Source organism: Amycolatopsis sp. lyj-112 (assembly GCF_046549055.1).
Taxonomy (GTDB): Bacteria; Actinomycetota; Actinomycetes; order Mycobacteriales; family Pseudonocardiaceae; genus Amycolatopsis.
Genome location: NZ_JAJPWS010000003.1, coordinates 556393 through 781854, shown reverse-complemented (window position 1 = coordinate 781854; position 225462 = coordinate 556393). Strand labels below are relative to the sequence as shown.

Below are 225462 nucleotides of genomic sequence, written 5' to 3'. Positions count from 1 at the left end.
GTTAGCGTGCCTTTCTTCGTGCATCGCGCAGCCGACCTCGGCTGTATCTCCGAACGCCAACAACGGTCCTTCTATCAACTTCTCAACAGTCACGGTTTGATGCGTCAAACCGTGGACCACCAACTGCCGCCAGAACAACCCACACTCCTGACACGGATCATCGACGTCCATCGGACGACCCACGAGTACACCCTCGACGACCTAGCTGAGTCTGCACGCATGACACCTCAGCGCTTCGGAGCTAAATTTGGGCTGCCACAGCACAAAGCAGCGGACGATACAACTTCGCTATCGTCGAAGTTGAAGATCGTGCGCTAAGTACGCTCGCCCATGCGGCGTCGTGCTCTGCGGAGGCGGTCCAGGACAACCAGGTCCGGGACTCGCGGCGGCTAGAGGCCGAGAACGAGCTCCCGGGTTCTCCGCCCAGCTCGTCCGCATGTCTTCGTGCCCGCAGTGGACTAGCAGCCTACGTAGCCGTAGCGGTTGGCGAGGTCGATCGAGGATGCGAGTAAGATCGTGTCCGGCCGCTAGGCGGGGCCACTCTCCGAGTGCTTCAGTGTTGCCCACTCAACACCCGCACGACCGAGGACAAGAGGCTGTGGTCAGCCTCGCGCCTCACATGACATTCGAACCCGAATCGCAGGGGAGTGGGCGCCTGCCGGGAGAATGCAACCATGACCACGCGGTCACGTAGGCGTTATATCCGAGCCCAGATGAAGCAGACGGGCGAGTCCTACACCAAAACCTTGAGGAAGCTCCCTTCCCAGGTCGGCACGTCTGAAGAGCACCATGCGGTGGCGAAGCTGACGAACCCGAACATCTTGTGCGGCGTCCAGCTGACTCTGACGCGCTCAGGCGTGTCGGAGAACGGCTCCGTAGATGGCGTCGTGATCTCCAGTGTCCAGAGCGGTACTAGCGGTTTCAGTTGGCGCGTGGCGCTGCTGTCTCCGTTTGAGGGAACGCCGGCAGGTGGTGTCATCGAAATCGCTGATGACAAAACCTGGAATCTGGCGCCCTCACTTGCCGACGTCGCCGCCGCGGCGGCGCGTCATGACGGACGGTGCCCGGACGGCCGGCCGTGGTACCAGCCCGATCAGGTACCTGGTGTTCTCGCCACAGGTCCGGAGTTGCATCGGATGTTGCTGAAGCCACGCCTAGGGCAGCCGCCTATCGCGACGAAGAAGGTGTACAGGCAACCCGACAAGCTGCTCTATGCCATCGCCGACGCCGAACCGAAACAAGCCCGCACGCCTGCCGAGGAGCGGCGGTGGCAACGCCAGCGGACCTGTGCGAATTGCGGCACCACCTCCACGTTGACGTTCAGTCCCGCCGAGGACGGCAAGCGCTATTGCGAGGAACATCGGGCGGACGCCAACCGGCGTGCGGGGCAGCAACGCGCTGAGGACACGCGCGTACGGGCGGTGTTGAAGGCGGGCGAGATCGTGGCCGATCCAGAGACTGTGCTGGTTGCCATGACGTGGGATCGAGAACTGCAGGGCTACCCGTTCCGGATGGAAACCTTCGGTGGCGAGTTGGTCCTCGAGCGGATCCTGCCCTATATCGCCGGTGCTGCGCTGCTAAGCACCACCGTCGACGACCTGCCGAGTTGGGTCAGCGACTCGCAGAACCTCGCCGGCGTGGGCAAACGACTGATCGAGGCGCCCGAGGCGCTCCCTCTGGGCGCCTTCCGTAAATTGCTGCGTGCCGGCGGCCAGGTGTTCGCGGACGGCGATCTGACCCCCCGAGGTGGAGACGACCTCGTCGGCCTCTACCGGGCCTTCATCGGTCATCCCGACGCTTCGGCTGGTCACGACATGCCGACGGTGAGCTGGAAGAAGACGACGCGAACAGCTGCGGACGTGATCGACGGCGTGCGCGACGTGCTCCGCGAGATGGCCGCCGTCCCACTAACCGACGATGAGATCAAACGGGCGAAGCGACCGAAAAGGGCTCCTCGATCGAAGCGCCACCGGTTTTACGAGTCTCGGCGGCCAATTTCGGCGACACTGCAGGACGACACCAGGCTCGCTGCACGTATCTACAACGACGTGACTGGACCAGCGCTGAATAGGCAAAATTGGGCGACTGACGGGTGCTCCTGACGGTCGTGGCGTGACCTGTTATCCGCTGGTGGAGGTCCTGCAGTCGGAAGACTGCAGGACCTCCGTGCGCGCAGATCATGCCACCGGTGTCGCGAGCACGTGAGGGCCAGCGGCAGTGCCGGAGCAGACGATGGCGTGGACGAGGAGCCACGGCTCGTTGCGGAATCCTGATGGTGCTGGGTGCATTCGGGTGAGGTCGAGTTACGCCACGGAGGTCAGCCCACTCGGCGGCATCGCGCTTCGCAACGCGGCCAGCCGGACGTGGCGTTCAGATGAGTTGGTGCGCAGCGCCAGCTGGTCGTTGTCGCGGTCGCGTCGTAAGCGGTCTCGCCGGTCGGCGGCCAGGTCGCAGGATTACGTCGTCTAACGGTCCTCGGCGGGCGGGTGAGTGTGTCTGGTGCCAGCCCGGGAGTCCCGGGCTGGCACCGGTACGTCGATTACTCGATCGCCACGAGCAGCAGAGTGATCGTCGGGCGCCGTTCGCCGGAACCCCTACCCATGGTTCATTCTAGGCTCGGCGCACTCCACGACCCCACGGCTTTCTCCGAAGAATTTTCTCCATGGGCTGATCAGCACATGCGCACCTACAGACCAAACATGAACGATCCCGACAACCGCGGGCGCCGCCACAACGGAACGACGAAGTCGTCCAGAGCCCGATGCCCCGGACGCGCCCCCAGTTCTAACGACGAGACCGTTGTCAGCAGGGTGGCGCCAGCGTCGATATGGGCGCTTATCGACGGCTGGGTGCGCGACCCGGCGGTGCGCCGCGACGTCTTGATCGGGCTGGGCATGGTGCTTGTCGCGCTTCTCTGCGCCATAGTTGCCTTGACCAGCTGGGCTGGCCCACTTCTGCATCAGATGCTCACGAACGCGGTCGCACAGATCACCGCTGGCGCTGTCGCCGCCGGGGGGCTGGGATACAGCGGCATACGCCGTCTACGCCGGAATCAGGCTGCGAAGGCCAGGTAGGTCTGAAGGTGAGGGGGACGTCTAGCCCGTAGATCGCTTCACCTGCCGTCGATCAAGACCTTAATCGTCGCGGAGGCGACTGGAGATCGGCTATCGCTCAGCACCGCTGATCCTGAAGAGTCTCCTAGATCCGAGCGATGCCGTGTCGCACCACAGCCCGCGATAAGCCTCCTACCAGTGACGATTGCCCAGGGAGCAGTCTGTTGCGGTGCGATGCGAAAAAGTTGGGAAAATTTCGTGGGGTAAGCCGGAGAGCCGGACCTAACACCTAGTTGTGTCAAGTTAAAGGGACGTTCCGGCGGAGCTGGAACGGAGGCTGAAGGAGCTAGCGAGATGGGTGGTGAGCAGGCGCATGGAGCGAAGCAGAGCCCGTCGCGGCCTCTCAATCACCTAAAACCCGAGATGTCAGGGCCCGATCTGCTGGGCTCGGTGGCGACGCTGCTGACGGAGTTCGAGTCAGGCATCGGTCTGCTTCCTGCCGAGTCACGCGAGGCCGTTACCGCGGCAACGGCGATGGCTCGTCGCGAAGCTGATCGTGCGCTGTACAGGCGGCTGGTCCGTCAGGGCTTCGCTGGCACTGAGTATGAGATTTTTCGAGGGGAGCTTGCGGCGTATGGTTTCCCGGTCTTGAAGTCGTGGATTCGGACGGGCCGGGTTTTCAGTTGCTGCGCTCAACGAGGGCGACCGCTGAAGTGCAGTGATGCCGAGCGCAGACATCTCAGTGTCGATGAGGGTGACCGTGTCGATCTCGCCTCCGAGACCGCCGCAATCGCGCTGAATATCTTTCATGATCACGTGTTGGTGCCGGGAGTATGGAACGACGAGGCAGGCGCCAGCCTGAAGACCTACTTCGTCGGCGGTTGTATCAACGCGTTTCCGAACGTATTCCGGCGCTGGCTGCGAGAACACCGTAGGTGGGCCGGCACCGACACCTACGGGTTCACCTCAGAACTCGACACCGTCACCAACGCAGCCCTGAGTACCACCACCGACCCTGCTGAAATCGTCGCCAGCGAGCACGTCGTCTACGACGCACTGGCGGCGGCGAAGCCAACCGGTAGAGAAGCAGCAGCTCGGCGTGTGTTTCTCGACGAGAGGTTCGCCGAAATCGCCGACCACCTCAATACCACCGAGCGGGCGGTCGAGGGCCTGCTCTACCGCGTTCGGTCTGCTGCGTCCAAGCGCAAACAGGAACCGGGGCAGCGATGAGCACAACCGAAAATGCCGCTCCCAACCCTCAGACGCTGATGCGTGTACGCGCAGTGCTTGCAGGGCGCAATCAGCGACAGCCGGATCCAGAACGCACCGCAGTGCTGAACAAGCTCGCCGAGGTGCAAGAGAACTACCCTGAGCTGGCTCGTTACCTGACGGCTGGGGGCACCGCTGAGGAACTCGCCTCGGCCGATACCGCATACCTGATCGAGTACCTCCGGTTGATCGAACAGTCCTCGCTTGGGGCTGATACCAGCCACAAGCCCTACCGTTCCGTCTCGCCACACATCGTTGACGACATTCTCACGCGCAGCGATCGTGCCCGAGACGCAAAGCCACGCGCTAGCCGAGCATCCGCCGCGAACGAAAGCCAGCCGGGGCAGAAGCGGAGGGCGCCAGCGAAGCCTTCACCACCGACGCTCAGTCAGGGCGACGCGGTGCGCGTTGATAAGCACATCCAAAGGGCGCAAGAACTAGCCGAGTCAGAGCACCAAACGCGGCAGGAACGCCTCCTGCGTGCGGCTCGAGCAGGTGATCGAGCCGGTATGGAGGGGCTGGTGCACGAATTCACTCCCGTGGTGTGGAACGTGGCTCGTGGCTGCGGGCTTGATCGCACAGCCAGCGAAGATGTAATGCAGACTGTTTGGCTGGCACTGTTCGCACAGTTGGACCGGCTCGCGACTCCACGGCGTCTCGCCGCGTGGTTGATCACCACCACACGTCGAGAGGCGTACCGCGTCTGGCAAAACCCTTCCAGGAACGCCAGTTCTGTGAGTTCGGATATCGCTAACACATTCGGCGAAGCCCCCGAAGCCCCCGAAGCCCCCGAAGCCCCCGAAGCGCCGGAGGACACGGAGGAGAAGCGGCTCAAGGCGGAGCGAGACCGGAGGGTATGGAAAGCGTTTCTGAAACTGCCCCCGCGCTGTCAGCAGCTGCTTCGGCTTACCGTGCTGGCTGGCCGGGCGGAGTACGCGGTGGTAGCGGATGCACTGCGCATGCCTCGCGGCAGCGTTGGGCCCGCACGAGGTCGCTGTCTCGAAGCGATGCGAGACTTGCTCGCGCAAGAAGGCAAGGAGTCATGATGCGCCCGGCACATTCAGATAGTGATGCTCAACTGGTGGGAGTGCTTGCTGACCTGTTTGGGAACTCGGACCGCGATCGTCAACTTGCCGACCGAGTCACCTTTGCCTTGAGCGGTGCTAAGGAGCCCAGCATCGTGACCCCTCTCAGGCGCACCGGGAGACTTCCGACGATCACATTCGCAGGTGACGAAGTCACGGTCATGATCGCCGTCAACCCCGCAGGGGCGCTATGCCAGGTCAACGGTTGGGTGGCGCCGGCGACCTCCTACGACATCGAAGCACGGGTCGAGGGTCACGCCTCGGTATCGACAGTCGCCAACGAGCTCGGCAGGTTCGATTTCGATCACCTTCCTTGCGGCCTAACCCAGCTATTACTGCGTCGCAGCGACAAGACACACACGATCTTCAGCACACCCGCAACCGATTTCTCGTTCGAGGCGAGCACCCCCCAGTAGAACAGGCCGCCCTGATGCAGCAGGGTGTAACGCACCGGCTCTTGGTGCCGGCTGCGCCCGCAGTACTGCTGGTCACGGTTCTCGCCGTGCCCGCAGCGGTGGATAATCCAGTTCTGCTCGGCCTGGACCGCGTCGCCACGACCTTGCGAGCGTGGAGCGAACCTGATGCGCGGCCGACCTGGGAAGTCCTTTTCCGGCTGGGCGCGAGCCCGCTGCTGACCGTGCAGGCGGTAATCGCAGCAGTCGCCCTCACCTGCACCAGGCCCTGGCGTGACGCGATCGCGATCACCGCATCCGCCACTGCGGTCTTCACCTGTTGGGCGCTCCTTCAGGTCGCCACCACATGGCCTCGCCCCAACGGAGACTGGTTGCCGCCGCCACGAATGTGTCCGAGGCAGAGATCTCCGGAGAGAGTCACTGATGTCACCGCGTCAACCTACGACGCACACCCGTCCACAGGCGCTTCGCCCTAATTCCGGCTCGGACAGTCGGGACCGCGCCGGGGACCACGGCCGTCGCCTGTCGCGGGAAGTTGCTCTCACGGCATAGGTTGCTGGGTCTATCCCGTCTCCGATTGGGCTCCGTTGCCGACGTAGAGCCCGACACGGGTCGGCACAGGATGACACTCGTCCCCGGCGAAGACTGGCGTTGACCTGCACAAACTGGCAGAACTTGGTACTGAACGGCACTAGGCGACAGGGCTGCGCTGCGGACTTTTAATCCGTAGGTTCTGGGTTCGAGCCCCAGGCGGCCCACCAAACGCCCTGGTCCAGGCTTAACAGGACACCAGGAGCAAGATCACCTCCCCGGTTTATCCCCTGTCAGGTCGCCGCGGCAGCAGAGGGCGCGGACAGCGTCAGTACTTCCGGTTCTGGTGTGGCGCAGCAGCCACCAACTGCTGCGTCGTCGGAAGGTTCGTCGAATAGGCCGGCACCACCGCATACTCCGGTCTCGGCCATGCGCAGTTCGACGCGTGCGGCGGCTTCGTGGTCGCCGGCGAGTTCGGCGGCGATGCTGCGGACCTGTTCGTAGCCGGTCATGGCGAGGAAGGTCGGTGCTCGGCCGTAGCTTTTCATCCCGGCGAGATAGAAGTCCTTCTCCGGGTGGGCGAGTTCCTTGGCGCCGTGCGGGTACACGGTTCCGCACGAGTGCACGTTCGGATCGATCAGTGGTGCGAGCCTCACCGGCGCCTGCAGGGTCGGGTCCAGGTCCAGCCGGATTTCCGAGAGCCAGGTCAGGTCAGGGCGAAATCCGGACAGCGTCACCACTTCGTCGACCTGGTCGACCCGTTGCCCGGCCGAGGAGATCAGGGTCAGCCGTCCGTTGTCGTCGCGTTCGACCGCTTCGGTGCGGAATCCGGTCACGACCGTGATCAGCCCGGAGTCGACCGCTTCCTGGGCGCGCAGGCCGAGGGCGCCGCGTGCGGGAAGCTGGTCGGCGTCGCCGCCGCCGAAGGTGTTGCCGACCGAACCGCGGCGCAGGACCCAGCTGATCCGCGTGCCCGTCGAATCCCTTGCGAGGCCGGACAACGCGACCAGCGCGGTCAACGCCGAATGCCCGCTGCCCGCGACCACCACATGCTTGCCCGCGTACCGCGTCCGTATGGTCTCGTCGCCGAGATCCGGGACGCGGTAGAGAATCCGGTCTGCCGCCTGTCGTTCTCCGATGGCGGGAAGTCCTTCCCCGCCAAGGGGATTCGGGGTCGTCCAGGTGCCGGACGCGTCGATCACCGCCCGCGCCGCGACCCGTTCCTCCGAACCATCGGCGGAGCGGACATGCACGGTGAACGGCTCGTCGTCCCGCCCGCTGTCCACGACACGGTCGCGGCCCCGGCGCGCCACACCGGTCACCTCGGCGTCGAACCGCACCCGGTCAGTGAGCGTTTTCGCCAGCGGGCCCAGGTACAGCTCGGCCCAGTCCGAGCCTGTCGGGTACGCCTCGCCGTCAGGGCGTGTCCAGCCGGTCGTTTCCAGCAGTCGTCCGGCCGCGGGGGCGACGAGCTCGGACCACGGCGAGAACAACCTCACGTGATTCCACGCCGCCACACCCGCCCCGGCGTGCGCGCCACGCTCCAGTACCAGCGGCTCGAAACCCCGCTCCACCAGCTCGGCGGCGGCCGCCAGCCCCACCGGACCCGCTCCGATCACCACGACAGGCAGCTCGTTCATCCCCATGCACCTTTCATCGATCAGGCTCGATTGAACCGATGCGAGGGACTGTATCGACGAGCGTCGATTGACGCAACCATCGATTCTGGTCGATACTGGGTGCATGACGACGGTTGTGCCCGTTCCCCTCGCCGGGCTCCTGCCCGAACGCGAAGCCGCGACCTATGCCGGCTGGTTCGCCTGCCTGGCCGAGCCGACGCGGGTGAAGCTGCTGCACGCGGTCGCGACCTCACCTCGCGGCCTGACCGTCGGCGCGCTGACGGAGATCCTCGGGACCAGCCAGTCGACGTGCTCCCATCACGTGCGGAAACTGGCCGAGGTCGGCTTCGTGCACCTGCGGAAAGAGGGCACCGCCACGGTCGTGACCATCAATCAGGCGTGCTGCAGCGGGCTTCCGCATGCCGCCGACGCCGTCATGGGCCTACTCGCCCCGCGACCCTGCTGCCCGGACAACCTGCCCGACGACGTCACCCTCCGCGCCCTCCGTGACGACGACTGGAACGCGGTGCGCCGGATCTACGGCGAAGGCATCGACACCGAAGTCCCGACTCGGAAAGCTCTCGACGCGAAGTGGCTGACCGGTCACCGCTGGGTCGCCGAAATCGACGGCGAGGTGGCCGGCTGGACCGCCCTCTCCCCGGTCCCGGAGCGGGGTGTCGCCGAGACCTCCGTCTGCGTCGCCGAAGACCATCGCGGCCGTGGCGTGGGGAAGGCACTGCTCTTCAAACAGGTCACCGAAGCCGATGCCGCGGGGCTTTGGACCCTGCAGACGTCGGTCTTCACCGGCAACCGCGCCGGCATCGCCCTGCACCACTCCGCCGGCTATCGCACCGTCGGCATCCGCGAACGCATCGCCGAGCTCGACGGCACCTGGCACGACGCCGTTTTCCTCGAACGCCGCAGCCCGGTCAACTAGGTCAAGCAGCGTCTTGGGCCCGTCAGAGGTGGCGGGCGCCGAGTGTCGCGGGGTCGAGGGTGCCGTCGGCGAAGTCGCGGGCGACGTCGGTCAGCCGGCGTTGCCGGTCATGGGCGTACTCGCGGAGCCGGGTGAAGGCGTCGTGCATCTCAAACCCGTGGTACTCGGCGAGGGCACCTTTGGCCTGTTCGATGACGGTGCGGTGCTGCAGCGTGACCTCGAGTTGCTCGGCGAGCAACTCGCCGCGGGAGGCGGCGTGGTGGTGCAGGATCCCGATCGTCGCGACGTCGGCGAGGGCCTGTCCGACGGCGATCGTTTCGGCGTCGAGTTCGATGGGGTCGTGGTTGAGCAGGGTCAGCGCGCCGATGGTCTGTTCCCGTAGCCGCAGCGGCACCGCGGAGGCGGCGCGGAAACCGGCGTCGACAGCGGCGGGTGCGAACTTCGGCCAGCGAGCCCGCGCGATCTCGGTATGGAGGTCGGCGCAGGTGACGGGGCGCCCGGTGGCCACGCAGTCGAAGCAGGGACCTTCGTGGGTTTGGGCGGCGAACAGTTCCACGAGTTCGGCCCGCTCGGAGGAGCCGGCGGCGGGCCGCCAGCCGCCGCGTTGGTCGGAGAGGATGACCCCGGCGGCATCGACGGCGAGATGGTCGACGCTGCGCTCGGTCAACGTGGCCAAGAAGTCCAGCACGTCGAAGTCGGCGACAAGTGTGTCGGCAAGGGTGACGAAGGTGCGGGCCAGCCGCTGGTCCGGGGTGGTGCTCATGTGTCGAGCCCTTTCTCCTCTGGTCATCATGCGGGATCCACCTCGGGCCGGAACCGCAACGTCCGTGCCACGACCTGCCGGCAGACCTGGCTCAAGGTCACGTCATGGGCGAAGGCGTGGCCGCGCAGCCGTAGCAATGCCGCGTCGGTGGTGGCGCCGAGCTGGATTCTCACCATGCCTACGGCCTGGTTGACCTCGACATGCGAATCGGCCAGCCAGCTCAGGTCGTCGGTGGTGTGCCCGTCAAGCTGGTCGATGACCGCTTGGGTGGCCAGGTCGGCGAGGATCAGCGCGTCGGTGACCTCGCGCCGGGACAGGGGGCCGAGCCGATCACGGTAGAGGTCCAGCGAGCCGAGCATCACCACTCCGATCTGCAGCGGGAAGGAGAACACCGCGGCCACGCCCAGGTCCGCCGCGGCAGGTCCGAACGCGGGCCACCTCGTGCGGGCGCCGGCGAGATCGGGGACCAGGATCGGGCCACCCGTGGCGAAGGCGTCCAGACAGGGACCTTCGCCGACGGTGAACTGCAGATCCTCCAGTCCGGCACTGACGGGGTTGCTGGCGTGGACCAGGCCGCGACGGTGCTCGGTCGCCACACCGTTCCGGACCGCGCTGAGCACCGTGGCCCCGGCGCCGGAGACCGCCAGTTCCGAGACGCACAACGCGCAGATCCGGGAGATCCGCTGCCCCTGGTCGCTATCGCCTTCAGCGGCCAGCAGGTCCCGGAACCGCTGCAACGGGTCCGTCACCTCGACCACTCCTCACGTACTTCCCGAAGAGAACTTGGACCGTCAGCTCCGAGGCCCCCCGTCGGCGACCAGCCAGCGAGCGACCTCGACCAGCTTCCGGTCGCTGTCCTCCGAGGTGCGGATCAGCATCGCGAACGCCGAAGTGGCGTCGAGATCGAACCGTTCCATCAGGATTCCCTTGGCCTGTCCGATCACGTCACGGGTCAGCAGGGCCTGATGCAGCTGCTCCATCTCCTGTGCCCGGCCCAAGGCCTGGGCCGCGTGCGAAGCGAACAGGCTGCCCAGGATCTGCGAGTGCTCGTTGAATCCGGCCCGCTGCCCGGAGTACAGATTCAGCGCACCGAGGGTGTCGTCGTTGGTGAACAACTGGAAGGACAACGTGCTGGCCACGCCCGAGGCGAGTGCTTCCCGGGCGAACGCCGGCCATCGGGCGGCTCCGACGGCCAGATCGTCGACCAGGATCGTGTGCAGCTCCCACAACGCGGTCACACACGGGCCTTCCCCGTAGCGGGCCTGTAACCGGTCGATCCGCTCCGCCAGATCGCTGCTCGGCGCGTGCGACGTCACGGTCCCGTCGCGGGCAAGCAGCAGCACCCCCGCGTGCTCGGCACCAGGCACGGTTCGCACCGCCCCGGCCACGATCAGCTTCAAGACCTGCTCGGCCCCACCTGACGAACGGGTACTCAGCCCGCGCGCCGCGCCCGCCAGCGCCGTGAACAGCCGCTGACTCAGTTCTTTCGCGGGTTGCTCACTCACTCAGCCACCTTCCGCACGGTCCCACCGCCATCACTGATGATTCGCGGTCGGGGGAAAAGCCGGCTTCGCCGAAAGAAGTCGCAAACCCACGGTAGCCCCAGCCGAGGTGACCTGTCAGGCCCCGCGGCTACCGGGCCGGGGTGCTCGCGGCCCGGAGTGGCGCGCTGACGTCGTGCAGGTGTTGCAAGACGTAGCGGTAGGTCCTCAGCAGCCCGCATTGGGCGTAGTCGATCCCATGATCGGCGCAGAATCGGCGCACCAGGGGTTGCGCACGACGCAGGTTGATGCGCGGCATGCTGGGGAAAAGGTGGTGCTCGATCTGATAGTTCAGTCCACCGAGCGCGAAATCGACCCAGGGGCCGCCGCGGACATTGCGGCTGGTGAGGATCTGCTTGCGCAGGAAGTCGAGTTTGGTCTCGTCGGTGTAGGTGGGCATGCCCTTGTGCCCGGGCGCGAACGAGCAGCCCATGTAGACGCCCCACAGTCCCTGGTGCACGGCGATGAACGCGAGCGCGACCGGCGGGGACAACACGACGAACACCGCGGTCAGGTAGATGGCGATGTGCGCGAGCAGCAGGACCGCTTCGAGCCGGCGGGCCTTGATCTCGCCCTGCCACACGGCTTGGATGCCGGCCCAATGCAGGCTCAGCCCTTCCAGCAACAGCAACGGGAAGAACAGCGCCGCCTGGTGCTTCGAGGTCCAGCGCACGAACCCGCTCTTCTCGCCCGATTGCCCGCGCGTGAAAGCGAGCAGCGGAATGTCGAGGTCGGGATCGTCGTCTTCGTGGTTGGGATTGGCGTGATGCCGGGTGTGTTTGCCCATCCACCAGCCGTAGCTCATGCCGACGATCCCGCCGAAGGCATAACCGGCTCTGTCGTTGGCCCGTCCGGTACGGAAGATCTGATTGTGTCCCGCGTCGTGCCCGAGAAAGGCGACCTGGGCGAACATCACCGCGAAGAACGCCGCCGTGGCCAGCTGCCACCAGGAATCGCCCAGTGCCACGAACGCCACAGCGCCGCCGACAAAAGCGAGCAGGGTAAGAGTGACTTTCACCGCGTAGTACCCGTAACGCCGGTCCATCAGACCCTCGCGTTTCACGAGGCGAGCCAGATGACTGAAGTCAGTACGCGATGGCGCGGAGTGAGCGTCAGTGTCGATATTCACCGAAGACATGGCGATGTCCTCCTTTCGGGGGTCCTCGCAGCGCCTAGGACTGGGGCCACCACTCAGGATTCCGCCGGGTTCCCTGCCGTGACCGGCGCTAAACAAGATCAGGTTCGTCTTTTCGGGTCCGGGGTTCGGAGTTCGCCGCGGTAAACCTCGAGTAGCGAGTCCAGCCGCGTCACCATGAAGTCGTAGTAGTCGGCCATGGCCCGGAGGCGGCGACGCTGCGGCTCGTCGAAGGTGCGCCCTTGTTCCACGGCGTCGTGGGCGAGGTCGCGCAGCCGTTCTGTCTGGCGGAGCTGGTGTTCGAGGCAACCCGCCCAGGCGTCCGGGCGCCACTCGTACACGAAGTGCCGGGTTCCCGATGCCTTGAAGCGGCGGACGACGCCGTTCGCGATCAGCAGCCGGGTCATCTCCGACACCGAGCCGGCGCTGGCGCCTAGCTCGTCCTGCAGTTCCTGAACGGTCATCGGCTCCGCGCTGAGCAGGAGCACGCCCGCGGTCAGGCCCGCCATGGGAGGCCAGCCCATCGTCTGGCCGATGACCGTGGCGAAGTTGTCGAGCAGGAGTTCGGCGGCTGGGGGTCGAGCGGTGTCGGACAACCGGATAACTTTCACTCGAAAATGAGAATTCAGTGTTGACTGAGAGTTGACGTTCGGCTCATAGTACCGGACACCGGTGGTCTCGCTCCAGAATCCGCCGATGATCCTCGGAGGTCCAGCATGACGAAGAGCGGTTGGGACGTGATCGTCGTCGGTGCGGGTTCCGCCGGCGCGCCGTTGGCGACGCGGCTCGCGGCGACGGGACGGCGGGTCCTGCTGCTGGAGGCGGGACCGGACTACCGCGCGGCCGAACTGCCCGAGGTGTGGCGTTCGCCGAATCCCCTTCGCGCGCTGATCGATCCGGAAGTGAGCGCCAAGCTGGTGTGGCCGGGCCTGCTCGCGACACGGACCGACAAGCAGGAACCCGCGCTGTACTGGCGTGGCCGGGGGCTGGGAGGCAGTTCCTCGATCAACGGGCAGATCGCGATCCGGCCGCCGATGGAGGACTTCGAGGACTGGGCGCGGTGGGGTTGCGAAGGGTGGTCGCCGGACGATGTCCTGCCTTTCTTCAGCCGCTCCGAGGACGACGAGCAGTTCGGTGACGCCTCGTATCACGGCAGGGGAGGCCCGACTCCGATCCACCGGATGCCCAGGGACAGGTGGGGATCGGTCGACACCGCCCTGCGGGCCGCCGCGCTCTCGGCCGGCCACGGCTGGGCCGAGGACGTCAACGCGCCGGGCGCGAGCGGAGTCTCCCCGTATCCGATCAACTCCCGCGACGGCAGGCGGGTGACCGTCAACGACGGCTATCTCGAACCCGCGCGGGAGACGGCGACGTTGACCGTTCGCGGGGACGCACTCGTCGATCGCGTCCTGGTCAGCGGCGGCCGGGCGGTCGGCGTGCGCTACCTCGCCGACGGCGGCCCGGTCGAGGAGTACGCCGATCTCGTCGTGCTCAGCGCCGGAGCGGCGCATTCCCCCGCCGTGCTCATGCGTTCCGGCATCGGCCCCGCGGGCCACCTGCGTTCACTCGGGATCGACGTCGTCGCGGACCTGCCCGTCGGCCAGGGCCTGCAGGACCACCCGATGGTGGGTGTCGCGATCCCGCTGAACGAGGAATCGGCCATCCGCACTCCGGACGATCGGCACACCAACGTCTGCGTCCGCTACACCAGTTCCGGCGCGGACGCGCGGCCCCACGACATGATGTTCGTGTCCCTCAACCAGAACGTGCTGTCCATGGAGAATGCCGACCTGCGCTTCGGCGCGGGCGCGTTCGGGGTCTGGGTCAACCAGGCGTGGTCACGAGGCTCGGTCGCCCTCGTCTCGGCGGATCCGGCGGTCCAGCCCGAGATCCGCGAGGCGATGCTGTCGGACGAACGAGATCGCGCGCGGCTCCGCGAGGGCATTCGGGCGCTCGTCGAGATGGCACGCGGCGATGAGGTGGCCGCCATCTCGGAGGGATCCGTCGACGGCCTCAACGCCACCCTGCTCTCGGTGCTCGATGACGATGCCCGGCTCGACGACCACCTGCTCGCCACCGCGGCCGACGCGCAGCACGCGACCAGCACCTGCCGGATGGGCGATCCCGCCGCTCCTTCCACCGTGGTCGATCCGCATTGCCGGGTTCTCGGGGTGGACGGGCTCCGCGTCGTCGACGCCTCGATCTTCCCGTCCGTACCGCGCGCCAACACGAACCTCACCGCGATCATGGCCGGCGAGCTCATGGCCGAGCGCCTGGATCGCGCGTGACCACGAACCGCCCGCGTCCCAAGGAGATCCACCCATGACGACGATCCTGCAGAACCACATCGGGGGCCAGTGGGTCCCTTCCGCCTCCGCTACCGCCGGTGACCTGATCAATCCGGCGACCGGAGACCTCATCGCCCGCTGGCCCGTGGGATGCGCCGACGACGTCACGCGCGCTGTCGAAGCGGCCTCTGCCGCCCAACCGGGCTGGGCGGCAGCGACGCTGGACGAACGCATCGCCTACCTCGAACGAGTGGCGGACGTCGTGGCCGAGCACGCCGAGGAGCTCGCGGAACTGCAATGCCGCGAGATGGGCAAACCGGTGGCACTCGGCCGGAACTTCATCGAGGCGGGGGTCGCCGCGCTGCGCGGCGCGTGCGCGGAAGCCCGCGCGTACCGGTTCGACGTCACGACCGAACACGACGACGGAAGCGTGACTCGCGTCCTGCGTCACCCGCTCGGCGTCACCGCGGTGATCACGCCCTGGAACTTCCCCGTCCTCAACGTCCTGATCGCCATCGGACCGCTGCTGGCCGTCGGCAACACCGTGGTCCTCAAGCCCTCCGAGCGCTGCCCGCTCTCGGTGACCAGGCTGATCGAGCTGATCACCCTGCCGGACGGTGTGCTCAATCTCGTGCACGGAGACGGCCGCGCCGGCGGCCCGCTGGCCGGCGAACCGGGTATCGGGCTCGTGCACTTCACCGGGTCGGTGGCGGCGGGCAAGAAGGTCGGCGCCGCCGCCGGGCAGGGCTTGCGCCGGGCGATCCTGGAACTGGGCGGCAAAGACCCGGTCGTCGTCGATGCCGACGTCGACCCTGTCGAGACCGCGCACGCTGTCGCCTTCGGGGCCTTCGTCAACTCCGGGCAGATCTGCACGTCGATGGAACGGATCTACGTGCACCGCGCCATCGCGGACGAGTTCATCGCCGCGCTGTGCGAAGCCACCGCCACCTACGCCACGGGTGACGGGCACGACGAGAAGACGGTCCTCGGTCCCCTCGCCGACCAGCGCCAGCGGGAGATCGTCCACCGGCACGTCACCGACGCGGTCGAGCGCGGGGCCACCCTCCTGGCAGGCGGGTCGCTCCCGCCGGGACCGGGTTCTTTCTACCCGGCGACCGTGCTCACCGACGTCGACGACTCGATGCTCGTGATGCGGGAAGAGACGTTCGGGCCGGTCGCTCCCGTCCAGGTCGTCGACTCCTGGGAAGAAGGGCTGCGGCTCGCGAGCGCGTCGTCGTTCGGGCTCGCGGCGACCGTCTACACCCGCGATCGCGACCACGCCGCGGCGGCGATGTCCATCCCGGCCGGCGTCATCTGGATCAACCGCTGGCAGGGCGGCGCGCAGGACGGGGTCTACGAGCCCGCGCGCGAAAGCGGCATGGGAGCCACCGGTGCGTACGCGGCCTTCGACGCCGCCACGCGCCCGGCGACCGGGTACGTGGCGGCGCCGTGACGAGCGCGGTCAAGAACGACATCGCGAGCCGGATCCGAGCCGCGGAGGCCGGCCTTCTCGCGCTCTCCCACCGCATCCACGCCCATCCCGAAATCGCGTTCGAGGAGACGCTCGCCAGCGCGTGGGTCGCGGCGGTGCTCGCCGACGGCGGGTTCGCCGTCGAACACGGCTGCTACGGGCTGCCCACCGCGGTCCGCGCCACGGCCGGAAGCGGGCCGTGCCACGTCGTGGTGTGCGCCGAGTACGACGCGCTCCCCGGCATGGGGCACGCGTGCGGGCACAACATCATCGCGGCCGCCGCCGTCGGGGCGGGCCTCGGTCTCGCGGCCGTCGCCGACGATCTGGGCCTGACCATCACGGTGCTGGGAACCCCGGCCGAGGAAGGCGGCGGCGGGAAGGTCCTGATGCTCGAGCGCGGCGCCTTCGACGGGGTCGACGCGGCCATGATGGTGCACCCGGCCGCCCAAGAGGCGGCGGCGTTGCGCGGATCCGCCGTCTCGGTGCTCGACGTCACCTACCGCGGCCGCGCCGCGCACGCGGGCGCACACCCCGAACTGGGCGTCAACGCCGCCGACGCGATGACGATCGCCCAGGTCGCGATCGGTCTGCTGCGCCAGCAGACCCGCGACGTCGACCGGATCCACGGCATCGTCACCGACGGCGGCTCGGCGGCGAACGTCATCCCGGACCGGAACACCGGCAACTGGATCGTCCGCTCGGACTCCCTCGCCGCCGTGACCACCCTCAAGCAGCGGGTGACGGCCTGTTTCGAGGCCGGTGCGGTGGGCTCGGGCTGCGAACTCACGATCCAGCCGAGCTGTCCCGACTATGCCGACCTCGTCCACGACCCGGCCATGGTGGCGCTCTACCAGGCCAACGCCACCGCGCTCGGCCGCCGCTTCCCCGCCCCCGGCGAGGGACAGCCGCTCCTCGGCGCGGCCACCGACATGGGCAACGTGTCCCACCGGATCCCGGCCATCCACCCGATGCTGGGCCTCGACTGCCTGCCCGCGGTCAACCACCAGCCCGAATTCGCCGCTGCCTGCGTGACGCCGGCGGCCGACCGCGCCGTCATGGACGGAGCGATCGCGCTCGCCTGGACCGCGGCCGACGTCGCCGCCCGCGCGGGCAGCGGCACCTCCGGGTCGGTCTTGGCGTGATCCGCCTGCTTCGGGAGATCAAATTTCTGCCGCTGACCTGCGGAGATACCCTTTTTTTCGGACTAAAGTGAACCGCGGTGGTGCCTCCCGGGCGGACACCTGCAAGAATACTCTCTGAGATCTGAGCATCGAATGCGCCCAGACTCACGATTGAAGAGCAGGTAAAAGTATGGCTCAGGGCAGCGTTAAGTGGTTCAACGGCGAAAAGGGCTTCGGCTTCATCGCGCAGGACGACGGCGGGCCGGACGTGTTCGTGCACTACTCGGAAATCCAGGGCAGCGGCTTCAAGTCCCTGGATGAAGGGCAGCGCGTCGAGTTCGAGATTGGCCAAGGCCAGAAGGGCCCGCAGGCCCAGCGCGTCACCGCCATCTGACGTGTCTCGACGCCGAAGGCCTCCTACCCACTGGGTAGGGGGCCTTCGGGCGTTAGAGGGCTACTTTTTGTAGTTCTTCCCGGGCGGCCTGCCGGGGATCGGTTTGCCGACGAGGGCGACCGGGATGAACAGGCTGAAGTGGCCGAGGGCCACGGTGAGCGTCCAGATGTCCTTGTCGTCGTAGAGGGAGGCCACCTTGGCGAAGAGCTCGTCCGAGACGCGCTCCCCGGCCGGGTTCGGGGTGAGGACGGCCTCCGCCAGCTCCAGAACGACCCGTTCGGCGTCGGTGAAGTAGGGGGAGTCCCGCCAGGTCGCCAGTGCGGTGATCCGCCGCTCGGTCTCGCCGGATTTGCGGAGATTGTCGGTCGCCCGGACGGCGTGGTACGTGCTGCCGACGACCTGCGCGGCGCGCAGCAGCATCAGGCCGAGGGTGGACTGCGGAACCGAACTGTCCCGGACGGCCTTGTGCAGGGCACCGGAAAGCGCCGCGAGCTCGGGGAAGAGCTCGGTGAGGTCGGGCAGTCGTGATCGGATGTCGTCCTGCTCGGTCGTCGTGGTCATGGTGACGTCTCCCTCGTTCGAATTCAGTGGTGTCACCCCTGACCGACAACGTGACCGCTCGAAAGGTGAGGCGACCTCACAGATCACCGCGCTGTCTTGTCGACCTGGTGAAGGCCGACACGACCAAGGGAGCCGGCGACATGACCGATCGATCCGAACCGGACCTGAGCGAGCGGCGTCAGCTGATCAATCTCGCGTACCGGCTCCTCGGCTCCCTGGCCGATGCCGAGGACGTCGTCCAAGAGACCTACGCGCGCTGGTACGCCCAGTCCCCGCAGCAGCGGGAAGCGATCGAGACCCCTGGTGCCTGGCTGACCACGGTCGCCGGCCGCCTCTGCCTCAACCAGCTCTCCTCCGCGCGGACCCGGCGAGAGTCCTACGTGGGCGAGTGGATCCCCGAGCCGCTGCCCGAACCGGCGGAGTGGATCAACGGGCGCAGCGCCGACCCGGCTGACCGAGTCACCCTCGACGAGTCGATCGGCATGGCCTTCCTCGTCGTACTGGACTCGATGACCCCGGCCGAGCGCGTCGCGTTCGTCCTCCACGACGTCTTCCGGTACCCGTTCGCCGAAGTCGCCGAAGTCGTCGGCCGCACCCCCGCGGCCTGCCGCCAACTGGCCTCGTCGGCCCGGCGGCGCATCCGCGAGACGCAGGCTCCCGCGACTCCGGCGGACCGGCGCGCCGGGATCGTCCGGGACTTCAAACACGCCTGGGAGGCCAAGGACATCCAAGCCCTCATCGGCCTCCTCGACCCCGACGTCACAGCGATCGCCGACGGCGGGGGCCTCGTGAGCAGCCACCTCCACCCCGTCGAGGGAGCCGAGCAGCTCGCGCGCCTGGTCGTCGACTTCACCGGCAGGACCGCCGGCATGACACTCCTGGAGCGCACGGTCAACGGCCAGCCCAGCCTCGTGGCGCAGCAGGACGGCGTCATCGTGACGGTGTACGCGTTCGAGATCGCGGACGACCGGATCACGCGGATCTGGGCGGTACGGAATCCTGAGAAGCTCCAGCGCTGGACTATCGGCGCCGCAGCTCCGATAGGTCCGTGAAGGCCTCCTTGAGGGACTCTGAGTCCCTCAAGGAGGCCTTCACGGACCGTCAAGCTCTAGCGAGCCACCAGGGGTCAGCTGAGGGCTACTGCTCGTCCGGTCTGCGGCGAGATCATCCCGGCGCACAGCCCTCGGGCGGCCAGGCCCTGGGCGATCCGCGGGATCGCGGCGACGGTGTTGGCAGGCCAGTCGTGCATGAGGATGACCTGCCCGTTGGTGAGCCGGGCGTTCGCCGCGACGATCGCGTCGGTGCTCGCGTTGTTCCAGTCCGCCGAGTCGACGTCCCAGATGATCTGGGTGAGCCCGTACTTCGCCGCGACCGAGCGCACGGTCGTGTTGGTCTCGCCGTAGGGCGGCCGGAACAGCTTCGGTGTGCCGCCGCCGGCGTTGGCGACGGCCTGCTGCGTCCGCGAGATCTCCGAATCGACCTGCGACTGGCTCAGCTGGGTCAGGTGCGGATGCGTGTAGCTGTGGTTCGCGACCCACATTCCCGCGCTGACCTGGGCCCGCACCTGCGCCGGATTCGCGGCGGCGTACTGGCCCTGGTTGAACATCGTGGCCCGCAGCCCGTTCTGCCGGAGCGCGTTGAGCAGGCGCGGGGTGTTCGAGGCGGACGGGCCGTCGTCGAAGGTGAGTCCGACGTAGCCGGAGCAGGCGGTCGTCTGCACGGGTCCGGTGGCAACGGCCAACGCGGCGACGAGTGCGGCGACGAGGAGCACGGCGTCACCCGCCCACGGTGATGTTGGAACTACCGCTGCTCTGGTATCCCTCGGTCGCCATGATCATGTAGTAGTTGAAGGAACCGAGCCGCATCCCGGCGCGCGCCCAGGCGTCGAAATGGTTTCCGGTGGTGATGGTGCCGCCGGTCTTCTTCTGCTGCCGGACGCTCCAGTACTGGTTGAACGTCTTGGTCCCTTCGACGGACGGGGCGTTGTACCTGGTCGTCTGGTAGATGTCGTACGTCCCGCCGTCGCTGGTGACGGTGCCCTTGTACGTCCCGGTCGGCCGGTAGGTTCCCCAGTTGTCGACGATGTAGTACTCCACCAGCGGATTCGACGTCCATCCGTAGAGCGTCAGGTAGGCGTTGCCGGACGGGGTGAAGCTGCCGGAGTAGTTCACGCTGCGGCGTGAGCCGTTGCTCCAGCCCTTGCCCGCGACGAAGTTGCCGGTGTTGCGCCACGAGGTCTTGTAGTTGCCGCCGGAGCTCAGCGTCATCGAGACCGTGTTCTGCGCATCGGTCCAGAACGAGTAGTAGAACCCGTTGTTGGTCCCGGTCTGGTTCGTGGTGATCACCGTGTCGGCCGTGGCCGTGCCCGGCAGGACCGCCGTCACCAGCGCGGCCGTGCAGGCGGCGCCGATGATCAGTCTGACGCGGTCGCGAATACGAACGTTCATCTGTGTTGCTCCCTCTTCGTCGAGGTCCACCGGATGAAAAAAGTGTGTGTCCCGCAAAGGAATCCGGTCAAAGACTTTCGAAGAAGTTTCGGAACCCGGGAGAGTGTGGCCAGGCTCATCCCGGCGCCCGACGATGGGCTCTGGAGCGGCCGTCACGCCTACCGATATCGTCAAGGGATGCTTGTGATCGTTCGTGAGCACCCGTGCGGCCTGGCGCGGTGAGCCGCTTCGCCCCGGAACCGGAGCAGGTCGGGCGGAAGGTGCGGTTGCGCGAGGTCGACCTCCGGGACCGCCGTGTCCTGATGGGCTTCGACCGCGACATGGCCCGCGAGGCGACGCCGCTGATCGGCGGCGGTCACCGGCACTGGGCCTCCCACCGTTCGGGGTCCGCCGGCGCGAGCGACGACATCCACTTCGGCATCGAAACCGTGCGCGGCCGGATGCTGGTCGGCTCGGTCTGCACCATCGGCGCCGACCCGCTGACCGGCCTTTTCGGCTACGGCATCGGCATCGCCCCGCGTCACCAGCGCTGCGGCTACGCCACCGACGCGATCACCGTCCTGCTGGCGCATATGTTCGAGCAGCGCGGTTTCCGTAAATGCGAGGTCACCGTCTACGGCGGCAATCTGGCGTCGCTCTCGCTGCACGGAGGCCTGGGTTTCCGCGAAGAGGGCAGGCTGCGCGACACCGAAGTGGTGCGCGGCGAGATCAAGTACCTGGTGCGGATGGGCATCACCGCGGAGGAGTTCGCCGCGCGCCGCCCGGACGTCCTGGCCGACTCGCTGGGCGGCCGGGGTCAGCACCGGCGTCCGCGCCGCGGCAAGCACTGGCGCGCGCCCGCCGCGATCAGCGGGTGATCCCGGCCTCGTAGGCGAAGACGACGGCCTGCACGCGGTCGCGGAGACCGAGTTTCGTGAGGATGCGGCCGACATGCGTCTTCACCGTCCCCGGCGACAGGTACAGCAGTTCGGCGATCTCGGCGTTGGACCGGCCACGGGCCAGGTGCTGGAGCACTTCGCGTTCGCGGCCGGTGAGCAGGTCGAGTTTGCCGTCGGACGGCGGCGAGGGCAGGCCGGTGACGACGCGGTCGAGCAGACGGCGGGTGACGGTGGGGGCCAAGGACGCTTCGCCGGCGGCGACGACGCGGACCGCGGAGAGCAGGTCCGGTGCCAGCGCGTCCTTGAGCAGGAAGCCACTCGCCCCCGCCCGCAGCGCGGCGTAGACGTACTCGTCCAGATCGAAAGTGGTCAGCACCAGGACTCGTGCGCGGTGCGCGGCCGAGATCGCCGCGGTGGCCTGGACGCCGTCCATCCCGGGCATCCGGATGTCCATCAGCACGACGTCGGGATCGGTGCCCGCCACCAGGTCGACGGCCTCCGCGCCATCGCCCGCTTCGCCGACGACCTCGATGTCGGGCGCGTTCTCCAGGATCATCCGCAGACCGGTGCGCACCAGCGCCTGGTCGTCGGTGATGACCACCCGGATCGTCATGACGGCAGGGTCGCGCGGACAGCGAAGCCGCCTTCCGGGCGCGGCCCCGCGTCGAAGGTGCCGCCCAGAACGCTCACTCGTTCCCGCATCCCTTCGAGGCCGTGCCCGGTGCCGGAGGGTGGTTCCGTCGCGTTGCCATCGTCGGTCACCTCGATCTCCAGTGTTTCGGGTTCGTACCGCATCACGATAGTCACCGACGCCCGCTGTCCGGCGTGTTTCAGCACGTTCGTCAGGGATTCCTGCACGATGCGGTACGTCGCGAGGTCCACTGTGGACGAAAGCGGCCGCGGTTCGCCTTCGACCAGGAACTCGACCGGTGTGCCCGCGGCCCGGATGTCGGTTGCCAGCCGCGGCAGGCGTTCGGCGCCCGGTTGCGGCTCCCAGTCCGGCGCGTCCTGGCCGAGCGCGCCGAGCAGCAGCCGGATCTCGCTCAACGCGGTCCGCCCGGTCTCGACGATCGCCCCGAGCGCCTCGCGTGACCGTTCGGGCCGCCGGTCCAGTTCCGCCTGCGCGCCTTGGGCCTGCAGTACGACCACCGAAAGCGCGTGCGCGACGACGTCGTGGAGTTCGCGGCTGATCCGCCCGCGTTCGGCGGCCACGGCCAGCGCGGCGTGGGTGTCCCGCTCGCGTTCGAGGTCGGCGGCCCGCTGTTCGAGCACGGCCAGCCGGATCCCGCGCTGCCGCGTGTTGAGCCCGGCCAGCCAGGCCACCGCGAGCGACAACCCGATGCCCGCGAACCCGCCCCAGTCCTGGACCAGGCCGTCGTCCACCTCGGCGACCGGGCGCAGGGGATCGATGATGATGATCCGCGGCGGGAACGGGGCGGGCGAACGCGAGTTGGCTTCGGAGGCGTAGAACGACCAAGCTCCCGCGACGAGGAGCCCGGCCGCCAGCAGCCCCGAGGAAAGCCGTCGTGACCCCCAGGCCGCGACGGAGAACAGGCCGACCAACGCCACGACGTCGACCGGCTGAAGGTCGCTCCCCATGACCAGATGCAGCAGGGAAACGACGGAGCCGGTGGCGAAGGTGAGCATGGGATTGCGGTGGCGCACCAGAAGGGAGGCCAAGGCCACCAAGGAGGTCAGCCACCAGGTGAACTCTTCGTCGTCGTGGGCGGAGACCACAGTGGACAGTCCGATGAGTACGGTCAGCCCGATGTCCACGGCCTTCGGGTGACTCCTGAGCAGGGCCAGCACCGGTCGAGCGTAGCCCGGGAACAGCCGCCGCGGATCCGCCTCGAGACAGACATCGGGGTACGACCTGCGACAGACGAACCGGGACCGTCGACGTGCTCTCCGGCCGATGCGCGATTACGACGCCACGTTCCAGGCTGGGCGGTGGAAATCCTCGACAGAAAAGGAAACCCCATGAGAAGGCTTCTCATAGCGGGCCTCGTCGTCGCCGTCATGGCCACCGTCGTGAGCCCGGCCGCGGCGGCTCAGCGGCTGACGTTGCCGCCGCCGACCGGATCGCTTCCCGTCGGCTCCACCGACCTGCACCTGGTCGACGACTCGCGCCGGGATCCCTGGGTGCCGACCGGACCTCGCGAGCTGATGGTGTCGATGTTCTACCCGGCGCTGCTGCCGATGGGCCCGAAGCGGCCGTACCTCACTTTGGCCGAGGCCAAAGCCTTCCTGACCGAATCCGGGGTCCCCGACGTCGACCCCGCGCGGCTCGCCGAGATCCGGACCAGCGCCCGGGTCGATGCCCCGCCGCGGCCCGGAAAGCACGCGCTGGTCGTCCTGTCGCCCGGTTTCGGCAAACCGCGCGCCACTCTCACCGGGCTGGCCGAAGAGCTGGCGAGCAAGGGATTCGTGGTCGCGCTGATCGGCCACAACTACGAATCCCACGGCACCGCCTTCCCGGACGGGCGCGTCACCGAATGCGCCGCCTGCGGGTCCGAGTCGACCCTGCTCCCGCCGGTCCGCGCCGCGGACGTCTCCTTCACCCTTGACAGGCTGACCAGGCCCTCTTCGCCGTGGTCCTGGCTGATCGACCGGACGAGGATCGGGATGGCCGGGCATTCCATCGGTGGCTACAGCACCCCGGCGGCGATGGTGAACGACCAGCGGATCCGCGCCGGGGTGGACATGGACGGCAGGCTCTGGTCGCCGATCCCCGCCTCGGGCATCGACCGGCCGTTCCTCTTCCTCGGCCGTGAGAGCGAGTACACCCCGGCCGGCCCGGACACGACCTGGGCGGGCAGCTGGCCGAACCTCACCGGCTGGAAGCGCTGGATCAGCGTCGCGGCGGCCGGGCACGCGTCCTTCACCGATGTCGGCGTGCTCGGCGAGCAGCTCGGCCTGACACCCCCCGGCGTACTCGGTGGCCTGCGCGGGATGGAGCTGACCAGGTCTTACGTGTCCGCGTTCTTCGACAAGAACCTGCGCGGCACGGCTCAGCCGCTGCTCGACGGACCGGTGGCGGGCAACCCCGAAATCAAGTTCTGGAACTGACAGCGGAAGCTCTTTGGCGTTAGCCGTCACGTTCCGCGCGGCGGCTTCGTCCCACTGTCATGACAACGCAGCTGGCCAGGTTCACCGCCCAGAAGACGATCCTGCTGAAGACGTTCAAGCGCGACGGAACGCCCATCGGGACGCCGGTCAACATCGCCGTCGAAGGGGATCATGCCTTCATCCGCACTTACGACGCCGCCTGGAAGGCCAAGCGGATGCGGAACAATCCGCAGGTCGAGATCGCTCCTTCGACGTTCCGCGGCGCCCCGACCGGCGAGCCCGTGCGCGGGCACGTGCGCCTGCTCGACGGCGACGAGGCGCGCCACGCGGCCGCGATGCTCGCCGGGAAACACCGGCTCCTGCACGGCTTCCTCGTTCCGCTCACGCACCGGATCAAGAAGTACAAGACGCTTCACTACGAACTCAGGCTCGACGCCTAGTCTGTCCATAATGGACAGACAGTGCCACCCGTTCGGTGCAACGTTTCGCCTGGCGATCGGCGGAGGCGCGCCCTAGAGTCTTGCGCCTGTGACCTGCGAGGTGAGGCGATGAGGTCCTTCGGCGCGGTGGATCCGGTCAAGATGGCGCTCGCCGGGCTCACCACGATGGCCCTCGGGATGGCGGCGGCGCTCAACGCCGACGCCCTGCCGGTGATCGGCGGCGGAACCACCTACTCGGCCGAATTCTCCGACGCGGGCGGCCTGCGTGCGGACAACGACGTGCGGGTCGCCGGGGTTAAGGTCGGCAAGGTCTCCGAGATCGATCTCGACGGCGATCGCGTGGTCGTCTCGTTCCGGGTCAAGGACGCGTGGCTCGGTGACGCCACGAGCGCGTCCATCCGGATCAAGAACGTGCTGGGGCAGAAGTACCTCGCGCTCGACCCGCAGGGCGACGCCGTCCTCGACCCCGGCGCGCCGATCCCGCTCCAGCGGACCACCGCGCCGTACGACGTCCTGGAAGCGTTCCGGGATCTGTCCAAGACCGTCGACGACATCGACGTCGACCAGCTGGCCAAGAGTTTCGACACGATTTCAGCCACTTTCGCCGAAACGCCCACGGACGTCCGGGCCGCGCTCGACGGTCTTTCGAAGCTCTCCGGCACCATCGCCTCCCGTGACCGGCAGCTCCGGACACTGGTGGCCAACACGCGGCAGGTGTCCCAGACGCTCGTCGACCGCGACGCCGAGGTCCAGCGGCTGGTCGAGGACGGCAACGCGCTGCTTCTCGCGATCTCCACCCGCCAGCAGGCGATCAAGAACCTGCTCGACGGCTCGAAACGGCTGGCGACCGCCCTCGACGGCATCATCGCCGACAACGACGGGCAGCTCGGGCCCGTGCTGGAACAACTCGACCAGCTGACGTCGATGCTCCAGCGCAACCAGGACTCGCTGGCCAAGGGCATCGCCGCGTTCGCCCCGGCGATCCGGGTGCTCACCAACGTGGCCGGCAACGGGCGCTGGATCGACGGCTACCTGTGCGGGCTCGTCCTGCCGTCGGTCGGGCCGCTCAACGAAAAGGGCTGCTTCGACAAGTGACCCGCTGATACGCCCCGCAAGGGCACGCATTCAGAGGACTAAACGCGGGGCTTCGTCCGCCGCAGCCAGTACAGCCCGACCATCGGCAGGATCAGCGGGATGAAGAGGTAGCCCTGCCCGTACAGCGACCACACGGTCGCGTGCGGGAAGGCTTCGCTGTCGAAGAGGCTGAACGTGCCGATGGTCAGCACGCCGACCAGTTCGATGCCGCAGGCGGCCAGCGCGATCCGCCACCAGCCCGCGCCGCGGCGGGCCAGCGCGACGGTGGCCAGGACGTAGACGATGGCCGCGAGCGCCGACAGGACGTAGGCCAGCGGGGCCTCGTGGAATTTGGTGCTGATCTGGACGGCCGCTCGTGACGTGGCCGCCAAGGCGAAAATCGCGTACACGGCCACCAGGACGCGTCCCGGGCCGGAGGCCTTGTCCTGGGTCACGGTGGCTTCCTCGGTTTCCTCAGGCACTGGCGCCGCCCCAGACCTCGTGCAGGCGCAGCACCATCACCGGGATGGCGAGGCAGGCGATCCCGAGGATCGCGGTGCTGGATCGGGTGCGCTCGGCCAGCGCCCAGAACGTGCCGATGGGGAGCACGACCAGGCAGCCGATCAGATAGGCGAGGTAGGTCGCCATGCTGCCCGGGCGGCCGCCGCCGATCAGCAGCACGACCCCGATCACCGCCTGGGCGAGCAGGAGGAGTTCGACGACGGCGAGGCCGGCGAGCAAGGGGGTGTCCGGCAGTTTCTTGCGCGCGGACTGCACGAAACTCCACGCCGCGACCAGCGTCGCGCAAATCGCGACGGTCATCGCGAACCCTGTGATCACTCCCGCACTCCTTAGTACTCCGCCGGCGACAACGTACCTCCGTCCGGGAGGGCCGCCGCGGGCGACCGCCGGGGGCGATCGGAGCGCGCGATGGTCCAGACCGGCGGGTGAATAGATCACGAAGCGCGCATGGTTGGCGAGCCGCCAATTCGGTCGCATATTATTGCCCGCGACCTTTCGACCAGGGATTACGGCGCAAGTACGATTCTGTTACACACCGACCGGGTGGTTGAAAAGCGAGTTGATCTCACGCTGGGTGCGCCTACTATTCGGTAAGTTTCGAATTCACGTCCCTGAACAGCCCAGCTGAACCCCCGGTATGGCGGATTGGCCCTGAGGGGTCCGACAGGTGGAATATTCCACATCGCGATGGTGCACTTGGCCCATCCGATTGGTGCCAAGGAGGGGGCGCTCGATGGACGTCCGGTACGAAGCGTATTGCTTCGCCGATCCGCTGTTCTTCGATGAACAACGTGAAACCGGGGACGCCGCCGACGATTACGCCGCCTTGTTGCCGGCTCCGGAGGCCGGATGGCGTTCCGGAGTGCGCGGAGTGTGGCGGATGCTGCACCCTGTTGCTCGAAATCTTCCCTTGCAAGGCTGGAAAATCCACGTGTCCGCAGGTCTGGGCAACGCCGAGGGCGTGCTCGTGAAGGTGCACGAGCATTGTGTCGAGCACAATCTGTCGTTCAAGCATCTTCGCTCCCGTGGCACCCTGCTGGCCAGGAATTCCAAATATGCGCCTCGCGACGGTAGTGGTAAGTTACTCACTCTTTATCCGGCTGACAACAACGAGCTCGAACGCGTTCTCACCGAGTTGTCCGCGAAGCTCGACGGCGAACCCGGTGCGTATATTCTCAGCGATCTGAGGTACGGTGCCGGACCGCTCTATGTCCGCTACGGCGGATTTGCCGAGCAGTGGGTCGAACTCGACGGCAAGCGCGTCCTCGCGGTCCGCAAGCCGGACGGCACGCTGGTCCCGGATAAGCGTGAACCCACCTTCTCCGTGCCCGACTGGGTGACGATTCCGGAGTTCCTCGCGCCTCATCTCGCCGCTCGCAAGGGTGGCGACCCGGCGATGTTCCCCTACCGGGTGAAGAGTTCGCTGCACTTCTCGAACGGCGGCGGCGTGTACCTCGCCGACCGGAACGCCGACGACGAGCAGGTGGTCCTCAAGGAGGCCAGGCCGTACGCCGGCCTCGACCGCGACCTGATCGACGCCGTCGAGCGGCTCCGCCGGGAGCACGAGGTGCTCGACAGGCTGAAGGGTGTCGACGGCATCCCCGTCGCTTATGACCGGTTCACCGTCTGGGAGCACCACTTCCTGGCGATGGAGTTCATGCCCGGCATCTCGCTCGGCAGCTGGCTCGCCCGCAACTATCCGCTCACCCGGCGGGACTGCTCCGATGCCGATATCGCCGCCTACACCAGCCGTGCGCTGGCGCTGGTCGAGCGCGTGGAGCGGATGGTCGCGGAGGTGCACGACCGCCGGATCGTCTTCGGCGATCTGCACTCGATGAACATCCTGGTCGACGGGGACGACGACGCGGTCTCGCTGATCGACTTCGAGATGGCGGCCGACGTCGACAGCGGCGACAGGCCGGCGCTCGGCGCACCGGGTTTCCGTGCCCCGCGTGACCGGAACGGCTTCGAGGTCGACGAGTACGCGCTCGCCGTGCTGAAGCTGTGGGTCTTCCTGCCGCTCACCACGCTGCTCGAACTCGCCCCGGCGAAGCTGCGGGGGCTGGCGGACTTCGTCCAGTGGCGCTTCGACGTCCCGGAGGGCTTCGCCGACTCGATCGTCGCCGAGCTGGAGCCCCGGAACACCCCGCCACTCGACACCCCGCCGCTGATCACCGTGACCGAACTCGACCAGGACAAGCCGGACTGGGCGCTGGTCCGCAAGCAGATCACCGAGGCGATCCTCGCCAGCGCGACCCCGGAGCGCACCGACCGGCTCTTCCCCGGCGACATCGAGCAGTTCCGCGTCGGCGGAGCGTGCTTCGGCTACGGCGCCGCCGGCGTGCTGCACGCGCTGCACGTGACCGGCGGGGAGCGGTACCCCGATCACGAACGCTGGCTGCTGGATTCGATCCGCCGCGAACCGCCGGGACGGCCGGGGTTCTACGACGGTACCTACGGGATCGCCTACGTCCTGGAGGAGTTCGGCCATCGCGAAGAGGCGACGAAGCTGCTGGCGTCGTCGGCGACGCTGGTCGAGCAGACCACCGACCACGGCCTCGAAGGCGGGTTGTCCGGGATCGGCCTGACTCAGCTGCACTTCGCGGTGAAGCGCAAGGACAACGAGTTCGGCAGGCAGGCGCTCGCCACCGCCGTTCGGCTCGCCGAAGCGCTCGAGATCGCGGACCCGCCCGGTGACTTCGCCAGGGCCGGGCTGCTCAACGGCTGGTCCGGACCCGCGCTGCTGTTCGTCCGGCTCTTCGAGCGCACTCGTGAGCAGGGCTGGCTGTCCTTCGCCGACCAGGCGCTGGAGCGGGAGATCGAGGAGTGCGCCGAGTCCGACGACGGTTCGCTGCAGGTCCGCGATGGTGAGACGAGGACGTTGCCCTACGCGGGCGTCGGCAGCGCCGGGATCCTCATGGTCGCCGAGGAACTGGCGAAGCACCGTCCGGACGCGCAGGCGCTGAAGAGCTTGTCCGGTCTGCGCGAATCGTGCCGTGGCGAGTTCGTCATCCACCCCGGCCTGCTCTTCGGCCGGTGCGGGCTGATGACCGCGCTCGCGATGGGCTCCGAACCGGACCAGCGTGTCCGCGACACCGTAGACCTGCACCTTTCCCGGCTTGCCTGGTACGCGGTGCCGTACAAGGGCGGCCTGGCGTTCCCCGGCAACCAGCTGCTGCGGCTGTCGATGGACGTCGTCACCGGCGGCGCGGGCGTCTTGCTCGCTCTCGCCGCAACCCTGGACGGGAAGGCCGCGTTGCCTTTCCTGTCCTCCCGAACTGCCGGCCACTGATGGCCGGCGGAACTGAGAAAACAACGAAAGGGAACACCATGGAACTGGTACTCGACCTGCAGGCCCTGGAAACCCCCGAGGTTCTCGACGGCGGCGGTCACGGTGGCGGCGGTGGCGGCACCAGCAACCTGAGCCTGCTCGCCTCCTGCGCGAACAGCACCATCAGCCTGCTGACCTGCCACTGATCGCAGACTGAGTACTGAAGGTGCGGGAGCGGCACAGGCCAAGTGCGCCGCTCCCGCGCCTTTCATTTTGCCGTCACGTTTGTCTCGTTGGGATCACGTTCAACGGAATGGGATGCCCGCTCGGACGAGGGTTCACCACAGACACCGAGGAGTGAGATGGCGGGTTCCGCCGATCGCCTGCTGGTCACCGTGACCGCGCTCGATCGTCCCCGCCTGTTCGCGCTGGTAGTGACGGCTTTGGCCGGGACAACGGCCGGGTTGCTGCTGCCGGCCGCGCTCGCCGACGCCGTCGACGCCGTCATCGCCGGACGGCCCAGCCTCCCCGAGGTCCTGTGGCTGCTCGCGCTCGGTGTCACGGAGATCGCCGTCGGCGTCATCGGAGGGATCCTCTCGGCGCGGATGACCAGCTCGGCGACGGCCTGGCTGCGCCGCAAGCTCACTGACCGCTACCTCGCGCTGGGCACCCGTTCGAAGTTCGGGGGCGGCGACGCGATCAGCAGGCTCACCGGTGACTGCACCGGTGCCGGGATGGTGGCCTCGCTCGTCGTCCAGCTCGGTTCGGCCGCCCTGATCTCCGGCGGCGCCGTCGTCCTGCTGGCGTTGATGGACTGGCGGCTCGCGCTGGTCTTCCTCGGCAGCATCCCGTTCGCGCTCCTGCTCGCGCGTTCCCATCTGAAGAACACCGCCGATGACGTCCTGACCTATCAACAGGTCTCGGGGGAACTGGCCGAGCGGATGGTCGACGCCGTCGCCGGGCTGCGCACGATCGCCGCGTCGGGTACCGCCGACCGCGAAGCCGAACGTGTGCTGCGGCCGCTGCCGAAGCTGAGCCTCGCCGGCCGCGGGATGTGGCGCACGCAGGCCAGGATGGTGTGGCGGTCCGGGTTGCTGTTGCCCGCGGTGGAACTCGCCGTGCTGGCCGCCGCCGGGTTCGGCGTGATGGAGGGCAGGCTGACCGTCGGCCAGGTCCTCGCGACGCTGGGCTATGTCGCCCTCGGCCTGGGCCTGGTCACTCAGATCCCTTTGCTCACCGCACTTTCCCGTGCGCGGTCGTGCGCGCAGCGGATCAACGAAGTACTCCACTCGCCGGTACCCGAACCGGGCAAGCTGGGCGTGGTCCCCGGGCGGGGCACCCTCGAACTGCGCGGGATCACCCTCGAAGGCGCACTGCGCAACGTCGATCTGATCATCCAGGGCGGGCGGTTCACCGCGGTCGTCGGACGCTCGGGCTCGGGGAAGTCCGCACTGGTCAACGTGCTCGGCGGACTGCTGATCCCGGACGAAGGCACGGCCGCGCTCGACGGCCGTCCCCTGGAGGAACTGCGGCCGTACGAACTCCGCGCCGTCATCGGTTTCGCCTTCGAGCGGCCCGCGCTGCTCGGCGCGACCATCGGCGACGCCGTCGGCTACGGCTCGTGGGCGGGCGAGGCCGCCGTGCGCGCCGCCTGCCAGGCCGCGCAGGCCGACGACCTGATCGTCCGGCTGCCGAACGGATACCGGACGCCGCTTTCGGAGACCCCGCTGTCCGGCGGGGAGGCGCAGCGGATCGGGCTCGCCCGCGCGATCGCTCACGCGCCGAGGGTGCTCATCCTCGACGACGCCACCGCGAGCCTCGACACGGTCACCGAGGCCGACGTCGAAACCGCGATCGAACAGGCGCTCCCAGGCCGGACCCGGATCGTGGTGACGCATCGCGCGGCCACCGCGGCTCGGGCGCACACGGTGGTGTGGCTCGACGACGGCCGGGTCCGCGCGGTCGGCCCGCACCAGGTGCTGTGGCGGCAGCCCGCGTACCGGGCGGTCTTCACCGAGGGCGGCGGGCAGTGAGCGTCTGGCGGCTCTATCGCTCGGCGCTGGCCGGGCAGTGGCGGGGATGCGCCGTCCTGGTCTTCTGCTCGCTGCTGGAGAGCATTCCCGCGTTCTTGTCCGGTCGCCTGGTCGAACTCGCGGTCGACGAGGGGTTCGCCGCGGATCGGCCAGGCACCGGACTGCGTTGGCTGGCGGTGTTCGGCCTGGTCGCGGTCATCGGCGCGTTCGGTTCGAGGCTGGTGTGGCATCAGCTCGGCAAGGTCGTCGAGCCGCTGCGCGACGCGCTGGTGAGCGCCGTCGTGCGCGGGGTCCTGCACGACCCGTCACCGCCGCGCAACCAGCCGGACGCCAGCGGCGTCGCGCGGATCACCCAGCACGTCGAGGTGGTCCGCGACGCGACGGCCGGGCTTCTGGTGCAGGCGCGCGGAATGGTCGTGACGACCGTGGCGGCGTTGGCCGGGCTGTTCACCGTCGCGGGTTCGCTGGCCCTGGTCGTCGCGATCCCGGTGGTGGCTTCGATGCTCGTATTCGCCTGCCTGCTGCCGTCGCTGGCCCGCCGCCAGCGCGCGCTCGCGCTGGCCGACGAACGAACGGCGGAGGTCGCGGGCGCGTCGCTGGCCGGGATGCGCGACGTCGTCGCCTGCGGCGCGGAACCCCTTGCCGCGCTCGAGTTCTACGACGTCATCGACGCACAGGCGAAAGCGGCCGTGCGCGTGGCGCGTTCGGGTGCGGCCCGGACGGTGGTGATCGCGGCCGGCGGCTTCGTGCCGTTGCTCCTGGCGCTGCTGGTGGCGCCGGGAATGGTCGCGGCGGGGGAGCTCACCGCGGGGGCCGCGCTCGGCGCGCTCGTCTATCTGGCGACGACGATGCAGCCGGCGTTGCGGGGGCTGGCGGCGACCGCGAGCACCGTGGTGCTGCGGCTGATCGTGGCGCTGCGGCGGCTGGCCGAGACCGCGGAGATACCGCCGGTGGAAGACGGCACCGCCGAACCCGACGGGACCGCGATCTACGTGCGGGACCTGACTTTCAGCTGGGGTGCGGCGGCCCAGCCGGTGGTGCGCGGGCTGAACCTGCACCTGCGGCCCGGTGATCGGCTCGCGGTGGTGGGGCCGAGCGGGATCGGCAAGTCGACTCTGGCCGGGCTGCTGACCGGGATGCTCGAACCGCAGGGTGGGCGGGTACGGCTCGGTGGCGTGCCGGTGCGGGAGATCCCGGCGGCCGTGCGGCATCGGATCGTCGCGCTGATCCCGCAGGAGGCGTACGTCTTCGCGGGGACCGTGCGGGACAACGTCGGCCTGTTCGCGCAGGCGGCGATGGACGGCGAGTTGCGGGCCGCGGTGGCGGCCGTCGGAGCGGAACCGCTGGTCACGCGGTTGGGCGGGCTCGACGGCGAGATCGGGCACGGCACGCTGTCCGCCGGTGAGGCGCAGCTGATCGCGCTGGCGAGGGTGTACGCGAGCGACGCGGAGGTCATCGTCCTCGACGAGGCGACGTCGCACCTCGACCCGCCCGCCGAAGCCCGCGCGGAGCGGGCGTTCGCCGAGCGGGGCGGGGTGCTGGTGGTGATCGCGCACCGGTTGACGTCGGCGTTGCGCGCGGACCGGGTCCTGGTGATGGACGGCAAGGAGACCGCCCTGGGCACCCACCTCGAACTCATGAACCGGTCTTCGCGCTACGCCCAGCTGATGCACGCCTGGGCGCCGCAGCTACCCCAACCTCGTTAGTTCCTCCAGCGAGGTTCGGAGTAGACCTTCGAGAGGAACCGGACGCCGGGTGGTCCTGTCGACGAAGACGTGCACGAAGTGGCCCTCGGCGATCACCGTGTCCTTCGAGTACATCCCGACCTCGTAGCGGACACTCGACCGGCCGAGGTGGCCCACGCGCAGGCCGACCTCGAGGTCACCCGGGAACGACACCGAGGCGTGGTACTTGCACTGCGATTCCACGCACAACCCGATCACCTGGCCGGTTTCGATGTCGAGACCGCCGCGTTCGATCAGCCAGGTGTTGACGACCGTGTCCATTACCGAATAGTGGACGACGTTGTTGACATGCCCGTAGACGTCGTTGTCCTTCCAGCGCAACGGAACCGTCTGCCAGTGCGGATACTCGTCGTTCACCACAGTCCCACCGAGGCCCGCAGGATCCCGGCGAGGTCCTCTTCGGACGCTTCCCGCGGCGCCGTCGCGAGCAGTCGTTGTTGTTTCACCGTACCGGAAACCAGTGAGTCCACATCGGACTCGGCATAGCCGACGGCGCCGATCCCGTTGGGGATCCCGATCTCCCGCATGATGCGGCGCAGCACCGCGGGCAGGTGGTCCTGCAGATCGCCCGGCCATTCGAAGTCCGGGGCGAGCAACCGGGCCACCCGCAGGTGCCGGTCCGGTGCGGCGTCGTAGGTGAAGTGGAACGCCGCCGGCGCGGTCAAGGACACCGCCATCCCGTGCGGCACCATCGCCTCTTCACCGGGATACCCGGAAGGATGGAATTCCCGGACCTGCCCGGCGATCGGATACGCGTTGGCGTGCGGAATGTGCACGCCGGCGTTGCCGAAACCGAGCCCGGCGAACGTCGCCGCGAGCGCCATCGCCTCGCGTGCCTTCATGTCCGAGCCGTCCGCCACGGCCGCGGGCAGTGCCCAGGAGAGCAGCCGCAGCGACTGCTCGGCGAACATGTCGGCGAGCGGATTCGCGCCACAGTAGGGAACCCGGTCCTCCGGGCGTTTGCGGTCGAATTCGGTGTACGGCTTGGCCGTGTAACTTTCCGCGGCGTGGCAAAGGATGTCCATCCCGCTCGCGGCGGTGACCTCCGGCGGCTGCGAAACCGTCAGCAGCGGGTCGACCACGGCGAGGCTCGGCCGTAGCCGGAGATGGCTGATCCCGCTCTTCACCCGCAGTGACAACACGTCCAGCACGCACACCGTCGTGCTTTCCGACCCGGTGCCGGTGGTGGTCGGCACCGCGACCAGCGGTTTCAGCGGCGTGCTCGGCGCGCGCCCGCCGCCGACCGGTGCGTTGATGTAGTCCATCAGGTCGCCGTCGTTGCTGGTCAACAGATTCACCGCCTTCGCGGTGTCGATGACGGATCCGCCGCCGACGGCGACGAAGGCGTCCCACTCGCCTTGCCCGCGTGCGAAGTCGACGGCCTTCCGCATGCTGACGTCGGTCGGCTCGATGTGCACGCCATCGAAGACGACCGCTTCGATGCCGTACCCCTCGATGCCTTCGGCGATCCGCTGTGGCCAGCCCGTCGTGGTGACCGAGGGGTCGGTCAGCACGAGTACTCGTCGTGCGCCGTACTGCGTGAGGTCGTAGCCGATCTCATCGCTCGCCCCGGTGCCGTATTTCAAGGCCGGCGCGCCATACGTGAAAACAGTTTCACGTCCAGTGGTGGCTGAGGTCACGTTTTCGTGCTCCCTTGCTCGAACACGTCCTGATATCGGACATTCTCACCGCCCGGGGTCGCCGGAATCGAAAGATCGCTTGACGGCACCGATCACCGCCCGCCTAAGCTCTTCTCATTAGATACCAACCGGGAGCGTCCGTCGCCCAGACGGCCGTGCGGATCCTGACCGAGGCGCAAATCCACCGCGTGTACGCGGTGGTGGGCGAGTCTTTCCTGGATCTGCTCGACGCGCTGCAGCGGGAGAGGTCGATCACCTTCGTCTCGGCCCGGCACGACTCCGGAGCGGCCTTCATGGCCGAGGCGGAGGGCAAGCTCACCGAGAATCCCGCCGTGCTGCTCGCCAGCCGCGGCCCGAGCGCGGCGAGCCTCGCGATCGGCGTCCGGACGGCGTACCAGGACGAGACGCCGATGGTCGTCCTCCTGGAGAACCCGCCGTCCAGCCCCGGCCCGACGAGCGAACTGCCCACCGCCGACCTGACCGCGATGTTCGAACCCATCGCCAAGTGGACGGGCCGCGCGCAGGCCCCGGACGAGGTACCCGGTCTGCTGGTCGAGGCGCTGACCCGCTGCCGCGAAGGCCGTCCCGGACCCACCGTCGTCGCCGTCCCCGCGGACTTCTGGGGGGTGCCCTTCGACTCGGCCAAACCGGTCGCGTCCGTGCGGCCGCCCGCCACCGGCGCGCTCGGCCGGACCGCCGAAGCCGTCGCCCAGCTGGTCGACGAGGCCCGCTACCCGGTGGTGATCGTCGGCGGCCGCGCCCGCGCGGCGCGCGAAGAGCTGATCGCCGTCGCGGACGAGCTCGCCCTTCCGGTGTACAACGCGTTCCGCCGTCAGGACGCCTTCCCCGAGAACCACGCCCGCTACGCCGGTCACCTCGGCATCGGCATCCCCGCGCGGCAGCTCGACGCACTGGAACGCGCCGACCTCGTACTCGCGCTGGGCACGCAGCTCGACGAGGTCACCACCCAGTCCTTCCGCTACCCGACGCCGTCGCAGACGCTGGTCCTGGTCGGCACCGGGATCGAGGCCGCCCGGCGCGGCGGCCTGACCTTCCGGGTCGATTCCGAGGTCGAGCCGTTCCTGCGCGAGCTCCGCAACGTCGCCTCGCCGCGGACGCGCCGCGCGTCGGCCGCCAACGCCGCCGTGCACACCTTCATGACGCCGCCCGACACCAGCGGCAACACCCGCGTCCACCCGGCCGACGTCATCCGCGCGGTGCGGAAACTCGCGCCCGAAGACGCCATCGTGACCAGCGACGCGGGCAACTTCGCCCAGTTCATGCACCGCTACTGGTGTTTCACCGCGCCGCGCAGTCAGCTCGGCCCGAGCAACGCCGCGATGGGCTACGCGGTCCCCGCGGCGATCGCGGCGAAACTCGCCGAGCCGCGGCGCACGGTGATCGCGATGGTCGGCGACGCCGGCACGCTGATGACCGGGCAGGAGATCGAGACCGCCGTCCGCTACCGCGTCCCGGTGACCGTCCTGGTGTTCCAGAACGGGCTGCACGGCTCGCTCGCCGCTCACCAGGCGCGCAAACACGGGCGGCTGTCCGGGGTGACAGTCCCCATCACCGACTTCGCGTCGTGGGCGCGCGGCCTCGGCGCGGCCGGGTACACCGTGGACGACCGCGAGGAGCTGGAGCCGATCATCGCGAGCGCGCTGGTCCGGCAACGGCCGTGTGTCATCGACATCCGCACCGATCCGGATGTGGTGACACCCGACATCCGCCTGACGAGCCTGCTGGGTGCCGCGAGGCCTCAGCAGTAGGTCCGCCAGTGGCCGGTTTCATCGATTACCCGGCAGTACATTTTCTCAGGGGATACTCAGAAACCCTTGCCGGGCCGCCGTCACCTGCCTCAAAGGGTGGGAAAGAGGTGACGACTCGGCCGAGTTTCGGTCGCAGAGCGCGAAATTTGTCGGTAGGTCGTGGCACAATCGCGGCAACACCGAGAGTCCGATGAGGACCGGAGCGGCCGATCGGGCCGCAGCCGTTCGCCGGTGGGTTGTTGGCACGCAGGTACCTCGAAGACGGCGTTGCGACGACGTTGTGATGACGGGTTTGTGTTGATACAGGGGAGAAAAAATGGCTGACGAAGCGAAGCCACAGGAGTTGTCCGTTTCCGGCGTCGTGCCGGTGCTCTTCAGCGCCGACGACGAGACCCACGACGTGGCCGTCGTTGCCACGAACCGTGAGGCGTTACGCCGTTCGCCGTTCGGAGGCGATGTACAGCTGCGCGCCGCGAGTGGTGAATAGCCGAGTAGTAAAGACCACAGTTCCGCCGGTCATCCCACGGTGAAGCCGCTTGTCGGCCTGCTGGAGGTGTGCTTTACTGTTTTAGGTCTCGTTTTTTGTGTTCGTGTTGGTTCACGCTCGCAGAACGCAGCGGGCGTAGTGTCTCCTCGTGTTTACGGGGAAGCAAACCGTCTGGCATGACCCGGGCTGCCGACGTGGCTTCCTGTTTGTTTGTGTTGCATATGGAGATTTTATGACTCAGGGCACTGTGAAGTGGTTCAACTCCGAGAAGGGGTTCGGCTTCATCACTCCCGACAACGAAGGCGGCGACGTCTTCGTGCACTACAGTGAGATCAAGGGCAACGGCTTCCGTACCCTCGAGGAGAACGCCCGCGTGGAGTTCGAAATCGGGCAGGGCGCGAAGGGTCCGCAGGCCACCTCGGTCAACCTTATCTGATTCTGGTTTTCAAGCAGGGCCGTCATCCTTCGCCGATTGCGGCCCTGCTGCTTTTTCTCCCTTTGTGCTTTGTTTTCGGCCGGTCGCTTTTTCAGCTAGGGGAAACCAGTCCGGTTTCATAGGCCAGCACGATCGCCTGCGCCCGATCGCGGAGCGCGAGCTTCGCCAGGATCCGGCCCACGTACGTCTTCACTGTCTGTGCCGAAAGCACCAGATCCGCGGCGATCTCGGTGTTGGACCGCCCTTTCGCGATCAACCGCAGCACGTCCCGCTCCCGTTCGGTGAGCACGTCCAGCCGCGCCGGGGCCGGCCGAGGAGCCGGCGCACTGGCCACGAAGTTCGCGATGAGCCGTTTGGTGACGGCGGGGGAGAGCAGCGCGTCCCCGGCGGCGACCACACCGATGGCGTTGATCAGTTCGGCCGACGGCGCGTCCTTCAGCAGGAACCCGCTGGCGCCCGCCCGTAAGGCCTCATAGACGTAGTCGTCCCAATGGAACGTGGTCAAGACGATCACCTTCGGCTTCTCGCCGTCGCCCGCGAGCAGCCGCCGGGTCGCTTCGAGACCGTCCATTCCCGGCATGCGGATGTCCATCAGGACGACATCCGGTGCCGTGTCCAGCGCGGCGATCCCGGCCAGCGCCGCCGCTCCGTCACCGGCCTGGCCCACGATGTCGAGGCCGGGCTGCGCGTTCAGCAGGGCGCCGAAGCTTTCCCGCACCATGGCCTGGTCGTCGACGAGGAAAACGGTCGTCACGCGTCACTTACCCCCGGAAGTCCCAGCGTGACGGCCACCCGGAAACCGCCGTCCGCCCCCGGCCCGGTCTCGCACGAGCCGCCGATCAGCGTAACGCGTTCGGCGATCCCGGCAAGGCCCGTTCCGTCCCCGGCGGAGGGCGCCGGAATCCGCGTGGCCGGCCCGTTCTCGACGAGGATCACGATCCCGTCCGCCTCGCGTCGCACCTCGACGTCCACCGCCGCCCCCGGGCTGTGTCTTGCCGCGTTGCTCAGCGCCTCCTGCAGAATCCGGTACGCCGCCAGTCCGATCGTGGCGGGAACGTCGTCCCCGCCGGAGACCCGTGACCTGATCTCGATCCCGGACGCCCGGCAGGCGTCGATCAGCATCGGTACGTCGGCGAGCCCCGGCTGCGGTTCGTGTTCCGGTTCGGCGTCGTTGTCCCGCAGCACCCCGACCAGCCGCCGGGCCTCGTCGAGCGCCTCCCGCGCCGCGGCCCCGAGCGCGCGGAACTCCTCCACCGCGGCGCCGGACAAGTCCGGGATGCGGTAGCGCGCGCTGTCGGTCCGCAGGGCGATCAGCGAGAGGTGATGGCCGATGATGTCGTGCAGTTCGCGGGCGACCAGCGCGCGTTCCTGCAGCGTGGTCCGTTTCGCCCGCTCCTCGACGGTCATGCGCTCGGCCTCGTCGGCCTGGACCAGCGCCCGGCGGCGTTGCTGCATCCCGTAGCCCGCCACGAGGGTCACGGCGACCACGAGCAGCGCCCACACCAGGGTTTTCGTGCCCGCTCGCGGCATCTGGACGACGCCGACCCCGGCCGCGAGCACCACCGCGATGATCGCGATCCCCCAGCCCTGCTTGGGCTTCGTCCGGGCGAGCGTCATCGCCAGGACCGGGAGATACGGCAGGACGTAGGTCTGCAGCGGCCACTCGGACTGTGTCGGACCGGACCACGAGAAGTGGGTCGCGGGGAACGCCGTCGCGATGATCCCGGCGACCATGCCCGCCGCCGCCACCCGGACGGCGTTCAGCGGGTACCGGACGACCAGCAACGGCGGCGCGACCTGCAGCAGCAACAGGAAGAAGATCAACGGCAGGTTCCCACCGTCGAGGTAGCGAGCCCAGGCGCCGTAGGTCAGGACGATCAGCACACTGAGCGCGGACGCCGTGAGGACGCCCTTGACCCAGCGCGGGACGTGCCACCAGGACGACGCCGGCTCGAGATCGGCGTCGCGACCCGTGAGGATCGCCCACCCCAGTGCCTTGCCGATCGAATCCATGCCTCGACGCTAACGACGCGGTCGCCCGGGTACATCCCGCCGTGGGGGACACCTGATGTCCCCCACGGGGTGACGCGGACTGCTCACCCGGGCGGGATGTGCCCGACGGTGTCGCGCGGACAGGCTCGGCACATGAACGACATCAGGGGGTTGATCCGGTTGTCCGCGTTCGCGTGGCTGCTCACGGGCCTGGTCATCGCGGTCTACGTCGAGATCGTCAACGCCGGCGCCGTCGATCCGCTCAGCACCACCTTCAGCGAGTACGTCCACACCGGCCAGGGCGCGCGGCTCGTCGGTGTCGCCATGCTGGCCACCGGCTTCGGCGCGCTGACCGTCGCGGGCGGGATCCGGCTGTCCGGCGCGGCGTGGGCGAGCAGGCTGGTCGCCGTGTTCGGCATCGGGCTGTGCGTGCTCGCGGTGTTCCCGCAGGAGCCGATGGACCAGCCGCTGACCTGGCACGGCGCGATCCACCGGTACGTGGCGCTCGCCGCGTTCGTCGCGTTGCCGCTGGCAGGGGTCGTTCTCGGCCAGGCGCGGCTGCTGTCCTACGCCGCGCTCGTGGCCCTGGCGGTGTTCGTCGGGACGTTCCTGCTGGACGTCCGCGAGGTGAGCGGGCTGGCGGAACGGATCCTGCTGGTCCTGGACGTCGCGCTGCTGGTCGCTTTCGTCCCGCGGCCCGCCGAAACGGAAGGTATTTCGTCCACTTCGTGATGCAACCCCTTGCAACCCTTTCTTTTGCGGCCCTGTCGTCGTTTCCTTGTCTGACGTGGCACGGCAGCGGAGGACATGTGGGCGAAGCGGTTGCGGGAATCGTGGCGAATTCCGCTGCGGAGCGTGACATCCGGACCCTGCGGTCGGCACTCCGGGTAGCCGGGGTCGGCCGCGTGACGGTGTGGTCGAAGGACAGCGGGATCACCGGCGCTGTCCGCCGCATGGTGGATTCGGGCGCGGGCGTGATCATCTGCCTGGGTGATGACGGCACGGCGCGAGAAGCCGCGACGGTCTGCGGGGACGTGCCGCTGCTCGTGCTGCCGGTGGGGAACGCCCCGAGCGTCGCCGGGCTCGCGGCCGGGCTGCTGGTCACCCAGCAGGTGGACGCGGACCTGGTCACGAACCGCGCGACCATGCTCGAAGTGGCCACGAAGGCCCGCCGCGAGATCGCCCTGGTCGACGTCAGCGTGTCGAGGAGCCGCCAGGAGTGGGAGGCCGGGCTGCTGTCCGAGCTGTACTGCACGTTCGCCCTGCCGGACGCGATCGGCCTGTCGAGCATCCCCGGGCAGCTGTGCCCCAGCCCGAAGTCCACTGTGGACGGTGTGGCGGTCTCGCTCGGGCCGGTCGAGGAGACGCCGTACGTCGTGCACGCCCCGATCGCGCCGGGCCTGGTCCGGCCGGTGGGCGTGCGCGGGTGGAGCGTGCTGGAGCCCGGGGTCCGGGTCGACCTGGCCGCGAGCGGCGGCGTCATCGCCCTCGACGGCGAGCGGCTGATCAAGCTGAAGCCAGGAGAGAGCGCTTTCGTCGAGTTGAAGACCGACGGCCCGTGGTGCGTCGACGTCCGGGCCGTGATGGCCGAGGCCGCCCGGCTGGGCCTCCTGCTGGACATCGTCCCCGAGCGAGAGATTTCTCCCGCGTCTTACGCGGTGAAGGCCCCCTTCACCGCGTAAGACGCGATCATGGTCCCTTTCGCCTTCCGAACCCCGTTTCGGCCGTGCACACTGGCCGAAACGGAGGAGGAAGTGAGCCACGTGGACCTCGAGGCGGCTTTGCCGGTCGGCGCGGACCCCAGGCGGCATGCCAGAGTCCTCGCCCAGGTCCACGAAGCGGCCCTCTCCGGCAACGCGCTCCCCGGCCACCCGCGCGCGGTCATCGGCGCGTCCTGGCAGCGTATGCGCCGTCTCGGCCTGGACCCGGACCGTGGCGCCCCGCGTCCCGTGCTCACCCCGGAACAGCTGGAGCCCCGCCGTCGCGGCAGCGGTATCGCGGCCGTCCTGCCTGTCCTGCGCCGCGGCCTGATCAGCCTCGCCGAGCAGGCCGCGCACATCATGGTCGTCGTCGACGCCGAAGGCCGGATCCTCTGGCGCGACGGCAGCGTCTCGGTCAGCCGCCGCGCCGACGGCATCGGCTTCGCCGAGGGCGTCGACTGGCACGAGGACGCCGTCGGCACCAACGCCATCGGAACCGCCCTGGTCACCAGGCGTCCGCTGCAGGTCTACTCCGCGGAGCACTACGTCCGCGCGCAGCACGACTGGACCTGCGCCGCCGCGCCGCTGCACGACCCGAGGGACGGCAGGCTGCTCGGCGTCGTCGATCTCTCCGGCCCGGCCTCCACCGTGCACCCGACGACGCTGGCCCTGGTCGACGCCGTCGCCAAACTCGCCGAAGCACACCTCCGCACCAGCCACCTCACCGAACTTGACCGGCTGCGCGGAGTCGCTTCACCCGTGCTCGGCAAGGTGAAGGGCCGTGCCGTGATCGCCGACCCGCACGGCTGGATCGCCGCGAGCGCCGGTCTCGCCCCGGTCGACCGCATCGCCCTGCCGAACAACGTCGCCGCCGGCCGCGCGTGGCTGCCCACCTACGGCAACTGCCTGCTGGACCCGCTGCCCGGCGGCTGGCTCGTCCGGCTCACCGAGGAGGAGGACGCGCCGCCGACCCGGGTCGTGCTCGACCTGCGCTCTCCCCGGGACAGCACGCTGCGCGTCGCGGGGGCGGCGGGCACGTGGTCGCACCGGTTGAGGCCGCGGCACGCGGAGATGCTCTACGTCCTCGCCCTCCACCGCCAGGGCCGGTCGGCGTCGCAACTGTCGCTGGATCTCTTCGGCGACGCCGGCCGCACGGTCACCGTCCGCGCGGAGATGTCCAGGATGAGACGGCATTTCGGCGGCATCCTGCTGGCCAGGCCGTACCGGTTCGCCGACGACGTCGAGGTCGTCGTCGAGCGGCCCGCCGACGGTGGAGACGTCCTCCCGCACTCCCTCGCACCCGCCGTCCGCGCCTGAGCGGCGATCGGGCGTGCGCACTCGTGCGATACGGCCTGAAAAGGGGCTCTGACCGACACCGCAGATCACGTGCCGATGACACACGCCGGTGTCACTGGCTGCGTCGATCCCGACTCGGATACCTTTCTCCGGGAAGAGCCATTGGGGAGGATCGGCGATGACGAGCACTGTGACCCGGCAAGGGCCACCAGGTAGCCCCGCCGCACCCACGCCGCCCCCTGCGCCCGAGGGCCGCAGCGGGATCGCCGGGGTGCTCGAGCTGCCGGGGAACGGGATCCGCGCGGTCGTCCGGTCCGCGGCGACCACGCCGGGCAGGCTGTCGGTGATCGCGATCGGGCTCGTCCTGCTCTCGCTGCTCGCCGGCCTGTTCGGAACGCTGGCGGCGCAGGACAAGAAGGACACGATCAACGGCCTGATCGACCACCGCGAACCGCTCGCTGCCGCGGCGCAGCAGGTCTACCGCGCGCTTTCGGACGCCGACGCGACCGCCGCCAGTTCGTTCCTGTCGATCGGAGCCGAGCCGCTCCCGATGCGTCAGCGGTACGAACGCGACATCGCGGAAGCCGGTGCGGCGCTGGCGAAGGCGGCGTCGGACTCGTCCGGCGTCGACGAGGCGGCCGAACAGATCAACATCCTGGGCCGCGAACTCCCTGTCTACACGGGACTGATCGAGACCGCGCGTACCTACAACCGGCAGGGTTACCCCGTCGGTGCCTCGTATCTGCGTGAGGCGTCGGAGCTGATGCGGGCGAAAATCCTTCCCGCGGCACAGGATCTCTACCGCATCGACACCGACAGGCTCGCCGCCGAACAGGACGACACGACCGGTTTCCCTTGGCTGGCAACGGCTTTGGTGCTCGCGCTGCTCGCCGCGCTGATCGTCACCCAGGTGCATCTGACGAAGAAGACCAACCGGCTGCTGAACGTCGGGCTCGTCGTCGCGACCGCCTCGGTCGTCGTCGCCCTGCTGTGGGGCGCTGTCGCGCTGATCGTGCAGAGCAGCCTCGTCGGCAGCGGTGAAGAGGACGGTTCGCACCAGGTCGACGTCCTCGTGCGGGCCCGGATCGCGGCACTGCAGGCGCGGGCCGACGAGACGCTGACACTCGTCGCACGTGGCGACGGTGCGGCGTACGAAAAGGACTTCGTCGAACTCGCCGCGCAACTCGGCGGGCCCGACGGCCAGGGTGGCCTGCTGGGCGAGGCTCGCGGCCTCACCGCGGGCGGCCCGGCCGCGGACAAGGTGGACGCGGCGATCCAGGAGGCGTCGGTGTGGTTCAAGGCGCACGCCGAGGTGCGGCGCCAGGACGACGACGGCAGCTACCAGGACGCCGTCGACACGGCGATCCGCGACGACAAGAAGAACGGCGCCGCCGGGGCGTTCCTGCGGCTCGACGAGAACCTGGTGGCCGCGATCAACGTGGGACGACAGGAATTCCTCGACGACACCCGCGGCGCCGATCGGGCGCTGACCGTGCTCGCGCCGGGCATCGGGGTGCTGGCGCTGATCGCGGCGGCGGGTGCCGCGTTGGGGATCCGTGAACGGCTGAGGGAGTACCGGTGATCAGGAACGGTCTGCGAACGGCCGTGCTCGGCACGGTCTTGGTGCTGGCGACGGCTTGTGGCAGCGCGGGGGCGCCGGTCGATCCCGCGCCGGTGGGCCAGGTCGCTCCGCCGCAGCCCGCGAACGTCGGCGGGGCCGATTCGGCGGGCGGCGGTGGCACGGCCGACACGAGCTGCACCCCGCTCGCCAGCCTGCGGCCGACCGACGGTACGTCGATCTCCAGCGGTTCGACGATGGCGAAGATCAAGGAAAACGGCAAGCTGATCGCCGGCGTCGACCAGACGACGTTCCTGTTCGGCTTCCGGAATCCGACGTCGGGTCAGCTCGAAGGTTTCGACATCGACATGGTCAACCAGATCGCGAAGGCGTTGTTCGGCAGCGCGGAAGGCCGCGTGCAGTTCCGCGCGATCCCGTCGAAGCTGCGGGAAGACGTGCTGGAAAAGAACCAGGTCGACATCGTGGTGCGGACCTACAGCATCACCTGCAGCCGGCTCAAGAAGGTCAACTTCTCGACGTCGTATTACCAAGCGGGACAACGGATCCTGGTCGAGTCGGGATCGAAGGTGGCACAGCTTTCGGACCTCGCCGGGCGCCGGGTCTGCGCGACCAAGACGTCGACCTCGCTGACGAAGATCGCCTCGGATCCCTCGAAGCCGGTGCCGGTTTCGGTGGACAACTGGTCGGACTGCCTGGTGATGCTGCAGCAGAAGCAGGTCGAGGCCGTGTCGACGGACGACGTCATCCTGGCGGGGATGCTCGCGCAGGACCCGACGCTGAAGATCGTGGGGGACCGGTTCACCGAGGAGAACTACGGAATCGGTATCCCGAAGGGGAAAGAAGACATGGTGCGGTTCGTGAACGCCGTGCTGGAGAACGTGCGCGGCGGCGCGTGGCAGGAGAGCTACGCGAAGTGGATCGGGAACAAGCTGAGCGGCGGGACACCGCCCTCGCCCCAGTACAAGTAGAGAAACGGGCCGTTCGGAATCGCTTCCGAACGGCCCGTTCTTTCAGTTCGCCGGGCCCTTTTCGCCGATGACCGGCGGCACCGGTTTCATGTCGCCGTCGTGTCCGCCGAACAAGACGTCGGCGTCCTCTTCTTGAAGGTAGCTCGGGGCCTTCTTTTCCTTGTCCTCTTCCTTCTGGCCCTTGCCACCGGGAGCGCCGGCACCCATGCCGCCAGGGCCTCCGCCCTTGCCGGCGGCGGCCGCGCCACCCCGGCTGATCCGCTCCTCCGGCAGCTTGCCGGACCCGGAGCCGGAACCACTTCCCTTGCCCGCGAGCTTTTCGGCGTCACCGGCGGAAACCTTGCCGCCCGCGAGCCGCTCGGCGACGTTGCCCGAACCGCCGTTGCGCCCGAACCCGCCACCGGTCAGCCTGTTCGCCGCGCTGCCACCCGGCCCGCTCGGTGTCCGCCCCGGCTTGCCGCGGTACTGCTCGCTGCCGACCCGTCCGAGCCCGGTGGGCCCAGGGCCCCCCAACGCCGCGAGCCCCGGATTCGGCCCCGGCCGGAACTGCCCCGGCGCGTTCAGCTGGCCGCCACCCGGCCCCGGCGTCCCAAAGTGCCCACCACCCGTCGTGATTCCCGGCCCCGGCGTCGGCCCGCCCGGGCTACCCGGCCCGGGCATCCCCGGCCCGGACCCAGGCCCGGTGCCCGGTCCCGACCCCGGTCCGCCACTGAACCCCTTGACGTCACCGCCGGAAAACCCGGACGCCGTCGTCGAATCGCCCATTTCCGGCGGCGGGGCGAAGGTGGGCTGCTTGGAATTGACGTCGAAGAGCGACTGGTCGTAGGTGTGCATCACCTGCGCGGCCTGCTGGTGCGCCTGGAACGACTGCTCCTGCTTGGCCGAGATGTTGCCGACCGTGTCCACCGCCCCCGCGAAGTTCCCCGACGCGAACTGCTGCATGGCGTTCTTGTACTCGGCGTTGCGATCGAAGGGGACCTCTTCGGGCATGGAGTTCTTCGCGGTGGTGGCCGCCGCGGCGCTCTGGGAGAAGCGGTTGGAGGCGAGATAAGCACCGTCGCCCGCGGTGTCGGCCCATTTGCCCAGATTCTTGAAGAATCCGTGCGCGGCCTCCGCGGAAGGCCCCTGCCAATGGGCGCCTTCCTTGTTGGCGGCGGCGGTGAGCGAGTTGCTGAAGGTGTTCAGCGCGTTGCCCTGGTTGTTCCAGATCTCGCCTTTTTGATCGATCTTCTCGGGGGAGAGGTTATCGGTGACCATTCCGATCAGGTCGCCGTGCGAGTTGCCCTCGTAGCGCTGCCCCGACGCGTTGAGGCCGGCCCGGAACTGCTGGTTCTGGGTCAGCGCCTCGGCCTGCTCGCCGGAGTACTGGCCCGCCTTCTCTTGCGCCGTCAGCCGCGCAGTGAGGTCGTTGCCGCCCGGACCTGCGTTGGTCTCCTCGTACGTGTCGGAGTAGCGCTTGGCCTCGTATTCGCGGTACGCGCGTCCGTCGGCGCGGATAAGCGAGCCGAAATCGTCCTGACCGACGTTCTCCGCCATGATCCTCTCCCTGATCTGAGCGTGTCAGCTGCCTTGGGGAAGCTTCGGTGCGAGCTGTTCGGCGATCACCTTGGTGTCTGTGCAGGCTTGCTCGTCGGTTCCATCGGAGAGCGTGACGCCGACACTTACGCGCGTTGTCTTGGTGATAGCGATCCCGACGTAGCAGCTTCCGCGTCCCGCGTCGCCCGATAACTGCACGGCGTCGCGTCCGCCGATCTGCGTGGTGGTTTTTGTTCCTTGCGAGGCGGCCACGCCGTCGATTCCCTCTTTGTCCACAAGGTAGGAACCGACGTTTCCGTAGCCACTCTTTTTCGCCCGGCAGCCGTTATCGCTTTCAAGCGTCTCGGGCTTATATTCCTCGTACCCGAGCGAAGCTGTGGCCTCCCGGAGCAGTTCGCACGCATCCAGGCCGGCGAAGGCATCCTTGGTGGGTGCGCCGTTTTCTTGTCTGTTGCTTGGCGTCGATGACATCGCAGGAGTCGGGTTGCCGTTGCTTTCGTTCGCGCAAGCAGTGAGCGCGGAGATGGAGGCGAACACCATGATCGTCGAGGGCAACTTGGACGTGAAGGTCTGAGTCACTCCAGCGAACACAGACTTCTCTGCTTTAGCCCCGCTTGCGCCGTTCATCATGATCACCTCCCTGGTTTGTCCGGTCAGCTACCTTGGGGAAGCTTCGGAACTATCTGTTCCGCGATAGATTTCGCGGACTCACATGCCTGTTCGTTCGAGCCGCTCGATAAAGTCATGCTCACAGTAGCGCGTGCTTTCGATGTGATCGGAATTCCGATCAAACAACTACTGCTTCCGCTGAACCCTGAGATGATGACCGCGTCCTTCCCCGCCACGGCGCCTTGGCTCTTCGTTCCTTCGGGCGTATCTAGCTGGTCGATCCCGGCGTCGACCAAGTACATACTCGCTGTGCCCACACTGGGTTTTCTGGCTTGACAGCCGTTGTCGCTTTCGAATTTGACCTCTTTCGAGGCGTCGAAACCTTGCGCCGATGTGACCGGATCGAAGAGGTCGCATGCATTTACGTCGGCGAACGGTGACCCTGAGGTAGGCGGAGTCGATGTCTCGCTGCTTTTTTCGCCAGACGAGATCGGCTGCGGTGTTCCAGTGTTGTCGGTCGTGCACCCGGTCACGAAGACGACCGCGATTACTGCTGACGCTGCCACGAGCGTTTGACGAATGGTGATCATAGCTCCGATTCAGTCCTGTTCTGTCGCTCGAATATCGACAGCGTTTGCGGCGTCTTGGCTCCGATATCTACTCATCGCGGTGTTGATCGCTTCTTCTGCTCGTTCGACAATCACTTTCAAAGACTCCAGCTGGGCCCTGGCGGATTGATCATCGCCTTCAGCCACGAGGACGGCGTGTTGTCCGACTTCTGTCGCATAAGGGCCAGTGCCCAGCTCAGGCAGAATGGCGAGGTGCGCGAAGTCGGTCTTATTAGTAGACCAATCATCCAGGTAGGAGCGTAGTGCGGCTTTGTACGCGTTGCCCATCTCCTCGCTGACAGCGAACCGCCCCTCCTTCGCAGCCGTCACCATTGCGTCGGCCTGCGTCGAGAAAGCGCCCAAGATGTCCGAGAAGTTCCCCGGCGGTCCGTCGGTGCCGTCTCCCATGGTCTCTCCCCTGTACCCAGTGCCGGTCACTCGTCGCGTTCGTCAGGTCACGATATCAGCGGAAACGGCGTGAACGGCCCGGTTCCGGCGAGGATCACGCGCTGCCGACGCGGGCGGCTTCGACCTGGTCGTGGATCCATCGTGCCAGGTGAGAGCCGGTGGTAGGGGTGAAGGTGCGGCGGATTTCGCCGTCGGGGAAGCGGTCGGTGGTGAGCATGAAGCGGCCTTGGACGCTGTCGAACCATTGGACGCTTTTCTGCTGCGGTTTGCCCCGGTCGTCGCGCAAGGTGACGCTGAAGGTGCCGAGCCTCATCAGCGGGTGTTCGAAGAAGCGGCTCGCTTCACCCAGACGGAGGTTGTTGGGGTCTTCGTCGAATGGGTCGTCCGGGCGCTTGGACGGCGGGAGGGTGCTGGACGTCATCACCCGTCCGGGGAACGGCTGCAGGGACGGCAGGTTTTCGAGGAGGACCGCGACGACCTGTTCGGGGTAAACCGAGTCGAAGAGGATGTCGAAGCCGCGTTGCTGGCTCACAACCCCCAGGCGACGGTCCCAGCAGCCCCGGTAGAGGTATTCGGCGTTCTGCTCGACCTCGTGTGCCTCGAGAGTGACGACGAAGTCCGCCGTGGCCCAGAGCCGGAGGGTTTCGTCGTAGTCCCGCAGGAGTTCACGCCCACGCGCGAAGCCGCGGTCGGCCAGTTCGGCCCAGACGTCTTCGCAGTGCCGTTCGCGTTCGGTGATGGTGGTGCCGACGGTCGGGATCTGGAAGGGCAGTACGAATCTACCGAGCCCGAGTTCCTCGAGTACGACGTCGAGCTGGGCCATCGACATCGAAAATGACGCAGGCACAGTGATCCTCCCCCTCCATTACGGCCGTCCCCTCATCACCTGCTGAATCGGTTCTCTCTCGCACCGTAGCGGGTCCGACCCGGCGCGGGCACGACCTGCCTGCTCGCGACTAGGATCAGCTTCGACGTGGTCGTGGGGATTTCGGGAGGTAGCAGTGTCGGAGGAGCCGCGCCGTCCTCGGCACGCAGCACCGGATGACACCGGGCCAGATCACACCAGGCCGGAGCACAACAGGCCGGACGACACCAGGCCGGACCGCGAGGCGGAGTCCGCCTCGTGGACGCCACCGGCGCCGGTTCGCTGGGAGACACCGGAACCGTCCATTTCCGGCAGGCTGGATCTCACCGAACCGCCGCCGGCGAAGCCCGGAAATCCGGAAAACGCGGAGCGAACGGTCTACCACGCGCCCGTGCAGCGTCCCCGGACTCCGCCGCGCGGGCAGCAGAGGCCTATCCCGGGCGCCGAGGATCCGACGCGGCCGCCGGGTGACATGGCCCCGGTGAGCCCGCAGACGCAGGTCGTCCGCCCCGAATGGCAGGCTCCGGCCGACGCGCCTCAGCCGACCAGCGTGCTCTCCTCGCCCACCCCCGAGACGCAGAGCATCATGCCGCCCTCGCCTCGGATCGACCACGGTCCCGGACCGTTGCCCGATCCGGGCACCGAAAGCGTGCTCCCCGAACGTTCCAGTGAGAGCCGGGGAACCGGTACGGGCACCGGTTCCGGCAGCCGGGGGACCGGCACCGGAACGGGCTCCTTCCCCGGAACCGCGCGCCGGACGTCGTCGCGGACATCTCGCCGCGGCCGTCTCGGCGCCGGGCTCGTCGACGTCCCGCAGGTGCCGTATCGCGACCCGGCGTCCGCGGTGCTCGACAACCCGATGGTGTCGGAGGAGAAGCGCTTCTGTGGCAGCTGCAGCTCCAAGGTCGGCCGCGGCAAGGACGGCAAGCCCGGTTCTCCCGACGGCAACTGCGAGAAGTGCGGCAACCCGTTCTCCTTCACTCCCAAGCTGCGGCCGAACGAGATCGTCGGTGGGCAGTACGAGGTGCTCGGCGCGCTCGCGTACGGCGGGCTCGGCTGGATCTACCTGGCGCAGGACCACAACGTCAGCGACCGCTGGGTGGTGCTGAAGGGCCTGATCGACACCGGTGACCCCACCGCGGTGGCGGCCGCGGCCAACGAGCAGCGGTTCCTCGCCGAGGTCGAGCACCCGAACATCGTCAAGATCCACAACTTCGTGCAGCACCCGGACAGCGAGTCCGGCAACACCGTCGGCTACATCGTCATGGAGTACGTCGGCGGCCAGTCGCTGCGCCAGCTCGCGCTCGCGCACCACCGCGAGACGAAGCGCCCGGAGCCGCTGCCGATCGGCCAGGTGATCGCCTACGGGCTCGAGATCCTGCCCGCCATGGGCTACCTCCACAGCCAGAACCTGCTGTACTGCGACCTCAAGCCCGACAACGTCATCCAGACCCACGAACAGCTCAAGCTGATCGACCTCGGCGCGGTCCGCCGCGTCGACGACTACGAGAGCCCGCTGTTCTTCACCACCGGTTACAGCGCGCCCGAACTGGCGACCCACGGTGCTTCGGTGGCGTCGGATCTCTACACCGTCGGCCGCACCCTCGCCGTTCTGAGCTTCGAGTTCGCCGGCTACACCAGCAAGTACAAGACGACCCTGCCCGGCCCGGACGTCATCCCGCTGTTCGCGCTTTTCGGTTCGTACTACCGCTTCCTGAAGCGCGCGACGCATACCGACCCCGACCGCCGGTTCATCGCCGCCGAGGAGATGGGCGACCAGCTGACCGGTGTGCTGCGCGAGATCATGGCGCTGGGTACCGGAAAACCCCGTCCGGGTGCCTCGACCGTCTTCGGCCCGGAGACCCGTACGTTCGGCGTCGACATGGTCGTTCCGGAGCACGGCGGGAGCGTTCCGCTGCCGGATCCGGGCGAGGTGGTCTCGGGCCTGCCGATCCCGCAGGTCGACACGGACGACCCGGCGGCCGGTGTGCTGGCCTCGACGGTCGCGCTCGACCCCGGCGGCGCGATCGAGTCGCTGGCCGGCGCCCCGCGCGAGTCGATCGAGGTCCGGCTGCGCATCGTCCGCGCCCGGATCGAGCTCGGCGAGCTGGTCGAGGCGCAGCGGCAGTTGCAGGCCGCGCAGTACCTCGCGATCAAGGCCGGTTTCCCGCACGACTGGCGGATCGACTGGTACCGCGGCCTGATCGAGCTCGCGGGTGGCCGGTCCCGCGTCGCGCACGTCGCGTTCGCGGCGGTGTACGACGACCTGCCCGGCGAGATCGCGCCGAAGCTGGCCTTGGCGGTCAGCGCGGAGGGCGTCGGGGACTACTTCGGTGCCGCGCGCTACTACGAGCTGGTGTGGCGAACGGACCGGTCGTACGTCAGCGCTGCCTTCGGGCTCGCTCGCGTGTACCTGGCCCAGGGTGCCCGCGCCAGCGCGATCGAGGTGCTGGAGGCCGTCCCGGCCTCGTCCACGCACTACGTCGCCGCGCAGGTCGCCGCGATCAAGATCAAGACCAGGATCAACGGCGGCGGCAAGGATCCGGTGCTGGTGTCCGAGCGCGACCTCGTCGACGCGTCGGTGCGGCTCGAGCGCCTGCAGCTCGACGCCGAGCGACGTACGCGGTTGTCGGCGGAGGTGCTCGAAGCGGCGTACGGCTGGCTTAATTCGCAGAACCGGCCGACGCCGGGCGCGAAGGTGCTGGGCTGTGCCCTGGACGAGCGAGATCTGCGGTTCGGCCTGGAGCGCTGCTACCGGACGCTGGCCCGGCTGGCCGGAACGGTCGACCAGCGCGTCGAGCTCGTCGACAAGGCCAACGCCATCCGCCCCAGGACGATGACCTAGGTCGCGTTCATCTAACTCGCGTTCAGCCCTCTAGTTGCGGTAGTTCGACACGACGAACTACCGCAACTAGAGGACTAATTGCTCAGGGGTTGATGTCCCACTCGCGTTCGTGCTTCGCCTTTTCGTGGGCCGCGGCGAGCTTCTGCAACGCTTCGGGGTCTCCGTGGTTGCTGAAGTGTTCGAACTCGACCCGCACGAACAGGGCCCGGGCGCGCACCGCGGCGGGGCCGTCTTCGGCGTCGAGACGTCCGACGGCGCTCACGTAGATCTTCCGGCCCGCGACGCCGTCGAGCTTCGCCGCGATGTAGAGCGTCGAGCCGACGGGGACCGGCCGCAGGAAGTCCGTCTCCAGCTTCCCGGTGACGGCGGGCCGCCGCAGCAGGTTGCCGACGGTGGCGCCGAGGGCCTCGTCGAACGCACAGGCCAGCAGGCCGCCATGGGCGAGGCCGGGCGCACCCTGGTGGGCGGAGGTGACGGTGAACTTCGAGTACACCGTCGTCCCTTCGCCCACCGTCGACTGCAGGTGGAGCCCGGCCTCGATCTCGTCGCCGCACCCGAAGCACTCACCGAAGTGGATGCCCAGGTCACTGCCCGGCTGTGGGGCCTTGGGGTGGACCGCCGGCGGTTCGACTTCGACCGGCGGCCACGGCTGCGAGATACGGCTCATGGAGAGACGTTAACTCGCCGGTAGCTCCGAGGCGTCGCCGGGAGTGGCCGCCTCCGGCTTACGCCGCCGCGCGATCCGCGAGTTCACGATGCCGCGCAGCGAGACCCCGGCCGTTTCCGGCAACAGCAGGATCGGGATGGCCGCGATCGCCGCCGCGCCCATCAGGTAGTACGCGGGCCACAGGTTGTCGCCGGTGGACGTCACCAGGCTGCCGATGATGTACGACGCCGTACCGCCGAAGAGCGCGGTGGAAACGCTGTACCCGATGGAGAAACCGCCGTAGCGCTCCTGCGTCGGGAACATCGCCGGCAGCGTCGACGCCAGCACGGCCAGGATCAGCACCAGCGGTATCGCGATCATCACCAGGCCGAGCATGAGCTGCCAGCCGTTCTGGTCGTCCGCGGCCGCGCTCATCAGCGAGAACGCCGGGATGGGCAAGACCAGGAAGCTCGCACAACTGGCTATCAGGATGGGTTTTCGCCCGATGCGGTCGGACAACATGCCGACCGGCACGATCAGGATCAGCATCAGTGCGATGGTCGCCAGGATGATCAGCAACGGTGTGTGCCCGCCGAAGCCGACCACGTCCTTGAGATAGGTCTCCAGGTACGTGATCACGATGTAGTCGGCCACGTTCAGCATCACGACGATGCCGATCAGGTGCAGGATCGACGTCCAGTGCTTCTGGAGCAGCGCCTTCAGCGGCGACTTCTCGATCTGCTCTTTCTGCTCGATCTCCTGGAACAGCGGAGTGTCCTCGAGCTTGTTCCGCAGGTAGAGACCGACGATGCCGAGCGGACCCGCGATCAGGAACGGCAGGCGCCAGCCCCATTCGCGCATGGCCTCGTCGCCGAGGACCACGGTGAAGATCGTGACGAAGCCGGCGCCCATCGCGAACCCGACGAGCGTGCCGAACTCCAGCCAGCTGCCCCAGAAACCCCGGCGCCGGGCAGGGGCGTACTCGGCGATGAACGTCGCTGCTCCGCCGTATTCACCGCCCGCCGAGAAGCCCTGGATGGTGCGCAAGAGGATCAGGAGGACCGCCGCGGCCGGACCGATCGTCGCGTAGGACGGCAGCAGGCCGATCACGAAGGTCGACCCGGACATCAGGATGATCGTCAGCGCGAGCACCTTCTGGCGCCCGATCTTGTCCCCCAGCGGGCCGAACACGAAGCTGCCGAACGGCCGCACGATGAACGTGATCGCGAGAACCGCGAAGGTGGCTAGCGCCCCTTCGGATGTGCTTGAAGCGTTGAAGAAGACCTGGCCGAGGATGGCCGGCATGAAGCCGAAGACACCGAAGTCGTACCACTCGATGCAGTTACCCATCGCCGCACCGGCGACGGCCTTTCTGAGTTTCTCAGGCGGGACATCCGCCGGTTCCTCTTTTTCCTGATGTGACGCACTCAGCGCCTCTTCGGCCATGGGTGTGACCTCCCGACCCGCCCGTTTACTTACCCATCGTCGAGGGTTTGTTCCCTCGACCGTAGGTGTTCAAACCTCCGAGTTCAGCGCTTTGAATCGAACGCGCGACCGGCGTTCCCCCGTCTCGGTGACGAACCGCCAGGTAAACCCGAAGTCAGAGAATTTCCGATTACTTTGGGTTATTACTCGGGATTCGGACTTTCCGGACGAACTTCAGCGGCTCGTGGCCGTCGGCGGCGGGTTCCCCGGAGTCACCGGATTCGTCGTGCCGGGCACGCGCGGGGGGCTGGAGGTCGACGTGCGGGTCGGTGCCCGGGTCTTGGACTCGGGGTGCGACTGGCCGGGCTTCGGGCCCACGGAGGAGGCCGCCGGGGGTTCGGGAGTGACTTCCGGCCGGGGTTCCTGCTCGGCAGGGGTGGGTACGACCGGCGGCGGGGAGATGGTCGACAAGCCTGGTTCAGCGGGTTGCACCGGCGCGGGTCCTTCGCCGCCCCGGCCGCCGACGGCGACCGCGCCCAGCACGATCACCGCGACCGTCGCCAGCGAACTTCCCGCCACGGCCAGCCGCTTGCGTCGTCGCCGGATCCGGCCACCCCGTTCGATGATGTCCGCCGCCCGGATACCCAGGGGAGGACCGCTCACCCCGTGCGAAAGCACGCCCTTGATGTCCTCGTCCATCTCCTCACCTCCCATCGTCGTGCGCTCCGCTCAAGGCCAGTTCACTGAAATGCGGCCCGAGCCGCTTGCGCAGGGTCGCCAGACCCCGCGCGCTCTGACTCTTCACATTGCCTGTGCTGCAGCCCAGCGCCGCGGCCGTCTCCTCGACGCTGAGATCTTCGAAGTAGCGCAGCACCAGCACGGCCCGCTGCTTCGGGGCGATACCGGACAGCGCATGCCTGACCAGCATCTCCTGTTCGGTCCCTCCGGTTTCGGCCGGGAGTTCGGGCGGCTCGTCGGTGAGCTTCTCCCGTTTGCGCCAGACCCGCCGGTGCTCGGAGAGGAACGTCCGCAGCACGATCTTGCGCGCGTAACCGTCGAGCGCGTCGTGCCGCGAGAGCCTCGGCCACGCCAGATACAGCTTCAGCAGCGCGGCCTGCGTGATGTCCTCAGCCTGGTGCCAGTCGCCGCACAAGAGGTACGCGGTGGCACGCAGGCTGTGCGCGCGCTCGCCGAAGTACCGGGCGAACTCGCCGTCCCACGGCGAGCTCGTCCCGGTTTTCGGCGAGCGGCTCAACGACACCTAGTTACCGGCTCCTTCGACGATGGCGGGGAGGTTCAGGTCCCCGGTCGGTCCGGCCGGGACGGCCTTCGGCACGCGGTGCTCGCCCGGCTTCTCGACGGCGGCGCGGGTCTTCTGGCCCGGCGTCGGCTCCGCGCGCGGCGGAGCGGTGGTCACGCCGGGGGCCTGCGTCGGGTTCGCGGTGGGGGGAGCCGGCGCAGGCTGCGTCGTGGTCGGCGTGGGGGCGCTCTGGTCGGCCGACGCCAGCGACGTGGTCGCGAAGGCGGCGCCGCCGGCCAGCAGCAGCGCGCCGAGGGAAAGAGCGATACGAGTACGCAAGGGTGTCTCCTCGATCCGGGCGCCGCTTCTTGGCCGCGGCGCCTTCTGCGTTAGACATGCGCCTTGCCGACCGGATGGTTGCATCGAGTTTTCGAAGTTCTACACACGAACGGCCGGGAGACCACGAGTGGGTCTCCCGGCCGCCCGGATTCACGGAAGTCGTTCAGTTCATGAGAGCGGAGAGCTTCATCCACTCTTCCCAGCTGTAGGTCCAGTTGCTGTAGTCGCGCTGCTTGTTGATCTTCACCGTGCTGCCCTCGATCTCCACCGGATCGCCGACCAGCGCGCCCGCCATGTACTCCTTGGCGTTCACCGGCGCGAGGTTCACACAGCCGTGCGAGATGTTCTTCTTGCCCTGTGCCCAAATCGACTTCGCGTAGCCGTGGATGAACTCGCCGTTGGTGGAGAACCGCACCGCGGACGGCACGACGACGTCCTCGTAGTCGTAGCGCTCGTTCGTCATGGAATACGTGTCGTGCTTGGACATCACCACGTGCGTGCCGCTCGGGGTCACGCGGCCGGGGTCGGCGTCGAGGCCGTAGCTGGCCGCGTAGTCCGCGATCTGCTGGCCCTCACGGATGACGAGCAGACGGTGGGTCTGGGTGTTGCCCTTGACGATCTGCGAACGGCCGATCGTGAAACTCGCCGAGCGATCTTCCTTGCCGTACACGCCTTCGCCCATCTTCACGCCGTAGATCTTGGCGTTGAGCTTCACGGTCGTACCCGGCTTGAAGTACTCCTTGGGCCGCCACTGCACCGCGGTGTCGTCGTGGACCCAGCCCCAGGAACCCTCGGTCGGCGGCGTGGTCTCGACCGAAAGCGCCTTCTCGACGGACGCCTTGTCGGCGATCTTGGTCTTGAAGTCCAGTGCGATGACCATCGCCACGCCGTAGGTCTGACCGTCGAAGACGTTGATGTTGGCGAACACCTGGCGCTTCGCCTTGGCCGTGGTGAAGGTGCCGCCGACGTCGGCGGGCTTGCCGTCGGTGCCGGTGGCCTTGCCGGACCAGGTGTAGGTCTTGCCGTAGCCGAGCTGTTCGGTGGTGGACCACGCCTTCTTGTCCTGGGAAGGCTGGCCCGCGACCTGTTTGCCGTCCGGATTGGTCAGCACGACCTGCTCGAGCGTGCCGTCGTCGACGCTGACCTTGATCGGCTGTCCCGGCGCGACGTCCTGAGCGCCCGCCGCGGGTTCGTAGGTCAGTTTGGCCGGCGCGGGCGCCTGGCCCCCGGTCTCGCTGTTGGTCGGACCGCCGCCGTTCTCGCCGCTCGCCGACACGGTGGGCTCGCTACTGCACGCCCCCAGCGTCAGAACGGCCACCAGCCCCAGTGCCGCGATCGCCGCGCGGCGGCGGGCGGTTTCAGTGAACCTCAAAGCATCCCCTTTGCTCCCCTTGTACGACATCCATGACGTCCGGAGAGCCCAGTACGTTGATCCCTTCGAGAGTGATGCGCATCACAATCGGGTGGATCGAGCTTCACGATCGGGGCATGACCGACTTCGGTCCGTGTCCGGCGATGATCACAGGTCGACGCGCGGCGTCAGGGTAGCGAGTGGGTCCGACAGAAGGCGGAACGCTCTACGACGTTCCGGTGACCTTGGGAATCAGGGGTGTCCAAGGACCGATGACGGGCTTCAGATTTGGCCAGATCCCGGTAGTCTGCTTGCAGGCCGTCGTTTTGCGTGTTCGTGGCTTCACACTCGCGGAACTTCTGACGCGAGCCATGAGCCGGTGACGCGCTCTTCGCTCGACTCGTTGGAACCGCCCGGGACGGTCTGGGTGTCACTTCGGTGGCACTCGAAGCGGATTTGCAACGAGGAGTACAGCGGTGGCGCAAGGCACTGTGAAGTGGTTCAACGCGGAGAAGGGCTTCGGCTTCATCGCGCAGGATGGCGGCGAGGGCGACGTTTTCGTTCACTACTCGGAGATCGATGGGCGTGGTTTCCGCACGCTCGAAGAAAATCAGCGAGTGGAGTTCGAGGTCGGTCAGGGTCAGAAGGGCCCGCAGGCCCAGAAGGTCCGGCCGATTTAAGGCGGGCCATCCGGCGTTCAGCCTGACGTGAAAAAAGCCCCCGGCGTTCGCGCCGGGGGCTTTTTCGTTGCTCTGAAAGCTTCTTCGATTGTGCTGTTTCCGTTCCGGTTTTGACTGTCAGCGGGGGACGGGCTGCTCGAACGCGTCGGCGGCGAAGCGGAATTCGTCGGTGTGGGCTTCTTCGTGGCGGCGTTGCTGGGCCGAGTTGGCCTGCGATTCCCACGAGAGGCGCTCGAGGATCCATTCCTGCGCCAGTGCCTGCGGCGACAGGTTGCGCTCGTTGGCGGCGTCCTTCAGCTGCTCGCTGGCGACGACGTTCATCCGCAGATGGAACACCTGGGCTTCGCCGAAGCGTTTGCCGGTGCCGGTGCTTTCCGGGTCGTTCTCCGGTGCGAGGGCACGAAGGTAGCTGGTGAGCTCCGTGTCTTCGACGACCGCGTCGGCCTCCTTGGCGGAGGAGTTGCGGTGACGGCCGGGGTTGACCGGCTTCAGATTCGTGCGGCTGGCATTGCGGCGACTCAAGGAAGGAAGGGGCACCGGGCCACGATAACGGTTCGGTCTCGACAAACCAACCACCGTGAGCCACGACACACCAGAATATTTCCCCGAACAGCCCAGTAACCCACAAGTGGACCCACCCCAGTGATCACCAACCGCGATCAGCACGCTGAATGAGAACAAATCACGCGACCGCACCCTTGATCTTCAACGTCACCGATCCGGGGCTGCCAACCGCCGCCGAACGAACCCTGGGGGTCTGGGGGGTGGCCCCCCAGAACACGGAGCGACCCCCGCGCCAGGGGGAGGAACGCGGGGGTCGGAGGGGATCTCCACAGGCGCTGACCGGGGGTGTGTCAGCAAATCGATTGTTGCACGGTTTGCCGATGAGGGCGAGTGGGCGCGGGCAGAATTCCGGTCGTCGCGTCACCTGTGGTTCGCCTGTGGTTCATGTGATGCGAGTACGCGCATGGTTGCGCTGTGTTGTGCGGAGCGTGGCTACAGGTTCACTCTCCGGGGGGCTGTGTGCGGCGGCCGGCTCTGGCTAGCCTCGCGGCCAAGCTGTTCGTTGGCCGTTTGGAGGAACCATGGGTGGGTCGGTGGAAGTTCGACAGTTCCTCCTTCGGTACGAAGGTGCCGATGGGGGAAGTTCAACGGTGGCGGGAGGTCTGCCGGCGCAGCGCACCGGGCAGTCGGATACCCAGCGGGTGTCCGACGATCAGGTGCGGCGTGCTCGGCTCGCGGTGGCCAATGGGGCGCTGGGAGTCGATGACTGTGTCCAGCTGCTCGAGATGCTGGGGCTGTCGCTGGACGAGGGTGGACAGGCGCCCATTCAGCGCTGAGTTCGTCTCCGGTTCGTTCGCAGAGCCCGGTCGCGTGGTGTCTTCGCCGCGCGACCGGGCTTTTCTTTGCGCTTGACGAACCGGGCGCCAGTTGTGTAACACTGTTATCAATCAACTGGCGGGAAGCGGGCGAGCGGCATGAGTGACGAAAAGACGATCGAGCTGGCGAAGGAGATCCGAGGCTCGGTGCAGGTTCTGGGCGGGAAGTTCATGACCTCGCCGGAGCTCGCCGAGGTCGAGGCGGAGGTGGGTCTGCCGCCGCGGACGCTGTACCTGCGCGGGCGTTCGGCGGTGCTGGGCGATCCGCCGCCGAAGGTGGTCGCGGAGCTGTTCGGGATCTTCCCGCACTGGCTCTTCGAGTTCGCCCTGCCGCCGGCGATGGCGGCCCTCGACGCGGCCTCCGCGGTCCGCGCCTACTCGCGGTCATCGGCGAAATGGGCTCAAGTCAGCCTTTCGGACGCCGAGGACCCCGGCCGTCTGGCCGAGCTGCTCTTCCGTCTGGTGGACGCCGCGGACGCGAGCGGCCTCGCACTGTTCACCGGCTGGCAAGGTGCCGAGCGGCCGCGGGACGACGTCGAGCGGCTGGCGTTCGCGCTCATGGTCTTCCGCGAATTCCGCGGCGGCATTCACTTCGCCGCCCTGCGCGCGGTGGGCCTGACGATCCCCGAGGCCGTCGTCGCCGACCCGGAGGGCGGCCGCGGGCGTCTCCTGCGCACCGCGTGGGCCGAGGAGGCCGTCGACGAGCTGATCGCCGCGGCGGAGGCCAAGGGCGATCTGCGGCAGCGGTGGCAGCGCGCCGAGCACCTCACCGACCGGCGCGTCGCCGAACTTCTCGATGCCACCCTCGCGGAGGCCGAGCGGGACGAGCTTCGGCGCCGTCTCGGCGCTCTTGCGGCCTCTCCGGCTCTGGTAGCCTGATCTTGCCGCGTTCTCCCAGGTCCCAGCCCTGTGAGCGACTAGGGAACCCCCCGTGCAGGCACCAAAACGGGTGTGTCCTATAGTTATGTTCGCTCCCGGGGGAACCTGAGAGCGCGGTTGGTCGGTTCGCCGAAACTGACCGGGCTCCCATCGTTCAGTGGCCTAGGACTCCGCCCTTTCAAGGCGGCAACGCGGGTTCGAATCCCGTTGGGAGTACGCAGTACAGTAGTAAACGCAGTACGGTCACAAAGATGTATGCAAGGCCCTGTGGCGCAGTTGGTTAGCGCGTCGCCCTGTCACGGCGAAGGTCGCGGGTTCGAGTCCCGTCAGGGTCGCAAGATCGTTCGGCTACTTGCCGGCGTTCCCGGCCAGGTAGCTCAGTTGGTACGAGCGTCCGCCTGAAAAGCGGAAGGTCGCCGGTTCGACCCCGGCCCTGGCCACCGCTCGCAGAACCGCCTTGATCCAGGTCAAGGCGGTTTTTTCATGCCTGGGGTCGATCTTGGGTCTGTCCACTGTTGATTTTGGTCGACCGCCGGTGCCCCGGGCTTGCTGCACGTGGATTGCACGGACACGCAGATCGCCGGAGACGGTAGGCAGCCTTCGGCCACCCGCAGGGCGAACGCCAGTAGAGGACTAAACGCGGGCGAGGTGCTCCGCAGGTGTTCCGTGAAGACATCCTTGCCTACCTTGAGGGTAGGGAAGGAGGCCTTCACGGCCCGCCCGGATACCCAGCTCACGCACAGCGGACGAACAGTCCCTTGTTAAGCACCGGCAGCACTGTCACGCCCATGACGCGAGTTCGTCCCTCGAAGGCGCGGCCCGGCCGTTCTCCCGCACGACTCAGGTATTGGCCGGACTGGCGGTGATCGCGGTCGTCTTCGCCGGCGGCGCCTGGACGCACGCGGCGCTGGGTTCGCCGTCCACCCCGGCCCCGCCCGGCAGAACGCTTCCGGAGGGGCGCAAGGCGGTCCGGCGCAGGCCGGGGGAACCGGCCAGCCCCGCGGGCGTGGCACCACGGGCACGGTCGACCGCGTGGACGGCACCAAGGTCTACGTGAAGACCGCGCAGGGCACCGAAGTCGCGATTTCCACCTCCGACACCACGACCATCGGCGTCACCCAGGCGGGCAAGCTCGCGGATCTGAAGCCGGGCGCGACGGTCGTCGTCCAGGGTCAGGCGGGCGACGACGGGACGGTCGCCGCGCAGTCGATCACACAAGAGGCCGGGCGCTGATCTTGACCTCCAGTCAGGTAGAGGTGTCAGGCTTCTGACCATGACACTCGCACCTGAGCAGATCGACGAATGGACCGTCGGCACCCTCGACCTCGACGCCTACCTCGCCCGGATCGGGCAAGTGCGGGCGGAGCCGTCCGCGGCCGCGCTGCGAGAGCTGGCCAAGGCGCACATCCTGGCCGTCCCGTTCGAGAACGTCGACGTCGTTTTGGGGCAGCACCAGGGAATCGCGCTGGACGCCGTGATCGGCAAGCTCGTCGCGCGCCACCGCGGCGGCTACTGCTACGAGCACGGCAGCCTGTTCGCCGCGGCCGCCACGCAGCTCGGCTATCGCGTGCGCCGGCTCGTGGCACGGGTGCAGCCGCAGAAGAACGGGCCGTACACGCATATGACGCTCGCCGTCGAGGCCGACGGTGTCCAGCACCTGGTCGACGTCGGGTTCGGCGCCGGGATGCTGGTGCCGATGCCGCTGATCGACGGCGCCGTGGTGGACCAGGCGGGCTGGCCGCACCGGCTGGTCGCGGACGGCGACTGGTGGCGCCTGCAGAAGCAGGAAGACGGCGGCTGGACCGATCTGCACGCCTTCACCCTCACGCCGATGCACCGGATCGATTACGAGGTCTACCACCACTACACGTCCACGCACCCGCGATCGCCGTTCACCGGGCGGCTGGTGGTCATGCGCCTGGAAGAAGGGCTCAGCCGCAAGCTGATCGGCGACGAGTTCATCGTCGAGCGCCCCGACGGGACCAAGGAGACGACCACGATCCCGCCCGAGCGGCTCGACGCGACGTTGCGCGAACTGGACGTCGTCCTGACCGAGGACGAGCTCGCGAAGCTGCTGGAGCGCTACCCCGGCTGAGGGTTCAGAGTTCGAATTCCGCGCGCTTGTCTTCAGGGACAAGGTCTTCGTACTCGCGGTGCTTCGCGATGAACGAGCGCACGTACGGGCAGTAGGGCAGGACGGACCCGCCCTGCGCCCGGACGTCGTCGAGCGCGGCGGTCACCAGCTTGCCCGCCAGGCCCTGCCCGGCGAAGTCGGCCGAGATTTCGGTGTGCAGGAACAACACCGCGTCCGGCCGCGTGCGGGTTTCCAGGAACCCGGCGGGTTTTCCGTCCACGACGATGTCGTAGCGGTCTTCTCCCGGTTTGATCTCGACACTCATTCAGCGACTCCGAAAAGTTCGTCAGCGGGTACCGGGCGACCCAGGTGGAAGCCCTGTGCCTGATCACAGCGCAACTCCCGCAGCACCGCGAGCTGATCTTCGTCCTCGACACCTTCGGCGACGACGATCAGATTGACGGCGTGCGCCATCGCGATGATGCTCGTGACGATCGCGGCGGCGTCCCGCGATTCCGCGATGCCCATGACGAACGTGCGGTCGATCTTGAGCGTGTCCAGCGGGAGGCGCTGCAACTGCGCGAGCGAGGAGTACCCGGTGCCGAAATCGTCGATCGCCAGCGAAATACCCAAGTCGCGCAACGACATCAGCACTTCCGCCGCCGCGGCCTGATCGCGCATCAACGCGCTTTCGGTGACCTCCAGGGTCAGCGCGTGCGGCGGCAGGCCGGTGGTCTTCAGCGCGTCCTGCACGGTGGGCACCAGGTGCGGATCGTCCAGCTGCCGGGCCGAAAGGTTGACCTTGAGGTTGAGGTCGATGCCGAGTTGTTCGCGCCGTTTGGCGATTTCCCGGGTGGTGGTGCGCAGGACGTGCTTGCCGATCAGGTTGATCAGGTCGCTTTCCTCGGCCAGCGGGATGAACTCGGCGGGCGAGATCGTGCCGTGCACCGGATGTTTCCAGCGCAGCAAGGCTTCCACGGCGACCATCTCGCCGGTGTCGATCGCCACGACGGGCTGATACGCCGTCCAGAGTTCGCCGTTCTGCAGCGCGTCGCGCAGGTCCTGCTCCATGCGAAGCCGGCGTTGCATCCGCTCGCGCAGCTCGACGTCGAAGAACTCGTGACGCGCGCGGCCGAGGGTTTTCGCTTGGTACATAGCGACATCCGCGTCGCGCAGCAGATCCTCGGCGGTCCGGGTGTCGTCGCCCGCCGCGGTGACGATGCCGATGCTGGCGTCGATGTGCAGTTGCCTGCCGTTGACCGTCATCGGCTCGGTCAGCGACTCGCGCAGGCGCTCGGCCAGTGCCTTGATCTCACCCTGCCCGGTGATCTCCGCGGTGACGATGACGAATTCGTCGCCGCCGAGCCTGCCGACGAGGTCGTTCTCCCCGGCTCCCCGCCGCAGCCTGTCGCCGGCGATGCGGAGCACCTTGTCACCGACGGAATGGCCGAGGGAATCGTTGATCACCTTGAACTTGTCGAGGTCGATGAACAGCACCGTGGTCAGCTCGGCGCGGCGCGTTCCGGACAGCGCTTCGCCGAGCCTGTCGAGGACCAGCGTCCGGTTCGCGAGCTCGGTCAGCGGGTCGTGCGTCGCCTCGTGGGCGAGGCGCTCGCCGATCGCGCGGCGTTCGGTGATGTCGGTGAACGAGGTGACCACCGACATGGCCCCGGAGTCCTCCGGGGTGAGCAATCGCGAGGTCAGCGAGATCCAGACGTCCTTGCCGTCGGGGCGCCGCATCCGCACCACGAGGCCGTTCTGGGTGATCCGGGTGCGGCGGGTCAGCACCGACGGCATCCGCTCCGGCGGGATCCGGCCGTCTCCGTCGTACAGTTCCAGCGCCACGCACGGCGAGCCGATGAGGTCGTCGTGCTCGACGCCGATGATCCGGCACGCGGCCGGGTTCGCCGATTCGATGAGCCCGCCGGGCCCCATCACGACAACGCCTTCGTCGAGCGACGCCACCACCGTGCTGTAGTGCTGCTCGGCGCGCCGCCGGGCCGTCTCGTCGGCGCAGACCAGCACGAAACCGTCGTTCATCTCCGCCGCCGAGATGCGGATGGCCAGTGTCGAGCCGTTGCGGTTGCGGTGGGTGGCCTGCACGACGCCGCCCTTGCGCAGCACGGTTTCCGGGTCGAGCTGGGCGCCGACGAGGTTGCTCACCATACGGCCGATCGCCTCCGCGGCCCGCCACCCGTAGACGATTTCCGCGGCCGGGTTCCAGCTGGTCACGATGCCGGTCCCGCTGGTCGCGATGATCGCGTCGCTCACGTGGCTGATCAGCGCGGCCTGATAGCGCAGCGTCGCTTCCGCGGCCTTCTGCGCGCTGATGTCGCGCATGATGACCTGGAACGCGGGCCTGCCTTCCCAGCTCGTGCGCACGGAAATGCTCTGCACCAAGTACTTCGTGCCGTCGAGGCGCAGCATGACGGTGTCGGCGGGTTCGGTCGACGCGCCCTGGCGGTGCAGCGACGCGATCCTGTTCAGCAGCGCCGGAAGCGATTCGTCGGCGACGAGGTCCATGATCGGCCGCCCGATCAGCTCGGCGGTCGAGGACGCTCCGAGCGCGGCGACGGCGGCCCTGTTCACGTACGTGACGACTCCTGCTTCGTGCACGCAGACCGCGTCGGGACTGAGTTCCACCAGAAGCCGGTAACGGTCAGTGAGATCTTCGAGAGCCTGCCGGTTCTCGCGGACGTCGGTCACGTCGGCCGCGATACCGAGCAATCCCGACGAACCGTTCTCGTCGCCGATGGTGCGGGCGCGCAGGCGGATCCAGCGGATCTCACCCGCCGGGTCGCGGACCGACTGCTCGAGTTCGAACTCACGCCACGGCGGGGCGGTGCGGGTGCCGGAGGTCAGCGGAGCGACCAGGTCGGTGAGCCTGGCCTCGAGATCGGGCTCGCCGGGTTCGGACTCGGTGAGCCGGGCCCTGCCCAGGAGATTCTCCAGGCCGGGCAGCCAGGAAAGCGTCTCGCTGCCGAAGTCGAACGACCAGATGGCGGCGTGGTCGCCCGCGAGGCCGAGATCGCCGACCGGCTCGTTCCCGAGCGGTGTGCCGCCGGGCGTACCGGACATTCCGGTACCCGATACGGCGAGGGCGTCAGCCTCCATGATCCGTCCGAACCCCCTCTTCCGGTGCTGGCACCGTCGATTACACCACCCGCCGGGGGCGCTGTATACGCGAACCGAAGCGTGACCACGGTCGATATGCGTGAACGCACAGAGATACACACCGTGTGACTGGCACCCGCTACTCTCTCCCATCGGGTGAATAATTTTTGGTTAACTTCACCCATTCGGCGGTGAGCTCGGGTAAAACTACTGTTTGCCTGTTCCCGGTGCGAAAGGCGATAGCTGGTGGAAGACGACGATGTTTCGGTCGCCGACCTACTCATTCGCGAGGGCTGGGACGACCACGAGGAGTCACGGGCAAAGTCACGCTGGAGAGTTATCGCAGTAGGGATCGCCGTTGTGGTCGCCTGCGGCGCGGCGGCGATCCTGGTCGGCTTCGACGGGGATCCGGAGCAGAACGCGCAGGAAAACCAGATCAGCGTCATCGAGATGCCGAAACGCCCCTCGGAAAACGGGGGAGCCGACGCCACTCAGCCGGAAACGACCACTCAGGTCGGCACCGGCGGGGGCACCGGCGGCGACAGCTCGTCGAAGCCCACCAAGACCACGTCCAGCCGCCGGACGTCGAGTTCGGCCGCCCCGACGTCGAAATCCGACGAGGTCACCCCGACTTCGTCGAACGAGCCCGCCGATCCGCCGCAGCCGAGCGGATCCGCCGGTGTCCCGCAGCCGCCCCGCCCGACCACGGCGTCGCCCAGCACGACGCCCACCGAAGAATGCAATCTCTGGCCGAAGTGGCTTTGGTGCTGAGCTCCCTCAAGGGGATTTGAGCAGGTCCGGCTCGCGGTGCTTGCCGAGGTGGTTGAACAGCGGGTTGAGGGTGAACGCGACGATCGCGGCGACCGTGATCGGGCTCCCGCAGATGGTCTGCAGCCACGCCGGGAAGTGCTGGAAGAAGATCGAATTGCCGAACTGGTTCGTGGAGAACGCGGGCAACAGGCCGACACCGAACGACACCGCGACGATGAACGTGTTGTGGTTGCTGGAGAACTCCACCTTCTTCAGGTTCTGAACGCCGACCGCGGCGACCATCGCGAACATCACCACCGCGACCCCGCCGATCACCGGTTCCGGCACGGCCGCGATGAACGCGCCGACCTTCGGCACCAGTCCCATCAGTACGAGCAGCCCGCCGGCGAACGCGACCACCCAGCGGCTGCGGACCCCGGTCATCTGCACGAGGCGATCAAGTCGACCCGCCGAGCATGACCGTAACGCGTCCGCGGGATGAGGATCAGGTTTCGAAGGGCGGCCGAAAGGGCCGGATCTGTGTTGAATGGGCGGGGAGCACAACGGAAGGAGCGCCGATGGAGACCGTCCTCGTCGTAGGGGCCGGACAGAGCGGGTTCGGGGTGGCGTCGTCGCTGCGGGACAAGGGGTTCGGCGGACGGGTGGTGCTGATCGGCGACGAGCCCGGCCTGCCCTACCAGCGGCCGCCGCTGTCGAAGGGCTATCTGGCCGGGACGGCCGGAGACGCCCAGCTCCGCTTGCGGGCGGAGGACTTCTTCGCGGAGAAGGACATCGAGCTGATCGCCGGCCGCGTCGCCTCGCTGGATCGTGACGGCGCGAAGGTGGTACTCGAGGACGGCAGCACCCACGGATACGACCACCTCGTCCTGGCGACGGGAGCGGGCAACCGCGTGCTACCGGTGCCCGGGTCCGCTTTGGACGGTGTGTTCACCTTGCGTACCAAGGACGACGCCGACGTCCTGCGCGCGGCCTTGGAACGCGCCGACAATGTCGTCGTGGTCGGGGGCGGGTTCATCGGCCTCGAATTCGCCGCGCACGCCGGGCGGCCGGTGACGATCGTGGAGGCGCAGGACAGGCTGATGGCCCGCGTCGCGACGCCCGAGGTTTCGGCGTATTTCGCCGCGCTGCACCGGGAATCCGGGCACACGGTCCTGCTCGGCCAGGGTGTCGCCGCGCTGCACGGTGACGGCCGGGTGGCCGAAGTGGAACTGAGCGACGGCACGCGGCTGCCCGCCGATCTGGTGCTGGTCGGCGTCGGCGTGACCCCGCGGACCGGGCTGGCGGAGGCGGCGGGCCTGGCCGTGGCGAACGGCGTCGTCGTCGACGAACACCTGCTCACCGGCGATCCGAAGATCTCGGCGGTCGGGGACTGCGCGAACTTCCCGTGCGTCCAGGCGGGGACGGCGACGCGGCTGGAGTCGGTGCAGAACGCCGTCGACCAGGCACGGGCGGCGGCCGCGGCGATCGTCGGCGAACGCGTGCCCTACGACAGCCTCCCGTGGTTCTGGACCGACCAGCTCGGCGCGAAACTGCAGATCGCCGGGATCCTGACCGGCGCAGGGGAGACCGTGCTGACCGGGGATCGCGAGAGCGGGAAGTTCTCGGTGCTGTCGTTCCGGGACGGGGTGCTCGCCGGGGTCGAGTCGGTGAACCGGCCGCCGGACCACATCGCCGCGCGCCGCCTTTTCGCGGCGGATCCGGCGCCGCGGTTCGAGGTCCTCGAGGCGAACGGGTTCGACCTCAAGGCGACGTTTGCGTCAACCAGAGGTTGACGATTGGCTCATCGTCAACCTAAAGTTGACGCTATGACCAATCCAGTCCGTCTCGACGACCTCATCTCCCACATCAAGCTGCAGCATCCCGAGGGAGACGTGCTCGGCCAGCTGTCCGACGCGGTCTTCCTCGGCGAGCACCTGGGCGAAGTGGCCGATCACCTGATCGGCCACTTCGTCGACCAGGCGCGCCGGTCCGGCGCTTCCTGGACCGAAATCGGCAAGAACATGGGCGTCTCCAAACAGGCCGCCCAGAAACGCTTCGTCGAACCCGGCGGCGGTTCGCTCGAAGACCTCGTGAAGGTGTTCAGCCGCTACACCGACCGCGCGCGCCACGTCGTCGTCGCGTCTCGGGACGAGGCTGTCGCGGCGAAGAGCCCGCAGATCGAGCCCGCGCACCTGATCCTCGGCCTGCTGACCGAACCGGCGGCGTTGGCGGCGGGGGCGATCGTGGCGCAGAGGGTGACCCTCGAAGCCGTTCGTGAGGCCGCGGTCGCCCGGCTCCCGGAAGCCGTCGCGGAACCGGCGGAGGCGGCGAAGATGGTGTTCGGCGCGCAGAGCAAGAAGGCGCTCGAGCTGACCATGCGGGAAGCGTTGAGGCTCGGGCACAACTACATCGGGACCGAGCACATCCTGCTGGCGCTCTTCGAGCTCGGGGACGATTTGCTCACCGGCCTCGGGCTGACGAAGGAGAAGACCGAGGCGGTGATCTTGGGGGCGCTGGAGGAGATCGTCGCCGCACGCGGGAAATGAAGAGGATCGCGCTCGCCGCGCTGGTATTCGTCGCCCTCGTACTGCTGGTCGCGTGTACGTGAAGGCCTCCTTCCCTACTTCGAGCGTAGGGAAGGAGGCCTTCACAGAACGATCAGGAGGGGGACTCGGGACGGCCGTCGGCCGCCCAAGCGGTGTGGAACGAACCCTCGCGGTCGACCCGGCGGTAGGTGTGCGCACCGAAGTAGTCACGCTGCCCCTGCACCAGCGCGGCGGGAAGCCGCTCGGCGCGGAGACCGTCGTAGTAGGCCAGCGCGGTCGAGAAGCCCGGTGTCGGGATCCCGAGCCGGACCGCGGTGGAGATCACCGAACGCCACGAGTCCTGCGCGTCCTCGACGGCCTTCCGGAAACCGCCGGACGTCAGCAGCGTCGGCAGCGCGGGCTCCTCGGCGTACGCGGCGGTGATGTCGTTCAGGAACTTCGCCCGGATGATGCAGCCGCCACGCCAGATGGACGCGACCTTGCCGAGGTCGATGTCCCAGCCGTACTCGGCGCCGCCGGCCTGGATCTGGTTGAAGCCCTGGGCGTACGCGACCACCTTCGACGCGTACAGCGCCTGCTCGACGTCGTCCGCGAAACGCTCCAAAGAGGACCCGGTCAGCGGTGACCGCGAAGGACCGCCGAGACCGCGGGCGGCCTCGCGCAGGTTCGACGAACCGGACAGCGAGCGCGCGAACACCGCTTCGGCGATCCCGCTGATCGGCACGCCGAGGTCCAGTCCGATTTGGACGGTCCAGCGGCCGGTGCCCTTCTGCTCCGCCTGGTCCGCCACGATGTCGACGAACGGTTTGCCGCTCGCGGAGTCGGTGTGCGCCAGCACCTGCGAGGTGATCTCGATCAGGTACGAGTCCAGCCTGCCGGAGTTCCAGGTCCGGAAGACCTCGGCGATCTCGGCGGGGGAGTAGCCGCCCGCGCCGCGCAGCAGGTCGAACGATTCGGCGATCAGCTGCATGTCGGCGTACTCGATGCCGTTGTGCACCATCTTCACGAAATGCCCGGCGCCGTCCGCGCCCACGTGCGTGCAGCACGGCTCGCCGTCGACCTTCGCCGAGATGTCCTCGAACAGCGGCCCGAGCGACTCGTACGACTCCTTCGACCCGCCGGGCATGATGCTCGGCCCGTGCAGCGCGCCCTCCTCGCCGCCGGACACACCCGTGCCGACGAAGTGGAGACCCTTCTCACGCAGCGCGGCCTCGCGGCGCCGGGTGTCCGCGAAGTGCGCGTTGCCCGCGTCGACGATCACATCGCCCTTTTCGAGGAGCGGGACGAACTCGTCGATCACCGCGTCCGTCGGCGCGCCTGCCTTGACCATGATCACGACCTGACGTGGCCGCTCCAGCGCGTCGACGAACGCCTGCGCCGAGTACGCCGGGATGAAGTCGCCCTCGTCGCCGAACTGCTCGACCAGTTCCTTCGTCCGCTGCTCGGAACGGTTGTGCAGGGCCACCGTGTGGCCGTGCCGCGCGAGGTTCCTGGCCAGGTTGCGGCCCATGACCGCCAGACCGGTGACCCCGATGCTCGCCTTCTTGCTCATCCGCACCCTTCCGCTGAGTTACCCGTACCGAGCCTATCCCCGTTGAGGGATACGGCGCCGGGGCGCGAAGGGATCAATCGGGAGTTATCCACAACCGGGCACACCTGTGGATAACTCGCCTCGGTAGGCCTGGATCGTCAGGGGGTACCGATACGCTGGGCGCGGGGCCGTCCCCCAGGGACGGGTGGGGGGCTGGGGTGGCGCGCGAGGGGTGTTTCGCGGGTCGTAGGTGTCAGGAGAAGCAGCGGATCGGGGCGCCGTTGTAGGTGACCATGTCGGCCAGGGCCGCCTGCAGGTCGATCGGCGCACCCCAGTCGAGGCCGTCGAGTTCGGCGTAGGCCCGGTGCAGGTTCGCGGGCAGCCGTTCCTGTTCGGACAGTTCGGCGAAGGGGCCCAGGTCGGCCTCGCGCGCCGCTTGGAGCGGCGTCAGCCCGGCGGCCTTCCCGTGTGAGGCGAGTTTCTGCAGGAACGCGAGATACCCGTCGACGACGTCGATCGCCTCGGGACCGCAGACCGGCCCGTGGCCCGGCACGATCGTCTCCGGCTCCAGCTCACGGACCAGATCCAGCGCGGCCCGCCAGCCGGCGGGCGAACCCATCAGCGCGAACGGGCTGCCCCCGTTGAAGATCAGGTCGCCCACGAACAGCACCCGCCGCTCCGGCAGCCACACCAGTACGTCGTTCGTGGTGTGGGCGGCGTGTCCAGGATGGACCAGCTCCAGCCGGACGTCGCCGGCGTGCACGGTCAGCCGGTCGTCGAACACCACTTCAGGCGGCCGCAGCTCCAGGTGGCCCCAGTCGTTGCCGGTGAACGCGCCCTCGTAGGTGTTGATCCCGGTCGCGACCATCACCTCGCGTGTCTTGCGATGCCCCACGATCGTCGCGCCGGCCGCCAGGTAGTTGCCGTTGGTGTGGTCGCCGTGGTGATGCGTGTTGATCACGGTCGTCACCGGCGCCCCGCCCGTGGACGCCGCCGTCTCCAGCAGCGCCCGCGTTCGCCGCTCGGTGGAACACGTGTCGATCACCACTGTGTGGTCGCCCGCGGCGACGAACCCGCAGTTGTTGATCCACCACGACCCGTCGGGCTGGACGTACCCGAAGACATCGTCGGTGACCTGCCGGGCGAAGGGTGATTGGTCCACTCGGTCACTATGCCGGGGCGAGGTGCCCGAAATGTGAGGAGATCGTTCCGCCACCAGAGTGACAACCCAGGTGACTGGTGTTTTCGGACGTTTCCTGGAACGCTGCGCAATGTCATCATCGAAACCCGCAAGGTGAAGTACCCTGGGTGGGTTCGAATGTTCGCGCGCAGGACGACGGGAAGCCGTGGTCCTGGCTATGTGGTCCGGGAGAGCAAGGCTGATGGCGAGCACCGTCACCTCGCGCCGGAAGCAGCTCGGAAACGAGCTCCGGCATGCCCGCAACGCCGCGCGGATGACACAGCAGCAGGTCGCCGAGGTTCTCGGCTGCACCCAGGGCAAGGTCAACAAGATCGAGTCCGGTGCCGTCGGGGTCAAACTCGGGGATGTGCGCTCCATGCTGAACGCGTTCGCTATCAACGGCGACGAGGCCGACACGTTGATGAACCTGGCCCGCGCCGCGGCCGGGCAGCGTGGCCACTGGTCCGGTTACCGGTCGGTCGTGCCCCACTGGTTCCGTACTTTCACCGACCTCGAACCCGCGGCCGCGGAGATCCTCACCTGGCACGGTGAGCGCATCCCCGGCCCGCTGCAGTCCGAGCACTACATGCTCAAGCAGTTCACCGAGGCGGGCGCCACCGACGTCACCTCACTGGTGCGCAACCGGCTGGACCGCAAGGCCGTCTTCGAGCAGCAGCAGCCGCCTTATTACCGCTTCATCATCAGCGAAGGCGCCCTGCGCCGAGCACCCGGCGGATCCGCGCCCGCGGTGATGCTGGACCAGGTGGAGCATTTGTTGGCACTGGACAAACATCCTCGCGTGTATGTGCACGTGCTGCCCTTCGGCGCGCGTCTCGCCGCCGTGCCCAACGATTTCACCATCATGCGTTTTCCCGATCGCACCAGGGATTTCGTCTACATCGAACATTCCGCGGGCGGCTTGTACCTCGACGACGTCAAGGATTTCAACATCTTCGTCGATTCCTGGGACCGCCTGCGCGGCGCGGCGCTGGAGCGCCAGGAGACCAGGCAGTTCCTCAAGGAACTCGCCGGCCTGTACCGCAATCAGATGCAGTCCTGAGGCGGGAAGGCGTCCCTTCGGTAGGGTTATGGCCGTGGATCCGGAGTTCCTACCCGAAGGCGTCGATCTCGAGCGGCCCAACGCCGCCAGGATCTACGACTGGGCGCTCGGGGGAACCGCGAACTGGGCGGTGGACAGGGAATTCGGCGAGCAGCTGGTCAAGGCGTTCCCGCTCATCCGGTCCGTCGCCAGGGCGAACCGGGCCTTCCTCGGCCGCGCGGTGCGGCACTGCGCCGAAAACGGTGTGAACCAGTTCCTCGACCTCGGTTCCGGCGTACCGACCGTCGGGAACGTCCATGAAATCGCCGATGAGGCGGACCCCGAAAGCCGTTGTGTGTACGTCGACAACGAACCGGTCGCCGTCGCGCATTCCAAGATCCTGCTGGAGAAACGCGGCGATCCCGCCCGGCACGCGGTGATCGGTGGCGACCTGCGCGACGCCGACGAGGTCTGGGAGCGCGCCTTCGAAACCGGCGTGCTCGACCCGGCGAAACCGGTGGCGCTGCTCACCGTCGCGGTCCTGCACTTCCTGCCGGAGCCCGAACTCGCCGGGATCATCGCGCGCTACCGCGCCCTCCTGCCGCCCGGTTCGTTCTACGTTCTTTCCCATGTCACGATGTCCGGTGTGGAAGGTGACGAGCTGGAACAGATCCAGCGCGTCGTGAAGCAGTACGAGCAGTCGAGCACACCGGCCACCTTCCGTGACAGGGAAGAGATCCGGGGCTTCTTCGGGGATTTCGCCCTCGTCGCGCCCGGTCTGGTCCCGGTCGGCGAATGGCGGCTGGACGACCCCCATTCGCCTACGCTTAACTGCGCCATCGGCGGGGTCTCCCGCAAACCCGCTCCTAACGAGGTGTGACGGTATGACGACGCAGCAGGACCCCGAGGCTCCCGAGGGTGTAGACCTCGAACGCCCCAACGTGGCCAGGGTCTACGACTGGTTCCTCGGTGGTACGGCCAACTGGGCCATCGACCGCGAGTTCGGCGCGCAGGTGCTCAAGCAGTTCCCGGAGGTGAAGACGTTCGCCCGGGTCGGGCGCGACTTCCTCGGCCGCGGCGTGGGCTACCTGGCGCGCAACGGCATCACCCAGTTCCTCGACATCGGCTCCGGGGTGCCCACCGTCGGCAACGTCCACCAGATCGCGAGCGAGATCAACCCGGACACGCGGGTCGTCTACATCGACATCGAACCGGTCGCCGTCGCGCATTCCCAGCTGCTGCTGGAACGCGAAGGGCTGCACGGGCGCCACGCGGTCCTGCAGGGTGACGTGCGGGACCCGGCCGACATCTGGAAGCGCGCCCTCGAGACCGGCGTGCTCGACCCGCGTCAGCCGATCGGGCTGGTCATGGTCGGCCTGCTGTACTTCCTCGGCCCGGACGAACCGGTGCACGAGATGGTGAAGCGCTACATCGACCTGCTCCCGTCGGGTTCGTACTTCCTGTCCTCGCATCTGACCGAGGACGGCGTCACCCGCAAGGAGAACGACAACCGGGAGAACGTCCAGGAGCTGTACAAGAAGACGAGCGCGCCGTTCCACCTGCGCACCCGCGCGGAGTTCGGCGCCTTCTTCGACGGCCTGGAGATGGTGGAACCGGGCATCGACTGGATGGCCGCCTGGCATCTGGACGAAGCGGCTTCCCGGGCCAGCAACAAGTTCGCCGACGACCCGACCTTCACCGGTGGGCTCGGCGGGCTGGGCCGCAAGCCTTAGCGAAAATCAGGCCCGGCCGGTCAGATGCCCGATCAAGGGCGACAACTCGAACTGACCTTCGAACGGCCGGCCGGTCCTGATCAGATCCCGCTGTCGCAGCGTGCGCTGCTCCGGGAAGTCGACCTCGGAGTTCCACGGCGGCTGCTTGCGCAGTGGCGCCTGGATGAGGCTGAATCCGAAGCGCTGACGCAGTTCCAGTCCGATGTTGCGGCGTTTTTCCGGCGTCAGGCGTTCGTCCTCACGGCGGGTGAGCAGCGTGGTGAGGCGGACGGCCATCGGATCACGCCCCCCGGCTCGGCCGCGGCAACCGCGCCTGGTCGGCCGAACCGGCCAGGCCGAGACAACGCTCGCAGGGCATCCCCGAGCCGACGGCGATCCATTCCAGGTGGTCGTACGGCATCGCCGCGCCGCAGCGGGCGTGCAGGAACTCGGGATGCGAGCCCCGGGAATGCAGGTCGAACAGATGCGCGGAGCGGCGGCTTTCGCCGGCCGTTCCGGCCATGAGCCTGCCGACGGCGAGTACCGTCTCAGGCATGGTGTCCTGAATGATCACGCTGATCCTCCCCCACGAGGTCGGCGATGCTGGGCATGAACCGCGGGGTGGTGCTCGGGCCGGTCACCTGCCGTCGATGACCCGCCGAACCGGCGAAACCCTCCGCTGAATGCCACCCGGTGACCTCCGCCGCCAAGTTGTTTGCATACTGCAAGCGATTCACCAACAACCGAGCCCCGGCCGCTGCGATTAATCCTACTCCTGGAATAATCTTCATGTCGAGGGTGGGCAGAGTTGATCACCCACTTGGCCGTGCGGGATAGTCCCGTTGAGGCAGGGAGAAGCTGGGGACGTGACGGTTCGCGCTGGTGGCGGCCCGCACCCCCGACAGACGTTCGGAGGTACGACCAATGGCCGATTATCCATCGGCGGCGGATTACGATCCGACCACGGCCGTGTCGCTGTTCGACGACGCCGCTTGGGAGAAATCGTTCGCGAGCGAACCCAACGGGGGTAACTGCGTCGAGGTCAACCTGGGCAGGGAAGGCCTGGTCGGGGTACGGGACACCAAACTGGCCGAGAGTCCTGTCTTCGTTTTCGATTCCGGTGAGTGGAACGCCTTCGTGAAGGCCGTCAAAGCAGGCCAGTTCGATCTCAGCCCATGACGAACGGCTCGCGTGCCCTTCCGGACACGCGAGCCATCCGATGATCTCTCGAATCACGTCGCGACGGGCATGACCCCGTTCCCGCGCAACCTTCCCCGGGTCCGTCGCCACGCGATGGTGATCAGGACGGCGAGGACGATCAGCGGGATCAAGCTGATCGACCAGCTCACCGCCATCGGCGGTCCCGGCTGTTCCAGCACCGTCAGATCGCGTAGCTCGCCGGTACCCGGACCGGCGGGGCCGTCGAGGGCGAACCGGATCGCCCACGAGCCCTGCGTATCCAGCGACCGGATGTCCAGCCCCCACACCTCCAGCTTCCGCGGGTGCTTCGCCAGCGGCTGGGCCCGGCCGACCCGCCCGGTCTCCGGATTGACGAACGCGAGCGTGCCCGACTTCGCGGCGATCCCGTCGTCCGGGATGAACGTGAAGTCCAGTGACTGCATGGCACGCAACGGCCAGGTGCTGAACCCGATGGTCATCCCGTACGGCCCGGCCTGCACCCGTTCGGTATGCACGATGTTCACCGGTTCGTAGGCGTTCGCGGGCGGTGTGGTCGCGAACAGCAACCCGATCGCCGCCGCCAAGGCCAGCAGTGTCTTACGCATGCGCGTGTTCCCCCTTCGCCGGGGCCAGCAGCCGCAGCATCCCGCCGAACCGCCACCCGGCGAAGCCGCCGAGCAGCCCGAGCACCGCGCCCACCGCGGCCGTCGCGAACACGATCGGCCAGTCCACGGAGTCGGAGCCGTAGACGATGGCGTTCTGGATCGGCATGGTCAGGCCGACCAGGAGCCCGCCGATACCGCCCGCCAGCACCGAAATCCGGCCGTTTGCCCAGTCGCGCCGCCGCGAAACGAAGTAGATCGCTTCGAGGACGAGGGCGATCGGCAGCAGTGCCATCGGCATCAGCGCGGGCATCGCGGGCACGCCGTCGATGTAGTCCCGCATCGGCAGGCCGACGGCGCTCGCGTACGCCTCCGCGGCCCACGGCGAGAACCACCAGGTGATCGCCTGGATGACCGCCAGCGAGGCGGCGACCCAGGCGGCGCCGCCCGGCCGCCGCAGGAACCCGGCTCCCGCCGAGACCAGCAGCACCGAAAGCAGTGCGATACCCAGGGAAATGACGTCGACCATGTCGAGGTCGATCTGCTGCAGCCCGAGCACGGTGACCGTGCTGAACGCGATCAGGACGCCGAGGCTGCCGACAACACCGTTGGTGCCCCAGCGGTGTTCCCGTGCGGCCGCGAACACCATGACCGTGCCGATGATGCTCAACGTGATCGACAGCAGCAGCCCGATATGCGGCGGCGAGTCGATCACCGCGTCGAAGCCGTACAAGCCGTGCCACCACTGGTCCCACAGGCCGTACAGCAGGAACATCGCCGCGCCCGTCCCGGTCACCAGATAACCGGCCGGTGCGGCGAAGACCCGGCCGAAGACGTTGATCGCGCGACCGCCGACACGGGCGTCGACCTGACGGCCCGCCCGGCGCGCGGCCGTGGTCATCAGCACGACCACCAGGCTCGCGAGCCCGGAGATCGCGCTGCCCGAATACAGGAACAGATGCGGCATCGTGAAGAACGTGTCCGGACCGACGTCGCCGTGCCACTGGATATCCCAGGTGAGCCCGACCAGCGAGATCACCGATCCCGCCAGCACCGTGCCCGCCGGTACGAGACCGGTGCGTTCACTTCGTGCCACCGAGGCGACCCTCGCCCCTCCCGCGGTGAGATCCATACCCCCCGACCTCCCTCTCTTACTTGACCAGCAAAGGAAAAACGTGCTGCGCGGCGCCGGACGGCCCACGCAGTGAAACGGTGATCTCCCATTGACCCGCCATCGGCAGGAGGACGTCGCCGGTGCGGTACCGGCCGGGCGCCTCCGCGATCGCGGGCGACGGGGCGAGCGCGTGTCCCATCTGCGGCATCACGGGTTCGACGGTGACCACGTCCGGAGCGGCCCCGGTGACCGTCAGCGCGAAGGCGTTGCCGCCCTGGTGCGGATCGGTCACCGACAGCTCGACCGTGTAAGGCCCTTGCGTCGAGCGCTGGACTTGCGCCCCGCCGTCGCCGGACGGCCACAGCAGCCAGGCCAGCATCGCCGCCACGAGCACGGCGCCCACCGAGATCAGCAGGACCGGTCTCCGTCGTTCAGTGTCCACTGTGGACGGCGTTGAGGTCATTGCGGCGCCCCTTCCGGTGGGACTTCGAGCTGAATGGGCACGGTCATCACGGTGAAGTCGCGTTCGGCCTGCAGCCAGATCCGGTACCTGCCGGGTGCGGCGAAGGTGTAGGTGAACGGAACGTCCGGCCCGTAAGCGGCGACGGTCTCGTCCGGTTTCCCCGGCATACCAGGCGATTGCGGGATCATCGAGTGGACGTGGGCCCAGGTCGGCGCGGCAGCGGCATCCGCGCCGACCTGGCGGTCGTCGGTTATCGGGCCGACGACGATCAGATGGCCGAGCATGCCCAGCCACGGTTGGAGATCCGCCTTGCCGAACCGCGCGGTGATCGTCGTCGGCGTGCCGGGCTTGATGTCGATGCCGACCGGTGAGCCGTTGACGACGCGCTCGCCCGCGCCTGCGGGGACAGGATCGGCGGGGGAATCGGTGCCGGCGGTGACCGGCAGCGTCGCGCGGACCAGTTGCACGCCACCGCCCCGCCGCGCCAGTTCCGCGGCGACGGCGTAAGTCCCGGCCTCGGGCGGCGTGAACTTCACGCGGTAGTCGCCGGGGCCGACGCGCGCCGGGTGCAGATGCCAGAGCCTGCCCGTCGGCGAGATGACGACGAGATGGATCAAAGCGTTGTCGTGCACCAGAAGGTCGTCGACAGGGCGGCCGGTCGCGCCGTCGGTGACGGCGAGCCGGACGTCGGCGAGCGCCCCCGAACGCGCACTCGGCGAGCGCACCGCCAGGTTCACCGGCGGCCGCGAGAAGTCCACTGTGGACATCTGCGCGTTCGCGTATGGATCCTCGATGTTGCCGATCGTCGGATCCAGCGCGGCGCCCGGCGCGGGCGGCGGCGGGGTCGACGCGGAGAGCATCGCCCCGGTGATCGCGACGGCGAGCGCGGCGACCATGCCACCCGCCGGGATCAGCGCGAGCTGTGGCCGCCGGACGCGCATCGCGACGACGAGCCCGATGACCAGGAACACGCCCGCGCCGACGAACCCGCCGAAAGTCGCCTTCTCCCAAGGAGGAATGACCCTGGCGGGGACGATGAACGGGATCGACGCGGTGTCCGTCCCGTCGTCGAGGCCGAGTTCCCACGGGCCTGGCTGGTCGACCCGCAGCAATCCCGCGTAGGCGCCGGGTTTTCCGCCCAGCTGGATCGTGGTCTCGGAAAACGTCGTTCCCGCGGTGGAAGCGCGCAGTTTCAGCGTTCCGGGCGCGCTCCCGGCATGTGTGACGACGTCGACGTGCAGCGGACCGGGCGCGATGTCCATCCGCCGCAGCACGACGGTGAGATCACGGGTGCCGAGCGTCTGCGCGACCTGGACGTCGGCTCCGCTCGACACCCCGTCGGCGTGCGCCGTCCCGCCCATGACGAATGCGGCCAGCGCACAAAGCACGAGTACGCGAGCGATGACCAACGGCGCCGCGCGCCGCCCCCTCGGTGAATTCCCCATCCCGCCTGAAGTTAACGACCGGGCCCGGGGAAAGCGTCACGGCGCGGAGTGAACCGAGGTCCCCCGTAAAGGGGATCACGGCCCTTACCCCGGTTGGGGTCCCGCCTCGGGGGTGGGGGTGAGGATGAACCGGCCGGCGAGGGCCTTGACCTGGTCTCGGCTGTGGGCGGGATGGTCGGCGGCGAGGAAGTGACTGCCGATGGCCATGCAGAAGGCGAGCAGGCTGCGGGCCTCCACCTCGTCCGGGTCGGGGCAGAACGTGCTGATCGCGTCACGCAGGAGCTGCATACGCCGGTTGTCCACGCGGCGCAGTCGCTCGGCGACCTCCGGATCGCGACGGGCCCAGTCGCGGACGGCCAGGTCGATGGGGAGCAGGCGGTCGCCGGAAAAGGTGAGCTGTCCGGCCAGCCGGACCTTGTCCAGGATGTCGCCGCCTTCTTGCTCGATCCGTTCGAAGACGTCGTCGACACACTCTTGTTCCCAGGTGTCCAGCATCGCGGCCAGTAGCGCGTTCCGGTCGGCGAAGTAGCCGTAGAACCCGCCCTTCGTCACGCTGAGGGATTTGGCCATCGCTTCGACACGCACGGCGTCCACCCCGCCCGCGGCCAACGCCCGCAGTCCCTCTTCGACCCATTTCTCGCGCGGGGTGCGCAGTGCTCCCATGTGTCCTCTACCTCACCTTTCCTTGGTTGTACGGTACCGTACAACCGGTCTAGTCTCCTTGTTGTACGCAACCGTATAACTGGAGGGGCGGGATCTCGAATGATCAAGTCGGCCGGATGGATCATCGTGCTGTGCGGACTGGGCCACACGGTGGGGGCCCTGGTGGAGACGGCCCCGCGGCACGCCGGAAGCTGGTTCGCCTGGGCATTGTGGGAGGCGCCGAACAACGACCCCGTCGCGATGAGCCACCCCGCCGCCGCGTTCTGGTACACGCTGTACAGCTTCGGCCTGCCGCTGCTCCTGGTCGGAGTGATCGTCCTGTGGCTGGATCGCCGTGGTCTCACGCCGCCGCCGTTCATCGCCTGGAGCGTGGCGGCATGGGCCGTGGTGGGTACCGTCCTTTCCGGACTTTCGCCGTTGCTGCTCCTGCTGATCGCCGCCGTCCTCCTGCTGGCCGGAGCACGCCGCACTGCCCTGCGTAAGTAGTCCTCTAATTGCGGGAGCTTCCGGGGCCGGCGGTGCCGCCGAGGAAGCGGTACGCGCGGGGATGGGCGCGGAACCAGACATTGAGACGCCCGATCCGTCGCACGAGCGAGGAGCGGAGGGTCGTCGGCACCAACGCGCCGAAAAGCCGCACCACCGCACGAAAACGATCGAACCGCCACTGATCCCGGTCTGTCCACTGTAGACCGAGGCGGTCGCGCAGCGCGGGCGGCAGCGTGCCCCGGATGACGAACATCTGCCCCAGATACTGCCAGTGCCGCAAGCGCGACCACCGTCGCTCGGGCAGCCACCGCCACGGTTTCTTCACCGTCCGGATCGTCTCGAACAGCGTCGAGATCGTCTCGTTCGGACCGAACCCGTCGAGCATTTCCGCGTAGTACCGCTCGAAGTCCGGCCACGTGCCCGGCAGGTCTTGCTCGCGCAGGCCGAGAAGCCGTCCGACGTCGCACATCTGCGCGTAGTACTCGTCCAGCTCGGGCCTGGTCAGCGGCTTGCCGTAGAACCGTTGCGTGTCAACGGGAACCATGACGAGCGTCGCGTGCACCCAGGCGTAGGCCCGCGGGTTCAGCGCGCTGTACCGGAGGCCGTCGGCGCGGACGCCGGTGAACGCCTTGTGCAGTGCGCGCAACCGGTCGGCCTCGTACCGGGCGCCTTCCGCGCCACCGTAGATGTAAATGGACAGCGACGCCGCCGTGCGCATCAGCCGCGTCCACGGATCCTCGACGTAATCGGAGTGATCCCGCACGCCGGCCGCGACGACCGGATGCGCGACCTGCAGCACCAGTACCTGACCGGCCAGAAGCCCGGCCCGGAAGTCCCCGAAGTACCTCCACGCCGCCGTCCCCTTGACGATCGGCGGACCGTTCATGACGCGCCGCGGATGAGCATCATCAACGACATCGCTACCGGGACACCGTCGTCGCCGGTGGCGAGCCGGCGCAACTGCAGCCCGGCGATCAGCGCCACCACCGGACCGGTCAGCCGCTCCGGCGACGGGACGCCCAGCGTCCGCAGGATCACCAGCGCGAGTTCGTCGTAGGCGGCGAAACAGCGGGAGGCGGCGTCCTGGAGTTCCGGGTCGCGCGCCGCCTGCAGGTACAACTCGTGCGCGCCGAGTTCGTCGGTGCCGAAGGGGAGTTGCGCGATGACCTGCTCGACCACCGACGCCGCCTGCTCGATGCTCAGCCCTTGCTCGCGGTAGTCGTCGACGAACCCGGTGAGCTTCGACGTCTCTTCCTCGACGAACAGCAGCATCGCCTCGCGCAGCAACGCGGTCTGGCTGGGGAAGTGGTAGGTCAGTGTGCCGAGCGAGACCCCGGCAGCGGCCGCGATCCGGCGGTTGGTCAGCCCGCCGACCCCTTGCTCCCCGACCACTTTGAGCGCGGCGTGGAGGACGGTCTCGCGGGTGCTCACCAAGCGGTCTCGGGCTTGCGGTCCTGCCACCGTTCGACCTCTTCCAGTTGCGCGGCCAGCGAGATCAGCCGCTCCTCGGAGTGCGAGGGGCCGAGCAACTGTCCGCCGAGCGGCAGTCCGTCCGGGCTCAGCCCCGCGGGCACGTTGACCCCCGGCCAGCCCAGCACGTTCCACGGCCAAGCGTAGGGGCACGCGGCGATCATGGCCTGGTCGGTCTGCCAGCCGGTGAGCTTGTCGAACGTGCCGATCCGCGGTGGCGGGGTCGCGGTCGTCGGGGTCAGCACGACGTCGACCCGGCCGAACACCGAGCCGATCTGCCGTTGCAGCAACGGTTCCACCGCCCGGGAGAGGCGCAGCGCCGGTCCGGCCAGCGCCGAGCCTTGCCGCGCGTTGGCCCGCGTGCGCGGGTCGAGCCGGGCCTGGTCGGGGACGCGGCGGGACCAGTCGCGCACGCCGACGAGCGAGCGCGGCAGGAAGGTGAGGCCGATCAGCCGGTAGTCCGGTTCGACCTCGACGATCTCGTGGCCGAGTTCGGCGAACCGTTCCGCGAGCCGGATCACGGCCGCGTGCGCGTCCGGGTCGAGCCGGGTCTTCGTTGCGGTGAAAGGGATCCGGGTGGACAGCCCGATGCGCATCCGGCCCGGCTCGCGGCGGGCGGCGGCCTGGAAGGCGGTGCCGGTCCCGGCGGCGACGTCGAGCAGCAGGGCCGCGTCGCCGACGGTGCGCGCGAGCGGGCCGACCACGGTCAGGCCGTGGAAGAGCTCGCGTTCGGTCGGGATGCGGCCGCGCTGCGGCTTGATGCCGACCAGATCGGTCCACGCGGCGGGGATCCGGATCGACCCGGCCCCGTCGGAACCCAGCGCGGCGGCGATCACCCCCGACGCGATGGCCGCCGCCGCGCCGCCTGAGGAACCGCCCGGGGTGCGTTCGGTGTCCCACGGATTGCGGGTCGCGCCGAACGCCGGGCCTTCGGTGAACGGCCACTGGCCGAGTTCGGGGGTGTTGGTCTTGCCGATGAGCACCGCGCCCGCCCCGCGGAGCGCGGCGACGGCGGGGGAGTCCATCGTCGCGGCGGAGAAGTCGCCTTCGCAGCCGAACGCCGTGGGCAGCCCGGTGACGTCGAGGTCGTCCTTGATCGCCGTGGGGACGCCGAGCAGGGGAGCGGTCTCACCGTCGGCGAGGCGCCGATCGGCGTCCTCGGCCTCGCGTAGTGCCTCTTCGTGGCGAAGGCACTTGAAGGCGTTGAGGGTCGGCTGGCTGGCTTCGGCACGTTCCAGCGCCAACCTGGTGAGTTCGACGGAAGTGGTCGCGCCACTGGCGAGGAGCGCGGCCTGTTCCGCGAGGCCGGTGAACGCGAGGTCCGGTTTCGAGATGGTCATGGCTCCCCCTGCGCTTCTCGTTCGTTCGAACGAACAATACCACCGGGTAGCCTCTGGTGCTCCTTCTCGATCGTGCGGTTTCGGTGTGTCAGTAGGTGAACTGTTCGAGGCCGGTGACGCGGAGCAGCTCCAGCGCCGACGCCTCGGGTGAGCCCGCCGCGGCCGAATAGACCAGGACGGTCTGGTCGGCCTCCGGCACCAGGAGGACATCGCAGTCGAGGGTGAGCCTGCCGAGTTCCGGGTGATCGAGGGTCGGGCTGCCGGCCCGCAGCCGCCCGGAGCGTCCGGCCTGCCACAGGCTGTCGAACCGTGCGCTGCCGGTGCGCAGGTCCGCGATGAGGCGGATGAGGTCGGGATCGCGCGGGTAGCGGGCCTGCGCGGTCCGCAGGCAGGCGACGCAGTCTGCGGCCGAGTCCGTGTCGGCTGACTGCGTGATGCGGCCGGGGTCGAGAAACCGCTGCCGGATGAGGTTGCGTCGCGCGGGCGGCCGCGTGGTGAAGTCGCCGAACAGTGCGGCGGCCAAGGGATTCCAGGCGAGCACATCGGACTTGGCCGACAGGACGAGCGCGGGGAGGTCCGACATCCGATCGAGCAGCCGAAGCACGCTGGGCCGGACCAGCATCGGGACCCGGCCGGCCTGCGGGGGTGCGGTACCGGCGAACCGGAACAGCATGTCGCGGTCGTCGTCACTGAGCCGCAGCGCCCTGGCCAGTGCGCCGAGCACCTGTGCCGAGGGCTGGGGGCCCCGGCTCTGCTCCAGCCGGATCACATAGTCGACGCCGAGGCCCGCGAGCTGAGCGACCTCCTCGCGGCGCAGCCCCGGTACCTGCCTGCGTGGGCCGGCGGGCAGGCCGACGTCGGCGGGCTTGAGCCGGGCCCGCGCGGTGCGCAGCACGGTGGCCAGTTCGGCTTTGTCCACACACACCATCCTGCCGGACGGGCGGCCGCTCGGGGTGGTACCGGCGATCCCAGGCGTCAGCGGTCCTGGCACCCGGCCGGGCGAACGGCGAGGCTACGGCCATGGCGACGACGACCGCCCTGGTCACCGGGGCGAACAAGGGGTTGGGCCGAGAGACGGTGCGCCGGCTCTCGGCCCTGGGCTGGGACGTGTTCCTGGCGGCCCGCGACCCGGAACGCGGCGGCGTGGCGGTGGCGGAACTGGCCGAGGAGGGGCTGGACGTGCGGTTCGTCCCGCTCGACGTGGCCTCCGACGAGTCCGTCGAGGCGGCCGCGGACAGGGTGAAGACGGAAGTGGGCCGGCTGGACGTGCTCGTGAACAACGCGGGCGTCGGTGCCCCGGCGACCCCGCCGGGGGACACCAGGGCGGCGTCACTGAGGGAGGTGTTCGAGGTGAACGTGCTCGGCCCCGTCCGCGTGACCACCGCCTTTCTTCCGTTGCTGCGCAACGCCGAGCAGCCCAGGATCGTGATGGTGTCCAGCGGGATGGGCTCCTTCACCGTGGCCCAGGACCCCCGCTGGTTCGGGCTCGTGCCGCCGCAACTCGGCTACCCGGCGTCGAAAGCGGCCCTGAACATGATCACCGTCCAGTACGCCCGTGCGCTCGACGGCATCCGGGTCAACGCCGTCGATCCCGGCTATACGGCGACCGACCTCACCGGCCACGCGGGCTTCCAGACGGTGAGCGAGGGCACCGACGCGATCGTCCGGCTGGCCTGCCTCGGCCCGGACGGCCCGACCGGTGGATTCTTCGACCGAGAGGGGACAGTGTCGTGGTGACAGGCATTCTTTCGCTCGGGCTGCACCCGAGTGCCCTCGACTACAACCGCTACCCCGGCCTGGACGAGAAAACGCTGACGGCCCGGATCGCCGCGGGCGAGGCGGACCTGCGCGAGGCGGGATTCGACATCGTGCCGTGCCAGGTCTCCGCCGACCCGGACGAGGCGGAGGCGAAGGTGCGCGAGTGCGTCGCGGCCCACCCGGTCCGAGTCGTGATGATCGGCGCGGGCCTGCGGATGGCGGCGGAGCACACCCTGCTGTTCGAACGGATCGTGAACCTGCTCGCCGCGTCGGTGCCCGGCATCGTGTTCTGCTTCAACACCTCACCGGAGACCACTGTGGACGCGTTGCGCCGAGGGGCACGGCCGCACGACTGAGGCCGCTTCGGTGTGGTTACGTGGCCCGCATGAACCTCGATCGCTTCCCTCGCGTCGACCTCGGCGGCTCCCCGACACCGCTGCACGCGGCACCCCGCTTGGGCGAGGCCCTCGGCATCCCGAACCTGCTGCTGAAGCGCGACGACGTGCATCCGCTCGGGATCGGCGGCAACAAACTGCGCAAACTCGAGTTCCTGCTCGGCGCGGCGATCACGGCCGGCGCCGACACGGTGATCACCTTCGGCGCGCTCCAGACCAACCACGGCCGCCAGACGGCCGCGGCGTGCGCGAAACTCGGGCTGCGCTGCGAACTCGTGCTCACCGCGAAGGTCCCTCGCGACGGCGACGCGTACGAGCGGTCGGGCAACGTCGCGCTCGATCACCTCTTCGGGGCCAACGTGCACATCTGTGCCGACGGCCTGGAGACCGGCCGGACCTACGACCGGCTGATCACCGAAGCCGAGGTCGAGGGCCGGAAGGTGGCCACCTTCCCGGTCGGCGGTTCGGACGGCGTCGGCGCGCTGGGGTACGTCGCCGCCGCACAGGAACTCGCCGCGCAACTGACCGAACGTGGTATCACCCGGGCCAGGGTGATCGCCCCGCACGCCAGCGGCGGGACGTCGGCCGGGCTCGTCGTCGGGACGGCTCCCTACGACTGGCTGACCCTGGACATCGCCTGCGTCAGCCATCCGGTGGACGAGGCCCTGGACAACCTGGCCGACCTCACCGTGGCGGCCGCGGGACTGCTCGGGAGCGAACCGCCGTCACTGGACGGACTGCATATCACCGACGGCACGATCGGCCCCGGCTATGGCATCCCGACCGCCGAGACCTGGGACGCGGTGCGGCTTTTCGGTCGCACGGAAGGGATCGCGCTCGATCCCGTGTACACCGGCAAAGTGGGCGCCGCCCTGGTCCGCTGGGCGGCCGAAGGCCAGTTCGCGGCCGGCGAGCACGTTGTTTTCCTGCACACGGGCGGGCTGCCCGGCCTCTACGGTTACGCCCCGGAATTCACGGACGCGGTGAGCGGCTGAGGCGACCTTCAGCATCCCGCCGATCAGGATCACGTGCGCGACCAGCGAAAGCCGTTGCGCGACGCCGACCGGGACGATGTCCGTCAGCGTCATGAAGAACGGGATGTCGCTCAGCCGCACGAAGATGAAGCTGAGACCGAAGACGACCAGACCGATCGCGCTGCCCCAGGCCAGGCGTCCGACCAGCTTGGCCGCGGGGGTGCCGCGCAGGTTGTCCCGCAGGGCGAAACCGGCCGCCGGCAGGCTCAGGAAGGCGATCAGGCACGCGTACAGGTGGATCTCGCCGCTGATCGGGTCCGGGTATTCGGGGTAACTCGCGGGGAAGATGGCGGCGGCGGCCAGCCCGAGCGACCACAGCACGAACAGCAGTTTCGTCGTGCGGCTCAGGGAGATCCCGGCCGCGTGCAGCGCGCCGAGCGCCATGAGCGAGCCGACGGACAGCGAAAGCACACTGGCGCCCAGCATGCCGGTGCCACGGTCGACGTAGGCGTAGCTCGACAACGTGTCGAACACCGGATCGCGTGAGCTGATCAGGTGCAGCACCACCATGGTGAACAAGGCCCAGCCGATCGCCGCCGCCGCGGCGATCAGCCACGGTCTGCCGCGCGAACTCTCCCCAGGGAACGTCATGCGTTCAGCGTGCTCGGGCGGCCGCGGATTCTCGATCCGGGAAGCCCCCGGTTTTACCCTGGGGCTACCCCGAACTCGACCTGTACCAAGAGCTGGTCATCGTGGCGTTTCGCACGGGGCCAGCGTTCGCCGTCCGGGTCCTGTTTCTCGGCCGTGCGCACCGCGTCGAGCACCGCGTCCGGACCACGTTTCCGGCTGATGGCCAGGACTTCCGGCCAGTCGAACAGGCCGTACTCGTCGACTCCGATCGCGACGCCGTCGGTCGCCAGCAGCAAGGCCTCGACCTCCGAGCGCGGCCAGCTGCGGCGCACGGCCTCGACGGCGGCCCTCGGTTCCGCTTCGGCGACCCAGAAGCCGTCCGGCGCGTTGCGTTTCGCGCGGACGTCGGCGCCGGTGCGGAGCTGGCCGCCGTCGCGCAGTGAGACCAGCCTGTCGTCGGTGAGCGGGTCTGCGCCGGACGGCCCGAAAGCGATGATCGGGCTGTCCGCGAGCACCAGGCCATCGACCCGGTCTTCGGTCCAGCGCGCCATCGCGACCGTGCTCGACGGCGAACGCCCCGGTTCGAGGCCTTCGCGCCGTGCGACCTCGGCGATGGACTCGGCCAGCAGGATCGCCAGATCAGCCTGGGGTTCCGCGCTCAGCGCCTTCGACAGGCTGTTCACGAGCCGGCTCGCATACCAGCCGCCGGACGGGAGATCCGGATGCGGCGACGTCGCCCCGTCGAGGACGACGACGGCGTTGCCGAGCACGGCGACGTGGTCTTCGGTGGGGCGTGGTAACCCATCCGCGCCGACTCCATCCCTCTCCGCCACCTCGATTTCCGCCATGCCCGCACCCTAACTGTCAACCGGCGTTGACAGCTTCCCAATGTCAACGTAGGTTGACGTCATGACCGAAGCGACAGACTTGGCCGCGCGAGCGGGTGATCGGGACCCCCGCGTGGGGTTGCGCGCCGTCGCCGCCCTGCGCCGGCTGTTGGAACAACTCGAGACCGTGCAGGTCCGCAGCGCGCGGGTGCACGGCTGGTCCTGGCAGGAAATCGCCGCCGAGCTCGGGGTCAGCAGGCAAGCGGTGCACAAGAAGTACGGGAGGCATTGATGTTCGAACGCTTCAGCACCGAAGCCCGCGAAGTCGTCATCGGGGCACAGCGCGCCGCGTCGGACGACGGGTCCGCGAACGTCGACCCGCTGCACCTGCTGACGTCGCTCTCCGGCAACACCACCGTGCTCACCACACTGGGCTGCCCGCCCGACGAACTGGCCGACGACCTCCGGCGCGTACGCCGACGGGGCGGGATGAGCGACGCCGATGTCCAAGCCCTGAGCGGCTTCGGCATCGACGTCGAGCACATCGTCGAACGGGTCGAGCAGACCCACGGCGAGGGCGCGCTGACCGGCGGGCGCCGGAGCGGACGCGGTCACCGGCCCTTCACGGCGGAGGCGAAGAAGGTACTGGAGAAGAGCCTTCGCGAAGCCATCGACGTCGGGGACAAGCGCATCGAGGGGGAGCACGTCCTGCTCGCGCTGACCTCGCTTCCCGGCGTGGCCGCCGACGTCCTCGCCCAGCGGGGGATCGACTACCTCGCCGTCCGTCGCCTGCTGGAACGCCGCGAGGCCAGCTAGCTGGGTCGTGAGGTGGCGTCTGCCGGTCGGGGTGCCGGAGCCACACAGTTGAGTGGGGAGGATTCGGGCCGTCCAACGTCCCAAATCGTCCCCACTCGCGACCGCAGGCGAACGTAAGTAGTGGACCAAACGCGGGCGACCACGGGCTTGGCTTTCGCGACGTGGCAGTGGTTGAGAGCTGTCGTGTGCCGCCGAGCCTGGCGGCACGCCCCGACAGACCGCCAGACGACGATGAAGGAATTGGGACGTCGAGTGTCCCAATTCCTTCATCGTCAGCCTCGTGGCCATGCGGAACGCCGTCCCCGGCCGCAGGTATACAAATCGCGGTCTGCTCTAACCCCATTGCCACTCACGAGGCCAGCTAGGCGCGTTCGCGTTCGCGCCAGACGACCAGTGGCAGGAACGCCTGCGTGAGCGGTCCGATCGCGAGTGCGTAGAGGACCGTGCCGAGGCCCACCGTGCCGCCGAGCAGCCAGCCGCCGGCGAGCACGGTGATCTCGATCAGGGTGCGGACGAGGCGGATCGACTTGCCGGTGCGGGCCGCGAAGCCGGTCATCAGCCCGTCGCGCGGGCCGGGGCCGAGCCGGGCGCCGACGTAGATCGCGGCCGCCAGCCCGTTGAGCACCACACCGGCGACGAGGTTGAAGATCTGCCAGCCGAGCACATGCTGATCGGGCAGGAAGATCCGTACGAAGTCGACGGTGAGCGAGATGATCACGATGTTGGCCACGGTGCCGATGCCGGGGCGCTGCTTCAGGGGGATCCACAGCAGGAGCACCACGACCGACGCGATCGCCGTGACGGTGCCGAAGGTGAGCCCGGTGATCTTCATCAGGCCCTCGTGGAGCACGTCCCACGGGTCGAGACCGAGGCCCGCCCTGGTCAGCATGGCCATGCTGCCGCCGTAGAGGGCGAGCCCGGCGACGAGCTGAATCGAGCGACGCGTCGTGTCGTGGGAGATGCCGACGGGCTTGAGGTCGAGTGTTTGTGCCACTACTGCACTATCAGGTGTAAGTGGCTACCTTGACCATGACCAATTTGCAATAATTGGTCTTATGGAACCGCTGATCCCGCTGACTGGACGCGTTTCGGGGCAAAAATTGGCCACTTTGCTGGGAACCTGGCGTCAAAGTGGTTCTCGACACGGTGCCGTGGACCTCGCGGCGGCCGTCGAACTGCTGGTCCTCGACGGCAGGCTCCCGCTCGGCACGAAGCTGCCTGCCGAGCGGGAACTCGCCGACGCCCTCGAGGTCAGCCGCACGCTGATCGGGGCGTCACTGGACAAACTGCGGGCCGACGGGCTGGTCGCCAGCCGTCGCGGGGCCGGTTCGTGGATCGCCTCGCCCGGCGGCCAGGGCCGCGAGCCGTTCCTGGCGTCCGGAGAGGACCTCATCGACCTCGCCCAGGCCTGCCCGCCCGCCATTCCGGGCCTGGTCCCTGCGGTCGACGCTGCCCGGCGTGCCCTGGTGGACCACCTCGGCGCGAACGGCTACCACGTCCGTGGCCTCGAGATCCTGCGCGAGCGGATCGCCCGCCGCTACACCGAACGCGGCCTGCCGACCAACGCCGATCAGGTGATGATCACCAATGGTGCGCATCACGCGTTCGTGCAGGTCCTGCGCATGCTGGTCGGCCCCGGCGACCGGGTGCTGGTCGAGCAGCCGACGTACCCGAACGCACTCGAAGCCATCGGCGCCGCGCACGCCATCCCGGTCCCGGTGTCGCTGGACCCGGCCACCGGCTGGGACGTCGTCGGGATCGAGGCCGCGCTGCGGCAGTCGGCGCCGAGGCTCGCGTACTTCGTCGTGGACTTCCAGAACCCGACCGGTCTCCGCCTGGACACCGAGGGCCGTGAGCGGCTCGCGGCCGCGCTGAGCCGGGCGCGGACCCCCGCGATCATCGACGAAACGTTGGTGGAGCTGGATCTTGAAGGCGACCCGGTGGACGGGCCGCTACCGCTGGGCGCCTACGCGGGGGATCTCGGCATCACGATCGGTTCGGCGTCGAAGTCGCATTGGGCCGGGCTGCGGCTCGGCTGGATCCGCGCTTCGGAGGACGTCATCGGCAGGCTGGTCGCGGCCCGGTTCGCCGTCGACCTGGGTTCTCCGGTGTTCGAGCAACTCGTCCTCGCCGAACTGCTCGACGACGGCGGCGCCGCGCTGGCGCACCGTCGCGAGGAGGCGCTGGCCCTGCGTGACGCGCTGACCGGGGCGCTGAACTGGTACTGCCCGGAGTGGACGTTCACCGTGCCGCGGGGCGGGCTTTCGCTGTGGTGCCGTCTGCCGGAGCCGATGAGTACGCGGCTGGCCGTCGCGGCGGCGAGTCACGGGGTGCAGGTGGCGCCGGGCTCGCGGTTCGGTGTCCACGGAGGACTGGAGCGGTGGCTGCGGTTGCCGTACGCGCTCCCGGCCGACCGGCTTTTCGAGGCGGTGCGGCGGCTGGGCACGGCCGCCGCTTCGGTCACCGCCGGTCCGGTCACGGCCGCTCCGGCCGCCGTCCAGGTCACCTGACCCCGCACTACCCCCGCGTTTCGTCCTCTAGTTGCGTTAGTTGCAGGTGCAACTAACGCAACTAGAGGACGAAACGCGGCGTGAAACGGGCGTGGAAACGGAAATAGCCGGTGCGCCGGCGGGGCGGCCGATGCTCCAGGGAGGGCATCGGCGCCGCACGCTCAGCGCACCGGCTATCCGGCCCGCTCCGAGATCGAGACTTCGGAACGGGCACCGCGGCGGTTACCCGGCACAGCCCCTCGACGTGCCGGGAACCGCCTGCGGCTCAGGCGGTCTTCGGGAAAGCGCGACTCCTGCTCGGCGCGGTGAGCAGAAGCCTCCGAAGTCCACCCGGTGCTGGTCCCGGCGCCACAGGGGCAGCGCGGCGCCGGGGCCGGGATCCGAACCGGCCGGGCGCGGTCGGCCGTTCGGGAAGAAACAGATGGGTACGCATGGATTGCCCCTTGAGTGGCGAAACCTGGCTCGTGCCCTTTAAAGAGTCGGGCAGGCAGAAACGCGGCTAGGCCAGGGACTTCACAAGACGTCGAAAACCGAAGTTGATCTTGGTTTGGACGTGGTTCTCCCTGGCGACCCGGTCAGGTCAGTCAGGGGAGGTGGTGGGAAGCGCGGCTTCCCGTCCGGTGCGTTCGCCTTCGTGGTCGCAGCCGGTTCCGAGGAGTTTCAGCTGCGTGGCGGGCATTCCGGAGTCGAGCACGGCGAGCGGCCCGCGGCCGCCGCCGGAGTTGTCGTGCCCGGGGCTCGCGCTCGTCGTGGGCGCGAGCGGGGCCACCGGGGCACTCGGCAGGCCACCGCCGCCGCCCGAACCGCCGCCGTCCGGAGACGCGTGCGTGTCGGACTCGACGGGTGCGGCCGGAGCGAGCTGGTCGTCGAGCTGGACCCGCGTGGGCAGCGAGACGCGGTGGTGCTGGACCGGTGCCGGGGCTTCGGCCGGGACGACCGGAGCCGGAGCCGGGGTGACCGGCGCGGGCGCGCTCGGTACGACGTTCTTGGCCGGGACGGTGACGGTGACCGAGCCGCCCGCCGACTCGCCGGAGCCGCCGCCGAAAACGGGGTCGAGTACGTCGCCGACGCCCGGCAGGATCACCGGCTTGTCCGGGTCGCACGGGGCGGGCGTGATGATCGGCGCGACCACGTGTTCGCCGATTCCGCCGACGACACCGCCGACGGTCTCGACGACGCCGCCGACCGTGGTGGTCACGACGTCGAGGACCGAGCCGATCAGGCCACCCAGCAGGCCGTTGCCGCCCTGCGGCTTCGCGGTCTTGGCGGATTTCTTGGCCGGTTCCGAAGAAGTACTCGACTTCTCGACGGAACTCGCGCTCGAAACGGCCTTGTCCTCGACGACGGTCTCGGGTTCTTCGCTCTTGGCGGGAGCCTCGGGCTCTGTTTCGGATGGACTCTCGACGGGCTTTGTCGCCTCGACGCCGCCGGAGTCCGAAGTGGACTCATCCGGAGTAGTCGCTTTCCCGGAGTCGCTTTCTTTGTCGGGCACGGGCTGGACCACGGCCGTCTCGGGCGCGATGGAAGGCTGCTCGCCGGCCGAAGCCGGAGTGCTGAGGACGGCGCCGAGGAGCCAACCGGTGATCGCGAGCCCGCCCGCGAACAGGATTCGTGCGGCGGGCTTCGGCAGCGGGAGGCCGCGACGGTGCACGACTGCCGGACCACTCACAGCAATCACCACCGTCCGCGCCTGAAACCCACGTTCTCCGCGTGAGTTCGATCTTGCTTGGGGTCTTTCCGGCCAGGTCGCAGTTCCCCCGGGGCTGCACCAGTTCTAGCACCGGAGGGGAGTGTTTCACCTCTGCCGCCTCGGATCCAGCCCGTTAGGCGGAACGACGCAACCGGCTCCGGTGCATGGAGTACTGAAGTTGATCACTCTGGGTATGTGCCGGGCGGCCATCCGGGCACACGTGGAACTACTCAAATCCTCGGTGACCTGACCTTTTCCGGATCCCTGCTGCGGTGCGTGGCGTCGAAGTGGCGTTCGGTGATCGACGCGGCGAAGGCAAGCCGCCGAGAGGGGATGGTCCGCGATGTGGGATGTGAACGCGTTGTCCGCGGCGGTGCTCAGCGCGCTGAAGGCCTATCGGCTGGGCGACGCCGATGCTCGGGACGTCTGTCAGGAGGCGTGGCTCGAACTGCTTCGCGTGCCGGGCGCCTTGCGTGACGAAACGAAGCTCCGGGCTTGGCTGATCACCACCGCACGACGTCGCGCGCTCCGGTTGATCACCAGGAACAGGCGCGAAACGTCGCTGCCGCCGCCAGACCCGGAAGCGACCCCGGAGGCCGACGTCGTCCGGGCCGAACGCGACCGCGCGCTCTGGGCGGCGGTCGGCCGGCTGCCGGAAAGGCATCGGCGGCTGATGTGGCTGCTCGCGCACCGGCCGGAGCTGACCTACATGCAACTCGCGGGGGAGTTGGGGATCAGCCCGGCCAGTGTCGGCAGGCTCCGAAGACGGTGCTTCGACCGGCTCAGGCGCACGCTCGAAACGGGCGGCTGGGCCTGACGGACATCTGACCCTTCAGCGGAGGTCGCGCAGACGAGTGACCGCTTCGTCGATGACTTCGTTGCGTTTGCAGAACGCGAACCGCAGCAGGTGTTTCCACTCTTCCGGGTGATCGGTGAACACCTTTACGGGCACGGCCGCCACCCCCACTCGTTCGGGGAGTTCCCACGCGAGTTCGGCGGCGTCGGTGAAGCCGAGCGGACGGACGTCGGCGCAGATGAAGTACGTCCCGGCGGTCGGACGGACGGCGAAACCGGCTTCGGCGAGGCCGTCGGCGAGCCTGTCCCGCTTGCCCTGCAGGCTTTTGCGCAGTTCCTCGGCCCACGGCAGCTCGTGATCCAGGGCGTGGGCGACCGCCGGTTGCAATGGCCCGCCCGAGACGAACGTGATGAACTGCTTCGCCGCTTTCACCGCCGCGACCAGTTCGGGGCTCGCGCAGACCCAGCCGATCTTCCAGCCGGTGCAGTTGAACGTCTTGCCCGCGCTGGAGATCGAGACGGTCCGCTCGCGCATACCGGGCAGGGTCGCCAGCGGGAGGTGCTCGGCGTCGTCGAACACCAGGTGCTCGTACACCTCGTCGGTGATCGCGATCAGATCGTGGGTCACGCAGAGCGCCGCCACCGCTTCCAGTTCGGCCCGCGTGAACACGGTGCCGGTGGGGTTGTGCGGCGAGTTGACCAGGATCGCCCTGGTCCGCGAGGTCACCGCGGCACGCAGGCCCTCGATGTCCAGCGCGAACCGGCCGTCGCGTTCCACCAGGCCGACGACGCGGCGTTCCGCGCCGGCCATGGCGACGGCGGCCGCGTACGAGTCGTAGTACGGCTCGATGACGATGACCTCGTCGCCTTGCTGCGTGAGCGCGATCAGCGAGGCCGCGATGGCCTCGGTCGCCCCGGCGGTGACGAGGATCTCGGTGTCCGGGTCGTATTCGGTGCCGTAACGGAGCCGGTGGCGCGCGATCGCCGCGCGCAGCTCCGGCCGTCCGGGCCCGGGCGGATACTGGTTCGCCCCGCCGAACAGGGCGTTCTTGGCGGCGTCGAGCATTCCGGAGGGCCCGTCGGTGTCGGGAAAACCCTGGCCGAGGTTGACGGCTTCGTGCCGTACGGCCAGGGCCGTCATCTCCGCGAAGATGGTCGACGTGAAGGGCTGGAGGCGGGGGACGAGGACAGGTTCGCGCACGATCAGCCATCCTCACGGACAATGGGCACGTGGAGCAACTGACGCCCGCCAAGGTGACCCCCGCAGATCCGCCAGGTGGACTCGCCGCCGAGGAGGAAAAGCGCCGCGGCCTGCGCAAGATGAAAATGGTCGCACTGTCGTTCCTGCTCGGTGCGACCGTGCTGTTCCTGCTCGCGAGCTGGGCGCAGTCCGCCGGCTGGCCGGGATGGGTCGGCTATGTCCGCGCCGGCGCCGAAGCCGGGATGGTCGGCGCGCTCGCCGACTGGTTCGCGGTGACGGCGCTGTTCCGGCATCCCCTGCGGATCAAGATCCCGCACACCGCGATCATCCCGAACAAGAAGGACGCCCTGGGCAGCAGCCTCGGTGACTTCGTCGGGTCGAACTTCCTGTCCGAGTCCGTGATCCGCGAGAAGCTGAGCCGGGTCGAGGTCTCGAAGCGTCTCGGAGGCTGGCTTTCGCAGCCGGAGAACGCCGAACGCGTGACGTCCGAACTGGCCACCGTCGTCCGCGCGGCGGTCAAGGTGCTCCGCGACGAAGACGTCCAGGCGATCATGGAACAGGCCGTGGTCAAGCGGATCGTGGACAAGCCGTGGGGTCCGCCGCTGGGCAAGATCCTGGAGGGCGTGTTCGCCGACGGGGCGCACCACAAGCTCGTCGACCTCATGTGCGACCAAGGCTACGAGTGGGTGCGCGACAACCACACGACGATGCTGCGCGTGGTCTCGGACCGGGCGCCGAGCTGGTCGCCGAAGTTCGTCGACGAGATGCTCGCGGACAAGGTCTACGGCGAGGTGCTCTCGTTCGTGTGGGCGGTGAAGACCGACGTCAACCACCCCATGCGGCTCGCGCTGGACAAGTTCCTCGGCGAGTTCGCCCAGGACCTGCAGTCCAAGCCCGAGGTGATGGCACGCGCCGAGCAGGTCAAATCCCAGATGCTGGGGCACGACGAGGTGCAGAAGCTGATCGGCTCGGCATGGGCGACCGCCAAGGACATGCTGCTCAACGCCGCCGAGGACCCGTCGAGCGAGCTGCGCCGCCGGGTGCGTCTCGGGCTGGAGACCCTGGGCGAGCGGCTGGTCTCCGACGACCACATCCGGTCCAAAGTGGACAACTGGGTGGAGGGTGCGGCGGCCTACCTGGTCACCAACTACTCCCAGGAGATCACCACGATCATCACCGACACCGTGGAGCGCTGGGACGCCGAGGAGACCTCGCGCAAGATCGAGCTCCAGGTGGGCCGGGATCTGCAGTTCATCCGGATCAACGGCACGGTGGTCGGGGCGCTCGCCGGGCTGGCGATCTACGCGGTCGCGCAGCTGCTCTTCTGAGCGGCTTTCGCTATACCACACTCCGGAGGCCTCGCCGGGAGTTGTCCACAGGAAGTGGAGTCATCCCCAGGGTTATCCACAGCTTTTCACGTTTTTGGCCTAACGGTGTGCACAACCCCTGGGGGTAACTCGGGGGTGGGTGACACCAGAAGTTGTGTCCGGTCGGGTGGGGGGCTCCGGTCGGGCGTGATCAGACAGGGCACGCACGTGATCAGACGCGTATCTCGCGTGATCAGACAGCGCACTCGCGAGTGCGCTGTCCAGTCACGTGAGTGCGCTGTCTGATCACGCGAGTCACGCTCTTGCCATCCTTGGACGCGAACTTCCGACTCAGGACACCGGTGCTAGGAAGGTGGCCTTCACGTACTTGGTCACGACTCCCGGGAGGCTTCAGGTCGAGACGTCCGCGGTCCGTGCTCGCCAGGCTCGCGCCTTCTCCCGGTTCCCGCACGACCGCATCGAGCACCACGTCCGCGACCGGTTGCGCGACTCGTCGTAGAACGCCCACAGGCAGTCGTCCGCCGGGCAGATCTTGAGCCGGATCCATTCGCCGAGCACGGTCAGCCGGATCGAGGCCGCCATCACCGCGTCGCTGACCGATTCCGCGACCAGGAGCGGGCCTTCGGAGCCGAGGACGATCTCCGCCGGCGCGCGCAGGCCGAGCCGGGGCAGCCGTGGATCGCCGATCGCGGCGCGCAGCGCGTCCCGGGTTTCCCGCGCGGCCGCGGGGGTATCCGCGCGCAGCCGGTGATCGCGGGCCCAGCGTTGCCAGGTCTCCAGATCGTCCAGGAGGTCGGTGCCGCGTTCGACGTTCACCGTGTTCAGAAACTCGACCACCAGGGACGCGTCGGTGTTCACCTCGCCCAGTGTACGGGCGAGACCGGTTGTCATCGGCACCGATAACCCCCATAATCGACTCGCTGGTTACTCGATCTTTCTGGAGGCTGGACCATGGGTGCGGTACCGATCTTCGGCGCGGTGGCTCTCGACTGTGCCGACCCGGTCGCGTTGGCGGAGTTCTACCGCGAGCTGCTCGACTGGAAGGCCGCCGAAGTCGCCGAGGACGGCCATTGGGTGACACTGCGGAATCCGGAGGGCGGCGCCCGGCTCTCGTTCCAGCGGGTCCCGGACCATCGCCCGCCCGCGTGGCCCTCGGCCGAGAACCCGCAGCAGGCCCACCTCGACCTCGACGTCACCGACATGGAGGCCGGTCACGTGCGGGCGCTGGCCATCGGCGCGAAGCTGCTCGACGACTCCCCGGAGACGTTCCGGGTGTACGCGGATCCGGCCGGTCATCCGTTTTGTCTGTGCGCCTGCTGACCTCGGACGCGAAAAATGCGTAATCTCTGATACGTGATTTGTCCGAAGTGCCAGAACGCCATGAAGACCGTCGACAAGAACGGTATCCACATCGACCAGTGCCAGGGATGCCGCGGCATCTTCCTGGACCGGGGCGAGCTGGAGGCCATCGCCGGTGCCGAGAACTCCTACTACGGGGGGCACCAGCCGCCTCCCGCGTACCAGGGAGGTGGACACGCGCCGGCGCCGCATTACGGCCGTCCGGACTCCCCGCGCCCGCACCGCGGCGGGTACTCCGACTCGCCGAAGGGCTACCGGGGCGGCCACGCGGATTCCCCGAAGGGCTACCGCGGTGGCGGTTACGGCCGCTCGGACTCCCCGCACGCGTACGGCCACAAGCGTCGTAAGGGCGGCTTCCTCGAAGGCCTCTTCGACTGACGTGGTCCTCGATCTCAAGATCTGCCCGGCCTGCGGTGATCGCGCCGAACGGCCACAAGTCGAGAGCGGGCTGCTGGTGTGCGCGGTATGCGCGCACCAGTGGCCGTTCCGGCGGCTTCCGCTGTTCGCGCTGACCGGGCCGAGCGGCGCGGGAAAGTCGACGGTCGGGCCGCGGCTGGCGGAGCGGCTCGGCGATCTCGCGCTCGTGGTCGAGCAGGACGTGCTGTGGACGGGGGCGTTGCGCGACGACGTCCCCGGCCACCCCGCGTTCCGGTCAACCTGGCTGCGGATGGCGGCGATGCTGCATCAGAACGGACGGCCCGTCGTGCTCTGTGGCACCGTCGCGCCGCCCGAATTCGAGCAGTTGCCCGAGCGGGTCTTCTTCTCCGACATCCACTATCTGGCGCTCGTCAGCGAGCCCGACGCGCTGCGCAAGCGGTTGCTGGCGCGGCCCGCCTGGCGTGAGTGGGACGAGGAACGCGTCGAGGAGATGCTGGAGTTCAACGAATGGCTGCAGGCCGAAGCGCCGTCGCTGACCCCGCGCGTCGAGCTGTTCGACACCACCCACGTACCGATCGACGACGCCGTCGATCGCGTCGAGATGTGGGTGCGGGGCTTGCTGTCACGCTCCTAGCTTTCAAGGTCGCAGCGGCCAGGTGCGGCCCTCGGGTGAATCCAGCCAGATCACCTGGTCTTCGCCGTCGAGGCTGAGCCCGAACCGGTCGCGCCACGGCTGCCCGAGGTCGAACCATTCCTCCTGCGCGCGTTCGACGAGCGTCCACAGCCGTCGCGGCCCGCCTTCCGCCACCTCGGCATCGCCGCCCTGCCGCCGATGCCGCACCCAGGAGCCGTCGGGGTGCGCGAGCGCGGTGTTCTCGCCGTCCCGCAACGCCGTCACGCCGGGAATCTGAAGCCCGGCGAAGAACTCGAAGCGGCTGCGGACTTCGGTGATGGCCTCCATAGGCAACCGCGTCGGCCGCCATTCGCCCTCGCCGTCCGGCATCTTCGACGCCTTGAACCGGTGTGCGCGCAGCGGCATGAAGCGGCCGTCCCTGGCGAGCACGCGACCGTGTCCCGTCGCGCCTTCACCCGCGACGATCCGGACGAGCCCGCCGCCGATCGGCCGGTTCAGCGTGGTGACGATCAGCCCGCCCGGCACCGTCTGCTCCAGCCACGCGGGCGGGATCGACGACACCGAGCACGTGCACAGCACCCGGTCGTAGAGCACGCCCGCCGGGAAACCCTCGGCACCGTCGCCCGCGACGCACGAAGGCGCGTACCCGCATTCCGCGAGCCGCTTGCGCGCGGCGTCCACCAGTTCCGGGTCGATGTCCATTGTGTACACGAGCCCGGAGCCGAGCCGCCGGCACAACAACGCGGCGTTGTAGCCGGTGCCCGTGCCGATCTCCAGCACGCGATGCCCGTCGGCGACACGGAGCTCTTCGAGCATGATCGCCATGATCGACGGCTGGCTCGACGAACTCGTCGGCGTCCCCGGCTGCGCCCCGAGATAGCGCGCCCGTTCCCAGAGCCCGGAATCGTCGTCGAGCTGCACGACCAGCACGTCGGGGGAGTAGGCGCGGGTCAGCCAGCCGTCGTCGCCGGTCTCCACCGCGGCCCAGCCGTCCGGCGTCGGGACGAAGAAGCGCGGCAGGAAAACGTGCCGGGGCACGGCGCGGAACGCGGTCATCCAGTGCGCGTCGTGCAGCACGCCTTCGGCGAGCAGATGCTCGACGAGGCGCCGCCGTAGCCGCGTCGCACTCGACATCCCACCACCGTACGGGGTGAGCACCAACACACCCGATGGTTGCAAGCAGAGTGCTTGCAATAGCTAGCACTCGCGCGTAGCGTTGAAGACGTCGCGAGGAGGTGACCGATGTCAGACACCAACCGGGATCAGCCCCCATCGGGTGGACCGATGGAGAAGGTCGCGGACATCGCTTCCGACATCGGCGAGTACATCCGCCAGCAACGCAGCACGGCGAAGATCTCCTTGCGGCAGCTGTCGAAACTCGCCGGCGTGTCCAATCCGTACCTCAGTCAGATCGAGCGCGGGGTCCGCAAACCCAGCGCGGAGATCCTGCAGCAGATCGCCAAAGGCCTGCGTATTTCGGCCGAGGCGCTCTACGTGCAAGCGGGAATCCTTGATCTGCCCACGGGCGGCCCGGTCGGCGACGCGATCCGCGCCGACACCGAGCTGACCGAGCGGCAGAAGCAGGTCCTGCTCGACGTCTACGAATCGTTCCGCCGCGAGAACGGCGCCGCCAAGCCCGAAGAAGCGGCGCCACCGAAGACCACAGACCCAGCCGTCGAATCCAAGGAGTCAGCATGACCACGGCCACGAACACCAAGACCGAGCGCAAGCACACCGCCCTCGACCAGGTCCGCACCCCGCTGCTGGCCGCGCTGGGCGCCGGCAACCTGGCCGGACAGGCCGTCGTCGACGCCGTCAGCAAGGCCAAGGACAGGGTCGTCGAGGGTGGCGAGGCCGCTCGCAAGAACATCGAAGAGCTCCCGCACGACGTCGAGGGCCTCCGCGAGAAGCTCGACCCGGCCGAGCTGCGCAAGGTCATCGACGAGTACACCGAGGCCGCGTTGAAGCTGTACAACAAGCTGGCCGAGTCCGGCGAGCAGGCGTGGGACAAGATCGCCGCGCAGCCGCAGGTCAAGAAGGCCATCGAGCAGCTCGAGGACGCGACCGCCGACACCCGTGAGCGCATCGACACCGTGCTCGGCCGGGTCACCAAGGGCACCCGCTCGGTGGGCGAGAAGACCGCCCGCAAGGTGACCGAGGTCGCCGGCGAGATCGCCGACGAGGTCGAGGAGATCGGCGACGACCTCGCGCACGAGACCCGCTCGGCTTCGCGGAAGGTCGCCAACAAGACCTCGCCGAAGCCCCCGGTCACCGCGCGCCGCACCACCACCAGCCCGGCCGCCAAGAAGCCGGTCGCGCCGAAGACGACCGAGAAGTAAGGTCCGCGTGAACTCAGGGCCCCTGGTACCGGCTTTCGGTACCAGGGGCCCGGGTCATACGCCCGGTTTGACGTAAGCTGACGGCGTGTTCGTTGCCAATTGGATTCTCTTCGCCATCCACTGGGGCGGCGCACTGACCGGGCTCTTCGCGTTCGTGCATGCGCTGCTGCAGCGTGCCGACGCGTATTCCGCCGCCGATCGCAAGACCAAGCCGATCTGGATGCTCATCACGGGCGGGGCCACCGCCGTGCTGACCCTCTTCCAGTTCTATGGCGGCGGCATGATTCTCTGGCTGCCCGCCCTGGTCGCGGTCCTGGTTTATCTGGTCGACGTGCGGCCCAAGCTCATCGAGGTCCAGCGCGGCGGTCGCAACTGGTGATTATCGTGGCGGGGTGACTACCTGGACCATCGCCGGAACCCTCACCGTCGTCCCCGCCCTCTCGCGTACGGACCTGCTCGCCGAGCCCGTCGCGAAGGCGCTCGCCGCCCTTCCCGATCCCGACGCCGTCGGCGTTGCCGAGATCGACGCCGAACTGGCCGACACCGCCGCCTTCTGCGAGGCCTACGGTTCGCCGCTTTCCGCGTCCGCGAACTGCGTCGTCGTCGCCGGCAAACGCGCCGGTGAAGTCCGCTTCGCCGCCGCGCTCATCCTCGCCACCACCCGCGCCGACGTGAACGGCGTGATCAAACGCCGCCTCGACGTCCGCAAGGCGTCCTTCGCCCCGATGGACGAAGCCGTCCAGCTCACCGGCATGGAGTACGGCGGCATCACGCCCGTCGGCCTGCCCGACGCGTGGCCGATCCTGATCGACAAGCGGGTCGCGGAGGAGCCGGAACTGGTCATCGGCAGCGGGATCCGCGGCAGCAAGCTGCTGATCCCGGGCCCGGTGCTCGCCTCCCTGCCCGGCGCCGAGGTGATCGGCGACCTCGCGCGCTCCGTCGAGTGAGGCTGTCCACAAAGGACTTCTTGCTGGATTCGGCCTTCGTGGCCGGATCCCTCGAGATCGACCCCGCGCTGCTCATCCGGCTGGGCGAGAACCGTGCCCTGGTTCTTTCCGCGCTGGACGGCCGGCCTGTCTACGGCGTCAACACCGGCATGGGACGGCTCGCCGGCGTCTCGCTGGCCGATTCGGCCGCACACCAGCGGAACCTGCTGATCGGCCGCGCCGTCGGCGGGCCGCCGTGGCTGACGCCGGAGGAAGTACGCCGGCTGTTGCTGGTGCGCCTGCGGGATCTGCTGGCGCCGGAAGCGGGCGCGAGCCCGGAGCTGGTGACGTTCCTCGTCGACCGGCTGAACGAGGGGTTCACGCCCGCCGTGCCGAGGACGGGGCTGGGCAGCGCGGGCGAGATCATCCCGCTGGCGCATGCTTTCCAGACCTTTCTCGGCATCGGGACCGTGCTGGTGGACGGCGTCGAGACTCCTGCGGCCGACGTGCTCGCGAAGCCGTACGAGCTGGGCCCGAAGGAAGGCGCGACGCTGATCCAGGGCGCGCCCCTGGCCGAGACGCTCGCGACCTTCGCGCTGAACGAGGTCCAGCGGCTGGTGGACCTGCAGACCCTGGCCGCGGCGATCGCGATCGACGTCCTCGGTGCGCCGCAAGCGATCTACCGCCCTTCGCTGGCGGGCGACGATCGCGTGTTCCGCTCAGTGCTGGAGGAACTCGGCGGGCTGATCCACGGCACGTCGCCGCGGCCGGACGTCGTTCAGGCGCCGGTTTCCGTACGAGTGGCGCCGCGCGCGATCGCGCACGTCGCCCGGGTCAACGACGAACTCGGCCAGGCCCTGCGGCGCTCGATGCCGACCGACTCGCCGGCGTTCCTGGACGGTGAATTCGTTTCCACGACCGGCTTTCACGCGGTCGAACTCGGTCTGCGGATGGACGCGGTGACGGCCGCGCTGGTGCACCTCGGCGAGGTGAGCGTCCAGCGGATGCACCGTTTGCTGGACGAACGGTTCAGCGGGCTGCCCGCGCAACTGGCGGTCGACCCCGGGCCGCAGGCGGGACTGGTGCCGCTGCACAAACGCGCGGTGGGGGAACTGCACGCATTACGGCGGCTGGCGACCCCCGCGACGTTGGGCTCTGTCGAGACTTCCTCGGGGCAGGAAGACGTGCAGGCGTTCGCTTGGGCGGCGGGGAACCAGCTTCGGGACGCTTGTGCGCGGCTGTTCGCCATCACGGCCTGCGAGCTGATCGCCGGGTCGCAGGCTCGGTGGCTCGCGTCCGGTGAAGGATCTCCTGGGCTTCGGGCTGCTTACGACTGGCTTGCCTCGCTGGTGCCGCCGGTCGTGGTGGATCGGTCGCTGGGGCCCGAGGTGACCGCGGTGGTGGCGGCGCTGCGAACGCCCGGCCCCGCGTCTAGCTCTGGACCTCCGCGCGGGCCTGGACGGCCAGCCCGCGCGGAGTCACCACGCGGGTGATGAGCGCGAACACGGCCTCACACACCAAAGCCAGGACGACGACCGCGATGCCGCCGGCCAGAATCTCGCCGTGGCCCGGATCTCCGAGCGCGAAACCGTCCACAATGTACCGTCCGAGGCCGCCGCCGTCGTTGACGATCGCGCCGATCGCGACGGTCGCCACCAGTTGCAGGAAGGCGACCCGGGCGCCCGCGAGGATGACGGGCGAGGCCAGCGGCAACTCCAGCCGCAGCATGATCTGCCACTCGCGGTAGCCCGTTCCTCGGGCCGCGTCAACGGTTTCCTGCTCCAGCTGGATGACGCCGGCGTAGGTGTTGGTGAACAACGGCGGCAGCGCCAACGCCACGAGTGCGAGCATCAGCGGCCAGAACGTCGTGTCGACTTCGAGCCGGGAAGCCAGGAACCAGAACAGGATCACCAGCCCGAAACTCGGGATCGCGCGGCCGATGTTGACCGCGCTCGTCGCGAGGAACTGCGCGCGCCGGTAATGCGCGAGCCACAACGCGGGCGGGATGGTCAGCACGGCCGAGATCACCAGCGCCACCAACGAGAACTGAAGGTGCTCGACAGTCCGGTACGGGACGCCTTCCGGGTCGGTCCAGCTCCACCGGTTCGGTTCGCCGAACCACTCGATGGTCTGGTCGATGATGCTCATCGCGACGCCGCCTTCCGCGACCACGGCGCGAGCGCGCGTCCACCGAGCCACAGCAGCAGGTCCACCACCACCGCGAGCACCACGGAAAGTCCCACGCCGACGATGATCGACGTCGGATTCGGCGTCGCGGTCTGGATTCCGTTGCGGATGAAGTACCCGAGCCCGCCCTTGCCGAGCATCGAAGTCACCGTGACGAGCCCGATCGTGGTCACCGCGGCGACCCGCAGGCCCGCGATCACCACCGGCAGCGCGAGCGGCAGTTCGACCTGCCACAGCAGTCGCGTACGCGTGAAGCCCATGCCGATCGCGGCTTCGCGGACTTCCTTGGGCACCTGTTCCACACCGGTGACGATGTTGCGGATCAGGATCAGCAGGGTGTAGGTCGCCAACGGGATGACCGCGGTGGTGAACGACGTCAGCCCGGTGAACGGCACCAGCACGGCGAAGGCGCCGAGGCTCGGGATGACGTACAGCGAACCGGCCGTGCTCAGCGCGAGAACGTAGAACCACCGGCGGCGCAGGGAAACCACGGAAATCCCGATGGACACCACCAGCCCGATGGCGAGCGCGGCGGCGGTCAGGGCGACGTGTTCACCGAGCCGTTCGAGGATCTCGTCGAAGTTGCGGTCCACCCACCGCCATTCGAAGAGCGGCCGCCCGCCTTGGGCGGGCACAGGGAACACGGAGGAGGCTCGCACCGGCCGACCTTACCTCGATCGGACGACCTGATTCCGGTCTCTGGGAGCACACGGGGCGGAACTCTCAATCTGTGGATTCTGTCGTGACCCGGAGATACTGTCCAATGCTGGAGTTCGAGTCATAGGAGTGTGCACGTGCGCTGGACACGGAATGTTCGAGTGGGCGCGGTGCTCGCCACCGCCGTCCTCGGTTTGACCGCCTGCGGGGGTGGCGACGACGCCGCGGCTCCGGCCGCGCAGAGCAAAGGCGGGGCGCCGATCGTCGTCGCCTCCTTCAACTTCACCGACAGCCTGATCCTCGCCGAGCTTTACGCGAACGCGCTCGAGGCCAAGGGCTACCCGATCACCCGCAAGCTGAACCTCGGTTCGCGCGAGCTGATCTACCCGGCGCTGAAGTCCGGTGAGCTGCAGTTCATCCCGGAGTATCAGGGCGCCGCCATCACCACCGGGTTCGGTAAGGAGGCCGCGAAGGACGCGGCCGGCGAGCACGAGCAGCTCAAGAAGCTGTTCGAGGCCGACGGCATCGGCCTGCTGGACTACTCGCCGGCGGAGGACAAGAACACCTACATCGTGAAGGCCGACCTCGCCAAGGAGAAGGGTCTCGCGAAGATCAGCGACCTGTCGAAGGTCGAGAACCTCATCGTCGCGGGCGGGCCGGAGTGCGAGAAGCGGCTTCCCTGCTTCAAGGGCTTCACGGACGTCTACAAGCTGAAGGCCACCTTCCAGACCGTGCAGGAGGCGGGGCCGCGCGTCGAGCAGCTTCGCTCCGGCAAGGTCACCGTCATCCCGGTCGACTCGGTGAGCCCGCTCGTGGGCGACCCGCAGTTCGTGGCCCTGGAGGACGACCTCGTCATCGTGCCGACCGAGAACGTCGTGCCCGCGGTGAACAAGAAGGTCCTCGACGAGCGTGGCGCTGACTTCGCTGCCGCCGTCAACGCCGTCAGCAAGGCCCTCGACACCGTTCAGCTGCGTGAGCTGAACAAGCGCGTCGACTCGGACGGCGAGAAGCCCGGCGACGTCGCGAAGGACTGGCTGAAGGAAAAGTCCCTCATCTAGTTCTCTCAAGTGCCATGAACGGCCCGTTACTTGCAAATTTCGCAAGTAACGGGTCGTTCATTGCGTCCGGGGGCAGGCCCGCCCGCTCCCGCTGCGCACGGCGGTGGAATCGTGGACGCTGTCGTTGCACACGGGTGAAAGGGAGTGGGATGGGAAAGGTCACGGCCATCGCGGAGCGCACCATCGAGGCGCCGGCGGACAAGGTCAGGGCGCTCGTCGCGGACTACGCCGAAACCCGCCCGAAGCTGCTGACGGAGCACTACCGCGACTACGAGGTCACTGAAGGCGGCGTCGGCGCGGGCACGAAGGCGAGCTGGAAGCTTCAGGCGACGTCGAAGCGCGTACGCGACGTCGCGGCGACGGTGTCCGAGCCGTCCGAAGGCACCCTCGTCGAGACCGACGCGAACTCCACCATGGTCACCACGTGGACCGTCAGCGAGGTGCCGGACGGCAGCCTCGTCCGGATCGAGACGTCCTGGGACGGCGCGGGCGGCATCGGCGGGTTCTTCGAGAAGACCTTCGCGCCCGGTGGGCTCAAGCGGATCTACGAGGGCGTTCTCGGCAAACTCGCGGAAACCGTGTAGCGCTCGCCACAATCGGAATGGGCGCCCCGGTTAGCCCGTTGTACCCGGCAGGAATACGGGGCGATCGCCCCGCTTGTGGTCAGCAACAGATTTGGAGTTTCACCGTGAACGCAACCGAGATCCGGCTCGCCTCCCGCCCGCACGGTGTCCCGACCCTCGAGAACTTCGAGATCGCGGACGTCGAGATCCCGACGCCGGGCGAAGGCCAGATCCTGGTCCGCAACCAGGTGCTGAGCGTGGACCCGTACATGCGCGGCCGGATGAGCAGCGCGAAGTCCTACGCCGAGCCGTACGAGGTCGGCAAGGTCATGCACGGTGGGGCCGTCGGTGAGGTCGTCGAGTCGCGAGTGGACGGTTTCAAGCCGGGCGACCTCGTGCTGCACGGGCTGGGCTGGCGTTCGCACGCCGTCGTCGCCGCCAAGCACGCGGTCAAGGTCGACCCCGAAGCCGCGCCGATCTCGGCCTACCTCGGCGTGCTCGGCATGACCGGGCTCACCGCGTACGCCGGGCTGCTGGAGGTCGCGGAGTTCAAGGAGGGCGACACCGTCTTCGTCTCCGGTGCGGCTGGAGCGGTCGGCTCCGTCGTCGGTCAGCTGGCGAAGCTGAAGGGCGCGAAGCGGGTCATCGGCAGCGCGGGCACGGACGAGAAGGTCAAGTGGCTCACCGACGAGCTGGGCTTCGACGCGGCATTCAACTACAAGGACGCCCCGGTCATCGAGCAGCTTCGCGCGGCTGCGCCCGAAGGCATCGACGTGTACTTCGACAACGTCGGCGGCGACCACCTCGAAGCGGCCATCGACTCGGTCAACCTGCACGGCCGGATGGCGATCTGCGGAATGATCTCGCTCTACAACAACACCGAGCCCGCCGCGGCGCCGCGCAACCTCGCGTCGATCATCGCGAAGCGGTTCACCATGCGCGGCATGCTGGTGGGTGACCACTTCGCGCTGCAGCCCCAGTTCGTGCAGGAGGTCGCGCCGCTGGTCGCCTCCGGCGAGCTGAAGTACTCGGAGACCATTGTGGACGGTATCCGCAACGCGCCGCAGGCCTTCCTGGACCTGCTGGGCGGAGCGAACACCGGCAAGATGCTGGTCCGCGTCTGACCCTCTCCGACGTGCTATGAACGACTCGTTACTTGCAAAATTTGCAAGTAACGAGTCGTTCATAGCACTCTCCGGGCCTCAATACTGCGTCGTGAGCGCGGACTCGGTGAGCGCCTTCTCCAGCTGCTCCGCCTCGATGTCCAGCTTCATCTGGTCCCGGAACATCCGGCCCGCGCTCGGCAGCGCGGAGCGGTCCGGCCAGGTGTCCGGCTTCCACAGCGAAGACCGCAGGAAAGCCTTGGCGCAGTGCAGGTACAGTTCTTCGACCTCGAGCATGATCGCCAGCTGAGGGCGTTTGCCCTTGACGACGAGGTCGTCGAAGAACGGCGCGTCCGCGACCAGTTTCGCCCGGCCGTTGATCCGGAGCGTCTCGTTCATCCCCGGCACCAGGAACAGCAGTCCGGCGTGCGGGTTTTCGAGGATGTTGCGCTGGCTGTCCAGCAGCTTGTTGCCGGGCCGGTCCGCCATCACGAGCGTCTTGTCGTCGAGCACCAGCACCGAACCGGCAGGGTCGCCGCGCGGGGACACGTCACAGGTCCCGTCGGCCGACGCCGTCGCCAGCAGGTAGAACGGCGAGTGTTCGATCACCGTGCGCGCGTGCGGATCGATCTGGGAAAGGATCTTCCCTTTGGTCCTCTCCGCGGCGTGGCCCAGGTGCGCACGAAGCGCTTCGTGCGACTCGATCACCTTGATCTCTGAGGTCCCCATGGCCCCAGTGAACCATCAGAAGACGACAGTCCGGTTCCCGTGCACCAGAACGCGACCCTCGAGGTGCCACCGCAGCCCACGCGCCAGTGTCACCTTCTCGATGTCGCGGCCCTTGCGGACCATGTCCTCGACGGAGTCGCCGTGATCGACGCGGATGACGTCCTGGTCGACGATCGGGCCCGCGTCGAGGTCGGCGGTGACGTAGTGGCAGGTCGCGCCGATGAGCTTCACGCCGCGCGCGTGGGCCTGGTGGTACGGCCGCGCACCGACGAACGACGGCAGGAAGCTGTGGTGGATGTTGAGCGCCCGCCCGGCCCAGGCCTCGCACAGTGCCGCGGGCAGGACCTGCATGAACCGGGCGAGGACGACGGCGTGCGGGTCGTGCTCGTCGACCAGTCGCCGCACCTCGGCGAAGGCGGGCGCCTTGGCGTCGGCGTCGCCCGCCGGGAACTCGACGTGGTGGAACGGGATGCCGTGGGCGCGGGTGATGTCGCCCAGCGACGTGTGGTTGCCGATGACCGCGGCGACGTCGACGTCCAGTTCGCCGGACGCGACCCGGCCGAGGAGGTCGTAGAGGCAGTGCCCCGCCTTGGAGACGAGGATCACCGCTCGCCGCCGCTCGCCGCTGTCGCTGACCTGCCAGCTCGACTCGGCCGAAAGCGACTCGGCGACGTCGGCGAAGCGCGTGCGCAGTTCGTCGGCGTCGAAGGAGAGCGAGTCGGCGCGGACGACCTGGCGGGTGAAGAACCAGCCGGTGTCCGGGTCGGTGTGGTACGCCGCTTCGACGATCCAGCCGCCGTGCTCGGCGAGAAAGCCCGAGATACGGGCGATGATGCCGGTGCGGTCGGGGCAGCCGAAGGTGATCACGTAGCGGCGCTCAGGGGTTGACACGCGCTCCATTGTCGCCGGTCGCGGCCGTGGCGCCGCGCCGGGTCAGGATGCGGACCCGGACGCGGCGCCCGATCTCGATGGCCCCGACCAGCAGCAGGCCGAGCGTGAAGGACAGGAGAAGGCCCTTCTCGGGTTCGTCGACGAAGGCCGCTCCGCCGACGAGGCCGATGAGGACGCTGTACACCGCCCAGACGCTCGCACCGAGGGCGTCAAGCGGGATGAACTTGCGCGGCGGGTAGCCCATGCTGCCGTTCGCGAGCCCGTTCGCGACGCGGCCGCCGGGCAGATACCGGGCGGCGAGGATCAGCAGGACGGCGTTGCGCTCGACCTGGATCTTCGCCCATTCGTAGCGCCGGACGCCTTCCGGTCCGCGTTGCAGCCGGGCCAGTGCGCGCGGGCCCGCGCCGCGGCCGACGGAGTAGCCGAGGCAGTCGCCCAGCCAGGCGCCGAGCGCGGCGACGAAGGCCAGTGTCGTGAGCTCCGGCAGGTCCGGGCCGGTCAGGACGGCGACGGTGATGACGGTGGTCTCGCTGGGCATGAAGGGAAGGAGCGCGTCCAATCCGGACACGAGGAGGACGATCACCCACAGCCAGGGTGATCCCAGCGTGCCCCGAAGCAGTTCGGTGACGTACTCCAGCAGTTCCACGTCCCCATGGTGATCACCCCAGGTCGCGTCGGGGTGACGGAGCGGGGTTCTAGCGGTGAATTCCCGCGTATGTCCTAGTCAGCGTCACCGGGCGCGACCGACGACCAGGGGACGGTTAGCTCGCCGAGCCGCCAGCGTGACGGCCGGTTCAGCACCGGCCAGCCCCGCGCGGTGAGCAGGTGCACCGCATGTGCCCAGCGGGCCCGGACACCGAAGTTCTGATGCGGCGCCGCCGTCGCCCAGCAGACGTCCAAAGTGGACAAGAGATCATGGACGCGTTCGCCGGGAACGTTGCGGTGGATCAGGATCTTGGGCAGGCGTTCGGCCACTGTGGACGGACGTTCCAGGCTGGCGAGATGAACCGACAGGGTCAGCGCGCGCGGCCCGTCGTGCCCGACGGCGACCCAGGTGCTCAGCCGCCCGATCTCGTCACAGGTGCCTTCGACCAGCAGCCCGTCCGGCGCCATCGCGTCCAGCATCAGCGACCACGCCCCGGTGACCTCGGCCTCGTCGTACTGCCGCAGCACGTTGAACGCGCGCACCACCACCGGCCGCGTCCCGGCGAGTTCGAAACCGCCGCGCCGGAAGTCCAGCCACGGCTTGTCGACGGCGGCCTGCGCGACGGCGACCCGTTCGGCGTCCAGTTCCAGGCCCAGCACCCGGACGTCGCGGCGCACGGACCGCAGCCACCGCGCCATCTCCACCGTGGTCACCGGCGAAGCGCCGTAACCGAGGTCCACCACCAGCGGCGCGTCGGCGCGACGCAGCCGCCGGGTCACCCCGGGGTCGCTCGCGAGCCACCGGTCGACGCGGCGCAGCCGGTTGGGATTGGTCGTACCCCGTGTCGGCGCCCCGACCGGTTTCAGCGCTCGGCCAGCCACTTCGCGACGAACTCCGCCTCGCGCTCCAGCAGCTTGGTCACCTGTTCGGCGATCACGTTCTCCAGTTTCCCGCCGACGAACGGGATCCGCACCTTGACCTCGCCGCTGTTGACCAGCGTCGTCTGGTCGCCTTCGCCGGTCAGGGACGTCTTCGCGGTGATCTCGCCCGGCACGCCGTGCACCGACGCCGTTGCGGTACCCGCGTACCCGGCTCCGGCGGCCCGCCAGATCTGCTCGCGCTCGACGACGAGGTCGCCGCGGTGCAGTGTCCGCACGGCCGACGGGAGCTTGTCCGAGCTGATGCCCTGGCGCAGCTTGTAGCGCACACCGTCACCCGAGGCGGCGTACTCCAGCAGTTCCGCTTCGTCCCCGCCGATCTGCTCGAGCCGGGCCCGCAGCGCCTCTTCTCCGGCGACCGCGTCCCACGCCGCCGAGAGGTCGGCGGAGAACGCTGTGCGGTGCTCGATACGGGATGCCATGGCGCCAGACAGTACCGTTCATGGGCGTGAGCACTGCCGAAACTCCCCTCCAGCCCGCCGCCCTCGCCGATCACACGACGCTGCGGCTCGGCGGCCCGGCGCGGCGCTATGCCGAGGCGAAGACGGCCGAGGCCCTGGTCGACGCGGTCCGCGAGGCCGACGACGCGGGCGAGCCGGTGCTGCTGCTCGGAGGCGGCTCGAACCTCGTCGTCGCCGACGAGGGCTTCGGCGGCACGCTGCTGAAGGTCGGCAACACGGGCTGGAAGCGTGACGGAGGTCTCGTCGAGGTCGCCGCCGGGCAGAACTGGGACGGTTTCGTCGAAGGCCTGGTCGCCGAGGGCATCGGCGGGCTCGAATGCCTCTCCGGGATCCCGGGTTCGGTCGGCGCGACGCCGATCCAGAACGTCGGCGCGTACGGCTGCGAGGTGGCCGAGTCGCTGGTCTCGGTCGACCTCTACGAACGGTCCGCCCGCGAGACCCGCACGCTGACCGCCGAAGAACTCGGCTTCGGCTACCGCACGTCGATCCTCAAGGGGACCGACGCCGGAGTGGTGCTCACCGTCCGCTTCAACGTCACCGAAGACGGCCTCTCGGCCCCGATCCGCTACGCCGAACTCGCCCGCACTCTCGGCGCTGAGATCGGCGACCGCGTCCCGGTGGCCGAAGCGCGCGAAGCGGTCCTCGGGCTGCGTCGCGGCAAGGGCATGGTCCTCGACGCGGACGACCACGACACGTGGAGCGCCGGCTCGTTCTTCACCAACCCCATCATCGGGGAAGCCCAGGTCGCGAAGGTCCTGGCGCGGATCGTTGACGTTGTCGGCGAGGACGTGCGCGTGCCGCGCTACCCGGCGCCCGGCGGCACGAAGCTGTCCGCCGCCTGGCTGATCGAGCGCGCGGGATTCTCGAAGGGGCACGAGGGGCCCGGAGGCCGGGTCTCACTGTCGACCAAGCACACGCTGGCGCTCACGAACCGCGGAAAGGCGTCAACGGCCGACCTCCTCGCCCTGGCGCGCGAAGTACGCGACGGCGTCGAAGCCCGCTTCGGCGTCTCCCTGCACCCGGAACCCCTCCTCATCGGCTGCGCGCTCTAACCCCCGCGCGTTCGACCCCCTGCGTTTGAATCCCCTGCGTTTAGTCCTCTAGTTGCGGTACTTGCACGCGCAAAGACCGCAACTAGAGGACTAAACGGGGCAAGGGAACAACCTCTCGTCCGTCCCGTGCGTCTATCGGTGAGGGGCGAGGGTGAGTTCCATCGCCGCGGGTAACGTCGGAGAGGTCTCCAGCGCTGAGCGGGTAGGTGCTCGCGTGGGGGCCAATGGGAGGTTCACGGTGATCGAACGGCGCACGGTGTTCAAGGCCGCGCTCGCCGCGGGGGCGGCCATGCTGGCTGCCGCCTGCTCCAGCGAAGAAGGCGGCACCGCGAAGCCGGAGGGCAGTGGCGGCGACCAGGGCGGCGACACCGCGCAGCCGCTCGCGAAGATCACCGCCGAGCCGGCCGTCGACGCCAAGGACGCTTCCGTGGTCGCCCCGGTCGTGGTCAAGGTCGCCGACGGCAAGCTCACCGAGGTCAAGGTCACCGGGGAATCGGGCAAAGACGTCAAGGGTGAGCTTTCGCCCGACGGCCTCACCTGGACCGCTTCCGAGGTTCTCGGCTACGGCAAGACGTACACGTACGCGGCGAAGGCCACCGGCAGTGACAACAAGACCGCCGAGCTCAAGGGCACGTTCACCACGGTCAAGCCCGCCAAGGAGGTTCGCGCCACGCTGAACCCGGCCGACGACGCCGAGGTCGGCGTCGCGATGCCGATCAGCGTGAAGTTCGCGTCCCCGGTCAAGGACAAGGCGGCCGCCGAGAAGGCGCTCAAGGTGACGACCGACAAGGACGTCGAAGGTTCTTGGGGCTGGCTTTCGGAGACTCAGGTCGACTGGCGGCCGAAGGAGTACTGGCCCGCCAACATCACGGTCAACGTCGAGGCGAAGCTCTACGGCGTCGCGCTCGGCGGCGGCGCGTTCGGCAAGGCCGACGTCACTACCAAGTTCAAGATCGGCCGCAACCAGGTCGTCAAGATCAACACCCCGGACCACGCGGTGAAGGTCTACCGCAACGGCGCCCCGTCGGCGAGCTACCCGTGCTCCAACGGCCTCGACAGTGACGTCCCGCGGAACACACCCAACGGCACGTTCATCGTGATGACCAAGGAGCCGACGGCCCGTTTCGACAACGCGCGCTACGGCTACACCAACGTCAACAAGAAGTGGGCTTGCCGGATCTCGAACAACGGCGAGTACATCCACGAGAACCAGGACAACGCGTCGAACATCGGCAAGGCCAACACCTCGCACGGCTGCGTGAACCTGCTCGAAGCGGACGCGAAGAAGTACTTCGACTCGGCGATGATCGGCGACCCGGTCGAGATCACCGGCTCGCGGCTGAACAGCCCGACGAAATCGGACGTCAAGAACTGGTTCTACGACTGGAAGTCTTGGAAGGCTCTCTCGGCGATCAAGTAGTCCTTGAGCTATCAAGGACACATGAAGACCGAGGTAGTCGGCTACGGCGGGACCCGCATCGGCTTGTGGGTCGAGGGCGCCGAGAACACCCGTCCGATCGTGTTCGTGCACGGGTGGGCCCAGTCCGCCCGTGCCTGGGCGCCCCAGATGGCGGATCCTGCCCTGTCAGAGCGGTTCCGCCTGGTCGCGATGGATCTTCGCGGGCACGGGGACTCCGAGGTCCCCTCAGCGGGTTACGACGATCCGCGGGTCTGGGCCGAGGATCTCGCCTCCGTGCTCGACTTCGCCGGTGACGACGCGATCGTCGTCGGCTGGTCCTACGGCGGGCTGGTCATCACCGATTACCTCCGCGTGCACGGGTCCGCCCGGCTCGGCGGCGTCGTTTTTGTGGGCGCAATCACAGAGATCGGCAAGGACCGCCCCGGTGGGAAGGTCGGGCCCGCCATGCGCGCGGCCCTCCCAGCCGTGCTTTCGGACGATCCGGTGGTCGCGATTCCCGCATTGGTGCAGTTCAACGGCGAGATGACGGCCGCGCCGGTGTCCGGGACGCTGACCCAGTCCCTGCTCGGTGCCATGCTCTCGACCCCGCCTTCGGTGCGCTCCGCGTTGTTCCGGCGCGACGTCGAAAGTGGGGACGTACTACGCGATCTGGACAAACCGACGCTGATCGTCCATGGTCTCGCGGACGCTGTGATCGATCCGACGTCAGCGGAATACGCGGCAGGGAAGATTCAGGGTGCCGTCATGCGTTGGTTACCTGAGGTGGGGCATCTGCCGTTCGCCGAAGCGGCGGACGAGTTCGGTGGCCTGCTGCGCGGGTTCGCCGATCAGTAGGACTTCAGGAGTGTTGACCAGGTGACGTTCCCCCCGTACGGGTTCGATGCCGCGCCCAGGCGCGTCGCGGTGCTGTCCTTGCATACCTCTCCGCTGGAGCAACCGGGTACCGGTGATGCCGGCGGGATGAACGTCTACGTGAGCCAGACGGCGACCGAGATGGCGCGACGCGGCGTCGAGGTCGAGGTGTTCACGCGGGCGACGTCGTCGGATCAGCCACCGGTCGCCGAATTGGCGCCCGGCGTGCTGGTGCGGCATATCCCGGCCGGGCCGTTCGAGCCGCTCGGGCGCGACGAGCTGCCCGCGCAGCTGTGCGCGTTCACCGCCGGGATGCTGCGGACCGAGGCCTTCCACGAACCCGGCTACTACGACCTCATCCACTCGCACTACTGGCTCTCGGGCCAGGCGGGCTGGCTGGCCCGTGACCGCTGGGGCGTGCCGTTGGTGCATACCGCGCACACCCTGGCCAAGGTCAAGAACGCGGCGCTGGCCGAAGGTGACACCCCCGAGCCGCGCACCCGCGTGATCGGCGAGGAACAGGTCGTCGCCGAGGCGGACTGCCTCGTCGCGAACACCCGGGTCGAGGCCCGTGAACTGATCGAGCTGTACGACGCCGACCCGCACGCCGTGCACGCCATCCCGCCCGGCGTCGACCTCGACCGGTTCACGCCGGGTTCGCAGTCGGCCGCGCGCCGGGCACTCGGCCTGCCGCAGGACGCGATCGTGCTGGCCTTCGCCGGCCGGATCCAGCCGCTGAAGGCGCCGGACGTCCTCCTGCTGGCCGCCGCGGAGATGCTGCGCGAGCGTCCGGAGCTGGCTTCGCGGCTGGTCGTGCTGATCGTCGGCGGCCCGTCCGGGACCGGGCTGGAGCAGCCGCAGGCCCTGCGCGAGCTGGCCGTCTCCCTCGGCATCGAGCAGCAGACCCGGTTCATGCCGCCGCAGCCGGGCCGGTCGCTGGTCAACGTCTACCGCGCGGCCGACATCGTCGCCGTGCCGAGCTACAACGAGTCGTTCGGGCTGGTCGCGCTGGAAGCGCAGGCCTGCGGGACGCCGGTGATCGCGGCCGAGGTCGGCGGCCTGCCGGTGGCGGTCCCGCACGGCGTTTCCGGGCTGCTGGTGCCCTCGCACGAGCCGAAGGAGTGGGCGAGTGCGCTCGCGAACGTCGCGCTGCGGCCTCGTTGGCGTGCCGAGCTTTCGGCCAACGCCGTCGTCCACGCGCAGCGCTTTTCCTGGCGCCGCACGACGGATCGTCTGCTGGACACGTACGCTCAGGCGACCGGCGCGTTCCGGCGTGCCCTCGAACAGCGCGCGGAGGTGGCGGTTTGACGCTCGACGGGATCCTGCGGTCCTCTTTGGACAACGCGGGTCTGGAGTACGACAAACGCGGCGAGGGCAAGTACTTCGTCACGTTGCCCGGGACCAAGAAGCTGCAGACGAACTGCTGGCTGGTCGCCGGGGACCACGCGTTCGCCGTCGAGGCCTTCGTTTGCCGCCGTCCCGACGAGTCCCATGAGGACGTTTACCGTTTCCTGTTGCGCCGCAACGCGAAACTCTACGGCGTGCACTACACCGTGGACGCCATCGGCGACATCTACCTGGTCGGCAAGTTCGGCCTGGACACGGTGACCGAGTCCGAACTGGACAAGATCCTCGGCCAGGTGCTGGAGGCCGCCGACGGCGACTTCAACACGCTGCTGGAACTCGGGTTCGCCTCGTCGATCAAACGCGAGTGGGACTGGCGGGTCTCCCGCGGCGAGTCGCTGGCGAACCTGGAGGCGTTCAAGCACCTCGTCGAGCCCGCGGACGGGCACGAGCCGGGAGCCTTGACCGACTCGTGACCCGAACGGTGCAACGGGTCTGAACCCGGTTCCGTCTCTTTCCTCAGCACTGGAGGGAGAAGAGGACCAATGAAGAAGCGATTGAGATGGTTGGCCGCCGCCGGCATCGTGCTGGCACTGGCCGGCTGCTCGGCGAACGATTCCGGCGGGGGATCCTCCGAGATGCCCATGTCCGCCGACGGGAAGGCTGCGCCCAACCAAGGCGCGCCTGATCAGGGCGGACCGAACAAGGACAGCACGGGTTCCGCCGCGGGCAAGCCGGGTCAAGAGAAGGCGCCCGTGCCCGCCGGGCAGCCGGGGATCACCGACCGCAAGCTGGTGCGCACGGCGAGCCTGGAGCTCACTTCGCCGAACGTGGCCGACACGGTCTCGCAGGTGCGCGTCATCACCCAGGGCGTCGGTGGGTACACGGGGCAGGAGAGCACGCAGGAGAAGCGCGCGACGGTGAACGTCGTCGTCCCCTCCGAGCGTCTCGACGGCGTTCTCGACCAGCTGGGGAAACTGGGCAAGCAGACCCGGCGCGAGGTCACCGCGACGGACGTGACCGAGCAGATGGTCGACGTCGACTCCCGGCTCGCCACCCAGAAGGCGAGCGTCGAGCGCATCCGCGCGCTGCTGGCGAAGGCGACTTCGGTGTCGGAGATCGCGTCGGTGGAGAGTGAGCTGACGAGCCGCGAGGCCGAACTCGAGTCGCTTCAGAAGCGTCGCGAGAGCCTGGCCGGAAGTGTCGCCATGTCGACCATTTCCCTGCAGGTGAAGGCGGAAGCGGTCGTGGCGGCCGAAGAGGAGTCACGCAGCGGATTCCTCGGCGGGCTGACCGGCGGCTGGGACGCGTTCCTGACCTTCGGCGGCGGGCTGCTGACCGTGATCGGCGCGATGGCGCCGTTCCTGCTGGTCTTCGGCATCCCCGCGGTCGCGCTGGTGTGGTGGCTGCGTAAGCGGCGCCGTCCGCTGGCTCCCGCGACGGCGACCGCTTCGGATCTGCCGTCCGCGCCTCCGCTGGACTGAAAAAGACTAGGCGGGACGGCTCGAGGGAGGGGGGAGTCGCGATCTCGAGCCGCCCCGCTGAAGTTCCCGCCAAGGTGGACCCGGTGACGAGGGGGATGCCAACGGGGCCGGCGGGCGCCGCGACTCGGCAGGGGGGAGACGAGTCGCGGTCGTCACCCACGTCGAGCCGGGGAGTGCGTGGAATCCGGCCGCGTGGGACGTAGTCAACCTGTCAGATCTCCACCTGTAATCACAAGACTACTGGTTACTCCGTTAGAGTGAACTTCGAAATGCGGGATAACGGAGTGCAGCCTGTTTCCGGGGTAATCGGACTTGTTGGCGTCCTGTCTTCTGGACGAGTGAAGGTGTTACTCGTAGGTAACACACTCTCCGTAGAACATCGTTCAATCTGATTCGTTCAAGCGGGCCTGTTCACCGCCCTTATGCCTGCTCTGGCAGGCTAGCGGCATGGCTGAGCTTGGGACCTTGGTGCTGCTCCGGCACGGACAGAGCACGTGGAACGCCGAAAACCTGTTCACCGGCTGGGTGGACGTCCCGCTCTCCGAGCAGGGCGAGCAGGAAGCGCGTAAGGGCGGGCAACTGCTCACCGACGCGGGACTGCTGCCGGACGTCGTCCACACCTCGCTGATGCGCCGGGCGATCTCGACCGCGAACCTCGCGCTCGACGCCGCCGACAGGCACTGGATCCCGGTGAAGCGCGACTGGCGCCTCAACGAGCGGCACTACGGCGCGCTGCAGGGCAAGAACAAGAAGCAGACGCTGGACGAGTTCGGCGAGGAGCAGTTCATGCTCTGGCGCCGCTCCTACGACACCCCGCCGCCCCCGATCGACCCGGCCGACGAGTTCAGCCAGGCGGGCGACGCGCGCTACGCCGACCTCGGCGACGCCGCCCCGCTGACCGAATGCCTCAAGGACGTCGTCGCGCGGCTGCTGCCGTACTGGGAGTCCGAGATCGTGCCGGACCTGCGCGCGGGCAAGACCGTCCTGGTCGCCGCGCACGGGAACTCGCTGCGGGCGCTGGTCAAGCACCTCGACGGCATCTCCGACGACGCCATCGCCGGGCTCAACATCCCGACCGGCATCCCGCTGCGCTACGACCTGACCGACGACCTCAAGCCGGTCACTGTCGGCGGGACGTACCTGGACCCCGACGCCGCCAAGGCAGCCGCGGCCGCCGTCGCGAACCAGGGCCGCTGACCAAGGCCCGCTAAACCCTCGCGATTCGTCCTCTAGTTGCGGTAGTTCGCTCTCGAATTACCGCGACTAGAGGACGAATCGCGTTCAGGGGAGGGCGTTGACCGTCTCAATGCCGGAGGCCTTCCAGCCTTCGGGCAGCCGCTGCATCCGCAGGACGATGTTCAGGGGCTTCTTCGTCACCGCGCCTTGCGCGTCCGAGACGTTCGAAGTCGCGTAGAGCAGCACGCTCGCCCGGTCGCCCACGAGTTCCATGACCGCGGCGATCGAGCTCGGATCCATCGACGTCTTCGCGCCCGACGCCCGGAACTGGGTCATCCACGTCGCCTTGTTCTGCTGGAACTGCGTCAGCAACTCTCCGGTCGACGCCGCCTCATAGCGGGCGTAGGAGCCTTCGAGATCGGCCGGATCCACGGTCAGCAGGGTGCCGGCGAGGCGCAGAGCGCCGTCCCGGGTGGCGTCCCGCGCCACCGCGATCGCCCGCTCACCCGCGCCCGGCTTCTCCGCCGGTAGCCGCGGCCGGGGCGGGTTGACCTTGATCTCGGCGATCCGCCACCGCTCGCCGTCGCGGATCGTGGCGAGCAGCACCGTCGCGACGCCCTTGCTGGTGGTGCCGGCCCGCGTGCTGCTCTGGTCGACCACGGTCAGGACCTGCGCCTTGTCCGGCGTCTGCTCGACGGCGGCCGAGACGATCACCTTCGTCACCAGTTTGATCGGCTCCGGCGAGTTCCGGACCGCGGTCAGCAGTCGCGCGATCTCCTCGCGGGCGGCAGGCGTCAGGTTGTCGGTGGCCGCCTTCTCGTGGACGGGCAGGTTCGCGCCGTCATAGGAGAACACCGCTTCGGCGGCGGTCCTCACGGACGTCAGCAGCGACGCGGTCCGGGCCGGATCGACCAGCGCGGCGTTCGACGGCGGACCGGCCGGTTCGGGCCGGGCGGTGCCGGTCACCGTGGTGGCGCAGCCCGCGAGCGCGAGCAGTAAGACCAACCCTGCCCAGCGCCTCACAACAGGCCGAGCTCCCGCGCCCGAGCGTCCACCTGGAGCCGCGACGTCACGCCGAGCGCGACCAGCAGCTCGGACACGCGCCGCTGATACGTGCGCAAGCCCATGCCGAGGCTCTTCGCGGCCTTTTCGTCCTTGCAGCCGGTGGTCAGGAACTCGAGAATCTGCGGTGCCTCCATCCGGATGTCGGCGAAACGCGCGTCGAACGTCTCCAGCGTCGCCGCCGCCCGCCAGGCGGCTTCGAACAGCGACAGGATGCCCTGAACCAGCTCCGGGCGCGAGATGACGCTGTAGGTGCGCACCGCCTTGCTGGCGTCACCGGCCATGATGGCGACCCGCTCGTCGAGCAGGATCGCCTCGTTGATCTCCTCGGTGCCGATCCGGATCTGCGCGCCGAGGTCGGAGAGGTGGTGCAGGTGCTGCGCGGTCTGGTCGTTCAGCAGGACGCCGGGGCGGTAGAGCTTCCGGATCCGCTTGTCGTGCACCAGCCGCTCGCCCTGGCGGGTCAGCGAAGGTTTGGACAGCGCCCAGGTGTAGAGGTCATCGGCCGCGCAGGCGATGTCGGTCGCCGCGACGAACAGATGAGCCGTCCGGTCGAACAGCTCTTCTTCTCCGCGAATCAGGGAGATGTCACTGACGAGTTCCACCTCGACAGTCTTCCAACATTCCCCGGCCGTTGTGACGGGAACATCGCTATTTCCCTGCGAGCGGTAATCGCCGTGCGGTGAGAATCGCGACGAAAGTAGGAATACGGGCGCCGGAGCGCGCCGGCATCCCCGCAACGGGTGACTTGGATCACCCGGCAGATCTCGGTCCGGGGTATGGCACGTGAACGGCGCCTGACCTGCACGCGAACAGGCCTGCCCCAGGTGTCACGGGCATCACGAGAACGCATCCGGGGCTAGGCCAAAAGGCTACCCACACGCTTACGATCCCCTTGTGACCACGCCTGTTGCACTCGCCCTGGCCTTCGGCGGACTGATCGTCGGTGTGGTCGTCGGCCTCCTCATCGCGAAGGGGAGGGCCCGGCGAGAAGACCGCAGACCGGTCGGTCCCACCGTCGCCGAACTGCTGGAGCGGCTCGTGCGCTCCAGCAACAACGGTGTCGTCGTGCTCAACAAGTTCGGCGACATGGTGCTGCACAACCCGCGCGCCTACGAGCTGGGCCTGGTGAAGGTCAACCAGGCCGACCCGCGGGCCCGCAAGGCCGCCGAGCACGTGGTCGAGACGGACGAGGCCACGGAGATCGACCTTTCGCCGCTGGAAGCCCGCGGCCGCCAGCCCGAGGCCGTGCTCGGCGAAGTCCGTCCACTGGGTGACGGGTTCACCGTGGTCGAAGCCGTCGACCACTCCGAGGCGATCCGCCTCGAAGCCGTCCGGCGGGACTTCGTCGCGAACGTCAGCCACGAGCTGAAGACGCCGGTGGGTGCGATCGCGCTGCTCACCGAGGCCGTGCTGGACGCCACCGACAACGAGGAAGAGGTCCGCCGGTTCGGCGGCAAGATCCTCCGCGAGTCGACCCGGCTCGGCCAGCTCGTCACCGAGCTGATCGCGCTGTCCCGGCTGCAGGGCGCCGAACGGCTGCCCGACCTGAACGTGGTCGAGGTCGACGCCGTCGTCCGCGAGGCGCTCGGCCGCACGTCGCTTTCGGCGGAATCCGCGGAGATCACCATCACCACCGACGCGGCCAGCGGGCTGCTCATCGAGGGCGACCGGACGCTGATGGTCACCGCGCTGTCGAACCTGCTGGAGAACGCCGTCGCGTACTCGCAGCCCGGCAGCCCGGTGTCGATCAGCAGGCGCCTGGTCGACGGGAAGGTCGAGATCGCGGTGACCGACCGCGGCATCGGCATCGCCGAGGACGACCAGCAACGCGTCTTCGAGCGGTTCTACCGCTCGGACAAGGCGCGGTCACGGGCGACCGGCGGTACCGGGCTGGGCCTGGCGATCGTCAAGCACGTGGCCGCCAACCACGGCGGATCGGTGGGCCTGTGGAGCCGCCCCGGCACCGGGTCGACCTTCACCCTGCGGATCCCCGCCCACATCGGTACCGAACCGGCGGCGGCCGCCAAACAGGCTCCGCCGGTATCCCGGCCGGAGAAGACCCCCGAGCGGACACCCCGTCTCGTGGCAACAGGGCAAGAAAGCCCCGACCATGGAGGAAACCTGTGACGAGGGTTCTCATCGTCGAGGACGAAGAGTCGTTCGCCGACCCGCTCGCGTTCTTGCTCCGCAAAGAGGGCTTCACCGCCGCCGTCGCCGTGACGGGGCAGCAGGCACTCGAAGAGTTCGATCGCAACGGCGCCGATATCGTCCTGCTCGATCTCATGCTCCCTGGTATGAGCGGCACCGACGTCTGCAAGCAGCTCAGGCAGCGTTCCGCGGTGCCGGTGATCATGGTGACCGCGCGCGACAGCGAGATCGACAAGGTCGTCGGGCTGGAACTGGGTGCCGACGACTACGTCACCAAGCCGTACTCGGCCCGCGAGCTCATCGCGCGGGTGCGGGCGGTGCTGCGCCGCGGCGGTGAGCCGGGGTCCGAAGGCGACCTCGCGCCCCTGGTGCTCAGCGCCGGACCGGTGCGGATGGACGTCGAGCGGCACGTGGTGACCGTCGACGGCCAGGAGGTCTCCTTGCCGCTGAAGGAGTTCGACCTGCTCGAGTACCTGCTCCGCAACGTGGGCCGCGTGCTCACCCGCGGGCAGCTGATCGACCGGGTGTGGGGCGCGGACTACGTCGGCGACACGAAGACGCTCGACGTCCACGTGAAGCGCCTGCGCTCGAAGATCGAACCGGACCCGGGCTCCCCTCGGCACCTGGTCACGGTGCGCGGCCTGGGCTACAAGTTCGAAACCTGATCGGCCCGGTACCCGCCCGTTGCGATACAGATCACGGTTACGGTTTCGTGACCTGACGTGCGGGCGGGTACCGTAGACGCTCGTGCGCCTAGGGGTACTCGACGTCGGTTCCAACACCGTCCACCTGCTCGTGGTCGACGCCCACCGTGGCGCCCACCCGACCCCGATGCATTCCGAAAAGGCCGTCCTGCGGCTCGCCGAGCAGATCACCCGCCACGGCGACCTGAGCCGGGCCGGTGCGGACAGCCTCGTGCGAGCGGTCGAATCGGCGAAGGCGGCGGCCCTGCGGCTCGGCTGCGAAGAGGTCATGGCTTTCGCGACCTCCGCGGTCCGTGAAGCCAAGAACGCCCCGAAGGTACTGGCGAAGGTCCACGAGCAGACCGGCGTCGAGCTGAAGGTGCTCTCCGGGGTGGACGAGTCCCGGCTCACCTTCCTCGCCGTCCGCCGCTGGTTCGGCTGGTCGGCCGGGAAGCTGCTGGTGCTCGACATCGGCGGCGGCTCGCTCGAGGTCGCGATGGGCATGGACGAGGAACCCGATCTGGCCGAGTCCCTCCCGCTGGGTGCGGGCCGGACCACCCGGACGCGGTTCCAGAACGACCCGCCGACCCGCTCGGAGCTCATCGCGACTTCGGCATGGCTCGAAGAACAGCTCGCGGGGCTTGCGAAGAAGGTCGCTAAATTGGGTGAACCCGATCGTGTCGTCGCGACGTCGAAGACGTTCCGGTCACTCGCCAGGCTGACCGGAGCGGCGCCATCGGCCAGCGGGCCGCGTGCGCGCCGTACCCTGACCGACACCGCGTTGCGCCAGCTCATCGCGTTCATCTCCCGGATGACCGCCCATGACCTGGCAGAACTCGAGGGGGTCAGCGCGAGCCGCTCGCATCAGCTGGTGGCCGGCGCGCTCGTCGCGCAAGCCACCATGCGGGCGCTTTCCCTGGAAGAACTGGAGATCTGTCCGTGGGCACTGCGAGAAGGTGTCATCCTGCGACGGCTGGACCATTCGAATGGTGCGGACGAGACTGGCGGCCGCCTCTCCCGCGTTTCGGCGCGCAAGGAGACCGGTGACAGCAGCGGACTGGACTTCGGAGAAGGAGAACGGGCACGGTGACAGAGGTGACGGATATGCGGAAGACGGTGGGTAGCGCGCGCGCCGCCGAGGCCCCGTCGCGTGCCGGCTCGCAACCGCTGGAGCGCGCATTGGACATCACGGTATGACGGACGAGACAGAGAGCGGCCAGCCACAGAAGACCGTGGCCGAGCTGCTCGCGCAGCACGGAGCCCAGCCCGAAGGCGGGCGCCGCAGGCGACGCCGCGCGGCCGACGACGAGGAAGAGGAAACTCCTCCGGAGCCGCCGCGTAACCGCCGCGCGCCCTCGGTGAGCGACACCGCGCCGCAGGCGATCATCGACCGCGTGTCGGGCGACACCCCGCCGCCGCCGTCGCGCCCGCCGCGCCGTAGCCGCCCTCAAGAGTCGGCCCCGCGTCCGGTGCCGCCGCAGCAGCAGGACTCCGCGCCGCTGCCCGTGCCGAACCCCGTGGCCGGCCCGACCAGGCAGACGCCTCCGGTACGCCCGCCGCAGGAGCAGAGCGGCTATCAGCAGCGCCCGCAGCCGGGCCAGCCGCCGAAGCCGCCGCAGGAGTCGGGCCAGTTCGCCCGGCCCACGCCGCCGCAGGAACAGAGCGGTTACCAGCAGCGCCCGCCGCAGCAGTCCGGGCAGTTCGCGCGTCCGCCGCAGGATCCCCGCCCGCCGCAGGAACAGAGCGGCTATCAGCGGCTGCCGGATTCCACCGGCCTGCCCCCGCGTGGCCGTCCGCGGCCCCCCGCGGGCCCGGAGGAGACCCGCGGCCAGGTGCCGCCGGTCCGCCGCCGTCCCGAACCACCCGCCGGCCCCCCGTCCGCCGGGCTTTCGGCCAGACTCGACGGCGGGGCCGACCCCGCCGTCGACGAGGTCCAGGAGCAGCCCGGCCCGATGGCCAGCGGCGCGTTCCAGACACCGGCACCGCAGCCTGTGCGACGCCGCCGTCCGCCGGGCCGTCCCGCCCAGCCCAAGGCCGAGCCGAGCACCGAGCAGTTCGCCGCGGTCCCGGACGAAGCGCCCGAACCCGACGCACCCGCGCCCGCCGGGCCGGAGTCTCCCGCCGGCCTCGCCGGCTGGCGCAAACGACGGCAGAAGGTGCAGTCCGAGGACACCGAGATCGGCGGGATCCCGCCGGTGCCGCCGGCCGCGGCCGCCCCGGTGGATCCCGAGGTGGACCCCGAACAGGACGCGTTCGACGCCGGCCCGCCGACCATGAACCACCCCGCGCCGATGCCGTTCGTGCCACCGCATTCGCTCGACGACCGGGATCGGCAGGAACGCCAGGAGCAGGACAACCTCGACGACTACGAAACCGAGTTCGCCGACCCGGCGTACCCGGACGGAAGCCCGGACTTCGCTCGTGAGGAGTACGGCTTCGGCCGGACGGCGGCCGGCTACCGGTCCGACGACTACGAGGACGACTACGACGACGACCAGGACGAAGACGTCGTCGAAGAGGAGCCCGAGGAGTTCGCCGAGGACGCCTCACCGGGGAAGCAGTGGCTGGCGCTGGCCGGTCAGCTCGCCCTCGGGGTCGTCGGCGGCGCCGGGGTCTGGCTGGGCTTCAACTGGCTGTGGGTGAACATCCCCGCCGCCGCGCTGGTCGCCGCGTTGCTGGTGATCGTCGCGCTGGTGTGGATCGTCCGGAAGATCCGCCGGGCCGAAGACCTGCAGACCACGGTGCTCGCGGTCCTGGTCGGACTGGTGGTGACGGTCTCACCGGCCGCACTCCTGCTGGTCGCGCGTTAGCGGCCTCGGAGAGAATGCCGGAATGGCTGACCCGCAGCAGGTTCCGGTAGGCGTCTCGACAGCCTCCGTCTGGCCGCAGAAGGCGGGCGTGGCGTTCGAGATGGCCGCCGACCTCGGCTACGACGGCGTCGAGGTGATGATCTGGGCCGACCCGGTCAGCCAGGACGTCTCCGCGTTGCGCCGCTGGTCGCGCCGCACCGGGGTGCCGGTGCTGTCGATCCACTCGCCGTCGCTGCTGATCACCCAGCGCGTGTGGTCCCCGGATCCGGAGGTGCGCCTGCGGATGTCCGTGGACGCGGCGCTGGAACTGGGTGCGCGCACCGTCGTGGTGCACCCGCCGTTCCGCTGGCAGCGCCGCTACGGCGACGCGTTCGGCGACCTCGTCGACGAGCTCGAAGCCGAGAGCGGCATCGAGGTCGCGGTCGAGAACATGTTCAAGGTCCGCCCGCCCGGCGGGTCGCGGACGTCCCGCGTATCGGCCTTCCGGCCCTCGATCGACCCTACGGACGTAGGGTTTCGCCACTACACACTCGACCTGTCCCACACAGCGGCAGCCGGCATGGACGCGCTCGCGCTCGCCGAACGGATGGGAAAAGGGCTCACGCACGTCCATCTGGCGGACGGCACCGGCCTCCCGAAGGACGAGCACCTGGTGCCCGGACGCGGGATCGAGCCCTGCGCCGAACTCCTCGAAAAGCTCGTGAGCAGCGACTTCGCCGGACAGATCGTGCTGGAGATCAACACCCGCCGTTCACCGAGCGCGGCACAGCGGTCAAAGGATCTCGCGGAGTCGCTGTTGTTCGCGAGGTTCCACCTCGGTCAGTGACAAAGATCGTCCCCGGGTACGGAGATTCATTCCTACCTGCGCCGGACGCGTCGCTACACGTAAAGTTCCGACCGTGAACCCGCTGCGCTTGTTGATCTCCCGCACCCCGATGGATCGGCTCGTGGCCCTGGTCAGTGCTCGGTGAGCGCGACCGACGACACGGTCACCTCCTTCGACGCTGCTTGCGCGACGCGATCAATGGGTGACGGAACATTCACGGCGGTGCTACGCACGGAGTGGTCGATCGGCGGGCATCCGCACGGCGGCTTCCTGATGGCCCTGATGGCGCGGACCGCCCTCTCGATCCTGCACGAACGCGGAGAGCCACCCTCGGAGCCGCTCGCGATCAGCGCGGAGTTCCTGCACCCGCCCGCCGTGGGGCCGGTGCTGCTGCGCACCGACGTCCGGAAGGTCGGCAGGCGCGCCTCCGTCGTCGCGGTCCTGCTGGAGCAGCGGGGCCGCAGCTGCGTCGAGGCCAGGGTGACCACCGGGCGGCTGCCGATGCGGCGCCCGGAGTGGACCGACGTCCCGGGTATGCCGGCCGAACCGCCTCCCGGCGCGGTGAGCATGACGGGGGAGACGTCCGAGGGCGTGTTCAACCTGGCGAAGGGTTGCGACGTCCGCCTCGACCCGGCGAGCGTCGGCTATCTGCACGGCCGGATCGGCGACCCGCCCAAGATGCGGCTGTGGGTCCGGCCGCGTCACGGCCTGCCCGACCCGTTCTTCGCCCTGCTCGCGGGCGACGTGAATCCGCCGGTCGTCTACAACCTGGGCCGTGTCGGCTGGTCGCCGACGGTCCAGCTGACGGCGTTGGTGCGCACTCGCCCGGCGCCCGGCTGGCTGCGGGTGATCGTGCAGGCCCAGTCGGTGCACGAGGCCTGGTTCGACTCGGACGCCACCGTGGTGGATTCCCAGGGCAGGCTGGTCTGCCAGTCCCGTCAGCTGGCACTCGCCCCGGCGCCCGGGGGCTGACCGGGGTTTGGCACGCTGAACGCATGAGGGAGCTTGCGAGCGAATCATTGACACAGTGCCCGCTCATGCGATGCGAAGTGACCCAGTACGAGGAGTAGGCATGAGTGTGATCGCGGTCCTGGGTGCGGGAAAGATCGGAGAGGCCCTGCTCTCGGGCCTGTTGCACGGCGGGCACAGCCCGGGTGACCTGCTGTTCACCGAGCGGTACCCGGCGCGAGTGGCCGAGCTGACCGAGCGCTACGGCGTGCACGGGGTCAGCGTCGCCGACGCCGCGCGCCGGGCCGACGTGCTGGTGGTCGCGGTCAAACCGCAGGACATCGAGCCCGTCCTCGACGAACTCGCGCCGCTGCTCGGCGAGCAGTCACTGGTGGTCTCGCTGTGCGCGGGCCTGCCGACGGCGCTGTACGAGCGCAGGCTGGCCGCGGGCGTCCCGGTGGTCCGGGTCATGCCGAACACGCCGATGCTCGTCGGAGAGGCGATGAGCGCGGTCTCCGCGGGTGCGCACGCGACGGTCGAGCACATCACGGTGGTGAAGGAACTGCTCTCGCACGTCGGGCAGGTCGTCGAGGTGCCGGAGTCGCAGCAGGACGCCGTCACCGCGCTGTCCGGTTCCGGTCCGGCGTACTTCTTCTTCCTGGTCGAGGCCATGATCGACGCCGGGATCCTGCTCGGCCTGCCCCGCGCGCTCGCCGGGCAGCTGATCATCCAGTCGGCCGTCGGGGCGGCGAAGATGCTCGCGGAGTCCGACGAGCATCCGGTGCTGCTGCGCGAAGCCGTCACTTCGCCGGCCGGAACGACCATCAACGCCATCCGCGAGCTGGAAAAGCACGGCGTCCGCGCCGCGCTGCTGGACGCCATCGAGGCCGCGAAGGACCGCTCGACCGAGCTCGGCCAGGCTCACGACCCTCGCAATTAGTCCTCTAGTTGCGTTCCATGCACACGCAACTACCGCAACTAGAGGACTAATCGCGGGGTTATCCACAGGCGACGGCCGTTGTGGACAAGTGCGGCGAAGATGATCTTGAAGCCGGGGTGGCGCCGGGTACGGGTGTCATCGTCGGTTGGTGCCCAGAAACCAATACGCGGAGATCTGCGACTTCACCGGCCCCTTCCTCGGCAGCCATGCCGTCAGCCAGGGGGACCTCACCCGTGCCCAGCTCCGTTCGGGGCCGTACAACCGGCTGTTCCAGAACGTCTATGTCCCGAGGGGTCTCCCTCTGGATCACGAACTGCGGTGCAAGGCCGCGATCCTCATCGCGCCCGAAGGCGCGGTGCTGACCGGTTGCTCGGCCGCGACGGTGCGCGGATTCCCGTTCGCGCTCGAGAACGATCCGGTCGAATTCGTCGTGCCCGAGCGGCAGGGCTTCCATAGCCTGCGCGGGACGCACCTGCGCCGGACCAGGCTTCTCGGCGAGGATTTCGAACCCTGGCGGGACGGCCGGATCGCCACCCCGCTGCGCATGACGCTGGACATCCTGGCCGACACGCGTCTCCGCCGATCCTTTCCCCGCGTCGTCGGCCAGCTGGATGCCCTGCTCCACGCGGGGTGCATCGACCGCGAAACGCTCGAGGCGTATCTGGGGAACCGGCACGATCACGGTATCGGCCGGGCGCGGCAAGCCCTCGCGTTCTCGGACGGACGGGCCGAGTCCATCCCGGAGTCCGAGGTCAGGGTGTGGCTGAGGCTTCGGGACATCGAGGCGGAGCCTCAGGTGGAGGTCTACCGCGGAACCCTGTTCCTCGGACGGCTCGACCTCGCGATCCTCAAGGCCAAACTCGCCATCGAATACGACGGCGCCTGGCATCTCTTGGGCGAACAGCCGCGGCTGGACGCCCGGCGGCGAGCGCTGATCGAGGCGGAGGGCTGGGAGTTCATCGTCATCACCAAGGAAGAGCTCTACGCCGACCCGCGGGGGATGGTCGACCGGGTGCGGGCGGCTCTCAACCGCCGCAAGTAGTCCTCTAGTTGCGGTGTATGCACGCGCAACTACCGCGACCAGAGGACGAAATGCGTAGTCGGACGGGCCCATCTCGGTGACTCGCGTCGCTTTAGTCACACGTGTCCCGCTACTCTCAGGAGAGCACGTGCGTGTCGATACCACAGGTGGGGAAGCCGCGTGGCGCGACACGTGTCGAAGGACACGGTGAATCATGCCGCAGAACAAGAAGGATGATCTGCCCTCAGTGGGCCAGGTCCAGTTCCTGACGGTCGCCGAGGTGGCCACGCTGATGCGGGTCTCCAAGATGACCGTCTACCGTCTCGTTCACTCGGGCGAGTTGCCCGCGGTGCGCGTCGGGAAGTCGTTCAGAGTGCCTGAAAAGGCCGTTCACGAGTACCTGCAAGGCGCCTACTTCGACGTGGGCTGAAGCGGGCTTCGCGAGCACAACGTGCCCGCCGACGGGCGTCTTCCGGGGCGCGAGTACCCTGGAAGACCGCTCGTGCCTGTGCGCTCCACCCGTTGGACGCTGCGCCGGGCAGCGTGACCGACGACGAAGGAAGGAGCGCTCTCGATGGGCTCTGTGATCAAGAAGCGCCGTAAGCGCATGTCGAAGAAGAAGCACCGCAAGTTGCTGCGCCGGACGCGCGTTCAGCGTAGGAAGGCCGGCAAGTAAGACACAGCCGGTGAGTGGCCCGTCCAGTTTCTGGACGGGCCATTCCCATTTAGTGGACTTTTCCCGCCATTCGAGTGAGACGTGCATCCCCTCTGCGAGCAGCGGGTTAATAGCATGTAAGGGCTGACTCAGCTACCCCTAATGAGCGGTAACATCTCAAGGGCACCCGCGCGATGCTTCCCATGAGTGCAGATTCGCGCACACTCGGTAGATCAAGCTCGTACTCAAGGTCATCAGGACCCCGTGATCGAAAGACCGAGAACCACCCAACGCCGCAGGGAGTCCTATGCCGTCGAACATCGTGCTCGTGACCGGGGTCGGGGGAGACCTTGGCGGGAAGCTGCTCGCCAGACTCGGCAACAATCCGGAGTTCGAGCGGGTGATCGGCGTCGACACCACGCCTCCGCAGAAGTCGGTGCTCCAGCGCATGGGTCGCGCTGAGTACGTCCGCGCCGACATCCGTAACCCGCTGATCGCGAAGGTGATCAGCACCGCCAAGGTCGACACCGTCGTGCACGCCTCGTGCACCGCGCATCCGGCGGGCCCCGCTCGCCGCACGGCGATCAAAGAGGTCAACGTCATCGGCACGATGCGGCTGCTGGCGGCCTGCCAGCGTTCGCCGCTCGTGCGCAAGCTGGTGGTGAAGTCGACGGCCGCGGTCTACGGCGCCGGGGCGCGCTCGCAAGCCGTCTTCACCGAGGATTCGGAGCTCATCCCCACCTCGACCAGCGGCTACGCCAAGGACGCCGTCGAGATGGAGGGCTACGTCCGCGGGCTCATGCGCCGCCGTCCCGACATCACGACGACGCTGTTCCGCTTCGCCAACATCATCAGCCCCGAGATCGACACCGTTCTTTCGCGTTACTTCGCGCTGCCGGTCGTCCCGACCGTCTTCGGCTACGACGCCCGGATCCAGCTGCTGCACGCCTCGGACGCCCTGGCCGTTTTCGAGCAGGCGACGGTGGACGACAAGCCCGGTGTGTTCAATGTGGGCTCGGAAGGGGTACTCACCCTTTCACAGGCGATCCGGCGAGCGGGCCGGGTCGAGCTGCCGATGCCCAGTGGTGTCGTGCCGTCGGTCGGGAAGGTCCTGCGCGGTGCTCGCGTGGTCGACTTCTCCGCCGACCAGGTCCGGCTGCTGAACTTCGGCCGGGTCGTGGACATCACGAAGCTCAAGAAGGACTTCGGCTACACCCCGCGCTGGACGACGCGCGAAGCGTTCGACGACTACATCACCGGCCGCGGGCTGAGGCCCGTGGTGGACGGCGGCCGGCTGGCCGGGTTCGCCGGCAAGGTCCTGGTCGCCGCGGCGACCGGACAGGCGACGCACCGGTGAGCACGCCGGACGGATACGAGAACACTCCCCAGAACTCTCACGAAGGCGAGGCGGAAGACGTGAGCGGCGCTGAAGCGCAGGTCATCCCGTTGCACGGCCCCGGCAGAGAGAAGCCGGAAGCGGCCGCGCACGCGGACCGCGATCTTCGCGAGTCCGAAGAGGCACAGGAGCACTTGAGGCAACAGGAGCGCAGGCCGGACGCACCCGTCGTGGAGTTCCCCGGCGCGGCGCGGATCTCGCCCGCGAAGACCCGTCCCGCCGTCGAGGCGGCGGACGCCCTCCCCGCCTCGCTCAAGGCGGCGCTGGGGTTCTTGCGGGACAGGCTGACCGGTGACTACACGGTCGACGAGTTCGGCTTCGACGCGGAGCTGACCGACACACTGCTGATGCCGCCCCTGCGCGCGCTGTACGACAAGTGGTTCCGCGTCGACACCTTCGGCGTCGAGAACCTGCCCACCGACGGCGGCGCGCTGCTGGTGTCGAACCACTCCGGCACGATCCCGCTGGACGCGCTGATGACCTCCGTTGCGGTGCACGACCACGCACCCGGTAACAGGCATTTGCGCGGCCTCGGCGCGGATCTGGTGTTCCAGGTGCCGCTGGTCGGTTCGTTCGCCCGCAAGTCCGGGCAGACCCTGGCCTGCAACGCCGACGCGGAACGCCTGCTGCGCAAGGGAGAACTCGTCGGCGTCTGGCCGGAAGGGTTCAAGGGGATCGGGAAACCGTTCTCGTCGCGGTACAAGCTGCAGCGGTTCGGCCGTGGCGGTTTCGTGTCCGCGGCGCTGCGGACCGGGGTGCCGATCATTCCCGTGTCGGTCATCGGCGCGGAGGAGATCTACCCGAAGATCGGCGACATCAAGCTGCTCGCGCGGCTGCTCGGCCTGCCGTACTTCCCGGTGACGCCGCTCTTCCCGCTGCTCGGCCCGCTCGGCGCGATCCCGCTGCCGACGAAGTGGAGCATCGAGTTCGGCGAGCCGATCCGCACCGACTCCTATGACGCGGACGCCGTCGACGACCCGATGCTGGTGTTCACGCTGACCGACCAGGTGCGGGAGTCGATCCAGCAGTCGCTGTACAAGCGTCTCTCCCAGCGGAAGAGCGTCTTCAAGGGCTAGAACCGCGTCACTAGCGTGATTAGAGCCGTCACTCGCGTGATTGGGGCCGGAACTCGAGAGTTCCGGCCCCAATCACGCGAGTGACGTGTTCAAACACGCGAGTTACGCGTCAGCGGCGCCGGTAGGCCATGCCGGCCGCGACCGCGCCGGCCACGGCGCCGACGCCGAGCACCGACGGAACGCCGATCTTCGCCGCCTTCCGTCCGGTCCGGAAGTCGCGGATCTCCCAGCCGCGTGCCCGCGCGACGTCGCGGAGGCCACCATCGGGGTTCACCGCCACGGCGGTCCCGACGACCGACAGCATCGGCACGTCGTTCTGGGAGTCCGAGTACGCCGTGCAGCGCTTGAGGTTCAGCCCTTCGCGTGACGCCAGCGCCCGTACGGCGTGCGCTTTCGCCCGGCCGTGGAGCAGATCCCCGACGAGACGGCCGGTGTAGACGCCGTCCTTGGTCTCCGCGACCGTGCCCAGCGCGCCGGTGAGGCCGAGGCGCCGCGAGATGATGGCCGCGAGTTCGATCGGGGTCGCGGTGACGAGCCAGACGCGCTGGCCGGCGTCGAGGTGCATCTGCGCGAGGGCCCTGGTGCCGGACCAGATCTTGTCCGCCATCAGCTCGTCGTAGATCTCTTCGCTGATGTCGGTCAGTTCCTGCACGGTGCGGCCGGCCACAAAGGACAGTGCGCGCTCGCGGTGGGTCTTGATGTCTTCCTTGTTCTCGCGACCGCCGAGCCGGAATTTCACCTGCTGCCAGACGAATCCGGCCAGATCGGCGGACGTGAAGAACTTGCGCGCGGCCAGGCCGCGGGCGAAGTAGAAGATCGACGCGCCCATCATCATGGTGTTGTCGACGTCGAAGAACGCGGCCGCGGTGAGGTCCGGTGGCGCGGGTGGGACGGGCGGCTCGGCGGCCGCTGCGGACGCGGTCGCCATGGCGGCCTCGGCCGACGCCTCGCCCGCGAGCGCGGCCAGCCGTTCGAGCTCTTGACTCTTATCCCTGCCCCGCCAAACTGACACGCACACCGCCTCCGGAATCCCAGGTGCCTGTGCACAGCGTAGCGAGCGCTCCACCGGCCTGTCCCGGGTGTGGCGCCTGCCTCATCGACACCGAGTCAGCCGATGATGATCGGCGGTAACCCCGGGATGAGCGGCGGAATCGAAATCAGCGGCGGCGGCCGGGTGGTGGACGTCGCCGGGGGCGGCTTCGTCGGCGTCGGTGTGGCCACCACAGGCGGCGGTGTGCCGCCCGACGGCGGGGCGAGCGGTCCGGTCGGGGTCGCGACGTCCACTCCCGAAGACGGCGGCAGCGCGCTCGGCGACGGCGATCCGGTCGGCACCGAGGGCGGCACGGTGGTCGTCATGGGCGGGAGGGCGGCGTTGGGGGAGTCGGGGTTGCGGACGCAGTCCCCGGCGGCCGGGACGGCGCCCAGATCGTCGGACGAGCCGGTGGTGATCGTGTAGCAGACCAACCGCGAACCGAGGTCCGTCGTGCGGGCCTGGACCTTGTCGAGCAGATCGCGGGCGGCGGTGAACTTGTCGCGCGCTTCGGCGGGCGCTTGGCCGACCTGGACGCCGAGCCGGGCGGACTGCTGCCGCGCCCATGAGCGCAGTTCGGTGAGGCGCGTCTGGCCGCCCTGGTCGGTGACGAGCGCCGTCAGCTGGGTGACCCCGGCGCGCAGATCGGTTTCGAAGTCGGCGAGACCGGTGAAGTAGGCCCCGGTGCCGGCGCCCTGGCGGGTCAGCTCGTCGAGTTCGCCGACGCGGTGCGTGGCGAACTCCAGGTGCTTCTTCGCCTTCTCCTGGTCGTCGAAGGTCAGCCCGAGCGCGGCCGATTCCCCGGCCCGTTTGATGCCGTAGAGCGGATCGCCCGGCAGCGCGTCCTTGGACAGCAGCAGCGTCAGGCCGCCCAGCGCGACCACGAGCGCGACGGCGGCCGCGGCGAGATTGGCGACGGCGTGACCGCGCCGCTTGGGCGGAGCTTCGGCTTCGGCGAGACGTCCGGCGATCTCCTCGCGGATCCGTCGGCGCGTTTCGGCGTCCGGCGCACCGCTCGTCCCCAGCTCGCGCAGACCGCCGACGACGGCCAGTTCGTGCGCGAACTCGTCGTCGTCCGGATTCGCGGCACCGTCGACGAGGTCCGCGAAACGGTCACCGTCCGCTCGCTCCCGCGCGAACCATCCCGGCACGCCCACGGTCCTGCTCCGTCTCCATGCGTTCAGCCGGTCCTGACACCGGTCTGGCTGGAAAACGAGCGGGAACGCCCTGTGGTTACGGAGTTGACCGGTGTCAACGCAAAGATGAGACTTTAACGCAAACCAGTGGGCAGAAGTTGTGCCAAACGGCGTACCGCGCGGTGCTGGAGGGCCTTTATGGCGCCTTCGTTGCGCTTCATGATCGCGGCGGTCTCCGCGACCGAGAGTCCCTGCAGGAACCGCAGCACGATGCACTCGCGCTGGTCTTCACCGAGTTCGGCGACGCAACGCAGCAGCTCGGCGCGGGTAGCGCGGCTGATGGCCTGCTGTTCCGGCCCCGCGACGGCCTGCACGCCGACGTTCCCGAGCGGCGCGCCGCTCGGCTCGGAGACCTCGTCGGTCACCACTTCGAGGCGGAACCGGCTCGATTTCACGTGGTCGAGGATGATGTTGCGCGCGATGGTGACGAACCAGGCGCCGACGTCACGCCCCTGGTAGCTCACGGACGTGATGCGGCGCAGCGCGCGAAGGAAGGTCTCACTGGTGACGTCTTCGGCCAGGTCCCGGTCGCCGAGGCGGAACAGGACGTAGCGGTAGACGACGTCGACGTAGCGGTCGTAGAGCCGGCCGAACGCGGACGTGTCGCCGCCCTGGGCGGCGGTGACCAGCTCCCAGGCTTCGGCCTTCGCGGCCTCGGCCGCCGCGTCGGTGGTGTCTTCGGCCCTGGCCTGCCGGGACGACGGCACCCCGGTGAGGCCGCTGCGACGCAGGATGTGCCCCGCCAGCATCGAGACGGGCTTCGGCACGGGAAAGGTCATGGGGCACCTCCCGTTCCGGACAGGAAGAGTCGGCCCGCATGTCCCACCGCCGCGTGGGCCTGCAAGATCTGCACGTCCGACTCCCTTTCTCACCATCGAGTGATCAACACCACTCGACGACGACCAGCAGCATACGTGTAGTTACCGCGAAGTAGGTAGCGGTGCCGGGGTTACGGAACTGCGACGAAAGCGTGTGGGCCCCATGACGGTGGCCGAGATGACAAACTGACAACGCCGTCCATCTCAGGGAAGAGGTTCGCAGTTGAGCGCGGAGCAGGTTGCCGAACGAAGCGTGCCCACCTTGCTCTCCGAGGCGGCCCGGCAGTGGCCCGGGAAGACGGCCGTCTTGGAGACCGGCGGCGGGGCTTCGCTGACCTGGTCGGAGCTCGACAGCGCCGCCCATGCGCTGGCTCGCGCCCTGCTCGACGCGGGGATCGACCGCGGTGACCGGGTGGCGCTGCGGCTGCCGACGTCGGCAGCCTTCGCCGTCTCGTTGTTCGGGGCCTTGCGGGCGGGCGCGGTGGTCGTGCCGATCTCTCCGCAGGCTCCGGTGGCGGAGCTGACCGGGCTGCTGGAGCACAGCGGCGCACGGATCGTCCTCGAACGCGAGACCACCGAAGAGCTCCCCGATGGAGTGACGAGCCTCTCACCCCGAGTTACCTCGGATGGAGTAGCGGAGCCGGTCGAGACGGTCGGCGCCGGTGAGGACATCGCGGTCCTCTCGTACACCTCCGGGACCACCGGCCCGCCGCGCGGCGTGATGCTTTCGCACCGCGCGCTGCTGTCGAACCTCGACCAGCTGAGCCAGATCGTCCCGACGCCGCTCGTCCACGGCGACCGCGTGCTCATCACCATCCCGCTGTTCCACGTCTACGGCCTCGGCCCGGGCCTGCTGCAGACGACCTCCGTCGGCGCGACGGCCGTCCTGTCCGAGCGGTTCCTCGCCGAGCGCACGCTGGCCGACTGCGCGGAGCTGCGGGTGACCTCGATCGCCGGTGTGCCCGCGATGTACGCCGAGTTCGCCGCGATGGACCCGGAGGAGCTGGGCCGCAGCCTCTCCACCGTCCGCCGGATGACCTCGGGCGCGGCGCCGCTGCACCCCAAGATCCTCACCGCGCTGCGCGGGGCCACCGGGCTGGACGTCTACGAGGGCTACGGCCTCACCGAATGCGCGCCGGTGGTCACCACGACGCTGGTCACCGGCTACCCGAAGCCGGGTTCGGTCGGGCGGCCGCTGCCCGGCGTCGAGGTCCGGCTGGTCGACAGCGACGGCGACGCGACCCCCGTCCCGCTCGACCCCGACGACCTCGTCGACGCCTTCGACGAGGACGGCGGCACCGGCCTGGTGTCGATCCGCGGCGCGAACCTGTTCTCCGGCTACTGGCCCGACGGCTCGCACGGTCCCGACGCCGAGGGCTGGTTCCGCACCGGCGACGTCGGCTACCTCGACACCGACGGCGACCTGCACCTGGTGGACCGGGCCAACGACCTGATCATCGTCAACGGGTTCAACGTCTTCCCGCACGAGGTCGAGAACGTGATTTCGCAACTGGACGAGGTCTTCGAGGCGGCCGTCGTCGGCGTCGTCGACGAGCGCACCGGCGAGGCGGTCAAGGCCGTCGTCGTCCCCGTGTCCGGCGCCTCCCTTTCGGAGCAGCAGGTCGTCGAGCACTGCGCGGAGAACCTGGCGGGCTACAAGGTGCCGCACACGGTCGAATTCGCGGAGTCCCTGCCGCATTCGGCGACGGGGAAACTGCGCCGTATCAAGCTGCGATAAGAATTGAAGGCATGGCACACCAAGTGACCGTCATGACCCGGACGGGCTGCCACCTGTGCGAGGTCGCGGAGCAGGACATCGAACGGATCTGTGGCGAGCTGGGCGTGGCCTGGTCGGCCCAGGACGTCGACAGTGATCCCGAATGGCGGGCCGAATACGGCGACCGCGTGCCGGTGATCCTGATCGACGACGCCGAGCACGGCTACTGGCGCGTCGAAGAGGACAGGCTCCGGAAGGCGCTGGCGTAACACACTCGTAAGGGCGAACAGCCGACCTCAGGCCCTCTCGCTGGTGAAGATGGAGTCGTGGACGACGAACGCAAGCTCACCTACCCGCAAGCCGCGCTGACCAGCCTGCTCGCCCTGGTCGCCGCACTCGGTGTGGGGCATCTCGTCGCGGGCTTCGTCGGGTACACCGCTTCGCCGTTCGTCGCGGTGGCGAACTTCGTCATCGACCACAGCCCGCACGCCGTCGTGGCCTGGGCCGAACAGACGCTGCAGACCTGGGACAAGGTCGTCCTCAAACTCGGCCTCGCCGTGGTCCTGGTGCTGTTCGCCCTCCTCACCGGATGGCTTTCGCAGCGAAAGCCGCTTCCGGGGCAGGTGCTCATCGGCCTGCTCGGCGCGGCCGGCGTCGCCGCCGTCTACGTGCGCACCGACCTCGGCCAGATCGCGCTGCTGGCGCCGGTGGCCGCGGTGGTCGCCGGTCTCGTCGTGTTCACCCGGCTGCATCTGTTCTTCCTGCCGCGCGTGTTCTTCGACGATCGCGAGGGCGACGGGCCGGACCGCCGGAAAGTGCTGATCACCGGGGTTTCCGTCGCCGCCGGAGCCGGTGTCGCCGCGCTCACCGGCCAGTTCGTCGGCACCCGGAAGAACGCCGAAGACTCCCGGGCCGCCGTGGGCAGGCTCGTCGCGGCGAGGACCGCGCCGCCGATCCCGCCCGACGCGGACTTCGCCAAGTTCGGCACTCCGCCCTTCTTCACACCTTCGCGTGACTTCTATCGGATCGATACGGCGCTGGTCGTCCCGCAGGTGCGCACCGAAGACTGGAGCCTGCGGATCCACGGCATGGTCGACCGCGAAGTCACCTATTCGTATGACGACCTCCGCTCGCGACCGCTCATCGAACGCGACGTCACCCTGTGCTGCGTCTCCAACGAGGTCGGCGGCCCGTACATCTCCAACGCGCGCTGGCTCGGCATCGACCTCCGGGACCTGCTGATCGAGGCGGGCGTGAAACCCGGCGCCGAGCAGATGTTCGCGACCAGCGTCGACGGCTGGACCTGCGGAACCCCGGTCGAGGCGGCCCTGGATCCGGCGCGTGGCGCGATGCTCGCCCTCGGCATGAACGGCGAACCGCTGCCGATCGAGCACGGTTTCCCCGCGCGGATCGTGATCCCCGGGCTGTACGGCTACGTGTCCGCCACGAAATGGGTGACCGAACTGGAGATCACCACCTGGCAGGAGCGCGAGGCGTACTGGCTCAACCGCGGCTGGGGCCGCGAGGGGCCGGTGAAGACCCAGTCGCGGATCGACGCCCCCGGCTCGGCGGTGAACGCGGGGAAGGTGGTGGTGTCCGGGATCGCCTGGGCGCAGCACACCGGCGTCGCGAAGGTCGAGATCCGCGTCGACCAGGGTCCGTGGCAGGCGGCTGTCCTGTCGGCCGAGACGTCGAAGGACACCTGGCGGATGTGGTGGACCGAGGTCGACGTCGCTCCCGGCCAGCACCAGGTCGCCGTCCGTGCGACCGACCAATCGGGCTATACGCAGACGGAAGAACGCGTCGGAACCGTCCCCGACGGCGCCACCGGCCTGCACACGGTGTCTTTTGGCGCGCGCTGACGCGCGACTTACGCGCAGGTCGGTGACCATAACGGTCTCCCCAAGGGCGCTCTGCGCCCGACGGAGACTTCACCTCGCGCGCCTCTTTGGCCGAAGGCCACGGAAGCGTTTTGCAGGGCGCCATCTTGCTCGACGTGAGGTGCCTCGGGCCTGCGCCCTGCGGGACGTTTCCGTCAGCGCGCGACCTTCAACACAGCCGCTACCTGTGACTTTGTGCCTGCGTTCACAAATGGCTACCGTAGAGCCATCGCCTCCGATGGGTGCCCGGCATCGAACCGGACTCAGCACTTCGGGTCAAGAGCCGATTTCCTGGTTCAGGCGATTCATGTCGTCAGAAGGATCAGAGGAGCGGACAAGAGTGGTGTCGCAACGAGGCCGGCGCAGCCGGGTGACACCGGATGCCGACAACGCCCCCACCGCCGAGATGCCCGCGGTCGAGACCAGCGGCGAGCCGGAAGCGGTACGCGCGAAGTCGATCCCCGAAGCGGCGGTCGCCCGCCTCGCCGTCTACCTGCGAGTGCTCTCCGGGTTGTCCGAGCAGGGCGCGACCACGATCTCCAGCGAGGAACTCTCGCAGGTCGCGGGCGTGAATTCCGCGAAACTCCGCAAGGACCTGTCCTACCTCGGCTCGTACGGCACCCGCGGCGTCGGCTACGAGGTCCAGGTGCTGGTCAGCCAGATCGAGCGGATCCTCGGCCTGACCCGCAAGCACAAGGTCGCCGTGGTCGGGATCGGTAACCTCGGCCACGCGCTGGCCAACTACGGCGGGTTCCCCGGCCGCGGTTTCCCGGTCGAGGCGCTGTTCGATCTCGACCCGGACCTGGTCGGCGTGCCGGTCGGCGGCCTCCCGGTGTCGCATCTCGACGACATCCCCAAGGTTTGCGCCGAGCGGCAGATCTCGATCGGCGTCATCGCCACTCCGCCCACCGCCGCGCAGTCGGTCTGCGACCGCCTTGTCGCAGGTGGCGTGCAGTGCATCCTGAATTTCGCACCGGTGGTGCTGCAGGTACCACCGCAGATCGAGGTCCGCAAGGTGGATCTCGCCGTAGAGCTGCAGATCCTGTCGTTCCACGTCGCTCGCCGCGCCGATCTGGCCGCTAATGGCAATGGCGAGGGAGACTCTGGCCCCAAGGGAGCCGAGAATGGCAGCGTGAACGGCCACGGCAATGGATTGGTGGTGCGCTGAATGAGCGTGTTGGCGGTCGGGCTCTCGCACCGGAGTGCCGAGCTGAACACCCTGGAACGCGTCGCGGTCCCCGCGACCGATGTGACCAAGGTGCTCCACGAACTGCAGCAGGCCGAGCACGTCAGCGAGGCCATCCTGGTCTCCACCTGCAACCGCATCGAGGTCTACGCCGTCGTCGAGACCTTCCACGGCGGCCTCAACGACGTCTCCGACGTGCTGGCCCGCCAGGCCGGGATGCAGCCCGCGGACCTCTACGACTCGCTGTACGTGCACTACGCCGGCGCGGCGATCGAGCACCTGTTCTCGGTCACCTCCGGCCTGGACTCGATGGTCGTCGGCGAGACGCAGATCCTCGGCCAGATCCGGTCCTCCTACGCCACCGCGCGCGACGCCGGCACCGTCGGCCGCACGCTGCACGAGCTGATCCAGACCACGCTGCGCGTCGGCAAGCGTGTCCACGCCGAAACCGGCCTCGACAAGCTGGGCGCGTCGGTCGTTTCCGAGGCTTTGGCCGCGGCCGGGGACATCGCCGGCAAGCACGCGCTGATCGTCGGCGCCGGCTCGATGGGCGCGCTGACCGCGTCCCAGCTGCGCAAGTCCGGGATCGGCGAGATCACCATCGCCAACCGCACCGAGGCCAAGGCCGCCCGGCTCGCCGCCGCGAGCGTCGAGCAGGGAGTGCCGGCCAAGGCGGTCCAGATGAGCGGTATCGCGGCCGCGGTCGCCGAGGCGGACGTCGTCGTCTGCTGCACCGGCGCGCAGGCCGCGGTCTTCACCGCCGAACACGTCCCGGCCCGCGACGGCCGCCCGCTCGTGGTGTGCGACCTCGGCCTCCCGCGTGACGTCGAGCACGACGTCGCCGCGCTGGCCGGCGTCACCGTCGTCGACCTCGAGACCATCCAGCGCCGCATGCGCGAGGCGGGCACCCCGACCACCGACCGGCAGACCGCGAAGGCCACCGGGATCGTGCTCGACGAGGTGCGCGACTACCTCGCCGGTCAGCGCAGCGCCGAGGTCACCCCGACGGTGACGGCGCTGCGGCGCCGCGCGGCCGAGGTCGTCGACGCCGAGCTGCTGCGGCTGGACAACCGCCTGCCGGACCTCGAAGCCGGGGTCCGCGAGGAGGTCGGCCGCACGGTCCGCCGGGTGGTCGACAAGCTGCTGCACGCGCCGACGGTGCGGGTCAAGCAGCTGGCCGCCGAGACGGCCGACACCGACTACGCCAACGCGCTGCGCGAGCTGTTCTGCCTCGACCCGCAGGCGCCCGCGGCCGTGGCGAGTCCCACGTCAACGCCGAGAGACAGTGATCATCAGTGAGCAGAGTCATCCGTATCGGGACGCGCGGCAGCAAACTCGCCCTCGCGCAGACCGGCACCATCGCCGACGCCCTGCGGGCCACCGGGGCCGAGGTCGAGCTCGTCACCGTGACGACCCCGGGCGACAAGTCGTCCGCGCCCATCCCGACGATCGGGGTCGGCGTCTTCACTTCCGCGCTGCGCGAAGCCTTGCTGCGCAAGGAAGTCGACGTCATCGTGCATTCGTACAAGGACCTGCCGACGAAGCCGGAGGCCGGGATCACGCTGGCCGCCGTGCCGCGTCGCGAGGACCCGCGTGACGCGCTGATCGCCCGTGACGGGCTGACTTTGGGCGAGCTTCCGCCGGGTTCGACCGTCGGCACCGGCTCGCCGCGGCGCACCGCGCAACTGCGCGCGCTCGGTCTCGGTTTGGAAATCGTGCCGATCCGAGGCAATATCGACACCCGCATGCGCAAGGTCGCCGACGGAGAGCTCGACGCCGTGGTCCTCGCGCGTGCCGGACTGGCCAGGATCGGCCGGGCGGAGGAGATCACCGAGACCCTCGACCCGATCCAGATGCTGCCCGCTCCCGCGCAGGGTGCGCTGGCGGTGGAGTGCCGGGCCGAAGACGTGGATCTCGAGCACCTGCTCGGGTCCACAATGGACGATGAAGGAACCCGTGCCACGGCGACGGCCGAGCGGGCTCTGCTCGCGGCGCTGGAGGCCGGGTGCAGCGCACCGGTCGGAGCGCTGGCGGAGATCGTCGAGGACCTGGACGCCGATGGGCGGGTCGTCGAGCGGATCTCGTTGCGGGGTACCGCTGCCGTCGAAGGAGACGGAGACGCGGTCGACATGGTGCGGGCGTCCGCGCTCGCCGACTGCCACGATGCCGAACAGCTCGGCCGGACACTGGCCGCCGAACTGCTGGACCTCGGGGCCGGGGCACTTTCCGGTCCCACTCAGTGAGCCAAGCCAGAACGTTGATGATCCGGCCGCGAACGACTACGGCCGCTTAAGAGGAGAACGTAGAAGATGACCCCCGTGCGAAAGACCACAGGGCGTGTCGCCTTCGTGGGCTCGGGCCCTGGTGACGCCGGTCTGCTGACCGTCCGCGCTCAGGAGCTGCTCGCCAAGGCCGAGGTCGTGGTGACCGATCCGGACGTGCCTTCGGGCGTCCTGGCCTTCACCGCGGAGGGCGCCGAAGTGCGTCCCGCCGTCGGCGAGGCCACCGAGGTCGCCAAGGACCTGGTGAACGAGGCCAAGGCTGGTCGGCTGGTGCTCCGGCTGATCGCCGGCGACCCGCTGACCCAGCCCGCCGTGGTCGCCGAGGTGCAGGCCGTTTCCCGGACCAGCGCCGTCTTCGACATCGTCCCGGGTGTTTCGCCCGGCGCGGCCGTCCCGGCCTACGCCGGCGTCGCGCTCGGTGGCACGCACACCGAGGTCGATGTCCGCGGTGACGTCGACTGGGCCGCGCTGGCCGCCACCCCGGGCCCGATCGTGCTGCACGCGACTTCGGCGCATCTGGCCGAGGCCGCGTCCGCGCTGACCGAGCACGGGCTGCCGGCGTCCACCCCGGTGGCGGTGACGTCCAACGGCACCATCAACACCCAGCGCACCCTCGACACCACGCTGGCCACGGTCGCGAACGAGGCGGGCGAGCTCGTCGGCCCGCTGATCGTCACCATCGGCCAGGCCGTCGGCCAGCGGTCGAAGCTGTCGTGGTGGGAGTCGCGCGCGCTGTACGGCTGGAAGGTCCTGGTGCCGCGCACCAAGGAGCAGGCCGGAGAGATGGCGGAGCGGCTTCGCGGCCACGGCGCCACCTCGCACGAGGTCCCGACCATCTCGGTCGAGCCGCCGCGCAGCCCCGCGCAGATGGAACGCTCGGTCAAGGGCCTGGTCGACGGCCGCTACCAGTGGATCGTCTTCACCTCGACCAACGCCGTCCGCGCGGTCTGGGAGAAGTTCGAAGAGTTCGGCCTCGACGCGCGGGCGTTCTCCGGCGTGAAGATCGCCTGCGTCGGCGAATCGACCGCGGCGAAGGTGCGTTCCTTCGGCATCATCCCCGAGCTGATCCCGGAGGGCGAGCAGTCCTCGGAGGGCTTGCTCGCCGAATTCCCGCCGTACGACGACGTTCTCGACCCCGTCGACCGCGTGCTGCTGCCGCGGGCGGACATCGCCACCGAGACCCTTTCGGCCGGCCTGCGCGAGCGCGGCTGGGAAATCGACGACGTCACCGCGTACCGCACCGTGCGCGCCGCGCCGCCGCCAGCCGACACCCGCGAGATGATCAAGACCGGCGGTTTCGACGCGGTCTGCTTCACCTCGTCCTCGACCGTGCGGAACCTCGTCGGCATCGCCGGCAAGCCGCACACCCGCACGCTGGTCGCGTGCATCGGCCCGAAGACCGCGGAAACCGCCGTGGAGTTCGGGCTGCGGGTCGACGTCCAGCCCGAGAAGGCCGACGTCCCGCACCTCGTCGACGCGCTCGCCGAGCACGCCGCCCGGCTCCGTGCCGAGGGTGCGCTTCCGCCGCCGCGCAAGGCGAAGCGAGCCCGTCGCTCCTGATTCCGTAGCGGAAAACCCCCTTCTCGCCTGATGCGGGAAGGGGGTTTCTTCTTTAGCGAAACCTTTCCTCCGGCTTAGCGGCGAGCGCTAGCTTGGGTGGGAATCCGGTGAACGAGCACCGGGGAATCGCTGGGGAGTGATCATGAGATCTCTTGTTCATGCCGCCAGAATCAGTGTCGCGCTGGGTGCTTTCGCACTCGGTTTCGCCGGGCTCACGGGTACCGCCGCCGCGGTGCCGGCCACGCCGTTCGAGGTTTGCAGTCCACTCGGCTGCGCGGTGCAGAGCGTGAGAGGCACCGTCGAGAACGTCGGAGGCCAGAGCCGGGTGGTGGCCACCGTCAGCGACAGTTCGCCCGCCGCGACGCTCACCGCCCAGTTCGTCCTCGCCGGACCGCCGTCCGTGGCGCACCGGGTCGTCGCCGACAACGAGACGAAGCGGGTCGTCTTCACTTCTCCGACCGTCGCGACCAGGCTGACCGTGACCGCCTGCGCGTCGACCGCCGGATGCAACACGAAGACCATTCCGCTCTAGAAGCGCTTGAGGCCCTTGGACCGCCGCGTTTCGTCCTCTAGTTGCGGTAGTTGCGCGTGCAAGTACCGCAACTAGAGGACGAATTGCGTGGCGGGGCGGGCCCCCGGGGCTCAACTGAAGAACTTCACGACCTCGTTGTAGGCGAGGTAGGCGAACATCGCGAGACAAAGGCCCAGCAGGCCGTTCGAAAGCCAGCTCGACCGTCCGTCGCGCGGGACCCGTGACGTATTGAGCATCACCAGCAACGTCGCCGCGAGGAACGGCATGAACAACGAGCCCAGCACGCCGTAGATCACGGTGAGCTGGAACGGCTGATCGAGGAACAGCAACGCCATCGGCGGAAAAGTCAGCCACAGCACGTAACCCCGGTAGGCGGTGCTGCGTTCGCCGGCCTTCTTCTCGTACGTCTCAAGGCTTTCGTTCTCATTCGCGGGCAGCCGCAGGATGCGCCACCAGTCCGCGAAGAGCAGGCTCACGCCGTGCCAGACGCCGATCACCGACGTGAACGAAACCGCGAAGAAGCCGATGAGGAACGGGATCCGCGCCCACTGCCCGTAGTCGGCGGCGAGGGTGTCGCCGAGGAACAGCAGTCCCTTGTCGCCGGAGATGATCTTCTGGCCCACCAGCAGTTCCGCGCCGACGATCAGCATCGCGATCACGAAGATCCCGGTCATGATGTACCCGACCGCGTTGTCGGTGCGCATCATCGAAAGCCATTTCGACGAACGCCAGCCCTTCGCGAGGGTCCAGTAGCCGTAGGCCGCCATGGTGATCGTGCCGCCGACGCCGCCGACCAGGCCGAGGACGTAGACGAGCGAGCCGTCGGGCAGCGTCGGGATGGCGCCCTTGCCCAGCGCGGCGAAGTTCGGCACGACGAGGATCGCGGTCCCGACGACGGTGATGAACATGACGCCGACCAGCACGGTCATCAACTTCTCGAGGATCGCGTAGCGGCCGAACCACACCAGCGCGAAGCCCAGCAGGCCGCAGATCATCGCCCAGTACCGCACCGAAATCGCGGGGAAGAGCGCGTTGAGCGGCAGTCCCGACGCCGACATCGCCGTCGCGCCGTAGACGAACCCCCAGATCACCGCGTAGATCCCGAAGTAGATGAGCGCCCACATGCCCAGCGAGCGCCAGCCGGAGAGGATCGTCCGGCCCGACGTCAGATGCCAGCGGCCGACCGCTTCGGCCAGCGCGAGTTTGAAGATCGTCCCGACGAGCACCGCCCACAGCAGCGTGTACCCGAAGCGCGATCCGGCCACCATCGTGGCGACGAGGTCGCCCGCGCCGACGCCGGTCGCCGCGGCCATGATCCCTGGCCCGACCTGGCGCAGCCGTGCGCGCCAGCCGACGGGCGGTTCTTCCAGTTGGTCGGTCACCGTTGAGCTCGACATGCGGGGCAATGTAACCCGGATCACAGCGAGGACGAACCGGGCAAAGGCGACTCTTAACCGTCCCTTAGGGAACGTCGCTCGACCGGACCAATCGTCCGTTCATCGCGCCTGAAACCAGTTCTCAAGCGGGCCGGAGTACCGTCGTAAGCGTGTTTCCTGAGCATCGTCCCCGCAGGCTTCGTACCACTCCGGCCATGCGCAGGCTGGTCGGTGAGACGACGCTGCGCCCGCGTCAGCTGATCCTCCCGATGTTCGTGGCCGAGGGCATCGACACGCCCCGCCCGATCTCGAGCATGCCCGGGGTCGTCCAGCACACCCGCGACACGCTGCGCAAAGCCGCCGTCGACGCGGTCAACGCCGGTGTCGGCGGCCTCATGCTGTTCGGCATCCCGAAGAACCGCGACGCCGAAGGCTCCGGCGGCGTCGACCCGAACGGCATCCTCAACGTCGCCCTGCGCGACCTCCGGGCCGAACTCGGCGACTCGACGGTCCTGATGGCCGACACCTGTCTCGACGAGTTCACCGACCACGGTCACTGCGGCGTCCTCGACGCCGAGGGCGGTGTCGACAACGACGCGACGCTGCGCGTGTACGCGGAAATGGGCGTGGCGCAGGCGGAAGCGGGGGCGCACCTGCTCGGGCCCAGCGGGATGATGGACGGCCAGGTCGGCGTCATCCGCGCCGCGCTCGACCGCGCCGGGCACACCGACACCGGGATCCTCGCCTACTCGGCGAAGTTCGCCAGCGCGTTCTACGGGCCCTTCCGCGAGGCCGTCGATTCGCAGCTGAAGGGCGACCGCAAGACCTACCAGCAGGACTCGGGCAACGCGCGCGAAGCGCTGCGCGAGATCGAGCTGGACATCGCCGAGGGCGCGGACATGATCATGGTCAAGCCCGCACTGTCCTATTTGGACGTCATCAAGGCGGCCGCCGAGGCTTCGCCGGTCCCCGTGGCGGCGTACAACATCTCGGGCGAGTACGCGATGGTCGAGGCCGCCGCGGCGAACGGCTGGCTCGACCGCGAGCGCACGATCCTCGAGGTGCTCACGTCGATCCGCCGCGCGGGCGCGGACATGACCCTCACCTACTGGGCCGCCGAAGCCGCCGCCTGGCTCGACTGACTCGTGAGCGGCCTTCACGTAGGCTGCCCCGCGTGAGCGACAGCACAGCGGACGAGACCGACGACGAGCGCCGCGTCCGGGGGATGGCTCCCGACCCGATCCTGCCGGGACAGAAGCCGCCGGCGATCACCGTGCCGACACCGGTCGCCCTCTCCTTCTGGCTCTGGGTCGCGGCCGGCGTCGTCCTGGTGGCCGGGCAGGTCACCCTCCTGGTCATGAAGCAGGAACTGATCGACGGGGTCCTGAAGCAGATCAAGGAGAACCCGGTTCCCGGGCAGCCGGTCGACCCGGCGCAGGTCGCGGGCGGGCTGGAGACGCTGCTCTGGCTCCTGCTCGGCGGCGCGGTCACCTTCGCCGTCCTGTTCGCGTTGTTCGCCTACAAGGCCCGCGAGGGGACACGTTCGGCCAGGACCGTGCTGACCGTCGGAGCGATCTTCCTGGTGCTGGTGGAGCTGCTGTTCTTCCGCGGCGCGCTCAACCTGTTCCTGTTGCTGGCCACGCTGCTGGTCGCGATCGCGCTGCTCCTGATGTACCTCCCCAGCGTCGCGAACCATTTCCCGAAGGTCGGGCGCGAACTGCCATGACGCCTGAGCCGGCCCTCTACGGCGAGCCCGGTGTCGGCTGGACGGCGCTGGTGTGGGCGCCGCTGTTCGCCCTCGCGGGCGCGCTCGCGGAACTGACCACCGGTGGTCCCGTGCACTGGCTGGCCTGGATCCTGGTCGCCGCCGGGCTGGTGCTGATCACCGTGCCGTGGGTGTACGCCCGGCGCCGCTACCTCTCGCTGGAGGTCACCGCCGAGGGCTTCCGGCAGGGCCGGGAAACCCTGGAGGCGGCCCGGATCGCCGAGGTCCTCGAAGACGAGGCGCCGGTCGGCGCACGGGTCCTCGGCGGCGGCTATACGGTCCCCAAGAAGTACGACGAAGTCGGGCTGAAGCTCGACGACGGCGTCTTCGTCCGCGCGTGGGCCAAGGATCCGGACGCCTTGAGTGAGGCTCTCCAGGGTTTGGTGCGTGCTCGCACCACAGAGTCATGAGAAGCTGCTCATTGTGATCGACCTTCCCCAGCCGACCGGCGCCGATCTGTGGCCACCGGAGGACGCCCGGCCGTCGCCCCGGCTGCACAAACCCCTGCGCGCCGTGGTGGGCGCCGTCGAGCTGATCCTGGCCGCGTTCGCCATCTGGGGTGTCTTCGCTTGCTGGAAGGCCGGCGTCGTCCCGGTCCGGATCACCTACGGCGAAACGACGCTCGAATCGCAGCGCAACTTCGGCGGCCCGCTCGCCGGCGCCATCGGGCTGGGCGTGCTGGCCGCGATCCTCGTGGTGGACGCGATCCGCCAGTTCCTGCTCGCCGTCCGGACCAAGGCGCGCAAGCCCAAACCCAAGGACTAGCGCCGTCTAGTTGAGCCAGACGACGGCGGCGTTGACCGCGGTCGAGAACAGCAGCCACAGCAGGTACGGCACGAGCAGCCAGGCCGCGAGCTTCGACCGACGCCCGAAGGCCCCCATCGTGACCAGCACCACGAGGTCCAGCACGACGACGTCGGCCAGCGCCAGCACATGCGCGCCGCCGGCGAAGAACAGCGGCGTCCACAGCAGGGTGAGCAGCAGGCAGACGCCGTAGAAGGCGAAGCCGCGGGTTTCGCCGTCGGTCCGCCAGTAGCACCAGCCCGCGACGGCGAGCAGCAGGAGCATCGCCGTCCACACCGGACCGTAGAGCCCGCTCGGCGGCGCCCACGACGGGCGGGCCAGCAGGTTGTGGGCCTCCGAGCGAGTGGCCACGGCCAGCGCGGCGACCGCCCCGACGATCGCCGACAGGGCGAGGAATCCGGCCAGCGCCTGCCAGCGCAGGCGCCGGTGGTGGGTCGGCCGGGAAGGCACCGTGGACACGTGGATTCCTCCGCGAGGTTTCGACGGGAGTGATCCCACCCTAGTGGGACGGGTCACGCCGCGCCCGTAACCGCGAGGACTCGGCGGCGGGTGTCCTCGGGTATTTGCGAGACTGGGGGACGTGACTACCGGAGTCGATCAGTCCAAGGCATGGTTCGAACGAGCGAAGGCCGTGGTCCCGGGTGGGGTGAACTCCCCGGTGCGGGCCTTCAACTCCGTCGGCGGCACCCCGCGCTTCATGGTGCGAGGCGAGGGTCCGTATCTCTGGGACGCCGACGACAACCGCTATGTCGACCTGGTCTCCTCGTGGGGGCCGATGATCCTCGGGCACGCGCATCCGGACGTCGTCGCCGCGGCGCGGGAAGCGGCGGTCCACGGGCTGTCGTTCGGTACGCCGACCCGCGGCGAGGTCGAACTGGCCGAGGAGATCATCGGGCGCGTCGAGCCGGTGGAGCAGATCCGCCTGGTCAACTCGGGTACCGAGGCGACGATGAGCGCGATCCGGCTGGCCAGGGGATTCACCGGCCGTCCGAAGATCATCAAGTTCGCGGGCTGTTACCACGGCCATGTCGACGCGCTGCTCGCCGAAGCGGGCTCCGGCGTCGCGACGCTCGGTCTCCCGACTTCGCCCGGCGTCACCGGCGCGCAGGCGGCGGACACGATCGTCCTGCCCTACAACGACCTCGACGCGGTCCGGAAGTCCTTTGTGGACAACCCGGACTCGGTCGCGGCGATCATCACCGAAGCGGCCGCGGGCAACATGGGCGCGGTCGCCCCGCACGAGGGGTTCAACGCGGGGCTCAAGGAGATCGCGCACGAGCACGGCGCCCTGCTGATCATGGACGAGGTGATGACCGGCTTCCGCGTCTCCAAGGCGGGCTGGTTCGGCCTCGAAGGCGTCGCCGGTGACCTGTACACCTTCGGCAAGGTGATGTCCGGCGGGCTGCCCGCCGCGGCCTTCGGCGGACGCGCCGACATCATGGCGAAGCTGGCCCCGATGGGGCCGGTCTATCAGGCTGGGACGCTGTCGGGGAATCCCGTCGCCGTCGCCACCGGGCTCGCGACGCTGCGCGCGGCCGACGACGCCGTGTACGCGGCCCTCGACGCCAACGCGAAGCGGCTCGGCGACCTGTTCGGCCGGTCGCTGACCGAGGCCGGTGTCACGCACACCGTGCAGTACGCGGGAAACCTGGTCAGCGTGTTCTTCAGCGACAGCCCGGTGACGAACTACCCGGGCGCGCAGGCCGCCGAGACGTGGCGGTTCCCGGCGTTCTTCCACGCCCTGCTGGACAACGGCGTGTACGCGCCGCCGAGCGCGTACGAGGCGTGGTTCGTCAACGCGGCCATGGGCGACGCCGAGTTCGAGATCATCGAGTCCGCGCTGAGCGTGGCCGCTCGCGCCGCCGCCGAGGCGGTCCAGGCATGAGCGAGACGACGATCGTTCACCTGCTCCGCCACGGTGAGGTGCACAACCCGGACAAGATCCTCTACGGCCGTCTGCCCGGCTTCAAGCTCTCCGACCGCGGACAGCGCCAGGCGCTGACGGTCGCCGAAGCCGTCGCGAAGCACGACATCGTGCGCGTCATCGCGTCGCCGCTTCAGCGCGCGCAGGAGACCGCCGCCCCGATCGCCGCCGCGCACCGGCTCGACGTCGACACCGACGACCGGCTCATCGAGGCGGACAACCAGTTCGAGGGGGAGAGGGTCGCCGTCGGCGACGGCGCGCTGCGCCAGCCGAAGCACTGGCCGAAGCTGGTCAACCCGTTCCGGCCGTCTTGGGGCGAGCCGTACGTCGAGATCGCGCACCGCATGCTGGGCGCGATCTACCGGGCCCGCCAGGCCGCCGAGGGACACGAGGCGCTGTGCGTCTCGCACCAGCTGCCGATCTGGACCGTGCGGCGGTTCCTGGAGGCGAAGCGGCTCTGGCACGACCCGCGCGTCCGGCAGTGCTCGCTCGCTTCGCTGACCAGCCTGGTCTTCGAGGGCGAGGAACTCGTGCGGATCGTCTACAGCGAGCCCGCCGGCACGACCGACCCGAAGGTGACCGGCGCATGAAGCGGCTCGTGGCGGCCGTTCTCCTGCTGGCGCTCGTCGTCACGGGCTGCACCACCGGCAAGGACGCCGTCGTCACGGGCGGCACGTTCAACTTCGTGTCGCCGGGCGGGAAGGTCGACATCACCTACGACGTCGCGGACCGCCAGCAGTCGCCACCGCTGTCCGGCGACGACCTGATGAACGAGGGCAAGCAGCTTTCGATCGCCGACTTCCCCGGCAAGGTCATCGTGCTGAACCTGTGGGGCCAGTGGTGCGGGCCGTGCCGTGTCGAGGCGCCGGAGATGCAGAAGGTCTACGAACAGACGAAGGCGTCCGGCGTCGAGGTGGTCGGCATCGACCTGCGGGACAACGACCGGGCACCGGCGCAGGACTTCATGCGCGACCGGAAGCTGACCTACCCGTCGATCTACGACCCGTCGGGGCGGACGCTGCTGCAGCTCTCGGGCTACCCGCGCAACATCATCCCGTCGACGATCGTGCTGGACAAACAGCACCGCGTCGCCGCCGTCTACCTGCGGGACCTGCTGGCTTCCGACCTGCTTCCGGTCGTCCAACGCCTGGTCGCCGAACCCGCCTGACCGCTTCCCGCGTTTCGTCCTCTAGTTGCGGTACTTGCGTGTGCAACTACCGCCCTTAGAGGACGAAACGCGGAAAGCGGGACAGGACCAACGTCCTAAGTGGGTGCGACGTAGGTCCCGTTCAGGGCGCCCCGGCGTTTTCACCTCGACCACACTGCCTACGCTCAGCTGCGTGAACTCCGTTACCGAGCTGGCGCTCTCCGGGCCGCTGCTGCTCGCCGCGGGTGTCGCGCTGCTGGCCGGGACGATCTCCTTCGCGTCCCCGTGCGTCGTCCCGCTGGTGCCCGGGTATCTCGCGTACCTGGCGGCGCTGGTCGGTGCGGACGCCCCCGCGGTCAGCGCGGGCGAGGAGCGCAAGAAGGGCCGCTACGCCGTCGTCGGCGCGGCCGCGTTGTTCGTGCTCGGGTTCACCGTGGTCTTCGTGGCGACGCTGGGGACACTGGTGTGGATCGCCGACACCGTCCAGCTCAACATGGACCTCCTCCAGCGCCTCGGCGGTGTGCTGACGATCGCGATGGCGCTGGTGTTCCTCGGCTGGATCCCCGGGTTGCAGCGCGAGTTCCGTTCGCATCACGTGCCGCGCGGCGGACTGTGGGGCGCGCCGGTGCTGGGCGCGGTGTTCGGGCTCGGCTGGACGCCGTGCATCGGGCCGACGCTGTCCGCGGTCACCTCGATGGCGAGCGCCACCGGCGGAGCGGCCGTGCGCGGGTACGTGCTGATCCTGATCTACTGCCTCGGCCTCGGTCTCCCGTTCCTTCTCATCGCGTTCGGTGCCCGCTGGGCCGTCCGCGCGACGGACTGGCTGCGCCGCCACGGCCGTCAGGTGCAGATCTTCGGCGGCGTCCTGCTGATGATCGTCGGCATCCTGCTGGTGACCGGGCTGTGGGGCGACATGATCGGCTGGATCAGGAATTCCCTCGTGAACGACCTCAGGCTGCCCTTGTGACCACCACCGAAACACCGTCGCCGAAGAAGGAATACCGCCAGACACCGCTGAAGCGCGTCTTCGCCTTCCTGCGCAACACCTGGCGCGGGTTGACGTCGATGCGCACCGCGCTGGTGCTGCTGTTCCTGCTCGCGCTCGCCGCGATGCCCGGCGCCCTGCTGCCGCAGCGGAACCTCAACGCCGCCAAGACCGACGAGTACATCGCCGCGCACGGCTGGTGGGGCGAACTCCTCGAACGTACGCAGTTCTTCGAGGCCTACGGCAGTGTGTGGTTCTCCGCGATCTACCTCCTGCTGATGATCTCGCTCATCGGCTGTCTCGCGCCGCGCAGTCTCGAATACGCCAAGGCGATGCGCGCGAAGCCGGTGCTCACCCCGCGCAAGCTCGCGCGGATGCCGCACCACGTGTCCACCACGACCGACCGGACGCCCGAGACGGTCATGGAGGACACCCACAAGCTTCTGTCCGGCTGGCGCCGCGTCGAGCGCGAAGAGGCCGATGGCGCGCGAAGCATCTCCGCCGAGCGCGGGTTCCTTCGCGAGACCGGCAACCTCGTCTTCCACTTCGGGATGCTCGGCCTCATCATCTTCTTCGCGCTGGGCAAGCTCTTCGGCTACGAAGGCCAGGTCATCGTCCAGGCCGACAACAGCCAGTGGTGCAACTCCGGCATCCTCGGCTACGACTCCTTCAACGCCGGGCTGCGCGTCGACGGCACCGACCTGAATCCCTTCTGCATCAGGCTGAAGGACTTCGAAGCGCGCTACACCGAGAGCGGGCAGGCGAACTTCTACCACTCCAACTTGGAGTACCAGTCCGGCGAAGACCTGCAGACGGGCGTGTGGAAGCCATACGGGCTCGAGGTCAACTCGCCGCTGCGCACCGCCGGGGACCGCGTCTACCTGCTGAACTTCGGCTACTCCCCGAAGTTCACGGTCACCTTCCCGGACGGCACGGTACGGAACAACATCACTCCGTGGCGTCCCGCCGACGAGCCGACGAAGCTGTCCGAAGGCGCGTCGAAGATCGACCAGCCCGGCATCACCGACCCGATCGAGCGCCGCACCCGGCAGCTGGCGATCACCGGTCTGCTCGCCCCGACCGCGTTCCTGCACGGCAACGTGCTGACGTCGTCGCGGCCGGAGGCGAACAAGCCGGCGGTGGCCGTCGACATCTACCGCGGCGACCTCGGGCTCGACGCCGGCCGCGGGCAGTCGATCTTCCAGATCGACCAGTCGCTCGTCGCGGACGGCAGGCTCAAGAAGCTCACCCGCCAGAACCTGGACCAGGGCCAGGAGACCGTGCTGGACGACGGCACGAAGGTCCGCTTCGACGGCGTCCAGGAATGGGTCGCCATCCAGGTCTCGCACGATCCCGTGCAGGGCTGGGTGCTCGGCTGCGCGGTCGCGATGCTGCTCGGGCTGGCGGGATCGCTGCTGGTCAAACGGCGTCGAGTGTGGGTGCGGGTGACCCCGGCGCGTGAGGGTGAGACGGGTACCGTGATCGAGGTCGCCGGGCTGGCGCGCACCGATCAGGCGGGCTACGGCGAAGAGTTCCAGCGGATCAGCGAGAAGCTGGTCCAGGGGCAGAGAGGCAATTAGAGGTCATGCCGATCAACGAGACGCTGTCCCAGTACAGCGACTACTCCTACACGACCGCGACGGCGATCTACGTCCTCGCGCTGATGTTCACCCTGTTCGAGCAGGGTTTCGGTGCGAAGGGTCGCCTGGCGGCGGAGCGCAGTAAGCAGCGCGTCCGCGAACTGGTCGGCGTCGGCGGGCCGTCGGTGACGACCGTGTCTCCCGCGGAGCCCCCGCGCGCGGTCGGCCGCGCCGAGCGGATCGGCCGGATGGGCGCCGCGCTGCTGGTGCTCGCCGCGCTGCTGCACCTGGCCGCGATCGTGCTGCGCGGGCTCGCCGTGCACCGCGCGCCGTGGGGCAATATGTACGAGTACGGCATGGCCACGACCTTCATCGCGGTCCTCACCTGGATCGTCATCCTGCGGAAGTTCCCGGTCCGCCACCTCACCGGCTTCCTGCTCACGCCCGTCGTGATCCTGATGTTCATCAACGGCACCATGCTGTACACGACCGCCGCGCCGGTACAGCCCGCGCTGCAGTCGTACTGGCTGATCATCCACGTGTCGGCGGCCATCATCGGCTCGGGCGTGTTCCTGGTGCCCGGCGTCGCGAGCGTCCTTTACCTCTTCCGTTCCGCCCACGACGACAACCCGGCCAAGTTCCCCAAGTTCGGCCCGAAGCTGCCCACCGCGGACGTCCTCGACCGCATCGCCTACCGCACCACTATCTTCGCCTTCCCGGTCTTCACCTTCGGCGTGCTGTGCGGCGCCGTATGGGCCGAGGCGGCCTGGGGCCGGTTCTGGGGCTGGGACCCCAAGGAGACCGTCGCGTTCGTCGCGTGGGTCGTCTACGCCGCCTACCTCCACTCCCGCGCCACCGCGGGCTGGCGCGGGAAGCGGGCCGCGATCATCAACATCGTCGGGTTCTCCGCGACGGTCTTCAACCTCTTCTTCGTGAACCTGGTGACCTCGGGACTGCACTCCTACGCCGGGGGCTGACCGGAACCGCTGCGCGCGCGCCGACTACCGTCCACACTGAGGTAATGGGGGAAGACGTGCGCGGAGGAGGAATTCAGCGGTGACCGGACCCAGTGAAGAATCGGCTCCTGGCCTCCCTGAACCCGCCGAGAGCGTGCCGCCCTCGGAATTGTTCTCCGAGGACAGGACGGACTCGGCGCCGCACCCGAACGCGGGTGGCGGGTTCGAATCGGAGCCGACGCAGGCCGTGCAGCCTCCTCAGTACGCGCAGCAGGCCGAGTACCCGCAGCAGGGCCAGTACGCGCAGCAGCAGCCTGTCCAGCCGGCCCAGCAGCAGCCGGCCCAGCAACAGCCGCCGCTGCCGCAGCCGTCGCAGGGTCAGTATCAGCAGCCCTACGACCAGAACCTGCCTCCGCTGCAGCCTCAACAGCAGCAGCCGCCGCAACAGCCTCAGCAACCCCAGTACCAGCCGCAGCAGCCTTTCGCTCCGCAGCAGCAGCCGGTCCAGCAGCCCGGTCCGCCGGGACTGCCGCAGCCGCAGGGCCGGCACGCGCTGCCCGACGAACTCGCCACCGCGAGCCTGGTCAAGCCGCAGAAACGCAAGCCGCAGTCGGGCTGGCGCAAGGCGCTCTACGTGGGCACCGGCAAGCTCGTCAACCCGGGGGAGAGCCCGGCCGACACCCGCAAGCGTGAACTGATCGCGCAGATCAACCAACCGCTGCGCGGGTGCTACAAGATCGCGATGCTGAGCCTCAAGGGCGGCGTCGGCAAGACCACCACGACGACCACGCTGGGCTCGACGTTCGCGTCGCTGCGCGGTGACCGGGTCGTCGCCGTCGACGCGAACCCGGACCGCGGGACGCTGTCGCAGAAGATCCCCATCGAAACCACCGCGACCGTGCGGCACCTGCTGCGGGACGCGGACAAGATCACCCGGTACAGCGACGTCCGCTCGTACACCTCGCAGGGCGGGAGCCGGCTCGAGATCCTCGCCAGCGAGCAGGATCCGGCGGTTTCGGAGGCGTTCTCCGAAGAGGACTACCGGCGCACGGTCAACCTGCTGGAGCACTTCTACAACATCGTGCTCACCGACTGCGGGACCGGTTTGATGCACTCGGCGATGAAGGGTGTCCTCGACGGCGCCGACGCGCTCGTGGTGGTTTCTTCAGGATCCGTCGACGGGGCGCGCAGTGCTTCGGCGACGCTCGACTGGCTCGAGGCTCACGGCTACGGCGACCTGGTCAAACGGTCCGTCGCGGTGATCAACTCGGTGCGGCCGAAGGGTGGCTCCGTCGACCTCGACAAGCTCTCCGCGCACTTCGGCGCACGGGTCCGGGCGGTCTGCCGGATCCCGTTCGACCCGCACCTGGAAGAGGGCGCCGAGATCGAACTGGACCGGCTCGACGCCGATACCCGGCTGGCGCTGCTGGAACTGGCGGCCACGGTCGCCGACGGCTTCGGCGGTCAGCAGTACCGGCAGGTCCAGCCTTAGTCCTTGTCCTCGTCTTTACTCTTGCGCTGCTGCTCGCCGAGCTTGCGCAGGAAGTCTGGGTCGTCGTCCGGGGCCAGTGTCGGCCGTGACGAGGGCACTCCGACCCGCTCGATCCCGAACGCGCGCCACAACACAACGGCGATGGTGAGCGCTCCGATGGCCGCGAGCAGATAGATCATGCTCGGTCCCTTCCACATGGAGGACGTTCCTCGATCCCACGAGGTTAGCCTCTTTGCCGTGCGCGAGGGGCCGCACGGATACCCCAATGTGACGAAGGGCCATTATGCGCCCTTCGTCACCGGAGTCCCTCTTTGACGGCCGAGCCCAGGGAATGCGTGGTCAGACCTTGCGGGTGGGCTCGCTCGCGTCGGTCGTCAACTCGGCGAGGAGTTCGTTCACCTCGGCCTCGCGGAACCGCCGGTGTCCGCCGGGAGTGCGGATCGAGCCGATCCGGCCCGCGGTCGCCCAGCGGGTCACGGTCTTGGGGTCGACCCGGAACAGGGCCGCCACTTCACCGGGGGTGAGCAACCTTCCGCTCATCGTCGCGGTCATTTTCCGCCTCCTTCACGGCTTCACTGCTAAACCGGAGGCGGACCTTGTGCCCGTCGTGCCGGGTAGCCAACAGGGCAATCGTTGCATCTCACCCGTCAGGTACTCGAACGGTTGTCCAAGAGTAAAGAGCCCTTAAAGGTCAAAACCGACAACCGCGACATGAGTCACCGGGACCGCAAGTCTTGTCACAGACGTACGAAAACGCGCCCTGGTCATGCGAATCGCTTCGTGGCCCCTAAGGTGTAGCGGTGGACCAGGTGGATCGGAAGATCATCGCGGCATTGCGGGAGAACGGCCGGGCTACCTACGCCGACCTCGGCCGATCGGTCGGACTCTCAGCGTCATCGGTGCACGAGCGGGTCGGCAAACTCGAAGCCTCCGGTGTCATCACCGGCTACCACGCCATGGTCGACCCGAGCATGGTCGGACTCGGGGTGACGGCGCTGGTCGGCATCCACCCCACCGACACCGCCAGTGAAGACGACGTCGCGGCGGCGCTCGGAGCCCTGGACGAGGTCGAAAGCTGCTACGCCGTCGCCGGTGACGAAGCGTTCGTCGTCAAGGTGCGGGTGGCGACCGTCGACGACCTGGAACGGGCGCTCAACCGGCTGCGGCGGATCCCCGGCGTCGGCCGGACCAACACCACGGTCGTGCTCTCCACCCGTTTTGAGGGCAGGCCCAACAACGCGGGTCTGGACAACGGCCGCGACGGCGGCGCGTAGCCTCCGTTGATGTGAGCGATACGCCGGAAACCGCCTATCACCTGCCTCGTGACCTGACGCTTTACGTCCTGGCCAGGTTCGTCCTGGTCGGTGTCGTCGCGGGCGGGTTGCTGCTGGTCAACGTCCCGCTGCTGGTTTCGCTGCTGATCGGGCTGATCGTGGGGCTGCCGCTGGGCCTGCTCCTGTTCCGCCCGCTCAACGCGCGCGTGACCGAGGGGCTCGCCCGGCGCAACGAAAAGCGTGCTCGCGCCCGTGCGGATCTGCGTGCCCAGCTGCGCGGCGACCGGGCGGACGGGGCGGCGTGAGCCGGCTGCACAGCCGGAGCTGGGTCCGCGAGGCCGTCCGCATCATCGAGGCCGACGCGAACCGCAGCGCCGACACGCACCTGCACGTCTTCCCGCTGCCCGCGGACTGGGGCATCGACCTCTACCTGAAGGACGAGTCCGTCCACCCGACCGGCTCGCTCAAGCACCGGCTCGCCCGGTCGCTGTTCCTGTACGGCCTGGTGAACGGGCAGATCGGCTCGAACACCGTGCTCGTCGAGGCCTCCAGCGGCTCGACGGCGGTGTCCGAGGCGTACTTCGCGCGGATGCTCGGGCTGCGGTTCATCACCGTCGTGCCGCGGAGCACCTCGCCGGAGAAGATCGCGCTCATCGAGTTCTACGGCGGCGAGTGTCACTACGTCGACCGGGCGCCGGACATGTACCCGGAGGCCGAGCGGCTCGCCTCCGAGTGCAACGGCCACTACCTCGACCAGTTCACCTACGCCGAGCGTGCGACGGACTGGCGCGGGAACAACAACATCGCCGAGTCGGTCTACGCGCAGATGCAGTCCGAGCGGCACCCCGTGCCGACATGGATCGTCGTCGGCGCCGGCACCGGCGGGACGAGCGCCACCTTCGGCCGGTACGTGCGCTACAAGCGGCACACCACGAAGATCGGCGTCGTCGACCCGGAGAACTCATCCTTCTACGGCGCCTGGGAGACCGGCGCCCTCGACTACGCGACCGGGATGCCTTCGCGGATCGAAGGGATCGGGCGGCCGCGAGTCGAGCCGTCGTTCGTGCCCGGCGTGATCGACGAGATGCTGCAGGTACCGGACGCCGGATCGCTGGCCGCCATCCGGCTGCTGCGCGAGCGCACCGGGCACTGGGCGGGCGGATCGACCGGCACGAACCTCTACGGCACGTTCGTGCTGATCTCGCGGATGCTCGCCGAGGGGCAGGCGGGCAGCGTCGTCACACTGCTGTGCGACGGCGGCGAGCGGTACGCCAACACGTACTACAACGACGACTGGCTGGCGCAGAAGAACATCGACATCGCGCCTTACCAGGAGATTTTCCAGGAGTTCCTGGCGAGCGGAAAGTTCGCTCCGGAGGTCTAGAGGGGCTTTCCGGCGAGTGCCGCGGGGTCACGTGAGGTCTGGGGCGGGTTTGAGGTGCCTACGTCGGGTGGCGGTTCTGCTGGCCGGTGCGCAGGCGGCGGTTTCGCGTGATTGGAGAGACGACACGCGTGTCCAGGCGGACGGCGAGCGTGTTCAGAGGGACGACACGGGGTGGAAGCCCGGCCGCGGGTGTGTCGTCCGTCCAGTCACAGGTGTCGTCCGCTCAGTCACACGTGTCGTCCGTCCGGTCACGTCCGGGGAGGCGGCGGTTTCGCATGGCACGGACTCGTGAGTGATTTGGGTCGTTAGAACGACCCGAATCACTCACGACCGCGACCATGGACGAGCGGTACCTCAGGATCGCGGGATCACCAAAAGAGCAAGGGACCTTTGCTATCGCCGCGGCCACAAGTAGCGGTCAGTCGGTCGCTCGACCGGCACGGGCGGTGGTCCGAAGCGGGAAACCCAAGGGATGAACGGACCGTTCAGCCAGCTTCAGAGGGCCAGCGCGACGGCGGTCAGGATCGCCCAGCCGAGCGTCGCGAAACCGGTGTCCCGCAACGCCGGGATGAGTGCCCGGCCCTGTTCGCCGCCGCCGACGGCCTTGACCGACTTCAGCAGCAGCGGTGCGGTCAGCAGGCCCAGCAGCGCCCACGGCGTCACGAAGGCGAGCAGCACACTGACGACGTACGGGACGGCGACGAGCGCCAGGTAGAGCCGCCGGGTGCCCTTGTCGCCGATCCGGGTGGCGAGCGTGCGCTTGCCGGACTCGATGTCGGTCGGGATGTCGCGGAGGTTGTTGGCCGTCAGCACGCCGGTCGAGAACGAGCCGACCGCGACCGCGCAGCCGAACGCCGTCCAGCTGAGCTGTCCGGCTTGGACGTACACAGTGCCCAGCACGCCGGCGAGCCCGAAGAAGACGAAGACCGCGATCTCGCCGAAACCGTAGTAGCCGTAAGGCTTCTTGCCGCCGGTGTAGAACCAGGCGCCGAGGATGCAGACGGCGCCCATGGCCAGCAGCCACCAAAGCCCGCTCAGCGCCACGAGCAGGAGGCCGAGGATCCCGGCGAGCCCGAGAGCCGCCAGCGCGGCCACCAGAACGGCCTTCGGCTTCGCGACTCCGGAGCCGACCAGCCGCAGCGGACCGACGCGGTTTTCGTCGGTGCCGCGGATGCCGTCGGAGTAGTCGTTGGCGTAGTTCACGCCGACGATCAGCGCCAGCGAGACCAGCAGGGCGAGGAGCGAGCGTTCCCACGAGAAGCCGTCGAGCGCGACGGCCGCGCCGACTCCGGCGACCACCGGCGCCACCGCGTTGGGCAGCGTCCGCGGGCGCGCCCCTTCGATCCATTCACCAGCAGTCGCCATACCGCCATTCTGGCCCTGGCGACTACCGGCCGGTACGTGGGGATACTCGCAACCAGTCCTCTACTTGCGGTGCCCGAGACACCGCAAGTAGAGGACTGGTCGCGTTACTTCAGATCGTCGATGGTGTCTTCCAGGGTCCAGGTCAGCGTTCCGCTGTTCGGTACGGCTGTTTCCGGTTCGTCCGCCAGCGCGGGCCCGGCCAAAGCGACCAGCCCCATCGTGACGGCGGTGCAGGCCAATACGGTGCGTGTCCAGCGCGTCATGCTTAAGACGTAAACCCGCGGGTAAGGTTTGTGTCAACAACGTCCCAGTAATCGGTGGAGAATTCACGACCTTAGTAGGAGGTTCCGGACAGCCGTCCTATCGACCTTTCCGGGGCCCCGCAAGGGGAGTTCTTCGGTGAATTCGACCCGCTTCGGCGCGGCCGCCGCACCGGCCTCCTCGCGGCACGCGGCGCGCAGGGAATCGACGTCGCAACCAGCGCCGACGACGAGTGCGACGACCGCCTCGCCCCATTCGGGATCAGGTACTCCGACCACGCACGCGTCGCGGATTCCGGGCTGTGCGGTCAAGATCCGCTCGACGGCCGCGGCGGCCACCTTCACACCGCCGGTGTTGATCATGTCGTCGATCCGCCCGAGGATCTCCAGACGGCCTTCAGGTGACAGCCGGCCGCGATCGGACGTGCGGAACTTGCCACCGTCGAAGGACTCCGCGGTCAGGTCGGGTCGCAGCCGGTAGCCATGCGCGACTACCTCTCCCGTGATACAGACCCGCTCGTCTTCGAGGTCGACGTGTACTCCATCCAGCGGTACGCCGTCGTACACGCACCCGCTGGCGGTCTCGCTCATGCCGTAGGCGGGAACGATCTTCACGCCCGCTTCGGCGGCGCGCTCCCGTAGTTCCGTGGTGGTCGCCGCGGCGCCGACGACGATCGCGTCGAACGCGCGGGCCGCGGCCAGTCCCGGCCCGCCGGCATCGAGCAGCCGGCCGAGCTGAGTCGGGACGAGCGCGGTGTAGCGAGGTCCGTCGAGCGCGAGCAGCGGCGCGGCGGCCTCGGCGAAGTCGTCCGGCCGGAAACCGGAGGCGTGCAGCACGACGGGCGTCGTCCCGGCCAGCAGCGAGCGGACGAGCACCTGCAGCCCGCCGATGTACTGCGCCGGTGTCGCGAGCAGCCAGTGGCCCGGGCCGCCGAGACGCGCGTGGGTGGCGTGCGCGGACGCGGCCAGCGCGGCGGCCGAGAGCAGGACGCCCTTGGGTTCGCCGGTAGACCCGGAGGTGGCGATGATCACCGCCGTCCCGGGCTCGGCGGGACGCGACGGCTCCATCGCGTCCCGCAGGGTCTCCGAGGCGTAGGGGAGGACCGCCGGCCCGCCCGCGAGCGCGCCGGCCAGGGCCTCGGTCAGTTCGGCGACCGACCCCGGCCCTCCGTCCACCTCCACCGCACGCATCCCCCGACCCTAATCGCCCGGCCGCCGGATCGCGTTTAGTCCTCTAGTGGCGATCGTTGCGCACGCAACTACCGCGACTAGAGGACTAATTGCGGGTAATCAGTAGTAATACGGGAAAGCGGACCAGTCGGGGGCTCGCTTCTCCAGGAAAGAGTCACGGCCTTCGACGGCTTCGTCCTGCATGTACGCCAGTCGAGTGGTCTCGCCGGCGAAGAGCTGCTGGCCGACCAGGCCGTCGTCGGTGAGGTTGAACGCGTACTTCAGCATCCGCTGCGCCGTCGGCGACTTGCCGTTGATCGCCCACGCCCAGTCCAGCGCCTCGGTCTCGAGGTCCGCGTGCGGGACGGCGGAGTTGACCGCGCCCATCGCCTGCATCCGCTCGGCCGTGTACTCGCGGCCGAGGAAGAAGATCTCCCGCGCGAACTTCTGCCCGACCTGCTTGGCCAGATACGCCGAGCCGTAGCCGCCGTCGAACGAGCCGACGTCGGCGTCGGTCTGCTTGAAGCGTGCGTGCTCGGCCGAGGCGAGCGTGAGGTCGCACACCACGTGCAGCGAGTGCCCGCCGCCCGCGGCCCACCCCGGGACGACGGCGATGACCACCTTCGGCATGAATCTGATCAGCCGTTGGACCTCCAGGATGTGCAGCCGTCCGGCCCTGGCCGGATCGATCGTGTCGGAGGTCTCCCCATCCGCGTACTGATACCCGGAGCGTCCGCGAATACGCTGGTCACCACCGGAACAGAACGCCCAGCCGCCGTCCTTCGGCGACGGGCCGTTCCCGGTGAGCAGGACGCAGCCGACGTCCGAGCTCATCCGCGCGTGGTCGAGCGCGCGGTAGAGCTCGTCGACGGTGTGCGGACGGAAGGCGTTGCGGACCTCGGGACGGTCGAACGCGATACGCACGACGCGTTTGCCTGAGCGGCTCTCAGAGGAGCGGTGATAGGTGATGTCGGTGAAGTCGAAACCTTCGACCTCAGTCCACAAGGCGGGGTCGAACAGCTCGGAAACCTGGGCGTCATCCACGTTTGGGAGAATAGGACGTGTGGCCGTGAGTCGTAGTGTGAAACCCGAGGTCTGCCGGTGAATCCTTCCACCGCGCAGGCCAGGGTCATCGTCGACGAGCTCGTTCGCAACACCGTTTCCCATGTCGTGCTCTGTCCTGGCTCACGCAACGCCCCGCTGTCGATCGCGCTCTACGACGCGGCGGCCGCCGGACGCCTGCAGCTGCACGTCCGCATCGACGAACGCGGCGCCGCGTTCCTCGCCCTCGGCATCGCCGCGCGCACCGGTCGCCCGGTGGCCCTGCTGTGCACGTCGGGCACCGCGGCCGCGAACTTCCACCCCGCCGTGCTGGAGGCCGACCGCGCCGGCGTCCCGCTGATCGTGCTCACCGCCGACCGTCCGCCCGAGCTGCGGGCCGCGGGCGCGAGCCAGGTCATCAACCAGCACCAGCTCTACGGCGACGCGATCCGCTACTTCGACGAGCTGGCCGTCGCCGAGCGCCGCGCCGGGCAGAACTCGTACTGGCGCAGCCAGATCTGCCGCGCCTGGAACGCCGCGTACGGCGAATGGCGCTGCGGGCCGGTGCACCTGAACATCCCGTTCCGCGAGCCGCTCGTGCCCGACGTCTCCGGCGGCGCCGATGACGACGAGTGGTACGAGTCACTCGAAGGGCGTCCCGACGGCGCCCGTTGGACGGAGCTGCCCGACTTCGGCGCGCTTCCCTCGTTCGTGGTTCCTTCGGCCCGCTCGGGCCTGGTGATCGCGTGCGACACCGGAGTGCAGGCCGCCAGCGAGTGGGCGGAGCTGCACGGCTGGCCGGTGGTCTCCGAGACCGGCGGCATCGGGCTGGCCGGGGCGACCGCGATCTCGTCCGGAGCCTGGCTGCTCGGTGTCGAGGAGTTCATCTCGCGGCACAAGCCCGAACAGGTCCTGTGCATCGGCCGTCCGACGGTGTTCCGGCAGGTCCAGCGGGTCCTGTCCGATCCCGACGTCGAGGTCCTGCTGGTCCGGCCCGATTCGGACTGGCCCGCGCCCGCGCACAACGTCCGCCAGGTCGGCCAGTGGTTCGACGAGCCGACCAAGCCTTCTGACCCGGAGTGGCTCGCCAGCTGGCAGCGCGCGGACAAGGCGGCGTCGGCGGCGGTGGCCGAAGCGCTGGCCGCCGAACCGTGGCCGAGTGGGCTGCGCCTGGCCTCCGAGCTGATCGACGCCGTCCCGGAGGGGTCGCTGCTGGTCGTCGGCTCGTCCAACCCGACCCGCGACGTCGCCCTGGCCGGACGGCTGCGGCCGGACGTCCTGGTGCACCGCAACCGCGGCGTCGCCGGGATCGACGGCATGGTCTCGACCGCGATCGGCGCCGCGACCGTCCACAGGGGACATTCGTACGCCCTGCTCGGCGACCTGACCTTCCTGCACGACGCGAGCGGCCTGCTGACCGGTCCCGCCGAGCAGCGCCCCGACCTGACGATCGTGGTGCTCAACGACGACGGTGGCGGCATCTTCTCGCTGCTGGAGCAGGGTGCGCCGGAGCACAACGCGAGCTTCGAGCGGGTCTTCGGCACGCCGCACGGTGCCGATCTCGGCGCGCTGTGCGCGGGCTACCGGGTCCCGCACGTCGTCGCGGAGACGCTCACCGAGTTCCGGGCGGCTTTGAAGCCCGGGCCGGGTCTGCGAGTGGTGGAGGTCCGGGTGGACCGGACGCGCCATCGCGAGCTGCACGCGCGACTCCGTACGGCGGTTTCCTCCGCGGTGCGCGCTGTCTAGCGGATTTCCGTCTCAGTCCAGCAGGTAAGAACCCCTCCTTCGGACGTGTCTGGCCGGTGATCACCTGGCTACGTTCGAGCGCGCAGACAAATCCTGGGAGGGATTCTCCATGCGCTTGAACACTCGCGCCGGCTTCGCCGGACTGACCGCGGGCGTCGTCTCGGTGCTGCTCGTGGGCACCGCGGCCGCCGCACCCGCGCCCGGCTCGATCGGGATCGGCGACCCGTACTACCCGCACGCCGGAAACGGCGGCTACGACGTCGGGCACTACGACCTCAGACTGACCTACGCGCCTTCGACGGACCTGCTGTCCGGGGCCACGACGATCCTGCTCACCGCGACACAGGACCTCTCGCGGTTCAACCTCGACTTCGGGCTCAAGGTGTCGAGCGTCCGGGTCAACAACCGGCCCGCGCAGTTCGCGACGTCGACCGACGGCACCGGTGAGCTGAGCGTCACCCCGGCGACCCCGCTGAAGAAAGGCCAGACGGCGACCGTCGTCGTGGCCTACGCGGACACGCCGTCGAAGGTGAAGATCGACGGCTTCACCGCCTGGAAGAAGACCCCGGACGGCGCGCTGGCCGTCGACGAGCCGCAGAGCGCGGCCTGGTGGTTCCCGTCCAACGACCACCCGACCGACCTGGCCACCTACGACGTCTCCGTCGAGGTCCCGAACGACGTCTCGGCGCTGTCGAACGGGTCGCTCGTGCGCAAGACGGTGCAGCGGCCGGGCTGGACGCGCTGGAACTGGCGCAGCACCAAACCGCAGGCGCCGTACCTGACCTCGCTCGAGGTCGGCAAGTTCGAGGTCAACGAGCAGACCACGCCGGACGGCAAGCCGTTCATCACCGCGTACGGCGCGGACCTCGGAGAATCGGCCGGTGCGGCGAAGGCCAGCATCGAGCGGACGCCGGAGATCACCGAGTTCCTCGCCTCGAAGTTCGGGCCTTACCCGTTCGAGGCGCAGGGCGGGGTCGTCACCACCGGCATCACCTTCGCGCTGGAGAACCAGACACGGCCGGTGTACGGCGCGCGGGCGTTCCGGTCCGGGTCGAACACCTCGATCGTGGCTCACGAGCAGGCGCACCAGTGGTTCGGCGACAACGTCACGCTCGGCAAGTGGAGCGACATCTGGCTGAACGAGGGCTTCGCCTCCTACGGGGAGTTCCTGTGGTCGGAGGAGACCGGCGAGGGCACGGCCGACGAACTCGCCCAGTACATCTACGACTCGGCGCCCGCCGAGGACCCGTTCTGGCAGGTCCTGCCCGCCGACCCGGGTGCGGAGAACCAGTTCCACGCCGCCGTCTACGACCGCGGAGCGCTCGCGGTGCACGCTTTGCGCAAGGCTGTGGGTGACGACACGTTCTTCCGGATCCTGCAGACCTGGCAGCAGGCCAAGAAGAGCAAGTCCGCGGTGATCCCGGAGTTCATCGCGCTGGCGGAGAAGATTTCGGGCAAGCCGCTGTTCGACCTGTTCCAGACCTGGCTCTACACCAAGGGCAAGCCCGCGGCCGGTCCGAACGGGGTGGCGGCGAAGGCTGTTTCGGCAGCTGTTGCGCCCTCCGCACCGAAGTCCTACTCGAAGATCAAAGCGACCCACGAAATTCTCGGCGAGCGACACGCCCACTGACGGGTAGCGCTACGCTCGCGGCGTGACGGCCAAAGCGGAGCGGGTGAGGCGCATCGGGTGGTATGCCGCCCTCGTTGTCGCCTCACTCGTCACCGTTCTCTGCGTCTCGCTGCTGTTCGCCGCCTTCCGCAACGACAGCTCGATCGAAGCCGAACTCGGCCAGGCGACCGCGCAGGTGGAGTCGGTGACGTTCGACCGGACGATCATCAACTACGCCACCCCGGACGGCATCATGCACAGCCCGGCCAACGGCGTGCTCTACCCGGCAGGCCTGGCCGCCGGGCAGCTGGTGAACATCGAGTACGACGTCGGCGACCCGGAACTCGCGCGGGTGGCCGGGCGGTCGGCGATGAACACGCTGCTGCCGCTGGGCAGCATGATCTTCTTCACCTGGATGGTCGCGGGTCCGCTGCTGTGGTGGATCCGGCGGCAGCGGACGGCTTACCGGCGCTCTCTCGCTCCGGCCCCGGTTCCGGAGTCCTCCTCCTGACGGCTCCGCCCACCTCCGCACGGATGCTATGAACGACTCGTTACTTGCCAAATTTGCAAGTAACGAGTCGTTCATAGCGTGCGCGGGACCCTCAGCCGACGGAGTCCTGCCACCATCCCAGCACCTCATCGGCCACCCCCGGAGCCGCCACCAGTAACGCGTCGACGGGCAGAGCGGCACCTTCACCGTGCCGGTCCAGCACCACGGCCCCGGCCTCGATGGCCAGCGCGACCGAGCCGGCGACGTCCCATTCGCGGTAGCTGTGCAGTACCGCGGCGGCCGCGTGGCCCAGCGCGACCTGCGCGATCGACAGCGCGGCCGAGCCCAGCACCCGCACGCCGGCGTGCGCGGCGGCGGCGCGTTCGATGAAGTCGCCCATGCCCGGCCAGACGCCTTTGCGTGTGAGTTCCGTGCACACGATCGCCCCGGCCGTCCCGTGGCGGTCGGTCAGCGTGATCGGCTTGCCGTTCGCGCGGGCGCCGCGGCCGCGGGCGGCGGCGTAGATCTGCGCGCGGTACGGGTCGGCGACCACGCCCACCACCGGGCCGGACGCGTCGATCAGCGCGAGGCTGTAGGCGCACCAGGGGACCCCGGCGACGTAGTTCGCGGTGCCGTCGACCGGGTCGACCACCCAGCGGTATTCGGCGACGTCGGCACCGTGGTCGGCGCCGAACTCCCCGCCGACGACGGGGATGCCGGGGAATTCCGCGGTCAGCACGCGGCGGGTGTGGCGTTCGAGGATCCGGTCGGTGTCGGTGACCCAGTCGAAGGGTGAGTCCTTGAGGTCGGGGTACGCGCCGCGTCCGGCGGTCGCGGTGATCACGTCGGTCGCGTCGTTGGCCAGCCGTCCGGCCACTTCGAGCGCCCTCGACAGCAACCCGGGCTCGACGGGCTGAGGCGGCCTTGACGACAGAAGGGTCATGCCTGCCTAGTGTGGCCGAAACTGGTTTCCGGAACACGACCTTGAGATGACATGTCGGCTCGAGTATCCGCCGCGACTGTTCCGTTGCTGTTGGCGTGGGTGTCACAACCGGATGCGACAGTGAGGCCGTGCGAGTCGCGATAGTCACGGAAAGTTTCCTGCCCCAGGTGAACGGCGTGACCAACTCCGTGCTCCGCGTCGTGGAACACCTCCGCGACCGTGCGCACGACGTGCTGATCATCGCCCCCGGGCCGGGTCCCGAGGAGTACCTCGGTGCCCCGGTCGTGCGCATTCCCGCCCTCGACTTCCCCGGTGTGAACTCCCTTCCGGTCGGCGTGCCGACCCGCGCAGTGCTGACCGCGCTGGCCGATTTCGGCCCGGACGTGGTGCATCTGGCGTCGCCGTTCGTGGTCGGCGCCCGCGGGCTCGCCGCGGCCAGACGCCTGCGGGTGCCGTGCGTCGCGGTCTACCAGACCGACATCGCCGGTTTCGCCGCCGCGTACGGCTTCGGCCTCGCCGCCCGCGCGGCCTGGCGCTGGGTACGCCGTCTGCATTCGCGGGCGGACCGCACGCTCGCGCCGTCGTCGGATTCGGTGGAACAGCTGAAGCTGCACGGCATCCCGCGGGTGCACCGCTGGGCGCGGGGCGTCGACATCGAGCGTTTCTCGCCGGTGCACGCCGATCCCGCGTTGCGCGCACGGCTCGCCCCGAACGGTGAACTGCTGGTCGGTTTCGTCGGCAGGCTCGCGCCCGAGAAGGAGGTCCAGCGGCTCACCGCGCTCGCCGGGATCGACGGGATCCGCGTGGTCGTCGTCGGCGACGGGCCGGAGTTGCCGATGCTCCGCGAGCGGATCCCGGGGGCCGCGTTCCTCGGCGCGCGGTACGGCGACGAGCTTTCCGCCGCCTACGCGAGCCTCGACGTGTTCGTCCACACAGGACCGCACGAGACGTTCTGCCAGGCCATCCAGGAGGCTATGGCGTCCGGCCTGCCGGTGCTCGCGCCGAATGCGGGCGGCCCGAAGGACCTGGTCCTGCCCGGCCGTACCGGCTTCCTGCTGCCCGCCGACCGGGCCGAATTCGCGACGGCGCTGGTGGACAAGGTGAACGACCTTCGGGACGACGCCTTGCGCGCCAGGCTGGGGGAGAAGGCGCGCAAGGTCGTGCTGGGCCGGACCTGGCCCGCCGTCTGCCAGGAACTGGTCGGCCATTACGAAGCCGTACAGGGCAAGATCGCCCGCGCCGCCTGATCAAAGGCACAGGAATGCTCTCTGTATCTGGCTGATCACCCCAAGATCATTTGTATCACTTTTGTACAACCGGCATTCATCGTCCCCTCAGCCATCGAGCGAGAGGACGGCACGTGAGGTTCGAAGTACTGGGGACGTTCAGCATCTCTTCCGGTCCGCGGTCGGTCCCGCTACGCGGCCGGATGAGAAGAACACTGCTCGGAGTACTACTGGTCCGGGCGAACACCTTCGTCCCCGTCGACGTGCTCACCGAGGCCTTGTGGGAGAGCCGGTGGGAGCCGCGGGCGGTGCCCAAGCTGCACTGGCACGTCCACAAGCTGCGGCAGGCCCTGCCCGAGGGCGAGCGGCTCGGGTTCGACAACGGCGGCTACCGGCTGGAGGTCCACCCCGGCGAGCTCGACGTCGAGACCTTCGAGACGCTCGGAAGCCAGGCACTGAAGTCGTCGGATCCCGCGCTGCGCGCTTCCCTGATCCGGCAGGCGCTCGCCCACTGGCAGGGCGCGCCGTACGAGGGCTTGGACGTCCCGCTGTTGTCCGACGAGACGATGCGGCTCTCGGAGCACCGGCTGGTCCTGCTCGAAGAGCTCTACCAGGCGGAACTGGCCCTCGGGCGGCACGCGAGCGCGGCCGTCGAACTGGCGGATCTGGTGCGGCGGCATCCGCTGCGTCAGCGCGCCCAGTACCTCCTGATGGACGCTCTCTGGCGGGCCGGGCGCACGTCCGACGCGCTGGCCGCGTACCGGCGAGCTCGCCGGGTCTCGATCGGTCAGCTCGGTCTCGAACCCGGTCCCGAGCTGCGGTTCCTGGAGCGGCGGATCCTTTCGGGCGAGGCCGCCGGGACCGGTGCGCACCGATCCCCGGAACTCCTTCACCCGGCCAGATAAACGCTACGGGAGCCACTTTGCTCCCGCTTGGCCGAAGGTCCGTGAAGGCCTCCTTGAGGGACTCAGAGTCCCTCAAGGAGGCCTTCACGGAAAGTCCCTCAGGGGCCGCGAAGTAGTGTTCGGGGTATGTCCCGAGCGAGTCTTGACAAGGATCCGCACGAAGTCGCCGCCATGTTCGACGACGTCGCGGACGGCTACGACCGCGCGAATTCGTTCATGACCTTCGGCTTCGACCGCCGCTGGCGCACCACCACCGCGCGGGTGCTGGACGCCAAACGCGGCGAAAAGGTGCTGGACCTCGCCGCCGGCACGGGTGTGTCCACCGTCGAATACGCGCGCAACGGCGCCTGGTGTCTCGCCGCGGACTTCTCGGTCGGCATGCTCAAGGCGGGCAAACACCGCGGCGTCCCGATGGTGGCCGCCGACGCGCTGAAGCTCCCCTTCGCCGATGAAAGCTTCGACGCGGTGACGATCTCGCTCGCGTTGCGGAACTTCGTCGACACCAAGGCCGCGCTCACCGAGATCGCGCGCGTGGTCAAACCGGGCGGCCGTCTGGTGATCTGCGAAGTGTCGACGCCCACATTCCCGCCGATCCGGTTCCTGCACCGGACGTTCATCGCGAAGCTGCTCACCTGGGTCGGCAGCCGGACCTCCTCGAACCCCGAGGCCTACTCCTACCTGGCCGAATCCATGCTGGCGTGGCCGGATCAGCGCACGCTGGGGGAGATCATCGCGAGCGCCGGGTGGACCGAGGTGGAGTGGCTGAACCTCACGTTCGGCGTCGTCGCCATCCACCGCGCGAAAAAGCCATCCGTAAACTCACGCGCATGACCACCCGTCGCAACGCAGACCACGACGCCGAAGTCATCGTCGTCGGTGCCGGACCGGCCGGCTCCACCGCCGCCACGTACCTCGCCCGCGCGGGCGTCGACGTGCTGCTGCTGGAGAAGACCGAGTTCCCGCGCGAGAAGGTGTGCGGCGACGGCCTGACCCCGCGCGGCGTCAAGCAGCTCATCGACCTCGGCATCGACACCAGCGAGGACGCGGGCTGGGTGCACAGCCGCGGTCTGCGGATCCTCACCGGCGAGCTGACCCTCGAACTCGACTGGCCGGACCTGACGAGCTACCCGCCCTACGGCGTTTCCCGTACCCGCCAGGACTTCGACGACCTGCTCGCGAAGACCGCGGTCACGGCCGGCGCGCGGCTGTACGAGCGCACCACCGTCACCGGTGCGATCACCAGCCCGACCGGTCGAGTGATCGGCGTCGAGGCGAAGGTCGGCCCGGAGAAGACGCCGGTGAGCTACCGCGCTCCGCTGGTCCTGGCCTGCGACGGCGTCTCCGCGCGGCTCGCGCTGAGCGTCGGCATCCAGAAGAACGAGAAGCGCCCGATGGGCGTCGCGGTCCGTCAGTACTACAAGAGCCCGCGCCACGACGACCCGTTCATCGAGGGCCACCTCGAACTGTGGGACCGCTCCGACCCGCGCGACCCGAAGCTGCTGCCCGGCTACGGCTGGGCGTTCCCGCTCGGCGACGGCACGGTGAACGTCGGGCTCGGCATGCTGTCGACGTCGGCGGCGTTCCGCAGCACCGACTACCGCGCGCTGCTGCGCCAGTGGCTCGACGGAACCCCCGAGGAATGGGGCTACCGCGAGGAGAACGCCATCGGCAAGGTCGGCGGCGCCGGTCTCCCGATGGGCTTCAACCGCACCCCGCACTACCGCGACGGCCTGCTGCTGCTCGGTGACTCGGGCGGCATGGTCAGCCCGTTCAACGGTGAGGGCATCTCGGCGGCGATGGAGTCCGCGCAGCTGGCCTCCGAGTTCGTCGTCCAGGCGCTGGCGCGGCGTGAGGGCCCGTCGCGTGAGCGGGCGCTCGAGGGCTACCCGCGCGCCGTCGCGGAGATGATGGGCGGCTACTACCGCCTGGGCAACGTCTTCGCGAAGCTGATCGGGAAGCCCAAGATCATGCACGTCGCGACGAAGTACGGGTTGCGGGTCAACGCGCTCCTTCCGCTGGTCTACAAGGGACTCTCGGGTTGCTACGACGCGAAGGGCGGCGACGGCGTCGATCGCCTCATCGCCGCACTCGCCAGGGCCACGCCCTCACCTCGCTGACAGAAGTACGTGAAGGCCCCCTTTCTTACGCCAGACGCAAGGAAGGGGGCCTTCACGTGCTTGGGAACAGTGCTTTCGGTCACAGGACAGCACCGGACATTCGGGGCACCCGAGTCGATCTTCGGAGCGACGTCGCAGGTCACCGGTACCGCGCGCCCGAAGAAACCGTACTGGCCGTGCGGCCAAGTTAGGGCAGCCTTATAGCACGGGGCCTAGGGACAAGAATGTGAGTCACGTCCTACACTCCCCCCATGCTTTGTGAATCCCTTCACATCCTCGACGAGAGGCTTGTGAACTATTTCACAAGCAAGGGGGCCGTCATGCACGGCCCGTAAGGGTTGCCTAACCCTCGGCGGTGTGACCCAGGTGACTTAGGGTGCCGACCGAGGGAAGCGGTGAACCCCGACTCGAAAACCGCAGCGGCGCGGAAAGGATGGCGAAAACCCCGTGCTGATGTTGCCCGTGCTGACCCAGGCAGGCACCCCTTCGGTGCCCAACCTGGATATGTACCTCCCCCTGGTCCTCTTGTTCGTCCTCGCACTCGGATTCGCGGTGCTGTCGGTCCTGCTGGGCCCGCTCGTCGGCCCGAGCCGCCCCAACAAGGCGAAGACCGCGGCCTACGAATGCGGTATCGAACCGTCGCCGCAGCCGGTCGTCGGCGGCGGCCGGATGCCGGTCGCGTACTACATCACCGCGATGCTGTTCATCCTGTTCGACATCGAGATGGTCTTCCTCTACCCGTTCGCGGTCTCCGCGGACGCGCTGGGCATGTTCGGCCTGGTGGAGATCGTGCTGTTCATCGCGACGGTCGGTTTCGCGTACGCCTACGTATGGCGTCGCGGCGGCCTGGATTGGAACTAGAGACGCATGGGCCTCGAAGAAAAACTCCCCAACGGCATCCTTCTCGCCAGTCTTGAAGGCCTGGTCAACTGGGCGCGCAAGAACTCGATGTGGCCTGCCACCTTCGGTCTTGCCTGCTGCGCGATCGAGATGATGACCGTCGGCGGCTCCCGCTACGACATCGCCCGGTTCGGCATGGAGCGCTTCAGCGCGACGCCGCGCCAGGCGGATCTGATGATCGTCGCCGGCCGCGTCACGCAGAAGATGGCGCCGGTGCTCCGCCAGATCTACGACCAGATGGCCGAGCCCAAGTGGGTCCTCGCGATGGGCGTCTGCGCCTCGTCGGGCGGGATGTTCAACAACTACGCCGTGGTGCAGGGCGTCGACCACATCGTCCCGGTCGACATGTACCTCCCCGGCTGCCCGCCGCGCCCCGAAATGCTGCTCGACGCGATCCTGAAGCTGCACGCCAAGATCCAGGACGAGCCGATCAACGCCCGCCGGGCCGCGATCCGCGCCGCCAGCGGTGAGCGCACCGAGCTGATCGCCTCCTCGATCAAGTACGCGAAGAAGTGAGCGACGTGCCTGACGACAACGCAGAAACCCCCGAAACCCCGGAGACCGGCGGCGAGCAGTCCAGCGCCGACCGGCCCGAAGGCGGCCTCGAGCCCCAAGGCGCCCGCCCGGCCGAACCGGTCGTCACCGGTAAAGAGCGCCAGGGCATGTTCGGCGTGCACGGCACCGGCGACACCTCCGGCTACGGCGGCGTCCGTCTCCCCGCGTACAGCCCGCCCCCGGCGGAGCGCCCGTACGGCGGCTGGTTCGACGAGTTCGCCGACGAGTTCTACGCCGCCTTGGCGGACAACAAGGTTCCGTCCGACGCGATCCTGCAGACCACGGTCGACCGCGGCGAGATCACCTTCTACGTCGCCCGCGAGCACCTCGTCGAGATCGCGCGGACGCTGCGCGACGACACCGGTCTCCGCTTCGAGCTGCTCAGCTCGCTGTCCGGCGTGGACTACGGCGTGGACGTCCCGCAGCGGCTGCACTCGGTCTACCACTTCACGTCGATGACCTACCGCCGTCGCATCCGGCTGGAAGTCACCCTCGACATCGAGGACCCGCATGTCCCGTCGCTGGTCGGGCTCTACCCGACGGCCGACTGGCAGGAGCGGGAGACCTGGGACATGTTCGGCATCGTCTACGACGGACACCCGGCCCTGACCCGCATCCTCATGCCGGACGACTGGGACGGCCACCCCCAGCGCAAGGACTACCCGCTCGGCGGGATCCCGGTCGAATACAAGGGCGCGGAGATCCCGCCGCCGGACCAGCGGAGGTCGTACTCGTGACTGTCAACGAAGAAACCACCGAAGTCCCCGAAGCCGACTCCCGCGACACCACCGAAGGTCGCGTCTACACCGTTTCCGGCGGTGACTGGGAAGACGTCATCGAGGACTCGCGCCACGACGAGCGCATGGTCATCAACATGGGCCCGCAGCACCCGTCGACGCACGGCGTGCTCCGGCTCGTGCTGGAGATGGAGGGCGAGACCGTCACCCAGCTCCGCTCGGTCATCGGCTACCTGCACACCGGGATCGAGAAGAACTGCGAGTACCGCACGTGGACCCAGGGCGTCACCTTCGTGACGCGCATGGACTACCTCGCGCCGCTCTCCACCGAGCTCGCCTACTGCCTCGCGGTCGAGAAGCTGCTCGGCATCCAGGCGCCGCGCCGCGCCGAACTGCTGCGCGTGATGCTGCTGGAGATCAACCGCATCGGTTCGCACCTGGTCTACATCGCCACCGGCGGGATGGAACTCGGCGCCACCACGGCGATGACGCTCGGTTTCCGTGAGCGTGAAGAGGTTCTGCACCTGCTGGAGCACCTCACCGGCCTCCGGATGAACCACGCGTTCATCCGTCCCGGCGGGCTCGCGCAGGACATGCCCGACGACTACCAAGAGGTCGTCAGCGCGTTCGTCAAGACGATGGACGAGCGGCTTCCCTTGTACGACAAGCTCTTCACCGGTCAGCCGATCTGGCGCAACCGGCTCAAGGGCGTCGGCTACCTGCCGGTGGACGCGTGCCTCGCGCTCGGCGTCACCGGTCCGGTGCTGCGCAGCGCCGGTCTCCCGTGGGACCTGCGCAAGACCGAGCCGTACTCCCGCTACGACGAGTTCGAGTTCGACATCCCGACCTCGACCGACGCGGACTGCTGGGCGCGGTACCTGATCCGCGTCGAGGAGATGCACCAGAGCCTGCGGATCATCAAGCAGTGCCTGAAGAAGCTCGAGCCGGGCCCGGTCATGGTCGAGGACAAGAAGGTCGCCTGGCCGGCGCAGCTCTCGCTCGGCAGTGACGGCATGGGCAACTCGCTCGAGCACGTCCGCAAGATCATGGGCCAGTCGATGGAATCGCTGATCCACCACTTCAAGCTGGTCACCGAGGGCTTCAAGGTCCCGGCGGGCCAGGCGTACTCGACGGTGGAGTCGCCGCGCGGCGAACTCGGCGCGCACCTCGTGTCCGACGGCGGCACCAGGCCGCTGCGGGTCCACGTCCGCGAACCGAGTTTCATCAACCTGCAGTCGATGCCTGCCATGGCCGAAGGCGGTCTGGTGGCGGACGTCATCGCCGCCGTCGCCTCGATCGACCCCGTCATGGGGGGAGTGGACCGTTGAGCAACCAGCCCGAAAAGACGCCGACACCCGAACCGGGCAACCGTCAGGCGGAGCAGACCCACGTCGCCGCCGGCGGTGATGTCGACGTCATCGCGATCTCGCCGGATCCCGCCCTCGCGGCAGGGATCCTGGAGAACGCGAAGCCCGAAGACATCTTCGACGCCGACACGCATGCCAAGGCGCAGAACCTGATCTCGCGCTACCCGCAGTCGCGCTCGGCGCTGCTGCCGATGCTGCACCTGGTGCAGTCGGTGCAGGGTCACGTGAGCCAGGAAGGCATCGCCTTCTGTGCCGCGCAGCTCGACCTGTCCGACGCCGAGGTCACCGCGGTCGCGACGTTCTACACCATGTACAAGCGCCGCCCGTGCGGCGAGCACCTGGTGAGCGTCTGCACCAACACGCTGTGCGCGGCCATGGGCGGCGACGCGATCTACAAGAAGCTCCAGACGCACCTCGGTTCCGAGGAGAAGCCGCTGGGGCACAACGAGACCGCGGGTACGCCGAACGAGCAGGGCTCGATCACCCTCGAACACGCCGAATGCCTCGCGGCCTGCGACCTCGCCCCGGTCATCCAGGTCAACTACGAGTTCTTCGACAACCAGACCGAGGACAAGGCCGTCGCGCTGGTCGACGCGTTGCAGGCGGGCAAGAAGCCCGCCCCGACGCGCGGCGCGCCGCTGACCAGCTTCAAGGGCGCCGAACTGCAGCTCGCCGGGTTCTTCCCGGAGGACGCGCAGCAGTACCGCACGGACGTCGACGGTCCTTCGCAGGCCGTCGAAACCCTGCGGGGCGCGCAGGTCGCGCAGGACCGCGGCTGGACCGCGCCCGCCATGAAGGACGTAGCGCTTCCTACTGTTAACACAGGGGAGAAGAAGTAATGGCAGACCCCATCACTCCGGTCCTCACGAAGCGCTGGCTTTCGCCCAACTCCTGGACGATCCAGTCCTACGAAGCCCTCGAGGGCTACACCGCGATCCGCAAGGCGCTCAAGGGCACTCCCGAGCAGATCGTGCAGCTGGTCAAGGACTCCGGCCTCCGCGGCCGTGGCGGCGCGGGCTTCCCGGCGGGCATCAAGTGGTCCTTCATGCCCCCGAACGAGGACAAGCCGCACTACCTCGTCATCAACGCAGACGAGGGCGAGCCGGGTACCTGCAAGGACATCCCGCTGATGATGGCGGACCCGCACTCGCTCATCGAGGGCTGCATCATCGCCTCGTACGCGATGCGTTCCCACCACTGCTTCATCTACGTCCGCGGTGAGGCGCTGCACTGCATCCGCCGTCTCAACGCGGCCGTGCGCGAGGCGTACGAAGCGGGCTACCTCGGCCCGAACATCCTCGACTCCGGATTCGGCCTCGACATCACCGTGCACGCGGGCGCCGGGGCATACATCTGCGGTGAGGAGACGGCGCTGCTCGACTCGCTGGAAGGCCGTCGTGGCCAGCCGCGGCTCAAGCCGCCGTTCCCGGCCGCCGCGGGTCTCTACGCCGCGCCGACCACGGTCAACAACGTCGAGACCATCGCGAGCGCGCCGTACATCATCAACGGCGGCTCGGACTGGTTCCGCCAGATGGGCCGCGAGAAGTCGCCCGGTCCGAAGATCTACTCGATCTCCGGCCACGTCGAGAAGCCCGGCCAGTACGAGTGCCCGCTCGGCACCACGCTGCGCGAGCTGCTCGACATGGCGGGCGGCATGAAGGACGGCGTCCCGCTGAAGTTCTGGACGCCGGGTGGCTCGTCCACACCGATGTTCACCGCCGAGCACCTCGATGTTCCGCTGGACTTCGAAGGCGCGGCGGAAGCCGGGTCGATGCTGGGCACGACGGCCGTGCAGGTCTTCAACGAGACCGTTTCCGTGCCGTGGGCCGTGATGAAGTGGACGCAGTTCTACGAGCACGAGTCCTGTGGCAAGTGCACGCCGTGCCGCGAGGGCACCTACTGGCTGGCGCAGATCCTGGAGCGCATGGTGGCGGGCAACGGCACCGAGGAAGACATCGACACGTTGCTCGACGTCTGCGACAACATCCTCGGCCGCTCGTTCTGCGCGCTCGGCGACGGCGCGGTTTCGCCGATCCAGAGCGGGATCAAGTACTTCCGGGATGAATTCCTGGCTTTGTGTCAGGCAAACAAGCGCGAATTGGTGGGGGCGCAGGCATGACGATCGCACCCGACAAGCCCGAAACGGCGGCGGAAGAGACTCCGGTGCCCGAGGGTCACGTCAAGCTGGTCATCGACGGTGAAGAGGTCATCGCGCCCAAGGGCGAGCTGCTGATCCGCGCCGCCGAGCGGCTCGGCACGGTCATCCCGCGCTTCTGCGACCACCCGCTGCTCGACCCGGCGGGCGCCTGCCGCCAGTGCCTGGTCGAGGTCGAAATGGGCGGCCGTCCGATGCCGAAGCCGCAGGCCTCGTGCACGATGACGGTCGCCGACGGCATGGTCGTGAAGACCCAGCTGACCTCGGCCGTGGCGGACAAGGCCCAGCAGGGTGTGATGGAGCTGCTGCTCATCAACCACCCGCTGGACTGCCCGATCTGCGACAAGGGCGGCGAATGCCCGCTGCAGAACCAGGCGCTGGAGCACGGCCGCACGGAATCCCGGTTCGTCGACACGAAGCGGACGTTCGCGAAGCCGCTGCCGATCTCCTCGCAGGTGCTGCTGGACCGGGAGCGCTGCGTGCTCTGCCAGCGCTGCACCCGGTTCTCCCGCGAGATCGCCGGTGACCCGTTCATCGAGCTGCTCGAACGCGGTGTCCACCAGCAGATCGGTACGGCCGAGACGGCCGACGTCCTGGACCTGGCCTCGCGGACCACCTCGGGGGACCCGTTCCAGTCGTACTTCTCCGGCAACGTCATCCAGATCTGCCCGGTCGGCGCGCTGACGTCGGCCGCGTACCGGTTCCGTTCGCGGCCGTTCGACCTGGTTTCGGCGCCGAGCGTGTGCGAGCACTGCTCGTCCGGCTGCGCCGAGCGGACCGACTTCCGCCGCGGCAAGGTCACCCGCAAGCTCGCGGGCGACGACCCCGAGGTCAACGAAGAGTGGATCTGCGACAAGGGCCGGTTCGCCTTCCGCTACGCCACCGCCGAAGACCGCATCCGCCGTCCGCTGGTCCGCAACGCCGACGGCGTGCTGGAAGAGGCTTCCTGGACCGACGCGCTGCGCGCGGCCGCGGCCGGTCTCGCCGAGGCGCGTGACGGCAAGGGTGCCGCGGTGCTGACCGGTGGCCGCCTGACCGTCGAGGACGCCTACGCGTACTCGAAGTTCGCGCGGATCGCCTTGGGCACCAACGACATCGACTTCCGGGCCCGCCCGCATTCGGCCGAGGAACTCAGCTTCCTCGCCGCGCACGTGGTCGGGACGACGCCGGAAAGCGGCGTGACGTTCGGCGAGATCGAGCGGGCGCGCACGGTGCTGTGCGTGGCGTTCGAGCCCGAGGACGAGGCGCCGATCGTGTTCCTGCGGCTGCGCAAGGCGGCCCGCAAGAACCGCACCCGCGTCGTCCACTTGGGACAGTGGACCACTTCGTCGGTCCGCAAGACCTTCGGTGAGCTGCTGGCGTGCGCGCCGGGCAGCGAAGCCGCCGCGATCGACGGCATCGCGCAGCACGCGAAGGACGTCGACGAGGCACTCCTCGCCGAGGGCGCGGTGATCCTGGTCGGCGAACGTGCCGCCGAGGTCCCCGGCCTGTTCTCGGCCCTGCACCGGCTGGTGGAGCGCACCGGAGCCCGGCTCGCGTGGATCCCGCGTCGTGCGGGTGAACGCGGTGCCCTGGCGGCCGGCGCGGCGCCGACGCTGCTGCCGGGTGGCCGTCCGGTCACCGACGCCGCGGCTCGCACCGAGGTCGAAAAAGCTTGGGGCGTCACGCTTCCCGCCGCTGCCGGTCGTGACACCACCGCGATCCTCAAGGCCGCTTCCGGTCAGGACATCGACGGCCTGCTCGTCGGTGGCGTCGACCCGGACGACCTGCCGGACCCGGACCTGGCCCGGCGCGCGCTGGAGAACGTGAAGTTCGTGGTGAGCCTCGAACTGCGGCACAGCGCGGTCACCGAGCACGCGGACGTCGTCCTCCCGATCGCCCCGGCGGTCGAGAAGGCGGGCACCTACCTGAACTGGGAAGGCCGCCGCCGCGAGTTCGCCGTCACCCTCGAAGGCACCGGCACCCTGCCGGACTGCCGGGTGCTCGACACCCTCGCCGTCGAGATGGACGCGGACATCTTCACGCAGACCCCGGCCGCTGCCGCTGCCGACCTCGCGAAGCTCCCGTCCGGTGCTATGAACGACTCGTTACTCGCAAATTTCGCAAGTAACGAGTCGTTCATAGCGCGTCCCGAGCCCACCAACGGCAAGGTCCTGCTCGCCACCTGGCGCCAGCTGCTCGACAACGGTTCGCTTCAGGACGACGAGCCGCATCTCAAGGGCACCCGGCGCGACGTCGTCGCCAGGCTTTCGGCGAAGACCGCCGAGGGGTTGGGCAAGACCGTGAAGGTCTCCACCGAACGCGGTTCCATCACGCTGCCGGTCGAGATCACCGACCTGCCGGACGGCGTCGTGTGGCTCCCGGGCAACTCCGACGGCTCCGCCGTCCGCGCGGCGCTGGCCGCGGGACACGGTTCGCCCGTCAACCTCACCGGAGGTGAGAAGTGACTCCGTTGCTCAGTCAGATGCCGGACGCCGCCGAGCGCGCCGCGCTGCTGGCGGACGACCCGTTGTGGCTGGTCCTGATCAAGACGGTCGTCATCCTGCTGATCGGCCCGATCCTGACGATCTTCCTGATCGTGTGGGAGCGCAAGGCCGTCGGCCGGATGCAGAACCGTCCCGGCCCCAACCGGGTCGGGCCCGGCGGCTACCTGCAGTCCCTGGCGGACGCGATCAAGCTGCCGTTCAAGGAACAGATCATCCCGGACACCGCCGACCGCAAGGTGTACTTCCTCGCCCCGGTCATCTCGGCGGTGCCGGCGCTGATCGCGCTGGCGGCGATCCCGTTCGGCCCGGTGGTGTCGATCTTCGGTGAGCGGACCACGCTCCAGCTGGTCGACCTCCCGGTCGGCGTGCTGGTGATCCTGGCCTGCTCCTCGATCGGCGTCTACGGCCTAGTGCTGGCCGGCTGGTCCTCCGGTTCGCCGTATCCGCTGCTCGGCGGGCTCCGCTCGGCCGCGCAGGTGATCTCCTACGAGATCGCGATGGGTCTGTCCATCGTGGGCGTGATCCTCTACGCGGGTTCGATGTCGACCTCGCAGATCGTCGAGTCGCAGCAGAGCGGCTGGTACTTCTACCTGCTGCTGCCGAGCTTCGTGATCTACCTGATCTCCATGGTCGGTGAGACCAACCGTGCGCCGTTCGACCTCCCCGAGGCCGAATCCGAGCTCGTCGGCGGTTTCCACACCGAGTACAGCTCGATGAAGTTCGCGATGTTCTTCCTCGCCGAGTACGTCAACATGGTGATCGTTTCGGCGTTCGCGACGACGTTGTTCCTCGGTGGCTGGAAGTTCCCGTTCGTCGGCGCCGACCACGCGCTCAATCAGGGCTGGCTCCCGCTGCTCTGGTTCACCGCCAAGCTGTTCATCCTGCTGTTCGGCTTCATCTGGCTGCGCGGCACGCTGCCGCGGCTGCGGTACGACCAGTTCATGCGGCTGGGCTGGAAGGTCCTGGTTCCGGTCAACCTGGTCTGGATCGTGGTGATCGTCTCGGTCCGCGCGGTCAAGAACTCGGGCGGGCTGAGCACGCCGCAGATCCTGATCGGCGGCGGCGCGCTCATTCTCGTCGTCGTCATCCTGAGCCTGCTGCTGCCGGACAAGAAGGTGCCGGACGACGACTACGTCCCGGTCACCGGCGGCGGTTTCCCGGTGCCGCCGCTCGACCTGCAGGTCCCGGATCAAACCCCGCGCCAAAAGGCCCTCGCGAAGGCCGAAGCCCGGGCTGCCAAGCGCAAGCCCGCGGCGGTTTCCAGTGGAAGGGAGGCCGGCGATGGGGATGTTTGATCCCATCAAGGGTTTCGGTGTCACCTTCGGGATGATGTTCAAGAAGGTCGCCACCGAGGAGTACCCGGAGGCAGGCGCCCCCGCCGCTCCGCGTTACCACGGCAGGCACCAGCTCAACCGGCATCCGGACGGGCTGGAGAAGTGCGTCGGCTGCGAGCTGTGCGCGTGGGCCTGCCCGGCGGACGCGATCTTCGTCGAAGGCGGCGACAACACCGAAGAGGCACGCTTCTCGCCTGGTGAGCGTTACGGCGCCGACTACCAGATCAACTACCTGCGCTGCATCGGCTGCGGGTTGTGCGTCGAGGCCTGCCCGACCCGGTCCCTGACGATGATCAACTTCTACGAGCTGGCCGACGACGACCGGCAGAAGCTGATCTACACCAAGGAAGACCTCCTCGCGCCGCTGCTGTCTGGCATGGAGCAGCCGCCGCACCCGATGCGGCTGGGCGAGAACGAGCAGGACTACTACGTCAACGGCCCCGAACTGGCGCGGCAGCAGCCCTCTGGCGCCACTGACGCAACGGAGGCCGTCAAGTGATCACGGCTTTCCTCGCCCAGGCGGACGTTTCGGCCGGGATCACCACCGGCGAGACCATCGCCTTCTGGGTACTCGGCCCACTCTCGCTGCTCGGCGGGCTCGGCATGATCTTCTCCCGCAACGCCGTGCACTCGGCGTTGTGGCTGGTCGTGACCATGCTCTGCCTCGGTGCGCTGTACATGATCCAGCAGGCGCCGTTCCTCGGCTTCACGCAGATCATCGTCTACACCGGCGCGATCATGATGCTGTTCCTGTTCGTGCTGATGATGGTCGGCCGGGAGAGTTCGGACTCGGTCGTCGAAGTGCTGCGCGGCCAGCGGGTCATGGCGACCCTGCTCGGCATCGGCGTCGGCGGGCTGCTCGCGGCGGGTCTCGCCCGCGCGATGGCCAACGTCACCCCGGCGCTGCCGCTCGACCCGGCGAACGTCGACGGCGGCGGCCCCGGTGGCCTGGGACGGCTCATCTTCACCAAGTACCTGTTCCCGTTCGAGCTCACCTCGGCGCTGCTGATCACCGCCGCGCTCGGCGCGATGGTGCTCGCGTTCACCGACCGGCACGCCAAGGGCGGCAAGAAGTCGCAGAAGGAACTCGTCGTCGACCGGTTCACCGGAAAGCACGCCCGGCCTTCACCGCTGCCCGGCCCGGGTGTCTTCGCGACCGCCAACTCGGTCGCCACCCCGGCGCTGCTGCCCGACGGTTCGATCGCCCCGGAGTCGCTGTCCGACCTCATCGAGTCGACCTCGGCCGCGCGTTTCGACAACGAGCGCAAGCAGGTCGCCGGAACCGAAGACGTCTCGGACGCGCACGCGCTCGTAGGTAAGAAAGAAGGGGACGAGGAATGACCCCGACGTACTACCTGCTCCTGTCCGCGCTGCTGTTCACCATCGGCGCTGTCGGGGTTCTGGTGCGCCGCAACGCGATCGTCGTGTTCATGTGCATCGAGCTGATGCTGAACGCCGCGAACCTGTCCCTGGTCACGTTCGCCCGGATCAACGGCGGGCTCGACGGCCAGGTGATGGCGTTCTTCGTGATGGTCGTCGCCGCCGCGGAGGTCGTGGTGGGGCTGGCGATCATCATGGCGATCTTCCGCACCCGGCGCTCGGCCTCGGTCGACGACACCAACCTGCTGAAGTACTAGGGAGCACCGAGAGTGACCGCATCATCGTGGCTGCTGGTGGCCTTCCCGGCTCTTGGCGCCCTTATTCTTCTGCTGGCCGGTAAACGCGCCAGGGGCTGGGGACATCTCCTCGGCAGCGCGACCGTCTCACTGTCCTTTGTGTACGGCCTGATCCTCTTCTTCACGGCCGACACCAAGAACATCGCGGACGTCAAGCTGTTCTCGTGGATCCCGGTCTCGGCGCTGCAGGTCGACTTCGGGCTCCGGATCGACGCGCTGTCGCTGACGTTCGTCCTGCTGATCACCGGCGTCGGCATGCTGATCCACTTCTACTCGATCGGCTACATGGCCGAGGACCGCGATCGGTCGAGGTTCTTCGCGTACCTCAACCTGTTCGTCGCCTCGATGCTGATCCTGGTGCTGGGCAACAGCTTCGTGACGCTGTACCTCGGCTGGGAAGGTGTCGGCCTCGCGTCCTACCTGCTCATCGGCTGGTACCAGGACCGCCCGTCCGCCGCCACCGCGGCGAAGAAGGCGTTCCTGATGAACCGCGTCGGTGACGTCGGGCTCGCGCTGGCGATCTTCCTGATGTTCAAGTACGTCGGGAGCACCGGTTACGCCGAGGTCTTCGGCGCGATCGACAAGATCCCGACCGGCGCCATCACCGCGATCGCGATCCTGCTGCTGCTGGGAGCTTGCGGTAAGTCCGGCCAGTTCCCGTTGCAGGCCTGGCTTCCGGACGCGATGGAGGGCCCGACCCCGGTGTCGGCGCTCATCCACGCGGCGACGATGGTCACCGCCGGCGTCTACCTGGTCGCCCGCGCGCACGAGATCTTCAACGCCACCCCGGACGGCCGCTTGATCGTCACCCTGGTCGGCACGGTCACACTGCTGATCGGGTGCATCATCGGCTGCGCCTACGACGACATCAAGAAGGTCCTGGCCTACTCCACGGTCAGCCAGATCGGCTACATGATGCTCGCCGTCGGCCTCGGGCCGATCGCCTACGCGCTCGGCATCATGCACCTGGTGGCGCACGGTTTCTTCAAGGCCGGGCTGTTCCTCGGGGCCGGTTCGGTCATGCACGCCATGAACGACGAGGTCGACATGCGGAAGTACGGCGGGCTGCGCAAGCACATGCCGGTCACCTTCTGGACCTTCGCGCTCGGCTACCTGGCGCTGATCGGCATCCCGCCGCTTTCCGGCTTCTTCACCAAGGACGCGATCATCGAAGCCGCGCTGAGCCAGGGCGGCTGGCGTGGCTGGGTGATGGGCGGTGCCGCACTGCTCGGCGCCGGCCTCACCGCGTTCTACATGACGCGCCTGATGGTGATGACCTTCTTCGGCAAGGAACGCTGGAAGGAGATCAAGAGCAGCGACGGCCGCGACTTCCACCCGCACGAGTCTCCCGCGGTGATGAAGTGGCCGATGATCATCCTGGCCGTCGGTTCGATCGGCGCCGGTGCGTTCTTCGCCCTCGGCGACCGGTTCGCCGAATGGCTTTCGCCGGTGGTCGGTCCACTGCAGGAGGGTGGCCACAGCGTCATCCCGCACCTGCTGGTCCCGTTCCTCACCGTGGCGCTGTCCCTGCTGGGTGCGCTCGCGGCGTGGCTTTTCGTCGGCCGTAAGGACGTTCCGGTGGAACGGCCCGAGCGGGTCTCGGTCGTGGTCAAGGCCGCGCGCAACGACCTCTACGGCAACACCCTGAACGAGACGCTGGTCGGCCGCCCGGGCACCTGGCTCGCCCGCGCGCTGGTCTACGTGGACAACCGTGGGGTCGACGGCGCGGTCAACGGCCTCGCCGCCGCGCTCGGTGGCGGATCCGGGCGCCTGCGCCGCCTGCAGACCGGCTTCGTCCGCTCGTACGCACTGTCCATGCTGGGCGGCACATTCCTGCTTCTGGCGGCACTTCTGCTGGTGAGGTTCTCCTGATGACTTGGCTCCTGGCAACCATCCTGGTGCCGCTGGTAGGTGCAGCGGTCGTCGCGGGGATGAAGAAGAACGACAGGCTGGCGACGCTCACCGCGCTCGGGGTGTCGATCCTGACCTTCCTGCTGGTGATCCCGCTGTGGGCGAGCTACGTGCCTTCCGGTGACCGGATCCAGCAGAAGTCCTCAATGGACTGGATCCCGAACTTCGGCGTCCACATCTCGTTCGGCATCGACGGCATCGCGCTGGTGATGATCGCGGTCATCGCGCTGCTGGTGCCGATCGTGGTCGGCTCGCTCGGCCTGACCGACAAGCTCCCGGCCGGGCGCACGGCGGGCGGGTACCTCTCGCTGATCCTGGTGCAGCAGTCGCTGACCATCGCGGTGTTCGCCGCGACCGACGTCTTCCTGTTCTACGTGCTCTTCGAGATCATGCTGATCCCGATGTACTTCCTCATCGGCGGCTACGGCGGCGCGAACCGCCAGTACGCGGCGGTGAAGTTCTTCCTGTACTCGTTCCTCGGCGGCCTGATCATGCTGGCCTCGGCCATCGGGGCGTACTCGATGGCGTCGGACGAACTCGGCAAGGGCACCTTCGACTGGGAAACGCTCGTCACGGTCGTCCGCGACGCTCCGACGGGCACCCAGATCTGGCTGTTCCTCGGGTTCTTCCTCGCCTTCGCGATCAAGGCCCCGCTGGTGCCGTTCCACACCTGGCTACCGGACGCCGCGGGCCAAGCGCCCATCGGCGTCGCGGTGCTGCTGGTCGGTGTGCTGGACAAGGTCGGCACGTTCGGCTTCCTGCGCTACTGCCTTCCGATGTTCCCGGAGGCCAGCAAGGAACTCGCACCGTGGGTGCTGGTGCTCGCCGTCGCGGGTGTCCTTTATGGATCGATCCTCGCGGCCGGGCAGCGCGACATGAAGCGGTTCATCGCCTACGTGTCGATCGCCCACTTCGGCTTCATCGCGCTGGGCATCTTCACCTTCAACGAGCAGGCCATGGTCGGCTCGGTCTCGTACATGCTCAACCACAGCCTCGCCACCGGGATGCTGATCGTGGTGGTCGGGCTCATCGTGATGCGCGGCGGGTCCACCAAGATCTCCGACTACGGCGGCATGGCGAAGGTGACCCCGCTGCTCGGCGGGATGTTGCTCATCGCCGGTCTTTCCACTTTGTCCCTGCCCGGCACGAACTCCTTCATCAGTGAGTTCCTGGTGCTGCTGGGGTCCTTTGTGGACTACCCGGTCTACACGATCATCGCGACGGTCGGCATGGTGCTGGCCGCGGCGTACGTGCTCTGGCTCTACCAGCGCGTCATGCAGGGCCCCGTCCGGGGCGACGCCCTGATCGGCGCCGGTGGCGGCCCCGGTACCGCGATCGCGCCCGAACTCGGGGCGACCAAAGCCATCAAGGACCTCGGCGGCAAGGAGATCGCGATCCTGGCGCCGATGGTCGTGCTGATCATCGCGCTCGGGTTCTATCCCAAGCCGGTGCTCGACACGATCACCCCGTCGGTGCAGGCGACGATGTCGTCCGTACAGGGAGGCAAGTAAACCGTGCTCTTTCTGACTCAGGCGCCGGCGGTGCAGATTCCGTCGATCGACTACTTCGCCGTCACGCCGATCCTGATCATCCTGGGTGCGGCATGCGTCAGCGTGCTGTTCGAAGCCTTCCTGCCCAAGCACATGCGGTGGCCGTCGCAGGTCTTCCTGTCCCTGCTCGGGATCGGGGCGGCCGGCGTCTTCCTGGTCTGGTACGCGAGTTCGTCCGCGCCGAAGAGCGGCGTCACGACCTTCAGCGGCGCGATCGCCGTCGACCGCCCGTCGCTGTTCCTCTGGGGCACGCTGCTGGCGCTGGCGCTGGGCGCGGTGCTGCTGATCGCGGACCGCTCGGTCGAACCGGGCGGCGCGTTCGTCGCGCAGGCCGGTATCCGTCCCGGCACGCTGCAGGACCGCGCGCAGGTCGGCACCACCGGTATGCAGACCGAGGTCTTCCCGCTGACGCTGTTCGCGCTCGGCGGCATGATGTCGTTCGTCGCGGCCAACGATCTGCTGACCATGTTCATCGCCCTCGAAGTGCTGAGCCTGCCGCTGTACCTGATGTGCGGTCTCGCGCGACGTCGTCGCCTGCTCTCGCAGGAATCCGCGGTCAAGTACTTCCTGCTCGGCGCGTTCTCGTCGGCGTTCTTCCTCTACGGCCTCGCGCTGCTCTACGGCTACGCGAACTCCGTGAAGCTGTCCGACATCGCGAACGCCGCCGCCGGGTCCGACCGCTCGGACACGCTGCTGTTCGCCGGTCTCGGGCTGCTCGCGGTCGGCCTGCTGTTCAAGGGTTCGGTCGGTCCGTTCCACACCTGGACCCCGGACGTCTACCAGGGCGCGCCGACCCCGGTCACCGCGTTCATGGCCGCCTGCACCAAGGTCGCCGCGTTCGGCGGGATCCTGCGGGTGTTCTCGGTGGCGTTCGAGTCGACCAGCTGGGAATGGCGCGGTGTCCTCTGGGGCGTCGCGATCATCTCGATGCTGATCGGCGCGGTGCTGGGCCTGACACAGACCGACGTCAAGCGCATGATCGCCTACTCGTCCATCGCGCACGCCGGGTTCCTGCTCGTGGGTGCGATCGCGATGACCGAGGAGGGCCTCTCGGGCACGTTGTTCTACCTGCTGGCCTACGGCTTCACCACGCTCGCCGCGTTCGGTGTGGTTTCGCTGGTGCGTGACGGCAACGGCGAGGCGACGCACCTGTCCGCGTGGGCGGGGCTGGCGAAACGGTCGCCGGTGCTGGCCGCGGTGTTCACCTTCCTGTTGCTCGCGCTGGCCGGTATCCCGCTGACCAGCGGGTTCGTCGGCAAGTTCGTGGTGTTCTCGGCGGCTCTCTCCGACGGGATGGCGCCGCTGGTCGTCATCGCGCTGGTGTTCAGCGCCGTCGCCGCGTTCTTCTACCTGCGGGTGATCGTGCTGATGTACTTCTCCGAACCGGCCCCGGACGGCCCGACCGTCACCGTGCCCGGCGCGTTCACCACCACCGCGATCACGATCGGCGTCCTCGTCACGCTGGTGCTCGGACTGATCCCGGCGTTCGCCCTGGACTGGGCTGCCTCCGGCGGTTTCGCGATCAAGTAGCGCTCTCGTGAGTGGTGATGACGGTTAGAACCGTCATTACCACTCACGAGGAGTGCCTTGCCGGGGCGCACCTGGCAGGTTGCTCGCCATGCCGAAGCCGAAGCCCACACCCCAGGCTCGGGGCCTCGCCGAGGGACTCCGGGACGCGCGGAGGGCCAGCAGACTGGCGATGACGGAGGTGGCGGACAAACTGGCTTGGTCACAGTCGACGATCAGCCGGATCGAAACCGGGGCGCGCGCCGCGTCCGGCGAAGAGGTGTCCGCACTGCTCGCGGTCTATCAGGTCACCGGCGAGCAGCGACACGTACTGATCGAGATGGCGCGCGACGCCGACCGGCCCAACTGGCTCGAGACCCGCTACGCGGACGTGCCCTGGCAGGCGAAAACCCTTGCGCGGTACGAACTCGACGCGACCAGGATCATCGAGTCCTGCACCGCGCTGCTGCCCGTCCTGCTCCAGACCCCTTCCTACGCGCGGGCCGCGCTGGTCACGGCCGGCGTACCCGCCGCCGAAATCGAAGCGCGGCTGGAGCTGCGCCGGGACCGCCAGAAGGTGCTGGACGGGAAGAAGTCACCGAACCTGATCGCCTACCTCGATGAGGGAGTTCTGCGACGGCGGATCGGCGGTCCGCGGGTCATGGCGAACCAGCTTCGGCAACTGGTCTCGATGGCGCAGCGGCCGGCCGTCGAACTCCGGGTCATCCCCTTCGACGCCGGCGTTCATCTCGGCGCTTATGTCCTGCTCGACTTCCCGGACGGCAGGCCGGTCGTGCGGCTGGAACACCGGCGTTCCGGCCTGTTCCTGCATCAGCCCATCGACGTCGAGCCCTATCTCCAGGCGGTGGCGAACTCGCACGCGGTGGCGCTCGACCAGGCGCGCTCGATGCGCTTGATCGAGAAGCTGATGTCGCCTGCCTAGCGCAAGGCAGCGAAACCACGCGTTTAGTCCTCTAATTGTGAATCACCCGGCGGTGTTATTTACGCTGATTCTCAGCTATCTAAAAGTACGAACACATGTTCGATAAATACGCGGTATCATGGAGGGGTGTCCGAGACCTCCGTTCTTCCCCAGCTGCCGCAGGAGTTGTGGCGTGTCGGGAAACTGGAGCTCGCTCACGGAGTGACTGAGACGTTGACGCTGATGCGTGCCGCGTCCGCTGTACTGGGCACCTATCTTGCGGAGATCGAATCCCGCGGCGCGAAAGACTTGTACGGGTATGCGAGCACGAAAATGTGGTTTGCGGATGTTGCGCGGATCGCTCCCGCCGACGCGAAGAAACTCGTGGATCGTGCGGTGGCGCTGCACCCGACCCGCGCACTCGACGGCACCGAAGTTCCGGCACTCGCACCCGCCACCGCTGTCGCGGCGGCAGAAGGCGCGGTCGGAGAGCAGCACATCGACCAGATCATCGGAGTGTTGAAGAAGATCCCCGCCCACGTCACGGTCGAGAACCGTGATGCCGCCGAGAAGATCCTCGCTGATCTCGCTCGTGACGGAGGGCCTTCACAGATCGCGCGGGCTGAGGCAGGTTTGATGGCGTGGCTGGATCCGGACGGTGCAGAGCCGAAGGATCCCGAACCCGTCCAGCCTCGTCGCGAGTTGAGAGTGCACCGCCGCAAAGACGGGTACTGGAAAATCACCGGCCTGCTCGACGACGAAGCAGGCGCCCGAACCATGGCGGCGATTGAGGCCTACGCGAAACCCCGCCCTGTCGACGACTTCGGCCAAGCCGATCTCCGGACCGTCTGGGAACGCCAGGGCGACGCCTGGGTAGATCTACTGGACCTGGCGATCGCGAGCCCGGACCAGCCCGGCACCTGCGGCTACCGGACGATGGTGCACGTCTTGATCGGCTTCGAGGAACTGAAGACCGGGCTCGGCACCGCGAGTGTGGACTTCGTGGGTGAGATGACGGCTCGTGAGGCACGCATGGCTGCCTGCGACTGCTTGATGCTGCCGATCGTGATGAGTGCCGCCGGTGAACCTTTGGATGTGGGGCGGATCAAGCGGTTCGTCACCCCAGGGCAGCGGAAAGCCTTGAACGCGCGTGATCGGGGCTGTTCGTTCCCTGGGTGTCTGCGGAGACCGAAGCGCTGTCACGCCCACCATATTCACCACTGGGCAGACGGTGGCCTCACCGACTTGTGCAATATGTGCCTGCTCTGCAGCTTTCATCACCGCCTGATTCATCACGGTGATTGGGAGGTCCGGATGGCCGTGGATGGGCTGCCGGAGTTCATTCCGCCGCAATATCTGGATCCGTTACGACAGCCGAGGCGAAACACGCTGCACCCCACTCTCGTCTGACCCGAGGAGCCCGCCAGCCACACCGGCGACGGGCTCCTCGGCATGCCTCGGTCTCTAGTGGTCGAGGCATGCCCGCAACGCGGCGACTTTTTGGGCCAGCAGAGTGGGTTCGCCGGGCAGGACGGTGATGTACCGGTTCCTCTGCGGGCCAGTCACGTGCATGGCCACCCGTCCGGCGTCGATGTCCAGGTAGGTCAGGTCGTCGGTGGCTTCGGTGCGTCTTCCACCGTCGGGATGCTTGGCCGCGGCGATGAAGCCGACGCCGAAGTAGGGCTGATCGAAGACCTCGTCCAGCCGCCGCGCGTCCCGGCTTCGTGACTCGGCTTCGTCGTCATAGAGGGCACTCCCGCCGCCGGGCTTGAAGTCGCCCTGGGGCAAGGAGAACGGCGCGAAACGCGCCGCCGGGTACTCCGGCAGGTTCAGCACGAGCGCGGCCGCGCGGTCGTCGGTCCGCACGCTCTTCAGCCACACGCGGCCACCCTGGCAGATCGCGGTCACTGCGGCACGCCCGCGCACAGCGACGAGCACGCCGTACTGTTCGGCTTCCGTCCGCACCGTCGCGTAGTACTCGGTGTTCGGCCGGTCGAGGATGTGCAGGACGTCCTCGAAATCACTCGTCAACCGTGCGCCCGCGGTGAATCCGAGCCCGCCGAGTTCCTCGAACGCCGCCCTGTCCTCGCCGCCACGCGACGACGGCGGGATGTACCGCAGGCCGCCCGCGAAGATCAGATGCGGATCTCCGCGGCCGGCGTGGCGGAACGCGGTCAGCAAGGTGTCGAGCGTGATCTCGACCGGGCGCCCGAGCACCACATTTTCCTCCCCTGGAACGTGGTGCTACCGGTTCGGCTTCTTCTCGCCGATCACCGGCGGCATCGGTTTTTCGATGTAGCCGCCGAAAGTCTCTTCGGGATCCGGGTTCTGGAGGTAGTCCGGAGCCTTCTTCTCCTTGTCCTCCTCGCCCTTCCCCTTGGCCGCGCCGGGCGCCATCGGCATCCCGTTCGCCCCACCACGGCCGCCGGCCCCGGCCGTTCCCGCTGTGCCTCGGCCGCCCATCGCCTCACCCGGTCGCCCAGCGCCGCTCTGGCCTCCCATGCCGGGCTGACCGGCGCCGCCGGAGCCGGGGCCGCCGGGGACGCCGCCTCGGTACCCGCCGCCCGGCATTCCTGGAGACCTGCCGCCGGTGCCCGGTCCGCCTGTGCCTGGTCCGCCGGTTCCCGGGCCGAACGGGCCGTACCCGGGCGGGAAGGAGCCGGGCTGGTTCAGAGGATTGCCCGGCTTGCCGTTCGGTCCGAAGTCGAGATTCGCCGCCGGCGGCACGACCGGGTTGACCTGGGGCGGGGTGTACGAGTTCGCGCGGGTTCCGTCGTCGGGCGGCGGAACGTGCGTACCCGGCTGGACCTGATGAGGACCGCCTTGCTGCGGACCGCTCACGCCAGGACCACCGGTACCCGGACCGCTGGGACCACCGGGTCCGCCCGGCCCGCGGTACGGCTCGCCGATTCCGGGGCCGCGTTCACCGGAATCGTCGCCGAAGCCCTTGGCCGACGGCTTTCCAGAGCTGCCGTCATCCATCGTGATGGTGCCGCCGGGGTCGTTCAGCTGCGCGTACTGGGCGGGCAGTTCGTCGCCGTTGGCGGTGCTGGCCGAGTGGTAGCCCGCGAAGGTGTCGATGTTGTGCTGGCTGTCGGCCTGGTAGCCCTTGACCTTGTCCCAGTAACCGCCGTTGCCTTCGAGGACACCCGCGACGTCCTCGGCCGTGGGAGCGGGCTGCTCCGGCGGAACGGGTTTGACGGAGTTCTTCGCCGTGCCGAACGCGTCCATCTGGGAGTTCATGGCCGTTTGAGCCCTGGCCAGATGCATCGCGTCGTCCATTGCTGCCTCTACGACCGGCTTCGTCGCGTCGGCGGCCGCACCGCCGGACGCGCCTTGCCAACCGGCCATGCTCTTCTGGCTGAGCGCGGTGATCCGCTGTGCGCGTTCGTGGTGCCGTTCGGTCAGGTTGTAGGCGGAACGCTGGGCGTCGGAGAGTGAGCCGGTGCCTTCGCCGCCGGTGATCTGCTCGTAAATTTGGGCAGCGGTGAGTGGTCCTTCTTCCATCAGTTGCCCCCGCGAACTGTGGCCAAGACCCTGATCGCCGCTTCGCGCGCGGCGGCACAGGGATCCTTCTTGCCGATGTTGGCTTCCGACTGTTCGAGCGAGATGCCGATGGTCTCGATGTCGCTCGTTCCCAGCGCCACAGAACAGCGGCCCTTGCTGGCTCGCTCGTCTCTAGTGTCATAGGCAGTTACTGGATAGCCGTCGATGGGCTGAAGCGGTTCGACGAGTTGGTAGGCGTGCCCCTTAGCCGCGTAAACGCTAGCGGTGCCGCTGTCGTGCATGTTGCTGAAGAGCACGTCCACGATAGGTCGCACGGCCGAAGGTAGGGACCACATACAGGCAGGCCCCGCCGCACCCTCCCGCGCCTTGGTTTCCAGCTGCGGACCGAGGAGTTCCTTAGCCTGGGTGTCGGTGAGGGCATCGCAAGGTGCCTGTTTGAACCGTGCCAGGTCGATCGGGTCGGCGACCTTAGGGGCGTCAGGAGCCGAATTCGATGGGCTCGGGCTCGTTCCACCGCTGGCGGGTGTGGGTGTGCCGTTGGTGGTCGGAGTGGAGCACGCGGAGAGAACGAGAGCGGCCGCGCTAAGGACAAGGATGGTGCGACGCATCAGGCGATGCCCTTCGGCTGCTGGTTGATGACTGCGGTGGCGTGGTCTTCCGCCGTGGCGTACTTGCCGAGAGCGGCCACGTACTTGTTGGCCATGTTCTCGCAGTAGGCGATGCGCTGGTCGAGGGCTTCCTCGAGCGCGGTGCCGGACTGCTGGGTGATCTCGGCGTTGCCCCCGCTGGCGAACTCCAGCCCCGGCGGCCGGGCCAGGGCGATCCTCCTGGCATCACTGAGGTCCCCCAGGTACTCCTTGGCCAGGCCGCGCCACTCCTTCACCAGGTCGTGAAGGGTCGCCTCGTCGTACTTGAACCCCGCGCCCTCAGCGACAGGCGTGCCGTACGAGCCGCCGGACGGACGGAAACCGGTGACCGCGTTCCAGTCGAGCCCGGGCTCATAGGTCGGCTGGCCCTCAGGCATCGGTATTCACCCCGGATGCCTCGAACCGATCCCCGCTGACTGGGCGAAGCCGCCCTGAAGTCACCGTCGTCATATGCCCCTCCCGTGGCTACAAGGTGCACTACCCCGATACACCCTGCGTAATCCGACGCCGGGAAGATTACCAGGGTTCCCGAGCGCGCGAGCACGTCCGCATAAAGATCCGTTCCCCGCTGAATAGCGATCGGGAACCTGGTGACCATCCGTGAAAACCGATCGTGTGAATGCACCGCGAAAGCCAAGGTTCTGCCTGGTCGGTGCCACCAAGAGTTCGCATACTCCGCGTAATGAGGTTTCGAAGAGTGATTCTCGTTGCACTACTGGCCGGGCTGTCGGCGGCTTGTACGGATTCCGTGGCGACGAGCCCGCCGCAACCGTCGTATTCGAAGTGGCAGCCGAAACAACCGCGTCCCGCCGATCGTGACGAACGGGCCGTGGACGGCGCGCTGGCCGCACTCGACTTCTGCGAGCTGATCGACCTGGCCGTCTACGCGCTCCATCAGCCGCTCGACGCGACCCAGGCATCGCTGCAAGCCGAGGTGAAGGACGGCAAGAAGCAGTGCACGCTCTACCGCGATGGCTACGAGGACATCCTCGACGTGCGCGACGTGGACCCGAATCACGCCGCGCTCCGGGACGACGGTGCCGTCATCGACCTGGGCGGGGTGAAGGGCTACCAGGTCGAAACCCGTCGTGAGGGTGCGGTCAGCGGCTGCAAGATCACGGTGCCGGTCAGCTTCCGGCGCGCGATCGGTTTCGAACTCGGGCTCCAGAGCCGGAGCAAGGACTGCGCGCTCCTCGGTGACTTCGCCGCCGCCGGGGCCGCCAAACTCTCCCGCGATCTCGTCTACCCGCCGGACGGCCAGGACAGCGGCCGCGTCGGGGCCTGCGCGAACTGGGTCTCCGACAGCAAGGGGGACAACTGCGATCCGGCCGTCGACGCACAGGTGCCCACGGGTGCCGGGCAGATCCTCGCGGCGGGTGCGGCCGACCCGAACTTCGAATGCGCGGTGTTCCACGGCGCGGTCAAGAAGGTCTTCGGACCGGACTTCGCGCCGATCGCCACGCCGGGCTCCTGCTACTTCGTCGAACCACGACATCGGCTTCAGATCGAGGCCGGGGCCACCGCGAACGGCGGCGCGCCGGGGGAGTGGCTCGCGGATCCGAACGGGACCTTCAAGGACCACAGGCAAACGTCGTTGAGTGGAAACCCCGGAGTCACGTTCCGCTCGAAGGACGACCGCGAGTTCTCCCTTTACGTCTCACCGCTCGGAAATCTCGACTCGCGTGGCCATGTCCGGCTGCGGATTTCGCCCCAGCGAGAGCGGGGGATCGACGACTGGGAGCGCTCGAAGGTGGTCTCGGCCGTGGACGTCGCGCGGGCGCACGCCGTGATGGAACTGGTGATGGCCACCCACTTTCCGACGGACCGGTGAGCGCCACCTCGTCGTCGTAAGCTTTCGGGCATGTACATCGAGCGGGTCCGGCTGGAGAACATCCGCGGTTTCCGCGGTGCCCGCACCGTCGATCTCCGGCTGCCCGGGCCGGGCTGGGTGGTGCTCGCAGGGCGCAACGGCTCGGGCAAGACGTCGTTGCTGCGCGCCATCGCGGTCGCGGCGGCCCCGGACGTCGCCTGGGGCCTGCTGTCCGACGCGGGAAGCTGGATCTCGACCGATCAGACGTCCGGGTCGATCCAGCTGTCGGTGATGCGCGAGGAGGGCCCGGCGCCGGTCGAGGTCCGCTGGCTCGACTCCGGGCTGCTGCCGATCTCCGGGCTTCCGCCGGGGCAGCCGTTCTGTGCCGCGTACGGGCCGTTTCGGCGGCTCGCGGGCGGCAGCGGCGAGGCCGAGTCGTGGATGCGCGGCGCGGGGTCGCTGGCGCGGATGGCCAGCCTGTTCCACGAAGACGCCTCGCTCGCGGAGGGTGTCAACTGGCTGATCACTCAGCATCTCCGTGCTCTGGAAGGAAAAGCGGGCGCTCGCGAACTCAAGGACGCGGCGCTGGAGATCCTCGGCGACGGCCTCCTGCCCTCCGGCTACCGGATCCAGGACGTCGACTCGGACGGCCTCTGGGTCGAATACCGCGGCGAGAGGTTCCCGTTGCGCGAGATGAGCGACGGCTACCGCACGGTGACCGCGCTCGTCGTCGACCTGCTCAAGCAACTCGACAACGCCGGGCTCGATCACGAGAGCCCCGGCGTCGTGATCATCGACGAGGTGGACGCGCATCTCCACGTGTCGTGGCAGAAACGCATGGGGTCGTGGTTCAAGGCGCATTTCCCGCGGATCCAGTTCATCGTCACCACGCACAGTCCTTATGTGTGTCAGGCGGCGGATCCCGGCGGGCTCATCCGGCTTTCCGGTCCGGACGAGGAAGTTCCGCCGCGGGTGGTCTCCGACGAGCTGTACGAACGGGTCGTGTTCGGCACCGGGGACGACGCCGTGCTTTCCGATCTCTTCGGCCTGGAAACGCCTTATTCGCCGCGGGCGGTCGAATTGCGGGAACACCTCGCGGAACTCGAGTTCCAGGTGGCGTCCGGGCGGGCCGACGCGAACGACGTCCGGGAATGGGAGCGCCTGCGGGACAGGCTGAGCAGTTCGCCACCGAGCCGGGTCGACGAGGTGGCCAGGCGGTTCGAGGCCGACGATCGGTGATCGGGATCCGCCGGATCGCGCTGCCGGGGCGGGTGGTGGCCGATCTCGAAGAGCTGACCGATCGGATTCCGGCCGGTGACAGCAAAGAAGCGCGTCGGCTGTGGCGGGTTTCCCGTGCCGTACGGCGTTCTTTACGTGAAGGCCTGGACGTCATGGCCTCCGGACGCGGCTACTGCATGTACTGCGGCGACGAGCTCGGGTCCACTGTGGACCATTTCGAGCCGATCGCGCGGAATCCGCGGCGCGCGTTCGATTGGCTCAACCACGTGCTCGCCTGCGAGTACTGCAACAGCCACCACAAACGGGATCTGTTCCCGGTGGACGCCCACGGGAACGTTCTGCTGATCGACCCGACCGTCGAGGATCCGCTGGAGCATCTGTTCCTGGTGCTGTCGATCGGCACCTACCGGGCGCTGACCGCAAAGGGCGAACAGACGATCAAGGTGTGCGGGCTGAACCGGGCCCAGCTGGCGCGCGGGCGGGAGACGGCGGTCAACCAGGTGAGCGCGCTGGTCACCGGCTGGTGGAACGCGCGCGAACGGGGCGACGAGGTGAAGCGGCGCGCGATGATCTGGACCCTGCTCGACCAGCCGCACGCCGACGTCCTCCACGCGATGCTCCGGCAGGCGGGGATGCCGGGCGCGCGTGCCGTGTTCCGGGCGGACGACGTGCTCATCGGCCTGCTGCGCGCCCCGGAACTCACCGAAGATCTTCAGCACTCCGGCGAAGCTGTGTAAGCGGCGAGAGTCGCGTCGGCGCGAGTACGGGCGCTGACCGCGTCGGTGCCATTGGAGACGTCGGCCTCGTACCAGCCCTCGCTGCTGAGGGTCATGAACCGGACGCCTTCTTCGCTCGTCGTCCATTCCATGGCCGCCGCCGGGTCGTTGGTCTCGCCGGTCTCGAGGTGTATAGCGAGGGCGTTCAGCATCATGTCCCAGCCGACGCCGACCGCGCCCGGGCCGTACTGCTTCCAGTGCTCGTTCGGGTGGGCGGTGTGGTCGAGTTCGAACCGCGTGCGCCCGTCGGGTTCGGCGCTCAGCCGGACCTCGATCCAGCTGACGTCGCCGCCGTACTCCCAGGTCGCGGCGAAGCTCTTCGGCGGATCGCACCGCTCGACCGTCCCGCCCGCATTGCCTTCGAGCTGGTACTTGCCGCCGGCGCGCAGTTCGCCGCTCACCGGCAGGAACCAGCGCGGGATGCGTTCGGCGTTGGTGCAGGCGTCCCAGAGGTCGTCGAGGTCGGTGTCGTAGACCTGGCTGACCGTGAGTGTCACTGCCTCTGATGTAACTGCCTCACCGGCCTCGAGCACGCGTCCGCCCAGCTTGCGCTGGACGGAGCTGATCTGGCTGGTCACGTCGACCATGGAAGTCCTCCTCGGCTCGGCTGCCGCCAAGATATCAGCGAAGGCTTATATAAGCCAGAACAGAAAAGGGGCGCCCGGGATGATCCCGAACGCCCCTTTCCCCGGCATGCCGACTACGGAGTGGGGGAGCAGGCCGTGCGCCCGAGGATCACCTCGCCGGTGATGTTCGAGGCCGGGGCGAACTTGATCCGCAGCATCGTCAGCCCGATGCTGCCGTCGCCGGGCAACGTCTGCTCGTTGAAGATCGCTTCGGCGAGCAGGGTCCCGTCGGACTTGGTGATCGGCTTGACGTAGCCCACCGGCACCGGCGACGGCAGTGTGCCGAGTCCGGTCGCCCCGCCGTACGTCCAGGTCGCGTTGGTGGTGTTCTGCGTCGCCGAGCAGCTGACCGCGTAGGTCCTGATCTTGATTCGCGGCCCCCTCGACGTGACCAGCGCTGACAGTTCGAAGTCGTTGCCCTTGGCTTCGGACTTCGTCGTGGTCACGTCGTTCGCCGGGTCGACCACGGTGGTCGTGCAGGTCGAGGTGCCGCCACCGAACGTGATCCCGGTCTTCGAAACGACCCCGGACGAGTTGGTCGTCGGTCCCTCGACCGCGCACTCGCCGAGCGACGCGATGGAGATCGGCGTCGCGCTGCCCTTGGTGAAGGCCGCGGAACCGAGCGACGCGACGCCCGCGGGGTTCGATGCGGCGGCCGGCGACACTCCGACGCCGAGACCGACCAGTAGCAGCGTGCCGACCAGGCCGGCCCGACTTGCGATGGTGATGCGCATTCACTTCCTCCTTACGCGATGGAGAGCGAGCCGGATCGGCCGTTCTTCCCTTTGTGATCACTATCTGCGTGTCGGATTCGCCCGTTGCGTGCGTGACGGTCGTTTCACTCGACCGTGGATCATGGACACTCGTTGGATATTCGGGTTCGTATCCGGATGCAGGTCTGTATATTCGGCCGTATGCCGACCTATCGCGTCCTCGTCAACGGCAAGTTCGACCACCCCGACGCCGAGACCCGCGCCCGGCTCATGGCTGGGCTCGGTCACCACCAGGCGTTGGGCTTCACCGAGGAGGGCCTGCTGACCTACAGCGCGCACCTCGGCGGGTTCACGTTCCGCATCACGTTGCCGGGCGAGGAAGAGCGCGCCGTGCTCGACGAGGCCGAGCTGAAGGTGATGGAGTTGCTGGACGCGAAGGGGTATCCCTATCGCGACGTGGCGGGCAAGGCGACCTGCATGGACGACATCAAGGTCCGGCGCCGTCCGTGAAGGCCTCGGATGTCATGCAGGTCGGTCGCCGTCCAGGGTCCGGAGGATCTCTTTGGCCAGGAAGAGTCGCACGCGGCCGCTCGACCGGATCTCCGTAAGTACTCCCGCGTCGACCAGCTTGAGCACATTCTGAGTTGCGGCCCGGTGGGTGATCCCGAGGACGTCCGCGGCCCGGTTGATCGTCATCGCGGGCGTCTCGAACAGCGCGTCCACCAGTCGCGGGAGCAGACTCGAAGTGCGTGCGGAAGTCGCCCGTGTCCGATGCTCCTGCCGGAGCGCGTGGAGGGACACGGCGCGGTTGCGCGCGTCGATCGCCTGGTTCTCCAGTACTTCGAGGAAGAAATGGATCCAGCCGGTCCAGTCTCCTTGTGTGCTGACCGCGAGCAGGCGGGCGTAGTACTCGTCACGCCGTGGTTCCAGGTATGCCGAAAGGTCGAGGAGCGGCGCCGGCAGGAGACCCCATTCGACGAGGAGCAGAGTCACCAGAAGCCTGCCGACCCGGCCGTTGCCGTCGATGAACGGGTGGATGGCCTCGAACTGGTAGTGAAGGCAGGCGATCGTGATCAGCGGCGGTAGTGCGTGGTCTGCGTGCAGGTACTTCTCGAAGGCGTCGAGACACTCCCAGAGTCGCTCCGGCGGCGGCGGAACGTAGGTCGCGGTATCCAGAACGCAGCCGGGTGGTCCGATCCAGTTCTGCGACCGGCGGAATTCGCCAGGTGTGGCGTATCCGCCGCGGACCCCGGTCAGCAGGACTTCGTGAGCTTCGCGGAGCAAGGGAAGACTCAGTGGCAGCCTGCGTTCGGGCGCGAGCACGTGCCCCAGTGCGGTGACGTAGTTGAGCACCTCCTCGACGTCGGAGCCCTGCTTGGAGGCGGTCGGCTGCAATTCGAAGAGCACGAGGTCGGACATGGTCGCTTCCGTGCCTTCGATCCGGCTGGAAAGCACGGCTTCGCGCCGCATCATCGAGTGGACCAGGAAGGCGGCGCTAGGCAGGGTCCGACCGATTCCCGCGAGCTCTCCGACGGCCCGGTCGGCGGCGGAAAGAGCGCCCGCCAGGCGCAGGTCGAACTCGACGTCGGGCGGCAGGGGAGGGGGCACGAAAGCGTGGTAGCCGCGATCCGTGCGAACGATATGCGTCTTCTGTCGATCAGAGACCGCTTCAGTGCGCATTGATACTTACCTACCCCGATCCTTCCTTTGTGATACCTAAAGCCTTAAAAGTATCATAGTGGGCGTGCAGTGCTACTTAGCTGCGCCTCGCGACAGCTCCGGAGCCGGTGTCACGGGCGGTAAACGGGCACTGTCATGTTCATCACCGTTTCCCCTGGACAGCGCGTCAACAGGCCCGAGCGGGTAGCCACTACGCTGGAAGCAACCCCGAACGGTGTCAAAGAGAGCGGAGCCGACGTGTCTGTGTCTTCACCTGCCCCAGGTGGTGCCATCGAGGACCTGCGCGCGTCCGTGGGACTCCAGATCGCCGACGAGCAGCTTCTGCGCACTCTCGCGACCGGTCTCGCCGATGTCGAGACCCTGCTTCGCGAGGTCGTCCGCAGTGACGTCAAGGCGGTCGAGGACGCCGCTTCGCACCTGGTCGAGGCGGGGGGCAAACGTTTCCGTCCGTTGTTCACGCTGCTGTCGTCCCAGTTCGGGCCGAAGCAGGGCGACCAGGTGGTCATCGCGGCCGCCGCGGTCGAGCTGGTGCACCTCGCGACGCTGTACCACGACGACGTGATGGACGAGGCGACGATGCGCCGCGGCGCGGAGAGCGTCAACGCGCGCTGGGACAACACCATCGCGATCCTGACCGGCGACTTCCTGTTCGCGCACGCTTCGCGGCTGGTCGCCGACCTCGGCACCGACGCGGCCCGGATCATCGCCGAGACCTTCGGCGAGCTGGTCACCGGCCAGATGCGCGAGACGGTCGGCCCGGCCGACGGCGACGACGCGGTCGAGCACTACCTCCAGGTCATCGCCCAGAAGACCGGTTCGCTGATCGCCACCTCCGGCCGCTTCGGCGGGATGATGTCCGGCGCCGCCGATGAGCACATCGACGCGCTTCGCCGCTTCGGCGACATCATCGGCACGGCGTTCCAGATCTCCGACGACGTCATCGACATCGCGTCGGCCTCGGACGAGCTCGGCAAGGCGCAGGGCACCGACCTGCGCGAAGGCGTCCGCACGTTGCCGATGCTGTACGCGCTGGCCGACCCGGCCACCGACCCGCGTCTGGTGGAGCTGCTGTCCGGCCCGATCTCCGACGACGGGCTCGTCGCCGAGGCCCTGGACCTGCTGCGGGCTTCGTCCGGACTCGAACGGGCACGCGAAACTCTTTCCGACTACGCTCGGCGGGCGCGTTCCGAGCTCGCGGCGCTGCCCGCGTCTTCCGCGCGGGATGCCTGCGAATCGGTCGCCGACTACCTGGTCGCGCGAACGCATTAACAAGGGGCAAGAGAGATGTCCATTTTCGGACAGGTTTGGCTGTGGAGTCTGCTGGCGTTCGTCGTCGGCGCGCTGCTCACCTGGCTGGTACTGGTGCTTCCCGCGCGCAAGCGCATCCGTGAGCTCGAGAGCTCGCTGGCCACCGCGCACGCCGAGACGTCGCGTGTGCCGGCCGGGGTGACCTTCGGCGCGGGTGCCGCGGCCGCCGCGGGCGGGACGACGTACTTCACGAAGCCGCCGTCCCACGACGACGAACTGGACGAAGAGTTCGCGGCCGCCGAGGCGCCGCCCGCCTACCCCGAGACGCTGGCCGAGCACGAGCCCGCGCCGCGGTGGTCCGAGCCGGTCGAGGAGCACGCTCCGGAGCCCGTCCGGGACACCTACGAGGACGTCGTCGGGGAGACAGCGCCCGAGCCGGTGCACACTCCGCTTGAGACGCGGACCTTCGAACCCGCTTTCGAACCTGAAGCGGAGTACGAGGCCGAGTACCGCACCGCGCCCGAAGCGGAGCCGGAGCCTGATCTGGAGCCCGCCGCGGCCGAGCGGACGCAGTACATCCCGGCTGCCGTGCTGGAGCCGGAACCCGAGCCTGAGCCGGAGAACCCGTACGTCTCCGCCGCGACCGAGTACCTCCAGCCGGCGTCGCAGCTGGACGTCGAGCCGGAACCCGAGCCGGAACCCGCGCCTGAGCCGCTGCCCGGTGAGGGTGCGTACCGCTCCCGCCTGGAGATCCAGCTGGACCCGGAAGGCGTCGAGACGCAGCCCGAGCCGGTTTCGCTCTTCCATCCCGCGTCACGCGTGGACACGGAGCAGCCTGCCGTCGAGACCAACTGGTTCGAGCGGGAAGAAGAGCTGCAGGAGCCGCCCGCGTACGCCTTCGGTTCCGACGAAGAGGCGCAGGCCGGTCTCCTCGACTCGACGCCCGAGACGCCCGCCGAGGCCACCCAGATCCTGCCCAAGCGCACGCCGCGGGGCACGGTTCGCGGCGGTTTCGAGCCGCCGCAGCCGATCCAGCCGTCGATGCGGGCGATCGAACGCCGTGAGCCGGACCTGTCCGGCGGGCAGAGCGGTTCGCTGTTCGAGCCCGCCGTCCAGCCGGGCGACGCGATGCCCGCGCCGGAACCCCCGCCCGCACGGGACGCGGCGGCGGGGGCATCGACAGTGGAGTCGGTGCCGCCGGGCCCGTTCGGTCCCGGTTCCGCGATGCCGCGGCCGGGTGGTGGCCGTCCCGCCGACGACTTCGCGGTCAAGGCCAGCGTGACGGCTCTGCGGTACTGCACCGACGATTCGGCCCAGTTCCCCAAGATGGTCGCCGAGGTCTGGTTCCGCTCCGCCGCCGACGCGGAACGGGTCGGTTTCCGCCCACTCGGCTGAGAAACGCTATGAACGACTCGTTACTCGCAAAATTTGCAAGTAACGAGTCGTTCATAGCGTCCGGGAGCTAGCTGACGACGGTCCAGGTGTCCTTGCCGCGTAGCAGGGACTGAAGGTTCGGCGCCTTGGCGGCGCGGGCCTCGTCGACCTGGGCGCGTGCCTGGTCGTCGTAGGTGGGCCGCTCGACCTGCCGCAGGATGCCGGTCGGCACGTGGTTCAGGTTCTGGTCGCCGATCCGCGACAGCGCGAACGAGTAGGCCGTGTCCTCGATCGTCGGGTCGTGCACGACGAGGTTCTCCTCGCCGATGTTCGCGACCTTCCCGACTTCGAGGCCGCCCCAGCCGCCGCTGGTGACGCCGAATTCGCCCTGCGGCCCGAACTTGATCGGCTCGCCCGCCCGCAGCGGGATGAGCCGGGACGCGGCCTCGTCCTTGTCCTTGAGCACGTCGAACGCGCCGTCGTTGAAGATCGGGCAGTTCTGGTAGATCTCCACCAGCGCCGACCCGCGGTGCTTCGCGGCGGCCTCCAGCACCTCGGTCAGGCCCTTCTTGTCCGAGTCGAGCGCGCGGCCCACGAACGACGCCTCGGCGCCGATCGCCAGCGAGAGCGGGTTGAACGGGGTGTCGACCGAGCCCATCGGAGTGGACTTGGTGACCATGCCCTGCCCGGACGTCGGCGAGTACTGGCCCTTGGTGAGGCCGTAGACCCGGTTGTTGAACAGCAGGATCTTGATGTTCACGTTGCGCCGCAACGCGTGGATCAGGTGGTTACCGCCGATGGAGAGCGCGTCGCCGTCACCGGTGACCACCCACACCGAAAGGTCCGGTCGCGCGGTCGCGAGCCCGGTCGCGATCGACGGCGCGCGGCCGTGGATCGAGTGCATGCCGTAGGTGTTCAGGTAGTACGGGAACCGGGACGAACAGCCGATACCCGAGATGAACACGATGTTCTCGCGCTTGAGGCCGAGCGTCGGCAGGAACGACTGGACGGCGTTGAGCACGACATAGTCGCCGCAGCCGGGGCACCAGCGGACCTCCTGGTCCGACTTGTAGTCCTTCGCCTTCTGCGGTTCGGTTTCGGTCGGCACAAGGTCTAAGCCGCCGAGAGTGGGAAGCCCCAGATCGATCGCGGTCACTTCGTCGCCTCCGTACTGGTGATGATCTCCGTGAACACGCCTTGCAGCTCTTCGGCCTTGAAGGGCAGTCCGGCGACCTTCGTGTACGACTTCACGTCCACGAGGTACTTCGCCCTCAAGAGCATCGAAAGCTGGCCGAGATTCATTTCCGGAACGACCACGGTGTCGTACGAACGGAGTACATCGCCGAGGTTGCCGGGGAACGGGTTGAGGTGCCGCAGGTGCGCCTGCGCGATCGGCAGGCCCTCCTTGCGGACCCGGCGGCACGCGGCGCCGATCGGCCCGTAGGACGAGCCCCAGCCGAGCGCGAGGATCCGCGCCTTGCCGCCGCTCGGGTCGTCGACGACCAGGTCGGGGACGTCGATCCCGTCGATCTTGGCCTGCCGCAGGCGGACCATTTTCTCGTGGTTGTCCGGCTCGTAGGAGATGTGGCCGGTCTTGTCGGCTTTCTCGAGTCCGCCGATGCGGTGCTGCAGACCGGCCGCGCCCGGGATCGCCCAGGCGCGGGCGAGGGTTTCAGGGTCGCGTACATAAGGCCAGAATTCCCCGGAACCGTCTTCGGCATTCGGCTCGGTGGCGAATTCCACCCGCAGGTCCGGCAGCGTCTCGACATCCGGGATCAGCCACGGCTCGGAGCCGTTCGCGATCGCGCCGTCGGAGAGCACGAAGACCGGCGTGCGGTACTTCAGCGCAATCCGGGTGGCCTCCAGCGCCGCGTCGAAGCAGTCCGCGGGCGACAGCGGCGCGATGATCGGCACCGGGGATTCGCCGTTGCGGCCGAACATCGCCTGCAGCAGGTCGGCCTGCTCGGTCTTGGTCGGCAGACCGGTGGACGGGCCGCCGCGCTGGACGTCGATCACGACCAGCGGCAGTTCCGTCATCACCGCGAGGCCGATGGCTTCGGACTTCAGCGCGACACCGGGTCCCGACGTCGAGGTGACGCCCAGCGCTCCGCCGTAGGAGGCGCCGAGAGCCGCGCCGATACCGGCGATCTCGTCCTCGGCCTGGAAGGTGAGGATGCCGTAGTTCTTGTGCTTGGACAGCTCGTGCAGGACGTCCGACGCCGGGGTGATCGGGTACGTGCCCAGCAGGATCTGCAGGCCGGACTGCTGCCCGGCGGCGACGAGCCCGTACGCCAGCGCGGTGTTCCCGGTGATCTGCCGGTAGGTGCCCTGGTTCAGCTTCGCGGGCGCGACCTCGTACGTCGTCGCGAACGACTCGGTCGTCTCGCCGTAGTTCCAGCCGGCGCGGAAGGCCAGGATGTTGGCCTCGGCGATGTCGGACTTCTTCGCGAACTTCTCGCGCAGGAACCGTTCGGTGCCTTCAGTCGGCCGGTGGTACATCCAGGAGAGCAGGCCCAGCGCGAACATGTTCTTCGCGCGTTCGGCGTCCTTTTTGGACAGTCCGGTCTCGGCGAGCGCGCCGCGGGTCAGCGTCGACATGGCGACCCGGTGCACCTGATAGGCCGAAAGGGTGTCGTCGTCGAGCGGGTCGTGCTCGAAGCCGACCTTGACCAGGTTCCGCTTCGTGAACTCGTCGGTGTTGAGGATGATGGTCCCGCCGGACGGGACGTCGGCGAAGTTCGCCTTCAGTGCCGCGGGGTTCATCGCGACCAGGACGTCCGGCCGGTCGCCCGGCGTCAGGATGTCGTAGTCGGCGAAATGCACCTGGAAGCTCGAGACGCCGGGGATGGTGCCCTGTGGCGCGCGGATCTCCGCGGGGAAGTTCGGCATGGTGGACAGGTCGTTGCCGAAGGCGGCCGCCTCCGAGGTGAACCTGTCGCCCGTCAGCTGCATGCCGTCACCGGAGTCGCCGGCGAACCGGATGACCACCCGATCCAGTTTGGCGATCTCAGTGGGCCTGACGGCCGACAAGGAACCGTTGCCGTTCTCACTCGTGCTCATAGGTCAGGGAATCCCTCTCTCCCGACTGCGTCGTCCCCGGCAGTGCCGGGAATCGGAGTGCCTCGCCCGGCGATGTCGGCCAGGTCACAGGTGCCCTGTTCCGAGGCTAGTCCCCGGCACGGGTACCCGGTTGTCCCGAGTACGGCGCTGACCTACTTCTCGAGTGTCCTGGCTCGTCGCTGAGCGGGGTTTTCCGGTTTATGTGTTACCGATGGTAACGGCTAAGGACGCGGCTCGATTGTGAGCCGTATCTCGTTCCAGGATAGAGAAGTCTCCTGGAGGACCGGTCAGTGGCCGCTGATTCTCGCTTTGAGGCGAGCGAGCCGTTCGGTGAAGGCGGGTGCGGTGAGTGACGTCAGCTGCGGCGCGATCTCGGCGTCGACGGCGGCCGAATGGTCGGTCAGCGCGGCCGTGTGCCGGAGGGTGCGTTTCGTCGCGAGGAGGACGTCGCGAGGAGCGTCGACGGCGGGTTGTGCCAGCTCACGGGCGGCATCGAGGAGATCTCCGTCGACGAGCCGGAGCGCGAGCCCGGCTTCTACGGCGGCTTCGGCGCCGACGACTTCGCCGAAGAGTGTCATCGCGGCGGCCCGCTGGGGGCCGACGAGGCGCTGGATCATCCACGTCATCCCGCCGCCGGGGTGCACGCCGAGTTCCAGAAATCTGGCCACGAACTTGGCCTTCGGTCCCACGATGCGGACGTCCGCGGCCAGTGCGAGGTTCAGGCCGGCGCCCACCGCGGCCCCGCCGACCGCCGCGATCGTCGGCAGCGAGCACCTGGCGACCGAGAGGAAGCCGTCGTAGATCGCGCGGAGGCCGTCCTCCTTCGCCGCCGAGAGCGTGTCGAGGTCCGCGCCCGCACAGAACGCCGGCGGCGCGCCGGTGATGATCACCGCGTGGACGCTCTCGTCGGCTTCGGCGCGTGCGACGGCGTCGGCCAGCTGGGCGGACAGGTCGAGGGTCAGGGCGTTGCGTGTCGCGGGGGCGTCGATGGTGAGCAGGGCGACGCCGCCGTCATGGCTGGAGCGGATCTGATCGGTCACGACTCCGAGGGTTTCACGCCTCGGGGGTCGGCGGACGTTCCAGCAGCCGGGAAAGGACGACGGTGGACACCGTGCGGTCCACGATCTCCAGCCCGCGCAGCCGTTCCAGCGCGGTCTCCAGATGGTGGATGTCGGCCGCGCGCAGGTGGACGATCGCGTCCGCCGCACCGGAGACGGTGTAGGCCGCGACGACCTCCGGCAGCGGCTCCAGGCGGGCGCGGATCCGGGCCGGGGTGATGTTGCCGTGGCAGGTGACCTCGACGAACGCCTCGGTTCCCCAGCCCAGCGCCTCGGGATCGACGACCGCGGTGAAGCCTCGCAGGACGCCGGTTTCGAGCAGTCTGTCGACCCGCCGCTTCACCGCGGGCGCGGACAGGCCGACGACTTTTCCGATGTCGGCGTAGCTGGACCTCGCGTTGGCCATCAGACATGAAACGATTCGCTGGTCGATGGTGTTCACACGCAATGTTTAGCAGGTATATGCGCAGCGAACAGCGATTGATTGCGAATTAGGTGAGCCTTACCCTTCGTGTATGCCGGTACTAGAGCAGCCCCGTGTGCCCACGACGCGCCGCTACCTCATGTGCCCGCCGCGGTACTTCGCGGTGGATTACGTCATCAACCCCTGGATGGACCCGTCCGTCGGAGTCAGTGTCGCCACCGCGATGGCGCAGTGGACCGAACTCCGGGACACCTACCGCCGCCTCGGCCACACGGTCGAGGAGATCGACGCCCGGCCCGGCCTGCCCGACATGGTGTTCGCCGCCAACTCCGGCACCGTCGTCGACGGCCGTGTCCTCGGCTCCCGGTTCCGCGCTCCGCAGCGCGCCGCCGAGGCCGAGCACTTCCGCCGCTGGTTCGTCGAGCACGGCTACCGCGACATCACCATGCCGGAGAAGATCAACGAGGCCGAGGGCGACTTCGCCTGGACCGGCAAGGTCCTGCTCGCCGGCACCGGTTTCCGGACCGACCCGGCCGCGCACGCCGAGGCGCAGGAGGTCCTCGGGGTTCCCGTCGTCTCGCTGCGGCTGATCGACCCGAGCTACTACCACCTCGACACCGCGCTCTTCGTGCTCGCCGAGGCCACCGACACCACGTCCGCTCAGATCGCCTACTACCCGGCGGCGTTCTCGGCCGGGTCGCGGAAGGTGCTCGAGCGGATGTTCCCGGACGCGGTAATCGCGAACAAGGCCGACGCGGAGTGCTTTGGCCTGAACGGGGTTTCCGACGGCCGCAACGTCGTCCTCCCGGTCGAAGCCACCGAACTGGCGGTACGGCTCGCCGAACGTGGCTACGAACCCGTCTTCGTCGACATTTCCGAACTCCGGAAGGCGGGCGGCGGCCCGAAGTGCTGCACTTTGGAGATTCGTAAGTAATCCATTAGTGGACACCTTGCTCGATCATGTAACTGCTCCATTCGCCAACGCGATTAATCGGGAAACACACTCGGTCCCGAATGAGGCGCGGATGGTGATCCTGGCGATTGGCGGCGTGGGCAGGCCGGTGCGCGCGCTGGACCCGGGGGAGGACGAGACCTGGGTGACCGTCGAGCAGCTGGAGCGGGTGCTGGACGCGGTGACCGGGCGTGAAGACGTCCGGCTCACCTTCGACGACGGCAACTCTTCGGATGTCGAGATCGCGCTGCCCCGGCTGGTGGAACGCGATCTCACGGCGGAGTTCTTCCCGCTGGCCGGCCGCATCGGCCAGCGGGGCTTCATCGACGCCGCCGGTCTCCGCCGTCTCGTCGAGGCCGGGATGTCGATCGGTTCGCACGGCTGGGAGCACCACGACTGGCGGCGGCTCGACGGCCGGCTCGCCCGGCGGGAACTCGAAGCGGCGCCGAAGCTGCTCGCGGAACTGAGCGGCAAACCGGTCCAGGCGTACGCGCCACCGTTCGGTGCTTACGACCGCCGGCTACTGAGCCGGCTGCGGCGTTCCGGCGCGACGCGGGTCTACACGACCGAAGGCGGTCTCGCGTCCCGGGACGGCTGGCTGCAGCCGCGGACGGAGCTTCGCCACGACGTCGATCAGGAATGGATCGACGCCGTGCTCGGTGAACGGGACGGCCTGTACCGCCGAGCGGGACGGTTCCTGTCGCGGGTCGCCAGGCTTGCCCAGATTTGACCGATTTTCGTTGCGTAGTGGGAAAACAACACCCCGTCAGCCCTTGAGTCACCTCGTGTGCGGCGGCATCCTGAGTGCCCTCGGTTCAGGTAAGGAAGTTTTACTTACAAAAGGGGTCGTCAGATATGCGGAAGTTGCTCCTGCTCTCGACGATGATGTTGGCCGCAGGACTCGCCCCGGCGGCGATGGCCGCTGCTGCACCCGCCGGTGACGTCTCCATCCAGGCGGGCCCGACGGCGCAGCAGTTGCTCGCGAAAATGAGCGGCTGCAAGCAGATCTCGAACGGCAAGTACAAGACCGACAGCGAGACCGGCCGGACCGTCCCGGTCTGCGACGCCAACGGCGCCGTGTTCTGGAAAGCCGACATGGACATCGACTGCGACGGGCAGCCGACCGCGCGATGCAACAAGGACACCGACCCGTGGTTCCAGCCCGACACCGCTTTCCCGCGGTCCGACGGCAAGGCGCTGGTCGCCGACCAGACGCCCTACATCGTCGTGCCGAGCGTCAGCGGCACCTGGAACTTCGGGAACTCCGGCCTGAAAGGCGCCGGCTCGTGCGCGGTCATCTACAACAACAAGGTGCTGTACACCGTCATCGGTGACACCGGCCCGAACGACATCATCGGCGAAGCGTCCTACGCGACCGCGAAGTCGCTGGGCATCAACCCGGACCCGGCGAACGGCGGCGTCGACTCCGGCGTGACTTACGTCTGCTTCAAGAACTCGAAGGTTTCGCCGATCGAGGACCACGGGAAGGCGACCTCCGTCGGCGAGGGACTGGCGACGAAGTTCGTCCAGAACAACTGAAACCGTTGTACGGCAACGGCCCCGGGAGTTTCGCTCCCGGGGCCGTCCGTCCGCTTCGGATGGTCAGCGTGGTGCCACTTGCTGGTACCAGTCACCGAGGCCGTAGGGCGGCGCGACGACGTACACAGTGGTGTCGCCGTTGTCGCCGACCGGCTGCCACGGCCCGGCTACTTGCAACCGATAGACACCGACACCGACGTTCGGGAAGGTCAGCGAACCGTTGGCGTCAGTCCTCGCGAGCGCCACGAACTTCCCGCTCTCGGTGCCCAGCGTGACGGTCGTGTTCGGCACCTGTTCGCCGGAATCCCACTGGCGATTGCCGTTCTTGTCCGTCCAGAGCCTGCCGCGGGAGTCGGCCCGCTTGCCCGGCACGGTGCCGGAAGCCGACAACACGGGCCCGGAGGTGGCGTCCATGTCCGCGGTGTAACAGGTCAGGCCTGTCCGGCCGAAGTAACTCGCCTCCGTCGGTACTTTGCCCGAAACCTGGATCTCCAGGCGCTGGCCGGGTTCGAGTACGCCCGCTTGCTTCAGCGGACTGAAGTCGCCCCACTGGGTGTTGGGGACCTTGAGGTGCTGTTCGGTGCCCGCCGGGTCGCAACCCGCCCAGAGGCCGGTGAGCCGCCGGTCGCTCGTGTTCGTGAGGACGACCGTCGCCTTCGCCGTTTCTCCTGCGGCGTAGCTCTTCTTGTCGAGAGTCGCGCTCGCCGTGAGCGCCTCGGTGAGTGGCCGGGTCGCCTTGAGTTCGACCGCGGTGTACTTCCCGGACCCGTCCAAGCGCAGGTTCGGGCTGGTCGGTTTCACCCAGCCGCCCGGGAAATCGCCGATGTTCAGCCAGCGGACGCCCGCGGGAACCGTTTCGAACGTGAAGTGCCCCGTCGAGTCGGTGGTCGTCGTGAGTTCGCCCGGCCCGGTATACAGCCGGATCGGCACTCCGGCCAGGCTTTCGCCCGGGGAAGGAAGGCCGTTGTGGTCCGCGTCGCCGTAAAGATGTCCCCCGACGCGGTCGGTGGTGCCCTGCTGGACCACGTCGACCCGGACCTCAGAGGTGTTGTCGGCCTCGTTCGCGTCGGCCGAGCCCCTTACCCGTAGCTCGAAGATCGAATCGTTGCCGAGGTCGCCGACACTGCCGAGCAGCCGGTACATCCGGGTCTGCCCGGGATCGAAAGTGGCCCCCGCTCCCTGTGCGTCCAGGTCGCCCCACTGGTCCGGCCTGACGTAGAAGGACGGGCCGGAGGTCATCGTGAGCACGCCTTTGACCGCTTCCGCCTTCGTGTCGCCGACGTTGGTGATCGTCAGGTCGAGCGGGACGTTCTCGTTCTGCAGCCAAGGCCCTTCCGGGAGCGTCACGGTCACCTTGAGATCCGGCCCGACGGCCGCGTTCGCGGGCACGGCGGTCGCCAGCCCGGCGAGCGTGAAGGCCGCGGTCAGCGCCCCGATCGCGCGCAGCGATGTTCTTCGCATGGTGTTTCCCCCAGTCCCGCCTGACGCGCACCCGTCCGTAACGGACGCCCCCAGGCGATCGTTGACGGTTCGAACCTAAAGTCCGGATCTCTCGAGCGACCAGAGCGGAACATTCCGGTGCCGTGACCGGGCAACCGTACGGGCGTCTTGGACGTGCACCACCCCGTGTCGTCCGGCTAGACACGCTCGCCGTCCGTCTGGACACGCGTGTCGTCCCTGCAGTCACGCGTAACCGCCGCCCGCGCACCGGCCATCACTCACGACCCGCCTCGAGATCGAGACGAAACCCTTACGCCTGTCCTGTAGCGTTTCGGACCCCTCGAACGATGAGGTGGATCCCTTGCGCGGCAGGGATTCCGCCGAATGCAGGGAGTCGGTAACGAACCCCGGCCCTTCGCCGACCAACGGTCAGCGGAATGCGGCTGGAGGAATTCGTCATGAAGATCAGTGTCTTCGGGCTCGGTTACGTCGGTTGTGTGTCGGCGGCGTGCCTTGCCGGGCGCGGGCACGAGGTCGTCGGGGTGGACGTGAACCCGGTGAAGATCGACCTCATCTCCAGCGGCAAGGCGCCGGTGGTGGAGGAGCGCATCGGTGAACTGACCGCCGAGGTCGTCGCCAGCGGTGCGTTGAGAGCCACGACCGACGTCGGGGAGGCGATCGCGGAAAGCGATGTCTCCCTGATCTGCGTCGGTACCCCGTCGTCGCCCAACGGCAGCCTGTCGACGGCGTTCCTCGAGCGCGTGGCGGAGGAGATCGGCGAGGCGATCAAGACCAAGACCCGAAGACACACCGTCGTCTTCCGCAGCACGATGCTCCCGGGAACCTGCCTCGACCTGCTGGTCCCGATCCTCGAGAAGTCCTCCGGCCTCACCGCCGGCGCCGACTTCGGTGTCGCGGTGAACCCCGAGTTCCTGCGCGAGGGCAGCAGCGTCAAGGACTTCTTCGACCCGCCCAAGACCGTCATCGGCGAGCTCGACGCGGCCAGTGGCGACGTCGTCGCGGCGCTCTACGAGGGGCTGCCCGGCGAGGTCTTCCGCGTCGCGATCCCGGTCGCCGAGATGACGAAGTACGCCGACAACTCGTTCCACGGGCTCAAGATCGGTTTCGCGAACGAACTCGGCGCCATCTGCCGGGCGCTGGGGCTCGACTCGCACAAGGTGATCGACGTCTTCCTGGCCGATCGCAAGCTCAACATCAGCCCCGCCTACCTCCGGCCCGGGTTCGCCTTCGGCGGCTCCTGCCTCCCCAAGGATCTGCGCGGCCTGGTCTACGCCGCGCACCGGGCGGACGTCGCGGTCCCGATCCTGGCGCACGTGCTGCCGTCCAACGAGGAGCACCTGCAGCGTGCGCTCGACCTGGTCGTGCGCAGCGGTAAGCGGAAGGTCGGGCTGTTCGGCCTGTCCTTCAAACCCGGCACCGACGACCTCCGTGAGAGCCCGCTCGTCGAACTCGCGGAGCGCCTGCTCGGCAAGGGTTACGAACTTCGCATCTACGACGCCAACGTCAGCCTTTCCCGGCTGATGGGCGCCAACCGCGAGTACATCGAGGGCAGGCTGCCGCACCTCGGCCAGCTGCTGGCCGGGTCCATCGACGAAGTCCTCGACCACGCCGAGGTCTGCCTCATCGGCTGCAACGACCCGGACGTCCTCGCGGCGCTCCCGGCGGGCGGCGGCCGCTCCATCATCGATCTCATCCGCGTACCCGATGCCGACCGGCGCCGGGCTGAAGAGGGATATGTCGGTCTTGCCTGGTAAAGCGCTGATCCTCGTCGAGAACCTGTCCGTTCCCTTCGATCGCCGTGTCTGGCAGGAATGCACCACCTTGCGCGACGCCGGGTGGGATGTCCACGTCATCTGTCCACAAGGGACCAAACGCGACACCGAGGCCGAAGTCACCATCGACGGCGTCCACATCCTGCGGTACCCGCTGAAGGCCGCCACCGGCGGTCCGGCCGGGTACGTCCAGGAGTACGGCTCCGCGCTGTGGCACACGCTCCGGCTCGCCCGCAAGGTCGCGCGCGGCGGCAAGATCGACGTCGTGCACGCCTGCAACCCGCCGGACATGCTGTTCCTGGTCGCGTTGTACTTCAAGCGCCAGGGCGCGAAGTTCATCTTCGACCAGCACGATCTCTGCCCCGAGCTGTACCTCTCGCGGTTCGACCGCGGCGAGGACCTCCTCTACCGCGCCGTCTGCGCGCTGGAGCGCCGGACGTACAAGACGGCGAACGTCGTCATCGCGACCAACGAGAGCTACAAGGACGTCGCCGTGAAACGCGGCGGCAAGTCGCCGGACGACGTCTTCGTCGTGCGCAGCGCGCCGGTGGTCGAGCGGTTCCAGCAGGTCGAGGTCGAGCCCGAGCTGAAGAAGGGCAAGCCGCACCTACTGGCCTACCTAGGCGTGATGGGCCCGCAGGACGGCGTCGACTATGCCTTGCGTGCGCTGGCTTCCCTGCGTGACGAGGTCGGCCGCACCGACTGGCACGCGGTGTTCATCGGTTCCGGGGACGCCTTCGACGCCATGGTGGCGTTGTCCAAGGAACTCAAGCTGGACGACCAGGTCGAGTTCACCGGCCGGATCTCCGACGAAGACCTGCTGCGCTACCTGTCCGCGGCCGACGTGTGCCTTTCGCCCGACCCTCTGAATCCGCTCAACGACGTGTCGACCATGAACAAGATCATGGAGTACATGGCGATGAGCCGTCCGATCGTCTCCTTCGAGCTGCGCGAAGCGCGCGTCTCCGCCGGAGAGGCCGCGCTCTACGCGCCGGCCAACGACGAACCCGAGTTCGCGAAGCTGATCGCGCACCTGCTGGACTCGCCGGCCGAGCGGGAAAAGATGGGTGAGCTGGGCCGGGCCCGCGTGGCCGGGGAGCTCTCCTGGGAGAACTCCCAGAAAGCCCTGCTCGCGGCCTATGCGGCGGCGGTTCGTTGATCGATTTCCCGGTCGCGTTTTGAACAAGACTCGGGCAATCCTGTAACCAACGCCGTGGCCGGTCCGACGGGGTTTGTGATACGCCATCTGCGGCGGTGCGAGGCACCGATGGGAGATCCCGGCTGTGACTGACGATACGGTGCGCCTGTCGATGATCGGACAGGTTCTGCGCGGACGATGGCGGACCTTGGTGGTCCTCGCCGTCCTCGGTGCCCTGGTCGGCGCGGGATCGTCGGTGATCCTTTCCCCTGGCTACCGGACCACGTCCAGCGTGCTGCTCCAGGGGCCGCGCGAGGCGGACGAACTGCTCACCCAGGCCGAGGTGGCGACGAGCTCGGTCGTGCTCGATCGCGCCGCGGCCGTGCTCGGCGACGGCGAGACCGGCTCCGACCTGCGGGACAAGGTCGCCACGACGGTCGCACAGGGCAATGTCATCACCATCGAGGCCACCGGCGACACCGCCGAACAGACGCAGCGGATGGCCGACCAGCTCGCGCAGGAGTTCGTGAAGTACTCCACGCAGATCATCGCCGGTTCCGGTGACGCCGCGGTGCAGCTGGCGCAGGAACGCCGCGAGACGCTCCGCCAGCAGGTCACGCAGACGAACCAGCGGATCAGTGAACTTTCCACGAAGGTCAACGAAGGCAAGACGACCGTGGAAAGCGTCCAGCTCCGCACCGAACTGCAGGGCCTGCGCTCGTCGATCGAGCAGGCGATGTCCACCCTGAACGCGGCAGACACCGCCAGCGGGCTCGGCAATATGGTCGTGCTCGGCTCGGCCGAGCTGCCCGCCTCCGCGGCGGCGCCCACACTGCCGCAGCTGGCCGCCGGCGGCGCGGCGCTGTTCTTCCTGCTCGGGCTGCTCGGGCACCTCTTCACCGCCCGCACCGACCGGCGGCTGCGGGACGAGGAGGAGATCGCCGCGGCGATCGGCGGGCCGGTGCTGGCCACCGTCGAGGTCGTGGAGGACCAGTCCTTCAGCGAGGACGGCCGGTCGCTGCGGGCCAAGCTCCTCGGCGACGACCGGCCGTGGAACGTCCCGCGGGTCGATGTCTTCCCGGACGAGATCGACGACGACGTCCACTTCCACCGTCTGGTGTCCCGGCTTTCGCAGCGGCGGCTGCTGGTGCTGACCGCCGAGGGCGACCACGCCGGGCTGAAGGCCGCCGGGCGGATCGCCGATCTCGCCGGACGCTGGTTCACCGTGGTGACGGTGAACCCCACCCGGCCCGTCGTCCAGGACACCGACGCGGAAGAGGTCCTCGTCGTGTCGAGTCTCGGCGCCCGGTCGGCCTGGGAGCTGGTCGGGATCGCCGAAGCCTGCGCCGACGCCGGGCTCACCCTGGTGGGCGCCGCCCTGATCCGGCCGGTCCGGCCGACCCGCACCCGCTCGGGGGAGTCCGCTCCCACCCAGAACGAAGCACTGGCAGGTACCCCGTGACGAGCGTCGAAAAAGCCAAATCCGAACCGCTCATCGACCTCCAGCGACTGGTCGTTTCGATCCGTCGCCGCCGTCGCCTCTGGGTGGCCACCGCCCTGCTGGGGCTGATCGTCGGCGGGCTGGTCGCGGTGTTCCTGCCGGCGCCGCCCACCGCCGTCGCGCAGATCCTGGTCGTCCACCCCGACGACTCGCCGACCGACAGCGGGACGCTGATGCGCACCGACGTCGCCGTGATGCAGACGACGAAGATCGCCACCGAGGCGCTCAAGAAGCTGAACAGCACGCAGGCGCCGGAGGAGTTCCTCAAGGACTACGAGGGCCTGGGGCTGACGAACAACGTCCTTCAGCTCACGGTCAAGGGCAAGACCAACGATGAGGCGGTCGCCCGCGCGCAGGCGCTTTCGGACGCCTTCATCACCGAGTACGTCGCCCGCAACCAGGCGGCCGCGTCGGCGGAACAGCAGGCCCTGCTCGATCAGCGGAACAAGGCGCAGGCCGAACTCACCCCGATCGAGTCGGACATCGTCGCCGAGGAGGCCAAGGGCCGCAACGCGAACCCGGCCCAGCTGGAGCGGCTGTACTCGCGCCGGGCGGAACTGACCACGAAGATCTCCGACTACGACGGCCGTGCGCAGGAGGCCGGGATCGGTACTCCCAAGGTCGCCGCCGGTACCGGAATCGTGGACGCGCCGAGGATCCTGCCGCACTCGCTGCTCAAGACCATCGCCACCGACGCGGGCATCGGCTTCGCGCTCGGGCTGCTCGCCGGGCTGGCGCTCGCCGCCGTCACGAGCGTGGTGAAGGACCGGCCGGTGCTGCGGCGCGAGATCTCGAACCACCTCGGTGCCTCGGTGCTCGCGCAGTTGTCCGATCCGCCGCGATTCTGGCGGCGGTCGCACGCGGTCGCGCGGCGGCAACGGGTCGCGGCGACGCTGGCCAGGGCCGTCCGCGACGGCGGCGGCTCGGTGTCGCTGCTCGACCTCGGCGCCCGCAAGGTCACGGCCGCGCTCGCCGTCGACATGGGGCGCGAACTAGCGGCGAAGGGTCCGGTCTCGCTCGTGGACGACCTGCCCAAGACGAACCTTCGCGAGCTCGCCGGCGACGCGCCCGTCCAGGTGCTGGACCGCGGCGACGCGCCGGCCGCCGGTGACGAGCGCCGGGTCGGCGTCGGTTCGATCGAGCCGGGGACGTCGTGGACCGACCTCGAATTCCTCGGTGAGGAGACGATCCTCGTCGTCCGCACCGGGCACGCGAACACCGAATGGATGCACACCGTCGCGCGGCAGCTGGCCGACCGGCGGATCCCGATCATCGGCGTCGTCGTGGTGGATCCCGATCCTCGCGACCACACCGACGGCACCCTGTGGAACGGCCTGCACACCGCCCTGCGCGGACGGGGCGGCGTCGTGCCGGAGCCGGTGGTAGTGCCGGAGCGCACTGCCGTACCGGAGAGGACCGCCGTGCCCGAGCGGCAGACCGTGCCGGAGCGACGCGTTCCCAGGCCCGCGCCGAAGCCGGTGGAGATGTTCCCTGAGGACGCCCCTGTGCGGCGGCTCTCCACGGTCGCGCCCGTCGAGAAGGACGAGGAGCGCACCGTCGAGCGGGTCCTGGACCCGCAGCGTGAGAAGAAGAGCGTCCGACGGCGTCCGCCGACGCCGTACAAGCGGCCCGAAGACCACGACAACGCCGATCAGCCGACCAAACGTTTTGCGCCTGTATCTCCGGATAACGCCGAAGCTTTGTAACGACCAAGCCTTGTAAGGGGAGCGAAAGCAGATGTGCGGCATCGCAGGCGCTTATTTCTGGCCCGACGGGGGACCGCTCACCGATCGGCTCACCAAGACGCTCGCCCATCGCGGACCGGACGGTTCGGGGCGGTACGACCATCGCGCGGGCGACGGCGAAGTCCACTTAGGACACCGCAGGCTGTCGATCATCGACCTGTCGGAGACCGGCGCGCAGCCGATGGTCAAGGACGGCCTCGCGCTGACCTACAACGGCGAGCTGTACAACGCGCCGGAACTGCGCAAGGAACTCGAGGCCGCCGGTGTGCGGTTCCGGGGGACGTCGGATACCGAGGTCCTGCTGGAGGCGTGGCGCGAATGGGGCACCGAAGGCCTTTCCCGGCTGCGCGGCATGTTCGCGTTCGGTGTCTTCGACGAGCGTTCCGGTGAGCTGGTGCTGGTCCGCGACCAGCTCGGGATCAAGCCGCTGTTCCTGGTGCGCCGCGGCAAGGGCGTCGCCTTCGCGTCCGAGCTGAAGGCGCTGGCCGCCGAACTCGGCGGATCGCTGACCGTCGACGACACCGCGCTCGTCGCTTCCCTGCTCTACTACTGGGTTCCGGACGGGCGCTGCGCGTTCCGCGAGGCCGAGAAACTGCCGCCGGGCAGCTGGGCGCGCTTCCGGCCGAACGGCGACGTCGAGCGCGGCACGTTCTGGTCGCTGCGCCAGGTCGCCGAGGAAGGCGCCGCCTATGAGGGCGAATTCGACCTTAACGCCGTCATCGAGGACTCCACGCGCAAGCACCTGCTCTCCGATGTGCCGGTCGCGACGTTCCTCTCCGGCGGGCTCGACTCCAGCTACCTGACCGCGATCGCCGCGCGGGAGCAGCCCGGGATCTCCGCGTACACCATCGGTTTCCGTGCCGAGGACGCGAAGTTCGAAGCGATGCCGGACGACCTGATGTACGCCAAGAAGGTCGCCGCCAAGTTCGGCGTCGACCTGCACGAGATCGAGATCGCACCGCAGGTGCTGGATCTGCTGCCGCGGATGACCTACCACCTCGACGAGCCGATCGGCGATCCGGCGGCGATCAACAGCTACCTGATCTGCACCGCGGCCCGCGAGGCCGGCGTCAAGGTGATGCTCTCCGGGATGGGCGCCGACGAGCTGTTCGCCGGGTACCGCAAGCACCTCGCGAACAAGATCGCCGTGCGCTACCAGCGGGTTCCCGGCCTGGTCCGCCGTCCCATCGAGTCCGTTGTGGACAGACTGCCGGTGGCGACGTCGAAGCGCGGGTTCCGGTCGGTCCGGTTCGCCAAGCGGTTCCTCTCGTTCGCGGAACTGCCGGAGGAGACCGCGTTCCGGCGCAGCTACACGATGTACGACCAGGCCGAGCTCGTCGGCCTGCTGAACCCGGACCTCGCGGGCGCCGTCGACGACGTGATCACCGAGCACGCGGACACCTACCACGACAACACGTTGTCCGACTTCGTGAACCGCATGTGCCTGGCCGATTCCCGGCTCTTCCTGCCCGGACTGAACCTCGCCTACACCGACCGTTCCAGCATGGCCGCCTCCACCGAGGTGCGGACGCCGTTCGTCGACGTCGAGGTGGTCAAGGCCGCGTTCCGGATCCCCGGTGACCGCAAGATCGTGGGGCGGCAAGGGAAAATGGCGCTCAAGGAAGCCGCGCTGTCGATTCTCCCGGCCGAGATCGTGCACCGGCCGAAGGGGCTGTTCAGTGCCCCGCTGCGGGCTTGGATGAGCCGCGACCTCGCGCCGCTGGTGCGCGAGGTGACGAACGAAGGCGAATTGGTGAAGGCCGGATTCCTGCGCCGTGAGGCCCTGCAACGACTCGTCGACGAAGACGCGTCGGGGCAGCAGGACCGGTCCAAGCACCTCTGGCACATCTTGACCCTCGAGTACTGGTATCGCGGCGCCATTTCGGCGCGCGCGACGAACAACACCGCCTCCTAGGAGCGAAGTGAAGCAGGTAGTGCAGAACTACAAGAGCGGGGAGCTGGCGCTCCTCGACGTCCCGGTGCCCGCGTGCAAACCGGGAGGTGTGCTGGTCCGCACCGCCTATTCGCTGATCTCCACCGGCACCGAGATGATGAAGGTGTCCGAGGCGAGCCTTTCCCTGGTGGGCAAGGCGAAGGCGCGGCCGGACCAGGTCGCGAAGGTGATGCAGAGCGTCGCGACGAACGGGCTCACCGCCACCTACCGCAAGGCCATGAACAAGCTCGACTCCTACACGCCGCTGGGGTACTCGCTGTGCGGTGTCGTGGAAGAGGTCGGCCCGGGGATCGACGACGTCTCCGTCGGGGATCTCGTGGCCTGCGCCGGAAACGAGCACGCGCTGCACTCGGAACTGAACTGGGTGCCCAAGAACCTCTACTCCCGGGTGCCCGACGGCGTCGACCCGCGGCACGCCGCGTTCGGCACGGTCGGCTCGATCGCGATGCAGGGCGTCCGGCGCGGTGAACCGCAGATCGGCGACATCGCGCTGGTCATCGGGCTCGGCCTGATCGGCCAGCTGGTGGTCCAGCTGCTCGTCGCCTCCGGGGTGCGGGTGCTCGGCGTCGACCCCGACCCGGGCCGATGCGCGCTGGCCGAGCAGCTGGGTGCCCTCAAATGTGCCGACCCGGCATCGGGCGTCATCGACACCGCCGTCGCGGAAGTCACCGCGGGGCACGGTGTCGACCAGGTCTACCTCGCCGCCGGCGGCAGCACGAACGAGCCGGTGGAGCTGGCCGCGAAGCTGAGCCGCGACCGCGGCCGGGTGATCGACATCGGCAAGTGCTCGCTGAACCTGCCGTGGAACGCCTACTACGAAAAGGAACTCGACGTCCGGTTCTCCCGCTCGTACGGCCCCGGCCGCTACGACCCGGAGTACGAACTCGAGGGCCGCGACTACCCGATCGGCCAGGTCCGCTGGACCGAGCGCCGCAACCTCGAATGCGTCGTCGACCTGATGGGCAGCGGCCGTCTCGACGTCGAGCCGCTGATCTCGCACGTCTCGGACTTCTCCGACGCCGTCGAGACCTACCGGAAGCTGAACGAGGGCGAACTCAAGGCCGTCGCGGTGCTGTTCGAGTACGAGAAGCGCGTGGCGGGCGCGACCGAGCACGCCGTCACGTCGGTTTCCGTGCCGAAGCCGGTGTCGGCGCGCGCGGTGCCGAAGACCGGTGGCGTGAAGGTCGCCTTCATCGGCGCGGGCAACTACGCGTCCTCGATGCTGCTGCCGCATTTGGCCGAGATGGAGCACATCGACCTCAGCGACGTCGTCACCACCTCAGCGCTTTCGGGCGCGAACGCCCAGCGCAAGTTCGGCTTCACCCGCGCCTCCACCGACCTCGACCCGGTGCTCGAAGACTCCTCGGTCGACGCGGTGTTCATCGTGACCCGGCACAGCTCGCACGCCGAGTTGACCCGGCGCGCGCTGCTCGCGGGGAAGGCCGTCTTCGTCGAGAAGCCGCTCGCCCTGTCGGAGAAGGAACTCGAAGTCGTGCTCGGCGCGATCGAGGAGTCCGGCAACGACCGGCTGCAGGTCGGCTTCAACCGCCGGTTCGCCCCGCTGCTGACCGAATCGGTGCTGAACTTCGGCCCGCGGATCGGCCCGGCGTCGGTGCGGTACCTGGTCAACGCGGGCCGGCTGGACTCCGGGAGCTGGTACAACCAGCAGGACAGCGAGGGTTCGCGGTTCGCCGGTGAAGGCGGGCACTTCATCGACACCGTCAGCTGGCTGCTCGGCGCCGACCCGGTCTCGGTGTACGCCACCGCGACGCCGGGGCATCAGGACCTGCAGATCCTGCTGCGCTACCCGGACGGCTCGACCGCGTCGATCGCGTACACCACCAACGGTTCCTCGGCGTTCCCCAAGGAGACGATCGACGTCACCGCCGACGGCAAGGTGCTGAAGTTCGACGACTTCGCGCGGGCGTCGGTGTTCGGCCGCAAGAAGTGGGCGAGTTCCCGTATCCCCAAGGGGCGCGACAAGGGCCAGGCCGCCGAGCTCGAAGCGTTCGTCAACTCGCTGCGGACCGGCGTTTCGATGCCGGTCTCGATCGACTCGCTGGTGTCGACGACTTTGGCCACGCTCGCGGTCAACCGCAGCCTGGAGACCGGTGTACCGGTGCGGATCAACGCCAAAGAGGGTCTGGGCTGATGGATCCCTCCTGGTACCTGCGAAGACTGTCGCGGATGGGGCCCGCCGAGATCGCGGGCCGCGTCACCGACGTCGTGCGCAAACGCCAGTGGCGCGGGGTCGCCGGGGAACAGGCGGCCTGGCTGCCGGACCGGCGGTTCGCGCGCGTGCCCGGGGAGGACGTCCTCGCGGCCGTGCCCGGGGAAGCGGTGAAGGATCTGCTCGACACCGCGGAAAGGCTGATGGACGGGCACGCCGAGTACTTCGGCGTCGAGCGGGACGACCTCGTCGACCCGGACTGGTCGTACGACCCGAAGACGGGGCGCCGCGCACCGTCCGACGTGTACTCCTTCGACATCCAGTACCGGAGCGAGGAGACCGTCGGCGACATCAAGCAGATCTGGGAGCCGTCGCGGCACCAGCACCTCACCGTGCTGGCCGCCGCATACGCGCTGACCGGCGAGGACCGGTACGCCGAGCGCGTCGCCGCGCATCTCAAGTCGTGGTGGGCGGCCAACCCGCCGATGCGCGGGGTGCACTGGGTCAGCGGGATCGAAATCGGCATCCGGTTGCTGTCCTGGGTCTGGGTGCGGCGGCTGCTCGGCGGCTGGGCACAGGCGCCGGCGTTGTTCGAGGACAACCCGGTGGCGCTGAACCAGATCTGGCATCACCAGCGCTGGCTGGCCGCATTCGGAAGCCGGGGTTCGTCGGCGAACAACCACGTCATCGCCGAGGACGCCGGACAGCTCGCCGCCGCCTGCGCGTTCGACTGGTTCCCGGAATCGGGCCGGTGGCGCGCGTCGGCACTGGAATCGCTGGACAAGATGCTGCGGCACAACACCTACGACTCCGGCCTCAACCGCGAACTCGCCACCGAATACCACGGGCTCGTGCTGGAACTCGGGCTCGCCGGGGTGCTGGAGGCGAAAGCCGCCGGCGTCGCCGTGCCCGAGTCGACCTGGCTCGTGCTGCTCCGGATGACCGACGCGCTCGCGTCCATTGTGGACAACAGACTGCGGCCGCCGCGCCAGGGTGACGCGGACGACGGCTTCGGGCTGATCGTGGACGGCGACGAGACCAGCCGCTGGGCGTCGCTGCTCAACACCGGCGAAGTCCTTTTCGGACGGTTGGACTGGTGGCCGGAGGTCCGGTCCGGAGACGTACGGACACAGCTGTTCTCCGCGCTGGCCAAGGATATTCGTGTCGACGCCACGCGCCCGGTCCGGCGCCGGGACGACTTCGCCGACGCCGGGATGACCATCCTGCGCGACGGCGAGATCTGGGCCCGGTGCGACGGCGGGCCGCACGGCTTCCTGTCCATCGCCGCGCACGCGCACGCGGACGCGCTTTCGGTCGAGGTCCGGCACGACGGCGTCGACATCCTCGCCGACCCGGGCACCTACTGCTACCACGGCGAACCGAAGTGGCGGTCGTACTTCCGGTCCACGGCCGGGCACAACACGCTCGAACTCTCCGGCACCGACCAGTCCGTCTCGGGCGGCCCGTTCCTGTGGACGAAACACGCCGCCACCTTGGTGATCGCGGCGGGCACGCCGTCGCGCTGGAGCGCCGAGCATGACGGCTACTCGCCGTCGGTCCACCGGCGTTCGGTGGAACTGGACGACTCGAAGCTCCACATTTTCGACGACGTGCGCGGCGAGACTCGTCCGTGCCGTCTCGCGTTCCACTTCGGCCCGGCCGTCGAGGTCGTTCTTTCCGGCGGGACGGCGACGCTGTCCTGGACGGTCGACGGCCAGGACCGCACCGCCTCGATCGACCTGCCACCCCAGCTCACGTGGTCGGCGCATCGCGGTGAAACCAGCCCGCCGCTCGGCTGGTACTCGGCCGGCTTCGGCCGCCGCGAGCCCGTGTGGACGTTGCTCGGCACCGGAACCGCCGGTGCGGAAGGCACGTTGACCACCGAGCTCACCTTCGACCCCGTTGGCGAGGATCCCCCATTGTGACCGCACGTCCGCACCGTCTCCGCCGGGCCGCACTGCTGGTGCTGCTCAGCCCCTTGCCGCTCCTCGCCTGCACCGCCGAACCGGGCGATGAGGCCGGGCAGGCGCCGGGCCCGGGGCAGGCGCCGTCCGGTTCGGTCGCGCAGGTCTGCGACAAACTGCCGGCGGGCCCGGCGGAGGCACCGGCCGGGGCGGTGAAGATCGACCCGGCCGTCGCGGGCGACGTCGCCACCAAGACGCGCTCGAGCCCGGCCGGGACGACGTTCTGGCTGGCCCCGGGCACGCACAAACTCGGCGACGACCGCTACGACCAGGTCAACCCGAAGGCGGGCAACGTCTACATCGGCGGGCCGAACGCCGTCCTCGACGGCCGGAAGATCAACCAGTACGCCTTCTCCGGCGACGCCGCCGACGTCAAGATCCGGAACCTTGTCGTGCAGGGCTTCGCCGCACCGCACGACGAGGGCGTGGTCAACCACGATTCGGCCGACGGCTGGGTCATCGAGCACAGCGCCGTCCAGGACAACGAGGGTGCGGCGCTGATGGCGGGCGCGCGGCAGCAGGTGCGGGGCAACTGCCTGCGGCGCAACGGGCAGTACGGGATGAACGCCTACGCGCAGAGCGGCGCGATCACCGGGCTCGTCGTCGAGGGCAACGAGATCTCCGGCAACAACACCGGCGACTGGGAAGCCAAGATCGACGGCTGCGGCTGCACCGGCGGGATCAAGTTCTGGTCGGTGAACGGCGCCGACATCCGCGGCAACTGGGTGCACGACAACCGCGGCGTCGGCCTGTGGGCGGACACGAACAACAACGACTTCCTCATCGAGGGCAACGTCATCGAGAACAACGACGGCTCCGCCCTGATGTACGAGACCAGCTACAACGCCGTCATCCGCGGCAACACCATCCGGCGGAACAACTGGGTGGACGGCAAGGGCTACATCGACCGCGGCGACAGCTTCCCGGTGGCGTCGATCTACATCTCCGAGTCCGGCGGCGAGCCGAGGGTGAAGGCGCGCACGGACAAGCTGGAGATCTCCGGGAACTCGTTCGAGAACAACTGGAACGGGATCACCCTGTGGGAGAACTCCGACCGGTTCTGCAACAGCCCGGCCAACACCTCGTCCGGTTCGTGCACCCGCCTGGTGCCCGAGCAGGAGAAATGCGCGCAGCCGGGGATCGCGGCGGGCGCGCTGAACGCCGACTGCCGGTGGAAGACGCAGCGCGTCGAGGTCCACCACAACCGGTTCGTCCTCGACCCGGCCGTCGCCGGCTGCGAGGAGAGCTGCGCGAAGATGGCGATGCTCGCGAACTTCGGCACGTTCCCGGAGTGGTCGCCGTACAAGGGCGAGGTCGTGCAGAACGCGATCACCTTCGCTCAGGGCAACCGGCTCTACGACAACACCTACGCGGGGCCGTGGAAGTTCGTCGCCTTCGAGCCGAGCCGCGTGCTGGGCTTCGGCGAATGGCAGGGCGCGCCCTACAAACAGGACACGGGCAGTAAGTTCACCCGAGCGGGAGGTGGCTGACATGCTCGATCCCGCCGTCCGGCCGGAAGCCGTCGCCCGGCCACGTATGCCCAAGGCCGTCGGCATCGCCTGGGCGCTGCTGATCATCAACACCCTGGGCTCGGCCGGGGCGAAGACGGTCCTGCCGTTGCCGAGGTCGGTCAGCCAGCTGATCACGATGGGCTCGCTGGGCGCCGCGTTCCTCATCGCGCTCGCCCTGAACAGCAAGCTCCGGATCAGGCCGAGCGCGTACCTTTCCCTGCTCACCCTGTTGCTGGTGCTGAGCACGGTCGCGAGCCTGAACCTCGAAGGCGGGTTCGGTGCGCTGTTCCGCTGCTTCCGGTTCGCCCTCTTCCTCAGCACCCTGTGGTTGCTGACGCGCTGGTGGAACGGCGGCCTCGACCTGGTCCGCCAGCACATCCGCGCGTACGGCGTGGTGCTGGTGACCGTGGTGATCGGGTTCGCGCTGAGCCCTGGCAACGCGATGCCGTTCGAGTACGGCGGCCGGCTCACCGGGGTGCTGTGGCCGCTGACGCCGCCGCAGGTCGGCCAGTACTCGGCGATCGTCGTCGGGCTCACGACCCTGCTGTGGCTCGGCGGAAAGCTCGACCGGCGGAACGCGCTGATCGTCATCGTCCCGGCGATGGGGATCCTGCTGCTGACCCACACCCGCACCGCGATGCTGGGGCTCGTGGCCGGGACCGTGGTCGCGCTGATGTCGCAGTGGATGTCCAGCGCCCGTGCCCGCAAGGTGTTCACCGGGCTGGTGCTCGGCGGCGTGTTCTTCGTGGTGGCGCTGGGCGGGCTGCTGCAGACGTGGTTCCTGCGCGGCCAGTCCGAGGAGAACTTCTCCAGCCTCACCGGCCGCGCGAAGGTGTGGGACGCGCTGCTCGGCGCGCCGCGCTCGACGCTGGAGTACCTGTTCGGCGTCGGCCTGACCGACAAGTCCTACGACGGGCTCCCGATCGACAACAGCTGGCTCGCGGTCTACCACGAACAGGGTTTCGTCGGGATCGCGATCGTGGCGGCGTTCCTGCTCGTG

224 protein-coding genes, 3 tRNA genes and 3 pseudogenes (2 of these 230 cut by a window edge) are annotated in these 225462 nt (G+C 68.5%); 144 read left to right on the top strand and 86 right to left on the bottom strand.

Features of this window, described 5'->3' with window-relative positions:
• The 5 genes from ACLJRL_RS15870 to ACLJRL_RS15850 all read left to right on the top strand — a co-directional run.
• Nucleotides 1-318: the end of a helix-turn-helix domain-containing protein gene (locus ACLJRL_RS15870; protein ID WP_410656889.1), read on the top strand. The gene continues 774 nt to the left of window position 1, outside the view; 318 of the gene's 1092 nt are visible here — the last part of the coding sequence; its start codon lies off the left edge, out of view; the stop codon is at nucleotides 316-318.
• Between the two features lie 395 nt (nucleotides 319-713).
• Nucleotides 714-2102 carry a hypothetical protein gene (locus ACLJRL_RS15865; RefSeq protein ID WP_410656888.1) on the top strand — a complete coding sequence of 463 codons (1389 nt, stop codon included), beginning with the start codon at nucleotides 714-716 and terminating at the stop codon, nucleotides 2100-2102.
• 1305 nt (nucleotides 2103-3407) lie between these two features.
• On the top strand, nucleotides 3408-4283 hold the full coding sequence (locus tag ACLJRL_RS15860; RefSeq protein ID WP_410656887.1) for a hypothetical protein: 876 nt from the start codon (nucleotides 3408-3410) through the stop codon (nucleotides 4281-4283).
• Between the two features lie 458 nt (nucleotides 4284-4741).
• Complete coding sequence (locus tag ACLJRL_RS15855; protein ID WP_410656937.1) at nucleotides 4742-5368, top strand: RNA polymerase sigma factor; 627 nt, start codon at nucleotides 4742-4744, stop codon at nucleotides 5366-5368.
• Nucleotides 5365-5823 carry a hypothetical protein gene (locus ACLJRL_RS15850; RefSeq protein WP_410656886.1) on the top strand — a complete coding sequence of 153 codons (459 nt, stop codon included), beginning with the start codon at nucleotides 5365-5367 and terminating at the stop codon, nucleotides 5821-5823. The genes ACLJRL_RS15855 and ACLJRL_RS15850 overlap by 4 nt, the downstream gene beginning before the upstream one ends.
• Nucleotides 5824-6644: 821 nt before the next feature.
• On the opposite strand, the gene ACLJRL_RS15845 is transcribed toward ACLJRL_RS15850, so the two are convergent.
• A complete protein-coding gene (locus tag ACLJRL_RS15845; RefSeq protein ID WP_410656885.1) occupies nucleotides 6645-7991 on the bottom strand; it encodes an FAD-dependent oxidoreductase in 1347 nt (448 codons plus the stop codon).
• Nucleotides 7992-8094: 103 nt separating this feature from the next.
• Between ACLJRL_RS15845 and ACLJRL_RS15840 the strand changes: the two genes are divergently transcribed.
• Complete coding sequence (locus ACLJRL_RS15840) at nucleotides 8095-8907, top strand: helix-turn-helix domain-containing GNAT family N-acetyltransferase (protein WP_410656884.1); 813 nt, start codon at nucleotides 8095-8097, stop codon at nucleotides 8905-8907.
• 22 nt (nucleotides 8908-8929) lie between these two features.
• Here ACLJRL_RS15840 and ACLJRL_RS15835 read toward each other — a convergent pair whose 3' ends face one another.
• The 5 genes from ACLJRL_RS15835 to ACLJRL_RS15815 all read right to left on the bottom strand — a co-directional run bounded on the left by ACLJRL_RS15835 (nucleotide 8930) and on the right by ACLJRL_RS15815 (nucleotide 12942).
• Nucleotides 8930-9670, bottom strand: a complete 741-nt coding sequence (locus tag ACLJRL_RS15835; RefSeq protein ID WP_410656883.1) for a GAF and ANTAR domain-containing protein — start codon at nucleotides 9668-9670, stop codon at nucleotides 8930-8932.
• A 26-nt stretch (nucleotides 9671-9696) separates the two neighbouring features.
• On the bottom strand, nucleotides 9697-10419 hold the full coding sequence (locus ACLJRL_RS15830) for a GAF and ANTAR domain-containing protein (protein WP_410656882.1): 723 nt from the start codon (nucleotides 10417-10419) through the stop codon (nucleotides 9697-9699).
• A 42-nt stretch (nucleotides 10420-10461) separates the two neighbouring features.
• On the bottom strand, nucleotides 10462-11175 hold the full coding sequence (locus ACLJRL_RS15825; protein WP_410656881.1) for a GAF and ANTAR domain-containing protein: 714 nt from the start codon (nucleotides 11173-11175) through the stop codon (nucleotides 10462-10464).
• Nucleotides 11176-11302: 127 nt separating this feature from the next.
• The gene (locus ACLJRL_RS15820) at nucleotides 11303-12349 is read right to left on the bottom strand and encodes a fatty acid desaturase family protein (RefSeq protein WP_410656880.1); all 1047 of its coding nucleotides are present in this window, start codon (nucleotides 12347-12349) and stop codon (nucleotides 11303-11305) included.
• Between the two features lie 98 nt (nucleotides 12350-12447).
• A complete protein-coding gene (locus ACLJRL_RS15815; RefSeq protein WP_410656879.1) occupies nucleotides 12448-12942 on the bottom strand; it encodes a GbsR/MarR family transcriptional regulator in 495 nt (164 codons plus the stop codon).
• A gap of 120 nt (nucleotides 12943-13062) precedes the next feature.
• Here ACLJRL_RS15815 and ACLJRL_RS15810 point away from each other — a divergent pair, with 120 nt between their 5' ends.
• From ACLJRL_RS15810 to ACLJRL_RS15795, 4 genes are all read left to right on the top strand, one after another.
• Complete coding sequence (locus ACLJRL_RS15810) at nucleotides 13063-14634, top strand: GMC family oxidoreductase (RefSeq protein WP_410656878.1); 1572 nt, start codon at nucleotides 13063-13065, stop codon at nucleotides 14632-14634.
• 34 nt (nucleotides 14635-14668) lie between these two features.
• Nucleotides 14669-16087 carry an aldehyde dehydrogenase family protein gene (locus ACLJRL_RS15805; RefSeq protein ID WP_410656877.1) on the top strand — a complete coding sequence of 473 codons (1419 nt, stop codon included), beginning with the start codon at nucleotides 14669-14671 and terminating at the stop codon, nucleotides 16085-16087.
• On the top strand, nucleotides 16084-17247 hold the full coding sequence (locus tag ACLJRL_RS15800) for an amidohydrolase (RefSeq protein WP_410656876.1): 1164 nt from the start codon (nucleotides 16084-16086) through the stop codon (nucleotides 17245-17247). Before ACLJRL_RS15805 ends, ACLJRL_RS15800 begins: the two co-directional genes overlap by 4 nt.
• 169 nt (nucleotides 17248-17416) lie before the next feature.
• Complete coding sequence (locus ACLJRL_RS15795; RefSeq protein ID WP_410656875.1) at nucleotides 17417-17620, top strand: cold-shock protein; 204 nt, start codon at nucleotides 17417-17419, stop codon at nucleotides 17618-17620.
• 60 nt (nucleotides 17621-17680) lie between these two features.
• On the opposite strand, the gene ACLJRL_RS15790 is transcribed toward ACLJRL_RS15795, so the two are convergent.
• Entirely contained in the window at nucleotides 17681-18181 is a 501-nt protein-coding gene (locus tag ACLJRL_RS15790) for a carboxymuconolactone decarboxylase family protein (protein ID WP_410656874.1), read from the bottom strand.
• Nucleotides 18182-18321: 140 nt separating this feature from the next.
• Between ACLJRL_RS15790 and sigJ the strand changes: the two genes are divergently transcribed.
• Nucleotides 18322-19233, top strand: coding sequence for an RNA polymerase sigma factor SigJ (sigJ, locus tag ACLJRL_RS15785; RefSeq protein WP_410656873.1), 912 nt, complete (start codon nucleotides 18322-18324; stop codon nucleotides 19231-19233).
• Nucleotides 19234-19307: 74 nt separating this feature from the next.
• On the opposite strand, the gene ACLJRL_RS15780 is transcribed toward sigJ, so the two are convergent.
• Nucleotides 19308-19952 (bottom strand): polysaccharide deacetylase family protein, encoded by a 645-nt coding sequence (locus ACLJRL_RS15780; RefSeq protein WP_410656872.1) that lies wholly within the window; start codon nucleotides 19950-19952, stop codon nucleotides 19308-19310.
• 4 nt (nucleotides 19953-19956) lie between these two features.
• On the bottom strand, nucleotides 19957-20628 hold the full coding sequence (locus ACLJRL_RS15775; RefSeq protein WP_410656871.1) for a glycoside hydrolase family 11 protein: 672 nt from the start codon (nucleotides 20626-20628) through the stop codon (nucleotides 19957-19959).
• Between the two features lie 203 nt (nucleotides 20629-20831).
• Here ACLJRL_RS15775 and ACLJRL_RS15770 point away from each other — a divergent pair, with 203 nt between their 5' ends.
• Nucleotides 20832-21485, top strand: a complete 654-nt coding sequence (locus tag ACLJRL_RS15770; RefSeq protein WP_410656870.1) for a GNAT family N-acetyltransferase — start codon at nucleotides 20832-20834, stop codon at nucleotides 21483-21485.
• Here the strand turns inward: ACLJRL_RS15770 and ACLJRL_RS15765 are convergent.
• Both ACLJRL_RS15765 and ACLJRL_RS15760 read right to left on the bottom strand, forming a co-directional pair.
• Nucleotides 21475-22119, bottom strand: a complete 645-nt coding sequence (locus ACLJRL_RS15765) for a response regulator (RefSeq protein ID WP_410656869.1) — start codon at nucleotides 22117-22119, stop codon at nucleotides 21475-21477. The two genes, ACLJRL_RS15770 and ACLJRL_RS15765, sit on opposite strands and share 11 nt — an antisense overlap.
• Nucleotides 22116-23315: a sensor histidine kinase gene (locus ACLJRL_RS15760; RefSeq protein ID WP_410656868.1), complete on the bottom strand. Its 1200-nt coding sequence runs from the start codon at nucleotides 23313-23315 to the stop codon at nucleotides 22116-22118. Before ACLJRL_RS15760 ends, ACLJRL_RS15765 begins: the two co-directional genes overlap by 4 nt.
• A gap of 171 nt (nucleotides 23316-23486) precedes the next feature.
• Here ACLJRL_RS15760 and ACLJRL_RS15755 point away from each other — a divergent pair, with 171 nt between their 5' ends.
• The 3 genes from ACLJRL_RS15755 (at nucleotide 23487) to ACLJRL_RS15745 (ending at nucleotide 26110) form a co-directional block, all read left to right on the top strand.
• Nucleotides 23487-24575: an alpha/beta hydrolase family protein gene (locus ACLJRL_RS15755; protein WP_410656867.1), complete on the top strand. Its 1089-nt coding sequence runs from the start codon at nucleotides 23487-23489 to the stop codon at nucleotides 24573-24575.
• Between the two features lie 59 nt (nucleotides 24576-24634).
• Entirely contained in the window at nucleotides 24635-25015 is a 381-nt protein-coding gene (locus ACLJRL_RS15750; RefSeq protein ID WP_410656866.1) for a PPOX class F420-dependent oxidoreductase, read from the top strand.
• A 108-nt stretch (nucleotides 25016-25123) separates the two neighbouring features.
• Entirely contained in the window at nucleotides 25124-26110 is a 987-nt protein-coding gene (locus ACLJRL_RS15745) for an MCE family protein (RefSeq protein WP_410656865.1), read from the top strand.
• Between the two features lie 38 nt (nucleotides 26111-26148).
• Here the strand turns inward: ACLJRL_RS15745 and ACLJRL_RS15740 are convergent, their stop codons facing one another.
• Together ACLJRL_RS15740 and ACLJRL_RS15735 are read right to left on the bottom strand one after the other, a co-directional pair.
• The gene (locus tag ACLJRL_RS15740; RefSeq protein ID WP_410656864.1) at nucleotides 26149-26571 is read right to left on the bottom strand and encodes a hypothetical protein; all 423 of its coding nucleotides are present in this window, start codon (nucleotides 26569-26571) and stop codon (nucleotides 26149-26151) included.
• Entirely contained in the window at nucleotides 26564-26929 is a 366-nt protein-coding gene (locus tag ACLJRL_RS15735) for a hypothetical protein (protein ID WP_410656863.1), read from the bottom strand. Before ACLJRL_RS15735 ends, ACLJRL_RS15740 begins: the two co-directional genes overlap by 8 nt.
• A 415-nt stretch (nucleotides 26930-27344) precedes the next feature.
• Here ACLJRL_RS15735 and lanKC point away from each other — a divergent pair, with 415 nt between their 5' ends.
• From lanKC to ACLJRL_RS15715, 4 genes are all read left to right on the top strand, one after another.
• Nucleotides 27345-29903, top strand: coding sequence for a class III lanthionine synthetase LanKC (gene lanKC / locus ACLJRL_RS15730; protein ID WP_410656862.1), 2559 nt, complete (start codon nucleotides 27345-27347; stop codon nucleotides 29901-29903).
• A 38-nt stretch (nucleotides 29904-29941) separates the two neighbouring features.
• A complete protein-coding gene (locus tag ACLJRL_RS15725; RefSeq protein ID WP_410656861.1) occupies nucleotides 29942-30088 on the top strand; it encodes a SapB/AmfS family lanthipeptide in 147 nt (48 codons plus the stop codon).
• Nucleotides 30089-30244: 156 nt separating this feature from the next.
• Complete coding sequence (locus ACLJRL_RS15720) at nucleotides 30245-31915, top strand: ABC transporter ATP-binding protein (protein ID WP_410656860.1); 1671 nt, start codon at nucleotides 30245-30247, stop codon at nucleotides 31913-31915.
• Complete coding sequence (locus ACLJRL_RS15715) at nucleotides 31912-33621, top strand: ABC transporter ATP-binding protein (RefSeq protein ID WP_410656859.1); 1710 nt, start codon at nucleotides 31912-31914, stop codon at nucleotides 33619-33621. The genes ACLJRL_RS15720 and ACLJRL_RS15715 overlap by 4 nt, the downstream gene beginning before the upstream one ends.
• On the opposite strand, the gene ACLJRL_RS15710 is transcribed toward ACLJRL_RS15715, so the two are convergent.
• Nucleotides 33604-34020: an acyl-CoA thioesterase gene (locus ACLJRL_RS15710; RefSeq protein WP_410656858.1), complete on the bottom strand. Its 417-nt coding sequence runs from the start codon at nucleotides 34018-34020 to the stop codon at nucleotides 33604-33606. The genes ACLJRL_RS15715 and ACLJRL_RS15710 overlap by 18 nt on opposite strands.
• Nucleotides 34014-35300: a hydroxyacid-oxoacid transhydrogenase gene (locus tag ACLJRL_RS15705; RefSeq protein WP_410656857.1), complete on the bottom strand. Its 1287-nt coding sequence runs from the start codon at nucleotides 35298-35300 to the stop codon at nucleotides 34014-34016. The genes ACLJRL_RS15710 and ACLJRL_RS15705 overlap by 7 nt, the downstream gene beginning before the upstream one ends.
• Nucleotides 35301-35416: 116 nt before the next feature.
• On the opposite strand from ACLJRL_RS15705, the gene ACLJRL_RS15700 reads away from it, so the two are divergent.
• The 3 genes from ACLJRL_RS15700 to ACLJRL_RS15690 all read left to right on the top strand — a co-directional run bounded on the left by ACLJRL_RS15700 (nucleotide 35417) and on the right by ACLJRL_RS15690 (nucleotide 37992).
• Entirely contained in the window at nucleotides 35417-37069 is a 1653-nt protein-coding gene (locus tag ACLJRL_RS15700) for a thiamine pyrophosphate-binding protein (RefSeq protein WP_410656936.1), read from the top strand.
• A gap of 316 nt (nucleotides 37070-37385) precedes the next feature.
• Nucleotides 37386-37556: a hypothetical protein gene (locus tag ACLJRL_RS15695; protein WP_410656856.1), complete on the top strand. Its 171-nt coding sequence runs from the start codon at nucleotides 37386-37388 to the stop codon at nucleotides 37554-37556.
• A gap of 232 nt (nucleotides 37557-37788) precedes the next feature.
• On the top strand, nucleotides 37789-37992 hold the full coding sequence (locus ACLJRL_RS15690; protein ID WP_410656855.1) for a cold-shock protein: 204 nt from the start codon (nucleotides 37789-37791) through the stop codon (nucleotides 37990-37992).
• Between the two features lie 91 nt (nucleotides 37993-38083).
• Here ACLJRL_RS15690 and ACLJRL_RS15685 read toward each other — a convergent pair whose 3' ends face one another.
• Nucleotides 38084-38746 (bottom strand): response regulator, encoded by a 663-nt coding sequence (locus ACLJRL_RS15685; RefSeq protein WP_410656854.1) that lies wholly within the window; start codon nucleotides 38744-38746, stop codon nucleotides 38084-38086.
• A complete protein-coding gene (locus tag ACLJRL_RS15680; RefSeq protein ID WP_410656853.1) occupies nucleotides 38743-40005 on the bottom strand; it encodes a sensor histidine kinase in 1263 nt (420 codons plus the stop codon). Before ACLJRL_RS15680 ends, ACLJRL_RS15685 begins: the two co-directional genes overlap by 4 nt.
• A 132-nt stretch (nucleotides 40006-40137) precedes the next feature.
• On the opposite strand from ACLJRL_RS15680, the gene ACLJRL_RS15675 reads away from it, so the two are divergent.
• From ACLJRL_RS15675 to ACLJRL_RS15655, 5 genes are all read left to right on the top strand, one after another.
• Nucleotides 40138-40716, top strand: coding sequence for a DUF998 domain-containing protein (locus ACLJRL_RS15675; protein ID WP_410656852.1), 579 nt, complete (start codon nucleotides 40138-40140; stop codon nucleotides 40714-40716).
• Nucleotides 40717-40793: 77 nt separating this feature from the next.
• Nucleotides 40794-41666 carry an NAD(+)/NADH kinase gene (locus ACLJRL_RS15670; protein ID WP_410656851.1) on the top strand — a complete coding sequence of 291 codons (873 nt, stop codon included), beginning with the start codon at nucleotides 40794-40796 and terminating at the stop codon, nucleotides 41664-41666.
• A gap of 72 nt (nucleotides 41667-41738) precedes the next feature.
• Entirely contained in the window at nucleotides 41739-43001 is a 1263-nt protein-coding gene (locus tag ACLJRL_RS15665) for a GAF domain-containing protein (RefSeq protein ID WP_410656850.1), read from the top strand.
• Nucleotides 43002-43158: 157 nt separating this feature from the next.
• Nucleotides 43159-44562 (top strand): hypothetical protein, encoded by a 1404-nt coding sequence (locus ACLJRL_RS15660; RefSeq protein ID WP_410656849.1) that lies wholly within the window; start codon nucleotides 43159-43161, stop codon nucleotides 44560-44562.
• On the top strand, nucleotides 44562-45527 hold the full coding sequence (locus tag ACLJRL_RS15655; RefSeq protein WP_410656935.1) for a glutamate ABC transporter substrate-binding protein: 966 nt from the start codon (nucleotides 44562-44564) through the stop codon (nucleotides 45525-45527). The genes ACLJRL_RS15660 and ACLJRL_RS15655 overlap by 1 nt, the downstream gene beginning before the upstream one ends.
• A 42-nt stretch (nucleotides 45528-45569) precedes the next feature.
• Here ACLJRL_RS15655 and ACLJRL_RS15650 read toward each other — a convergent pair whose 3' ends face one another.
• From ACLJRL_RS15650 to ACLJRL_RS15630, 5 genes are all read right to left on the bottom strand, one after another.
• Nucleotides 45570-47063, bottom strand: a complete 1494-nt coding sequence (locus ACLJRL_RS15650; protein ID WP_410656848.1) for a hypothetical protein — start codon at nucleotides 47061-47063, stop codon at nucleotides 45570-45572.
• A gap of 24 nt (nucleotides 47064-47087) precedes the next feature.
• Entirely contained in the window at nucleotides 47088-47693 is a 606-nt protein-coding gene (locus tag ACLJRL_RS15645) for a DUF3558 family protein (protein ID WP_410656847.1), read from the bottom strand.
• A 23-nt stretch (nucleotides 47694-47716) separates the two neighbouring features.
• Nucleotides 47717-48262, bottom strand: coding sequence for a DUF3558 family protein (locus ACLJRL_RS15640; protein WP_410656846.1), 546 nt, complete (start codon nucleotides 48260-48262; stop codon nucleotides 47717-47719).
• A 9-nt stretch (nucleotides 48263-48271) separates the two neighbouring features.
• Nucleotides 48272-48688: a hypothetical protein gene (locus tag ACLJRL_RS15635; protein ID WP_410656845.1), complete on the bottom strand. Its 417-nt coding sequence runs from the start codon at nucleotides 48686-48688 to the stop codon at nucleotides 48272-48274.
• A gap of 94 nt (nucleotides 48689-48782) precedes the next feature.
• The gene (locus ACLJRL_RS15630; RefSeq protein ID WP_410656844.1) at nucleotides 48783-49535 is read right to left on the bottom strand and encodes an ESX secretion-associated protein EspG; all 753 of its coding nucleotides are present in this window, start codon (nucleotides 49533-49535) and stop codon (nucleotides 48783-48785) included.
• A 490-nt stretch (nucleotides 49536-50025) separates the two neighbouring features.
• Here ACLJRL_RS15630 and ACLJRL_RS15625 point away from each other — a divergent pair, with 490 nt between their 5' ends.
• Nucleotides 50026-52398, top strand: coding sequence for a tetratricopeptide repeat protein (locus ACLJRL_RS15625; RefSeq protein WP_410656843.1), 2373 nt, complete (start codon nucleotides 50026-50028; stop codon nucleotides 52396-52398).
• An 82-nt stretch (nucleotides 52399-52480) separates the two neighbouring features.
• Here ACLJRL_RS15625 and ACLJRL_RS15620 read toward each other — a convergent pair whose 3' ends face one another.
• The 6 genes from ACLJRL_RS15620 to ACLJRL_RS15595 all read right to left on the bottom strand — a co-directional run bounded on the left by ACLJRL_RS15620 (nucleotide 52481) and on the right by ACLJRL_RS15595 (nucleotide 57450).
• Nucleotides 52481-53065: a PaaI family thioesterase gene (locus tag ACLJRL_RS15620; protein WP_410656842.1), complete on the bottom strand. Its 585-nt coding sequence runs from the start codon at nucleotides 53063-53065 to the stop codon at nucleotides 52481-52483.
• A 9-nt stretch (nucleotides 53066-53074) separates the two neighbouring features.
• On the bottom strand, nucleotides 53075-54490 hold the full coding sequence (locus tag ACLJRL_RS15615) for an MFS transporter (protein WP_410656841.1): 1416 nt from the start codon (nucleotides 54488-54490) through the stop codon (nucleotides 53075-53077).
• Between the two features lie 213 nt (nucleotides 54491-54703).
• The gene (locus ACLJRL_RS15610; protein ID WP_410656840.1) at nucleotides 54704-55168 is read right to left on the bottom strand and encodes a hypothetical protein; all 465 of its coding nucleotides are present in this window, start codon (nucleotides 55166-55168) and stop codon (nucleotides 54704-54706) included.
• A 4-nt stretch (nucleotides 55169-55172) separates the two neighbouring features.
• Nucleotides 55173-55730 carry a SigE family RNA polymerase sigma factor gene (locus ACLJRL_RS15605; RefSeq protein ID WP_410656839.1) on the bottom strand — a complete coding sequence of 186 codons (558 nt, stop codon included), beginning with the start codon at nucleotides 55728-55730 and terminating at the stop codon, nucleotides 55173-55175.
• Nucleotides 55731-56132 carry a hypothetical protein gene (locus ACLJRL_RS15600; protein WP_410656838.1) on the bottom strand — a complete coding sequence of 134 codons (402 nt, stop codon included), beginning with the start codon at nucleotides 56130-56132 and terminating at the stop codon, nucleotides 55731-55733. It abuts the gene before it with no gap.
• A gap of 79 nt (nucleotides 56133-56211) precedes the next feature.
• Entirely contained in the window at nucleotides 56212-57450 is a 1239-nt protein-coding gene (locus ACLJRL_RS15595; RefSeq protein ID WP_410656837.1) for a L,D-transpeptidase, read from the bottom strand.
• A gap of 425 nt (nucleotides 57451-57875) precedes the next feature.
• Between ACLJRL_RS15595 and ACLJRL_RS15590 the strand changes: the two genes are divergently transcribed.
• Nucleotides 57876-58079, top strand: coding sequence for a cold-shock protein (locus tag ACLJRL_RS15590; protein ID WP_020669570.1), 204 nt, complete (start codon nucleotides 57876-57878; stop codon nucleotides 58077-58079).
• Nucleotides 58080-58196: 117 nt separating this feature from the next.
• Here ACLJRL_RS15590 and ACLJRL_RS15585 read toward each other — a convergent pair whose 3' ends face one another.
• Nucleotides 58197-58616: a hypothetical protein gene (locus ACLJRL_RS15585; RefSeq protein ID WP_410656836.1), complete on the bottom strand. Its 420-nt coding sequence runs from the start codon at nucleotides 58614-58616 to the stop codon at nucleotides 58197-58199.
• Between the two features lie 548 nt (nucleotides 58617-59164).
• Here ACLJRL_RS15585 and ACLJRL_RS15580 point away from each other — a divergent pair.
• The 7 genes and pseudogenes from ACLJRL_RS15580 to ACLJRL_RS15550 all read left to right on the top strand — a co-directional run bounded on the left by ACLJRL_RS15580 (nucleotide 59165) and on the right by ACLJRL_RS15550 (nucleotide 62432).
• Entirely contained in the window at nucleotides 59165-59419 is a 255-nt protein-coding gene (locus ACLJRL_RS15580) for a hypothetical protein (RefSeq protein ID WP_410656835.1), read from the top strand.
• Between the two features lie 138 nt (nucleotides 59420-59557).
• Nucleotides 59558-60337, top strand: a complete 780-nt coding sequence (locus tag ACLJRL_RS15575) for an SCO6745 family protein (protein WP_410656834.1) — start codon at nucleotides 59558-59560, stop codon at nucleotides 60335-60337.
• Between the two features lie 143 nt (nucleotides 60338-60480).
• Nucleotides 60481-60553 (top strand) — tRNA-Glu (locus ACLJRL_RS15570).
• A gap of 45 nt (nucleotides 60554-60598) precedes the next feature.
• Nucleotides 60599-60672: transfer RNA gene (locus tag ACLJRL_RS15565), tRNA-Asp, on the top strand.
• A gap of 31 nt (nucleotides 60673-60703) precedes the next feature.
• Nucleotides 60704-60777 (top strand) — tRNA-Phe (locus tag ACLJRL_RS15560).
• Between the two features lie 371 nt (nucleotides 60778-61148).
• Nucleotides 61149-61570 (top strand): annotated as a pseudogene (locus ACLJRL_RS15555) (hypothetical protein); the annotation flags it as partial.
• A 40-nt stretch (nucleotides 61571-61610) separates the two neighbouring features.
• Nucleotides 61611-62432, top strand: a complete 822-nt coding sequence (locus ACLJRL_RS15550) for an arylamine N-acetyltransferase family protein (RefSeq protein WP_410656833.1) — start codon at nucleotides 61611-61613, stop codon at nucleotides 62430-62432.
• 4 nt (nucleotides 62433-62436) lie between these two features.
• On the opposite strand, the gene ACLJRL_RS15545 is transcribed toward ACLJRL_RS15550, so the two are convergent.
• The 4 genes and pseudogenes from ACLJRL_RS15545 to ACLJRL_RS15530 form a co-directional block, all read right to left on the bottom strand.
• Nucleotides 62437-62736 carry a GNAT family N-acetyltransferase gene (locus ACLJRL_RS15545; protein ID WP_410656832.1) on the bottom strand — a complete coding sequence of 100 codons (300 nt, stop codon included), beginning with the start codon at nucleotides 62734-62736 and terminating at the stop codon, nucleotides 62437-62439.
• Nucleotides 62733-65525, bottom strand: a complete 2793-nt coding sequence (locus tag ACLJRL_RS15540) for an EAL domain-containing protein (RefSeq protein WP_410656831.1) — start codon at nucleotides 65523-65525, stop codon at nucleotides 62733-62735. Before ACLJRL_RS15540 ends, ACLJRL_RS15545 begins: the two co-directional genes overlap by 4 nt.
• Before the next feature lie 509 nt (nucleotides 65526-66034).
• Nucleotides 66035-66256, bottom strand: coding sequence for a hypothetical protein (locus ACLJRL_RS15535; RefSeq protein WP_410656830.1), 222 nt, complete (start codon nucleotides 66254-66256; stop codon nucleotides 66035-66037).
• A gap of 46 nt (nucleotides 66257-66302) precedes the next feature.
• Nucleotides 66303-66728: pseudogene (locus tag ACLJRL_RS15530) on the bottom strand (solute carrier family 23 protein); the annotation flags it as partial.
• Between the two features lie 125 nt (nucleotides 66729-66853).
• Between ACLJRL_RS15530 and ACLJRL_RS15525 the strand changes: the two are divergent.
• Both ACLJRL_RS15525 and ACLJRL_RS15520 read left to right on the top strand, forming a co-directional pair.
• Nucleotides 66854-68068 carry an NAD(P)/FAD-dependent oxidoreductase gene (locus ACLJRL_RS15525; RefSeq protein WP_410656829.1) on the top strand — a complete coding sequence of 405 codons (1215 nt, stop codon included), beginning with the start codon at nucleotides 66854-66856 and terminating at the stop codon, nucleotides 68066-68068.
• 33 nt (nucleotides 68069-68101) lie between these two features.
• Complete coding sequence (locus ACLJRL_RS15520; RefSeq protein WP_410656828.1) at nucleotides 68102-68821, top strand: Clp protease N-terminal domain-containing protein; 720 nt, start codon at nucleotides 68102-68104, stop codon at nucleotides 68819-68821.
• 112 nt (nucleotides 68822-68933) lie between these two features.
• Here the strand turns inward: ACLJRL_RS15520 and gndA are convergent, their stop codons facing one another.
• A complete protein-coding gene (gene gndA, locus ACLJRL_RS15515; protein ID WP_410656827.1) occupies nucleotides 68934-70373 on the bottom strand; it encodes an NADP-dependent phosphogluconate dehydrogenase in 1440 nt (479 codons plus the stop codon).
• A 232-nt stretch (nucleotides 70374-70605) separates the two neighbouring features.
• Nucleotides 70606-71514 carry an MBL fold metallo-hydrolase gene (locus ACLJRL_RS15510; RefSeq protein ID WP_410656826.1) on the bottom strand — a complete coding sequence of 303 codons (909 nt, stop codon included), beginning with the start codon at nucleotides 71512-71514 and terminating at the stop codon, nucleotides 70606-70608.
• A 220-nt stretch (nucleotides 71515-71734) separates the two neighbouring features.
• On the opposite strand from ACLJRL_RS15510, the gene ACLJRL_RS15505 reads away from it, so the two are divergent.
• Genes ACLJRL_RS15505 through ACLJRL_RS15495 form a run of 3 tightly spaced genes read left to right on the top strand, consistent with a single transcriptional unit; the run spans nucleotide 71735 to nucleotide 74304 of the window.
• The gene (locus ACLJRL_RS15505; RefSeq protein WP_410656825.1) at nucleotides 71735-72592 is read left to right on the top strand and encodes a helix-turn-helix domain-containing protein; all 858 of its coding nucleotides are present in this window, start codon (nucleotides 71735-71737) and stop codon (nucleotides 72590-72592) included.
• A gap of 28 nt (nucleotides 72593-72620) precedes the next feature.
• A complete protein-coding gene (locus tag ACLJRL_RS15500; protein WP_410656824.1) occupies nucleotides 72621-73451 on the top strand; it encodes an SAM-dependent methyltransferase in 831 nt (276 codons plus the stop codon).
• Between the two features lie 4 nt (nucleotides 73452-73455).
• Entirely contained in the window at nucleotides 73456-74304 is an 849-nt protein-coding gene (locus tag ACLJRL_RS15495) for an SAM-dependent methyltransferase (protein ID WP_410656823.1), read from the top strand.
• A 6-nt stretch (nucleotides 74305-74310) separates the two neighbouring features.
• On the opposite strand, the gene ACLJRL_RS15490 is transcribed toward ACLJRL_RS15495, so the two are convergent.
• Nucleotides 74311-74580, bottom strand: coding sequence for a hypothetical protein (locus tag ACLJRL_RS15490; protein WP_410656822.1), 270 nt, complete (start codon nucleotides 74578-74580; stop codon nucleotides 74311-74313).
• A gap of 4 nt (nucleotides 74581-74584) precedes the next feature.
• Nucleotides 74585-74857, bottom strand: a complete 273-nt coding sequence (locus ACLJRL_RS15485; protein ID WP_410656821.1) for a hypothetical protein — start codon at nucleotides 74855-74857, stop codon at nucleotides 74585-74587.
• Nucleotides 74858-75207: 350 nt separating this feature from the next.
• Here ACLJRL_RS15485 and ACLJRL_RS15480 point away from each other — a divergent pair, with 350 nt between their 5' ends.
• Nucleotides 75208-75462, top strand: coding sequence for a DUF397 domain-containing protein (locus ACLJRL_RS15480; RefSeq protein ID WP_410656820.1), 255 nt, complete (start codon nucleotides 75208-75210; stop codon nucleotides 75460-75462).
• A 53-nt stretch (nucleotides 75463-75515) separates the two neighbouring features.
• Here ACLJRL_RS15480 and ACLJRL_RS15475 read toward each other — a convergent pair whose 3' ends face one another.
• From ACLJRL_RS15475 to ACLJRL_RS15455, 5 genes are all read right to left on the bottom strand, one after another.
• Nucleotides 75516-76067 carry a hypothetical protein gene (locus ACLJRL_RS15475; RefSeq protein WP_410656819.1) on the bottom strand — a complete coding sequence of 184 codons (552 nt, stop codon included), beginning with the start codon at nucleotides 76065-76067 and terminating at the stop codon, nucleotides 75516-75518.
• The gene (locus tag ACLJRL_RS15470) at nucleotides 76060-77196 is read right to left on the bottom strand and encodes a hypothetical protein (RefSeq protein WP_410656818.1); all 1137 of its coding nucleotides are present in this window, start codon (nucleotides 77194-77196) and stop codon (nucleotides 76060-76062) included. Before ACLJRL_RS15470 ends, ACLJRL_RS15475 begins: the two co-directional genes overlap by 8 nt.
• Nucleotides 77197-77215: 19 nt before the next feature.
• Complete coding sequence (locus ACLJRL_RS15465; RefSeq protein ID WP_410656817.1) at nucleotides 77216-77641, bottom strand: FixH family protein; 426 nt, start codon at nucleotides 77639-77641, stop codon at nucleotides 77216-77218.
• Nucleotides 77638-79086, bottom strand: a complete 1449-nt coding sequence (locus ACLJRL_RS15460) for a hypothetical protein (protein WP_410656816.1) — start codon at nucleotides 79084-79086, stop codon at nucleotides 77638-77640. The genes ACLJRL_RS15465 and ACLJRL_RS15460 overlap by 4 nt, the downstream gene beginning before the upstream one ends.
• A gap of 84 nt (nucleotides 79087-79170) precedes the next feature.
• Complete coding sequence (locus ACLJRL_RS15455; RefSeq protein WP_410656815.1) at nucleotides 79171-79749, bottom strand: TetR/AcrR family transcriptional regulator; 579 nt, start codon at nucleotides 79747-79749, stop codon at nucleotides 79171-79173.
• A gap of 99 nt (nucleotides 79750-79848) precedes the next feature.
• Here ACLJRL_RS15455 and ACLJRL_RS15450 point away from each other — a divergent pair, with 99 nt between their 5' ends.
• Entirely contained in the window at nucleotides 79849-80235 is a 387-nt protein-coding gene (locus ACLJRL_RS15450; RefSeq protein WP_410656814.1) for a DUF6463 family protein, read from the top strand.
• A gap of 4 nt (nucleotides 80236-80239) precedes the next feature.
• Here the strand turns inward: ACLJRL_RS15450 and ACLJRL_RS15445 are convergent, their stop codons facing one another.
• The 4 genes from ACLJRL_RS15445 to ACLJRL_RS15430 all read right to left on the bottom strand — a co-directional run bounded on the left by ACLJRL_RS15445 (nucleotide 80240) and on the right by ACLJRL_RS15430 (nucleotide 83964).
• Entirely contained in the window at nucleotides 80240-81121 is an 882-nt protein-coding gene (locus tag ACLJRL_RS15445) for an oxygenase MpaB family protein (protein WP_410656813.1), read from the bottom strand.
• Nucleotides 81118-81666, bottom strand: coding sequence for a TetR/AcrR family transcriptional regulator (locus tag ACLJRL_RS15440; RefSeq protein WP_410656812.1), 549 nt, complete (start codon nucleotides 81664-81666; stop codon nucleotides 81118-81120). The genes ACLJRL_RS15445 and ACLJRL_RS15440 overlap by 4 nt, the downstream gene beginning before the upstream one ends.
• Nucleotides 81663-83045 carry an amidase gene (locus ACLJRL_RS15435; RefSeq protein WP_410656811.1) on the bottom strand — a complete coding sequence of 461 codons (1383 nt, stop codon included), beginning with the start codon at nucleotides 83043-83045 and terminating at the stop codon, nucleotides 81663-81665. Before ACLJRL_RS15435 ends, ACLJRL_RS15440 begins: the two co-directional genes overlap by 4 nt.
• Nucleotides 83046-83133: 88 nt before the next feature.
• Nucleotides 83134-83964, bottom strand: coding sequence for a helix-turn-helix transcriptional regulator (locus ACLJRL_RS15430; RefSeq protein ID WP_410656810.1), 831 nt, complete (start codon nucleotides 83962-83964; stop codon nucleotides 83134-83136).
• A gap of 101 nt (nucleotides 83965-84065) precedes the next feature.
• Between ACLJRL_RS15430 and ACLJRL_RS15425 the strand changes: the two genes are divergently transcribed.
• From ACLJRL_RS15425 to ACLJRL_RS15415, 3 genes are read left to right on the top strand one after another with little or no spacing between them, the layout of a single operon-like run.
• A complete protein-coding gene (locus tag ACLJRL_RS15425; protein WP_410656809.1) occupies nucleotides 84066-84782 on the top strand; it encodes an SDR family oxidoreductase in 717 nt (238 codons plus the stop codon).
• Nucleotides 84779-85159 carry a hypothetical protein gene (locus tag ACLJRL_RS15420; protein ID WP_410656808.1) on the top strand — a complete coding sequence of 127 codons (381 nt, stop codon included), beginning with the start codon at nucleotides 84779-84781 and terminating at the stop codon, nucleotides 85157-85159. The genes ACLJRL_RS15425 and ACLJRL_RS15420 overlap by 4 nt, the downstream gene beginning before the upstream one ends.
• A gap of 29 nt (nucleotides 85160-85188) precedes the next feature.
• A complete protein-coding gene (locus ACLJRL_RS15415; RefSeq protein ID WP_410656807.1) occupies nucleotides 85189-86193 on the top strand; it encodes a D-cysteine desulfhydrase family protein in 1005 nt (334 codons plus the stop codon).
• Between the two features lie 81 nt (nucleotides 86194-86274).
• Here the strand turns inward: ACLJRL_RS15415 and ACLJRL_RS15410 are convergent.
• Nucleotides 86275-86742, bottom strand: a pseudogene (locus tag ACLJRL_RS15410) (DUF998 domain-containing protein); the annotation flags it as partial.
• A gap of 134 nt (nucleotides 86743-86876) precedes the next feature.
• Entirely contained in the window at nucleotides 86877-87650 is a 774-nt protein-coding gene (locus tag ACLJRL_RS15405; RefSeq protein WP_410656806.1) for a hypothetical protein, read from the bottom strand.
• A 61-nt stretch (nucleotides 87651-87711) separates the two neighbouring features.
• Between ACLJRL_RS15405 and ACLJRL_RS15400 the strand changes: the two genes are divergently transcribed.
• Together ACLJRL_RS15400 and ACLJRL_RS15395 are read left to right on the top strand one after the other, a co-directional pair.
• Nucleotides 87712-87921, top strand: a complete 210-nt coding sequence (locus ACLJRL_RS15400) for a sigma factor-like helix-turn-helix DNA-binding protein (RefSeq protein WP_410656805.1) — start codon at nucleotides 87712-87714, stop codon at nucleotides 87919-87921.
• Nucleotides 87921-88445 (top strand): Clp protease N-terminal domain-containing protein, encoded by a 525-nt coding sequence (locus ACLJRL_RS15395; protein WP_410656804.1) that lies wholly within the window; start codon nucleotides 87921-87923, stop codon nucleotides 88443-88445. Before ACLJRL_RS15400 ends, ACLJRL_RS15395 begins: the two co-directional genes overlap by 1 nt.
• Before the next feature lie 361 nt (nucleotides 88446-88806).
• On the opposite strand, the gene ACLJRL_RS15390 is transcribed toward ACLJRL_RS15395, so the two are convergent.
• A complete protein-coding gene (locus ACLJRL_RS15390) occupies nucleotides 88807-89439 on the bottom strand; it encodes a YczE/YyaS/YitT family protein (protein ID WP_410656803.1) in 633 nt (210 codons plus the stop codon).
• Between the two features lie 61 nt (nucleotides 89440-89500).
• On the opposite strand from ACLJRL_RS15390, the gene ACLJRL_RS15385 reads away from it, so the two are divergent.
• The gene (locus ACLJRL_RS15385) at nucleotides 89501-90955 is read left to right on the top strand and encodes a PLP-dependent aminotransferase family protein (RefSeq protein WP_410656802.1); all 1455 of its coding nucleotides are present in this window, start codon (nucleotides 89501-89503) and stop codon (nucleotides 90953-90955) included.
• A gap of 580 nt (nucleotides 90956-91535) precedes the next feature.
• Here the strand turns inward: ACLJRL_RS15385 and ACLJRL_RS15380 are convergent.
• Nucleotides 91536-92624 (bottom strand): hypothetical protein, encoded by a 1089-nt coding sequence (locus ACLJRL_RS15380; RefSeq protein ID WP_410656801.1) that lies wholly within the window; start codon nucleotides 92622-92624, stop codon nucleotides 91536-91538.
• A 364-nt stretch (nucleotides 92625-92988) separates the two neighbouring features.
• On the opposite strand from ACLJRL_RS15380, the gene ACLJRL_RS15375 reads away from it, so the two are divergent.
• Nucleotides 92989-93462 carry a sigma-70 family RNA polymerase sigma factor gene (locus ACLJRL_RS15375; RefSeq protein WP_410656800.1) on the top strand — a complete coding sequence of 158 codons (474 nt, stop codon included), beginning with the start codon at nucleotides 92989-92991 and terminating at the stop codon, nucleotides 93460-93462.
• 15 nt (nucleotides 93463-93477) lie between these two features.
• On the opposite strand, the gene ACLJRL_RS15370 is transcribed toward ACLJRL_RS15375, so the two are convergent.
• A complete protein-coding gene (locus tag ACLJRL_RS15370; RefSeq protein WP_410656799.1) occupies nucleotides 93478-94641 on the bottom strand; it encodes a pyridoxal phosphate-dependent aminotransferase in 1164 nt (387 codons plus the stop codon).
• A 29-nt stretch (nucleotides 94642-94670) separates the two neighbouring features.
• Between ACLJRL_RS15370 and ACLJRL_RS15365 the strand changes: the two genes are divergently transcribed.
• Complete coding sequence (locus ACLJRL_RS15365) at nucleotides 94671-95969, top strand: DUF445 domain-containing protein (RefSeq protein WP_410656798.1); 1299 nt, start codon at nucleotides 94671-94673, stop codon at nucleotides 95967-95969.
• A gap of 390 nt (nucleotides 95970-96359) precedes the next feature.
• On the opposite strand, the gene ACLJRL_RS15360 is transcribed toward ACLJRL_RS15365, so the two are convergent.
• Nucleotides 96360-96860, bottom strand: a complete 501-nt coding sequence (locus ACLJRL_RS15360; protein ID WP_410656934.1) for a CGNR zinc finger domain-containing protein — start codon at nucleotides 96858-96860, stop codon at nucleotides 96360-96362.
• A gap of 60 nt (nucleotides 96861-96920) precedes the next feature.
• On the opposite strand from ACLJRL_RS15360, the gene ACLJRL_RS15355 reads away from it, so the two are divergent.
• From ACLJRL_RS15355 to ACLJRL_RS15345, 3 genes are read left to right on the top strand one after another with little or no spacing between them, the layout of a single operon-like run.
• On the top strand, nucleotides 96921-97289 hold the full coding sequence (locus tag ACLJRL_RS15355) for a VOC family protein (protein WP_410656797.1): 369 nt from the start codon (nucleotides 96921-96923) through the stop codon (nucleotides 97287-97289).
• A gap of 33 nt (nucleotides 97290-97322) precedes the next feature.
• A complete protein-coding gene (locus ACLJRL_RS15350) occupies nucleotides 97323-97706 on the top strand; it encodes a zf-TFIIB domain-containing protein (RefSeq protein WP_410656796.1) in 384 nt (127 codons plus the stop codon).
• Nucleotide 97707: 1 nt separating this feature from the next.
• Entirely contained in the window at nucleotides 97708-98340 is a 633-nt protein-coding gene (locus tag ACLJRL_RS15345; RefSeq protein WP_410656795.1) for an AAA family ATPase, read from the top strand.
• A gap of 3 nt (nucleotides 98341-98343) precedes the next feature.
• Here ACLJRL_RS15345 and ACLJRL_RS15340 read toward each other — a convergent pair whose 3' ends face one another.
• The gene (locus ACLJRL_RS15340; RefSeq protein ID WP_410656794.1) at nucleotides 98344-99474 is read right to left on the bottom strand and encodes a methyltransferase domain-containing protein; all 1131 of its coding nucleotides are present in this window, start codon (nucleotides 99472-99474) and stop codon (nucleotides 98344-98346) included.
• Between the two features lie 150 nt (nucleotides 99475-99624).
• Between ACLJRL_RS15340 and ACLJRL_RS15335 the strand changes: the two genes are divergently transcribed.
• From ACLJRL_RS15335 to ACLJRL_RS15315, 5 genes are all read left to right on the top strand, one after another.
• Nucleotides 99625-100038, top strand: coding sequence for a helix-turn-helix domain-containing protein (locus ACLJRL_RS15335; RefSeq protein WP_410656933.1), 414 nt, complete (start codon nucleotides 99625-99627; stop codon nucleotides 100036-100038).
• Entirely contained in the window at nucleotides 100035-100679 is a 645-nt protein-coding gene (locus tag ACLJRL_RS15330) for a hypothetical protein (RefSeq protein ID WP_410656793.1), read from the top strand. The genes ACLJRL_RS15335 and ACLJRL_RS15330 overlap by 4 nt, the downstream gene beginning before the upstream one ends.
• An 85-nt stretch (nucleotides 100680-100764) precedes the next feature.
• On the top strand, nucleotides 100765-101058 hold the full coding sequence (locus ACLJRL_RS15325; RefSeq protein WP_410656792.1) for a DUF2516 family protein: 294 nt from the start codon (nucleotides 100765-100767) through the stop codon (nucleotides 101056-101058).
• Between the two features lie 13 nt (nucleotides 101059-101071).
• Entirely contained in the window at nucleotides 101072-101626 is a 555-nt protein-coding gene (locus tag ACLJRL_RS15320; RefSeq protein WP_410656791.1) for a YbaK/EbsC family protein, read from the top strand.
• A complete protein-coding gene (locus ACLJRL_RS15315) occupies nucleotides 101623-103098 on the top strand; it encodes an aromatic amino acid lyase (protein WP_410656790.1) in 1476 nt (491 codons plus the stop codon). Before ACLJRL_RS15320 ends, ACLJRL_RS15315 begins: the two co-directional genes overlap by 4 nt.
• Here ACLJRL_RS15315 and ACLJRL_RS15310 read toward each other — a convergent pair.
• On the bottom strand, nucleotides 103037-103753 hold the full coding sequence (locus tag ACLJRL_RS15310; protein WP_410656789.1) for an ABC transporter permease: 717 nt from the start codon (nucleotides 103751-103753) through the stop codon (nucleotides 103037-103039). The two genes, ACLJRL_RS15315 and ACLJRL_RS15310, sit on opposite strands and share 62 nt — an antisense overlap.
• Nucleotides 103750-104436, bottom strand: a complete 687-nt coding sequence (locus ACLJRL_RS15305; protein ID WP_410656932.1) for an ABC transporter permease — start codon at nucleotides 104434-104436, stop codon at nucleotides 103750-103752. Before ACLJRL_RS15305 ends, ACLJRL_RS15310 begins: the two co-directional genes overlap by 4 nt.
• 150 nt (nucleotides 104437-104586) lie before the next feature.
• On the opposite strand from ACLJRL_RS15305, the gene ACLJRL_RS15300 reads away from it, so the two are divergent.
• From ACLJRL_RS15300 to ACLJRL_RS15290, 3 genes are all read left to right on the top strand, one after another.
• Entirely contained in the window at nucleotides 104587-105507 is a 921-nt protein-coding gene (locus ACLJRL_RS15300) for an ABC transporter substrate-binding protein (RefSeq protein WP_410656788.1), read from the top strand.
• Nucleotides 105508-105656: 149 nt separating this feature from the next.
• Nucleotides 105657-106091 (top strand): SRPBCC family protein, encoded by a 435-nt coding sequence (locus tag ACLJRL_RS15295; RefSeq protein ID WP_410656787.1) that lies wholly within the window; start codon nucleotides 105657-105659, stop codon nucleotides 106089-106091.
• A 104-nt stretch (nucleotides 106092-106195) separates the two neighbouring features.
• On the top strand, nucleotides 106196-107194 hold the full coding sequence (locus tag ACLJRL_RS15290) for an NADP-dependent oxidoreductase (protein WP_410656786.1): 999 nt from the start codon (nucleotides 106196-106198) through the stop codon (nucleotides 107192-107194).
• Between the two features lie 78 nt (nucleotides 107195-107272).
• On the opposite strand, the gene ACLJRL_RS15285 is transcribed toward ACLJRL_RS15290, so the two are convergent.
• From ACLJRL_RS15285 to ACLJRL_RS15265, 5 genes are all read right to left on the bottom strand, one after another.
• Complete coding sequence (locus ACLJRL_RS15285; protein WP_410656785.1) at nucleotides 107273-107902, bottom strand: pyridoxamine 5'-phosphate oxidase family protein; 630 nt, start codon at nucleotides 107900-107902, stop codon at nucleotides 107273-107275.
• Nucleotides 107903-107917: 15 nt separating this feature from the next.
• On the bottom strand, nucleotides 107918-108802 hold the full coding sequence (gene purU / locus ACLJRL_RS15280; protein WP_410656784.1) for a formyltetrahydrofolate deformylase: 885 nt from the start codon (nucleotides 108800-108802) through the stop codon (nucleotides 107918-107920).
• Nucleotides 108780-109439, bottom strand: a complete 660-nt coding sequence (locus ACLJRL_RS15275) for a DedA family protein (RefSeq protein ID WP_410656783.1) — start codon at nucleotides 109437-109439, stop codon at nucleotides 108780-108782. Before ACLJRL_RS15275 ends, purU begins: the two co-directional genes overlap by 23 nt.
• Before the next feature lie 74 nt (nucleotides 109440-109513).
• Complete coding sequence (locus ACLJRL_RS15270; protein WP_410656782.1) at nucleotides 109514-110320, bottom strand: class I SAM-dependent methyltransferase; 807 nt, start codon at nucleotides 110318-110320, stop codon at nucleotides 109514-109516.
• Nucleotides 110302-110799, bottom strand: coding sequence for a DUF2505 domain-containing protein (locus tag ACLJRL_RS15265; protein WP_410656781.1), 498 nt, complete (start codon nucleotides 110797-110799; stop codon nucleotides 110302-110304). Before ACLJRL_RS15265 ends, ACLJRL_RS15270 begins: the two co-directional genes overlap by 19 nt.
• Nucleotides 110800-110825: 26 nt before the next feature.
• Between ACLJRL_RS15265 and ACLJRL_RS15260 the strand changes: the two genes are divergently transcribed.
• The 7 genes from ACLJRL_RS15260 to ACLJRL_RS15230 all read left to right on the top strand — a co-directional run bounded on the left by ACLJRL_RS15260 (nucleotide 110826) and on the right by ACLJRL_RS15230 (nucleotide 118187).
• Entirely contained in the window at nucleotides 110826-111890 is a 1065-nt protein-coding gene (locus ACLJRL_RS15260) for a UDP-N-acetylmuramate dehydrogenase (protein ID WP_410656780.1), read from the top strand.
• A 238-nt stretch (nucleotides 111891-112128) separates the two neighbouring features.
• On the top strand, nucleotides 112129-113310 hold the full coding sequence (locus ACLJRL_RS15255; RefSeq protein WP_410656779.1) for a L,D-transpeptidase: 1182 nt from the start codon (nucleotides 112129-112131) through the stop codon (nucleotides 113308-113310).
• A 21-nt stretch (nucleotides 113311-113331) separates the two neighbouring features.
• Nucleotides 113332-114144, top strand: a complete 813-nt coding sequence (locus ACLJRL_RS15250; RefSeq protein WP_410656778.1) for an alpha/beta fold hydrolase — start codon at nucleotides 113332-113334, stop codon at nucleotides 114142-114144.
• Nucleotides 114145-114165: 21 nt separating this feature from the next.
• A complete protein-coding gene (gene mshA, locus ACLJRL_RS15245) occupies nucleotides 114166-115470 on the top strand; it encodes a D-inositol-3-phosphate glycosyltransferase (protein ID WP_410656777.1) in 1305 nt (434 codons plus the stop codon).
• The gene (locus tag ACLJRL_RS15240) at nucleotides 115467-115982 is read left to right on the top strand and encodes a YbjN domain-containing protein (protein WP_410656776.1); all 516 of its coding nucleotides are present in this window, start codon (nucleotides 115467-115469) and stop codon (nucleotides 115980-115982) included. The genes mshA and ACLJRL_RS15240 overlap by 4 nt, the downstream gene beginning before the upstream one ends.
• A 69-nt stretch (nucleotides 115983-116051) precedes the next feature.
• Entirely contained in the window at nucleotides 116052-116990 is a 939-nt protein-coding gene (locus ACLJRL_RS15235) for a DUF4349 domain-containing protein (protein ID WP_410656775.1), read from the top strand.
• 447 nt (nucleotides 116991-117437) lie between these two features.
• On the top strand, nucleotides 117438-118187 hold the full coding sequence (locus tag ACLJRL_RS15230) for a phosphoglyceromutase (protein ID WP_410656774.1): 750 nt from the start codon (nucleotides 117438-117440) through the stop codon (nucleotides 118185-118187).
• A gap of 84 nt (nucleotides 118188-118271) precedes the next feature.
• Here ACLJRL_RS15230 and ACLJRL_RS15225 read toward each other — a convergent pair whose 3' ends face one another.
• Both ACLJRL_RS15225 and ACLJRL_RS15220 read right to left on the bottom strand, forming a co-directional pair.
• Nucleotides 118272-119171 (bottom strand): hypothetical protein, encoded by a 900-nt coding sequence (locus ACLJRL_RS15225; protein ID WP_410656773.1) that lies wholly within the window; start codon nucleotides 119169-119171, stop codon nucleotides 118272-118274.
• A 14-nt stretch (nucleotides 119172-119185) separates the two neighbouring features.
• Nucleotides 119186-119833, bottom strand: a complete 648-nt coding sequence (locus tag ACLJRL_RS15220; protein ID WP_410656772.1) for a DNA-binding response regulator — start codon at nucleotides 119831-119833, stop codon at nucleotides 119186-119188.
• A gap of 292 nt (nucleotides 119834-120125) precedes the next feature.
• On the opposite strand from ACLJRL_RS15220, the gene ACLJRL_RS15215 reads away from it, so the two are divergent.
• The 12 genes from ACLJRL_RS15215 to ACLJRL_RS15160 all read left to right on the top strand — a co-directional run bounded on the left by ACLJRL_RS15215 (nucleotide 120126) and on the right by ACLJRL_RS15160 (nucleotide 131734).
• A complete protein-coding gene (locus tag ACLJRL_RS15215) occupies nucleotides 120126-121358 on the top strand; it encodes a sensor histidine kinase (RefSeq protein ID WP_410656771.1) in 1233 nt (410 codons plus the stop codon).
• Entirely contained in the window at nucleotides 121355-122044 is a 690-nt protein-coding gene (locus ACLJRL_RS15210) for a response regulator (RefSeq protein WP_410656770.1), read from the top strand. The genes ACLJRL_RS15215 and ACLJRL_RS15210 overlap by 4 nt, the downstream gene beginning before the upstream one ends.
• An 82-nt stretch (nucleotides 122045-122126) precedes the next feature.
• Nucleotides 122127-123152, top strand: coding sequence for a hypothetical protein (locus ACLJRL_RS15205; RefSeq protein ID WP_410656769.1), 1026 nt, complete (start codon nucleotides 122127-122129; stop codon nucleotides 123150-123152).
• Between the two features lie 103 nt (nucleotides 123153-123255).
• Nucleotides 123256-124872 carry a hypothetical protein gene (locus ACLJRL_RS15200; protein ID WP_410656768.1) on the top strand — a complete coding sequence of 539 codons (1617 nt, stop codon included), beginning with the start codon at nucleotides 123256-123258 and terminating at the stop codon, nucleotides 124870-124872.
• Between the two features lie 22 nt (nucleotides 124873-124894).
• The gene (locus ACLJRL_RS15195) at nucleotides 124895-125698 is read left to right on the top strand and encodes a sugar phosphate isomerase/epimerase family protein (protein WP_410656767.1); all 804 of its coding nucleotides are present in this window, start codon (nucleotides 124895-124897) and stop codon (nucleotides 125696-125698) included.
• A 198-nt stretch (nucleotides 125699-125896) separates the two neighbouring features.
• On the top strand, nucleotides 125897-126670 hold the full coding sequence (locus ACLJRL_RS15190) for a thioesterase family protein (RefSeq protein WP_410656766.1): 774 nt from the start codon (nucleotides 125897-125899) through the stop codon (nucleotides 126668-126670).
• Nucleotides 126671-126770: 100 nt separating this feature from the next.
• A complete protein-coding gene (gene proC / locus ACLJRL_RS15185) occupies nucleotides 126771-127586 on the top strand; it encodes a pyrroline-5-carboxylate reductase (RefSeq protein WP_410656765.1) in 816 nt (271 codons plus the stop codon).
• A 148-nt stretch (nucleotides 127587-127734) separates the two neighbouring features.
• The gene (locus tag ACLJRL_RS15180) at nucleotides 127735-128628 is read left to right on the top strand and encodes an endonuclease domain-containing protein (protein ID WP_410656764.1); all 894 of its coding nucleotides are present in this window, start codon (nucleotides 127735-127737) and stop codon (nucleotides 128626-128628) included.
• Nucleotides 128629-128821: 193 nt separating this feature from the next.
• Complete coding sequence (locus ACLJRL_RS15175) at nucleotides 128822-129037, top strand: helix-turn-helix domain-containing protein (protein ID WP_125790228.1); 216 nt, start codon at nucleotides 128822-128824, stop codon at nucleotides 129035-129037.
• A gap of 144 nt (nucleotides 129038-129181) precedes the next feature.
• Entirely contained in the window at nucleotides 129182-129283 is a 102-nt protein-coding gene (locus ACLJRL_RS15170; protein ID WP_007030867.1) for a 30S ribosomal protein bS22, read from the top strand.
• A 286-nt stretch (nucleotides 129284-129569) separates the two neighbouring features.
• Entirely contained in the window at nucleotides 129570-130619 is a 1050-nt protein-coding gene (locus ACLJRL_RS15165; protein WP_410656763.1) for an NAD-dependent epimerase/dehydratase family protein, read from the top strand.
• Nucleotides 130616-131734, top strand: a complete 1119-nt coding sequence (locus ACLJRL_RS15160; protein WP_410656762.1) for a lysophospholipid acyltransferase family protein — start codon at nucleotides 130616-130618, stop codon at nucleotides 131732-131734. The genes ACLJRL_RS15165 and ACLJRL_RS15160 overlap by 4 nt, the downstream gene beginning before the upstream one ends.
• A gap of 109 nt (nucleotides 131735-131843) precedes the next feature.
• On the opposite strand, the gene ACLJRL_RS15155 is transcribed toward ACLJRL_RS15160, so the two are convergent.
• The 3 genes from ACLJRL_RS15155 to ACLJRL_RS15145 form a co-directional block, all read right to left on the bottom strand.
• Nucleotides 131844-132746: an HAD family hydrolase gene (locus ACLJRL_RS15155; RefSeq protein ID WP_410656761.1), complete on the bottom strand. Its 903-nt coding sequence runs from the start codon at nucleotides 132744-132746 to the stop codon at nucleotides 131844-131846.
• Between the two features lie 95 nt (nucleotides 132747-132841).
• Nucleotides 132842-133921, bottom strand: coding sequence for a DUF5667 domain-containing protein (locus ACLJRL_RS15150; protein WP_410656760.1), 1080 nt, complete (start codon nucleotides 133919-133921; stop codon nucleotides 132842-132844).
• Nucleotides 133922-134034: 113 nt separating this feature from the next.
• Nucleotides 134035-134739 (bottom strand): sigma-70 family RNA polymerase sigma factor, encoded by a 705-nt coding sequence (locus tag ACLJRL_RS15145; RefSeq protein ID WP_410656759.1) that lies wholly within the window; start codon nucleotides 134737-134739, stop codon nucleotides 134035-134037.
• A gap of 292 nt (nucleotides 134740-135031) precedes the next feature.
• On the opposite strand from ACLJRL_RS15145, the gene ACLJRL_RS15140 reads away from it, so the two are divergent.
• The 8 genes from ACLJRL_RS15140 (at nucleotide 135032) to ACLJRL_RS15105 (ending at nucleotide 143935) form a co-directional block, all read left to right on the top strand.
• Nucleotides 135032-136516 carry an AMP-binding protein gene (locus ACLJRL_RS15140; RefSeq protein WP_410656758.1) on the top strand — a complete coding sequence of 495 codons (1485 nt, stop codon included), beginning with the start codon at nucleotides 135032-135034 and terminating at the stop codon, nucleotides 136514-136516.
• Between the two features lie 11 nt (nucleotides 136517-136527).
• A complete protein-coding gene (locus ACLJRL_RS15135; protein WP_410656757.1) occupies nucleotides 136528-136764 on the top strand; it encodes a glutaredoxin family protein in 237 nt (78 codons plus the stop codon).
• A 57-nt stretch (nucleotides 136765-136821) separates the two neighbouring features.
• Nucleotides 136822-138357 (top strand): molybdopterin-dependent oxidoreductase, encoded by a 1536-nt coding sequence (locus ACLJRL_RS15130; protein ID WP_410656756.1) that lies wholly within the window; start codon nucleotides 136822-136824, stop codon nucleotides 138355-138357.
• A gap of 358 nt (nucleotides 138358-138715) precedes the next feature.
• Nucleotides 138716-139543 (top strand): redox-sensing transcriptional repressor Rex, encoded by an 828-nt coding sequence (locus ACLJRL_RS15125; RefSeq protein ID WP_410656755.1) that lies wholly within the window; start codon nucleotides 138716-138718, stop codon nucleotides 139541-139543.
• The gene (locus ACLJRL_RS15120) at nucleotides 139544-140860 is read left to right on the top strand and encodes a glutamyl-tRNA reductase (protein WP_410656754.1); all 1317 of its coding nucleotides are present in this window, start codon (nucleotides 139544-139546) and stop codon (nucleotides 140858-140860) included.
• Entirely contained in the window at nucleotides 140857-141804 is a 948-nt protein-coding gene (hemC, locus tag ACLJRL_RS15115; protein WP_410656753.1) for a hydroxymethylbilane synthase, read from the top strand. The genes ACLJRL_RS15120 and hemC overlap by 4 nt, the downstream gene beginning before the upstream one ends.
• 66 nt (nucleotides 141805-141870) lie before the next feature.
• Nucleotides 141871-143403 carry a uroporphyrinogen-III synthase gene (locus ACLJRL_RS15110; protein ID WP_410656752.1) on the top strand — a complete coding sequence of 511 codons (1533 nt, stop codon included), beginning with the start codon at nucleotides 141871-141873 and terminating at the stop codon, nucleotides 143401-143403.
• A gap of 142 nt (nucleotides 143404-143545) precedes the next feature.
• Entirely contained in the window at nucleotides 143546-143935 is a 390-nt protein-coding gene (locus ACLJRL_RS15105; protein ID WP_410656751.1) for a hypothetical protein, read from the top strand.
• Nucleotides 143936-144045: 110 nt separating this feature from the next.
• Here the strand turns inward: ACLJRL_RS15105 and ACLJRL_RS15100 are convergent, their stop codons facing one another.
• The gene (locus tag ACLJRL_RS15100) at nucleotides 144046-145332 is read right to left on the bottom strand and encodes an Nramp family divalent metal transporter (protein WP_410656750.1); all 1287 of its coding nucleotides are present in this window, start codon (nucleotides 145330-145332) and stop codon (nucleotides 144046-144048) included.
• A gap of 149 nt (nucleotides 145333-145481) precedes the next feature.
• On the opposite strand from ACLJRL_RS15100, the gene hemB reads away from it, so the two are divergent.
• From hemB to ACLJRL_RS15080, 4 genes are read left to right on the top strand one after another with little or no spacing between them, the layout of a single operon-like run.
• Entirely contained in the window at nucleotides 145482-146453 is a 972-nt protein-coding gene (gene hemB, locus ACLJRL_RS15095) for a porphobilinogen synthase (RefSeq protein ID WP_410656749.1), read from the top strand.
• A 32-nt stretch (nucleotides 146454-146485) separates the two neighbouring features.
• A complete protein-coding gene (locus ACLJRL_RS15090) occupies nucleotides 146486-147037 on the top strand; it encodes a hypothetical protein (RefSeq protein ID WP_410656748.1) in 552 nt (183 codons plus the stop codon).
• Nucleotides 147034-147486 (top strand): hypothetical protein, encoded by a 453-nt coding sequence (locus ACLJRL_RS15085; RefSeq protein ID WP_410656747.1) that lies wholly within the window; start codon nucleotides 147034-147036, stop codon nucleotides 147484-147486. Before ACLJRL_RS15090 ends, ACLJRL_RS15085 begins: the two co-directional genes overlap by 4 nt.
• A complete protein-coding gene (locus tag ACLJRL_RS15080) occupies nucleotides 147464-147841 on the top strand; it encodes a hypothetical protein (RefSeq protein WP_410656746.1) in 378 nt (125 codons plus the stop codon). The genes ACLJRL_RS15085 and ACLJRL_RS15080 overlap by 23 nt, the downstream gene beginning before the upstream one ends.
• Before the next feature lie 6 nt (nucleotides 147842-147847).
• Here ACLJRL_RS15080 and ACLJRL_RS15075 read toward each other — a convergent pair whose 3' ends face one another.
• Nucleotides 147848-148339, bottom strand: a complete 492-nt coding sequence (locus tag ACLJRL_RS15075; RefSeq protein ID WP_410656745.1) for a tryptophan-rich sensory protein — start codon at nucleotides 148337-148339, stop codon at nucleotides 147848-147850.
• A 121-nt stretch (nucleotides 148340-148460) separates the two neighbouring features.
• On the opposite strand from ACLJRL_RS15075, the gene hemL reads away from it, so the two are divergent.
• The 7 genes from hemL (at nucleotide 148461) to ACLJRL_RS15040 (ending at nucleotide 155964) form a co-directional block, all read left to right on the top strand.
• Nucleotides 148461-149765 carry a glutamate-1-semialdehyde 2,1-aminomutase gene (hemL, locus tag ACLJRL_RS15070; RefSeq protein ID WP_410656744.1) on the top strand — a complete coding sequence of 435 codons (1305 nt, stop codon included), beginning with the start codon at nucleotides 148461-148463 and terminating at the stop codon, nucleotides 149763-149765.
• Nucleotides 149762-150394 carry a histidine phosphatase family protein gene (locus ACLJRL_RS15065; RefSeq protein ID WP_410656743.1) on the top strand — a complete coding sequence of 211 codons (633 nt, stop codon included), beginning with the start codon at nucleotides 149762-149764 and terminating at the stop codon, nucleotides 150392-150394. The genes hemL and ACLJRL_RS15065 overlap by 4 nt, the downstream gene beginning before the upstream one ends.
• Complete coding sequence (locus ACLJRL_RS15060; protein WP_410656742.1) at nucleotides 150391-150972, top strand: TlpA family protein disulfide reductase; 582 nt, start codon at nucleotides 150391-150393, stop codon at nucleotides 150970-150972. The genes ACLJRL_RS15065 and ACLJRL_RS15060 overlap by 4 nt, the downstream gene beginning before the upstream one ends.
• A 172-nt stretch (nucleotides 150973-151144) precedes the next feature.
• Nucleotides 151145-151918: a cytochrome c biogenesis CcdA family protein gene (locus ACLJRL_RS15055; protein ID WP_410656741.1), complete on the top strand. Its 774-nt coding sequence runs from the start codon at nucleotides 151145-151147 to the stop codon at nucleotides 151916-151918.
• Nucleotides 151915-153516, top strand: a complete 1602-nt coding sequence (locus ACLJRL_RS15050) for a cytochrome c biogenesis protein ResB (protein ID WP_410656740.1) — start codon at nucleotides 151915-151917, stop codon at nucleotides 153514-153516. Before ACLJRL_RS15055 ends, ACLJRL_RS15050 begins: the two co-directional genes overlap by 4 nt.
• Before the next feature lie 5 nt (nucleotides 153517-153521).
• Complete coding sequence (ccsB, locus tag ACLJRL_RS15045; protein ID WP_410656739.1) at nucleotides 153522-154493, top strand: c-type cytochrome biogenesis protein CcsB; 972 nt, start codon at nucleotides 153522-153524, stop codon at nucleotides 154491-154493.
• A gap of 79 nt (nucleotides 154494-154572) precedes the next feature.
• On the top strand, nucleotides 154573-155964 hold the full coding sequence (locus tag ACLJRL_RS15040) for a MinD/ParA family protein (protein ID WP_410656738.1): 1392 nt from the start codon (nucleotides 154573-154575) through the stop codon (nucleotides 155962-155964).
• Here ACLJRL_RS15040 and ACLJRL_RS15035 read toward each other — a convergent pair.
• Entirely contained in the window at nucleotides 155961-156143 is a 183-nt protein-coding gene (locus ACLJRL_RS15035) for a hypothetical protein (RefSeq protein ID WP_410656737.1), read from the bottom strand. The two genes, ACLJRL_RS15040 and ACLJRL_RS15035, sit on opposite strands and share 4 nt — an antisense overlap.
• 160 nt (nucleotides 156144-156303) lie before the next feature.
• Complete coding sequence (locus tag ACLJRL_RS15030) at nucleotides 156304-156516, bottom strand: BldC family transcriptional regulator (protein ID WP_410656736.1); 213 nt, start codon at nucleotides 156514-156516, stop codon at nucleotides 156304-156306.
• 248 nt (nucleotides 156517-156764) lie between these two features.
• Here ACLJRL_RS15030 and ACLJRL_RS15025 point away from each other — a divergent pair, with 248 nt between their 5' ends.
• Genes ACLJRL_RS15025 through ACLJRL_RS15015 form a run of 3 tightly spaced genes read left to right on the top strand, consistent with a single transcriptional unit; the run spans nucleotide 156765 to nucleotide 158622 of the window.
• Nucleotides 156765-157238, top strand: a complete 474-nt coding sequence (locus ACLJRL_RS15025) for an Lrp/AsnC family transcriptional regulator (protein WP_410656735.1) — start codon at nucleotides 156765-156767, stop codon at nucleotides 157236-157238.
• 11 nt (nucleotides 157239-157249) lie between these two features.
• Nucleotides 157250-157543 (top strand): DUF4229 domain-containing protein, encoded by a 294-nt coding sequence (locus ACLJRL_RS15020; protein ID WP_410656734.1) that lies wholly within the window; start codon nucleotides 157250-157252, stop codon nucleotides 157541-157543.
• Nucleotides 157540-158622, top strand: a complete 1083-nt coding sequence (locus ACLJRL_RS15015; protein WP_410656733.1) for a PLP-dependent cysteine synthase family protein — start codon at nucleotides 157540-157542, stop codon at nucleotides 158620-158622. Before ACLJRL_RS15020 ends, ACLJRL_RS15015 begins: the two co-directional genes overlap by 4 nt.
• A gap of 495 nt (nucleotides 158623-159117) precedes the next feature.
• Here ACLJRL_RS15015 and ACLJRL_RS15010 read toward each other — a convergent pair whose 3' ends face one another.
• The 4 genes from ACLJRL_RS15010 to ACLJRL_RS14995 all read right to left on the bottom strand — a co-directional run bounded on the left by ACLJRL_RS15010 (nucleotide 159118) and on the right by ACLJRL_RS14995 (nucleotide 162461).
• A complete protein-coding gene (locus ACLJRL_RS15010) occupies nucleotides 159118-159987 on the bottom strand; it encodes a 1,4-dihydroxy-2-naphthoate polyprenyltransferase (protein ID WP_410656732.1) in 870 nt (289 codons plus the stop codon).
• A gap of 104 nt (nucleotides 159988-160091) precedes the next feature.
• Nucleotides 160092-160250 carry a hypothetical protein gene (locus tag ACLJRL_RS15005; RefSeq protein WP_162836880.1) on the bottom strand — a complete coding sequence of 53 codons (159 nt, stop codon included), beginning with the start codon at nucleotides 160248-160250 and terminating at the stop codon, nucleotides 160092-160094.
• 63 nt (nucleotides 160251-160313) lie between these two features.
• On the bottom strand, nucleotides 160314-161438 hold the full coding sequence (gene menE / locus ACLJRL_RS15000; RefSeq protein ID WP_410656731.1) for an o-succinylbenzoate--CoA ligase: 1125 nt from the start codon (nucleotides 161436-161438) through the stop codon (nucleotides 160314-160316).
• Nucleotides 161439-161537: 99 nt separating this feature from the next.
• Nucleotides 161538-162461 (bottom strand): 1,4-dihydroxy-2-naphthoyl-CoA synthase, encoded by a 924-nt coding sequence (locus ACLJRL_RS14995; RefSeq protein WP_410656730.1) that lies wholly within the window; start codon nucleotides 162459-162461, stop codon nucleotides 161538-161540.
• Nucleotides 162462-162518: 57 nt separating this feature from the next.
• Here ACLJRL_RS14995 and menD point away from each other — a divergent pair, with 57 nt between their 5' ends.
• The 3 genes from menD to ACLJRL_RS14980 all read left to right on the top strand — a co-directional run bounded on the left by menD (nucleotide 162519) and on the right by ACLJRL_RS14980 (nucleotide 166324).
• Complete coding sequence (menD, locus tag ACLJRL_RS14990; protein WP_410656729.1) at nucleotides 162519-164204, top strand: 2-succinyl-5-enolpyruvyl-6-hydroxy-3-cyclohexene-1-carboxylic-acid synthase; 1686 nt, start codon at nucleotides 162519-162521, stop codon at nucleotides 164202-164204.
• A gap of 109 nt (nucleotides 164205-164313) precedes the next feature.
• A complete protein-coding gene (locus ACLJRL_RS14985; RefSeq protein WP_410656728.1) occupies nucleotides 164314-165834 on the top strand; it encodes a M1 family metallopeptidase in 1521 nt (506 codons plus the stop codon).
• Between the two features lie 22 nt (nucleotides 165835-165856).
• Complete coding sequence (locus ACLJRL_RS14980) at nucleotides 165857-166324, top strand: DUF3592 domain-containing protein (protein ID WP_410656727.1); 468 nt, start codon at nucleotides 165857-165859, stop codon at nucleotides 166322-166324.
• 91 nt (nucleotides 166325-166415) lie between these two features.
• Here the strand turns inward: ACLJRL_RS14980 and ACLJRL_RS14975 are convergent, their stop codons facing one another.
• Nucleotides 166416-167246, bottom strand: coding sequence for an inositol monophosphatase family protein (locus tag ACLJRL_RS14975; RefSeq protein ID WP_410656726.1), 831 nt, complete (start codon nucleotides 167244-167246; stop codon nucleotides 166416-166418).
• 176 nt (nucleotides 167247-167422) lie between these two features.
• On the opposite strand from ACLJRL_RS14975, the gene ACLJRL_RS14970 reads away from it, so the two are divergent.
• The 20 genes from ACLJRL_RS14970 to ACLJRL_RS14875 all read left to right on the top strand — a co-directional run bounded on the left by ACLJRL_RS14970 (nucleotide 167423) and on the right by ACLJRL_RS14875 (nucleotide 190003).
• On the top strand, nucleotides 167423-168493 hold the full coding sequence (locus ACLJRL_RS14970; RefSeq protein ID WP_410656725.1) for a glycosyltransferase family 4 protein: 1071 nt from the start codon (nucleotides 167423-167425) through the stop codon (nucleotides 168491-168493).
• Nucleotides 168494-168606: 113 nt separating this feature from the next.
• Nucleotides 168607-169377 carry an AfsR/SARP family transcriptional regulator gene (locus ACLJRL_RS14965; protein WP_410656724.1) on the top strand — a complete coding sequence of 257 codons (771 nt, stop codon included), beginning with the start codon at nucleotides 168607-168609 and terminating at the stop codon, nucleotides 169375-169377.
• Nucleotides 169378-169503: 126 nt separating this feature from the next.
• Entirely contained in the window at nucleotides 169504-170208 is a 705-nt protein-coding gene (locus tag ACLJRL_RS14960) for a demethylmenaquinone methyltransferase (protein WP_410656723.1), read from the top strand.
• Nucleotides 170205-171494, top strand: coding sequence for a geranylgeranyl reductase family protein (locus ACLJRL_RS14955; protein WP_410656722.1), 1290 nt, complete (start codon nucleotides 170205-170207; stop codon nucleotides 171492-171494). The genes ACLJRL_RS14960 and ACLJRL_RS14955 overlap by 4 nt, the downstream gene beginning before the upstream one ends.
• Before the next feature lie 453 nt (nucleotides 171495-171947).
• Nucleotides 171948-172355, top strand: a complete 408-nt coding sequence (locus ACLJRL_RS14950; RefSeq protein WP_410656931.1) for an NADH-quinone oxidoreductase subunit A — start codon at nucleotides 171948-171950, stop codon at nucleotides 172353-172355.
• 6 nt (nucleotides 172356-172361) lie between these two features.
• Complete coding sequence (locus ACLJRL_RS14945) at nucleotides 172362-172910, top strand: NuoB/complex I 20 kDa subunit family protein (protein ID WP_005151847.1); 549 nt, start codon at nucleotides 172362-172364, stop codon at nucleotides 172908-172910.
• Between the two features lie 5 nt (nucleotides 172911-172915).
• The gene (locus ACLJRL_RS14940) at nucleotides 172916-173686 is read left to right on the top strand and encodes an NADH-quinone oxidoreductase subunit C (protein WP_410656721.1); all 771 of its coding nucleotides are present in this window, start codon (nucleotides 172916-172918) and stop codon (nucleotides 173684-173686) included.
• A complete protein-coding gene (locus ACLJRL_RS14935) occupies nucleotides 173683-175014 on the top strand; it encodes an NADH-quinone oxidoreductase subunit D (protein WP_410656720.1) in 1332 nt (443 codons plus the stop codon). Before ACLJRL_RS14940 ends, ACLJRL_RS14935 begins: the two co-directional genes overlap by 4 nt.
• On the top strand, nucleotides 175011-175892 hold the full coding sequence (nuoE, locus tag ACLJRL_RS14930; RefSeq protein ID WP_410656719.1) for an NADH-quinone oxidoreductase subunit NuoE: 882 nt from the start codon (nucleotides 175011-175013) through the stop codon (nucleotides 175890-175892). The genes ACLJRL_RS14935 and nuoE overlap by 4 nt, the downstream gene beginning before the upstream one ends.
• Nucleotides 175892-177172, top strand: coding sequence for an NADH-quinone oxidoreductase subunit NuoF (nuoF, locus tag ACLJRL_RS14925; protein ID WP_410656718.1), 1281 nt, complete (start codon nucleotides 175892-175894; stop codon nucleotides 177170-177172). Before nuoE ends, nuoF begins: the two co-directional genes overlap by 1 nt.
• The gene (locus ACLJRL_RS14920; protein WP_410656717.1) at nucleotides 177169-179655 is read left to right on the top strand and encodes an NADH-quinone oxidoreductase subunit G; all 2487 of its coding nucleotides are present in this window, start codon (nucleotides 177169-177171) and stop codon (nucleotides 179653-179655) included. The genes nuoF and ACLJRL_RS14920 overlap by 4 nt, the downstream gene beginning before the upstream one ends.
• Nucleotides 179652-180989, top strand: coding sequence for an NADH-quinone oxidoreductase subunit NuoH (gene nuoH, locus ACLJRL_RS14915; protein WP_410656716.1), 1338 nt, complete (start codon nucleotides 179652-179654; stop codon nucleotides 180987-180989). Before ACLJRL_RS14920 ends, nuoH begins: the two co-directional genes overlap by 4 nt.
• A complete protein-coding gene (gene nuoI / locus ACLJRL_RS14910; RefSeq protein WP_410656715.1) occupies nucleotides 180976-181527 on the top strand; it encodes an NADH-quinone oxidoreductase subunit NuoI in 552 nt (183 codons plus the stop codon). The genes nuoH and nuoI overlap by 14 nt, the downstream gene beginning before the upstream one ends.
• Nucleotides 181524-182369 (top strand): NADH-quinone oxidoreductase subunit J, encoded by an 846-nt coding sequence (locus tag ACLJRL_RS14905; RefSeq protein ID WP_410656714.1) that lies wholly within the window; start codon nucleotides 181524-181526, stop codon nucleotides 182367-182369. Before nuoI ends, ACLJRL_RS14905 begins: the two co-directional genes overlap by 4 nt.
• Nucleotides 182366-182665, top strand: coding sequence for an NADH-quinone oxidoreductase subunit NuoK (nuoK, locus tag ACLJRL_RS14900; protein WP_101612053.1), 300 nt, complete (start codon nucleotides 182366-182368; stop codon nucleotides 182663-182665). The genes ACLJRL_RS14905 and nuoK overlap by 4 nt, the downstream gene beginning before the upstream one ends.
• 12 nt (nucleotides 182666-182677) lie before the next feature.
• A complete protein-coding gene (gene nuoL / locus ACLJRL_RS14895; protein ID WP_410656713.1) occupies nucleotides 182678-184576 on the top strand; it encodes an NADH-quinone oxidoreductase subunit L in 1899 nt (632 codons plus the stop codon).
• Entirely contained in the window at nucleotides 184576-186126 is a 1551-nt protein-coding gene (locus ACLJRL_RS14890) for an NADH-quinone oxidoreductase subunit M (protein ID WP_410656712.1), read from the top strand. The genes nuoL and ACLJRL_RS14890 overlap by 1 nt, the downstream gene beginning before the upstream one ends.
• A 3-nt stretch (nucleotides 186127-186129) precedes the next feature.
• Nucleotides 186130-187695, top strand: a complete 1566-nt coding sequence (nuoN, locus tag ACLJRL_RS14885; RefSeq protein ID WP_410656711.1) for an NADH-quinone oxidoreductase subunit NuoN — start codon at nucleotides 186130-186132, stop codon at nucleotides 187693-187695.
• An 88-nt stretch (nucleotides 187696-187783) separates the two neighbouring features.
• The gene (locus ACLJRL_RS14880; protein ID WP_410656710.1) at nucleotides 187784-188614 is read left to right on the top strand and encodes a helix-turn-helix domain-containing protein; all 831 of its coding nucleotides are present in this window, start codon (nucleotides 187784-187786) and stop codon (nucleotides 188612-188614) included.
• 126 nt (nucleotides 188615-188740) lie between these two features.
• Nucleotides 188741-190003, top strand: coding sequence for a DUF222 domain-containing protein (locus ACLJRL_RS14875; RefSeq protein ID WP_410656709.1), 1263 nt, complete (start codon nucleotides 188741-188743; stop codon nucleotides 190001-190003).
• A gap of 54 nt (nucleotides 190004-190057) precedes the next feature.
• On the opposite strand, the gene ACLJRL_RS14870 is transcribed toward ACLJRL_RS14875, so the two are convergent.
• From ACLJRL_RS14870 to ACLJRL_RS14855, 4 genes are read right to left on the bottom strand one after another with little or no spacing between them, the layout of a single operon-like run.
• Nucleotides 190058-190813, bottom strand: coding sequence for an ESX secretion-associated protein EspG (locus ACLJRL_RS14870; protein WP_410656708.1), 756 nt, complete (start codon nucleotides 190811-190813; stop codon nucleotides 190058-190060).
• Nucleotides 190814-190837: 24 nt separating this feature from the next.
• A complete protein-coding gene (locus ACLJRL_RS14865) occupies nucleotides 190838-192100 on the bottom strand; it encodes a hypothetical protein (protein ID WP_410656707.1) in 1263 nt (420 codons plus the stop codon).
• The gene (locus ACLJRL_RS14860) at nucleotides 192100-192708 is read right to left on the bottom strand and encodes a DUF3558 domain-containing protein (RefSeq protein WP_410656706.1); all 609 of its coding nucleotides are present in this window, start codon (nucleotides 192706-192708) and stop codon (nucleotides 192100-192102) included. The genes ACLJRL_RS14865 and ACLJRL_RS14860 overlap by 1 nt, the downstream gene beginning before the upstream one ends.
• On the bottom strand, nucleotides 192708-193124 hold the full coding sequence (locus tag ACLJRL_RS14855) for a hypothetical protein (RefSeq protein WP_410656705.1): 417 nt from the start codon (nucleotides 193122-193124) through the stop codon (nucleotides 192708-192710). The genes ACLJRL_RS14860 and ACLJRL_RS14855 overlap by 1 nt, the downstream gene beginning before the upstream one ends.
• Before the next feature lie 320 nt (nucleotides 193125-193444).
• Between ACLJRL_RS14855 and ACLJRL_RS14850 the strand changes: the two genes are divergently transcribed.
• The 3 genes from ACLJRL_RS14850 to ACLJRL_RS14840 are packed head-to-tail and all read left to right on the top strand — an operon-like array spanning nucleotide 193445 to nucleotide 196533.
• Nucleotides 193445-194578: a hypothetical protein gene (locus tag ACLJRL_RS14850; protein WP_410656704.1), complete on the top strand. Its 1134-nt coding sequence runs from the start codon at nucleotides 193445-193447 to the stop codon at nucleotides 194576-194578.
• Nucleotides 194579-194608: 30 nt separating this feature from the next.
• The gene (locus ACLJRL_RS14845; RefSeq protein ID WP_410656703.1) at nucleotides 194609-195796 is read left to right on the top strand and encodes an AAA family ATPase; all 1188 of its coding nucleotides are present in this window, start codon (nucleotides 194609-194611) and stop codon (nucleotides 195794-195796) included.
• A complete protein-coding gene (locus tag ACLJRL_RS14840; protein WP_410656702.1) occupies nucleotides 195793-196533 on the top strand; it encodes an HNH endonuclease in 741 nt (246 codons plus the stop codon). Before ACLJRL_RS14845 ends, ACLJRL_RS14840 begins: the two co-directional genes overlap by 4 nt.
• Here the strand turns inward: ACLJRL_RS14840 and ACLJRL_RS14835 are convergent.
• Entirely contained in the window at nucleotides 196509-197159 is a 651-nt protein-coding gene (locus ACLJRL_RS14835; RefSeq protein WP_410656701.1) for an SRPBCC family protein, read from the bottom strand. The genes ACLJRL_RS14840 and ACLJRL_RS14835 overlap by 25 nt on opposite strands.
• 113 nt (nucleotides 197160-197272) lie before the next feature.
• Nucleotides 197273-197932 (bottom strand): hypothetical protein, encoded by a 660-nt coding sequence (locus tag ACLJRL_RS14830; protein WP_410656700.1) that lies wholly within the window; start codon nucleotides 197930-197932, stop codon nucleotides 197273-197275.
• 180 nt (nucleotides 197933-198112) lie between these two features.
• Here ACLJRL_RS14830 and ACLJRL_RS14825 point away from each other — a divergent pair, with 180 nt between their 5' ends.
• Nucleotides 198113-198421 carry a DUF6204 family protein gene (locus tag ACLJRL_RS14825; protein ID WP_410656699.1) on the top strand — a complete coding sequence of 103 codons (309 nt, stop codon included), beginning with the start codon at nucleotides 198113-198115 and terminating at the stop codon, nucleotides 198419-198421.
• Between the two features lie 12 nt (nucleotides 198422-198433).
• Here ACLJRL_RS14825 and ACLJRL_RS14820 read toward each other — a convergent pair whose 3' ends face one another.
• Nucleotides 198434-199519 (bottom strand): Fic family protein, encoded by a 1086-nt coding sequence (locus tag ACLJRL_RS14820; RefSeq protein ID WP_410656698.1) that lies wholly within the window; start codon nucleotides 199517-199519, stop codon nucleotides 198434-198436.
• A 315-nt stretch (nucleotides 199520-199834) separates the two neighbouring features.
• On the opposite strand from ACLJRL_RS14820, the gene ACLJRL_RS14815 reads away from it, so the two are divergent.
• Nucleotides 199835-200860 carry a polyprenyl synthetase family protein gene (locus ACLJRL_RS14815; protein ID WP_410656930.1) on the top strand — a complete coding sequence of 342 codons (1026 nt, stop codon included), beginning with the start codon at nucleotides 199835-199837 and terminating at the stop codon, nucleotides 200858-200860.
• A 15-nt stretch (nucleotides 200861-200875) separates the two neighbouring features.
• On the top strand, nucleotides 200876-202234 hold the full coding sequence (locus ACLJRL_RS14810) for a LapA family protein (RefSeq protein WP_410656697.1): 1359 nt from the start codon (nucleotides 200876-200878) through the stop codon (nucleotides 202232-202234).
• Nucleotides 202235-202301: 67 nt separating this feature from the next.
• On the opposite strand, the gene ACLJRL_RS14805 is transcribed toward ACLJRL_RS14810, so the two are convergent.
• From ACLJRL_RS14805 to ACLJRL_RS14790, 4 genes are all read right to left on the bottom strand, one after another.
• Complete coding sequence (locus tag ACLJRL_RS14805) at nucleotides 202302-203369, bottom strand: 2-oxoacid:ferredoxin oxidoreductase subunit beta (RefSeq protein WP_410656696.1); 1068 nt, start codon at nucleotides 203367-203369, stop codon at nucleotides 202302-202304.
• Entirely contained in the window at nucleotides 203366-205273 is a 1908-nt protein-coding gene (locus tag ACLJRL_RS14800; protein WP_410656695.1) for a 2-oxoacid:acceptor oxidoreductase subunit alpha, read from the bottom strand. The genes ACLJRL_RS14805 and ACLJRL_RS14800 overlap by 4 nt, the downstream gene beginning before the upstream one ends.
• 287 nt (nucleotides 205274-205560) lie before the next feature.
• Nucleotides 205561-206313 (bottom strand): enoyl-CoA hydratase, encoded by a 753-nt coding sequence (locus ACLJRL_RS14795; protein WP_410656694.1) that lies wholly within the window; start codon nucleotides 206311-206313, stop codon nucleotides 205561-205563.
• 13 nt (nucleotides 206314-206326) lie between these two features.
• Nucleotides 206327-206773 carry an Lrp/AsnC family transcriptional regulator gene (locus ACLJRL_RS14790; RefSeq protein WP_410656693.1) on the bottom strand — a complete coding sequence of 149 codons (447 nt, stop codon included), beginning with the start codon at nucleotides 206771-206773 and terminating at the stop codon, nucleotides 206327-206329.
• Between the two features lie 73 nt (nucleotides 206774-206846).
• Between ACLJRL_RS14790 and ddaH the strand changes: the two genes are divergently transcribed.
• From ddaH to ACLJRL_RS14775, 3 genes are all read left to right on the top strand, one after another.
• Complete coding sequence (gene ddaH, locus ACLJRL_RS14785) at nucleotides 206847-207689, top strand: dimethylargininase (protein WP_410656692.1); 843 nt, start codon at nucleotides 206847-206849, stop codon at nucleotides 207687-207689.
• Between the two features lie 91 nt (nucleotides 207690-207780).
• Nucleotides 207781-208437 carry a polysaccharide deacetylase family protein gene (locus ACLJRL_RS14780; RefSeq protein WP_410656691.1) on the top strand — a complete coding sequence of 219 codons (657 nt, stop codon included), beginning with the start codon at nucleotides 207781-207783 and terminating at the stop codon, nucleotides 208435-208437.
• Nucleotides 208438-208562: 125 nt separating this feature from the next.
• Nucleotides 208563-209246, top strand: a complete 684-nt coding sequence (locus ACLJRL_RS14775; RefSeq protein WP_410656690.1) for a glycoside hydrolase family 75 protein — start codon at nucleotides 208563-208565, stop codon at nucleotides 209244-209246.
• A gap of 63 nt (nucleotides 209247-209309) precedes the next feature.
• On the opposite strand, the gene ACLJRL_RS14770 is transcribed toward ACLJRL_RS14775, so the two are convergent.
• On the bottom strand, nucleotides 209310-210707 hold the full coding sequence (locus ACLJRL_RS14770) for a hypothetical protein (RefSeq protein ID WP_410656689.1): 1398 nt from the start codon (nucleotides 210705-210707) through the stop codon (nucleotides 209310-209312).
• 437 nt (nucleotides 210708-211144) lie between these two features.
• Between ACLJRL_RS14770 and ACLJRL_RS14765 the strand changes: the two genes are divergently transcribed.
• The 9 genes from ACLJRL_RS14765 to ACLJRL_RS14725 form a co-directional block, all read left to right on the top strand.
• Nucleotides 211145-212461 (top strand): nucleotide sugar dehydrogenase, encoded by a 1317-nt coding sequence (locus ACLJRL_RS14765; protein WP_410656688.1) that lies wholly within the window; start codon nucleotides 211145-211147, stop codon nucleotides 212459-212461.
• A complete protein-coding gene (locus ACLJRL_RS14760; protein ID WP_410656687.1) occupies nucleotides 212442-213638 on the top strand; it encodes a glycosyltransferase family 4 protein in 1197 nt (398 codons plus the stop codon). Before ACLJRL_RS14765 ends, ACLJRL_RS14760 begins: the two co-directional genes overlap by 20 nt.
• Nucleotides 213639-213789: 151 nt before the next feature.
• A complete protein-coding gene (locus tag ACLJRL_RS14755) occupies nucleotides 213790-215079 on the top strand; it encodes an exopolysaccharide biosynthesis protein (protein ID WP_410656929.1) in 1290 nt (429 codons plus the stop codon).
• Nucleotides 215076-216824 carry a Wzz/FepE/Etk N-terminal domain-containing protein gene (locus ACLJRL_RS14750; protein ID WP_410656686.1) on the top strand — a complete coding sequence of 583 codons (1749 nt, stop codon included), beginning with the start codon at nucleotides 215076-215078 and terminating at the stop codon, nucleotides 216822-216824. Before ACLJRL_RS14755 ends, ACLJRL_RS14750 begins: the two co-directional genes overlap by 4 nt.
• Before the next feature lie 31 nt (nucleotides 216825-216855).
• Nucleotides 216856-218778 (top strand): asparagine synthase (glutamine-hydrolyzing), encoded by a 1923-nt coding sequence (gene asnB / locus ACLJRL_RS14745; RefSeq protein WP_410656685.1) that lies wholly within the window; start codon nucleotides 216856-216858, stop codon nucleotides 218776-218778.
• 7 nt (nucleotides 218779-218785) lie between these two features.
• Nucleotides 218786-220969, top strand: a complete 2184-nt coding sequence (locus ACLJRL_RS14740) for a bi-domain-containing oxidoreductase (RefSeq protein ID WP_410656684.1) — start codon at nucleotides 218786-218788, stop codon at nucleotides 220967-220969.
• Nucleotides 220969-222912 carry an alginate lyase family protein gene (locus tag ACLJRL_RS14735; protein WP_410656683.1) on the top strand — a complete coding sequence of 648 codons (1944 nt, stop codon included), beginning with the start codon at nucleotides 220969-220971 and terminating at the stop codon, nucleotides 222910-222912. The genes ACLJRL_RS14740 and ACLJRL_RS14735 overlap by 1 nt, the downstream gene beginning before the upstream one ends.
• On the top strand, nucleotides 222909-224441 hold the full coding sequence (locus ACLJRL_RS14730; RefSeq protein WP_410656682.1) for a right-handed parallel beta-helix repeat-containing protein: 1533 nt from the start codon (nucleotides 222909-222911) through the stop codon (nucleotides 224439-224441). The genes ACLJRL_RS14735 and ACLJRL_RS14730 overlap by 4 nt, the downstream gene beginning before the upstream one ends.
• A 1-nt stretch (nucleotide 224442) precedes the next feature.
• Nucleotides 224443-225462 carry the 5' portion of an O-antigen ligase domain-containing protein gene (locus ACLJRL_RS14725; protein WP_410656681.1) on the top strand. Its footprint extends 207 nt past the window's final position, so the window shows 1020 of its 1227 coding nt (coding positions 1-1020); it begins with the start codon at nucleotides 224443-224445; its stop codon lies beyond the right edge, outside the window.

Bases quoted from the DNA above. Each gene is read 5' to 3' on its own strand.
- ACLJRL_RS15650 (WP_410656848.1), bottom strand. From the start codon at position 47,063: ATGGCGGAGAACGTCGGTCAGGACGATTTCGGCTCGCTTATCCGCGCC.
- ACLJRL_RS14800 (WP_410656695.1), bottom strand. From the start codon at position 205,273: ATGAGCACGAGTGAGAACGGCAACGGTTCCTTGTCGGCCGTCAGGCCC.
- nuoK (WP_101612053.1), top strand. From the start codon at position 182,366: ATGACCCCGACGTACTACCTGCTCCTGTCCGCGCTGCTGTTCACCATC.
- ACLJRL_RS15355 (WP_410656797.1), top strand. From the start codon at position 96,921: ATGGGTGCGGTACCGATCTTCGGCGCGGTGGCTCTCGACTGTGCCGAC.
- ACLJRL_RS15845 (WP_410656885.1), bottom strand. From the start codon at position 7,991: ATGAACGAGCTGCCTGTCGTGGTGATCGGAGCGGGTCCGGTGGGGCTG.
- ACLJRL_RS15750 (WP_410656866.1), top strand. From the start codon at position 24,635: ATGACAACGCAGCTGGCCAGGTTCACCGCCCAGAAGACGATCCTGCTG.
- ACLJRL_RS15480 (WP_410656820.1), top strand. From the start codon at position 75,208: ATGGCCGATTATCCATCGGCGGCGGATTACGATCCGACCACGGCCGTG.
- ACLJRL_RS15580 (WP_410656835.1), top strand. From the start codon at position 59,165: ATGGGTGGGTCGGTGGAAGTTCGACAGTTCCTCCTTCGGTACGAAGGT.
- ACLJRL_RS15465 (WP_410656817.1), bottom strand. From the start codon at position 77,641: ATGACCTCAACGCCGTCCACAGTGGACACTGAACGACGGAGACCGGTC.
- ACLJRL_RS15505 (WP_410656825.1), top strand. From the start codon at position 71,735: ATGGCGAGCACCGTCACCTCGCGCCGGAAGCAGCTCGGAAACGAGCTC.
- ACLJRL_RS15720 (WP_410656860.1), top strand. From the start codon at position 30,245: ATGGCGGGTTCCGCCGATCGCCTGCTGGTCACCGTGACCGCGCTCGAT.
- ACLJRL_RS15680 (WP_410656853.1), bottom strand. From the start codon at position 40,005: ATGGATTCGATCGGCAAGGCACTGGGGTGGGCGATCCTCACGGGTCGC.
- nuoI (WP_410656715.1), top strand. From the start codon at position 180,976: ATGGGGATGTTTGATCCCATCAAGGGTTTCGGTGTCACCTTCGGGATG.
- ACLJRL_RS14855 (WP_410656705.1), bottom strand. From the start codon at position 193,124: ATGCCTGAGGGCCAGCCGACCTATGAGCCCGGGCTCGACTGGAACGCG.
- ACLJRL_RS15010 (WP_410656732.1), bottom strand. From the start codon at position 159,987: ATGGCGACTGCTGGTGAATGGATCGAAGGGGCGCGCCCGCGGACGCTG.
- ACLJRL_RS15385 (WP_410656802.1), top strand. From the start codon at position 89,501: ATGGAACCGCTGATCCCGCTGACTGGACGCGTTTCGGGGCAAAAATTG.
- ACLJRL_RS15100 (WP_410656750.1), bottom strand. From the start codon at position 145,332: ATGTCGAGCTCAACGGTGACCGACCAACTGGAAGAACCGCCCGTCGGC.
- ACLJRL_RS14920 (WP_410656717.1), top strand. From the start codon at position 177,169: ATGACGATCGCACCCGACAAGCCCGAAACGGCGGCGGAAGAGACTCCG.
- ACLJRL_RS15340 (WP_410656794.1), bottom strand. From the start codon at position 99,474: ATGTCGAGTGCGACGCGGCTACGGCGGCGCCTCGTCGAGCATCTGCTC.
- ACLJRL_RS15400 (WP_410656805.1), top strand. From the start codon at position 87,712: ATGACCGAAGCGACAGACTTGGCCGCGCGAGCGGGTGATCGGGACCCC.
- ACLJRL_RS15085 (WP_410656747.1), top strand. From the start codon at position 147,034: ATGACGCCTGAGCCGGCCCTCTACGGCGAGCCCGGTGTCGGCTGGACG.
- ACLJRL_RS15135 (WP_410656757.1), top strand. From the start codon at position 136,528: ATGGCACACCAAGTGACCGTCATGACCCGGACGGGCTGCCACCTGTGC.
- ACLJRL_RS15525 (WP_410656829.1), top strand. From the start codon at position 66,854: ATGGAGACCGTCCTCGTCGTAGGGGCCGGACAGAGCGGGTTCGGGGTG.
- lanKC (WP_410656862.1), top strand. From the start codon at position 27,345: ATGGACGTCCGGTACGAAGCGTATTGCTTCGCCGATCCGCTGTTCTTC.
- ACLJRL_RS15610 (WP_410656840.1), bottom strand. From the start codon at position 55,168: ATGGACGAGGACATCAAGGGCGTGCTTTCGCACGGGGTGAGCGGTCCT.
- ACLJRL_RS15450 (WP_410656814.1), top strand. From the start codon at position 79,849: ATGATCAAGTCGGCCGGATGGATCATCGTGCTGTGCGGACTGGGCCAC.
- ACLJRL_RS15820 (WP_410656880.1), bottom strand. From the start codon at position 12,349: ATGTCTTCGGTGAATATCGACACTGACGCTCACTCCGCGCCATCGCGT.
- ACLJRL_RS14985 (WP_410656728.1), top strand. From the start codon at position 164,314: ATGCGCTTGAACACTCGCGCCGGCTTCGCCGGACTGACCGCGGGCGTC.
- ACLJRL_RS15295 (WP_410656787.1), top strand. From the start codon at position 105,657: ATGGGAAAGGTCACGGCCATCGCGGAGCGCACCATCGAGGCGCCGGCG.
- ACLJRL_RS14950 (WP_410656931.1), top strand. From the start codon at position 171,948: ATGTTGCCCGTGCTGACCCAGGCAGGCACCCCTTCGGTGCCCAACCTG.
- ACLJRL_RS15175 (WP_125790228.1), top strand. From the start codon at position 128,822: ATGCCGCAGAACAAGAAGGATGATCTGCCCTCAGTGGGCCAGGTCCAG.
- ccsB (WP_410656739.1), top strand. From the start codon at position 153,522: ATGCCGATCAACGAGACGCTGTCCCAGTACAGCGACTACTCCTACACG.
- ACLJRL_RS14890 (WP_410656712.1), top strand. From the start codon at position 184,576: ATGACTTGGCTCCTGGCAACCATCCTGGTGCCGCTGGTAGGTGCAGCG.
- ACLJRL_RS14835 (WP_410656701.1), bottom strand. From the start codon at position 197,159: ATGGTCGACGTGACCAGCCAGATCAGCTCCGTCCAGCGCAAGCTGGGC.
- ACLJRL_RS14775 (WP_410656690.1), top strand. From the start codon at position 208,563: ATGCGGAAGTTGCTCCTGCTCTCGACGATGATGTTGGCCGCAGGACTC.
- ACLJRL_RS15765 (WP_410656869.1), bottom strand. From the start codon at position 22,119: ATGACGATCCGGGTGGTCATCACCGACGACCAGGCGCTGGTGCGCACC.
- ACLJRL_RS14880 (WP_410656710.1), top strand. From the start codon at position 187,784: ATGCCGAAGCCGAAGCCCACACCCCAGGCTCGGGGCCTCGCCGAGGGA.
- ACLJRL_RS14860 (WP_410656706.1), bottom strand. From the start codon at position 192,708: ATGCGTCGCACCATCCTTGTCCTTAGCGCGGCCGCTCTCGTTCTCTCC.
- ACLJRL_RS14825 (WP_410656699.1), top strand. From the start codon at position 198,113: ATGCCGACCTATCGCGTCCTCGTCAACGGCAAGTTCGACCACCCCGAC.
- ACLJRL_RS15375 (WP_410656800.1), top strand. From the start codon at position 92,989: ATGTGGGATGTGAACGCGTTGTCCGCGGCGGTGCTCAGCGCGCTGAAG.
- ACLJRL_RS15475 (WP_410656819.1), bottom strand. From the start codon at position 76,067: ATGCGTAAGACACTGCTGGCCTTGGCGGCGGCGATCGGGTTGCTGTTC.
- ACLJRL_RS15575 (WP_410656834.1), top strand. From the start codon at position 59,558: ATGAGTGACGAAAAGACGATCGAGCTGGCGAAGGAGATCCGAGGCTCG.
- ACLJRL_RS15810 (WP_410656878.1), top strand. From the start codon at position 13,063: ATGACGAAGAGCGGTTGGGACGTGATCGTCGTCGGTGCGGGTTCCGCC.
- ACLJRL_RS15170 (WP_007030867.1), top strand. From the start codon at position 129,182: ATGGGCTCTGTGATCAAGAAGCGCCGTAAGCGCATGTCGAAGAAGAAG.
- ACLJRL_RS14735 (WP_410656683.1), top strand. From the start codon at position 220,969: ATGGATCCCTCCTGGTACCTGCGAAGACTGTCGCGGATGGGGCCCGCC.
- ACLJRL_RS15725 (WP_410656861.1), top strand. From the start codon at position 29,942: ATGGAACTGGTACTCGACCTGCAGGCCCTGGAAACCCCCGAGGTTCTC.
- ACLJRL_RS15065 (WP_410656743.1), top strand. From the start codon at position 149,762: ATGAGCGAGACGACGATCGTTCACCTGCTCCGCCACGGTGAGGTGCAC.
- ACLJRL_RS15460 (WP_410656816.1), bottom strand. From the start codon at position 79,086: ATGGGGAATTCACCGAGGGGGCGGCGCGCGGCGCCGTTGGTCATCGCT.
- ACLJRL_RS15600 (WP_410656838.1), bottom strand. From the start codon at position 56,132: ATGCAACCATCCGGTCGGCAAGGCGCATGTCTAACGCAGAAGGCGCCG.
- ACLJRL_RS15850 (WP_410656886.1), top strand. From the start codon at position 5,365: ATGATGCGCCCGGCACATTCAGATAGTGATGCTCAACTGGTGGGAGTG.
- ACLJRL_RS15035 (WP_410656737.1), bottom strand. From the start codon at position 156,143: ATGATCTATCTGCTCGCGGCCATCGGAGCGCTCACCATCGCCGTTGTG.
- ACLJRL_RS15335 (WP_410656933.1), top strand. From the start codon at position 99,625: ATGGAGAAGGTCGCGGACATCGCTTCCGACATCGGCGAGTACATCCGC.
- ACLJRL_RS15640 (WP_410656846.1), bottom strand. From the start codon at position 48,262: ATGATCACCATTCGTCAAACGCTCGTGGCAGCGTCAGCAGTAATCGCG.
- ACLJRL_RS15110 (WP_410656752.1), top strand. From the start codon at position 141,871: ATGACCCCCGTGCGAAAGACCACAGGGCGTGTCGCCTTCGTGGGCTCG.
- ACLJRL_RS15435 (WP_410656811.1), bottom strand. From the start codon at position 83,045: ATGACCATCTCGAAACCGGACCTCGCGTTCACCGGCCTCGCGGAACAG.
- ACLJRL_RS15690 (WP_410656855.1), top strand. From the start codon at position 37,789: ATGACTCAGGGCACTGTGAAGTGGTTCAACTCCGAGAAGGGGTTCGGC.
- ACLJRL_RS15165 (WP_410656763.1), top strand. From the start codon at position 129,570: ATGCCGTCGAACATCGTGCTCGTGACCGGGGTCGGGGGAGACCTTGGC.
- ACLJRL_RS15660 (WP_410656849.1), top strand. From the start codon at position 43,159: ATGACGAGCACTGTGACCCGGCAAGGGCCACCAGGTAGCCCCGCCGCA.
- ddaH (WP_410656692.1), top strand. From the start codon at position 206,847: ATGCCGGTACTAGAGCAGCCCCGTGTGCCCACGACGCGCCGCTACCTC.
- ACLJRL_RS15230 (WP_410656774.1), top strand. From the start codon at position 117,438: ATGGCTGAGCTTGGGACCTTGGTGCTGCTCCGGCACGGACAGAGCACG.
- sigJ (WP_410656873.1), top strand. From the start codon at position 18,322: ATGACCGATCGATCCGAACCGGACCTGAGCGAGCGGCGTCAGCTGATC.
- ACLJRL_RS15755 (WP_410656867.1), top strand. From the start codon at position 23,487: ATGAGAAGGCTTCTCATAGCGGGCCTCGTCGTCGCCGTCATGGCCACC.
- proC (WP_410656765.1), top strand. From the start codon at position 126,771: ATGAGTGTGATCGCGGTCCTGGGTGCGGGAAAGATCGGAGAGGCCCTG.
- ACLJRL_RS15620 (WP_410656842.1), bottom strand. From the start codon at position 53,065: ATGAGCCGTATCTCGCAGCCGTGGCCGCCGGTCGAAGTCGAACCGCCG.
- ACLJRL_RS15490 (WP_410656822.1), bottom strand. From the start codon at position 74,580: ATGGCCGTCCGCCTCACCACGCTGCTCACCCGCCGTGAGGACGAACGC.
- ACLJRL_RS15105 (WP_410656751.1), top strand. From the start codon at position 143,546: ATGAGATCTCTTGTTCATGCCGCCAGAATCAGTGTCGCGCTGGGTGCT.
- purU (WP_410656784.1), bottom strand. From the start codon at position 108,802: ATGGAGCGCGTGTCAACCCCTGAGCGCCGCTACGTGATCACCTTCGGC.
- ACLJRL_RS14765 (WP_410656688.1), top strand. From the start codon at position 211,145: ATGAAGATCAGTGTCTTCGGGCTCGGTTACGTCGGTTGTGTGTCGGCG.
- ACLJRL_RS15540 (WP_410656831.1), bottom strand. From the start codon at position 65,525: ATGGAGGCTGACGCCCTCGCCGTATCGGGTACCGGAATGTCCGGTACG.
- ACLJRL_RS15415 (WP_410656807.1), top strand. From the start codon at position 85,189: ATGAACCTCGATCGCTTCCCTCGCGTCGACCTCGGCGGCTCCCCGACA.
- ACLJRL_RS15595 (WP_410656837.1), bottom strand. From the start codon at position 57,450: ATGTCGTACAAGGGGAGCAAAGGGGATGCTTTGAGGTTCACTGAAACC.
- ACLJRL_RS15195 (WP_410656767.1), top strand. From the start codon at position 124,895: ATGGCTGACCCGCAGCAGGTTCCGGTAGGCGTCTCGACAGCCTCCGTC.
- ACLJRL_RS15500 (WP_410656824.1), top strand. From the start codon at position 72,621: ATGGCCGTGGATCCGGAGTTCCTACCCGAAGGCGTCGATCTCGAGCGG.
- ACLJRL_RS15030 (WP_410656736.1), bottom strand. From the start codon at position 156,516: ATGACCGCGACGATGAGCGGAAGGTTGCTCACCCCCGGTGAAGTGGCG.
- ACLJRL_RS14755 (WP_410656929.1), top strand. From the start codon at position 213,790: ATGATCGGACAGGTTCTGCGCGGACGATGGCGGACCTTGGTGGTCCTC.
- ACLJRL_RS15005 (WP_162836880.1), bottom strand. From the start codon at position 160,250: ATGACGCGCTGGACACGCACCGTATTGGCCTGCACCGCCGTCACGATG.
- ACLJRL_RS15330 (WP_410656793.1), top strand. From the start codon at position 100,035: ATGACCACGGCCACGAACACCAAGACCGAGCGCAAGCACACCGCCCTC.
- ACLJRL_RS15235 (WP_410656775.1), top strand. From the start codon at position 116,052: ATGAAGAAGCGATTGAGATGGTTGGCCGCCGCCGGCATCGTGCTGGCA.
- ACLJRL_RS14780 (WP_410656691.1), top strand. From the start codon at position 207,781: ATGGTGATCCTGGCGATTGGCGGCGTGGGCAGGCCGGTGCGCGCGCTG.
- ACLJRL_RS15360 (WP_410656934.1), bottom strand. From the start codon at position 96,860: ATGACAACCGGTCTCGCCCGTACACTGGGCGAGGTGAACACCGACGCG.
- ACLJRL_RS15395 (WP_410656804.1), top strand. From the start codon at position 87,921: ATGTTCGAACGCTTCAGCACCGAAGCCCGCGAAGTCGTCATCGGGGCA.
- nuoF (WP_410656718.1), top strand. From the start codon at position 175,892: ATGGCAGACCCCATCACTCCGGTCCTCACGAAGCGCTGGCTTTCGCCC.
- ACLJRL_RS14845 (WP_410656703.1), top strand. From the start codon at position 194,609: ATGTACATCGAGCGGGTCCGGCTGGAGAACATCCGCGGTTTCCGCGGT.
- ACLJRL_RS15455 (WP_410656815.1), bottom strand. From the start codon at position 79,749: ATGGGAGCACTGCGCACCCCGCGCGAGAAATGGGTCGAAGAGGGACTG.
- ACLJRL_RS15470 (WP_410656818.1), bottom strand. From the start codon at position 77,196: ATGGATCTCACCGCGGGAGGGGCGAGGGTCGCCTCGGTGGCACGAAGT.
- ACLJRL_RS15190 (WP_410656766.1), top strand. From the start codon at position 125,897: ATGGGTGACGGAACATTCACGGCGGTGCTACGCACGGAGTGGTCGATC.
- ACLJRL_RS15550 (WP_410656833.1), top strand. From the start codon at position 61,611: ATGACACTCGCACCTGAGCAGATCGACGAATGGACCGTCGGCACCCTC.
- ACLJRL_RS15250 (WP_410656778.1), top strand. From the start codon at position 113,332: ATGAAGACCGAGGTAGTCGGCTACGGCGGGACCCGCATCGGCTTGTGG.
- ACLJRL_RS15775 (WP_410656871.1), bottom strand. From the start codon at position 20,628: ATGAACGTTCGTATTCGCGACCGCGTCAGACTGATCATCGGCGCCGCC.
- ACLJRL_RS14760 (WP_410656687.1), top strand. From the start codon at position 212,442: ATGTCGGTCTTGCCTGGTAAAGCGCTGATCCTCGTCGAGAACCTGTCC.
- ACLJRL_RS14810 (WP_410656697.1), top strand. From the start codon at position 200,876: ATGTCCATTTTCGGACAGGTTTGGCTGTGGAGTCTGCTGGCGTTCGTC.
- gndA (WP_410656827.1), bottom strand. From the start codon at position 70,373: ATGAGCAAGAAGGCGAGCATCGGGGTCACCGGTCTGGCGGTCATGGGC.
- asnB (WP_410656685.1), top strand. From the start codon at position 216,856: ATGTGCGGCATCGCAGGCGCTTATTTCTGGCCCGACGGGGGACCGCTC.
- ACLJRL_RS15840 (WP_410656884.1), top strand. From the start codon at position 8,095: ATGACGACGGTTGTGCCCGTTCCCCTCGCCGGGCTCCTGCCCGAACGC.
- ACLJRL_RS15495 (WP_410656823.1), top strand. From the start codon at position 73,456: ATGACGACGCAGCAGGACCCCGAGGCTCCCGAGGGTGTAGACCTCGAA.
- ACLJRL_RS15860 (WP_410656887.1), top strand. From the start codon at position 3,408: ATGGGTGGTGAGCAGGCGCATGGAGCGAAGCAGAGCCCGTCGCGGCCT.
- ACLJRL_RS15835 (WP_410656883.1), bottom strand. From the start codon at position 9,670: ATGAGCACCACCCCGGACCAGCGGCTGGCCCGCACCTTCGTCACCCTT.
- ACLJRL_RS15805 (WP_410656877.1), top strand. From the start codon at position 14,669: ATGACGACGATCCTGCAGAACCACATCGGGGGCCAGTGGGTCCCTTCC.
- ACLJRL_RS14955 (WP_410656722.1), top strand. From the start codon at position 170,205: ATGACCACCCGTCGCAACGCAGACCACGACGCCGAAGTCATCGTCGTC.
- ACLJRL_RS14945 (WP_005151847.1), top strand. From the start codon at position 172,362: ATGGGCCTCGAAGAAAAACTCCCCAACGGCATCCTTCTCGCCAGTCTT.
- ACLJRL_RS15545 (WP_410656832.1), bottom strand. From the start codon at position 62,736: ATGAGTGTCGAGATCAAACCGGGAGAAGACCGCTACGACATCGTCGTG.
- ACLJRL_RS15200 (WP_410656768.1), top strand. From the start codon at position 123,256: ATGACGGACGAGACAGAGAGCGGCCAGCCACAGAAGACCGTGGCCGAG.
- ACLJRL_RS15145 (WP_410656759.1), bottom strand. From the start codon at position 134,739: ATGACCTTTCCCGTGCCGAAGCCCGTCTCGATGCTGGCGGGGCACATC.
- ACLJRL_RS14865 (WP_410656707.1), bottom strand. From the start codon at position 192,100: ATGGAAGAAGGACCACTCACCGCTGCCCAAATTTACGAGCAGATCACC.
- ACLJRL_RS15425 (WP_410656809.1), top strand. From the start codon at position 84,066: ATGGCGACGACGACCGCCCTGGTCACCGGGGCGAACAAGGGGTTGGGC.
- ACLJRL_RS15405 (WP_410656806.1), bottom strand. From the start codon at position 87,650: ATGGCGGAAATCGAGGTGGCGGAGAGGGATGGAGTCGGCGCGGATGGG.
- ACLJRL_RS15865 (WP_410656888.1), top strand. From the start codon at position 714: ATGAAGCAGACGGGCGAGTCCTACACCAAAACCTTGAGGAAGCTCCCT.
- ACLJRL_RS14960 (WP_410656723.1), top strand. From the start codon at position 169,504: ATGTCCCGAGCGAGTCTTGACAAGGATCCGCACGAAGTCGCCGCCATG.
- ACLJRL_RS15625 (WP_410656843.1), top strand. From the start codon at position 50,026: ATGGCCCCGGTGAGCCCGCAGACGCAGGTCGTCCGCCCCGAATGGCAG.
- ACLJRL_RS15695 (WP_410656856.1), top strand. From the start codon at position 37,386: ATGGCTGACGAAGCGAAGCCACAGGAGTTGTCCGTTTCCGGCGTCGTG.
- ACLJRL_RS15675 (WP_410656852.1), top strand. From the start codon at position 40,138: ATGAACGACATCAGGGGGTTGATCCGGTTGTCCGCGTTCGCGTGGCTG.
- ACLJRL_RS15120 (WP_410656754.1), top strand. From the start codon at position 139,544: ATGAGCGTGTTGGCGGTCGGGCTCTCGCACCGGAGTGCCGAGCTGAAC.
- ACLJRL_RS15615 (WP_410656841.1), bottom strand. From the start codon at position 54,490: ATGGCCGAAGAGGCGCTGAGTGCGTCACATCAGGAAAAAGAGGAACCG.
- ACLJRL_RS15445 (WP_410656813.1), bottom strand. From the start codon at position 81,121: ATGAACGGTCCGCCGATCGTCAAGGGGACGGCGGCGTGGAGGTACTTC.
- ACLJRL_RS15520 (WP_410656828.1), top strand. From the start codon at position 68,102: ATGACCAATCCAGTCCGTCTCGACGACCTCATCTCCCACATCAAGCTG.
- ACLJRL_RS15795 (WP_410656875.1), top strand. From the start codon at position 17,417: ATGGCTCAGGGCAGCGTTAAGTGGTTCAACGGCGAAAAGGGCTTCGGC.
- ACLJRL_RS15645 (WP_410656847.1), bottom strand. From the start codon at position 47,693: ATGATGAACGGCGCAAGCGGGGCTAAAGCAGAGAAGTCTGTGTTCGCT.
- ACLJRL_RS15060 (WP_410656742.1), top strand. From the start codon at position 150,391: ATGAAGCGGCTCGTGGCGGCCGTTCTCCTGCTGGCGCTCGTCGTCACG.
- ACLJRL_RS14830 (WP_410656700.1), bottom strand. From the start codon at position 197,932: ATGCGCATCACCATCGCAAGTCGGGCCGGCCTGGTCGGCACGCTGCTA.
- menE (WP_410656731.1), bottom strand. From the start codon at position 161,438: ATGCGTGCGGTGGAGGTGGACGGAGGGCCGGGGTCGGTCGCCGAACTG.
- ACLJRL_RS15745 (WP_410656865.1), top strand. From the start codon at position 25,124: ATGAGGTCCTTCGGCGCGGTGGATCCGGTCAAGATGGCGCTCGCCGGG.
- ACLJRL_RS15310 (WP_410656789.1), bottom strand. From the start codon at position 103,753: ATGAGCATCATCGACCAGACCATCGAGTGGTTCGGCGAACCGAACCGG.
- ACLJRL_RS15790 (WP_410656874.1), bottom strand. From the start codon at position 18,181: ATGACCACGACGACCGAGCAGGACGACATCCGATCACGACTGCCCGAC.
- ACLJRL_RS14770 (WP_410656689.1), bottom strand. From the start codon at position 210,707: ATGCGAAGAACATCGCTGCGCGCGATCGGGGCGCTGACCGCGGCCTTC.
- ACLJRL_RS15635 (WP_410656845.1), bottom strand. From the start codon at position 48,688: ATGGGAGACGGCACCGACGGACCGCCGGGGAACTTCTCGGACATCTTG.
- ACLJRL_RS15265 (WP_410656781.1), bottom strand. From the start codon at position 110,799: ATGGCATCCCGTATCGAGCACCGCACAGCGTTCTCCGCCGACCTCTCG.
- ACLJRL_RS14975 (WP_410656726.1), bottom strand. From the start codon at position 167,246: ATGACCCTTCTGTCGTCAAGGCCGCCTCAGCCCGTCGAGCCCGGGTTG.
- ACLJRL_RS15285 (WP_410656785.1), bottom strand. From the start codon at position 107,902: ATGGGGACCTCAGAGATCAAGGTGATCGAGTCGCACGAAGCGCTTCGT.